This window comes from Ruegeria sp. AL3 (assembly GCF_056536065.1).
In genome coordinates this window covers 1,167,501-1,389,983 of record NZ_JBQFJG010000001.1, presented here as the reverse complement: position 1 = coordinate 1,389,983, position 222,483 = coordinate 1,167,501, and the positions used below count along the sequence as shown (strand labels likewise).

General features: G+C 59.4%; 220 protein-coding genes, 3 tRNA genes, 2 rRNA genes, 4 pseudogenes and 2 riboswitches (2 of these 231 running past the window's edge). Of the genes and pseudogenes, 97 read left to right on the top strand and 132 right to left on the bottom strand.

Annotated features, from left to right (window positions below; all coding sequences use genetic code 11):
- A protein-coding gene (locus tag ACR3E6_RS06985) for a glutathione S-transferase family protein (protein ID WP_480486451.1) crosses the window boundary here: on the top strand, positions 1-545 show its 3' portion. 154 nt of this gene lie to the left of the window's left edge; only the last 545 of its 699 coding nucleotides appear in the window; its start codon lies beyond the left edge, outside the window; its stop codon occupies positions 543-545.
- Positions 542-928: a DUF1801 domain-containing protein gene (locus ACR3E6_RS06980; protein WP_210093846.1), complete on the top strand. Its 387-nt coding sequence runs from the start codon at positions 542-544 to the stop codon at positions 926-928. Before ACR3E6_RS06985 ends, ACR3E6_RS06980 begins: the two co-directional genes overlap by 4 nt.
- Here the strand turns inward: ACR3E6_RS06980 and rnr are convergent.
- From rnr to dapE, 3 genes are read right to left on the bottom strand one after another with little or no spacing between them, the layout of a single operon-like run.
- The gene (rnr, locus tag ACR3E6_RS06975) at positions 919-3,177 is read right to left on the bottom strand and encodes a ribonuclease R (protein WP_480486449.1); all 2,259 of its coding nucleotides are present in this window, start codon (positions 3,175-3,177) and stop codon (positions 919-921) included. The genes ACR3E6_RS06980 and rnr overlap by 10 nt on opposite strands.
- Positions 3,178-3,224: 47 nt before the next feature.
- On the bottom strand, positions 3,225-3,800 hold the full coding sequence (locus tag ACR3E6_RS06970) for a TIGR04282 family arsenosugar biosynthesis glycosyltransferase (protein WP_171637845.1): 576 nt from the start codon (positions 3,798-3,800) through the stop codon (positions 3,225-3,227).
- Positions 3,801-3,803: 3 nt separating this feature from the next.
- On the bottom strand, positions 3,804-4,943 hold the full coding sequence (dapE, locus tag ACR3E6_RS06965; protein ID WP_171637848.1) for a succinyl-diaminopimelate desuccinylase: 1,140 nt from the start codon (positions 4,941-4,943) through the stop codon (positions 3,804-3,806).
- A gap of 210 nt (positions 4,944-5,153) precedes the next feature.
- On the opposite strand from dapE, the gene ACR3E6_RS06960 reads away from it, so the two are divergent.
- Positions 5,154-6,212: a transporter substrate-binding domain-containing protein gene (locus ACR3E6_RS06960; RefSeq protein WP_480486446.1), complete on the top strand. Its 1,059-nt coding sequence runs from the start codon at positions 5,154-5,156 to the stop codon at positions 6,210-6,212.
- Here ACR3E6_RS06960 and ACR3E6_RS06955 read toward each other — a convergent pair.
- Entirely contained in the window at positions 6,209-6,553 is a 345-nt protein-coding gene (locus ACR3E6_RS06955) for a hypothetical protein (protein ID WP_171637852.1), read from the bottom strand. The genes ACR3E6_RS06960 and ACR3E6_RS06955 overlap by 4 nt on opposite strands.
- A gap of 339 nt (positions 6,554-6,892) precedes the next feature.
- Here ACR3E6_RS06955 and ACR3E6_RS06950 point away from each other — a divergent pair, with 339 nt between their 5' ends.
- Positions 6,893-7,390: a hypothetical protein gene (locus ACR3E6_RS06950; RefSeq protein WP_480486444.1), complete on the top strand. Its 498-nt coding sequence runs from the start codon at positions 6,893-6,895 to the stop codon at positions 7,388-7,390.
- A 139-nt stretch (positions 7,391-7,529) separates the two neighbouring features.
- On the opposite strand, the gene dapD is transcribed toward ACR3E6_RS06950, so the two are convergent.
- From dapD to ACR3E6_RS06935, 3 genes are all read right to left on the bottom strand, one after another.
- Positions 7,530-8,357: a 2,3,4,5-tetrahydropyridine-2,6-dicarboxylate N-succinyltransferase gene (dapD, locus tag ACR3E6_RS06945; protein ID WP_171119955.1), complete on the bottom strand. Its 828-nt coding sequence runs from the start codon at positions 8,355-8,357 to the stop codon at positions 7,530-7,532.
- A gap of 108 nt (positions 8,358-8,465) precedes the next feature.
- Entirely contained in the window at positions 8,466-9,065 is a 600-nt protein-coding gene (locus ACR3E6_RS06940; RefSeq protein WP_171119956.1) for a GntR family transcriptional regulator, read from the bottom strand.
- 44 nt (positions 9,066-9,109) lie between these two features.
- Positions 9,110-10,021, bottom strand: a complete 912-nt coding sequence (locus tag ACR3E6_RS06935) for a threonine/serine dehydratase (RefSeq protein WP_480486442.1) — start codon at positions 10,019-10,021, stop codon at positions 9,110-9,112.
- A gap of 79 nt (positions 10,022-10,100) precedes the next feature.
- Here ACR3E6_RS06935 and ACR3E6_RS06930 point away from each other — a divergent pair, with 79 nt between their 5' ends.
- Both ACR3E6_RS06930 and ACR3E6_RS06925 read left to right on the top strand, forming a co-directional pair.
- The gene (locus ACR3E6_RS06930) at positions 10,101-10,943 is read left to right on the top strand and encodes an LOG family protein (protein ID WP_171638604.1); all 843 of its coding nucleotides are present in this window, start codon (positions 10,101-10,103) and stop codon (positions 10,941-10,943) included.
- 3 nt (positions 10,944-10,946) lie between these two features.
- On the top strand, positions 10,947-12,044 hold the full coding sequence (locus tag ACR3E6_RS06925) for a cystathionine gamma-lyase (RefSeq protein WP_480486440.1): 1,098 nt from the start codon (positions 10,947-10,949) through the stop codon (positions 12,042-12,044).
- Here the strand turns inward: ACR3E6_RS06925 and ACR3E6_RS06920 are convergent, their stop codons facing one another.
- Positions 12,045-12,428 carry a hypothetical protein gene (locus ACR3E6_RS06920; RefSeq protein ID WP_171638607.1) on the bottom strand — a complete coding sequence of 128 codons (384 nt, stop codon included), beginning with the start codon at positions 12,426-12,428 and terminating at the stop codon, positions 12,045-12,047.
- Positions 12,429-12,588: 160 nt separating this feature from the next.
- Here ACR3E6_RS06920 and ACR3E6_RS06915 point away from each other — a divergent pair, with 160 nt between their 5' ends.
- The 3 genes from ACR3E6_RS06915 to ACR3E6_RS06905 all read left to right on the top strand — a co-directional run bounded on the left by ACR3E6_RS06915 (position 12,589) and on the right by ACR3E6_RS06905 (position 15,569).
- Positions 12,589-13,509, top strand: coding sequence for a DnaJ C-terminal domain-containing protein (locus tag ACR3E6_RS06915; RefSeq protein ID WP_171638609.1), 921 nt, complete (start codon positions 12,589-12,591; stop codon positions 13,507-13,509).
- On the top strand, positions 13,506-13,844 hold the full coding sequence (locus ACR3E6_RS06910) for a hypothetical protein (RefSeq protein ID WP_480486438.1): 339 nt from the start codon (positions 13,506-13,508) through the stop codon (positions 13,842-13,844). Before ACR3E6_RS06915 ends, ACR3E6_RS06910 begins: the two co-directional genes overlap by 4 nt.
- Before the next feature lie 63 nt (positions 13,845-13,907).
- Positions 13,908-15,569: a U32 family peptidase gene (locus ACR3E6_RS06905; RefSeq protein WP_480486436.1), complete on the top strand. Its 1,662-nt coding sequence runs from the start codon at positions 13,908-13,910 to the stop codon at positions 15,567-15,569.
- Between the two features lie 6 nt (positions 15,570-15,575).
- On the opposite strand, the gene ACR3E6_RS06900 is transcribed toward ACR3E6_RS06905, so the two are convergent.
- The 4 genes from ACR3E6_RS06900 to ACR3E6_RS06885 all read right to left on the bottom strand — a co-directional run bounded on the left by ACR3E6_RS06900 (position 15,576) and on the right by ACR3E6_RS06885 (position 18,633).
- The gene (locus ACR3E6_RS06900) at positions 15,576-16,193 is read right to left on the bottom strand and encodes a cytochrome P460 family protein (protein WP_171724874.1); all 618 of its coding nucleotides are present in this window, start codon (positions 16,191-16,193) and stop codon (positions 15,576-15,578) included.
- Positions 16,194-16,478: 285 nt separating this feature from the next.
- Complete coding sequence (gene rlmN / locus ACR3E6_RS06895; protein ID WP_171638614.1) at positions 16,479-17,666, bottom strand: dual-specificity RNA methyltransferase RlmN; 1,188 nt, start codon at positions 17,664-17,666, stop codon at positions 16,479-16,481.
- Between the two features lie 117 nt (positions 17,667-17,783).
- Positions 17,784-17,954, bottom strand: coding sequence for a hypothetical protein (locus tag ACR3E6_RS06890; protein ID WP_171638615.1), 171 nt, complete (start codon positions 17,952-17,954; stop codon positions 17,784-17,786).
- 142 nt (positions 17,955-18,096) lie between these two features.
- Entirely contained in the window at positions 18,097-18,633 is a 537-nt protein-coding gene (locus ACR3E6_RS06885; protein ID WP_171638616.1) for an invasion associated locus B family protein, read from the bottom strand.
- A gap of 179 nt (positions 18,634-18,812) precedes the next feature.
- Between ACR3E6_RS06885 and ACR3E6_RS06880 the strand changes: the two genes are divergently transcribed.
- On the top strand, positions 18,813-19,811 hold the full coding sequence (locus tag ACR3E6_RS06880; RefSeq protein WP_480486433.1) for an asparaginase: 999 nt from the start codon (positions 18,813-18,815) through the stop codon (positions 19,809-19,811).
- A 5-nt stretch (positions 19,812-19,816) separates the two neighbouring features.
- Here the strand turns inward: ACR3E6_RS06880 and ACR3E6_RS06875 are convergent, their stop codons facing one another.
- From ACR3E6_RS06875 to ACR3E6_RS06825, 11 genes and pseudogenes are all read right to left on the bottom strand, one after another.
- Positions 19,817-20,137 (bottom strand): YciI family protein, encoded by a 321-nt coding sequence (locus ACR3E6_RS06875; RefSeq protein ID WP_171638618.1) that lies wholly within the window; start codon positions 20,135-20,137, stop codon positions 19,817-19,819.
- Positions 20,138-20,159: 22 nt separating this feature from the next.
- Positions 20,160-20,588: an SRPBCC family protein gene (locus tag ACR3E6_RS06870; RefSeq protein WP_171724872.1), complete on the bottom strand. Its 429-nt coding sequence runs from the start codon at positions 20,586-20,588 to the stop codon at positions 20,160-20,162.
- On the bottom strand, positions 20,576-20,905 hold the full coding sequence (locus ACR3E6_RS06865; protein WP_171724871.1) for an ArsR/SmtB family transcription factor: 330 nt from the start codon (positions 20,903-20,905) through the stop codon (positions 20,576-20,578). Before ACR3E6_RS06865 ends, ACR3E6_RS06870 begins: the two co-directional genes overlap by 13 nt.
- Before the next feature lie 41 nt (positions 20,906-20,946).
- Entirely contained in the window at positions 20,947-21,825 is an 879-nt protein-coding gene (gene serB / locus ACR3E6_RS06860; RefSeq protein WP_480486430.1) for a phosphoserine phosphatase SerB, read from the bottom strand.
- A 37-nt stretch (positions 21,826-21,862) separates the two neighbouring features.
- Positions 21,863-22,591 (bottom strand): metallophosphoesterase, encoded by a 729-nt coding sequence (locus ACR3E6_RS06855; protein WP_480486428.1) that lies wholly within the window; start codon positions 22,589-22,591, stop codon positions 21,863-21,865.
- 119 nt (positions 22,592-22,710) lie between these two features.
- On the bottom strand, positions 22,711-24,306 hold the full coding sequence (gene serA / locus ACR3E6_RS06850; RefSeq protein ID WP_171638623.1) for a phosphoglycerate dehydrogenase: 1,596 nt from the start codon (positions 24,304-24,306) through the stop codon (positions 22,711-22,713).
- Positions 24,307-24,370: 64 nt separating this feature from the next.
- Positions 24,371-25,525 (bottom strand): phosphoserine transaminase, encoded by a 1,155-nt coding sequence (locus ACR3E6_RS06845; protein WP_171638624.1) that lies wholly within the window; start codon positions 25,523-25,525, stop codon positions 24,371-24,373.
- A gap of 194 nt (positions 25,526-25,719) precedes the next feature.
- Positions 25,720-28,574: pseudogene (gene gcvP, locus ACR3E6_RS06840) on the bottom strand (aminomethyl-transferring glycine dehydrogenase).
- A gap of 144 nt (positions 28,575-28,718) precedes the next feature.
- Entirely contained in the window at positions 28,719-29,084 is a 366-nt protein-coding gene (gene gcvH, locus ACR3E6_RS06835) for a glycine cleavage system protein GcvH (RefSeq protein ID WP_171638644.1), read from the bottom strand.
- A 17-nt stretch (positions 29,085-29,101) separates the two neighbouring features.
- Positions 29,102-30,199 carry a glycine cleavage system aminomethyltransferase GcvT gene (gene gcvT, locus ACR3E6_RS06830; protein ID WP_480488105.1) on the bottom strand — a complete coding sequence of 366 codons (1,098 nt, stop codon included), beginning with the start codon at positions 30,197-30,199 and terminating at the stop codon, positions 29,102-29,104.
- Between the two features lie 285 nt (positions 30,200-30,484).
- Positions 30,485-31,672, bottom strand: coding sequence for a Zn-dependent hydrolase (locus ACR3E6_RS06825; RefSeq protein ID WP_480486425.1), 1,188 nt, complete (start codon positions 31,670-31,672; stop codon positions 30,485-30,487).
- A gap of 136 nt (positions 31,673-31,808) precedes the next feature.
- Here ACR3E6_RS06825 and ACR3E6_RS06820 point away from each other — a divergent pair, with 136 nt between their 5' ends.
- Genes ACR3E6_RS06820 through ACR3E6_RS06805 form a run of 4 tightly spaced genes read left to right on the top strand, consistent with a single transcriptional unit; the run spans position 31,809 to position 35,308 of the window.
- Complete coding sequence (locus ACR3E6_RS06820; protein WP_171637248.1) at positions 31,809-32,459, top strand: histidine phosphatase family protein; 651 nt, start codon at positions 31,809-31,811, stop codon at positions 32,457-32,459.
- An 18-nt stretch (positions 32,460-32,477) separates the two neighbouring features.
- On the top strand, positions 32,478-33,092 hold the full coding sequence (locus ACR3E6_RS06815; protein WP_480486423.1) for a glutathione S-transferase family protein: 615 nt from the start codon (positions 32,478-32,480) through the stop codon (positions 33,090-33,092).
- A 14-nt stretch (positions 33,093-33,106) separates the two neighbouring features.
- Complete coding sequence (locus ACR3E6_RS06810; RefSeq protein ID WP_480486421.1) at positions 33,107-34,162, top strand: saccharopine dehydrogenase; 1,056 nt, start codon at positions 33,107-33,109, stop codon at positions 34,160-34,162.
- A gap of 3 nt (positions 34,163-34,165) precedes the next feature.
- On the top strand, positions 34,166-35,308 hold the full coding sequence (locus ACR3E6_RS06805) for a saccharopine dehydrogenase family protein (RefSeq protein ID WP_480486419.1): 1,143 nt from the start codon (positions 34,166-34,168) through the stop codon (positions 35,306-35,308).
- Between the two features lie 91 nt (positions 35,309-35,399).
- Here ACR3E6_RS06805 and ACR3E6_RS06800 read toward each other — a convergent pair whose 3' ends face one another.
- The 4 genes from ACR3E6_RS06800 to ACR3E6_RS06785 all read right to left on the bottom strand — a co-directional run bounded on the left by ACR3E6_RS06800 (position 35,400) and on the right by ACR3E6_RS06785 (position 37,304).
- Positions 35,400-35,603, bottom strand: coding sequence for a DUF1127 domain-containing protein (locus ACR3E6_RS06800; protein ID WP_171724662.1), 204 nt, complete (start codon positions 35,601-35,603; stop codon positions 35,400-35,402).
- Positions 35,604-35,661: 58 nt separating this feature from the next.
- Positions 35,662-35,889, bottom strand: a complete 228-nt coding sequence (locus tag ACR3E6_RS06795) for a YjiS-like domain-containing protein (RefSeq protein WP_171637256.1) — start codon at positions 35,887-35,889, stop codon at positions 35,662-35,664.
- Between the two features lie 238 nt (positions 35,890-36,127).
- Positions 36,128-36,445, bottom strand: a complete 318-nt coding sequence (locus ACR3E6_RS06790; RefSeq protein ID WP_117871872.1) for a DUF3775 domain-containing protein — start codon at positions 36,443-36,445, stop codon at positions 36,128-36,130.
- Positions 36,446-36,485: 40 nt separating this feature from the next.
- Positions 36,486-37,304 (bottom strand): DUF1365 domain-containing protein, encoded by an 819-nt coding sequence (locus ACR3E6_RS06785; RefSeq protein ID WP_171637258.1) that lies wholly within the window; start codon positions 37,302-37,304, stop codon positions 36,486-36,488.
- Between the two features lie 146 nt (positions 37,305-37,450).
- Between ACR3E6_RS06785 and ACR3E6_RS06780 the strand changes: the two genes are divergently transcribed.
- The 3 genes from ACR3E6_RS06780 to ACR3E6_RS06770 are packed head-to-tail and all read left to right on the top strand — an operon-like array spanning position 37,451 to position 39,218.
- The gene (locus ACR3E6_RS06780; RefSeq protein WP_171637260.1) at positions 37,451-38,107 is read left to right on the top strand and encodes a sigma-70 family RNA polymerase sigma factor; all 657 of its coding nucleotides are present in this window, start codon (positions 37,451-37,453) and stop codon (positions 38,105-38,107) included.
- Positions 38,108-38,117: 10 nt separating this feature from the next.
- Positions 38,118-38,768: a ChrR family anti-sigma-E factor gene (locus ACR3E6_RS06775; RefSeq protein ID WP_171637471.1), complete on the top strand. Its 651-nt coding sequence runs from the start codon at positions 38,118-38,120 to the stop codon at positions 38,766-38,768.
- Between the two features lie 45 nt (positions 38,769-38,813).
- Complete coding sequence (locus tag ACR3E6_RS06770; RefSeq protein WP_171637262.1) at positions 38,814-39,218, top strand: hypothetical protein; 405 nt, start codon at positions 38,814-38,816, stop codon at positions 39,216-39,218.
- A 3-nt stretch (positions 39,219-39,221) separates the two neighbouring features.
- Here ACR3E6_RS06770 and ACR3E6_RS06765 read toward each other — a convergent pair whose 3' ends face one another.
- From ACR3E6_RS06765 to ACR3E6_RS06740, 6 genes are all read right to left on the bottom strand, one after another.
- Entirely contained in the window at positions 39,222-40,451 is a 1,230-nt protein-coding gene (locus ACR3E6_RS06765; RefSeq protein ID WP_480486415.1) for a DNA recombination protein RmuC, read from the bottom strand.
- Positions 40,452-40,508: 57 nt separating this feature from the next.
- Complete coding sequence (gene mutL / locus ACR3E6_RS06760) at positions 40,509-42,374, bottom strand: DNA mismatch repair endonuclease MutL (RefSeq protein WP_480486413.1); 1,866 nt, start codon at positions 42,372-42,374, stop codon at positions 40,509-40,511.
- Positions 42,375-42,637: 263 nt separating this feature from the next.
- Positions 42,638-43,567 (bottom strand): metal ABC transporter permease, encoded by a 930-nt coding sequence (locus tag ACR3E6_RS06755; RefSeq protein WP_171724665.1) that lies wholly within the window; start codon positions 43,565-43,567, stop codon positions 42,638-42,640.
- Positions 43,564-44,769 carry a metal ABC transporter permease gene (locus ACR3E6_RS06750; protein ID WP_480486411.1) on the bottom strand — a complete coding sequence of 402 codons (1,206 nt, stop codon included), beginning with the start codon at positions 44,767-44,769 and terminating at the stop codon, positions 43,564-43,566. Before ACR3E6_RS06750 ends, ACR3E6_RS06755 begins: the two co-directional genes overlap by 4 nt.
- Positions 44,770-44,772: 3 nt before the next feature.
- Positions 44,773-45,576 carry a metal ABC transporter ATP-binding protein gene (locus ACR3E6_RS06745; protein ID WP_152459357.1) on the bottom strand — a complete coding sequence of 268 codons (804 nt, stop codon included), beginning with the start codon at positions 45,574-45,576 and terminating at the stop codon, positions 44,773-44,775.
- Between the two features lie 3 nt (positions 45,577-45,579).
- Positions 45,580-46,533 carry a metal ABC transporter solute-binding protein, Zn/Mn family gene (locus ACR3E6_RS06740; RefSeq protein ID WP_480486409.1) on the bottom strand — a complete coding sequence of 318 codons (954 nt, stop codon included), beginning with the start codon at positions 46,531-46,533 and terminating at the stop codon, positions 45,580-45,582.
- A 201-nt stretch (positions 46,534-46,734) separates the two neighbouring features.
- Between ACR3E6_RS06740 and deoC the strand changes: the two genes are divergently transcribed.
- Genes deoC through ACR3E6_RS06725 form a run of 3 tightly spaced genes read left to right on the top strand, consistent with a single transcriptional unit; the run spans position 46,735 to position 50,911 of the window.
- Complete coding sequence (gene deoC, locus ACR3E6_RS06735; RefSeq protein WP_480486407.1) at positions 46,735-47,733, top strand: deoxyribose-phosphate aldolase; 999 nt, start codon at positions 46,735-46,737, stop codon at positions 47,731-47,733.
- 11 nt (positions 47,734-47,744) lie between these two features.
- A complete protein-coding gene (locus tag ACR3E6_RS06730; protein ID WP_480486405.1) occupies positions 47,745-50,078 on the top strand; it encodes an aldehyde dehydrogenase family protein in 2,334 nt (777 codons plus the stop codon).
- Positions 50,079-50,101: 23 nt separating this feature from the next.
- On the top strand, positions 50,102-50,911 hold the full coding sequence (locus ACR3E6_RS06725) for an SDR family oxidoreductase (protein ID WP_171637275.1): 810 nt from the start codon (positions 50,102-50,104) through the stop codon (positions 50,909-50,911).
- Between the two features lie 23 nt (positions 50,912-50,934).
- Here the strand turns inward: ACR3E6_RS06725 and ACR3E6_RS06720 are convergent, their stop codons facing one another.
- The 7 genes from ACR3E6_RS06720 to ACR3E6_RS06690 all read right to left on the bottom strand — a co-directional run bounded on the left by ACR3E6_RS06720 (position 50,935) and on the right by ACR3E6_RS06690 (position 59,365).
- The gene (locus ACR3E6_RS06720) at positions 50,935-52,203 is read right to left on the bottom strand and encodes a M16 family metallopeptidase (protein ID WP_480486403.1); all 1,269 of its coding nucleotides are present in this window, start codon (positions 52,201-52,203) and stop codon (positions 50,935-50,937) included.
- The gene (locus tag ACR3E6_RS06715; protein ID WP_480486401.1) at positions 52,200-53,540 is read right to left on the bottom strand and encodes a M16 family metallopeptidase; all 1,341 of its coding nucleotides are present in this window, start codon (positions 53,538-53,540) and stop codon (positions 52,200-52,202) included. The genes ACR3E6_RS06720 and ACR3E6_RS06715 overlap by 4 nt, the downstream gene beginning before the upstream one ends.
- 81 nt (positions 53,541-53,621) lie before the next feature.
- The gene (locus ACR3E6_RS06710; protein WP_171637281.1) at positions 53,622-54,137 is read right to left on the bottom strand and encodes a DUF3035 domain-containing protein; all 516 of its coding nucleotides are present in this window, start codon (positions 54,135-54,137) and stop codon (positions 53,622-53,624) included.
- Between the two features lie 50 nt (positions 54,138-54,187).
- Positions 54,188-54,664: a signal peptidase II gene (gene lspA, locus ACR3E6_RS06705; protein WP_171637283.1), complete on the bottom strand. Its 477-nt coding sequence runs from the start codon at positions 54,662-54,664 to the stop codon at positions 54,188-54,190.
- Complete coding sequence (gene purH / locus ACR3E6_RS06700) at positions 54,664-56,253, bottom strand: bifunctional phosphoribosylaminoimidazolecarboxamide formyltransferase/IMP cyclohydrolase (protein ID WP_171637285.1); 1,590 nt, start codon at positions 56,251-56,253, stop codon at positions 54,664-54,666. Before purH ends, lspA begins: the two co-directional genes overlap by 1 nt.
- Before the next feature lie 22 nt (positions 56,254-56,275).
- Positions 56,276-58,015, bottom strand: coding sequence for a heparinase II/III family protein (locus ACR3E6_RS06695; RefSeq protein WP_480486399.1), 1,740 nt, complete (start codon positions 58,013-58,015; stop codon positions 56,276-56,278).
- 90 nt (positions 58,016-58,105) lie between these two features.
- On the bottom strand, positions 58,106-59,365 hold the full coding sequence (locus ACR3E6_RS06690; RefSeq protein ID WP_480486397.1) for an RsmB/NOP family class I SAM-dependent RNA methyltransferase: 1,260 nt from the start codon (positions 59,363-59,365) through the stop codon (positions 58,106-58,108).
- A gap of 88 nt (positions 59,366-59,453) precedes the next feature.
- Between ACR3E6_RS06690 and ACR3E6_RS06685 the strand changes: the two genes are divergently transcribed.
- Positions 59,454-59,636 (top strand): DUF1674 domain-containing protein, encoded by a 183-nt coding sequence (locus ACR3E6_RS06685; RefSeq protein ID WP_152459369.1) that lies wholly within the window; start codon positions 59,454-59,456, stop codon positions 59,634-59,636.
- A 4-nt stretch (positions 59,637-59,640) separates the two neighbouring features.
- Here the strand turns inward: ACR3E6_RS06685 and ACR3E6_RS06680 are convergent, their stop codons facing one another.
- Positions 59,641-60,495, bottom strand: a complete 855-nt coding sequence (locus ACR3E6_RS06680) for a LysR family transcriptional regulator (protein WP_171637293.1) — start codon at positions 60,493-60,495, stop codon at positions 59,641-59,643.
- 99 nt (positions 60,496-60,594) lie between these two features.
- Here ACR3E6_RS06680 and tmpA point away from each other — a divergent pair, with 99 nt between their 5' ends.
- The 3 genes from tmpA to ACR3E6_RS06665 are packed head-to-tail and all read left to right on the top strand — an operon-like array spanning position 60,595 to position 62,983.
- Complete coding sequence (gene tmpA, locus ACR3E6_RS06675; protein ID WP_480486395.1) at positions 60,595-61,731, top strand: 2-trimethylaminoethylphosphonate dioxygenase; 1,137 nt, start codon at positions 60,595-60,597, stop codon at positions 61,729-61,731.
- Entirely contained in the window at positions 61,728-62,318 is a 591-nt protein-coding gene (gene tmpB, locus ACR3E6_RS06670) for a (R)-1-hydroxy-2-trimethylaminoethylphosphonate oxygenase (protein ID WP_171117191.1), read from the top strand. The genes tmpA and tmpB overlap by 4 nt, the downstream gene beginning before the upstream one ends.
- A complete protein-coding gene (locus ACR3E6_RS06665; RefSeq protein ID WP_171724678.1) occupies positions 62,315-62,983 on the top strand; it encodes an ureidoglycolate lyase in 669 nt (222 codons plus the stop codon). The genes tmpB and ACR3E6_RS06665 overlap by 4 nt, the downstream gene beginning before the upstream one ends.
- Here the strand turns inward: ACR3E6_RS06665 and ACR3E6_RS06660 are convergent.
- On the bottom strand, positions 62,970-63,653 hold the full coding sequence (locus ACR3E6_RS06660) for a DUF2306 domain-containing protein (protein WP_480486392.1): 684 nt from the start codon (positions 63,651-63,653) through the stop codon (positions 62,970-62,972). The two genes, ACR3E6_RS06665 and ACR3E6_RS06660, sit on opposite strands and share 14 nt — an antisense overlap.
- Before the next feature lie 39 nt (positions 63,654-63,692).
- Positions 63,693-64,502, bottom strand: a complete 810-nt coding sequence (gene dapB, locus ACR3E6_RS06655; protein ID WP_171363421.1) for a 4-hydroxy-tetrahydrodipicolinate reductase — start codon at positions 64,500-64,502, stop codon at positions 63,693-63,695.
- Positions 64,503-64,593: 91 nt separating this feature from the next.
- Between dapB and rbfA the strand changes: the two genes are divergently transcribed.
- The 6 genes from rbfA to rpsO all read left to right on the top strand — a co-directional run bounded on the left by rbfA (position 64,594) and on the right by rpsO (position 68,735).
- Positions 64,594-64,989, top strand: coding sequence for a 30S ribosome-binding factor RbfA (rbfA, locus tag ACR3E6_RS06650; RefSeq protein ID WP_152459376.1), 396 nt, complete (start codon positions 64,594-64,596; stop codon positions 64,987-64,989).
- Positions 64,986-65,723 (top strand): phosphodiester glycosidase family protein, encoded by a 738-nt coding sequence (locus ACR3E6_RS06645; RefSeq protein WP_480486389.1) that lies wholly within the window; start codon positions 64,986-64,988, stop codon positions 65,721-65,723. The genes rbfA and ACR3E6_RS06645 overlap by 4 nt, the downstream gene beginning before the upstream one ends.
- Positions 65,724-65,783: 60 nt before the next feature.
- Positions 65,784-66,689 (top strand): tRNA pseudouridine(55) synthase TruB, encoded by a 906-nt coding sequence (gene truB, locus ACR3E6_RS06640; protein WP_170346688.1) that lies wholly within the window; start codon positions 65,784-65,786, stop codon positions 66,687-66,689.
- 21 nt (positions 66,690-66,710) lie between these two features.
- Positions 66,711-67,214 carry a DUF1643 domain-containing protein gene (locus ACR3E6_RS06635; protein ID WP_480486387.1) on the top strand — a complete coding sequence of 168 codons (504 nt, stop codon included), beginning with the start codon at positions 66,711-66,713 and terminating at the stop codon, positions 67,212-67,214.
- Between the two features lie 94 nt (positions 67,215-67,308).
- Positions 67,309-68,322: a calcium-binding protein gene (locus ACR3E6_RS06630; RefSeq protein WP_480486385.1), complete on the top strand. Its 1,014-nt coding sequence runs from the start codon at positions 67,309-67,311 to the stop codon at positions 68,320-68,322.
- A 143-nt stretch (positions 68,323-68,465) separates the two neighbouring features.
- A complete protein-coding gene (rpsO, locus tag ACR3E6_RS06625; protein WP_152459381.1) occupies positions 68,466-68,735 on the top strand; it encodes a 30S ribosomal protein S15 in 270 nt (89 codons plus the stop codon).
- Between the two features lie 182 nt (positions 68,736-68,917).
- Here rpsO and ACR3E6_RS06620 read toward each other — a convergent pair whose 3' ends face one another.
- Positions 68,918-69,670 (bottom strand): class I SAM-dependent methyltransferase, encoded by a 753-nt coding sequence (locus ACR3E6_RS06620; RefSeq protein ID WP_171637304.1) that lies wholly within the window; start codon positions 69,668-69,670, stop codon positions 68,918-68,920.
- 394 nt (positions 69,671-70,064) lie between these two features.
- Here ACR3E6_RS06620 and ACR3E6_RS06615 point away from each other — a divergent pair, with 394 nt between their 5' ends.
- Positions 70,065-71,186 carry a Hint domain-containing protein gene (locus ACR3E6_RS06615; protein WP_480486382.1) on the top strand — a complete coding sequence of 374 codons (1,122 nt, stop codon included), beginning with the start codon at positions 70,065-70,067 and terminating at the stop codon, positions 71,184-71,186.
- Between the two features lie 116 nt (positions 71,187-71,302).
- On the opposite strand, the gene ACR3E6_RS06610 is transcribed toward ACR3E6_RS06615, so the two are convergent.
- The gene (locus ACR3E6_RS06610; protein WP_171637305.1) at positions 71,303-72,904 is read right to left on the bottom strand and encodes a BCCT family transporter; all 1,602 of its coding nucleotides are present in this window, start codon (positions 72,902-72,904) and stop codon (positions 71,303-71,305) included.
- Between the two features lie 482 nt (positions 72,905-73,386).
- Between ACR3E6_RS06610 and pnp the strand changes: the two genes are divergently transcribed.
- Positions 73,387-75,537: a polyribonucleotide nucleotidyltransferase gene (pnp, locus tag ACR3E6_RS06605; protein ID WP_480486380.1), complete on the top strand. Its 2,151-nt coding sequence runs from the start codon at positions 73,387-73,389 to the stop codon at positions 75,535-75,537.
- 174 nt (positions 75,538-75,711) lie between these two features.
- Positions 75,712-76,512 (top strand): annotated as a pseudogene (locus tag ACR3E6_RS06600) (Hint domain-containing protein); the annotation flags it as partial.
- Between the two features lie 214 nt (positions 76,513-76,726).
- Here ACR3E6_RS06600 and ACR3E6_RS06595 read toward each other — a convergent pair.
- On the bottom strand, positions 76,727-77,362 hold the full coding sequence (locus ACR3E6_RS06595; RefSeq protein ID WP_171637310.1) for a DUF1326 domain-containing protein: 636 nt from the start codon (positions 77,360-77,362) through the stop codon (positions 76,727-76,729).
- Positions 77,363-77,597: 235 nt separating this feature from the next.
- Here ACR3E6_RS06595 and ACR3E6_RS06590 point away from each other — a divergent pair, with 235 nt between their 5' ends.
- From ACR3E6_RS06590 to ACR3E6_RS06580, 3 genes are all read left to right on the top strand, one after another.
- Positions 77,598-77,870 carry a PepSY domain-containing protein gene (locus tag ACR3E6_RS06590; protein WP_171233448.1) on the top strand — a complete coding sequence of 91 codons (273 nt, stop codon included), beginning with the start codon at positions 77,598-77,600 and terminating at the stop codon, positions 77,868-77,870.
- Positions 77,871-77,893: 23 nt separating this feature from the next.
- Entirely contained in the window at positions 77,894-78,394 is a 501-nt protein-coding gene (locus ACR3E6_RS06585) for a helix-turn-helix transcriptional regulator (protein ID WP_171637312.1), read from the top strand.
- 139 nt (positions 78,395-78,533) lie between these two features.
- Positions 78,534-79,223, top strand: a complete 690-nt coding sequence (locus ACR3E6_RS06580) for an outer membrane protein (RefSeq protein WP_480486377.1) — start codon at positions 78,534-78,536, stop codon at positions 79,221-79,223.
- A 227-nt stretch (positions 79,224-79,450) separates the two neighbouring features.
- Here the strand turns inward: ACR3E6_RS06580 and ACR3E6_RS06575 are convergent, their stop codons facing one another.
- A complete protein-coding gene (locus tag ACR3E6_RS06575; protein WP_171637316.1) occupies positions 79,451-80,101 on the bottom strand; it encodes a peroxiredoxin in 651 nt (216 codons plus the stop codon).
- A 213-nt stretch (positions 80,102-80,314) separates the two neighbouring features.
- Here ACR3E6_RS06575 and ACR3E6_RS06570 point away from each other — a divergent pair, with 213 nt between their 5' ends.
- Entirely contained in the window at positions 80,315-81,754 is a 1,440-nt protein-coding gene (locus ACR3E6_RS06570) for an aldehyde dehydrogenase family protein (protein WP_480486375.1), read from the top strand.
- A 59-nt stretch (positions 81,755-81,813) separates the two neighbouring features.
- On the opposite strand, the gene ACR3E6_RS06565 is transcribed toward ACR3E6_RS06570, so the two are convergent.
- Positions 81,814-82,251, bottom strand: a complete 438-nt coding sequence (locus ACR3E6_RS06565; protein ID WP_371732282.1) for a glyoxalase superfamily protein — start codon at positions 82,249-82,251, stop codon at positions 81,814-81,816.
- A 174-nt stretch (positions 82,252-82,425) separates the two neighbouring features.
- Positions 82,426-83,277 (bottom strand): bifunctional helix-turn-helix domain-containing protein/methylated-DNA--[protein]-cysteine S-methyltransferase, encoded by an 852-nt coding sequence (locus ACR3E6_RS06560; RefSeq protein ID WP_209835215.1) that lies wholly within the window; start codon positions 83,275-83,277, stop codon positions 82,426-82,428.
- A gap of 116 nt (positions 83,278-83,393) precedes the next feature.
- Here ACR3E6_RS06560 and nth point away from each other — a divergent pair, with 116 nt between their 5' ends.
- The 3 genes from nth to ACR3E6_RS06545 all read left to right on the top strand — a co-directional run bounded on the left by nth (position 83,394) and on the right by ACR3E6_RS06545 (position 85,559).
- Positions 83,394-84,038: an endonuclease III gene (gene nth / locus ACR3E6_RS06555; RefSeq protein WP_171637323.1), complete on the top strand. Its 645-nt coding sequence runs from the start codon at positions 83,394-83,396 to the stop codon at positions 84,036-84,038.
- A complete protein-coding gene (locus tag ACR3E6_RS06550) occupies positions 84,035-85,024 on the top strand; it encodes an adenosine kinase (protein ID WP_209835214.1) in 990 nt (329 codons plus the stop codon). Before nth ends, ACR3E6_RS06550 begins: the two co-directional genes overlap by 4 nt.
- A 91-nt stretch (positions 85,025-85,115) precedes the next feature.
- The gene (locus tag ACR3E6_RS06545) at positions 85,116-85,559 is read left to right on the top strand and encodes a lipocalin-like domain-containing protein (protein WP_210093665.1); all 444 of its coding nucleotides are present in this window, start codon (positions 85,116-85,118) and stop codon (positions 85,557-85,559) included.
- 118 nt (positions 85,560-85,677) lie between these two features.
- On the opposite strand, the gene ACR3E6_RS06540 is transcribed toward ACR3E6_RS06545, so the two are convergent.
- Entirely contained in the window at positions 85,678-86,169 is a 492-nt protein-coding gene (locus ACR3E6_RS06540) for an RNA pyrophosphohydrolase (protein WP_480486372.1), read from the bottom strand.
- A 137-nt stretch (positions 86,170-86,306) separates the two neighbouring features.
- Between ACR3E6_RS06540 and ACR3E6_RS06535 the strand changes: the two genes are divergently transcribed.
- A complete protein-coding gene (locus tag ACR3E6_RS06535; protein ID WP_480486370.1) occupies positions 86,307-88,334 on the top strand; it encodes an FAD-dependent oxidoreductase in 2,028 nt (675 codons plus the stop codon).
- Between the two features lie 21 nt (positions 88,335-88,355).
- Here the strand turns inward: ACR3E6_RS06535 and ACR3E6_RS06530 are convergent, their stop codons facing one another.
- Both ACR3E6_RS06530 and ACR3E6_RS06525 read right to left on the bottom strand, forming a co-directional pair.
- Positions 88,356-88,964, bottom strand: coding sequence for a LysE family translocator (locus tag ACR3E6_RS06530; protein WP_480486368.1), 609 nt, complete (start codon positions 88,962-88,964; stop codon positions 88,356-88,358).
- Between the two features lie 99 nt (positions 88,965-89,063).
- A complete protein-coding gene (locus tag ACR3E6_RS06525; RefSeq protein WP_210093662.1) occupies positions 89,064-89,504 on the bottom strand; it encodes a DUF4399 domain-containing protein in 441 nt (146 codons plus the stop codon).
- Between the two features lie 227 nt (positions 89,505-89,731).
- Here ACR3E6_RS06525 and ACR3E6_RS06520 point away from each other — a divergent pair, with 227 nt between their 5' ends.
- On the top strand, positions 89,732-90,637 hold the full coding sequence (locus ACR3E6_RS06520; RefSeq protein ID WP_152459401.1) for a LysR family transcriptional regulator: 906 nt from the start codon (positions 89,732-89,734) through the stop codon (positions 90,635-90,637).
- A 52-nt stretch (positions 90,638-90,689) separates the two neighbouring features.
- On the opposite strand, the gene ACR3E6_RS06515 is transcribed toward ACR3E6_RS06520, so the two are convergent.
- Positions 90,690-91,607, bottom strand: coding sequence for a hydrogen peroxide-inducible genes activator (locus tag ACR3E6_RS06515; protein ID WP_171172024.1), 918 nt, complete (start codon positions 91,605-91,607; stop codon positions 90,690-90,692).
- 98 nt (positions 91,608-91,705) lie between these two features.
- Between ACR3E6_RS06515 and ACR3E6_RS06510 the strand changes: the two genes are divergently transcribed.
- Positions 91,706-92,668 (top strand): sodium-dependent bicarbonate transport family permease, encoded by a 963-nt coding sequence (locus tag ACR3E6_RS06510; RefSeq protein ID WP_171637331.1) that lies wholly within the window; start codon positions 91,706-91,708, stop codon positions 92,666-92,668.
- On the opposite strand, the gene ACR3E6_RS06505 is transcribed toward ACR3E6_RS06510, so the two are convergent.
- From ACR3E6_RS06505 to ACR3E6_RS06490, 4 genes are read right to left on the bottom strand one after another with little or no spacing between them, the layout of a single operon-like run.
- Entirely contained in the window at positions 92,661-93,563 is a 903-nt protein-coding gene (locus tag ACR3E6_RS06505) for an OmpA family protein (protein ID WP_171637332.1), read from the bottom strand. The two genes, ACR3E6_RS06510 and ACR3E6_RS06505, sit on opposite strands and share 8 nt — an antisense overlap.
- Positions 93,560-94,117 (bottom strand): peroxidase-related enzyme, encoded by a 558-nt coding sequence (locus ACR3E6_RS06500; RefSeq protein ID WP_152459932.1) that lies wholly within the window; start codon positions 94,115-94,117, stop codon positions 93,560-93,562. The genes ACR3E6_RS06505 and ACR3E6_RS06500 overlap by 4 nt, the downstream gene beginning before the upstream one ends.
- Positions 94,118-94,147: 30 nt before the next feature.
- Complete coding sequence (locus ACR3E6_RS06495) at positions 94,148-94,858, bottom strand: GNAT family N-acetyltransferase (protein WP_209835209.1); 711 nt, start codon at positions 94,856-94,858, stop codon at positions 94,148-94,150.
- Entirely contained in the window at positions 94,855-95,577 is a 723-nt protein-coding gene (locus tag ACR3E6_RS06490) for a competence/damage-inducible protein A (RefSeq protein WP_480486365.1), read from the bottom strand. Before ACR3E6_RS06490 ends, ACR3E6_RS06495 begins: the two co-directional genes overlap by 4 nt.
- A gap of 50 nt (positions 95,578-95,627) precedes the next feature.
- On the opposite strand from ACR3E6_RS06490, the gene sfsA reads away from it, so the two are divergent.
- A complete protein-coding gene (gene sfsA, locus ACR3E6_RS06485) occupies positions 95,628-96,335 on the top strand; it encodes a DNA/RNA nuclease SfsA (RefSeq protein ID WP_480486363.1) in 708 nt (235 codons plus the stop codon).
- Between the two features lies 1 nt (position 96,336).
- On the opposite strand, the gene ACR3E6_RS06480 is transcribed toward sfsA, so the two are convergent.
- A complete protein-coding gene (locus ACR3E6_RS06480) occupies positions 96,337-96,732 on the bottom strand; it encodes a RidA family protein (RefSeq protein WP_245218178.1) in 396 nt (131 codons plus the stop codon).
- Positions 96,733-97,001: 269 nt separating this feature from the next.
- On the opposite strand from ACR3E6_RS06480, the gene map reads away from it, so the two are divergent.
- Positions 97,002-97,814: a type I methionyl aminopeptidase gene (gene map / locus ACR3E6_RS06475; RefSeq protein WP_171637336.1), complete on the top strand. Its 813-nt coding sequence runs from the start codon at positions 97,002-97,004 to the stop codon at positions 97,812-97,814.
- Here the strand turns inward: map and ACR3E6_RS06470 are convergent.
- From ACR3E6_RS06470 to ACR3E6_RS06455, 4 genes are all read right to left on the bottom strand, one after another.
- The gene (locus tag ACR3E6_RS06470; protein WP_209835206.1) at positions 97,802-97,981 is read right to left on the bottom strand and encodes a hypothetical protein; all 180 of its coding nucleotides are present in this window, start codon (positions 97,979-97,981) and stop codon (positions 97,802-97,804) included. The genes map and ACR3E6_RS06470 overlap by 13 nt on opposite strands.
- Before the next feature lie 25 nt (positions 97,982-98,006).
- A complete protein-coding gene (locus ACR3E6_RS06465; protein WP_480486360.1) occupies positions 98,007-98,642 on the bottom strand; it encodes an HAD family hydrolase in 636 nt (211 codons plus the stop codon).
- A gap of 89 nt (positions 98,643-98,731) precedes the next feature.
- Positions 98,732-99,289, bottom strand: a complete 558-nt coding sequence (gene rsmD, locus ACR3E6_RS06460) for a 16S rRNA (guanine(966)-N(2))-methyltransferase RsmD (RefSeq protein WP_171724700.1) — start codon at positions 99,287-99,289, stop codon at positions 98,732-98,734.
- A complete protein-coding gene (locus ACR3E6_RS06455; RefSeq protein WP_171233428.1) occupies positions 99,286-100,497 on the bottom strand; it encodes an NAD(P)/FAD-dependent oxidoreductase in 1,212 nt (403 codons plus the stop codon). The genes rsmD and ACR3E6_RS06455 overlap by 4 nt, the downstream gene beginning before the upstream one ends.
- Before the next feature lie 99 nt (positions 100,498-100,596).
- Between ACR3E6_RS06455 and ACR3E6_RS06450 the strand changes: the two genes are divergently transcribed.
- The 4 genes from ACR3E6_RS06450 (at position 100,597) to ACR3E6_RS06435 (ending at position 102,119) form a co-directional block, all read left to right on the top strand.
- Positions 100,597-101,082 carry a peroxiredoxin gene (locus tag ACR3E6_RS06450; RefSeq protein ID WP_171637345.1) on the top strand — a complete coding sequence of 162 codons (486 nt, stop codon included), beginning with the start codon at positions 100,597-100,599 and terminating at the stop codon, positions 101,080-101,082.
- Between the two features lie 102 nt (positions 101,083-101,184).
- Positions 101,185-101,430, top strand: a complete 246-nt coding sequence (locus ACR3E6_RS06445; protein WP_171637346.1) for a glycine zipper 2TM domain-containing protein — start codon at positions 101,185-101,187, stop codon at positions 101,428-101,430.
- Positions 101,431-101,441: 11 nt separating this feature from the next.
- Positions 101,442-101,789 (top strand): EF-hand domain-containing protein, encoded by a 348-nt coding sequence (locus tag ACR3E6_RS06440; protein ID WP_480486358.1) that lies wholly within the window; start codon positions 101,442-101,444, stop codon positions 101,787-101,789.
- Positions 101,790-101,810: 21 nt separating this feature from the next.
- Positions 101,811-102,119: a hypothetical protein gene (locus tag ACR3E6_RS06435; RefSeq protein ID WP_171637348.1), complete on the top strand. Its 309-nt coding sequence runs from the start codon at positions 101,811-101,813 to the stop codon at positions 102,117-102,119.
- Here ACR3E6_RS06435 and ACR3E6_RS06430 read toward each other — a convergent pair.
- The 4 genes from ACR3E6_RS06430 to ACR3E6_RS06415 are packed head-to-tail and all read right to left on the bottom strand — an operon-like array spanning position 102,116 to position 104,858.
- Positions 102,116-102,409, bottom strand: a complete 294-nt coding sequence (locus tag ACR3E6_RS06430) for a 4a-hydroxytetrahydrobiopterin dehydratase (RefSeq protein ID WP_152459417.1) — start codon at positions 102,407-102,409, stop codon at positions 102,116-102,118. The genes ACR3E6_RS06435 and ACR3E6_RS06430 overlap by 4 nt on opposite strands.
- Positions 102,406-103,593 (bottom strand): GNAT family N-acetyltransferase, encoded by a 1,188-nt coding sequence (locus tag ACR3E6_RS06425; protein ID WP_171637349.1) that lies wholly within the window; start codon positions 103,591-103,593, stop codon positions 102,406-102,408. Before ACR3E6_RS06425 ends, ACR3E6_RS06430 begins: the two co-directional genes overlap by 4 nt.
- Positions 103,594-103,638: 45 nt before the next feature.
- Positions 103,639-104,406 (bottom strand): glycerophosphodiester phosphodiesterase family protein, encoded by a 768-nt coding sequence (locus tag ACR3E6_RS06420; protein ID WP_171637350.1) that lies wholly within the window; start codon positions 104,404-104,406, stop codon positions 103,639-103,641.
- A complete protein-coding gene (locus ACR3E6_RS06415) occupies positions 104,403-104,858 on the bottom strand; it encodes a RidA family protein (RefSeq protein ID WP_480486356.1) in 456 nt (151 codons plus the stop codon). Before ACR3E6_RS06415 ends, ACR3E6_RS06420 begins: the two co-directional genes overlap by 4 nt.
- Before the next feature lie 345 nt (positions 104,859-105,203).
- Here ACR3E6_RS06415 and ACR3E6_RS06410 point away from each other — a divergent pair, with 345 nt between their 5' ends.
- Entirely contained in the window at positions 105,204-105,974 is a 771-nt protein-coding gene (locus ACR3E6_RS06410; RefSeq protein ID WP_171637476.1) for an MlaA family lipoprotein, read from the top strand.
- Positions 105,964-106,563: an MlaC/ttg2D family ABC transporter substrate-binding protein gene (locus tag ACR3E6_RS06405; protein WP_171637351.1), complete on the top strand. Its 600-nt coding sequence runs from the start codon at positions 105,964-105,966 to the stop codon at positions 106,561-106,563. Before ACR3E6_RS06410 ends, ACR3E6_RS06405 begins: the two co-directional genes overlap by 11 nt.
- 103 nt (positions 106,564-106,666) lie before the next feature.
- Here the strand turns inward: ACR3E6_RS06405 and fliP are convergent, their stop codons facing one another.
- The 4 genes from fliP to fliF are packed head-to-tail and all read right to left on the bottom strand — an operon-like array spanning position 106,667 to position 109,854.
- Entirely contained in the window at positions 106,667-107,395 is a 729-nt protein-coding gene (gene fliP / locus ACR3E6_RS06400; RefSeq protein WP_171637353.1) for a flagellar type III secretion system pore protein FliP, read from the bottom strand.
- A complete protein-coding gene (locus ACR3E6_RS06395; RefSeq protein ID WP_152459423.1) occupies positions 107,395-107,682 on the bottom strand; it encodes a FliM/FliN family flagellar motor switch protein in 288 nt (95 codons plus the stop codon). The genes fliP and ACR3E6_RS06395 overlap by 1 nt, the downstream gene beginning before the upstream one ends.
- Positions 107,675-108,271 carry a FliH/SctL family protein gene (locus tag ACR3E6_RS06390; RefSeq protein ID WP_480486353.1) on the bottom strand — a complete coding sequence of 199 codons (597 nt, stop codon included), beginning with the start codon at positions 108,269-108,271 and terminating at the stop codon, positions 107,675-107,677. The genes ACR3E6_RS06395 and ACR3E6_RS06390 overlap by 8 nt, the downstream gene beginning before the upstream one ends.
- A complete protein-coding gene (gene fliF, locus ACR3E6_RS06385) occupies positions 108,271-109,854 on the bottom strand; it encodes a flagellar basal-body MS-ring/collar protein FliF (RefSeq protein WP_210093650.1) in 1,584 nt (527 codons plus the stop codon). The genes ACR3E6_RS06390 and fliF overlap by 1 nt, the downstream gene beginning before the upstream one ends.
- Positions 109,855-109,973: 119 nt before the next feature.
- Here fliF and ACR3E6_RS06380 point away from each other — a divergent pair, with 119 nt between their 5' ends.
- The 5 genes from ACR3E6_RS06380 to ACR3E6_RS06360 are packed head-to-tail and all read left to right on the top strand — an operon-like array spanning position 109,974 to position 114,587.
- Positions 109,974-110,471 carry a flagellar basal body-associated FliL family protein gene (locus tag ACR3E6_RS06380; protein ID WP_171637356.1) on the top strand — a complete coding sequence of 166 codons (498 nt, stop codon included), beginning with the start codon at positions 109,974-109,976 and terminating at the stop codon, positions 110,469-110,471.
- A 9-nt stretch (positions 110,472-110,480) separates the two neighbouring features.
- Entirely contained in the window at positions 110,481-110,957 is a 477-nt protein-coding gene (locus tag ACR3E6_RS06375; protein WP_480486351.1) for a hypothetical protein, read from the top strand.
- Positions 110,954-111,538: a MotE family protein gene (locus ACR3E6_RS06370; protein ID WP_171637360.1), complete on the top strand. Its 585-nt coding sequence runs from the start codon at positions 110,954-110,956 to the stop codon at positions 111,536-111,538. The genes ACR3E6_RS06375 and ACR3E6_RS06370 overlap by 4 nt, the downstream gene beginning before the upstream one ends.
- A gap of 47 nt (positions 111,539-111,585) precedes the next feature.
- Positions 111,586-112,455 carry a flagellar motor stator protein MotA gene (gene motA / locus ACR3E6_RS06365; RefSeq protein ID WP_480486349.1) on the top strand — a complete coding sequence of 290 codons (870 nt, stop codon included), beginning with the start codon at positions 111,586-111,588 and terminating at the stop codon, positions 112,453-112,455.
- Complete coding sequence (locus ACR3E6_RS06360) at positions 112,452-114,587, top strand: hypothetical protein (RefSeq protein WP_480486347.1); 2,136 nt, start codon at positions 112,452-112,454, stop codon at positions 114,585-114,587. The genes motA and ACR3E6_RS06360 overlap by 4 nt, the downstream gene beginning before the upstream one ends.
- A 594-nt stretch (positions 114,588-115,181) precedes the next feature.
- Here the strand turns inward: ACR3E6_RS06360 and betB are convergent.
- Positions 115,182-116,636, bottom strand: coding sequence for a betaine-aldehyde dehydrogenase (gene betB, locus ACR3E6_RS06355; RefSeq protein ID WP_480486345.1), 1,455 nt, complete (start codon positions 116,634-116,636; stop codon positions 115,182-115,184).
- A gap of 187 nt (positions 116,637-116,823) precedes the next feature.
- Between betB and ACR3E6_RS06350 the strand changes: the two genes are divergently transcribed.
- The gene (locus tag ACR3E6_RS06350; RefSeq protein ID WP_152459432.1) at positions 116,824-117,153 is read left to right on the top strand and encodes a hypothetical protein; all 330 of its coding nucleotides are present in this window, start codon (positions 116,824-116,826) and stop codon (positions 117,151-117,153) included.
- Between the two features lie 7 nt (positions 117,154-117,160).
- On the opposite strand, the gene ACR3E6_RS06345 is transcribed toward ACR3E6_RS06350, so the two are convergent.
- Both ACR3E6_RS06345 and trhO read right to left on the bottom strand, forming a co-directional pair.
- Complete coding sequence (locus ACR3E6_RS06345; protein ID WP_171637370.1) at positions 117,161-117,670, bottom strand: potassium channel family protein; 510 nt, start codon at positions 117,668-117,670, stop codon at positions 117,161-117,163.
- A gap of 65 nt (positions 117,671-117,735) precedes the next feature.
- Positions 117,736-118,641: an oxygen-dependent tRNA uridine(34) hydroxylase TrhO gene (gene trhO / locus ACR3E6_RS06340; protein WP_209835193.1), complete on the bottom strand. Its 906-nt coding sequence runs from the start codon at positions 118,639-118,641 to the stop codon at positions 117,736-117,738.
- 96 nt (positions 118,642-118,737) lie between these two features.
- Between trhO and pncA the strand changes: the two genes are divergently transcribed.
- Positions 118,738-119,331, top strand: coding sequence for a bifunctional nicotinamidase/pyrazinamidase (gene pncA, locus ACR3E6_RS06335; RefSeq protein WP_209835192.1), 594 nt, complete (start codon positions 118,738-118,740; stop codon positions 119,329-119,331).
- Here pncA and ACR3E6_RS06330 read toward each other — a convergent pair.
- Positions 119,328-119,858 (bottom strand): hypothetical protein, encoded by a 531-nt coding sequence (locus ACR3E6_RS06330; protein ID WP_480486342.1) that lies wholly within the window; start codon positions 119,856-119,858, stop codon positions 119,328-119,330. The genes pncA and ACR3E6_RS06330 overlap by 4 nt on opposite strands.
- A 164-nt stretch (positions 119,859-120,022) precedes the next feature.
- Here ACR3E6_RS06330 and pncB point away from each other — a divergent pair, with 164 nt between their 5' ends.
- Together pncB and ACR3E6_RS06320 are read left to right on the top strand one after the other, a co-directional pair.
- Positions 120,023-121,315: a nicotinate phosphoribosyltransferase gene (gene pncB / locus ACR3E6_RS06325; protein ID WP_480486340.1), complete on the top strand. Its 1,293-nt coding sequence runs from the start codon at positions 120,023-120,025 to the stop codon at positions 121,313-121,315.
- Between the two features lie 77 nt (positions 121,316-121,392).
- Positions 121,393-122,532: a hypothetical protein gene (locus ACR3E6_RS06320; protein WP_480486338.1), complete on the top strand. Its 1,140-nt coding sequence runs from the start codon at positions 121,393-121,395 to the stop codon at positions 122,530-122,532.
- A 14-nt stretch (positions 122,533-122,546) separates the two neighbouring features.
- Here ACR3E6_RS06320 and ACR3E6_RS06315 read toward each other — a convergent pair whose 3' ends face one another.
- From ACR3E6_RS06315 to ACR3E6_RS06290, 6 genes are all read right to left on the bottom strand, one after another.
- Complete coding sequence (locus ACR3E6_RS06315) at positions 122,547-123,998, bottom strand: aldehyde dehydrogenase family protein (protein ID WP_480486336.1); 1,452 nt, start codon at positions 123,996-123,998, stop codon at positions 122,547-122,549.
- A 33-nt stretch (positions 123,999-124,031) separates the two neighbouring features.
- Entirely contained in the window at positions 124,032-125,630 is a 1,599-nt protein-coding gene (locus ACR3E6_RS06310; protein ID WP_480486334.1) for an ABC transporter ATP-binding protein, read from the bottom strand.
- A complete protein-coding gene (locus ACR3E6_RS06305) occupies positions 125,627-126,442 on the bottom strand; it encodes an ABC transporter permease (RefSeq protein ID WP_171206687.1) in 816 nt (271 codons plus the stop codon). Before ACR3E6_RS06305 ends, ACR3E6_RS06310 begins: the two co-directional genes overlap by 4 nt.
- Positions 126,439-127,386: an ABC transporter permease gene (locus ACR3E6_RS06300; RefSeq protein WP_209835187.1), complete on the bottom strand. Its 948-nt coding sequence runs from the start codon at positions 127,384-127,386 to the stop codon at positions 126,439-126,441. The genes ACR3E6_RS06305 and ACR3E6_RS06300 overlap by 4 nt, the downstream gene beginning before the upstream one ends.
- Before the next feature lie 40 nt (positions 127,387-127,426).
- Positions 127,427-128,497 (bottom strand): ligand-gated ion channel, encoded by a 1,071-nt coding sequence (locus tag ACR3E6_RS06295; RefSeq protein ID WP_171637388.1) that lies wholly within the window; start codon positions 128,495-128,497, stop codon positions 127,427-127,429.
- 63 nt (positions 128,498-128,560) lie between these two features.
- On the bottom strand, positions 128,561-130,048 hold the full coding sequence (locus ACR3E6_RS06290; protein WP_480486332.1) for an ABC transporter substrate-binding protein: 1,488 nt from the start codon (positions 130,046-130,048) through the stop codon (positions 128,561-128,563).
- A gap of 169 nt (positions 130,049-130,217) precedes the next feature.
- Between ACR3E6_RS06290 and panB the strand changes: the two genes are divergently transcribed.
- From panB to glpK, 3 genes are all read left to right on the top strand, one after another.
- The gene (gene panB / locus ACR3E6_RS06285) at positions 130,218-131,057 is read left to right on the top strand and encodes a 3-methyl-2-oxobutanoate hydroxymethyltransferase (RefSeq protein WP_171637391.1); all 840 of its coding nucleotides are present in this window, start codon (positions 130,218-130,220) and stop codon (positions 131,055-131,057) included.
- Entirely contained in the window at positions 131,054-131,905 is an 852-nt protein-coding gene (panC, locus tag ACR3E6_RS06280; RefSeq protein WP_210093641.1) for a pantoate--beta-alanine ligase, read from the top strand. The genes panB and panC overlap by 4 nt, the downstream gene beginning before the upstream one ends.
- Before the next feature lie 69 nt (positions 131,906-131,974).
- The gene (gene glpK, locus ACR3E6_RS06275) at positions 131,975-133,453 is read left to right on the top strand and encodes a glycerol kinase GlpK (protein ID WP_480486330.1); all 1,479 of its coding nucleotides are present in this window, start codon (positions 131,975-131,977) and stop codon (positions 133,451-133,453) included.
- On the opposite strand, the gene smpB is transcribed toward glpK, so the two are convergent.
- The 10 genes from smpB to ACR3E6_RS06225 form a co-directional block, all read right to left on the bottom strand.
- A complete protein-coding gene (gene smpB / locus ACR3E6_RS06270) occupies positions 133,450-133,926 on the bottom strand; it encodes an SsrA-binding protein SmpB (protein ID WP_209835182.1) in 477 nt (158 codons plus the stop codon). The genes glpK and smpB overlap by 4 nt on opposite strands.
- 58 nt (positions 133,927-133,984) lie before the next feature.
- Positions 133,985-134,527: an isopentenyl-diphosphate Delta-isomerase gene (gene idi, locus ACR3E6_RS06265; protein ID WP_171724719.1), complete on the bottom strand. Its 543-nt coding sequence runs from the start codon at positions 134,525-134,527 to the stop codon at positions 133,985-133,987.
- A 201-nt stretch (positions 134,528-134,728) separates the two neighbouring features.
- Entirely contained in the window at positions 134,729-135,142 is a 414-nt protein-coding gene (locus ACR3E6_RS06260; protein ID WP_209835180.1) for a c-type cytochrome, read from the bottom strand.
- 113 nt (positions 135,143-135,255) lie between these two features.
- Complete coding sequence (locus ACR3E6_RS06255; RefSeq protein WP_480486328.1) at positions 135,256-136,272, bottom strand: P1 family peptidase; 1,017 nt, start codon at positions 136,270-136,272, stop codon at positions 135,256-135,258.
- 82 nt (positions 136,273-136,354) lie between these two features.
- The gene (locus tag ACR3E6_RS06250) at positions 136,355-137,101 is read right to left on the bottom strand and encodes an SDR family oxidoreductase (protein WP_171637403.1); all 747 of its coding nucleotides are present in this window, start codon (positions 137,099-137,101) and stop codon (positions 136,355-136,357) included.
- 60 nt (positions 137,102-137,161) lie between these two features.
- Complete coding sequence (gene arfB / locus ACR3E6_RS06245) at positions 137,162-137,581, bottom strand: alternative ribosome rescue aminoacyl-tRNA hydrolase ArfB (RefSeq protein ID WP_171229972.1); 420 nt, start codon at positions 137,579-137,581, stop codon at positions 137,162-137,164.
- A 263-nt stretch (positions 137,582-137,844) separates the two neighbouring features.
- Positions 137,845-138,492 carry a queuosine precursor transporter gene (locus ACR3E6_RS06240; protein WP_171637404.1) on the bottom strand — a complete coding sequence of 216 codons (648 nt, stop codon included), beginning with the start codon at positions 138,490-138,492 and terminating at the stop codon, positions 137,845-137,847.
- 91 nt (positions 138,493-138,583) lie between these two features.
- Positions 138,584-139,468, bottom strand: a complete 885-nt coding sequence (locus ACR3E6_RS06235; protein ID WP_171637405.1) for an esterase-like activity of phytase family protein — start codon at positions 139,466-139,468, stop codon at positions 138,584-138,586.
- Positions 139,441-140,304, bottom strand: a complete 864-nt coding sequence (gene mepA / locus ACR3E6_RS06230; protein WP_171637407.1) for a penicillin-insensitive murein endopeptidase — start codon at positions 140,302-140,304, stop codon at positions 139,441-139,443. The genes ACR3E6_RS06235 and mepA overlap by 28 nt, the downstream gene beginning before the upstream one ends.
- The gene (locus ACR3E6_RS06225) at positions 140,301-141,668 is read right to left on the bottom strand and encodes an MFS transporter (protein WP_480486325.1); all 1,368 of its coding nucleotides are present in this window, start codon (positions 141,666-141,668) and stop codon (positions 140,301-140,303) included. The genes mepA and ACR3E6_RS06225 overlap by 4 nt, the downstream gene beginning before the upstream one ends.
- Before the next feature lie 128 nt (positions 141,669-141,796).
- Between ACR3E6_RS06225 and ACR3E6_RS06220 the strand changes: the two genes are divergently transcribed.
- The 3 genes from ACR3E6_RS06220 to yaaA all read left to right on the top strand — a co-directional run bounded on the left by ACR3E6_RS06220 (position 141,797) and on the right by yaaA (position 145,004).
- Positions 141,797-142,084 (top strand): YggT family protein, encoded by a 288-nt coding sequence (locus ACR3E6_RS06220; protein ID WP_005980077.1) that lies wholly within the window; start codon positions 141,797-141,799, stop codon positions 142,082-142,084.
- A gap of 76 nt (positions 142,085-142,160) precedes the next feature.
- Positions 142,161-144,200: a DNA helicase RecQ gene (recQ, locus tag ACR3E6_RS06215; protein ID WP_480486323.1), complete on the top strand. Its 2,040-nt coding sequence runs from the start codon at positions 142,161-142,163 to the stop codon at positions 144,198-144,200.
- A gap of 33 nt (positions 144,201-144,233) precedes the next feature.
- Positions 144,234-145,004 (top strand): peroxide stress protein YaaA, encoded by a 771-nt coding sequence (gene yaaA / locus ACR3E6_RS06210; RefSeq protein ID WP_480486321.1) that lies wholly within the window; start codon positions 144,234-144,236, stop codon positions 145,002-145,004.
- Positions 145,005-145,094: 90 nt separating this feature from the next.
- On the opposite strand, the gene ACR3E6_RS06205 is transcribed toward yaaA, so the two are convergent.
- Positions 145,095-147,353, bottom strand: a complete 2,259-nt coding sequence (locus ACR3E6_RS06205) for a response regulator (RefSeq protein ID WP_480486319.1) — start codon at positions 147,351-147,353, stop codon at positions 145,095-145,097.
- Positions 147,354-147,469: 116 nt separating this feature from the next.
- Between ACR3E6_RS06205 and ACR3E6_RS06200 the strand changes: the two genes are divergently transcribed.
- Both ACR3E6_RS06200 and pbpC read left to right on the top strand, forming a co-directional pair.
- A complete protein-coding gene (locus tag ACR3E6_RS06200) occupies positions 147,470-152,896 on the top strand; it encodes an alpha-2-macroglobulin family protein (RefSeq protein ID WP_480486317.1) in 5,427 nt (1,808 codons plus the stop codon).
- 36 nt (positions 152,897-152,932) lie between these two features.
- Positions 152,933-154,969 (top strand): penicillin-binding protein 1C, encoded by a 2,037-nt coding sequence (pbpC, locus tag ACR3E6_RS06195; protein ID WP_480486315.1) that lies wholly within the window; start codon positions 152,933-152,935, stop codon positions 154,967-154,969.
- Here the strand turns inward: pbpC and ACR3E6_RS06190 are convergent.
- The 4 genes from ACR3E6_RS06190 to ACR3E6_RS06175 are packed head-to-tail and all read right to left on the bottom strand — an operon-like array spanning position 154,966 to position 161,643.
- The gene (locus ACR3E6_RS06190) at positions 154,966-157,008 is read right to left on the bottom strand and encodes a hypothetical protein (protein WP_480486313.1); all 2,043 of its coding nucleotides are present in this window, start codon (positions 157,006-157,008) and stop codon (positions 154,966-154,968) included. The two genes, pbpC and ACR3E6_RS06190, sit on opposite strands and share 4 nt — an antisense overlap.
- Positions 157,005-159,767: a DUF4159 domain-containing protein gene (locus ACR3E6_RS06185; protein ID WP_480488103.1), complete on the bottom strand. Its 2,763-nt coding sequence runs from the start codon at positions 159,765-159,767 to the stop codon at positions 157,005-157,007. The genes ACR3E6_RS06190 and ACR3E6_RS06185 overlap by 4 nt, the downstream gene beginning before the upstream one ends.
- The gene (locus ACR3E6_RS06180; RefSeq protein ID WP_171637426.1) at positions 159,764-160,639 is read right to left on the bottom strand and encodes a DUF58 domain-containing protein; all 876 of its coding nucleotides are present in this window, start codon (positions 160,637-160,639) and stop codon (positions 159,764-159,766) included. The genes ACR3E6_RS06185 and ACR3E6_RS06180 overlap by 4 nt, the downstream gene beginning before the upstream one ends.
- Positions 160,636-161,643, bottom strand: coding sequence for an AAA family ATPase (locus ACR3E6_RS06175; RefSeq protein ID WP_152459465.1), 1,008 nt, complete (start codon positions 161,641-161,643; stop codon positions 160,636-160,638). The genes ACR3E6_RS06180 and ACR3E6_RS06175 overlap by 4 nt, the downstream gene beginning before the upstream one ends.
- A 64-nt stretch (positions 161,644-161,707) precedes the next feature.
- On the opposite strand from ACR3E6_RS06175, the gene ACR3E6_RS06170 reads away from it, so the two are divergent.
- A complete protein-coding gene (locus ACR3E6_RS06170) occupies positions 161,708-162,283 on the top strand; it encodes a DUF1285 domain-containing protein (protein ID WP_171637428.1) in 576 nt (191 codons plus the stop codon).
- Here ACR3E6_RS06170 and ACR3E6_RS06165 read toward each other — a convergent pair.
- Positions 162,266-163,234 (bottom strand): DMT family transporter, encoded by a 969-nt coding sequence (locus tag ACR3E6_RS06165; RefSeq protein WP_480486310.1) that lies wholly within the window; start codon positions 163,232-163,234, stop codon positions 162,266-162,268. The genes ACR3E6_RS06170 and ACR3E6_RS06165 overlap by 18 nt on opposite strands.
- Complete coding sequence (locus ACR3E6_RS06160) at positions 163,222-163,383, bottom strand: hypothetical protein (RefSeq protein ID WP_171233359.1); 162 nt, start codon at positions 163,381-163,383, stop codon at positions 163,222-163,224. The genes ACR3E6_RS06165 and ACR3E6_RS06160 overlap by 13 nt, the downstream gene beginning before the upstream one ends.
- A 9-nt stretch (positions 163,384-163,392) precedes the next feature.
- Between ACR3E6_RS06160 and ACR3E6_RS06155 the strand changes: the two genes are divergently transcribed.
- Complete coding sequence (locus ACR3E6_RS06155; protein WP_210093629.1) at positions 163,393-164,148, top strand: hydroxypyruvate isomerase family protein; 756 nt, start codon at positions 163,393-163,395, stop codon at positions 164,146-164,148.
- A gap of 65 nt (positions 164,149-164,213) precedes the next feature.
- Positions 164,214-164,453 carry a DUF2798 domain-containing protein gene (locus ACR3E6_RS06150; protein ID WP_480486308.1) on the top strand — a complete coding sequence of 80 codons (240 nt, stop codon included), beginning with the start codon at positions 164,214-164,216 and terminating at the stop codon, positions 164,451-164,453.
- 20 nt (positions 164,454-164,473) lie between these two features.
- Here the strand turns inward: ACR3E6_RS06150 and polA are convergent, their stop codons facing one another.
- From polA to ACR3E6_RS06135, 3 genes are all read right to left on the bottom strand, one after another.
- Complete coding sequence (polA, locus tag ACR3E6_RS06145; protein WP_480486306.1) at positions 164,474-167,272, bottom strand: DNA polymerase I; 2,799 nt, start codon at positions 167,270-167,272, stop codon at positions 164,474-164,476.
- A gap of 70 nt (positions 167,273-167,342) precedes the next feature.
- Positions 167,343-167,813 carry a hypothetical protein gene (locus tag ACR3E6_RS06140; protein WP_171637435.1) on the bottom strand — a complete coding sequence of 157 codons (471 nt, stop codon included), beginning with the start codon at positions 167,811-167,813 and terminating at the stop codon, positions 167,343-167,345.
- A gap of 82 nt (positions 167,814-167,895) precedes the next feature.
- Positions 167,896-168,072 (bottom strand): zinc-finger domain-containing protein, encoded by a 177-nt coding sequence (locus ACR3E6_RS06135; protein WP_171637437.1) that lies wholly within the window; start codon positions 168,070-168,072, stop codon positions 167,896-167,898.
- A gap of 87 nt (positions 168,073-168,159) precedes the next feature.
- Between ACR3E6_RS06135 and ACR3E6_RS06130 the strand changes: the two genes are divergently transcribed.
- Positions 168,160-169,152 carry an ABC transporter ATP-binding protein gene (locus ACR3E6_RS06130; protein ID WP_480488101.1) on the top strand — a complete coding sequence of 331 codons (993 nt, stop codon included), beginning with the start codon at positions 168,160-168,162 and terminating at the stop codon, positions 169,150-169,152.
- Here the strand turns inward: ACR3E6_RS06130 and ACR3E6_RS06125 are convergent.
- Positions 169,149-169,613, bottom strand: coding sequence for a DUF1203 domain-containing protein (locus ACR3E6_RS06125; protein WP_480486303.1), 465 nt, complete (start codon positions 169,611-169,613; stop codon positions 169,149-169,151). The two genes, ACR3E6_RS06130 and ACR3E6_RS06125, sit on opposite strands and share 4 nt — an antisense overlap.
- A 110-nt stretch (positions 169,614-169,723) precedes the next feature.
- Between ACR3E6_RS06125 and ACR3E6_RS06120 the strand changes: the two genes are divergently transcribed.
- The 3 genes from ACR3E6_RS06120 to ACR3E6_RS06110 all read left to right on the top strand — a co-directional run bounded on the left by ACR3E6_RS06120 (position 169,724) and on the right by ACR3E6_RS06110 (position 174,178).
- Positions 169,724-172,642, top strand: coding sequence for an error-prone DNA polymerase (locus tag ACR3E6_RS06120; protein ID WP_480486301.1), 2,919 nt, complete (start codon positions 169,724-169,726; stop codon positions 172,640-172,642).
- A 48-nt stretch (positions 172,643-172,690) separates the two neighbouring features.
- Positions 172,691-173,104 carry a group III truncated hemoglobin gene (locus tag ACR3E6_RS06115; protein ID WP_209835165.1) on the top strand — a complete coding sequence of 138 codons (414 nt, stop codon included), beginning with the start codon at positions 172,691-172,693 and terminating at the stop codon, positions 173,102-173,104.
- A 135-nt stretch (positions 173,105-173,239) separates the two neighbouring features.
- Positions 173,240-174,178 carry a DMT family transporter gene (locus ACR3E6_RS06110; protein ID WP_209835164.1) on the top strand — a complete coding sequence of 313 codons (939 nt, stop codon included), beginning with the start codon at positions 173,240-173,242 and terminating at the stop codon, positions 174,176-174,178.
- Between the two features lie 8 nt (positions 174,179-174,186).
- Here ACR3E6_RS06110 and ACR3E6_RS06105 read toward each other — a convergent pair whose 3' ends face one another.
- Together ACR3E6_RS06105 and ACR3E6_RS06100 are read right to left on the bottom strand one after the other, a co-directional pair.
- Positions 174,187-174,903, bottom strand: a complete 717-nt coding sequence (locus ACR3E6_RS06105) for an NYN domain-containing protein (protein ID WP_209835237.1) — start codon at positions 174,901-174,903, stop codon at positions 174,187-174,189.
- 92 nt (positions 174,904-174,995) lie between these two features.
- Positions 174,996-176,108 carry an S-(hydroxymethyl)glutathione dehydrogenase/class III alcohol dehydrogenase gene (locus ACR3E6_RS06100; RefSeq protein WP_209835163.1) on the bottom strand — a complete coding sequence of 371 codons (1,113 nt, stop codon included), beginning with the start codon at positions 176,106-176,108 and terminating at the stop codon, positions 174,996-174,998.
- Positions 176,109-176,238: 130 nt separating this feature from the next.
- On the opposite strand from ACR3E6_RS06100, the gene ACR3E6_RS06095 reads away from it, so the two are divergent.
- On the top strand, positions 176,239-176,526 hold the full coding sequence (locus tag ACR3E6_RS06095; RefSeq protein WP_171637451.1) for an I78 family peptidase inhibitor: 288 nt from the start codon (positions 176,239-176,241) through the stop codon (positions 176,524-176,526).
- 62 nt (positions 176,527-176,588) lie between these two features.
- Positions 176,589-178,241 (top strand): DUF6504 family protein, encoded by a 1,653-nt coding sequence (locus ACR3E6_RS06090; RefSeq protein ID WP_480486298.1) that lies wholly within the window; start codon positions 176,589-176,591, stop codon positions 178,239-178,241.
- A gap of 3 nt (positions 178,242-178,244) precedes the next feature.
- On the opposite strand, the gene ACR3E6_RS06085 is transcribed toward ACR3E6_RS06090, so the two are convergent.
- A complete protein-coding gene (locus tag ACR3E6_RS06085) occupies positions 178,245-178,970 on the bottom strand; it encodes an SDR family NAD(P)-dependent oxidoreductase (RefSeq protein WP_171637455.1) in 726 nt (241 codons plus the stop codon).
- Between the two features lie 193 nt (positions 178,971-179,163).
- On the opposite strand from ACR3E6_RS06085, the gene ACR3E6_RS06080 reads away from it, so the two are divergent.
- From ACR3E6_RS06080 to ACR3E6_RS06060, 5 genes are read left to right on the top strand one after another with little or no spacing between them, the layout of a single operon-like run.
- The gene (locus ACR3E6_RS06080) at positions 179,164-180,495 is read left to right on the top strand and encodes an NAD(P)/FAD-dependent oxidoreductase (RefSeq protein WP_480486296.1); all 1,332 of its coding nucleotides are present in this window, start codon (positions 179,164-179,166) and stop codon (positions 180,493-180,495) included.
- Positions 180,449-180,994 carry a chalcone isomerase family protein gene (locus ACR3E6_RS06075; RefSeq protein WP_171637459.1) on the top strand — a complete coding sequence of 182 codons (546 nt, stop codon included), beginning with the start codon at positions 180,449-180,451 and terminating at the stop codon, positions 180,992-180,994. The genes ACR3E6_RS06080 and ACR3E6_RS06075 overlap by 47 nt, the downstream gene beginning before the upstream one ends.
- Complete coding sequence (locus tag ACR3E6_RS06070) at positions 180,994-182,217, top strand: MFS transporter (RefSeq protein ID WP_480486294.1); 1,224 nt, start codon at positions 180,994-180,996, stop codon at positions 182,215-182,217. Before ACR3E6_RS06075 ends, ACR3E6_RS06070 begins: the two co-directional genes overlap by 1 nt.
- Positions 182,214-182,831 (top strand): DUF3833 domain-containing protein, encoded by a 618-nt coding sequence (locus tag ACR3E6_RS06065; RefSeq protein ID WP_480486292.1) that lies wholly within the window; start codon positions 182,214-182,216, stop codon positions 182,829-182,831. The genes ACR3E6_RS06070 and ACR3E6_RS06065 overlap by 4 nt, the downstream gene beginning before the upstream one ends.
- Positions 182,828-183,370 carry a DUF3833 family protein gene (locus ACR3E6_RS06060; RefSeq protein WP_480486290.1) on the top strand — a complete coding sequence of 181 codons (543 nt, stop codon included), beginning with the start codon at positions 182,828-182,830 and terminating at the stop codon, positions 183,368-183,370. Before ACR3E6_RS06065 ends, ACR3E6_RS06060 begins: the two co-directional genes overlap by 4 nt.
- 29 nt (positions 183,371-183,399) lie before the next feature.
- Here the strand turns inward: ACR3E6_RS06060 and ACR3E6_RS06055 are convergent, their stop codons facing one another.
- The 3 genes and pseudogenes from ACR3E6_RS06055 to ACR3E6_RS06045 form a co-directional block, all read right to left on the bottom strand.
- Positions 183,400-183,624 carry a hypothetical protein gene (locus tag ACR3E6_RS06055; RefSeq protein ID WP_152459486.1) on the bottom strand — a complete coding sequence of 75 codons (225 nt, stop codon included), beginning with the start codon at positions 183,622-183,624 and terminating at the stop codon, positions 183,400-183,402.
- Between the two features lie 8 nt (positions 183,625-183,632).
- Positions 183,633-183,884, bottom strand: coding sequence for a hypothetical protein (locus ACR3E6_RS06050; RefSeq protein WP_480486287.1), 252 nt, complete (start codon positions 183,882-183,884; stop codon positions 183,633-183,635).
- A gap of 41 nt (positions 183,885-183,925) precedes the next feature.
- Positions 183,926-184,078: pseudogene (locus ACR3E6_RS06045) on the bottom strand (IS5/IS1182 family transposase); the annotation flags it as partial.
- Between the two features lie 73 nt (positions 184,079-184,151).
- Positions 184,152-184,355, top strand: a riboswitch (cobalamin riboswitch).
- A gap of 82 nt (positions 184,356-184,437) precedes the next feature.
- Between ACR3E6_RS06045 and ACR3E6_RS06040 the strand changes: the two are divergent.
- Both ACR3E6_RS06040 and ACR3E6_RS06035 read left to right on the top strand, forming a co-directional pair.
- Positions 184,438-185,691, top strand: coding sequence for an aromatic ring-hydroxylating oxygenase subunit alpha (locus ACR3E6_RS06040; RefSeq protein ID WP_171724747.1), 1,254 nt, complete (start codon positions 184,438-184,440; stop codon positions 185,689-185,691).
- A 5-nt stretch (positions 185,692-185,696) separates the two neighbouring features.
- Positions 185,697-186,779: an FAD-binding oxidoreductase gene (locus ACR3E6_RS06035; protein ID WP_171637467.1), complete on the top strand. Its 1,083-nt coding sequence runs from the start codon at positions 185,697-185,699 to the stop codon at positions 186,777-186,779.
- Positions 186,780-186,795: 16 nt separating this feature from the next.
- Here the strand turns inward: ACR3E6_RS06035 and ACR3E6_RS06030 are convergent, their stop codons facing one another.
- On the bottom strand, positions 186,796-187,071 hold the full coding sequence (locus tag ACR3E6_RS06030) for a hypothetical protein (RefSeq protein WP_480486285.1): 276 nt from the start codon (positions 187,069-187,071) through the stop codon (positions 186,796-186,798).
- An 83-nt stretch (positions 187,072-187,154) separates the two neighbouring features.
- A tRNA-Lys gene (locus ACR3E6_RS06025) sits at positions 187,155-187,230 on the bottom strand.
- Between the two features lie 210 nt (positions 187,231-187,440).
- On the opposite strand from ACR3E6_RS06025, the gene dapF reads away from it, so the two are divergent.
- Together dapF and mtaB are read left to right on the top strand one after the other, a co-directional pair.
- Positions 187,441-188,283 carry a diaminopimelate epimerase gene (gene dapF, locus ACR3E6_RS06020; RefSeq protein WP_480486283.1) on the top strand — a complete coding sequence of 281 codons (843 nt, stop codon included), beginning with the start codon at positions 187,441-187,443 and terminating at the stop codon, positions 188,281-188,283.
- The gene (gene mtaB, locus ACR3E6_RS06015; RefSeq protein ID WP_209835146.1) at positions 188,280-189,536 is read left to right on the top strand and encodes a tRNA (N(6)-L-threonylcarbamoyladenosine(37)-C(2))-methylthiotransferase MtaB; all 1,257 of its coding nucleotides are present in this window, start codon (positions 188,280-188,282) and stop codon (positions 189,534-189,536) included. The genes dapF and mtaB overlap by 4 nt, the downstream gene beginning before the upstream one ends.
- 22 nt (positions 189,537-189,558) lie before the next feature.
- Here the strand turns inward: mtaB and ACR3E6_RS06010 are convergent, their stop codons facing one another.
- The 4 genes from ACR3E6_RS06010 to petA all read right to left on the bottom strand — a co-directional run bounded on the left by ACR3E6_RS06010 (position 189,559) and on the right by petA (position 192,860).
- Positions 189,559-189,975, bottom strand: coding sequence for a nuclear transport factor 2 family protein (locus tag ACR3E6_RS06010; RefSeq protein ID WP_480486281.1), 417 nt, complete (start codon positions 189,973-189,975; stop codon positions 189,559-189,561).
- 150 nt (positions 189,976-190,125) lie between these two features.
- On the bottom strand, positions 190,126-190,911 hold the full coding sequence (locus tag ACR3E6_RS06005) for a cytochrome c1 (protein WP_171638459.1): 786 nt from the start codon (positions 190,909-190,911) through the stop codon (positions 190,126-190,128).
- A 17-nt stretch (positions 190,912-190,928) separates the two neighbouring features.
- A complete protein-coding gene (gene petB, locus ACR3E6_RS06000; RefSeq protein WP_171638457.1) occupies positions 190,929-192,260 on the bottom strand; it encodes a cytochrome b in 1,332 nt (443 codons plus the stop codon).
- A 15-nt stretch (positions 192,261-192,275) separates the two neighbouring features.
- A complete protein-coding gene (gene petA / locus ACR3E6_RS05995; RefSeq protein WP_152459513.1) occupies positions 192,276-192,860 on the bottom strand; it encodes a ubiquinol-cytochrome c reductase iron-sulfur subunit in 585 nt (194 codons plus the stop codon).
- A gap of 461 nt (positions 192,861-193,321) precedes the next feature.
- Here petA and ACR3E6_RS05990 point away from each other — a divergent pair, with 461 nt between their 5' ends.
- Entirely contained in the window at positions 193,322-193,768 is a 447-nt protein-coding gene (locus tag ACR3E6_RS05990) for a c-type cytochrome (protein ID WP_210093607.1), read from the top strand.
- A 19-nt stretch (positions 193,769-193,787) separates the two neighbouring features.
- On the opposite strand, the gene ACR3E6_RS05985 is transcribed toward ACR3E6_RS05990, so the two are convergent.
- The gene (locus ACR3E6_RS05985; protein WP_171638453.1) at positions 193,788-194,399 is read right to left on the bottom strand and encodes an FMN-binding negative transcriptional regulator; all 612 of its coding nucleotides are present in this window, start codon (positions 194,397-194,399) and stop codon (positions 193,788-193,790) included.
- Positions 194,400-194,453: 54 nt separating this feature from the next.
- Positions 194,454-194,653: riboswitch (FMN riboswitch) on the top strand.
- Between the two features lie 119 nt (positions 194,654-194,772).
- Between ACR3E6_RS05985 and ACR3E6_RS05980 the strand changes: the two genes are divergently transcribed.
- The 5 genes from ACR3E6_RS05980 to cobO all read left to right on the top strand — a co-directional run bounded on the left by ACR3E6_RS05980 (position 194,773) and on the right by cobO (position 198,715).
- Complete coding sequence (locus ACR3E6_RS05980; protein ID WP_210093605.1) at positions 194,773-195,213, top strand: 6,7-dimethyl-8-ribityllumazine synthase; 441 nt, start codon at positions 194,773-194,775, stop codon at positions 195,211-195,213.
- A gap of 118 nt (positions 195,214-195,331) precedes the next feature.
- On the top strand, positions 195,332-196,432 hold the full coding sequence (gene aroC, locus ACR3E6_RS05975) for a chorismate synthase (protein WP_209835144.1): 1,101 nt from the start codon (positions 195,332-195,334) through the stop codon (positions 196,430-196,432).
- Entirely contained in the window at positions 196,416-197,078 is a 663-nt protein-coding gene (locus tag ACR3E6_RS05970) for an HD domain-containing protein (protein WP_371732305.1), read from the top strand. Before aroC ends, ACR3E6_RS05970 begins: the two co-directional genes overlap by 17 nt.
- Before the next feature lie 45 nt (positions 197,079-197,123).
- Complete coding sequence (locus tag ACR3E6_RS05965; RefSeq protein ID WP_171638447.1) at positions 197,124-198,059, top strand: DMT family transporter; 936 nt, start codon at positions 197,124-197,126, stop codon at positions 198,057-198,059.
- Positions 198,060-198,115: 56 nt separating this feature from the next.
- Complete coding sequence (gene cobO / locus ACR3E6_RS05960) at positions 198,116-198,715, top strand: cob(I)yrinic acid a,c-diamide adenosyltransferase (protein WP_171638445.1); 600 nt, start codon at positions 198,116-198,118, stop codon at positions 198,713-198,715.
- A gap of 74 nt (positions 198,716-198,789) precedes the next feature.
- Here cobO and arsB read toward each other — a convergent pair.
- The 4 genes and pseudogenes from arsB to ACR3E6_RS05940 form a co-directional block, all read right to left on the bottom strand.
- Positions 198,790-199,825: pseudogene (arsB, locus tag ACR3E6_RS05955) on the bottom strand (ACR3 family arsenite efflux transporter).
- The gene (gene arsJ / locus ACR3E6_RS05950; protein WP_480486276.1) at positions 199,822-201,087 is read right to left on the bottom strand and encodes an organoarsenical effux MFS transporter ArsJ; all 1,266 of its coding nucleotides are present in this window, start codon (positions 201,085-201,087) and stop codon (positions 199,822-199,824) included. Before arsJ ends, arsB begins: the two are co-directional and overlap by 4 nt.
- Positions 201,084-202,082, bottom strand: a complete 999-nt coding sequence (locus tag ACR3E6_RS05945) for an ArsJ-associated glyceraldehyde-3-phosphate dehydrogenase (RefSeq protein ID WP_480486275.1) — start codon at positions 202,080-202,082, stop codon at positions 201,084-201,086. Before ACR3E6_RS05945 ends, arsJ begins: the two co-directional genes overlap by 4 nt.
- Positions 202,079-202,906, bottom strand: coding sequence for an arsenate reductase/protein-tyrosine-phosphatase family protein (locus ACR3E6_RS05940; protein WP_480486273.1), 828 nt, complete (start codon positions 202,904-202,906; stop codon positions 202,079-202,081). The genes ACR3E6_RS05945 and ACR3E6_RS05940 overlap by 4 nt, the downstream gene beginning before the upstream one ends.
- A gap of 235 nt (positions 202,907-203,141) precedes the next feature.
- Here ACR3E6_RS05940 and ACR3E6_RS05935 point away from each other — a divergent pair.
- Positions 203,142-203,217: transfer RNA gene (locus tag ACR3E6_RS05935), tRNA-Thr, on the top strand.
- A 62-nt stretch (positions 203,218-203,279) separates the two neighbouring features.
- Here ACR3E6_RS05935 and dxs read toward each other — a convergent pair.
- The 6 genes from dxs to ACR3E6_RS05905 all read right to left on the bottom strand — a co-directional run bounded on the left by dxs (position 203,280) and on the right by ACR3E6_RS05905 (position 208,536).
- Positions 203,280-205,208 carry a 1-deoxy-D-xylulose-5-phosphate synthase gene (gene dxs / locus ACR3E6_RS05930; RefSeq protein ID WP_171638434.1) on the bottom strand — a complete coding sequence of 643 codons (1,929 nt, stop codon included), beginning with the start codon at positions 205,206-205,208 and terminating at the stop codon, positions 203,280-203,282.
- 16 nt (positions 205,209-205,224) lie between these two features.
- On the bottom strand, positions 205,225-206,091 hold the full coding sequence (locus ACR3E6_RS05925; protein WP_210093598.1) for a polyprenyl synthetase family protein: 867 nt from the start codon (positions 206,089-206,091) through the stop codon (positions 205,225-205,227).
- A complete protein-coding gene (locus tag ACR3E6_RS05920; RefSeq protein ID WP_152459693.1) occupies positions 206,092-206,334 on the bottom strand; it encodes an exodeoxyribonuclease VII small subunit in 243 nt (80 codons plus the stop codon).
- Complete coding sequence (locus ACR3E6_RS05915) at positions 206,331-207,257, bottom strand: histone deacetylase family protein (protein WP_210093597.1); 927 nt, start codon at positions 207,255-207,257, stop codon at positions 206,331-206,333. Before ACR3E6_RS05915 ends, ACR3E6_RS05920 begins: the two co-directional genes overlap by 4 nt.
- Before the next feature lie 68 nt (positions 207,258-207,325).
- Positions 207,326-208,027, bottom strand: a complete 702-nt coding sequence (locus ACR3E6_RS05910; protein ID WP_480486269.1) for a response regulator — start codon at positions 208,025-208,027, stop codon at positions 207,326-207,328.
- Positions 208,024-208,536: a MarR family winged helix-turn-helix transcriptional regulator gene (locus ACR3E6_RS05905; RefSeq protein WP_171638426.1), complete on the bottom strand. Its 513-nt coding sequence runs from the start codon at positions 208,534-208,536 to the stop codon at positions 208,024-208,026. Before ACR3E6_RS05905 ends, ACR3E6_RS05910 begins: the two co-directional genes overlap by 4 nt.
- Positions 208,537-208,697: 161 nt before the next feature.
- Between ACR3E6_RS05905 and ACR3E6_RS05900 the strand changes: the two genes are divergently transcribed.
- The 3 genes from ACR3E6_RS05900 (at position 208,698) to ACR3E6_RS05890 (ending at position 211,099) form a co-directional block, all read left to right on the top strand.
- A complete protein-coding gene (locus tag ACR3E6_RS05900) occupies positions 208,698-209,564 on the top strand; it encodes a branched-chain amino acid aminotransferase (RefSeq protein ID WP_480486267.1) in 867 nt (288 codons plus the stop codon).
- Between the two features lie 107 nt (positions 209,565-209,671).
- Positions 209,672-210,622: an AraC family transcriptional regulator gene (locus ACR3E6_RS05895; RefSeq protein WP_480486265.1), complete on the top strand. Its 951-nt coding sequence runs from the start codon at positions 209,672-209,674 to the stop codon at positions 210,620-210,622.
- A gap of 111 nt (positions 210,623-210,733) precedes the next feature.
- The gene (locus ACR3E6_RS05890; RefSeq protein WP_152459687.1) at positions 210,734-211,099 is read left to right on the top strand and encodes an SPW repeat domain-containing protein; all 366 of its coding nucleotides are present in this window, start codon (positions 210,734-210,736) and stop codon (positions 211,097-211,099) included.
- Positions 211,100-211,356: 257 nt separating this feature from the next.
- Here the strand turns inward: ACR3E6_RS05890 and ACR3E6_RS05885 are convergent, their stop codons facing one another.
- The 5 genes from ACR3E6_RS05885 to ACR3E6_RS05865 form a co-directional block, all read right to left on the bottom strand.
- Entirely contained in the window at positions 211,357-212,658 is a 1,302-nt protein-coding gene (locus tag ACR3E6_RS05885; protein ID WP_171638420.1) for an adenylate/guanylate cyclase domain-containing protein, read from the bottom strand.
- A gap of 178 nt (positions 212,659-212,836) precedes the next feature.
- Positions 212,837-214,027 carry an acyl-CoA dehydratase activase-related protein gene (locus ACR3E6_RS05880; protein ID WP_480486262.1) on the bottom strand — a complete coding sequence of 397 codons (1,191 nt, stop codon included), beginning with the start codon at positions 214,025-214,027 and terminating at the stop codon, positions 212,837-212,839.
- A complete protein-coding gene (locus tag ACR3E6_RS05875) occupies positions 213,978-216,113 on the bottom strand; it encodes a BadF/BadG/BcrA/BcrD ATPase family protein (RefSeq protein WP_480486260.1) in 2,136 nt (711 codons plus the stop codon). Before ACR3E6_RS05875 ends, ACR3E6_RS05880 begins: the two co-directional genes overlap by 50 nt.
- Positions 216,110-217,621: a hypothetical protein gene (locus ACR3E6_RS05870; protein ID WP_480486258.1), complete on the bottom strand. Its 1,512-nt coding sequence runs from the start codon at positions 217,619-217,621 to the stop codon at positions 216,110-216,112. Before ACR3E6_RS05870 ends, ACR3E6_RS05875 begins: the two co-directional genes overlap by 4 nt.
- A gap of 152 nt (positions 217,622-217,773) precedes the next feature.
- Positions 217,774-219,441, bottom strand: a complete 1,668-nt coding sequence (locus tag ACR3E6_RS05865) for an amidohydrolase family protein (protein WP_480486256.1) — start codon at positions 219,439-219,441, stop codon at positions 217,774-217,776.
- Between the two features lie 311 nt (positions 219,442-219,752).
- On the opposite strand from ACR3E6_RS05865, the gene ACR3E6_RS05860 reads away from it, so the two are divergent.
- Entirely contained in the window at positions 219,753-220,046 is a 294-nt protein-coding gene (locus ACR3E6_RS05860) for a hypothetical protein (RefSeq protein ID WP_171724779.1), read from the top strand.
- A 128-nt stretch (positions 220,047-220,174) separates the two neighbouring features.
- Here the strand turns inward: ACR3E6_RS05860 and ACR3E6_RS05855 are convergent.
- The 3 genes from ACR3E6_RS05855 to ACR3E6_RS05845 form a co-directional block, all read right to left on the bottom strand.
- Positions 220,175-220,251 (bottom strand) — tRNA-Met (locus tag ACR3E6_RS05855).
- Between the two features lie 115 nt (positions 220,252-220,366).
- Positions 220,367-220,481, bottom strand: a 5S ribosomal RNA gene (rrf, locus tag ACR3E6_RS05850).
- Between the two features lie 187 nt (positions 220,482-220,668).
- A 23S ribosomal RNA gene (locus tag ACR3E6_RS05845) occupies positions 220,669-222,483 on the bottom strand; it runs 1,049 nt beyond the window's last position.

The following is a 222,483-nucleotide window of genomic DNA, read 5'->3' as shown; positions in this document are numbered from 1 at the left end:
TGCTGCGCACGCCAGAGCGGTTGATACCGGACAGCGATCTGATCCGCGATTGGCTGGAACGGAAGGGGGCGGAGTTCGATCAGGTGCTTTCGGATGTGGAAAAAGCGCAATCCCGCGCGCTGGTACGAATGGCCGAAGAGCATCTGTATTTCCACATCGTTCTGGACCGCTGGGGAAATGACGAGGTCTGGCCAATCCTTCGCGAAACCTTTTTTACCGGAATTCCGACCCTGATCCGAAAGCCGGCGTCCAATGCGATCCGAAAATCCGTTCTGAAAGGAATCAGGTCACAAGGGATCGGCCGGTTCTCGTTGCCCGAGCGCCTGGACCGGGTCGAACGCGATCTCGAGGCGATCTCGGCCCATCTGTGGCAATCCCGGTTCCTGCTGGCGGATCAACCGACATCAGCAGATATGAGCGTCGGCCCAATGCTCGCCGCCATGCGCGCAACGCCTGCCGATACCCCACTGACCCGAAGGATCAAACAAGATAATCTGTTGAACAGTTACGTAGACCGGATGGAACAGGCGATACCGATTGCATGAAACCTTTTGATGACCCCACAGTCGCCTCGGCCTTTGAAGCCATGCCCCCGCAAGCACGCGCGGGGGCCCTGGCGCTTCGCGATCTGATACTGAATACAGCAGAGTCTCTGCCCACCGCCACTCCATTGCGAGAAGAGCTGCGCTGGGGCCAGCCCGCCTATCTTGCCCCCAAAGGGTCAACGATCCGGCTGGGGGCTCACAAATCCGCGGATTTCGCACTGTTCGTGCACTGCCAAAGCCGATTGATCGGTGATTTCACCACGGCCTTTCCGGGCGAGGACCGAATTGACGGGAACCGGGCCATTCTGTTCGATGACCCGAGCCAGATCGATGAAACCCGCCATGGCTGGCTGATTGCCCGGGCGCTGACCTATCACCTTTGACGGCGCTTGCGTTCGACCTTGCGCTTGATCTTGTCCTTCTTGCGCTTGGTGCTGGCTGCCTTGCGTCGCGTCGACCGCTTGGCGGGCCCGCGCCCGCGCGGCAGGGCCTGATCGTCGATGGACAGCAGTTCCAGCTCCAACCCGCCGGTCACAGGTGTCGCCTCGGTCAGCCTCACCGTGACCCGCTGGCCGATGGCGATGATCAGCCCGGAATCCGAGCCCATCAGCGTTCCGGCCTCTCGATCAAAATGGAAGAATTCGCGCCCCAAAGACCGCACCGGCACCAGGCCATCCGCGCCCGTTTCGTCCATTTTCACGAAGGCCCCGAACCGGGCAATGCCACTGATCCGCCCGGTGAATTCGTTGCCCACACGTTCGCTGAGATAGGCCGCCAGATAGCGGTCGGTCGTATCGCGCTCGGCCATCATCGAGCGGCGTTCGGTATCCGAAATATGCGTGGCCGTTTCTTCGAGCCGGGCAATTTCGTCCTCGGTCAGCCCGTCCTTGCCCCAGCCATGGGCCGAGATAAGCGCCCGGTGCACGATCAGGTCTGCATAGCGCCGGATGGGCGAGGTGAAATGCGCGTAATTACGCAGCGCCAACCCGAAATGGCCGAAGTTTTCCGGGCTGTAATAGGCCTGCGCCATCGACCGCAAGGTGCTGAGATTGATCAGCTCGGCATCCTCGGTGCCGGCGGCGGCATTCAGCAGCGCGTTCAGGTGACGGGTCTGGAGCACCTGCCCCTTGGCCAGATTCAGCCCGGCGGCCTGCGCCGTCTCGCGCAGGCTTTCCAGTTTTTCGGGCGCGGGTTCTTCGTGCACCCGGAACAGCAGCGGGCTGCGCTTGGCGATCAGCGTCTCGGCGGCGGCCACGTTGGCCAGGATCATGAATTCCTCGATCAGCCGGTGCGCGTCCAGCCGGTCACGGAAGGCTACGCTTTCGACCTCGCCCTTGTCGTTCAGAACGATCTTGCGCTCCGGCAGGTCCAGCTCCAGCGGCTGGCGATCTGCACGGGCCTTTTTCAGCGCGGCATATGCAGCATAAAGCGGTTTCAGAACGCTCTCCAGCAACGGCCCAGTGCGGTCGTTCGGATGACCGTCGATGGCCTCTTGCACCTCGGCATAGTTCAACGAGGCTGCCGAGCGCATCAGACCGCGCACGAACCGGTGACCGATCTTGTTGCCATCCGCGTCGATCTGCATCCGCACCGCGATACAGGCGCGCGGCACGCCTTCGTGCAGCGAACACAGATCACCCGACAGACGGTCGGGCAGCATCGGCACGACGCGGTCGGGGAAATAGCTGGAATTGCCGCGCTTGCGCGCCTCGCGGTCCAGCGCGGTGCCGGGCCGCACATAGGCGGCGACATCAGCAATGGCGACCCAGATCACATGACCGCCCGGGTTTTTCGGGTCGTCATCAGCATGGGCATAACAGGCGTCGTCATGATCGCGCGCGTCCGAGGGATCGATCGTCAGTAAAGGTATATCCCGCAGATCCTCGCGGCCTTTCAGGCCGACAGGTTTGGCCTTGTCGGCCTCGGCAATCACCTTGTCGGGGAAATCATCCGGGATGCCGTGCTGATGGATCGCGATCAACGAAACGGCCTTGGGCGCAGTAGGGTCGCCCAGCCGTTCAACGATACGCGCGCGTGGCAGCCCCATGCGGTTTTTCGGCCCGGCTTGCTCGGCCTCGACCAGTTCGCCATCCCTGGCGCCCAGCGCAGCGCCTTCGGCCACCAGCCATTCGGTCGATCCGGCCTTGTCGATCGGCACGATCCGCCCGCCTTCGGCCCCTTTGCGGAAGATACCCACGATTTTCCGAGGGTTCGTTCCGATACGGCGGATCAGGCGGGCTTCGTAATTGTGATCTTCCTCATGCACCACGGTCAGACGAGCCAGAATGCGATCACCTTCGCCCAGCGCCGGGTCGCTGGCGCGAGCAATGATCAGAACGATGGGCTCGACCCCCTCGCCATGCCATTCCAGCGGCCGCGCGAACAGGTCGCCATCGGCATTCGGCGCCTTTACCTGCAACACGCTGACCGGCGGCAGGCGATCCGGGTCGCGGTAACTGCGCTTGCGCTTCTCAAGATGGCCTTCGGCCTCAAGCTCTTTGAGGATACGTTTCAGATCAATCCGATCCGCGCCCTTGATGCCAAAGGCTTTGGCGATATCGCGTTTTGAGGTCAGGGTGGGGTTCGCCGAGATCCAGTCCAGGACCTCCTGCTTGGTAGGGATGCGAGTCATACGTCCGGCCTAGCACGCGTTTGCGACCGCGTCATGACCAAAAAGCCTCAGGGGTCAAGATCGGCAACCGTATCCACATCGCGCAGTTGATCAAGCAATGACACCCGACCGCCAGAAATCGAGGCCAGCGTGTCAGCCAATGCGTGTTCTGTCGACCAGCGCACGTTTTGGAACAGACTTGCCGGCAAGGCTGCATATCGTTGCGCGCCGACCAGCCAATAGCCACCATCCGGGGCTGGCCCAAACACCATTTGAGAACACCCCAATGCGTTGAAAGCACGGGCAATATGGCGGCGCGAAATGCCCGGAATGTCCGCACCGATCAGGCAAACCGGGCCCTTGGGCATCCCGCGCAGCATCCGCCCCATACGATCCCCCAGGTCCCCACGCCCCTGCGCGGCGCGCGGCAGGTCAGCGGGCCATACCCGGCTGTTCAGACCCTGCTGATCGGGTGAGACGGCCAAAACGATTCGCCAACGGGGATCACGCAGCCGCCGGATCAGGGACCGGGTCTGGTGCCGAAACCACCACGCCGCCGCGACCATGCCGATTTCTCGTCCAAGCCGCGTTTTGACGCGGCCCGGTTGAGGTTCCTTCACCATGATCACCAATGTGCGCTGCATGGATCAGGCGAAATAATCGGTCAGGATGCGGCTATAAATCGATTTGAGTTGCTGGATCTGGGCCACCTCGACGCACTCGTCAACCTGATGCATCGTGCGACCGACCAGACCGAACTCTACAACCGGGCAATGGTTCTTGATGAAACGCGCATCCGACGTACCACCGGTCGTCGAAAGCTCGGGCGTTGCGCCTGTTTCCGCCTCTACCGCCTTGGCCACCAGATCCGACAAGGGCCCCGGCGGGGTCAGAAAGCTTTCGCCTGAAATCTTGATTGCGACATCTATTTCAACGCCGAACCGAGCGGCCACCTGATCTGCTTCCGACTTCAGCCAGTCGCTCAGGCTGGCCCCGGAATGCAGATCATTGAATCGAATATTCACCGTTCCCTTGCACTGCGCCGGGATTACGTTAGTGGCCGCATTCCCGGTGTCGATTGTCACCACTGCCAATGTCGAAGCATCGAAGTGGTCCGTGCCCTGATCCAGTTCGTGCCCCGCCAGCCGATCCATCAGCCGCGCCATGGCTGGCAACGGGTTTTTGGCACGATGCGGATAGGCCGAATGCCCCTGAACACCGGTGATCGTAAACCATGCGGTCATCGAGCCCCGACGGCCGATCTTCATCATTTCACCCATCTTGTTCGGGCAAGTGGGCTCACCCACCACACAGACAGACATATGTTCATCGGCGCCGTCCATGTAATCCAGCAAGGCGGTCGTGCCATCCAGCGCGTCGCCTTCCTCGTCGCCGGTAATCGTCAGGATGATGGCTCCGTCAGGCGGGGTGTCGCGCACGAAATCGATTGCCGCCGCCGCAAACGCCGCAACGCCGGATTTCATATCCGTTGCCCCACGCCCATACATCACACCATCGCGTATTTCGGCCCCGAAAGGCGGCATCGTCCATGCGGCTTCGTCGCCGACCGGCACAACATCAGTATGGCCGTTGAACCCGAAACTGCGCGGATGGCCTTTCTGGCCCCATCGTGCGAACAGGTTGCTGACGCCACCACGGTCGACACGCGTGCATTCAAACCCCGCATCCGCCAGCTTCGATCCCAGCAGAACGAGCGCGCCGCCCTCGGCTGGTGTGACCGATGGGCAACGGATCAGATCGGCTGTCAATTGGACGGGGTCGGTCATGCAATGGCCTCTGGAACGGTGTCTTTCGCGGGTTCGCGCACAGATTCAACGAATTGGCCGGTTTTCCAACCCCAATTCGCAAAAATATCATTTCACCCGACTGAGCAGATATCAAAGCGATACCCTGACAAATCATGGCGGTTTACCCGGCGACCATCTTGCCGCCAGCCGCGCAATCGCGTTACAGGGCCGCGAAACAGGTGAATGAAAATGAAGCGCGCATTCTACGCACTGATCTGCCTGACTTTCGCCGTCCTAGCGCAGCAGAGCATGGCACAGTCCCTCACGGTCACGACGGTGACCCGCCCCCCGTTTTCCTATGTCGAAGACGGTGCGGAAACCGGCTTTTCGATGGATCTGCTCGCCGCGCTGGCAGAAGCGCTGAACTGGGACTATTCCATCAATCGGGTGGATTCATTCTCGGATATGCTGGAGGCGGTTCAGAATGGGTCCGCCGATCTTGCAGTCGCCAATATCTCGATCACTGCGCTGCGGGAAACGCAAATGGACTTCAGCCAGCCAATCTTTGAGGCGGGCCTACAGATCATGGTGCCATCGGAAGCCGCGCGCCAGCCTTCGCTGCTGCATGCGCTGCTCTCAAAAGAGTTGTTTATCGCCATCGGCCTGGCCTTCGCCATTCTGTTGGGCGGCGGCATGTTGATGTGGAGCTTTGAGCGCAGTGCTCAACCCTATTTCGATCGCAAGCTGAACGAGGCATGGTTTCCCTCGTTCTGGTGGGCGCTGAACCTTGTCGTGAACGGCGGGTTCGAAGAGAGGATGCCGCGCACGCCTTTCGGCCGACTTCTGGGTGTCATTCTGGTTGTTTCGTCACTGTTCATCGTGTCCGTTTTCACGGCCCGCATCACCTCGGTCATGACGGTGGATGCGATCACGGGCAGCGTGAATTCGGTGAATGACCTGTATGGCAAAAATGTCGGGACAATCTCGGACTCGACCGCGGCAAGTTTTCTGAACCGGCGTGATATTGAATTCACCGGCTATCCCGGGCTGGAGCAGATGCTGGATGCGTTCCAGTCCAAACAACTGGATGCTGTCGTATTCGACGCGCCGATCCTGTCTTACTATGCGGCCCATGAAGGCCGGCGAACGGCGTCGATGACAGGCGGCGTCTTCCTGCGCGAGAACTATGGCATCGCTTTCCCGACCGGGTCGCCTCTGGTCGAGGATGTCAACCAGGCCCTGCTTTCGTTGCGTGAAGACGGTACTTATGACGAAATCTATCGCAAGTGGTTCGGTATGCGGAACTAGGCCGGCGCCTCGTCCCCGAAGAACGGTGTCATCTGCGCGACGATCACGGCGTTTTCATCCAGGGCACGCTGCATCAGGGCACGTTCGTCAGGTTCGATGTCATGTCCCTGTGCCTCACGCTCGGCCAGGGTCCCGTAGCCGGTGACATCCAAAGGCGCGGTGTCGGCCTGCTTCAGAATAGCCACCGTCTCGCGCACGGCCTCGGCTTCGTCCACGCCGCTGGCGTAGCAGATCAGTGCCGCCCCCGTCGCACCGTCCGGCAGCCCGTCGCCGTCCTTGCGGCCGATCTGGACCAGAAGGGTATAGACTTGCTGACGAGAGGGCTTCTTTTGCTTTTCCATGGGCCCTGCATTACGCGCGGTGTTTTGGAGGGTCAACTGCTTCCATCGATCCAGGCTTTGAGCGTGGAATCTTCCGCAGCCCCCTGCCCGGCCCACAAGCCTAGAGGATTTGAAGGAATGCGACTCAGCAAAGCCCCTTCCCCATTTTCGCCCAAAAATTGAGCCGCGCTTCAACTCCATTCCTTAAGTTGAATCGGGCACATTTTTGCCACATTTTGACCTCAATTTTAGCCATTTCCTGCTGAGTTCGAAGCGTTTCCTGCCTTTCACAACGGTGAAGAGAAGCCAACCCTAGGATGGTGCCACTGCGTAAGTCATTTTTTTTACAGGAGAATTAAAATGAGTGTTCTGTCCAAGTTAATGATGACAACTGCAAGTGTGATTGTGCTTTCCGGAGTACTTGCTGTCGCCGTGCTGTCTTTTGTGACGCCAAGTGCAGCTTACGCCCAAGACGGCGGTGGCGATAGCGAAGACGGCGGCGATAACGAAAGCGGCGGCGATAACGAAAGCGGCGGCGACAACGAAGGCGGCGACAACGAAGGCGGCGGCGATAACGAAAGCGGCGGCGACAACGAAGGCGGCGACGATAACGAAAGCGGCGGCGACAACGAAGGCGGCGACGATAACGAAGGCGGCGGCGACAACGAAGGTGGCGACGATAACGAAGGCGGCGACGATAACGAAGGCGGCGACGATAACGAAGGCGGCGACGATAACGAAGGCGGCGACGATAACGAAAGCGGCGGCGACAACGAAGGCGGCGATAACGAAAGCGAAGGCACGGAAACCAACGCAGGAAACTCAGAAGTTGACGCTATGCAGGGTGAAAATCGCTGACCCACACAGAGCGTTCGTCTGAGCCAGGACACAATCTCAGGACAGGCTCTGACCAAGGTGCGGTCGCATAAGTCAAACACCCAAAAAAACGGAAAGGCCGGAGCGGGTCAGCTCCGGCCTTTCTGTACAACCGGGGCGATCAGTCCCGCAGCAATTCGTTGATGCCGGTTTTCGACCGGGTCTTTTCATCCACCCGCTTCACGATCACCGCGCAATACAGGCTGATGTTGTTCTTTGACGGCATCGAACCCGCGACGACCACGGAATAGGGCGGGACTTCGCCATATGTCACTTCGCCGGTTTCCCGATCCACGATCTTGGTGGATTTGCCGATGAACACGCCCATCCCCAGAACCGAGCCTTCGCGGACGATGCAACCTTCGACCACCTCGGAGCGCGCGCCGATAAAGCAGTTGTCCTCGATGATGGTCGGGCCGGCCTGCATCGGCTCCAGCACGCCACCGATACCTACGCCGCCCGACAGGTGGACATTTTTGCCGATCTGCGCGCATGAGCCGACGGTCGCCCAGGTGTCGACCATGGTGCCTTCATCCACATAGGCGCCAAGGTTGACAAAGGATGGCATCAGCACCACGCCCGGCGCGATATAGGCCGATTTGCGGACAACGCAGTTGGGAACCGCGCGGAACCCGGCCGAGCGCCATTGATCTTCACCCCAACCAGCGAACTTGCTGTCCACCTTGTCCCACCAGCCGCCGTCCTGCGGACCGCCTGTCTGAATTTCCATGTCCTTGATGCGAAAGCCCAGCAGAACCGCCTTTTTGGCCCACTGGTTCACGTGCCAGTCGCCGTTTTCCAGCTTTTCGGCAACACGCAGCGACCCGCTGTCCAGCGCGTTCAGCGTGTCTTCGATCGCTTCGCGTTGTTCACCTGCCGTGGCAGGTGTGATCGTGTCGCGCGCCTCCCAGGCGGCTTCGATGGCGGCTTCCAGTTGCGCGTTGGACATGGGGCGTCTCCCTACAGAATCTGTTCATGTTGGTTTGGCCTATACGCAAGCCGGGCCCATGGCGCAATGCGACGAACACGGGCCGTTTTGCGTCTGAAAGGCCCGCAATCAGCTGGCGCGGCGTATATGTCGGGTCAGAATACCTTTTGCCGTGCTCAGGTCCTTCCGCCTGAGTGCCTGAACAAGTGCGGCGTGATCCTTGTCAGTTTGCTGCACCCATTTCGACCGCCAGTGCGCAAACAAGTGGCGTGCGCTTGCGATATGCAGATCGTCGATGGTGTGCAACAGACGGGGCAGCCCGCAAGGTGTCAGGATGGCGCGATGGAATGCTCTGTTCAACGCCTCCCATTGGGGCATCGTCTGCGCCTCGTCACAGGCGATGCGTGCGCGATCGATCTTGTCCAACGCGACCGGAGACATGTTCTGCACCGATTGCTGCAACGCCAGTGTTTCCAGCGCCACGCGCATTTCGATGACCTCTCGCACCTCTGCCGGGTCCAGCGCCGTGACCCGCATGCCCCGGCGCGGCTCGTGCCGGGCCAGTCCATGCGCCTCAAGCCGCAACAGGGCTTCCCGCACCGGAACATGGCTGGTGTCGAAGGTGCGGGCAATATGATCCTGCCGCAGCTTTTCCCCGGCGCTCAGCTCTCCGGTTATGATTTGCTGGCTGAGGTTCTGGTAAATCGTGTCCGAGATCGTAGCGGTCATAAATTATAGATAAAATCTACGACAGCTATCCTCAACCAGATAATTCACCCCGCAAGCGGGTCCGGCGCGACATTCGCACCACACACCAGAACGGCCACGCGCTCGCCCGGTTCGGGCCGATACACGCCCGAGGTCAAGGCTGCCAACGCCGTGGCGCCCGCCGGCTCCACCAGAATACGATGCGCCTGCCACAACGTCTTCTGAGCCGCCGCGATGGCATCATCCGACACCAGGACCGACGTCATCCCCTGTGCCAGGTCGAAACAGATCTGCCCAATCCGGCGCGCGCCAAGCGCATTTGCCGCGATGCCGGATACGGAAACATCCACCGGCTCACCGGCCTGCAACGCCGCATTCAATGCACAAGAGGTCTGGGGTTCGACCGCCACGACCTTGCGCGCTCCGTCAAACCAGGCCAACGCCCCGGCGATCAGCCCACCCCCACCCACGGCGACCAACACCGTATCTGCCTGTAGGCCCTGCGCATCCCATTCCGCAAAGCAGGTCCCCTGCCCCGCCACGGTAGCCGGCGCATCATAGGCGTGAATCTGCATCGCGCCGGTCTCCGCTTCATGCGCCTGCGCCTGTGTCAGCGCATTGGCGTATTCGCCGGGCACAACGCTCAGATCCGCGCCGGTTTGCCGGATCAATGCAATCTTGGATGGCCCCGCCAGTTCGGGCACGAAAATCTTGGCCGGATAACCAAGCGCCTGCGCCGCAAAGGCCGCCGCTGCACCATGATTGCCACCGGATGCAGCCACGACACCTGCATCGGGCACGTCGAGGCTCAGCAACGTATTGAACGCACCGCGCGCCTTGAAACTGCCCGTGTGCTGCATGTGCTCCAGCTTCAGCTCAATGGGATGGCCCGGAACTCGGCTCTCGATCACCGGCGTCACCTGCGTATGCCCGGCGATACGATCCCGCGCCGCTGATATTTCGCTCTTCCAATTCATTCTTGTCTTTCCGTGACTGGCACTCTGCCCGCGAACCCTATAGCTGTTTGGAAAACACGCAAGCAGGGATCGATCACCCATGAGAGAAGACCGCCACAATCCGTTTCGCGATGCGCAGACAGATCGTTCGACCGCGAGCGAAGTGCCGGACACGCCGCAAACGCGATCGTCCGCCTATCGCCTTGCCTTTGCCGATGACGAATTCCTGTGCCGCGACGAGCTGCGCCCGGTTCGTCTGCAACTGGAACTGCTGAAACCCGAGATGATCATGAGTGAGCGCGAGATCACCTCGACCATCGTGATGTTCGGCGGCGCGCGCATCCCTGAACCATCGCAGAAACACACCGCACGAACGGAAACGCTGGCTGGTCTGTCGGCCTATTACGACGAGGCGCGCGAGTTCGCGCGGCTGATGACCGTGAAATCGAACGAGACCGGCTGCCGTGAAAACGTGATCGTCACGGGCGGCGGCCCCGGTGTGATGGAGGCAGGCAACCGTGGGGCACAGGACGCGGGCGGATGCTCGATCGGGTTGAATATCGTTCTGCCGCACGAGCAGGCCCCGAACCTTTATGTGACGCCGGATCTCAGCTTCAACTTCCACTATTTCGCCATCCGCAAGATGCATTTCCTGATGCGCGCCCGCGCCATCACGATTTTCCCCGGTGGTTTCGGCACATTGGACGAGCTGTTCGAATCCCTGACCCTGATTCAGACCGGCCGGATGGACCGCGTGCCCTTCCTGCTGTTTGGTCGCGAATTCTGGGAAAAGGTCATCAACTGGAAAGCGCTGGCCGATGCCGGAACCATCTCGGACGAGGATCTTGACCTGTTTCGCTTTGTGGACACGGCGCAGGAAGCGGTCGAGATCATTGAAAACTGGGAGCCCGCCCCGCCCCGCGACGAAATTCCGGGGCGCTGAACCATGGCGCCCAAGACCGGAGAGATGCTGCATCTGCGCGGAAATGCCCTGAGCAAGGGCGAACCCGTAGCGCTGCCACTGACCCAAAGCAGCATGTACCACCTGCCGGGCACCCCGGACGGGCAGGCGAGTTACGGCCGGGTGGACAACCCGACCTGGGTGCATCTGGAGCATGTTCTGTCGCATTTGGAAGACGCGCCCTGCCTCAGCTTTCCCTCGGGCATGGCAGCGATTTCCTCAGCACTGTTTGCCACCGTAAAGGCCGGATCACGCCTGCTGATCCCCTCCGACGGCTATTACGTGACGCGCCTATTGGCCGATCGTTTCCTGTCGCGGCTGGGCGTGATCGTTGAGGAACGCCCCACCACCGCCTTTGCCGACGGCGGTTTTGACGGGTTCGATGTGGTCTTTGCCGAAAGCCCCTCGAATCCGGGGTTGGACATGATCGATCTGACCGAGGTGGCGGATCGGGTGCGCGCTGCCGGGGGCATAACCATTGCCGACAATACGACGATGACTCCGCTGGGTCAGCGTCCTCTCGATCTGGGCATCGATGTGGTCGTCTCGTCCGATACCAAGGCGATGGGCGGGCATTCCGACATGCTGATGGGCCATGTGGCCAGCCGCAACGGCGACATCATGGAACGGGTCGAGGAATGGCGGAAAGTCTCCGGCTCGATTCCGGGGCCACATGAAGCATGGCTTCTTCATCGCGGACTTGAAACGCTGGACGTTCGGTTCGACCGGATGTGCAGCTCGGCCGAAGTATTGGCCGAACGCCTGACGGCACATCCCGCAGTGAAACAGGTGCGCTATCCCGGGCTGGCCAACGACCCGTCGCATAAACTGGCGCAAGAACAGACCACACGTTTCGGATTTCTGCTGTCCCTGACGCTGAACAGCGAAGACCGGGCCGAAGCCTTCATCAACAATTGCCCGCTTCTGCGCCCAGCCACGTCATTCGGAGGCGTCCACAGCTCGGCCGAGCGGCGCGCGCGCTGGGGCGACGACGTTGATCCGGCCTTCATCCGCCTGTCCGTCGGATGCGAACCCGTGGAAGAATTGTGGCAAGCTATCGAAGCCAGCCTGAACGTCGTGTGATTACTTTTTGGGCTCACGCAGTTCTTTGAACACGTAGATCGGCAGCACAACGCTGGCGATCAACGCCCCCAGCCAGACCAGCAATGTTGCCGCCAGCAGGTTCGAAACCCCGCCAACGGTCAGCCCGGCTGCAATCAGGTCGGTCACGAAAAGGCCCACGAAGGTTACGATCAGGGCGATCCCACCTTTCAGGGCGGGCGCTTTCTTTTCGCCCAGTTTCAGGATCAGGGGTTCAGCCACGACCTGTACGACGGTGAAGACAATCACCACCACGATGAACGAGATCGGCTTGATCGCAAATCCCGACAATATCAGCGCGGCAAGCAACAACCCAATGGCATTCCCGGCCATCAGGGCCAGGGCGGATTTTATTCTGCGTGACATGCGGCGGTCTCCGTCATTCGACAAGTATAAATATGCATATACTATCAGGTCTTCGGGATTTTACGAGACAATTCAATCGCCTCTTCCGTTTCAACCATTGAAATCAAATGGTAGAACACCTTCATCGTGATCAGACCCGCCCCTGACCTGTGAGAGTGAGATGAGCGACGACCCCTACACCGTTCTTGGTGTCTCGAAGGACGCCAGTGCAGCCGAGATCAAAAAAGCCTACCGGCGTATCGCCAAGGATTGCCATCCGGATCTGAAACCCGGCGATGCCACGGCCGAGGCCAAATTCAAGGCCGCCGCCGCTGCTTATGATCTGTTGAAAGATCCTGAAACACGTGCGCGTTTCGACAACGGGGAAATAGACGCCTCGGGTCAGGAACGCCCGCAACAGCAGTATTACCGGGACTATGCCGAGGCTGCTGGAAACCCCTATCGCGGGCGTCAGGCGGATCCCGACGACATGTCAGACATCTTTGCCGAGTTCATGCGTGGTCGCGGCGGTTTTGGTGGCCAGCGCGGCCACCAGTTTCACGCACCGGGTCACAATCTGAACTATTCACTGCAAATCAGCTTTCTGGATGCCGTGTTCGGCGCCAGTCAGAAATTGACCTTGCCGGATGGAGACCGGATCGAGGTCAAAATCCCGGCCGGGATCACCGACGGCCAGACCATCCGGTTGCGCGGAAAAGGCGCGCCGGGATATGGCGAAGGCCCTCCGGGTGACGCACTGGTGACGGTTTCGGTCGCCAAGCACCCGGTTTTTGAACGTCAGGGCGACGACATCCATATCACGCTGCCGATCACAATCGACGAGGCCATTCTGGGCGGAAAAGTCCCGGCCCCTACCATAGACGGCGGTGTGAATGTCAACGTCCCGGCAGGCACCAGCAGCGGCAAAACGCTTCGGTTGCGCGGAAAAGGCGTGAAAAAGCGCGGCTCGTCCGCCCGTGGTGATCAGCTGATTGAGCTGACCATTGCGACACCGGACAAGATCGATGATGAACTGAAGCAGTTCATGGAAACCTGGCGTCAAAAGCACCGCTATGATCCGCGGAAAGGAATGCAGCTATGATCCTGACCGAAAAGGAACTGATCGAAACGGTCACCCGCCTGACCTCGGACCGCCTGACCGAATACCTGGCGGCGGAAATCGTGATTCCGGAACAGTCGGATCAAGGGCTGGTTTATCAAAATATCGACGTCGCCCGTCTGGAACTGGCCTGTGAGTTGCACGAACAGTACGACATGGAGGCGGATGCGCTGTCGATGATGATCTCACTGATCGACCAGCTGCATGGGCTGCGGGCCGAACTGCGCGAAGTTCTGAACGCGATCGAGGCGCAACCCGAACCTGTGCGGCAGCAACTGGTCAAGGTCATCGGTACATCGCGATTCCGTCGCAGATAACGGGGTTTTGGACTCGAAACATTTGGATTAGAAGGCCGGCTTGATCCTTTGACAGGTGGCGCCATGACCCAGTCCAGATCTGAATTGCTGATGCCTGCGGGCAATCTGCGCAAGCTGAAACTCGCTGTCCTTTACGGGGCGGATGCGGTGTATCTGGGCACGCCCGATATGTCGCTGCGCACGAAATCCGAGTTTTCGCTGGAAGAGGTGATCGAGGGCGTCGAGTTCTGCCACAGCCATGGCCGGCGCGCCTATCTGACGCTGAACCTGTTCTCGCACAACAAGGACATCCCGAAGCTGGACGAATATATCGACACTGTCCGCAAAGTGCAGCCGGACGGGTTGATCATCGCCGACCCCGGCGTGTTCCAGTACGTGCGCGACCGCGCGCCGGAACTGCCGCTGCACATCTCGACCCAGGCCAATATCTGTTCCTGGCTGTCGGTGAAGTTCTGGCAGGATCAGGGCGCGGAACTGGTGGTTCTGGCGCGCGAGGTTTCCTACCCCGAACTGGTGGAAATCCGCGAAAAATGCCCCGACATCAAGCTCGAGGCCTTCGTCCACGGGGCCATGTGCATGACCTATTCGGGCCGTTGCCTGCTGTCGAATTTCATGGCGGAACGTGGCGCCAACCAGGGCAACTGCGCCAACTCCTGCCGCTGGAACTATGCGCTGAAACTGCGCCTGAAGGATGGCACACATCAGGAATTGCGCATCACCGAAGAAAACGCCGACCTGTTCGAATTCCTGCTGGAAGAAGGCTGCCGCCCCGGCGATCTGATGCCGATCGAGGAAGACGACCGCGGTTCCTACATCCTCAATTCGCGCGATCTGTGCATCATGCCCAAGCTGGACGAATACCTGAAGATCGGGGTCGACAGCCTCAAGGTCGAGGGGCGCGGCAAGTCGGAATACTACGCCGCCATCGTCGCGCGCGCCTATCGCATGGCCATCGACGATTACTATGCCGACCCCCAGAACTGGGACCCGAAACCCTATATGCGCGAGTTGGAGACCGTGGGAAACCGCGGCTATACGCTGGCCTTCCACGAGGGGCGTCTGACCAACTACGCCCATGATTACGAGCACACGGCGTCCATCGCGCAATGGGAATATGCCGGGATCGTCACCGAAGTGACCCAGGATGCCTTTCTGGTCGAGGTAAAGAACAAGCTGGAACCCGGCGATGTGCTGGATTTCGTCTCGCCCATCTCGCGCGAGACGGTTCTGCTGAGGGTCTATGATTTCGAACGCGCATCCGATGGTGCGCGGATGGACGTAGTGCATGGCAGCACCAAAACAGTGATCCGCCTGCCCTTCACCCTGTTCGACCACGAGGATATCGACGATCTGCGCGCCCGGTTCCCCGCCTATTCCGTTCTGCGCAAGGAACGCGCCCTGACTGACGAACACTGGAGCCGCATCCGCTTTGACAAGCTGGTGCAGGGTTTGGAAACCTCGGGCCGTGACAACCCTGGCGCCTATGCCCGCCGTCGCGACGCCTTGGTTGAAAAGATCGGCGAAGACGGCAACGAACGCCGTTTCAAAACCAACCGCATCGGCACCGAGGGTTGCTGTGGCAAAGGTTGCAACGGCTGCTTGATTTTCTGGCAGGACGACAAATACGCGCTGGCCCGTGAAGTTTTGTCAAAGCGCAAGCAGGGCGAACAACTCAGCCGCCGTGAGGCGACGGAACTGAAGCTGCCGGGCGCACAACAAGCCTGAGCCGGCTCAGTCGCGTGTTCGATACTCTTCCGGCACGTAAAACGTATAGTCCCGATCTGCCACCTGTTCGTGGCAGACATGGCAATAGGCCACGGCACCGGCGCGGTCGCCCATAGTGTCCCCAAAGACCGAGCCGTCCGGCAAGACCATGATGTAACGCCAATCCGCCGTGTCCGGGCTGGCATCTTCTGCCAGTTTCTCCATTACGAACATGGCACCGGGATGCACGTGACCTTCATCCGTCACGGTCATGCTGTCCTTGGCAAGAACCGACCCCATGGGAAGTTCTTCACCTTCCTGCAACGTCGCGTAGTTATGCGCCATGCGATTGGCGTAGCTGTTCACATACCTTTGCCCGTGGGTTGCCGAAATATAGGGCGCATCGTTGAAAATCGGCCAGCTTTGGTAGTTGAGGATCAGGTCCAGTTGCGCCACGGCGTAGCCACGCGCCATGCGGCGATTGAGGGATCGGTAGTGTTCCAAAGCCTCTTGTTTGCTCAACTCGGCAGGGTTTTCGATTGCAATATGAGCGTCCTGGCCGTCAGCAAAGGCCAAGCCTGAACCCGAGACGATAGCAAGCGCAGCGGCACCAAAACGGATGATCGAAAAAGAACTTGCATTCATAATCGTGGCCCACCTGAAATTCAGTTCACCTGAGCGCTTTCTGCACCACTTGGAACAGTCTAGCGGAATCGCAAAAACTTGCCATCTCTGACCCGGACACCTCACCGGCTTGTGCATCGAATTGAAGAGGCAAATTCAGCGACGGGCACGAGAAATATAGCAAATCATGCATGTAGTTTCAGCATCTGAAACATTAAGTTTGAACAAAACAATTGTGACGTGCAGACAAGACCAGAAAACACTTAAGGCGCGATCCGATCAAGCCTGGCCCAGATGGACCAAACCCTATCGGCTCAGACCCGTTTCGGCCTCGATTTGTTTGCGTGATTTGCGCGCCCGTTCGGTCGCCGACTTCAACTGACCGCAAGCCGCCATGATGTCCTCACCGCGTGTCTTGCGGATGGGCGAGGCATAGCCGGCCTGATAGATGATGTTGGCGAAGGCGCGGATGCGGTTGTTCGAGCTGCGCTTGTACGGTGCGCCGGGCCATTCGTTGAACGGGATCAGGTTGATCTTGGCCGGAATGTTGTGTCGCTTGATGTGATCGATCAAACGATGCGCATCTTCGTCACTGTCATTCACACCATCCAGCATCACATATTCAAACGTGATCCGTTCAGAGTTCGAAGCATTCGGATAGCTGGCCAAAGCGGTCAGCAGTTCCTCGATATTCCAACGTTTGTTGATGGGCACAAGAACGTCGCGGGTTTCGTCCGTAGTGGCGTGGAACGAGATCGCCAGCAGGCACCCGATTTCCTCGGCGGTGCGCGCGATCTCGGGCACCACGCCCGAGGTCGACAGAGTAATCCGCCGGCGCGACAGAGAAATGCCCTCGGGGTCCATGGCGATCTTCATCGCGTCGCGCACGTTTTCGAAATTGTAAAGCGGCTCGCCCATTCCCATCAGAACGATGTTCGACAGCAGGCGGGTTTCGTCCTTAGGTGCGCCGGGGGTTGGCCATTCTTCAAGATCGTCGCGCGCCATCATGATTTGGCCAACGATTTCGGCGGATGTCAGGTTTCGTACAAGTTTTTGAGTGCCGGTATGACAAAACGAACAGGTCAGCGTACAGCCCACCTGAGACGAGATACACAGCGTGCCGCGATCTTCCTCGGGGATGTAGACCACCTCGACCTCATGCCCGCCGGCGATACGGCACAGGTATTTGCGGGTGCCGTCCTCGGACACCTGACGTGTGACCACCTCGGGGATTTCGATCACGAAGTGCTCGGCCAGTTGAGCGCGATAAGCCTTTGCCAGATTGGTCATCTTTGCAAAGTCGCGCACGCCCCATTGGTAGATCCATTGCCAGATCTGACCGGTGCGCATCTTGGCCTGTTTCTCGGGCGTGCCGTGTTCAATCAAGGTTTCGCGCAAACGGTCGCGCGTAAGGCCGACGAGGTTGATCTTCCCGTCGGGCAGTTTGCGCGGGATGGTCATGACGTCTTGGGTGATCGGCGCTTTGGGCGACATTGGCGTATCTCGACGGAATCGGGCTTGGGATGCGCCTCTATATAGGAACCTGCGCAAAGATCAAAAGGTTTCCTAAGCCGGCAGGCCCGGCACGATGAACATACCGGGCCTTTTTGATCAGTTTACCGGCGGCGGTGTGTAGCAATCACTGGCGTCCAGGGTCTGAACCGGATCTTCCGGGCCACATTGCTCGCCCGATATCGGGTAGGTTTCAGCATTCTTCTCGCAAGCGCTCAGCACAGCGGCGGATGCGACCAGAACCAGAGTGATCCAAGTTTTCTGTTTCATCACGATGTCCTCTCTAAGTGGCTAAACCACTTAGTTCACATTGCCGAACGCGAAACTTTGATGCGGATCAAAACTGGCAGATGACCATACGTTAAAAGCCCCGCGACCAGGCGGGGCCTTTTCAACAATCGGCGCGATAAGATCAGTTGGTGCAGCGCTTCTCAGCGTCTTCAATCGCTGCGGTAAAGCCCAGCAGCGAGAAGGTGTCTTTCGTCTGCGTCCCACGCTCGGACCGGGCGGTCAGAACAGCCTCGGTTCCGCGCTTCAGGGCGGTGATGATCTTGGCATCATCCGCATCCGACGCGGCCCAGGCCCATTCGCCTTCTGTGAACAGTTCGAACTCGGTCCCGTCCACATTCAGGTTCACCGTCGAACCCGCGGCAAACGGGTAGCCGCCAGTAAAGGTCAATTGGCCTTTGACCTCGGCATTCGGGCGATAGAACACAAACAGCAGGATATCGCTGCGCCGTACGGAAACCACACGTCCACCGCGGGTGTTTACAGTTTCTTTGGGTGCCGAGACGCTCCAGCATTCGGTGGGATCGTCTTCGACAAAAACGCTCCAATCCGTTTTTGCAGCAACGCGGTTGGTGCTTGTCGCCTGTTGGGCGATTGCAGATGTTGCTGCGATGCCTGCCATACACAGGCCCGCTATCGTGCGAACGAGCATTGATCCCATTTGTCCAGCCTCCTAGCTCGACCCTTACCTCATACCCATCGGACACGTCTGCGAACCCTGCCGGTTCGTCTATTCGTTTGCGTCTTCCGATGATTGCCGACATACACACACTAACGCAGGTTTCGCCACAGGCGAAAGGGCGATTGGCAGAATTTTGCGCATAAATTTCGGAGGTCCAGATGACGCAGCCCATACCCATGACAGAACTTTGGCGCGGCCCTCTGCTGGAAAGTCTGCATCTGGGTCATGCGGTTATTTGCGATGACACGGGCCAGATCGTGCGCAGTTGGGGCGACCCGCAATCCGTCATATACCCGCGGTCATCCGCCAAGATGATTCAAGCGCTTCCGTTGGTCACATCAGGGGCGGCGGCGAAATACGGTCTGACCAGCGAACACCTCGCGTTGGCCTGCGCCTCGCATAACGGGGCGGCGATCCACACGGATCGCGTGACGGCGTGGCTGGACCATCTGGGGTTGAACGAGCACGATCTGCGGTGCGGCCCACAGGAGCCCGCCGACACCGCCGCGCGCGACCGGCTGATTTTGGCGGACGACACGCCTTGCCAGATCCACAACAATTGTTCCGGCAAGCATTGCGGCTTTCTGACTCTGGCACAGCATATGGGCGCCGGGCCGGAATACCTTGAAATTGATCATCCGGTGCAACAAGCCTGCCTATCTGCCGTCGAAGAAACAACGGCCGAGACCAGCCCGGCATACGGCACCGATGGCTGTTCCGCCCCGAATTTCGCCACATCGCTTTTCGGTTTGGCACGTTCGATGGCTTGGTTTGCTTCAGCCGCAGACCGGTCCGACCGCTCCAGCGATGCAGCGATGCAGCTGGTGGCCGCGATGGTGAAACACCCGGAACTGGTTGCCGGTGAGACCCGGGCCTGCACCGAACTGATGCGCGCCATGAACGGGCGCGTCGCCATCAAGACCGGGGCCGAGGCGGTGTTTGTGGCCATCATCCCGGAAAAACGCATGGGCGTTGCGCTGAAGATCACCGATGGCACCACACGGGCCAGCGAATGCGCCATCGCCGCTATTCTGGTGAGCCTTGGTGTGCTGGAGGCCGATCACCCGGCCACCCGCAAATTCATGAACGCCACGCAATACAGCCGCCGGGGGCTGGAATGCGGCGTGATCAAACCTGCGCCGGGTTTCCCCGGCTAAGGCCACTACATCTCGATCTCGTGCACCTCGGCCACTTCAACCGAGCCTGTGCCATTGACGACCATCGGACAGCCCTTGGCCATCTCGGTCGCAGCATCGATACTGTCAGCTTTGATCACCGTGAAGCCCGAGGCCGGGTTTGCGCCGCCGTTATCGACCACTCCGTTGTTGCTGACGGTGTAAGACTGCCCCACCGGGTTTCCGGGGATATCGAGGGCGTCTCCCATATCCTGAAACCAGGCGCCCCAGGCGGCCATGGTCGCCTCGATCTCGGCGGGGTCGGTCGGGGTGTGTCCCCCGTGATAAACAAACAAATATTGGGGCATATCGCTCCTCCCTGATGAAACCTTATTTGCACTTCGCTTCGAGTTTGCGCAGCGAAGACGTCCAGCCCTGATTGTGGTTCGCGGCTGCTTCGGCATCGGCCAGTTCGCGGTGGTCCAAAACCAGGCGCGACCCCGTGCCTGTCGCTTTGACTGTGAAGGTGACGTGGCTTTCGGCCCCGCGCTGATCCTGATCGTCATGCCAGCCCCAGGTAAACCCCACCGAGTTTGGAGGGTCGACATGCGTGACGTGGCCCGAGACCTTGTATTGCTGGCCCTCGCCGTTTTCCATGACCGAATACCACGGGCCGGTGCGCGAGAAATCCAGATTGTGTTCAGGCACGTGCATCCCTTCGGGGCCCCACCATTGCAACAACCGGCTGCCGTCACTGATCCATGCAAACAGGTCCTCTGGGCTGACGGGGAAATCCCGTTCCAGTTTCAGGTCGGCCATGAATTCTCCCTTTCGATGATATCACTGAGGCGATCAAGGCTGCTTTCCCAGAATTGCCGTTTGGAGATCGTCCAGTCGGCAATCATACGCAGCCCGTCGGACCGGATGGAGTACATCCGTTGGGTGCCCCGCACACGCTGCTGCACCAACCCGGCCTCGCGCAGCACCTTGAGGTGGCGCGAAATCGCGGCGCCGGACATGCCGCGCCCTTCGATCAGTTCACCAGCGGGCAGTTCGCCCTGCTCCATCAGTTGCTCGACAATCGAGAACCGGGTGGCATCAGACAAAGCGGAAAAGGTGGTCAGAAGCGTGCTCATGACTTCTATTTAACATAAATGTTAAATAATGAAAAGCCCTGTCAGGATTCGGCGAAATCCGCGCGACTGTACCCTTGTAGATAAAGCAGTGCCGTCAGGTCGCCGTGATTCACCCGCACATCACATTGTGCGGCCACCGACGGTTTGGCATGAAGGGCAACCCCGGTCCCGGCCCGGCCAAGCATTCCAAGGTCATTGGCCCCGTCACCCACGGCAATCACATCACTTTCCGACAGGCCCCGACGCGTTGAAATCTGCGCCAGCGCTTCGACCTTGGCCTGACGCCCCAGAATAGGACGCGCGACGTCTCCGGTCAGCTTGCCATCTTCCGCCAGCAAAGTGTTGGCACGGTTTTCATCGAACTCCAAAAGCTCTGCCACCCGCGCGGTAAAGGCCGTAAAGCCACCGGATACCAATGCTGTATAGGCCCCGTTGGCCCGCATCGTCGCCAGCAATTCCCTGCCTCCGGGCATCAGGGTGATCCGTTCGCGCAGGACTTTGCCGATGACGCTTTCATCCAGATCCTTCAGCAAACCAACCCGCTCGATCAGGGCACCTTCGAAATCCAGCTCTCCGTTCATGGCGCGGGCGGTGATGTCCTTGACCCTTTCGCCGACGCCAGCCTCATCCGCCAGTTCGTCAATGCATTCCTGCTGGATCATGGTGCTGTCCATATCGGCCAGCAGCATCTGTTTGCGCCGCCCCTGCGCAGGCTGCAAAATCAGGTCCACGCCCATACCCTGCAAGTCTGCCCAAACGTCCCAGCGATTGTCGGGGATGGCGTTCAACTCGAATTCTGCCGCCTCATCCGGGTTGAGCCAGAAGATGTCCCCGCCACCCCACGCATTGCGCAGTGACTCGGGTAATGCGCTGTCCAGCGAAGGCGCTGCCGGATTGGTCAGCAAAGTGGCGACATACATCTTCAATCTCCAAATTTTCTTGGCCGGGCGAGGTGATCTAGGGGGTCAACGGCAAACGGCCCTGATCGGTCAATTCCCAGCAGGTCTGCCCTTCGAACACCGCGACACCCACCGGGCGCCCATATCCGGCACCTGTGTCCAGATTGACGCGATTTCCATAATGCGTTGCCCGGTCTACCGGAGTATGACCATGCACGATCAGTTTGGGATGCGGACCCAGATGAGCATGAAAATCCTGCCTGATCCAGACCAGGTCGTTGTCCCCCTGCGCGTTGAGCGGCACGCCCGGGCGAATACCTGCGTGAACAAAGGCAAGCTCTGGCGTCTGATGCATCAGAACCAGATCTCGCAGAAAAGTCAGGTGCGATTTCGGCACCGCCGCCTGCGCCATCTGATGCAGATCTTCCAGACGAATCTGGCCTTCGAATTCCACGCCATAACTGCGCAGGGTCTCGACCCCACCCAGCCTTTCATGCAGCCAATGATACCCGACAAGCAAATGCGGATCGTGACGCGGCGTATCCTCCATGAACCAGGCGAACATGCGATCATGGTTGCCCAGCAGAGTGATCCAGTTCAGGCCCGCATCGCGCCCGGCAATCAGACGCTCGATCAGCCCGCGGCTGTCAGGGCCGCGATCCACGTAATCACCTAGAAACACGATCTGGGCGTCCGGGCCGCCATCACCCCGGATCAGAGACAGCGCGCGTTCCAGCTCGGCCACCTGCCCGTGCAGATCACCAACAACGTAGACAGGCTGTGTCATAGATCCTCCGACGGTAAGGTTCAGCTTGCTTGTGCCGCAGATTGCAGCCCGAGAAAACAAAGGACCCGGGCCTTCGGTCAACCGGGTCCCGAACTGTTTCTCAAACTCAACAGGCCTCGTCAGGTGACATCAAACTCCAGCGGCTTGATCTGCGTGAACAGACCCGTTTCCGCCAACTTGGCGCGTGCCTCGGCCGGAACGGGTTCGTCGACATAAAGCAACGCAATCGCTTCTCCTCCGGCCTCGGATCGACCAAGGGTAAAGTTCGCGATGTTGACGTTGTTCTCGCCCATGGTCTGCCCCAAAGCACCGATGATGCCCGGCACGTCTTCGTTGGTGGTGTAGAGCATATGGGCACCGACCTCGGCGTCGATATTGATGCCCTTGATCTGGATGAACCGCGGTTTGCCGTCGCTGAACACGGTGCCGCCGATAGAACGCTCGCGCTTGTCGGTCACAACGGTGACTTTGATATAGCCTTCGAAGGCACCCGATTTGTCCTGATTGGTGGTCGAGATCTTGATCCCACGTTCCTTGGCGACAACCGGGGCCGACACCATGTTCACCTCGGGGTTGAACTTTTTCATGATCCCGGCGACCACCGAGCAGTTCAACGCCGCCAGATTCATTTCAGCGGCCACACCATCATACAGGATATTGATCGCCTTGACCGGCTCATCCGTCATCTGGCCGATGAAGCTGCCCAGATGGCCGGCCAGCTTGATCCACGGCCCCATCACCTTGGCTTCTTCCGCCGTTACACTGGGCATGTTCAAAGCGTTCTCGACCGCACCTGTCAGCAGATAGTTCGAGATCTGCTCGGCCACTTGCAGCGCCACATTCTCCTGCGCTTCGGTCGTTGCTGCACCAAGATGCGGCGTGCAGACCACGTTGGGCAGATTGAACAGGGGGTTGTCCTTGGCGGGTTCCTCACCGAACACGTCAAACGCGGCGCCCGCAACGTGACCGGATTGCAGCGCCTCGGCCAAGGCCTCCTCATCGACCAGACCACCCCGAGCACAGTTGATGATGCGCACGCCTTTCTTGGTCTTGGCAAGGTTCTCACGGCTCAGAATATTGCGGGTCTGATCCGTCAGCGGCACGTGCAGGGTGATGAAGTCGGCGCGGGACAGCAACTCGTCCAGCTCTACCTTTTCCACGCCCATCTTGGCGGCTTTCTCTTCGCCCAGATAGGGATCATAGGCGATGACTTTCATCTTCAGGCCAAGCGCGCGCTCGCACACGATGCCACCGATGTTCCCCGCACCAATGACGCCGAGCGTCTTGTTGGTCAGCTCGATCCCCATGAACTTGGACTTTTCCCACTTGCCCGCATGGGTCGAAGTCGAGGCCTCGGGGATCTGCCGCGCCACGGCAAACATCATCGCAATGGCGTGTTCGGCAGTGGTGATCATGTTGCCGAATGGCGTGTTCATCACGATCACACCTTTTTTCGACGCTGCTTCCTTGTCGATATTGTCAGTGCCGATTCCGGCGCGGCCGATCACCTTCAGCTTGTCGGCTTTTTCGAGAATGGTCGGCGTGACCTTGGTGGCCGAGCGGATGGCAAGACCATCATACTGGCCGATCACCTCGGCCAACTTGTCCTTGTCCTTGCCCAGATCGGGCATGAAATCCACGTCGATGCCGCGATCACGGAAAATCTGAACGGCGGTTTCGCTGAGTTTGTCGGAAACGAGTACTTTGGGAGCCATGTTTGTGGTCCTTGAATGTATTGAGAGGTCCGGGCCGATGCGGCCCGGTGGAGATGGGATGCGATCAGGCGGCTTCTGTCTGCGCCGCGATTTCGGCCTCAAAGGCCCATGCTAGCCAAGGCAGCATCGCTTCGATGTCCGAGGTCTCGACCGTACCGCCGCACCAGATCCGCAAGCCCGCAGGCGCGTCGCGATAGGCACCGATGTCCAGCGCGATATTCTCGGACTCCAGCCGCTTGGCCACAGCCTTGGCAAAGCTTGCGCCGTCCTGAATTCGGGCGTCGGTGAATTTCAGACAGACGGATGTGTTCGACCGCGTCGCAGCGTCTGCGGCCAGGTTTTCGATCCAGTCGTTCCGGTCGCAGAACGCATGCACTGCATCGGCATTGGCGTTCGCGCGGGCTGTAAGGCCCTTCAGACCGCCCACCGAGCGCGCCCAATCCAGTGCAAACAGATAATCCTCAACCGCCAGCATCGACGGCGTGTTGATCGTCGCCCCGGTAAAGATGCCTTCGATCAGCTTGCCACCCTTGGTCAGGCGGAAAATCTTGGGCAGCGGCCATGCAGGGGTGTAGCTCTCCAGACGTTCAACGGCGCGCGGCGACAGGATCAGCATCCCATGCGCGGCCTCACCGCCCAGAACCTTCTGCCAGCTGAAGGTGGTCACATCCAGCTTGTCCCAGGGCAGGTCCATCGCAAAGGCAGCCGAGGTTGCGTCGCAGATCGTCAGACCCTGACGATCATCGGCGATCCAGTCGCCATTCGGCACGCGCACGCCCGAGGTGGTGCCATTCCACGTAAAGACCACGTCATTGGCGAAATCGACCGATGCCAGATCCACGATCTGTCCGTAATCGGCGGTCTTCACCTCGGCGTCGATCTTAAGCTGCTTGACCACATCGGTCACCCAACCGGACCCAAAGCTTTCCCACGCCAGCATCTCGACCTTGCGTTCGCCCAATAGCGACCAAAGAGCCATCTCAACCGCGCCCGTGTCCGAGGCGGGAACAATGCCGATCCTGTAATCTGCCGGAATGCCAAGCACCTCGCGCGTGCCTTCGATGGCCGCTTTCAGCTTGTCCTTGCCAACGGCGGCACGGTGCGAGCGTCCCAAGGCGGCATCGGCCAGTTTGGTCAGATCAAATGTGGGGGGTTTGGCGCAAGGGCCCGAGGAAAAACGCGGATTGGCCGGCCGCGTCGCCGGTTTTTGAGTGCTCATCTGTATTACCCTTCCAGATACACGCCCCTCGTTGGGGAGGGGTGTCCCACGCACAGAGCTATGGGCCCTTCGCACCCGCAGCAAGCGAAAAAGACGCTTCGCTGGGTAAAAACGACATCCAAAGAGGGCACAAATCAGAACATGAGTTTCCGATTGGCGAAAAACCCCGCCGAAACTCGGCGGGGTTGTTGCTGTTATTCCGCGGCGTCTGCGTATGCGTCCATTGGGGGGCATGTGCAGACGAGGTTTCTGTCACCGTATGCGTTGTCGACGCGGTTGACGGGGGACCAGTATTTGTCGACGCCCATGGAACCCGGCGGGAAGCAGGCCTGTTCGCGGGTGTAGGGGCGGTCCCAGTCGCCGACCAGATCGCGCACCGTGTGGGGGGCGTTTTTCAGCGGGTTGTTTTCCGCGTCGATCTTGCCGTCGATGATGTCCTGCGCTTCCGAGCGGATCGACAGCATGGCATCGCAGAAACGGTCCAGCTCGGCCATGGGTTCCGACCCGTGGGTTCCACCATCAGGGTGCCGGCCACCGGCCAGCTCATCGTTGGCGCGTGGAAGCCTGAATCGATCAGGCGTTTGGCCACGTCATCGACGGTGACATGCGCCTCGGCGTCCAGGGGCCGGGTGTCGAGGATGCATTCATGCGCCACACGCCCCGTTTCCGAGGTATAGAGGATCGGATAGGCATCCTTGAGCCGCGCCGCGATGTAGTTGGCGTTCAGGATCGCCACCTTGGTCGCCTGGGTCAGACCCGCGCCGCCCATCAGCAGCACATAGGCCCAGCTGACCGGCAGAATGGACGGAGACCCGAAGGGCGCCGCCGAGACCGGGCCCACGGCGGTGCCGTATTCCGGGTGCCCGGGCAGGTGCTCGGCCAGATGCGCCTTGACGCCGATCGGACCCATGCCGGGGCCGCCGCCGCCATGCGGGATGCAGAAGGTCTTGTGCAGGTTCAGGTGGCTGACATCGCCGCCGATGTCGCCGGGGCGCGACAGGCCCACCATGGCGTTCATGTTGGCGCCGTCGATATAGACCTGGCCGCCGTGGTCATGGGTGATCTGGCAGACCTCCTGCACGGTGGTCTCGAACACACCATGAGTGGACGGGTAGGTGATCATGCAGGCGGCCAGATGATCCGAGTGCTTTTCCGCCTTGGCGCGGAAGTCGGCGACATCGATATTGCCCTTGTCATCCGCCTGCACCGGCACGACCTGCCAGCCCACCATCTGCGCCGAGGCCGGGTTGGTGCCATGGGCCGAGGTCGGGATCAGGCAGACATTGCGGTGCCCTTCGCCGCGCGCAAAGTGATAGTTGCGGATGGTCAGCAGGCCCGCATATTCGCCCTGCGCGCCCGAGTTGGGCTGCTGGGAGATCGCGTCATAGCCGGTGATCTGGCACAGCTTGTCGTTCAGATCGGCGATCATCTCGTGATAGCCCTGCGCCTGATCTTCGGGGCAGAACGGGTGCAGATTGCCGAACTCGGGCCAGGTGACCGGGATCATCTCGATCGTGGCGTTCAGCTTCATGGTGCAGGACCCCAGCGGGATCATCGCCCGGTCCAGCGCCAGGTCGCGGTCGGCCAGACGACGCATATAGCGGGTGATCTCGGCCTCGGCCCGGTTCTGGTGGAAGATCGGGTGGGTCAGATAGGCGCTTTCACGCAGCGCATAATCCGGCAGGCGGTATTGCTTGTTCGAGCTGTCATCCTTGCGGTCGATGCCGAAGGCGCCCCAGACCGCCTCAATCGTCTCGGGGCGGGTCTGTTCGTCCAGGCTGATGCCGACGCGGGTGTCGCCCACCTTGCGCAGGTTGACGCCGCGCGCCACGGCGGCCTCCATCACCGTCTTCTGCAGATGGCCGACCTCGACCGTGATCGTGTCGAAGAACACCTCGGGTTCGACCGAGAAGCCCGCCTCTTCCAGGCCGGCGGCCAGGCGCGAGGTCTTGCGGTGCACCGACTGGGCAATCGCCTTGATGCCGTCGGGGCCGTGATAGACCGCATACATCGAAGCAATCACCGCCAGCAGCGCCTGCGCGGTGCAGACGTTCGAGTTCGCCTTCTCGCGGCGGATGTGCTGCTCGCGGGTCTGCAACGACAGGCGGTAGGCCTTGTTGCCGCGGCTGTCGATGGACACACCGATGATCCGGCCCGGCATGGATCGCTTCAGCTTGTCGGTGGTGGCCATGTAGGCGGCGTGCGGGCCGCCATAGCCCATCGGCACACCAAAGCGCTGGGTCGAGCCGATGGCAATGTCCGCGCCCATCTCGCCCGGTGACTTCAGCAGCGCCAGCGACAGGATGTCGGCGGCGACGATGGCGATGGCCTTGTGTTCATGCAGCGCCGCGATCTCGGCGGTGAAGTCGCGCACATGGCCATAGGTGCCCGGATACTGGAAGATCGCGCCGAATACCGCGCCCGCGTCCAGCTGATCCGGGTCGGCGACCTGCACGTCGATGCCCAGAGGCTCGGCCCGGGTCTTGATCACCGCGATGGTCTGCGGGTGGCAGTTCTTGTCAACGAAGAAGGCCGCGTTGTTGGCCTTGGACCGGCCGCCGCGCTTGGCCATCGCCATGGCTTCGGCCGCCGCGGTGGCTTCGTCCAGAAGCGAGGCGTTGGCCACATCGAGCCCGGTCAGGTCGCTGACCATGGTCTGGAAGTTCAACAGTGCCTCAAGACGGCCCTGGCTGATCTCGGGCTGGTACGGCGTATAGGCGGTGTACCAGGCCGGGTTTTCCAGGATGTTGCGCAGGATCGGCGCAGGCGTGGTGGTGCCGTAATAGCCCTGACCGATCAGCGAGGTCAGAACCTTGTTCTTCCCCGCCACCTGTTTCATGTGGAAAAGCGCATCGCGTTCCGTCATCGCCGGACCCCAGTCCAGCGGCTGTTTCTGCCGGATCGCCGGTGGGACGGTGGCGTCGATCAGCTCGTCCAGCGTCTTGAAGCCGATCACCTGCAGCATGTCGCGCATCTCGGTCGGGCTGGGACCGATATGGCGACGGTTGGCAAAATCATAGGCTTCGTAGTCGGTCAGTTTGAAGGCCATTGCAGCGCTCCCATGGATAGGTCAGGGCCGGCGGAGACTGCGGGAGCCTCCGGCGGGGATATTTCTTGCCAGATGAAGGGCGGGGCCCAAATTCGGCGGCATCAATTAATTCGATGGAGCCCCATGCCGGGACTCCGTTCGGGTTTACCCGATGAAGGCTTTGTATCCGGCTTCGTCCATCAGATCCTCGAGCTGCGACGCGTCACTGATCTTGATCTTGTAGATCCAGGCCTCGCCCTCGGGGTCGTCGTTCAGCGCGCCGGGATTGTCGGCCAGCGCCTCGTTCACCTCGACGATCTCACCATCGACCGGGGCATAGAGTTCCGAGGCCGCCTTGACGGATTCGATCACGCCGATCTCGCCGTCTTTCTCGAACTCGTCGCCCACTTCCTGCTGCTCGACAAACACCACCTCACCCAGCTGTTCAGCCGCGTGTTTGGTGATGCCCAGCGTGGCGGTGTCGCCTTCGACGCTCAGCCATTCATGTTCTTCGGAATAATAGGTTGCCATGCTTCTCTCTCCTGACTTCAACGCTTGTAATTCTGTTTGACGAAGGGCAGCGCCACGATCTGCGCCGGTTGCGCCTTGCCCCGGATGATCAGGTTCACCTTCTCGCCCGGCGCGCCATGGCCTTTGCTCACATAACCCATCGCAACCGGGCCGCCGACCGTGGGGCCAAAGCTGCCCGAGGTGATCTGACCGATGGTGTTACCCTCTAGGCATTGCACTTCCACGCCCTGACGCGCCGGCGCACGGCCGTCGGGCTTGATGCCCACCAGCTTGCGGGCTGCGCCCTCGGCCAGTTCGCGCTGGATACGCTCCGCCCCCGGAAAACCACCTTCTTCCTTGCGACGCTTCTGCATCGCCCAGCCGAGGCTGGCCTCGACCGGCGAGGTGCTCTGGTCGATGTCATTGCCATAGAGGCACAGCCCGGCCTCAAGCCGCAGGCTGTCGCGCGCGCCCAGACCCGCCGGGTCGCACTCCTCATGCGCCAGGAAGGCCCGTGTGATCTCGATCGCCTTATCCTCGGGGATCGAGATCTCGTACCCGTCCTCGCCGGTATAGCCCAGGCGCGAGATACGGCATTCGACACCCAGGATGTCGGCAATCGTGGTTTCCATGAACTTAAGATCGCGCGCCGCGGGGCAGAGCGCGCCCACCACATCTTCGGCCTTGGGGCCTTGCACGGCCACCAGCGCGCGGTCGAAGATCTCGGTCACCTCAACCCCGTCCAGATTGTCGCGCATATGCGGAATGTCCTGATGGCGCAGCGCCGCGTTCACCACCACAAAGTAGTGATCCCCCGCATTCGACACGATCAAATCGTCCATGATCCCGCCTTCGGCATTGGTGAAGAACCCGTACCGCGCCTTGCCTTCCTTCAGCGTCGCATAGGCCTGCGGGCACAGAGCTTCCAGCTTCTCACCCACATTCTCACCGCGCAGGATCACCTGACCCATGTGAGACACATCAAACAACGCCGCCTTCTCACGGCACTGCTTATGCTCTCCCATGATCCCCAAAGGATACTGAACAGGCATCTCCCAACCCGCAAAATCAACCATCTTGCCACCAAGTTCGACGTGAAGGTCATACAAGGGCGTGCGCTTCGGTGTGGTCATGATCCGGTCAACTTCCGATTATCCAAAGGTCAAAATGCATAACCGTCAGTCTGCCCCAAGCCGCATAGAATGCAATGATTCCACCCGGTTTTTAGTGAAACACCGATCCGTAGAAGAGGCGGTATACAGACGCATGCACCATGAATGTTCCTATAGGAAACTTTTTTCCGTTAGGCAACAATCCTTGTTTCCAACGCTTGAATTCCCTGGCGTCCGACCGGATACCAGAGGGAAGGATTTCACCGTCGATACATACCTTCTTCGGGATTTCTCGGCGCAAAGTGACGTTCAGACAGAGAGGGACCGCACCGCACGCACCAGAACTTCGAGCCCGGCAATCAAATCGACCTCTGCCGTATCTTCTGCAAAATCATGGCTGATACCGTCGATCGAGGGCGTGAACAGCATCGCGACCGGCATCAGGCGAGACACATTGGTGGCATCGTGCAAGGCCCCCGAGGGCATCCTGCGCCACCGACCCGGTGCGACCTGTTCTGCACCGCGTTCAAGAACGCAGCGCAAGGTCGGATCCATGGCAACGGGATCCAGCCCCAGCATGGGGCCGTAATCCAAGCTCATCCCCATTTGCTCAGCGGTTTCTTGTGCTGTCGCCCGAATGATCTCCTCCATCCGGGCCAAACGGTCTGCATCAGCATCGCGCCATTGCATCGAGAACCGAACCCGTCCCGGCACGATGGACGAAGCGTTTGGATGCAGGTTGACCCGCCCGATGGTCCAGACCGTCTGCGGCGTGACGACATTGCGAAACCTCTCATTGAGCCGGGTGTTGAACAGGGACAGGGCCTGAAAGGCGTCGCGGCGCAGGTGCATGGGGGTGGTGCCGGCGTGATTCTGCTGACCTTCGAATGTGATCGACATATCGCGGATGCCAACGATATCGGTGACGACTCCGATTTGGTCTCCGGACGCGTCCAAAGAGGGGCCCTGTTCGATATGCATCTCTATGAAGCCATTGAAACGGGACGGGTCCACGAATCCCTGGGACAGATCTGCCATGGACGATCGGGCCTGGCCAAAGCTGACGCCCGCCCCATCGGTCAACACATCGGCTTTTTCCAGAGACAAACCGCCCGACCAGACAGCAGAACCTGTGGTCACGCCAAACCGCCCCTCTTCGTCCTGAAAGCTGACAACTGAAATGGGACGGTCGACGGAACGTGCAACTTCCAGTGCGGCGATGACGCCAAGGGCGCCGTCCAGCCAACCGCCTTCGGGCTGACTGTCGGAATGTGATCCCATCAACAGCGAAGGGCCGGACGCCAATCCGAACAGGTTTCCCACCGGGTCAAACTGCGGAGTCAGGCCCGCTTCACGCATACGTCCGGCAAGCCACTGGCGCGCAGCGATATCCGCGTCGGAATAGGCAGGGCGGACAACCCCCTTGCCCACTCCTGCGGCACCAAATGCACGCAACTTATGCAGGTCGGTCAGAAAACGCGTGTGATCGACGGTCATATACCCCTCCGGAGGTTTGTTCGGGGCGAACCATAGCCAGAAACAGAAAAGGAGCGAGGTTTTTTTCGACAGGCGTGAAACCCCTCTGGCACCAGAGGGGAACCTGCCCTAAGACTTCGGCGCAAGAGGGACCGACATGTCACATATCACATTGGTGCGTCACGGGCAGGCAAACACAACGGCGCGGGACGAGGCAAGTTATGACAGGCTCAGCGACTTGGGGCATCAGCAGGCGCGTTGGCTGGGGGCGCATCTGCGCGACACCCGCAGCCACTATGCCCGGGTCTATTGCGGCACCCTGACCCGTCACGCCGAGACAGCGGACAGCATGGGATTGCACGATCCAATCCGTGACGCGCGACTGAACGAGATCGAGTATTTCACGCTGGCGCAACTGTTCGAGGACCAACACGGCGTCGCGATCCCCACCGACCGCGAAGGTTTCGTCGAACACCTGCCCAGAACATTTGCGGCCTGGGCCAATGGCGAAATCAAGAACCCGCCGGAAACCTTCGAAGAATTCGAGACGCGCGTGCGCGACGCGCTGCACGAGATCGGGACCGAGGGCGGACCGGCCATCGTCGTGACCTCGGGCGGGTTGATTTCGATGGTGGTGCGGCAGGCGATGGGGTTGGATATCCCGTCAATGGCACGGGTGGCCCTTGCCATCATGAACACGTCGATGCATCGTCTGCATCCGATTGGCGCTCAGCTGAGCCCGGTTCTTTTCAATGCCGTTCCGCATCTGGAAGCCCCTGATCGGCAGTTCGCGCAGACCCACCTGTAACCAGATCGGAGACGCCTGATGCAGCTCTACTATGCACCCCGAACCATCTCGGTCGCTGTCGCGATCGCACTGGAAGAGGCCGGGCTGGAATACGAAGCGATCAAACTCGACTTCGCCGGGGGCGAACAGACGAAACCAGCTTACAAGCAAATAAACCCCAAAGGCCGCGTTCCGGCGCTGGTGGTGGATGGCGGCATCCTGACTGAAACCGGAGCCCTGCTGGAATTCGTTGCGGCCAAGGCCCCCGAGGCCGGGCTGGTGCTGGCTGATCCGGTGATGGCTGCCCGGATGCGCGAAGTGATGTTCTACCTTGCCTCGACCATGCATGTGAACCACGCGCACAAGCTGCGCGGGCACCGCTGGGCCGACAAGAAATCCAGCTGGAAAGACATGAAAGACAAGGTCGCGCAGACGATGACCGCGTCCTGCGATTATATCTCGTCGAACGGCCTGCGTGGTCCATTTGTGCTGGGCGAGGCGTTCTCGCTGGCCGATGCCTATCTGTATGTGGTGTGCAGCTGGCTGGAAGGCGATGGTGTGGACGTTTCGGCCTTTCCCAAAATCGTCGCCTTCCGTGAGGCGATGGAGGCACGCCCTTCGGTTCAGGCAGTGCGTGCTGCCGGAATGCTCTGACAAAAGGAAATAAGATGACACATCTCTGGGTCCGGGCAGAACAGCGCCCGAACGAAGAACGGGTTGGGCTGACGCCGGAAGGTGCCGCCGCGCTGATCGCGGCCGGCATCCGCGTGACGGTCGAGGAAAGCCATGCCCGCGCCATTCCACTGGACGGCTACAAGGAAGCAGGCTGCGAGATCGCGCCCGAGAATTCCTGGCCCGAGGCCCCGCTGGACGCGATCATCTTCGGCCTCAAGGAACTGCCCGAAGACGGTACACCCCTGCCCCACCGCCACATCATGTTCGGCCATGCCTTCAAGGGCCAGCATTCGGGCCGGGCTCTGCTGGAACGGTTCAAGGCGGGCGGCGGCACGCTATATGATCTGGAATACCTTGTGGATGAAGATGGTCGCCGGGTCGCCGCATTCGGCTATTGGGCAGGCTACGCGGGCGCGGCGGTGACGCTCAAGACCTGGGCGGCGCAGCAACGGGGCGAGATCTGCGGCCCTGTCGGCGTCTATCCCGGCAAGAACGCGCTGAACGCCGAACTTCTGGCAGAATTGGACGCCACTGGCGCGCCCCGGCCCCGCGCCATCGTCATCGGAGCTTTGGGCCGTGTAGGCACCGGCGCCGCAGACCTGTGTGAGGCGATGGACGTCGCGGTCACCAAGTGGGACATGGCCGAAACCGCGCGCGGTGGGCCTTTCCCGGAAATCCTCGACCTTGATCTGTTCCTGAACTGCATCTTCGCGCGCCCCGGAACGCCTGTCTTCGTCCCGCGCGAGGCATTGACCGCCCCGCGCAAGCTGACCGCCATCGGTGACGTGGCCTGCGACCCGGACAGCGATTACAACCCGGTGCCCGTCTATGACCGCGCCACCACGTGGCAAGAACCCGCCCTGCGCGTGGCCACCGACCCGGTGATGGACGTGATGGCGATCGACAACCTGCCGTCGATGCTGCCGGTCGAAAGCTCGGAAGACTATGCCGCGCAACTGCTGCCGTCCTTGCTGACTCTGACCGATCTGGACAGCGGTGTCTGGGGTCGGGCAGAAGCAACTTACAAAACGCATATTGAAGGACTCTGAACGATGACCATTCATTGGTGTGGCACCGGCCTCTCGGCCATTCCCGGCCTGCGTCGCCTGATCGAAGGCGGCCACAAGGTCACCGTGTGGAACCGGACCGTCGACAAGGCCAGGGCCGAGGTCGGAGACCTGACCGACGACATCCGCGCCTTCGACATCAACGCGCTTGGCGCAGTACTGGAGAAGGGCGATGTGATCGTCTCGATGCTGCCGGGCGACTGGCATGTACCGCTTGCGGACCTGGCAATTTCGAAACAGGCCAATTTCGTCTCGTCCTCGTATATCGCGCCCGAGATGCGCGCGCTGGACGACAAGGCGCGCGACGCCGGCGTCGCACTGGTCAACGAGGTCGGGCTGGACCCGGGCATCGATCACCTGATGGCGCATGCGCTGGTGGACGACTACCGCGCCTCCGACGCCTTCGACCCGAAAAACCACCTGAGCTTCATTTCTTATTGCGGCGGCATTCCCAAGAACCCCAACCCGTTCCGCTATAAATTCAGCTGGTCGCCGCTGGGCGTGTTGAAAGCGCTGCGGTCGCCGTCGAAATCGATCCGCGATTACGCGCCGCTGGACGTTGCCCGCCCTTGGGATGCGATCAGCAGCTATGTCGCGCCGCTGCCCACACCGGAGAGCTTCGAGGTCTATCCGAACCGCGATTCGATACCCTTCATGGCGCAATACCATTTCGAGGATCACTGGCCGGTCAAGGAATTCGTCCGCGGCACGCTGCGTCTGAACGGCTGGGCCGACGCGTGGTCGGATGTGTTCACCGAGATCGAAACCCTGTCCGGCCCGGAAGGGGATGCGCGTCTGAAAGAGATGTCGGACCAGTTCTGGGAGGAAAACGCCTATGACGAAGGCGAGCCTGATCGTGTTGTATTGTGCGTGGGATTGAAGGCCGAGAAAGACGGCGTCGAAGTCTGGCACAAGACCTATGTCATGGATGCCTGGGGCGACGAGCGTGGCACGGCGATGGCGCGTCTGGTGTCGATTCCGGTCTCACTTGCGATCGAGGCCGTATTGAACCGCGCCATCCCGGCCGGTGTTCACGCGGCCCCCAGCGATCCAAAGCTGGTGCAGGGATGGATGGGTGAAATCGAAAAGCTGACCCAACATCTGCAAATCGTCGATCACACGGCCTGAATGCAAAAAAGCCATTCCAGACTGCCTGGAATGGCTTTCATTGTTCCACTTTACGCATGTTGTCCTCGTTCGGGTTTCCCTCACCCGGACTTCAGATATACCGCTGGATGGTATCTTCGATATCACTGCGGTTGATGCCCAGCTCGGACAACTGATGATCGGTCAAAGCATTCAGATGCTGGGCTGCGCGGACAATATCAGGGCTGATCGAACGGATTCGCATGGCACGATCGAACAGCAAAAGCGCAGTGGCGGCCGGAGCCGGTTGATTGGTGGGCGGTACGACGTCGAACATTCTGATAACCTCGCTAACATGCTTTTGGGGATTGTCTCAGTTCACGCTGAATGCTTGATCACTGCCGGTATGGCTTGTTGTGATACACACTTTCATATGCGCGTCTTTTGATCTGATCCCGCTGGATGCCGATGTCGGCCAGTTGTACGTCATCAAGCTTTTCCAGATCCCGCACGGTTTTCGAAAAAATCCGGCGGCGGAAATGCTCGACCTTTGCTTCTGCATAGTTTGAAAACAGACCGTCAAGCAGGCCACCCCGGCCTTCGAATGTTTGTGTATGTGCCATGTCTTTCTCCTCCTGAACTCAATGTCTTTGTCTTCATGACATCAGATTTGGGAAGGCTGCCTTAACGTTGCCAAACCGGTTCATTAAGGTTTGTTAAGACTGTATTGGAGGGAAAGTTCGGGCTGGACCGGCGCGTTAATTGCAAACTTCGATCCAGGCCCGCGACATGTCTTTTCAGTGGCGGATCAAAATAATGCGAATATCGACCCGTCGCAGAAACCGCCCCTTTGCAGGCAGGTCACATCAGATCGTTTTCAACGTCCTCGGCTGATATCCCCAGCGCGTCCAGACCGTTCTCAAGGTGGTCTGACATGTGCGGAGTGCCGATCAGGTAGTCGGCACAGGGGGTCGAGGCCTCGGCCTTGGCAGTGGCAATCGCTTCGGCCAGATCCTCGGCGAAAAAGCTTTCGCGGCCGATCCACATGATGGCAACCAGTTCGGCTTGCTCGTCTTCGCTCATACGTTCGATGAAGGCGCGCATTTCACCTTCTGCCCGGTTCAGCTCGCGCCCCATCATGGCAATCTGAGCGACCTTTCTTGCCGATATTTCCAACATGCATCAGCTCCTCGTGTTCGCGGTTGTTGTGCCATCACAATCACCGAACGGGGGGCGAGTCTTTGATCTTACGCAAACAACGGCCCTCGTTCCGCGCACGCGAAATCGGCCGGTCCGGTACCGGTTGCCTACGAAACGGGCGAAAGGTGGCTTTTTTCAACCACAGCCTGAAAGCCTGCCAGACGATCAGTGCAAAGGTTCTCCGGGCGCCGAATGGCCGCCTCAGCAAGGACCACAGAATCACGCGGTTCGTCAGGGGTTGCCGCGGGCCGGTCAGCGTCGCGATCAGCCCACCATCAGCGCGCCCGTAATCAATCCAGACACCGACGCGATCCGCGCGATAGTCGAAGCGGAACGTATAGCTGCCTTCGATTTTCTGAAACGGTGAAACATGCATCAGCTTGTCCGCCACCACCCTGTCAGTCGGTTCGATGACCGAGAAATCGGGTTTGTGACACAGGTAACTGTGACGGGTGCCATAGGTATTGGTGACCTCGGCCACCACCGCATAAAGGTGATCGCTGTCGTCAAAACAGAACCAAAAACTGACGGGATTAAAAACGTGCCCCAAAACGCGCGGTTGCGTCAGCAACTTGAAACGCGCCGGTTGTTGCACCGACATTTCATCAAATCGCGCGCGGAGCCACTGGGCCCCTTCCCCGTGACCCGGCTCTCCCCCATGGTCGGTGGTGCGCCAGTTCGTGACATTCGCGCGATCAACCGAAAACAGCAAAGGGGTGTCCAGCTCTGCTTCGGGGTCCAACAGGATGTAATCGACCGAGTATCGGAATGCGTTTTCAATCGCACCCTTGCGCCCGTGATAGGTATGACCCGCGATATGGTCTATTTCCTGCGTCATCCGCTGCTTTCTGGCCTTCCCGTAAACGCCTTGAACTGCACTGATTTCCCTCAGATGCTGGCAATTCTGATACGGCAATTTGCACAATTTGGATCATAATGTCCCGATAAAGTGATCCGGCTTGGGGAACGCGCCGTAATGAGGTTATGTTTACCGAGATCGATACCGTGACCTTGGACGAACCTGCGGCTGAACCGGCCGCCCTTCAGCCTCGGCGCGAAAAGAAACGCATCAAGGGTAGACGGGTGAACGGAAGTAACGGCGGGCGCGAGACCAGAACCGAATGGGTGGATCACGTCAGGCGCATCCGCGACGCGCAGGACCAGGCGGCATTTGCCGAACTGTTCCAGCACTTCGCGCCACGGATCAAGGCGTTCCTGATGAAGTCAGGATCAGACGCCACGATGGCCGAGGAGTGTGCGCAGGAGGTGATGGCGACCTTGTGGCACAAAGCCCATCTGTTCGACCCGGCGCGGGCAACAGTGGCTACTTGGGTATTCACGATTGCTCGGAACAAGCGCATTGACGTTCTGCGAAAGCAACGCCGCCCCGAACCCGAAGAATTGTGGTGGGGTCCCGAGGCCGAGCCTGAGCAGGACGATGTCATCGCGCTGCAACAGGAAACCGCGCAGCTTCGCACCGCTTTGACAGCGTTGCCAGACGCGCAGAGAGAACTGATCGAAAAGGCGTATTTTGGTGATCTGAGTCACCGCGAAATTGCGTCTCAGACCGGGTTGCCCCTGGGAACGATCAAATCACGAATCAGGCTGGCGCTGGACCGCTTGCGCCATGCAATGAACTGAGATGAGTATGATGAGTAAGTCGATCAAACATCACCTGACAGATGACCTGCTGATGGCATACGCAGCAGGCAGTCTGCCCGAGGCATTCGACCTGATGGTCGCGACGCATCTGTCGCTCTGCGACCATTGCCGTGCGCGGGCGGAAAGTTACGATGCCGTAGGTGGTCATGTTCTGGAGGAACAGACTGTATCCATCGCCATGAGTGATACATCTCTGGCCGCGACTATGGCGTTGATCTCCAAAGGTGCGCCAGCGGCCAAACCGGCGCGTCCGAACTGTTCGGTATTGCCGGCCCCGTTGCAGGATTATGTCGGCGGTACGGTTTCGGATATCCGATGGAAACCGATCGGCATGGGTGTGAAACAGGCCATTCTGCCGACCACAAGCGAGGCCTCGGCCCGGTTGCTGTTCATTCCAGCCGGAACGGCTGTACCAGATCATAGTCACAACGGTATAGAATTGACGATGGTGCTTCAGGGCGCATTCTCGGACGAAGTGGATCGCTTCGCCCGTGGCGACGTCGAGATCGCGGACGAGGATTTGGAACACACGCCTGTGGCGGACATTTCGGAAGATTGCATTTGTCTGGCGGTTACGGATGCACCGTTGAAATTCACCAAGCTGATGCCGCGCCTGTTCCAACCCTTCCTGCGCATCTGAAATTGCCCGCGAGGGCCGCGAGCGGCGTGTTTGAAAGGAATGATCATGTTCGCAAGACTTGCTGTGTGCGCCCTTCTCGTTGCTGTCGCGCCCGTCGTATCGGCCCAAATGTCGGCCGAGGTTCAGTTTCAGCCCGGCAATTTTGGCACCATGGTCAGCGGAACCATCTCAGGAGATGAGTACTTCGACTATTCGCTGGGCGCCAAAGCCGGGCAGGAGATGTTTGCCGATCTTCAGGTCAGCGACACCAATGGTAACGGCGTGATCTATTTCAACATCCTGCCGCCGGGCAGCGACGGTGTGGCGATTTATAACGGGTCGATTGACGGCAATACGGCTCGGATCACCCTGCCCGACGATGGAGACTATACGATCCGCGTCTATCTGATGGGCAATGACAGGGATACCGGAAAAACCGTGGGGTACAATCTGGACCTGTCCATCCAGTAGATTTCAACCTTCGTGACGAGCAAGGGGCACAACGCCGTTTTCGGCCTTGGTCTCGATTTCTTCAAAGTCGAAATTGTCCAAACGCTGCGCGCGGCGGCCAGCCTTTTCGGCGCTGATCTTGATTTCCGAGATATCCTTGGCCGCCTGCCCGAAATGACGATCCAGGTTCGAGACGCGATCGCCCAGGCGGTCCACATCCTTGTGCAGCAACCCCAGCTCTTTGCGGATCGCGCCGGCCTGTTCGCGCATACGCGCGTCTTTCAGGATCGCCCGCATGGTATTCAGCGTGGCCATGCACGTCGTCGGGGACACGATCCAGACCCGCGCGGCGAACCCTTCACGCACGACATCAGGCAGACGCGCGTGCAGTTCGGCGTAAATCGCCTCGGAAGGTACGAACATCAAGGCGCCGTCCGCGGTTTCCCCGTCCAGGATGTATTTTTCGGAAATCGCCTTGATATGCACTTTCACCGCAGCGCCGAAGGCCCGCAGGCATCTATCGACATCCGCCTTCGTCTGCGCAGCGGCCAACGCCTCGAAATCCTCCAACGGGAACTTTGCGTCGATCACGATCGGTCCCGGCGGGTTCGGCAAGTGAATCAGGCAATCCGCCCGCCTGCCGTTCGACAAAGTGGCTTGCAACGAATAACTGTCAGCGGGCAGCGCCTTGGACACGATATCGTTCAGCTGGATTTCCCCGAACATCCCGCGCCTCTGCTTGTTTGACAGTATATCCTGCAAAGACAGCACATCGCCTGACAGTTTGGTGATATTGTCCTGTGCCTTGTCGATGGCGGCCAGACGTTCCTGCAATTGGGTCAGCGAGGTCGCCGTCTGTTTCGACGAGCCATGCAACGTTTCTTTCATCCGTTCCTGCATCTCGGCCAGCGCACGCGCCGATTTCATCGCATTATCCGCCAGCCGGTCATTCATCTGTTGCTGGACCGAAGCCAAACGCGCCTCGACCGTCTGAATCACCTGCATCTGCGCATTGGCCTGAGTGTCCGAGACATGCTGAAGACCGCCGCGCAACTGTTCTTGCCCCTGGCCCAGTTGCTGAACATGCTGACCCAGATGCGCCATCTGCCGCGCCAGAGGCTCCGCCATCCGGGCCGAGCGGTTGGCCGCCCGCAACGACAGGAACAGCAGCAGCAGAATCAACGCCACCACACCACCCACGGTCAGAATCAAGGGATCGTTCAACGCCATCTCAGTGCCTGCAATCTGGATCATGGGGGTCAGTTTGTTCTCGTTTTGTTTCTATCTTGTTAAACCGTGTTTGAAACCAGATCAACTGCGTCCGAACAGGCGTTCGATATCGCTGAGTTTAAGTTCCACATAGGTTGGTCGCCCATGGTTGCACTGGCCGGAATGCGGCGTCGCCTCCATCTCGCGCAGCAGGGCATTCATTTCCTCGGCCCGCATTCGACGGCCGGATCGGATCGACCCATGGCAGGCCACCCGGCTGAGGATCGCCTCGATCCTTGCCTGCACCATCTGGCTTTCACCCTGATCGGCGAGTTCATCCAGGATGTCGAGGATCATGGCGCGCGCATCGACTTCGCCCAGAATGGCGGGGGTTTCGCGTACGGCAATGGCGCTTCCGCCGAAGGGCTCGATGGTCAGGCCAAGGCGCGTCAAGTCATCTGCGACGGCCATCAGGCGGGCGCAATCCCCGTCGGACAATTCCACGATTTCCGGAATCAGCAGGGCCTGCGCCGCGACGCCATTCTCGGCCATCTGCGTTTTCAGCTTCTCATAAACCAGCCGTTCATGTGCTGCATGCTGATCTACGATCACCATGCCATCGGCGGTCTGGGCAATGATGTAATTCTCGTGCACCTGTCCGCGGGCTGCACCAAGCGGCAGATCCTGCGCCTGAGGCTGCTCCTGCATCTCGGCGACCTGCGCAACCGGGGTCGGCTCGACAATGCTGCCGCTATAGTCATTGGCCAGCTCGGCAAAACCCGGAGCCTGCGCGCGATACGCCGCCGTGCGCGCGGCAGGCGACGGACGATCCATCTGGTAAACCCGCGCCGGAGCGAGCTGTGCAGGTTCTGGCCGCATCGCGCCCAGCGTCGCATTCGCCACGGTCGAGGATGCCCTGTGCCCGGCTTCCGCCAAAGCATGACGCAGACTGGACACGATCAGCCCCCGCGCGACGCCGGGATCCCGGAACCGAACCTCGGATTTCGCGGGGTGGACGTTCACGTCAACCAGCGTGGGGTCGCAGTCGATGAACAACGCCGCAGCAGGGTGGCGGTCGCGGCTCAGGAAATCGAAATAGGCCGCCCGCAGCGCGCCGGTCAGCATCTTGTCGCGCACGGGGCGTCCATTGACGAAAAGATACTGTGTTACGGCAGCCCCACGCGAGTAGGTCGGCAGGGCGGCATAGCCGTACAGCCGGATGCCATCACGCGAGGCATCAATCTGCAAAGCGTTTTCTGCGAATTCGCGCCCGATCACGCGGGCCAGTCGGGCGTGGAGCGCATCAAACAGATCTCCGTTCTCGCGATCCGCGCGGAAGGTCACGCGACCCTCTCCGCCGCCGGATACATCCCGCAGAGCGAATGTCACGGAAGGTTCGGCCATGGCCAGCCGTTTCACAATATCGGTGATCGCCTGCCCCTCGGCCCGGTCCGTGCGCATGAATTTCAGGCGGGCCGGTGTGGCGTAGAACAGATCGCGCAGTTCGACCACAGTCCCCGCGCGCAGGGCGGCGGGTTTGACCGCATCCATCTTGCCACCCGCGACGTGCACCTGCGCCGCATCCGCGCCGGGAACACGGCTGGTGATGGTCAGACGCCCAACAGCACCCAAGGATGGCAGCGCCTCGCCCCGAAAGCCGAAAGTGTGGATGTTCAGCAGGTCCGAACCGTCAATCTTTGACGTGGCATGGCGGGACAAGGCCAGCGGCAGATCTTCCGCCGCGATACCGCAGCCATCATCCGTGACCCGGATCAGGGTCTTGCCGCCATCCGCGATATCGATGGCGATCCGCGTGGCCCCGGCATCGATTGCATTCTCGACCAGTTCCTTGACCGCCGAGGCCGGTCGTTCCACCACCTCACCAGCCGCGATGCGGTTGATTGCGGCATCGTCGAGCTGCCTAATTACGGGGCGTTTTTCGCCGATATTGGGGTTTGCCTGCGCCATACCCCTACACCTAGCATAGTCGCGCACGATTCTGCCACCGGTTTGAACCGCAGATTCTAAAAGAGAGGGGGCGCCCGGGTATCCGCGAACGAGAACTCATTCCGGATCACCCGGACGTGCCAAGTGAGTGGTGTGTTTCAGCTAATTTATGAGACCGCATGTATCACGCACCTGTCGGAAAATCTGCTTAAGATTCTCGGGCTCAGTTTCTTGGCAGAGATTGGCCGATAACGTGTAGGCCTGTGTGGCGGGAAAATGCCTGATCAGGCAGATATGCGCGCACCGATCCTGCCCCGGCAGGGTCCGAACATCGCTGCCGCCGCAAGAATCAGGCCTGACATCGTGGCGATCATACCCGCCGCGCTGACGGCATCCGCGCCGCCCAGCCACAGCGGGCCATAACCTGCCAGCACATAGCCCGACACCGCCGAGGCAATGGCGAACACAACGCTCCAGGCGATCTGCGCTTCCAGCCGGTTGGTCAACATCCGCGCCGCGGCAGGCGGGCAGATGAACATGGCGATCACGATGATCGAGCCCACCGCGTCAAAGGCCGCCACCGCCGCGATGGCCGCGGTGATGACCAATGCCATGCCCAGAACGCCGGTGCGAATGCCAATGGTCCGGGCAAAGCCTTCGTCGAAGGTAGAGATCTTCAGCGGCCGCCAGAACAGCCAGGTGAACAAAGACACACCGAGCAGTGTCAGCGCTATGCGGGGTAATTCCGGGGGCAGCCCGGACAGCGCCTCTGTGTCCAGCAAGGACGACCATCCGGTGGCGTCCAGCCAGATCAGGCTTTCGAGATTGCCGTAAAGCGCATGTTCCACATCCAGATGCACCGTCGACGTATCCGTCTGCTCAAGTAGCAGGACGCCCGCGGCGAACATGGTGGTAAAGACCACGCCCATGGCCGCCCCCGGTTCGATCTGACCCAATCGGCGAATGGCTTCGATCAGCACCACGGCCACAACGGCAGCGCCCGCCGCGCCCAGCATCATCGGCCAGGTCGATATCGCCCCTGTGATCAGAAACGCCACGACGATCCCCGGCAGCACCACATGGCTGATAGCGTCTCCGATCAATGCCTGTTTGCGCAACACCAGAAAATTGCCGGGCAACGCGCAGGCAATGGCCGCAAACGTACCGATCAGCAACGGTGTCAGAGACAGAGGGACAAATTCTTCACCACTCATACCGGCACCCCCATTGGCCCGCCGATGCGGCGGTCTATCTCGGCGATCTGGTCGCGGGTCAGGACGGTTTCGATGTCCCGTAACCCGTCATAAAGCGCGGCTGTTGCCTCATGCGCCTGATCTGCGCGCACGATTTCCCAGCGCTTTTCGTCCCGCAACGCCTTGGCCGCGCGGGCTTTGCCGATATCGGTCGCAACGCCGTCCGCGCGCACCAGCCCAGCGCGGCGCAGCAAGCGCAGGGTCAGGGGCTCGTAGATCTTTTGCCCCTGCGCCAAGGCCAAAAGACCCTGACGAATATGCACCCGGCGCTGAAAGCGCAAATGGCGCAGCACCGCCGCCAGAACGCCACGTATCGGCGCCAGAAACAAAGACACGACAAAAAAGGCAAAGCTGACCAGAACGATGATCGGCCCGGTCGGAAGGTTTGGCGCCGAGGCCGAAATGGCCGCGCCAATGTACCCCGCCAACCCGCCGGCCAATCCCGCAAGCAGAACCACATGGTCCGAGCGTTCGGACCAGAACCGCGCGGTCACGGCGGGAATGATCAGCAAAGCCACGATCAGAATCAGACCTACGATTTTCAGGCCGACCACGGTCACGGCCATGACCAAACCCATCATGGCCAGATCGATCCTGTGCACCGGCAACCCGCGTGCTGCGGCATATTCAGGATCGAAGGCCACAAAAATCATCGGGCGACGAATGATCATGACCAGCAGCAGCGTCGCAGCGCCGCCGACCGCAATGATCATCGCATCAGCCCAGAGCATCCCGGCAGTGGATCCCAAAAGGAAGCCTTCCAGCCCTGCCTGACGGCCTACGCCCATCGTCTGTATGACCGTCAGCAACACGATGCCAAAGCCGAAGAAGACCGACAGGACTGCTCCGATGGCGGCATCTTCGGCCAAACGCGTGTGACGCGTCAGCCAGTTCATGCAGAGAAGGCCGATCCAGGCCGAGATGGCCGATCCTGCCAACAGGCCCAGCAGGTTGCGCCCGTCTCCTCCCAGTGCGACCAATACCATGAAAGCCAGACAGACGCCCGGCAGGGTTGCGTGGCTGATTGCGTCACTGACCAAGGCGCGCTTGCGCAGAAACAGAAACGTCCCCGTCACACCGGCTGAAACACCCAGCAAGGTTGCACCGATGGCGACCAGCGTGGCGTTGTAGCCAAGTTGCAGGGTCAGAGCATCCCAAAGCATGCGTTACCCCAGCGCGCGCGATATCTGATCGATCTGCGCGGTTGCCAGTCGACCCCCATATGCTGATTGCAAGGTTTCCGCCGTGAAGGCCTCGGCCACTGGTCCCTCGGCCACCTTGCGGGTGTTGATCAGGAAGACATGGTCGAAATAATCGGTCACGGTCGCAAGGTCGTGATGCACCACGACAACCGTCTTGCCCGCCTCTTTCAGGGATTTCAGCACCGAGATGATGGCTTTCTCGGTGGCGGCATCGACACCTGCAAAAGGTTCGTCCAGAAGATACAGATCCGCGCCCTGCGCCAGCGCGCGCGCCAGAAAGACACGTTGTTGCTGCCCGCCGGATAGCTGCCCGATCTGGCGATCCGCGAAATCCCGCATTCCCACACGGTGCAAACAATCCATCGCGCACGCCTTGTGGCGGGCACGCACGCGGCCCAGCAAGCCAAGTTCGCGCGACAGGCCCATCAGAACCACGTCGATGACACGCGTTGGAAAATCCCAATCCACGCTGGCACGCTGAGGAACATAGGCAATGCGCGCGCGCTGCGTGTCCAATGGCTGGCCAAACACGGTCACTTGACCTGACAAAGGGGAAACGATGCCAAGCGCCGCCTTGAGCAATGTGGATTTCCCGGCCCCGTTCGGCCCGATGATCGCCGTCATCGCCCCGGGCTGTACGGTCATGTCGACTGAAAACACCGCAGGTTTCTGCCCGTATGAAACCGTCAGGCCGCGCAGGGCAAGGGGGCTGTCGGCCAACCCCTTGTCACCCACGGTCACGCCTTCATTGCTGATCAGGCCCAGCATCGATCAAAACCCCGCCGACAGTTTTCCGTCCATGCCACGATCTGGCACATTGCCACCCAAAGCACTGGCAATGACCGTGATGTTATGGTCCAGCATACCAAGATAGGTACCTTCATAGGTTCCTTCTTCACCCATGGCGTCCGAGAACAACTCGCCCCCCACGTGCACTTCATGACCCTTGGCGGCCGCGCCCTCGATCAGCGCGCGGATCGAACGATCCGAGACCGAGCTTTCGACGAAAACAGCCGTGATCTTGCGGTCAACCAGCAGATCGACCAATTCGCCTATCCGGTTCAGTCCCGCCTCGGACTGGGTCGAGATGCCCTGAATTCCCAGAACCTCGAACCCGAAACTTTCACCAAAGTAACCAAAGGCATCATGGGCGGTTACAAGAACCTTGTTGTTGTCGGGAACGGACGCCAGAACTTGATCTGCATAGGCTGTCAGGCGATCGATATCTGCCAGGTGGGCCTGCGCATTCGCTGCAAAAACCTCGGCCGCTTCAGGACGCACCTCGGTGAGGGCTGCCTGCACTTCAAGTACCACGTCCCGCCACAACTCGGGCGTCATCCAAACATGCGGATCATATTTGTCGGCGTAATCGTCATGGGCGCGCAGCTTCGACGTGTCGATACCTTCGGCAACTGCAACTACGGTTCGCTTGCGTTCAAGGTCATGGAAGAAATCTTCCATCTGCGCCTCGAGGTACAAACCATGCCACAGGATCAGATCCGCACGCGTCATCACCACGATATCGCTGCGGGTCTGACGATAGGCATGCGGGTCGACGCCCGGCCCCATCAGCCCCTTGACGTCTACCTGATCACCACCGACCTGACGTGCCGCGTCAGCAATCATGCCCGTCGTGGCCACAACCTTGAGGGGTGCATCGGCCCAGGCCGTGACCGGCAGGGAAAAGGCCAGCGCCAATACCGCAAGAAAATTCCGGCGAATCATCTTCTACCTCAGTTTTTGCTTCTCGTTCGAACTGAATATGAGAACCATTCGCAAGTAAGTCAACGCTAATGCGAATTATTCGCAAGAAAGCGGTTACATTTTGTCCATTTGGTCAAAAATTATCCAAACATTGCCCGCCTGCATCTTCCATTCCCCGGTCTCCCGTGCGATTTTGTCGCAAACCTCCCAAAGGACGTGACAATGGATACGCAGAGCTCAGAAAGCCCCGTGCGCACCGCGCATCTGCCGCAAGTGACCGAAGCCCGGAATCCCGGCATGGATCTGGACCTGGACTGGGTGCGCGCCGTGCAGGCCAACACCTCGGCCATTGAACGCCGGGCCGCGACCCTGCCCGGGCGCCGGTCGGTGAAAAAGGAACATCAGGCCGCGTGGCTGCTGAAGGCAATCACCATGATCGACCTGACCACCCTGTCGGGCGATGACACCGAGGGCCGCGTGCGCCGCCTGTGCTCCAAGGCCCGGCAGCCCGTGTCGCCCGAACTGCTGAAGGCGCTGGACATGCCACCGATCACCACCGGCGCGGTCTGTGTCTATCACGACATGATCGAAACGGCGGTGGATGCGCTGACAGGCACCGGCATTCCGGTCGCGGCCGTCTCCACCGGCTTTCCGGCGGGCCTGTCGCCCTTTCACCTGCGCGTGGCCGAGATCGAGGAAAGCGTGAAGGCCGGGGCCGAAGAGATCGATATCGTGATCTCGCGCCGCCATGTGCTGAAAGGCGACTGGCAGGCGCTCTATGACGAGATGAAGGCATTCCGCGACGCCTGCGGCGAGGCGCATGTAAAGGCCATCCTGGCCACGGGCGAGCTGGGCAGCCTGCGTAACGTGGCGCGTGCCTCGCTGGTCTGCATGATGGCGGGGGCCGATTTCATCAAGACCTCGACCGGCAAGGAAAGCGTCAACGCCACCCTGCCCGTGTCGCTGGTGATGATCCGCGCGATCCGTGACTATTATGACCGCACCGGCTATCGCGTGGGCTACAAGCCCGCGGGCGGGATTTCCAAGGCCAAGGACGCGCTGGTCTACCTGTCGCTGATCAAGGACGAGCTGGGCGACCGCTGGCTGCAACCCGACCTGTTCCGGTTCGGCGCGTCGTCCCTGCTGGGCGATATCGAGCGGCAGTTGGAACATTTCGTCACCGGGGCATACTCGGCCGGCTACCGGCACCCGATGGGCTGAGGACAGGAAAAATGACAGTCAAAGAGATTTTCGAGACCATGGAATACGGACCCGCCCCGGAAAGCGCCGCCGAGGCCCTGGCATGGCTGGTCGATCAGGGCGACACGTTCGGCCATTTCATCGACGGCGCCTTCACCAAGCCCGGCAAAGGGTTTGAAAGCCGCAACCCGGCCACGGGCGAGGTTCTGGCCAAGCTGACCCAGGCCACACAGGCCGATGTGGACGCCGCCGTTGCCGCCGCCCGCAAGGCCCAGCCCAAATGGGAAAAGCTGGGCGGCCCCGCCCGCGCCCGATACCTCTATGCCATCGCGCGGCTGATACAGAAGCATGCCCGCCTGTTCGCAGTGCTGGAAACGCTGGACAACGGCAAGCCGATCCGGGAATCGCGCGACATCGACATTCCGCTGGTGCAGCGGCATTTCTACTATCACGCGGGAATGGCCCAGCTGATGGAAACCGAGCTGCCCGACGCACAGGCGCTGGGGGTCTGCGGCCAGATCATCCCGTGGAACTTCCCGCTGCTGATGCTGGCGTGGAAAGTGGCCCCAGCGTTGGCCATGGGCAACACGGTGGTTCTGAAACCGGCCGAATACACCTCGCTGACAGCGCTGCTGTTTGCCGATATCTGCATGCAGGCTGGCCTGCCCAAGGGCGTGGTCAACATCGTCACCGGCGACGGCGCGGTGGGCGAGATGATCGTGGCCGCAGACGTGGACAAGATCGCCTTTACCGGCTCGACCGTAGTGGGTCGCCGCATCCGCGAGACCACCGCCGGGTCGGGCAAGTCCCTCACGCTCGAGCTGGGCGGCAAGTCGCCTTATATCGTCTTCGACGACGCCGATATCGACTCAGCCATCGAAGGTCTGGTCGATGCGATCTGGTTCAATCAGGGCCAGGTCTGCTGCGCGGGCTCGCGCCTGTTGGTGCAAGAGGGCATTGCCGAGCGCTTCTATGCCAAGCTGCGCGCCCGCATGGACACGCTGCGCATCGGCAACCCGCTGGACAAATGCATCGACGTGGGTGCCGTGGTGGATCCGGTTCAGTTGCAGACGATCACCTCCATGGTCGACAGCAATACGGTGGGCCATGTGCATCAGGCTGCCTGCGAATTGCCCGCAAATGGCTGCTACTACCCGCCGACGCTGATCACCGGGCTCGAAACCTCGGACCCGTTGATGCAGGAGGAGATATTCGGCCCGGTTCTGGTCTCGTCGACCTTCCGCACCCCGGCCGAGGCGGTCGAACTGGCCAACAACACCCGTTATGGATTGGCGGCCACGGTCTGGACCGAAAACGTAAACCTTGCACTGGACATCGCACCCAAGCTGGTCGCGGGCGTGGTCTGGGTCAATGCCACCAACCTGTTCGACGCGGCCGCGGGCTTTGGCGGCGTGCGCGAAAGCGGCTTTGGCCGCGAAGGCGGCTGGGAAGGGCTGGCCGCGTATACCAGACCTAAGGGCAAGGCCAAGCCGCTGACAAAGGTCGAGGCAGCCATGGGCGAAGGGGCACCGATCGACCCGATTGATCGCACCGCCAAGATGTATGTCGGCGGCAAGCAGGCGCGACCCGATGGTGGATATTCGAAACCGGTCTGGGGCAAGGCGGGCCTGCTGGGCCATGTGGGTCTGGCCAACCGCAAGGACGTGCGCAACGCGGTTGAGGCCGCGGCGGGGGCCAAGGGCTGGTCCAAGACCACCGGCCATCTGCGCGCGCAGATCCTGTATTACATCGGCGAGAACCTGTCGGCCCGTGCTGACGAGTTCGCCGCGCGTATCGACGCCATGACCGGTCGCAAGGAAGGCGCGAAAGAGGTTGACGCCGCGATCCAGCGCCTGTTCACCGCCGCCGCCTGGGCCGACAAGTATGACGGCCAGGTGCATGGCGTTCCGATCCGGGGCGTGGCGATTGCGATGAAGGAACCGGTGGGCGTGATCGGCGCGCTGTGCGCCGACGAGGCGCCGCTGCTGGGTCTGGTCTCGGCCATGGCCCCGGCGATCGCGATGGGCAACCGGGTGGTTCTGGTGGCGTCCGAGCCCTACCCGCTGGCGGCGACCGATTTCTATCAGGTGCTGGACACCTCGGACGTGCCCGCAGGCGTGGTCAACATCCTGACGGGCAGCCACGCGGAACTGGCCAAACCGCTGGCCTCGCACCTGAACGTGGACGCGGTGTGGTCGTTCTCATCGACGGACCTGTCGGCGCAGATCGAGGTCGTCTCGGCCGGGAACCTGAAACGGACCTGGGTGAATAACGCGACGGCATTCGATTGGGGCATGGACCATTCCCGCCGCTTCCTTCAGGCTTCGACCGAAGTGAAAAACATCTGGGTGCCCTACGGCGAGTAGGGCTCCCGCCAAGGGAGGCCTACATGGATTTTTCGGGAAAAACCGTCATCGTCATCGGTGGCACCAGTGGCATCAACCGGGGCATCGCCGAGGCCTTCGCGGCCTCGGGCGCGAAACTGGCCGTGGCCAGCCGCTCGCAGGACAAGGTGGATGACACCGTCGCTGCGCTGAAGGCGGCAGGCGCGGCCGAGGCGATCGGCGCGGCCTTTGACGTGCGTGATGCCGAAGCGGTCGCGGAGGGGCTGAAACAGTTCCACGCGGCGCTCGGTGATTTCGACGTGCTGGTTTCGGGGGCGGCGGGCAACTTCCCGGCGCTGATGGCGGAAATGTCGGCCAACGCCTTCCGCACCGTGGTCGAAATCGACCTGATGGGCACCGTGCATGTGCTGAAAGGCGCCTATCCCTATCTGAAACGGCCCGGCGGCAACATCATCAACATCTCGGCGCCGCAATCCTACCTGCCCTACGAGGGCCAGGCCCATGTCTGTGCCGCGAAGGCGGGCGTCGATCAGATCACCCGCACCCTGTCGATGGAATGGGGTGTGGAAGGCATCCGGGTGAACTCGGTGGTGCCTGGCTTCATCGAGGGCACCGAAGGCGCGAAACGGCTGGCCCCCACCCCAGACGCGGGCGAGCAGCTGCGCCGGGACGTGCCGCTGGGCCGCTGGGGCACCCCGCAGGACGTAGCCAATGCCTGCCTGTTTCTGGCCTCGGACATGGCCAGCTATATCAGCGGTACGGTTCTGGCGGTGGACGGGGCGTTGTATCAGCGCGGCTCGGGCCAGTTCGGCCAGATGATGGGAGACATGCTGCGCAGCATGAAAAAGGGGTAAGCCGCAGCTTACCCCCGAAAGGTTCAGTTCGTTGTTTCCAGGCCCACCGGCTTGCCAACGACGACAAAGTGCAAACCGTCCGGGTCAAGCAGTTCGGCAGCAATGCGGTTGACATCTTCCAATGTCACCGCGTTCACCTTGTCATTGCGGGTGGCGATATAGTCGATCGGCAGGCCTTCCATCTGCATTCCGACCATGATCGAGGCAATCTGACCATTGCCATCGAACCGCAGCGGATAGGCGCCGGTCAGATAGGTCTTGGCGTCGTCAAGTTCCTCTTGCGTCACACCCTCAGTGGCCGCGCGCGCCCATTCATCGCGAATTACGTCGACGGCTTCGGCGATACGGTCATTGGCCGAGGACACGGACCCGAGATAGACCGAAGCCAGATCCTTGGGCACCAGATAGGTCCCGACCCCATAGGTCAGGCCGCGCTTTTCGCGCACCTCCTGCATCAGCCGGCTTTCAAACCCGCCCCCGCCAAGAATGTGGTTCAGAACGAAGGCCGCAAAGAAATCCGGGTCATCCCGATCAATCCCGGCCTGACCGAACAAGGCCACGGACTGAGGCGTGTCGAATTCGACAACACTGACGCCGCCGGGAATGTTCACCTGGGCCTTGCCCGGGATGGGCTTGCCGGTGTCCGGCAAGTCGCCAAGCAGGGTATCAAGCAGGGTACCCAGTTCCTCAGCCGTGATATCGCCGACGGCCCCCACATACAGACGATCCTTGGCGAACACGCCTTTGTAAGCCGCGACCACGTCATCGCGGGTCAGGGCCGAGACGCTTTCGATGGTGCCTTTCCCCTCGGATCCGTAGGGGTGATCGCCGTAGGCCATCTGCGCAAAGGTGAGGCCTGCGAGTTCGTTCGGGTCAGTCTGGTCCGAGCGCAGGCCCGACAAAACCTGCGCGCGCACGCGGTCAACCGCATCCTGATCAAAACGCGGTTCGTGGATCGTCGTGCGCAGCAAATCGACCACTTCATCCCGGTTTTCGGACAGAAAACGCGCGGAAATCGAAACTGAATCGTCGCGGGCATAGGTCCGCGCATCCATGTCGCCCGCGCCTTCTTCGATCAGCCCGCTCATCAGGTTGACCGCGCCGCGTTTGTCAGGGTCGTCCAGCGACGTGCCACCACGGAACCGCAACTCCAGCGCGGTGAATGGGATGGAATGATCCTCGACCAGCCAGGCTTTGATACCACCGGGCGAGGTCACTTCTTCGATCTCGATCTCGGCCAAAGCCGGCAGGGCGACCAGGCAGGCAATCAGCGTTGCAACAAACCGTTTCATTGCGTCACCTCGTCATCGCGCATCAGCCAGCCTGTGACCGATGCCTCGGGTTGCAGAACTTCGCGGGCCGCGGCGATGATCTCATCCCCGGTCACGGCCTGAAGAATTTCGGGCCAGGCCTGAACATCTTCGACCGTCAGGCCGCTTGTCAGGGCCCGGCCATAGCGGTTGCCGATGCCGTCCACGTTGTCGCGCGCATAGGTCTGGGCGGCGCGCAGCTGCATCTTGATGCGCTCAAGATCGTCTTCGTTCACACCTTCGGCGATGAAGTCGGCCACGGCCTGGTCCATGGCGTCTTCAGCCTCTTGCAGGGAAACACCCTCGGCCGGAACGACGATCAGATCAAAGGTCGTGTCATCCAGCGAAACACCGCGATAGAACGCTCCGGCATAGACGGCCTTTTGCTGATCAAACTGCAACTTTTCGTTCAGGAAAGACGTCGTGCTGCCGCCCAGCAACTCGGCCAGCAGAAACAGAGCCGCCGCTTTTTCCTGTTCGCCCGGATCGCGTTCCGGGGCCAGATAGCTGCGCTGAACGTAAGGCTGGGCCACGCGCGGGTCTTTGAAGGTCAGGCGACGCTCGGCCGTTTGCGGCGGCTCTTGGGACCGAACCCGCTCGGGCAGGTCCGGGTTGGCGGGAATCACACCGTAATACTGATCGGCAAGCGAGCGGACTTCAGCGGGATCGACATCGCCCGTGACCACCAGAATGGCGTTGTTGGGCGCATAATGGGTCTGGTAGAACGACAGCGCGTCCTCCATGTCCAGATCCTCCATCTCGTGCATCCAGCCGATGATCGGCACGCCGTAGCGGTGGTTCAGATACTGGGCCGCGCTCATCTGTTCGCCGAACAGGGCGCGCGGGTTGTTTTCGGTGCGCTGGTTTCGTTCCTCGAGAATCACGTCGCGTTCGGTCAGAATGTCCTCTTCGCTCAGCCGGAGGTTCCGCATCCGGTCGGATTCCATCCGCATCATCAGCTCAAGCCTGTCGGCGGCGACACGCTGAAAATAGGCGGTGTAGTCATACGAGGTGAAGGCGTTGTCGTTGCCGCCATTGGCAGCAACGGTGGCAGAGAACTCTCCCGGGGCCAGCGTGTCGGTGCCTTTGAACAGCAGGTGTTCCAGGAAATGCGCCACGCCGGATGATCCGATCGGCTCATCAGCGGATCCGGCCCGGTACCAGACCATATGCTGCACGACCGGGGCACGGTGGTCTTCGACCACGACGACATCCATGCCGTTGTCCAATGTGAATGTGGTGACCGCTTCTTTCCCGTCCTCGGCAAATACCGGGGCGGCAGCGATCAGGGCAGCCGACAAGGCCAGGGCCCGAACCATAGGGCATCCTCCGTTTCGTTTCTGGTATTCAAACTACGGTGACGTGGCCCGGGTTCAAGCCCGATGACGGAAAGTTAAGAATTATTCACCCGGCGGCGAAGAAGGGGTTTCGATCCCGGCCCGACGGGCGGCTTCCGTTTCCGCGAACGGATCGATCGATTGTTTTTCGTAAACCTGACCATAGCGGTCGACCGGGAACAGACGCAGGCCGGTCCAGCGCCCCCGGCGTTTGCGGAACGCGGCGTCATCAGCCTCGACCACCTGCCGCGCATCGGGAGAAACACCATATCGACTGGAAGCCGTGACAAGCGCTGCATCCGAGGATGGCACAGACGCGTTCGGATTCAGCGCAGCAGCATTGCCGCCCAGCGCAGCCACCGCATCGGCATTTGGGTTCGGATCCGTCAGGTTCGCGCCACCCGGCGTAGGTGCAGGCAAGAAGGCATAGTCCTGAGGTTGGGTCAGCGGCTTGACCGGCAACACAGAAAACTCATCCGGCCCCGGGCCTGGAGGCGCCAGATCCCGCAGACCGGGATTCGAACACGCCGCAACCGCAGCGGCAACAGTCAAAACAAATAGGGCGCGCGGCATCCGCATTGGTGTCTCCAGCCTGTTTCAGGCGCTTTTATCGCATATCATTCCGCGCGTCACGAGGCCTTTTTGCCGTCAAACAGCACCAGCCCGATGGCTCCTGCAAATATGAAGACATCTGCGAGGTTGAAAACAAACGGATTGTTGATGCCGCAACAGGACATGTTCAGGAAATCCAGAACAAAGCCGTAAAGAACCCGATCCACCACATTCGCCAGCGCACCGCCGATCAGCAGGCCACCGCAAAACAGCATCAGCCCCGAATGGGCTGCACGGCTGAGCCAGACAAGCACGCCGACACAGATCGCCACGGAAATACCGATCAGAATCCAGCGCGCAGCCTCCGAATTTCCTTGGAACAGGCCGAAATTGATTCCCCGGTTCTCGCCGTATTTGAACACCAGAAGCGGTGGCACAACATCAATGCCGCCGGGCTGATCGGCCACGCGCATGACATGAACGACCAGATATTTGCTGATCTGATCGATCGCAAAGGCGGCCAAGGCCGCCCAGAGAAGCAGGCGTGACCGCATCAGTGACGGAAATGGCGCATGCCGGTGAAGACCATGGCCAATCCGGCCTCATCCGCAGCGGCGATCACTTCGTCATCCCGCATGGATCCGCCCGGTTGAATGACGCAGGTTGCACCTGCCTCGGCCGCTTCCATCAGCCCGTCAGGGAAGGGGAAGAACGCGTCCGAGGCCACGGCAGAGCCGATGGTCAACGGTTGGGCCAAGCCCAGCGCGTCGGCCATGCGCTCGGCTTTCTTGGCGGCGATCAGGGCCGAGTCCACACGGCTCATCTGGCCCGCGCCGACGCCGACGGTGGCGCCGTCTTTGACATAGACGATGGCGTTGGATTTGACGTGTTTGGCCACTTTCCACGCGAACAAAAGGTCACGCATCTGTTCGTCGGTCGGGGCCTTCTTGGTCACAACCTTCAGATCATCCAAGCCGACAAAGCCGTTGTCCTTGTCCTGCACCAGCAACCCGCCAGCCACCTGACGCACGGTTTTCCCGCCGGCGGCCACATCCGGCAAAGCTTCGGTTGTCAGCAGGCGCAGGTTTTTCTTGGCGGCAAAGATTGCCTTGGCCTCATCCGATGCGCCGGGAGCGATCACGACTTCGGTGAAAATCCCGGTGATCTCCTGCGCGGTTTCGGCGTCCAGGGGCTGATTCAACGCCACGATCCCGCCAAAGGCCGAGGTGCGGTCGCAATCGAATGCCGCCTTGTACGCCTCAAGCAGGGTTGCACCCCTTGCCACGCCACAGGGGTTGGCGTGCTTGATGATGGCACAGGCGGCGCCCTCAGTGGGGTCAAACTCGGCCACCAGTTCAAAGGCCGCATCCGTGTCATTGATGTTGTTGTAGCTCAGTTCCTTGCCCTGATGCTGGATCGCGGTCGCCACACCGGGCCGATTGGTGCCGTCGGTGTAGAACGCAGCCTGCTGATGGCTGTTCTCGCCATAGCGCAAGGTCTGTTTCAATTCACCGGCAAACGCGCGGCGCTTGGGGGCTTCAAGCTCCAGCGCATCGGCCAGCCAGTTGGACACTGCCGTGTCATAGGCGGCGGTACGGGCATAGGCTTTCTGCGCCAGCTTGCGGCGGAATTTCGGACAGGTCGCGCCGTCGTGCTGATCCATATCGCCCAGCAGTTTTTCGTAGTCTTCAACATCCACGACCACATTTACGAACGCATGGTTCTTGGCCGCCGCGCGGATCATCGCCGGACCGCCGATGTCGATATTCTCGACGCACTCATCGTAACCTGCGCCTTTGGCCACGGTTGCTTCAAACGGATAGAGGTTCACAACCAGCAGATCGATTGCACCGATGCCGTGTTCGTTCATGGCTGCAACATGGGTGTCGTTGTCGCGCAGGGCCAGCAGCCCGCCATGCACCATCGGGTGCAGGGTCTTGACCCGGCCATCCATCATCTCGGGGAAGCCGGTGATCTCGCTGACATCCTTCACCGCAAGCCCTGCATCGCGCAGCGCCTTGGCCGTGCCGCCGGTCGACAGCAGCTCGACCCCGCGTTCGGCCAGCGCCTTGCCCAGCTCGATCAGCCCGGTTTTGTCGGATACGGAAAGCAACGCGCGGCGCACGGGGTGAAGATCGGTCATGGGTCCAAAGGTCCTTTTGGCGTCAGTCTAACTCGGGCTCGTCCCGGTGCGAATCGCGCACGGCATAGGCTGTGTCCTGTGCCTTGCTCAGAGTCCACCGGGTGCGCGTCGCATACTCCATTGCGCGCCCGGATAGAACGATCTGTTTTGTCGCGCGTGGCTTCAAACGCCCTTTTTCAAGGTAAACGCTTGGCTCGACGGACAATTTTCCAACGCCGTCATGTCGGAAAACCCAGATTTCACCGCTTTTGAGCGCCATCGACACTGCCGCCCCGCCCAAATCCAGCGCCGCATCGACATCCGGATGCAGGTGAAACCGGATGTCATAGCCAATGCCTTTGAGGCCCGAAGCGTCCATCGCCTTGTCAAATTGACGCTTTGCCTTGTCGGTCGCCGTCAGCAGAATATCCTCGACCGTCAGCTCGCGCCCGTCAAATCGCAACTCAAAGGTCCGCGCATGGGTCAGACCAAAGACCTTTGCGTATCCATCGTGCCCCGCCATGAAGCGGATGCCCTCGAACGCATCCTCGAAATCAACGGGCACCTCCTGTGGTGCGTCCACCAGCGCCTGCGCTTCACGCCCCGGCACCGGTTTGGCCAGCCGGGCGCTTGAGAACCCATCTAGGCAAAGCGTCGAGTGCGACGGCGTCGCCCGTCCTGCGCGGCGCCATTCCAGCCCGAAACTGGCCCCCGACCCGCAATTCACGATCAGCGGCCGCCGCCCCGAGGTCAGCTCGAACGCCAGAGTAGAGGCATGCGCATTGTACGAGGCCGCCCCCGACGGCGGTATGCTGGCATCCACGATCACCGTGGTGCGCGCCGCAGACAAACGGGCATAGCCCATTGGCAGTTCGGTCGCTGCCTTGTGCTTGACGCCGCTTTGCGCAAGGGCCTGTTCCAGTCGCCCTTCGACACCGCGCCCACCGCCATGGAACCGCGCCAAGGCCCCATCCGCATGGCGCAGGCTGCGCAGGGTCGGCGCGATCCGTTTGATCGCATTGGCCTGAGCGGCAGGCGTCCCGCGACCAAGATCATTCAGCGCAGCCGAAGTCCAGCTGAGCAGCGTGAATACCTCGAGCAATTCTTCCGGATTGCGGGTTGGAATTCCGCCCTGCGCATCCACCTGACGGTCGCATTCCCCGGCCAGGGCGCGCAGGGCCGGGTCGGCCATTCGCTCCAGCCCCTCCAGCGCCAGCCCGGCCTGCACCAGTCCGGCCAGCGCCTCGAACCGGGGCAGTCCCGGGGTCGCGGCATGCCAGCGTTTGGACAGGAACCATGTTTGCTGGGCCAGCGAGCGGAAAAACAGTTTGCTTTGTTTTTCATCCGCCCCTCGCAGCAGAAAAAGCGCATGGTTGATCCAGCGCATCACCCGACGTCCGGTCAGATCAGGCGCCCAGCCGGGCCCCTGCCCGCGGCCATGAGATTCGATCCATCCCCACACCCAGCGCTGCGCCTTTTCCCGCGCACGCATGTCTCCGACCGCCGCCAGATCATCCAGCCACGCAAAGCCGTGACGTTCTTCGTCAAAGCCGGCACTGGGGGCGGTGACGTCCCAAAGCCCGGTATCTTCGGCCTCGACCAGATAGCCCGCGAACAACAGATTTCCGGCAACCAGTTGCCGGCCACGTGCGAACGAACCCACCGAGCGCGGATCCGGTTGCGCAACAAACCCTGTGACCGCCTTTTGCCGCTGGCTCAGGCGCGCATAGAAACGGTTCTTAAACCGCATCCACCGACTGGCCATGGTGTCTGAATTCGACATGACGCGTGTTACTCTGCCCCTTGCGCTCTGCTGGCGCTTGAGACCCAACGATAGACCGCGCCGATCGTCAAGTCACCGAAAAGCGTGCGTTCAGACGGATTTGGTCAGACAAGCGATATAGAACCCGTCCATACCACCCCGATCCGGCCAATAATCCGGTCGCAATCGCAAGCCACCTTCTTCGGTGATCCAATCCGTTTCGACACCGGGTACGTTCAGCGCGTCGCGATCCACGCTCATGTCCGAATACATGCCCAGCGCCTCTTCAACCTGAACTTCCCCCTCGTCCGGCAGCAGGGAACACGTGCAATAGGCCAGGCGCCCACCGGGTTTGAGCAAGCCCCACGCATGGGCCAACATGCGCGTCTGGAGCTCGATCAGGCCGCCGAATTCCGAACCGTCCTTGGCAAACGGCAAGTCAGGATGCCTGCGAATCGTACCCGTGGCCGAGCACGGCGCGTCCAGCAGGATCGCGTCGTACCGGTCTTCGTGTTCCAGCGCATCGCCCACGATGACCTTCGCCCTGAGGCCGGTCCTTGCAAGGTTCTCGCGCACCCGTTCCATCCGTGATTCCGACACGTCTAGCGCCGTGACATCAGCCCCTGCGGCCGCAAGCTGCATCGTTTTCCCACCCGGCGCCGCACACAGATCCAGCACTTTCTGGCCCGCCTTCGGGGCCAGAACGCGAACCGGCAATGCGGCCGCCGCATCCTGCACCCACCAGTCTCCGGCCTTGTACCCCGGCAGGGTCGAGACCTGACCCGCATCGTGCAACCGCACCGACCCGGTCGGAAGGATCTCGCCTGAAGGGCCTTCCGCCCCGGGTTTCAAGGTAAGGTCCAGTGGCGCACCCGCGAAATGTGCCTGCTCCATTCCGGTAACGGCATCCGTGCCCCACGCTGCGATCAGCGGTTCACGCAACCAGTCCGGCAAACGCGGAACGCGCATCTTCGGCCACGCCTCGGGGCCTTCTGCCGCAATCTTGCGCAGAACGGCATTCACCAACCCCTTGAGGCGACCATGCTTGCGCGAACGGCTGACGATCTCGACCATGGAATTGACGACGCCATGGGCGGCTTCGCCGCTGCAAAGCTCGACCGCACCCAGTCTCAGCGCGTTGTGGACCGTCAGAGCGGGTGTTCGGTTCAGGTGGTTGGCCAGCAGGCGGTCGGCCCGTTCCAGCCCACGCAGTGTTTCCAACGCCAGTCGCTGGGCACGCGCGCGATCCTCGGGTTCCAACCGATCCACTGCGCCCTCCGCCAGACACTCGGCCAGCAGGCGACCTTCGCCCAGAACCTGATCCAGAAGATAGATTGCGCTGCGCCGTGCTGCTGTCGCGCTGTTAGACATGGTACCGCCTTCATGTGACCTGCGCCCGCATTGCCAATAGCGGACGCGGGCGTATATCAAGACTGCGCAAGGAAAGGAACCCGATGTCATGAGTGACGACCGCAAAGACTTGCCCCCCGCCGCCCAGCGCGCCCTGGCCGAAGCGGAAGAACGCCGCCGCAAAGCCAAAGCCGAGGCCCGGGAATTGCCGAAAGAGCTGGGTGGCCGAGACGGACCGGACCCGGCCCGCTACGGTGACTGGGAAAAGAAGGGCATCGCCATCGATTTCTGAACGGTCAACCACGCAGCGCCTTGAGGAAATCCTCGATCAGCGCCCGTTGTTTTCTGGACTTCGCCCGGTCTTCAGGCCAGGTCAGCCAGTACCCGTCTTTGGTGTGCAATTCGGGTAAATCCAGCCGCCGCAACCGACCCTCTTGCAAGTCGGCAAGGGCCAAGGGCACCGATCCCAAAACCACACCCATGCCGCGCTGCGCAGCCGAAATCGCATGTTCCATCGAATCAAAACTGATTTTTGATTGCGGCAGGTCCTGCTGGCCGTTTTTCTGGCTCCACTCTCTCCAGCCGGGGCGTTCTCCGCGCAGGTCAATCAATTGGGCGCCCCAGTCGACACCCGGCGGCGCCATGGGGGCAAGGACCTCAGGCGCGATCAGGGCGGCATCACGCCCGGCCCAGATGCCCCGACCATATCGGATTTGCAGCCAGGTTCGTTCTTCGTCCAAAGACGACCGGCGCGCGACCGAGTCGGTCATCACCCGAACCCCTGGCTGCATCTCGTGAAACCGGGTCAGCGCCGGCAGAACCAGTGCGTGGATGTTCGACGACAAGCCGGCCACGCGCAACTCGCGCGGGGATTTGCCAAACAGGTCCTCGGTATTGCGCTCCAGCGCGCGAAGGCTGTCCTGCACCAAAGGCAGATAGCTTTCACCTTCGACCGTCAGCGACACGCCCCGCGCCTCGCGCACGAACAAGGATCGGCCCAGCCAGGCTTCGAGGTTGCCGATCCGCTGGCTGACAGCGGCCTGCGTCAGCCCGAATTCCTTGGCTGCTGCCGAGAACCCACCAAGACGCCCCGCGGCCTCGAACACGCGCAGCCAGTCCAGTGGCGGTAGCCCGATCTTTTTCTTAGCCATTAGATTTTCCAAGCCTCAGCCGAAATAAGGATTAATTGTCGTAATGCCATGAACGGCGTATCTGCTCAACCAAAGCTCGCGCCGAACAGGAGACCCCAAATGCTGCGCACCGCCACCCATGACACTTCGATCGTCACCGTCGCGTTCGACACAGGAACGCAAGCCCGCTTTCACGCCGTCTGGTTGCGCGACAACGCGCTGGACCCGGAAACCCGCGCCCCGGGCAACGGCCAGCGGCTGATCACCATCGGCGATATCCCTGCTGACATCTCGGTCAGTTCAGCCGAGGTTGTCGCGGGCGGCCTTCAGGTCACGTTCCAGCCCGAAGACAAAACCGTTACCTTCCCGGCCGAATGGCTGGTCGAACACAACTATGATTGCGAACGGGACGATACGCTGGGCCGCACCGGCCCCGGCATCATCACCTGGGAAGGCGGGATCGCCGCCCCCTCTGGTGACTGGAACGAGGTTCATGCCAGCCCTGCGACCAAACGCAACTGGCTGGCGTCTGTGGCGAGTTACGGCTTTGCCAAGCTGACGGGCGGGCCAACCGAACCAGAATCGCTTTTGAAAGTGGCCGACCTGTTCGGCTATGTCCGCGAAACCAACTATGGCCCTTATTTCGAAGTTCGGACGGAAGTGAACCCGACCAACCTCGCCTATACCGGGCTTGGCTTGCAGGCCCACACCGACAACCCCTATCGCGACCCTGTGCCGACGCTGCAAATCCTCTATTGTCTGGAAAACAGCGCCGAAGGCGGCGACTCGATCGTGGTCGACGGCTTTCGCGCTGCCGAAAAACTGCGTGCGCAGAACCCCGAAGGTTTTGCGCTGCTGGCAGGCTACCCGGCGCGGTTTGAATATAAGGGGTCAGACGGTGTCTGCCTGCGGTCTCGCCGTCCGATGATCGAATTGTCGCCGGATGGAGAACTGGTTGGCATTCGCTTCAACAACCGTTCCTCAGCGCCATTCGTGGACGTGCCTTTCGACAGGATGGAAGCCTATTACGCGGCTTACCGCCAACTGGGCGAGATCATCGACGACCCGGCCATGGGCGTGTCGTTCAAACTGGAGCCGGGCGAAAGTTTCATCGTCGACAACACCCGTGTCCTGCATGCACGGCTGGGCTATTCCGGTGCCGGTTCGCGCTGGTTGCAGGGATGCTATGCCGACAAGGACGGGCTGCTGTCCACACTGGCGGCGATGAAGATGACGCAGCCGGAGGCAGCGGAATGAAGCCCGATTTCTCGACCCTGAACCGGGACAATATCGTCGCCTTCATCGGGGATATCTTCGAACGCCGCGGCGGTGAGGAATATCTTGGCGAACCCGTCACCATGGCCCAGCACATGCTGCAAGGCGCCACCATCGCCGAACAGAACGGCCAGCCTGAAGAGATCATCGTCGGCGCCTTGTTGCATGATATCGGCCATTTCACGTCCGAATTCGGAACCTACCACCCCGATGATACCGAAGACCGCCACCACGAGGATGCGGGTGCTGAGGTGCTGGAACAGTTCTTCCCTTCGGTCATCACCGATTGCTGCCGCTATCACGTGGCCGCCAAACGGTATCTCTGCGCCACCAAGCCCGAATATTTCAACCGCCTCTCTGCCGCCTCGGTCCATACCTTGGAACTGCAAGGCGGCCCGATGAGCGCCGAAGAAGTCGCCGCCTTCGAATCCAATCCGAACCTGAAAGAGATCATTCAAGTCCGGTACCTGGATGAGGCCGGCAAACGGGCGGACATGGAGACACCGGATTTCGCCCATTTCGCACCGATGGTGCAGCGCATGGTCGACAAGCACCTGGGGGCATCATGACCGCACCCGAGTACATCTTCGAGGCCAGTTCCAAGCCATCCCTGCCGTGGCACGAGGTTCCCCTGATCCGGGCGACGGACAACACGGTTAGGGGGTACGGCTGTTTGGTCGACGACCCCGAGACCTTTGAAATCGAGATCGTACGCTGGCCGCAGCAGGGCTGGCGACCGATTGACGACGGCACGGGTGACGAAGGCGGCTGGGTTGAAGGCACGTTCAAATGCGATTGGCAGGGTGACGTGCTTTACGGTGAGAACGAGGCGGTCAAAGGCCATTACGTGCTGGGTTGGTCCGCCGACCCTCAGCACGCGCAAACCGACCGGCAAACGGCCCCGCGGGATCAGGTGTTGCTGTGGCATATGAATTATCACCCCGATGGCGGGCAGATGTTCTGGCCGCTGGACAACAAGCCCTTCATCGTGCCCGCGGCCCTGCCTGGCGACAATCTGACCCCGGACAAGGTGGTGGCATTCTGGTGTGACGGGTCAAAGGGGCTCTATATCCATCCCGGCATCTGGCACGAGGGGATTTTCCCGGTCGAGGACAACCAGCGTTTTCTGGATCGTCAGGGCCGGGTCCACGCGCGGGTCAGCGCCGATATCGGCAAAGAGTTCGGCGTTTATCTGGCCTGCCCGCTGCGGGCGGACAAAGTCAGGGATTTGTGACCAACGCCCCCTGATGCCTCTGGCGCCGGCGCGCAATCCAGATCTGCACGGCCAGCAGATAAGGCACAAAGAACGCGAAATTCTGCACCAGATCAAAAGGGCCCGAGAAATCGGGCTCTGACCCCACCCCTCCGGTCAGCAGATACCAAAGCGTATAGTGGACTCGGTAAAGCCACGACCCCAACGCCAGCCAGAACAGCCGCAATCCCCATGCCCAATGGCCTGCGCGATCCCCTTCCAAAGCCCTGCGCGCCACCATCAGCGCAGCCGTGAAAAGACACAGCCCGTACAGAAAAAAGGCGGCAGACATCAGCGGCCCACCGATGGTTCCGCGCAGGGGAATATAGCTCATGCCCGCCAGCCCGGTGATCCATGCCAGCGCCACCAGACAGGCTCCCAACATGCGGTGAAATCGATTGTACTTGAGCCGCAGCCCCTTCAACAGTTGAAGCGGGACGAGTGCGACCAGAAAAGTACCAGCCAGAATGTGTACCAACATCGCGGCATTGCCGACATTCTCACCATCAGCGAACAAGTAACTGTGCCGGGCAGCGTCCTGCGACAGGCCTTTGCCGATCATTTCAACGCCATGCGCAACGAATGGCAACAGTGTCAGGTAGAACACCGCAAGCAAAATGCCGGTTGCCAGTCCAGAGCGCCGAATCCTCATGAATCAAAGCTTAGCGTCGGCGACCGCTTCGTCTATGGCTCACAGACCCAGCACATCCACCATGTCATATTGGCCGGGTGCCTTCCCCTGCCCCCACAGCGCCGCCTTCAGCGCGCCGCGGGCAAAAATCGCGCGGTCGCTGGCCAGATGGCGCAGAACGATGCGCTCGCCGGGCGCGGCGAACAGGACGTCATGTTCACCAACGATGTCTCCGCCGCGAATGGCGTGGAAGCCAATGTCACCACGCTTGCGCGCACCGGTGATGCCATCCCGCCCCCGGTCGGCCACATCCGACAGTTTGACGCCACGCCCCTCGGCGGCGGCCTCGCCCAGCATCAGCGCGGTGCCGGATGGTGCGTCCACCTTGTGATGGTGATGCCCTTCGATGATTTCGATATCAAAATCCTCATCCAGTGCAGCCGCGACTTTCTTGGTCAGTTGCACCAGCAGGTTGACGCCAAGGCTCATGTTCCCTGCCCGCACGATCACCGCGTGGCGCGAGGCCGGTTCCAGCGCGGCGATCTGCTCATCCGTCATGCCGGTCGTGCCGATCACATGCACGCAACGCGCCTGCGCGGCCAAAGCGGCAAAGTCCAGCGTCGCCTCGGGCGCGGTAAAGTCGATCACCGCCTGTGCCTGCGCAAAAGCTTCCAGCGGGTCATCGGTAACTTTGACGCCCAGCGCCTGGCCACCCATGGCTTCGCCCACATCCTGACCGACCCAGTCATGCCCCGTGCGCTCGACCACGCCGACCAGACGCGCCTGATCACTGTCGGTTACGGTCTTGATCAGCATCTGCCCCATACGGCCCGAAGCCCCTGTGATGACGATACCCGGAATATGGGTCATGGCGGTATTCCCTTGCTGCAAACTGCTCAAAGCCTCCTACCCCGTTCGCGCCCGCTTGGCAAAGCCCCGGTTTGCGCTTAGATCGGGGATTATGGCAAAGAACAAATTCCACGATGGCCCCGGCCCGTCCCAACGACAGCTGCGCGTCGGCGAACTGATCCGCCGCACCCTGTCCGAGGTTCTGGCGCGCGGAGATGTCCACGACCCCGACCTGAACCGCATGTCGATCACAGTGGGTGAGGTGCGCACCTCGCCCGATCTGAAAATCGCCACCGCCTATGTGCTGCCCTTGGGCGGCAAAGGGCAGGAGGACGTGATCGATCTGCTCGCCCGCAACAAAAGTGAACTGCGGCGCATGGTCGGCAAAAAGGTCGGCCTGAAATTCTCGCCCGATCTTCGGTTCCGCCTGGATGACACGTTTGACCGTCTGGACGACACCCGCCGCATGTTCGAACAGGACGCGGTGCGCCGCGATCTGGACGAGTGATCCGGGCATTCGTCACATTGGGCGCGGTTGTCTGGGCCGCACAAGCCTCTGCGGTCACTTGCGAAAAGCTGACCCATGATAACAAGCGCTATACCGTCTGCGAGGTCGACGCGGAAAACGAAGACCTGCGCCTGTTTCTCAACGACGAAAACGGAGATCTGCTGGGGCATTTCTCGTCGGTGAACGAGGCGCTGGCCCCCGGCGGCAAGCGTCTGGCCTTTGCCATGAACGCGGGCATGTACCACGATGACCGTTCGCCCGTGGGCCATTATGTCGAGAACGGCAAAGAGGTCATGCGGGTGATCTCCAACCCCGGCCCCGGCAACTTCGGCCTGCTGCCCAACGGCGTGTTCTGCATCCGCGAGGGCCGCGCTGACGTGTTCGAGACGCTGGATTTCATCGACCGGGCCCCCGACTGCCGGTTCGCCAGCCAATCCGGCCCGATGCTGGTGATCGATGGTGACCTGCACCCCCGGTTCCTGCCCGATTCGACTTCGCTCTATGTGCGCAACGGGGTGGGCACCAGCGCCGATGGTACCCGCGCGGTGTTCGCGATTTCCGAAGATTACGTCACATTCCACGAATTCGGCCGTCTGTTCCGCGACGTGCTGGAAACTCCGAATGCGCTGTTCTTCGATGGCAATATCTCTCGCATGTATGACCGCGCGAACAATCGGTCCGATCTCGGGTTTTCGCTGGGGCCGATCGTGGGTGTGGTCGAAGACGCACCTTGAAATTGACAGGACGATGGCGATCCGCTAGGTCGCGCGCCTCAGCAAGATTGAAGGTGCTATATGGGACGCAAACGCAAGGGTCGCGACATTTCCGGCTGGCTGGTGGTGGACAAGCCCGCGGGCATGACGTCGACCGCTGTGGTCAACAAGGTGCGCTGGGCGATGGATGCCAAAAAGGCGGGCCATGCGGGTACGCTTGACCCCGAAGCGACCGGCGTTCTGGCCGTGGCTCTGGGTGAGGCGACCAAAACCGTTCCCTACATCACGGACGCTCTGAAAGCCTACACCTTCACTGTCCGTCTGGGCCAGGCCACCAACACTGACGATGCCGAGGGCGAAGTGATTGCCGAAAGCGATGCCCGCCCGTCGGATGAAGACATCAAACAAGCATTGACCCCGTTTCTGGGCGACATCATGCAGGTTCCGCCCAAGTTTTCCGCCGTGAAAATCGACGGCCAGCGCGCCTATAAACTGGCCCGCGACGGCGAAGACGTGGAACTGACAGCCCGGCCTCTTTGGGTCGAGGAACTGATCCTTGTCGACCGCCCCGACGCAGATCACGTGGTGTTGGAGATGACCTGCGGCAAGGGCGGTTATGTCCGCTCGATCGCCCGCGATCTGGGTGAAGCGCTGGGATGCCACGGCCACGTCCGGGAACTGCGCCGGATCTGGTCCGGACCGTTCGAGGCCGAAGACGGGTTGAGCATCGAACAGATCGACGAAATGGCAAAAACCACGGCGTTGGACGACTATCTGCACCCGCTGGAAGCCGGCCTGTCCGACCTGCCAGAGCTTAAATGCACCCCCGAAGGCGCAACCCGCCTGCGCAATGGCAACCCGGGCATGGTGTTGGCCTCGGATGTTGAATACGGCGACGAGGCATGGGCCTCGCTGGATGGCAAGGCCGTGGCCGTGGGGGTTTACAAATCGGGCGAATTGCATCCCAGCCGGGTGTTCGCCGCCTGAACCGCGTGTTAGGCGAAAGGCATGATCACCCGAACGCACACCAAGGGCGATGCGCCCTCGACCGCCATTTACTCCGACTGCGAGAAATACCGTTATAGCCTGACCCGCGTGTGGAACCCGGCAGGGCGCAAGGCGCTGTTTGTCATGTTGAACCCGTCTACCGCGACCGAAGTGCAGAACGACCCGACGGTTGAACGCTGCGAACGTCGTGCCCGGGCGCTGGGGTTCGGCGCGTTTCAGGTGACCAACATCTTTGCCTGGCGCGACACCGATCCGCGCAAGATGCGCGCTGCTGCCGATCCGGTAGGCCCGGAAAATGACGCCGCCATTCTGGAAGGTGTTCGGTGGGCTGATCAGGTCATCGCCGCCTGGGGCACCCATGGTGCGCATCTGGACCGGGGCCCGGCGGTGGAAACCCTGCTGCGCCGGACCGGCCAGCCGCTGTTCCATCTGGGCTTGACCAAAGACGGTCACCCCAAGCACCCGCTTTATATCGCCTACAGCCAACAGCCCGAGCAATGGTGATAAAGTATTAACCATTTCAATACCTTGACTTTGACCCGATTGCCGATTGCATGGGATGTTCACCCTCGGAGCATTCTGCGATCGGAGAGGTGTCATGTTTCTGGCCGGATTGATCGGACTCGCCGCCATCGGCGGTGCCGCATACGCGATGAGCGACATGCTGATCGAAGACGAGGACGTTTTAGAGGACGGGCCCAACGAGGCCCCGGAAACGGAACCCTACACCGGAGAGTTTCTTGAGATTGGCGAAAACGTCGAAGACCCGGTGAATCCCGACATCGAAACCCAGTCCACTGGCACCGTAATCTCTGAATTCGAAGGAGACCTGGTGATTGCCGGCAGCGATGGCCCTGACCAGATCACCGGTCAGGACGGTGTTGACCAGATCAACGGGTTTGGCGGCGATGATACCATCGACGGCGGCAAGGGCGATGACGTTCTGCACGGGGGCGAAGGTACGGACACGATTTCGGGCGGTCAGGGTGATGATGTTCTGCACGGAGAGGCGGATGACGACATTCTGTTCGGCAATGAGGGGGACGATGCCCTGTTCGGCCATTTCGGGGACGACACCCTGGATGGCGGCGAAGGCGAAGACGAACTTTATGGCGGTCAGGGCGACGATACTCTGACGGGCGGGGCGGATGATGACGCGTTGCAGGGCGGGTTCGGAGACGATGCCCTGAACGGTGGCGCAGGTGAAGATACGGTCTTTGGCGGCGACGGCGATGACTTTGTCTTTGGCATCGAAGAGGGCGCAGCCGAAAAGGACTTCCTGAATGGCGGCGCCGGTGACGACACCATTGTGGCAGGCGGCGGGGATGTGGTTAACGGTGGTGAAGGCGCCGATGACATCGTGCTGAGCCCGGGTGACGAAGACGTGACTGTCATGGGATTCCAACCCGGTGAGGACAAGCTGCTTGTCACCTGGGAGGATGAGGCCGACCCGGAGATTGAGGTGGAACCTGACGCTGAAAACGCCAATCTGACCCGGGTGATGATCAACGGTCAGGAAGTGGCGCAGGTATACGGGGCTCAAGGCATGACGGTGGCCGACATTCAATTGATCACCGAAGCGCAACTGGCCCAGTACGGGCAGATGGTCTGAACCCGCAAATTCCCTTTGCCATTTGGTGAAAATGCGCTTATACGCGCCCATCCGCATCGGAATCGGTGCGGTTTTCTCCATGGGCCTGTGCTGGACGACATCCCGGCCTGCGCCATCAACTCTAACCTTTGAAGGAGACCCCGATGTCGATCACTGCTGAAGAAAAAGCACGCGTCATGAAAGAATTCGCAACCAAAGAGGGCGACACCGGTTCGCCTGAAGTACAGGTTGCCATCCTGACCTCGCGCATCACCACTTTGACCGAGCACTTCAAGACCCACAAGAAAGACAACCACGGTCGTCGCGGTCTGCTGAAGATGGTTGCCCAGCGCCGCAAGCTGCTGGACTACCTGAAAGGCAAAGAAGAAGCACGTTACCAGGACCTGATCAAAAAGCTGGGCATCCGCCGCTAAGCGCTTTTTTGCAGATGACCTGAAACCGGGTTTTCCGGTTCAACGCCCGCCAACCGGCGGGCGTTTTCCGTTGGATCCGCCGCAAGCGATACTTCCCCCTTAACTTGCCAGAACAGCAGAGCATTCCGTGGCGATCAGGGAATGCCGCGGCCGTCAGGGATTGTCCGTTGCGGCACTTGGTTCTAAGCTTTCTGCGTGTTTTCCCAGCGCGTGGCATAGTCGCTTTGCGACACACTTGCACTTGTCTTGGTGCCGGCAACAGGTTTTCGAACCACATAATCCAGAAGGACAGGCAATCCCGGACCAAAAGTTCCCAGCGGTCGCGGACGTTTCTTTGTCTTGTTGGGATTCGTCATCTTCACCACGTCACGGGCGGCATATGGCCTTAACGGCTGCCACACACATTTCAGAGCCTCATAGTTCATGGCGTTGACCCAAAAGCCGTACACGATCTCTGGGCAAATCTGATAGAAGCCGTGATTGATCCAGTTGTTCGATGGCGAATGTGCGATAAACACACCCCCGGGCTTCAGCATCTTGTCGATGTTCCGGTATGCGGTCGGCAAGTCGAACACGTGCTCGCATGTTCCACCGTCATAGATAACGTCAAACCGACCAACCAGGTTTTCAGGCAAATCCCCCGCGAGATCCTGAACGATGCTCGCACCTTCGAAATCCGAAAAATCCAGCGAATCCACTTCCGAGAACCCAAGTTTCCGAAAGAATGTTTCCGAATATCCATCATCCGGGTTGCAAAGGTCAGCTTCGGCCACTCCGGGCAGGTATTTCTGCAAGGTTTCCCTGAACAATGCGGCGGACGCAGACCGGCGCGCACCGATCCAATCCTGCCGCCCAAGCATCAGAAAGCTACCTGACAGGTCATTGGATTTGACATCTTCGATCAGGCGCGCAGCCAGGACATCAACAATTGACACTCATTCCTCCGGGGTGGTCGACAGCAGATCGTTTTGCAGTACAAATCCTGTTCCGAGAGTTCAATGTCAACGCAATAGCAGCGCCGAAGAACACTCGACAAGGCGGGCAAGTTCCCTGTTTGGGCAAGGATGGAATCGTCCCTGCCTCAACAGTATCTTGCAGCCATGGTTATTGGCATCTGAAAACACTCGCTGCGCCAGCCACAAGCCTTGGCACATCATCAGAACCAGCGGCTTTACCGGTATCAATTCCACACCACAGCGCCCTGCAGGGAGGCTGGACTTTCTAGTATGAACCGGAACACAAAAGCGACACCACCCAATGCCCAGCCTGATTGTTAAACGCAAATGAGCTTTGTGCTAACTCAGGCTTATACAAAATTCAGAAAATTAGATGACCAGCTTCAGCATATCAGACGGTAACAGTACCACATATGCAGATACTTCTCCCGGTGGCGGTGTCGTTATCGATTTCGATACGCTCGACAACAGCTTCAGTGCTCAAATCAACGGTGTTGACCTGTTTGTTGGCGGACCCGGATCTTCGCCCAATGAACTTCAGTTCCAGATTTCTGGAACCTCGGGGCAAACAGTTCGGTTTGCCGACGGTCAGAGATATGAAGTCAACACGCCAGCTGTTTGGCAGTTGGGGAATACAAACGGTGATCCCGTGGTCCGCCTGATGATCAATCCGGATGGGACGGTCGAACTCTACGGTGTGAAGACAAACAATGGTCCGCTTGAACCTCTAGAGCTGTTCAACGGAATGACAGTCAATACCGATGCGATTGCAGCGGCCTGGAACGACAGCGGTACCAATACTATTGAAATTGACCAGATTTTAACCGGCCCGACCAACGCAAGCGGTGAGTTTGTGGACGTTCTGTGCTTTGCATCTGGGACAATGATTGAAACACGCCACGGATCAGTGGCGGTCGAAGACCTGGAGATTTCAGATCAGGTGTTGACCTTTGACAATGGCTACAAACCTATTCGATGGATCGGTACGCGACGCCTCAGCGCTGCCGAGCTTCATGCGCAGCAAAGGCTAAGACCCATTTTGATCCGCACCGGAGCTTTAGGCGACGGATTCCCCAAACAGGACCTTGTCGTCTCACCGCAGCATCGCGTTCTTGTGTCGTCGGCAGTTGCACTGCGGATGTTCGATTGCAAGGATGTGCTGATCCCCGCAAACAAGTTGTTGCTACTGGACGGCGTGGACATTGTGCAAGACACAACTGACGGTATTGAGTATTTCCACTTGCTGTTCGATACCCATGAAATCATCTGGTCCAATGGGACACCGACAGAAAGCCTGTTTACCGGCCCCGAAGCACTCAAATCAGTCTCGGCTGACGCGCGACAAGAAATCATGGACTTGTTTCCAGAGTGCTGCGCTCCGCAGTTTCAAGCAACTTCTGCGCGTTTTATTCCGCAACGGGGCAAGCTAATGCGAAAACTGGTTCAACGGCATCAGGCAAATCGCAAACCCCTCTTGGAAAATGTTCACAGGTAAACGCCCGTGCCCATCTTTACTTGGAGTTACGAGTAACGAAGGTCCAGGATTTCTTAAATCGACCCGAAAAAACGCCCACCATGCGGCAGGCGTTTTTTGGGGATTCGGTGTATAATCTACATCTTTGCCCGCTCAGATTTCAACGCCAGCCACAGGCAGTAGCACATTATCAGAACCACCAGCGTAAAGGGGATGCCGGTTGAAACCGCCGCGCCCTGCAATGCGGAAAGACCGCCTCCCAACAGCAATGCGATGGCAACCAGGCCTTCCAAAGTGCACCAGAACACGCGCTGAACCACGGGTGCGTCCATCTTGCCGCCTGCAGTGATCGTGTCGATCACCAAAGATCCGGAATCAGACGAGGTGACGAAGAAGATCACGATCAGGACAAGGGCGATCGGGGCTACGATGCTGTACAGCGGCAGCTCCTTCAGGAAACCGAACAACGCTCCCTCGGGGGCGTAGCTGTCGATCACGGTCGCGCGGACGCCTTCCGCTCCGCCTGCGTTCAACATGTCGATGGCAGCGCCGCCGAAGGTCGACATCCACAGGGCACAGACGGCAGTTGGCGCAAGCAGCGCACAGATTACGAACTCGCGCACTGTACGGCCCTTTGAAATGCGGGCAATGAACATCCCAACAAACGGTGACCATGCGATCCACCACGCCCAGTAGAAGGTCGTCCAACCGTGGAAATAGCTGGTGTCTTCCCGTCCGAACGGGTTCGACAGCGCGGGCAGGTGCAGCACGTAATCAGTCATCACGTTGAAATACCGTGCGATGGCGGTGCCAATGCCCGTTACAGCGATGACGAAAAGGAACAGCCCCACGGCCATGATCATATTGATCTCACTCAGCCGTTTGACGCCCGCATCCATGCCCAGCAAAACCGAGCCCAGCGCGATCAACGTAATGCCGATGATCAGCAGAACCACGACGGTGGGGCTGGGTTCGATGCCGAAGACCTCGTAAAGGCCAGCGGCAACCTGCTGAGCACCCAGACCGAGCGATGTGGTCAATCCGAACAACGTGGCAAAAACCGCCAACGTGTCGATGATATGGCCCCACCAGCCCCAGACCCGTTCACCCAGAATTGGATAGAAGGCCGAACGCAAAGTCAGGGGCAGGTTCAGATTGTAGCTGAAGATTGCCAGGCTCAGGCCGACTGCGGCGTAAACCGCCCAGCCTTCCAGCCCCCAATGGTGAATGGTACCGACGATGCCGATATACTCATTGCCCGGGACAGCGATATCGATACCCAGTGGGCGCGCATTCCCGTCTTCGGCAAAGTTGTAGTAGACCGGCTCCATCACCCCGAAAAACAACAGGCCGATACCAATACCGGCGGCGAACATCATCGCGATCCATCCGGCGTAGGAATAATCAGGCGTGGCGTCCTTGCCGCCGATCCGCACACTACCGACGGGCAGGATGATCAGTACCAGACAAAACAGGGTGATTGCATCTACCGAAAGGACCAGAAACCAATCGAACGTGCTGGTTAGCCAAGGTCGGAGCCAGCCGAAAAACGTAGCTGCGGCCTCTTGGTTGGCCAATGCGATCAGAACGAACGCAAAGATCATGATACTCGAGATCAGAAAGACCGGGTTGTGAATGTCCAAGCCAAACGGCCGGACGTTATCCTGCCCCAGTTCATATTCCGTTTCGAAGTCGTAAATCCGGGGGTCCGGATCCAGCATCTTCTTTGTTTGTGCCATTCGATTGCCCTTCTGTTCGCTGTCTGCAAACGCCAAGGTATTCGGTCGGCGGACGGGAATGAGTTAGTTAACCCCCTTGGCGCGTTTCCGTCATTTCGACCGCAGGCTTAATGGTAAGAGCTTATACTGCCTTCATATTTTTACAAAATGCATTCGACTGCAGATATGTTAGCGCTACAGATTGTTCTGTGTTCCCGTAATCCCGCTCGTGGAAAACGAACCGCGACTTGATAAGTTGATCGTTGTTCGGGCTTGAATCTTTTGCACCCGGTGGCAGCACAAGCCAGTCCCGGCATGAAACGGCCATCCGATGCAGTTTCTCTTTCCTTCCAACGCATTCTCATGTATGCGCGCGGTATCTGAGACGTTGTGCCCTGACCTCGGCACTCGAATGGAAGATAAATTGGGGTCGGCGGCAATGGGGCCGCCACGCAAAACGGGAGACCCGCAGGGGCGGGAGTGCTCCCATCTAGGATACGCATATGTTTGATGTAACGAAGAAATCGATGCAGTGGGGCGAGGAAACGCTTACACTGGAAACCGGCAAGGTTGCCCGTCAGGCTGACGGCAGCGTGATTGCCACCCTGGGCGAAACCAGCGTCATGGCCAACGTGACCTTCGCCAAGGAACAGAAGCCCGGTCAGGACTTTTTCCCGCTGACCGTGCATTACCAAGAGAAATACTATGCCGCCGGCAAGGTTCCGGGTGGCTTCTTCAAGCGCGAAGCGCGCCCGACCGAAAAAGAGACGCTGACCGCGCGTCTGATCGACCGTCCGATCCGTCCGTTGTTCGTTGACGGCTTCAAAAACGAAGTCCTGGTGATGTGTACCGTGTTGAGCCACGATCTGGTCAACGATCCCGACATCGTTGCGATGATTGCTGCTTCGGCTGCTCTGACCATCTCGGGCGCACCGTTCATGGGCCCGATCGCGGGCTGCCGCGTGGGATACACCGACGGTGAATATGTCCTGAACCCGACCGTGGACGACATGCAGGATCTGCGCCTGAACCCCGAACAGCGTCTGGACCTGGTTGTGGCCGGCACCAAAGACGCCGTGATGATGGTGGAATCGGAAGCGTACGAACTGTCCGAAGCGGAAATGCTGGGTGCGGTAAACTTTGCGCATGAGCAGATCCAACCGGTCATCGACCTGATCATCTCGCTGGCGGAAGAAGCCGCGAAAGAGCCGTTTGACTTCCAGGCCCCGGATTACTCCGAGCTTTATGCCGCCGTTAAGGCCGCCGGTGAAGAGCAGATGCGCGTCGCCTTCGCGATCACCGACAAGCAAGAGCGCACCGCCGCTGTTGCCGCCGCCCGCGAAGCGATCAAAGAGGCGCTGACCGAAGAGCAGCTGGAAGACGGCAACCTCGGTTCCGCGATGAAAAAGCTGGAAGCCGGCATTCTGCGCGGCGACGTCGTCAGGGGCGGCAAGCGGATCGACGGTCGTTCGACCACCGATGTCCGCTCGATCGTTGCAGAAACCTCGATTCTGCCCCGGACCCACGGTTCTGCCCTGTTCACCCGCGGTGAAACACAGGCGCTGGCCGTGACCACGCTGGGCACCGGCGACGATGAGCAATTCATCGACGCGCTGCACGGCAACTTCAAATCGAACTTCCTGCTGCACTACAACTTCCCTCCGTATTCGGTGGGTGAAGTGGGCCGCGTTGGTTCGCCCGGCCGTCGCGAGATCGGCCACGGCAAACTGGCATGGCGCGCGCTTCAGGCGGTACTGCCTGCGCCGACCGATTTCCCCTACACCATTCGCGTGGTGTCCGAGATCACTGAATCCAACGGCTCAAGCTCGATGGCCTCTGTCTGCGGCGGTTCGCTGTCGATGATGGATGCGGGTGTTCCGCTGAAAGCGCCAGTTGCCGGTGTGGCCATGGGTCTGATCCTGGAAGATGACGGTGAATACGCTGTTCTGACCGACATCCTGGGTGACGAAGACCACCTGGGCGACATGGACTTCAAGGTTGCGGGCACCGAAAACGGCATCACCTCGCTTCAGATGGACATCAAGGTTGCCGGCATCACGCCTCAGATCATGGAAACCGCCCTGGCACAGGCCAAGGAAGGCCGGATGCACATTCTGGGCGAGATGGGCAAAGCCCTGTCCGAGACCAACGATTTCTCGGTCCACGCCCCGCGCATCGAGACCATGAACATCCCGACCGACAAGATCCGTGAAGTGATCGGTTCAGGCGGCAAGGTCATCCGCGAGATCGTCGAGGTTTCGGGCGCCAAGGTCGACATCAACGACGATGGCGTCATCAAGATCGCCTCGCCCGACGGGGAATCGATCAAGAAGGCCTATGACATGATCTATTCGATCGTGGCAGAGCCTGAAGAAGGTCAGGTTTACACCGGCAAGGTGGTCAAGATCGTCGATTTCGGCGCCTTCGTGAACTTCTTTGGCAAGCGTGACGGTCTGGTCCACGTGTCGCAGATCGAAAACCGCCGCCTGAACCATCCGTCGGATGTTCTGAAAGAAGGTCAGGAAGTCAAAGTCAAACTGCTGGGCTTTGACGATCGCGGCAAGGTGCGCCTGTCGATGAAAGTCGTCGATCAGGAAACCGGCGAAGAGATCGTTCCGGAAAAGAAAGAAAAGAAAGAGGAAAACGCAGAGTAATCTGCCCCTCTGACAGACAGCGGAAGGCCCCGGTTTCATCCGGGGCCTTTTTGTTTGCGCGGCACAGGACGGTTAACTGCGCCGCAACTTTGGTAAATCAATTATTAACACTTATTGCGTGTATTAGCTCAACCTTAAGGGGTATATTGCCGTTTTCAAGGAAGCTGTTCGACCGTGGCATCGATTACTGTTTACGAAATCAGCGCAGACCCGTTCAGCAACCGCAGTGTTGATATTACTGCTGCGTATTCGGTCGAAGTCACGGATAATGACGCCCTGCTGCAAGATCCCGACCCGGATGGCAGCTCGCAACTTGACCTCGCGTCTCTTCCCGGCTTTTCCGGCTCGACCCAGAATTTCAGTACTTTCGAAAACTACACAGGCACGGTCGATGGCGCGCCGGTCACGTTCATCCTGATCCAGTTTTCAAACCCGCGTTACATCATAGTCACTTCGGGTCAGGCCGAACTGAATGACACGATTTCAGATACCAGTTTTGCCGGCACCGCGCCGTCATCCGCGTATGACACTTTGCCTTCTTTCGTGTGTTTCACCACAGGATCTCTGATCCAGACACCGACTGGGCTGCGCAGGGTCGAGGCGCTGGAGCCCGGCGACCCGGTCATCACCGCCGGCGGCCATGCACGCCCGGTCCGCTGGATCGGCAAGCGCCGGTTGTCCGCGGCTGAGTTGCGGCGAAACACGCACCTGTCCCCTGTACGGATCAAGGCGGGCTGTTTCGGGCCGAACAGCCCAAGCCGCGATCTCGTCATTTCCCCACAGCACCGGATTGCCGTGACCTCGACCATGATGGAGCTTATGCATTGCGAGCCGGCGATGCTGGCCCCCGCAAAGGGGCTGATCAATGGGCATACCATCGTTCAGGAAACGCCCGCACATGGGGTGGAGTACATTCATATCCTCTTTGATCAGCATGAGTTGGTGAATGTCGAAGGACTCTGGTCCGAGTCCTTTTACCCCGGTGACACAAGTCTTAGGGCAATGGCACCCGCCACACGAAGCGAGCTGTTCGAACTGTTCCCGGAACTGGCCAATGGTGAAGGCTGTTACGGTTCGACCGCATTGCCGGTCCTCAAACCCTTCGAAGTCCGGGTGCTGTCGGCGGATCTGGCGGTTCCGGGCTGGAAGATCCGCCCCGATGAATCCGCGAAAGCCGCCTGACCGCAGGTCAGTGCGCGACGCCACCGGGGCCATGTTTCAACAGGTGCCACTGGCCGTAGCTGTCTTTCAGATCCAGTTTGATCGCCGCATAAGCTCGGGTCGAGGCGCTGCCGATCTCGGCAATGGTGAATTCGATCCCGCCGGGAATATCGATGCGTACACGGTGTTCGCCGCCACCATGCGGGGCCTGAATCGGGCGCCCGGTCGACTTTAGAACGTCGCCAACGGCAACGCTGGCCGTTCGTCCTTCGATATCCATCTTAAGCTCGATCGGCAGGTACAGCGTGTCGTGCACCGTCTCACACATGGCTCGGAACACGTACCAATGGGTTGCCATCTCTTCGGTTTCTTCGCCGTGAAAGACTTTTTCCAGCGCATCGCGCTGCGCCGGTGAGGCCGCGGGGTCGACGATCACCTGCATTTCACCGCCACCCTCGAATATTGGCCCGGGCCATGCATAGATCAACGCAGCCTTGGTTCCACTCAGATCCGTTTCGCCAAAATATCCGGTGGATATTTCAAGCACCTCGAAGCCGCGGCAATCGCCATGCGTCGGCAATTCCTCGAACTGGCAGGGGCAGGCATAGCCGCAGTTGCAGTTTCCGAAGCTTTCTCCCTCGACGTACCAATCTGTAAAAGCCATGGTTTTCTCCTGTTCAGGACAGTCAGAAAGCCCGACATCGTTGGTCCCATGCCCGTATGTTTCCGCAAAACAAACTAGCACAACTTGATTGCAATCTGAACCTGACGCGCGCAAACGGCTGCGAATGGCCTAAACCTTGGTTCTATTCACCCTGTTTCAACCAAAAACCAATCGCAGGGCGCCTCTGCCATCCCCAGTTCCACTGCATCGCCACAACGCAAAAAGGAGATGCGATATGGAAACCTTGAAACTGCTGACACTGACGGGATTGATCGCAACCGCACCAGTTCTTGCTTTGGCCAATGTCGGACTGGGCGACAAATTGGGCACAAGCGAAGCCGATATCCGCGCGGCGCTTGAAGCCCAGGGGTACCAGATCGAAGAGATCGAATTCGAAGGTGGGAAGATCGAGGTTGAACTCACCAAGGATGGCGTGGAAACTGAACTGGTTCTGTCTGACACGGACGGGGTGGTGACAGCCATCGAGCTCGAAGAGGACGACGACTGAACCCGCAACGTCCATGGGGCCGCATGAAAGTTACTCAAACGTCTTTGCTCTGGCTTCTTCTGGTGGTGCAGGCCCTCTGCGCCGCCTTTTTCATGACGGATGCGCTGCTGGATTGGACAGGCGGCGACGGCGCGGGATTTCGTCACCTTCATTCGTTCGAGCTGTTTTTGTCGCTGGCGCTTGTCGGCGGCCTGAGCGCCACGATCGCCCTGATCCGTTCCCAGTCCAGACGGGTGCGCGACATGCAGCGGCAACTGCAAGTGGCGCAAGGGGCTTTTGCCCAGGTCATCGAAACCCAGTTCAGCGCGTGGCAGCTCAGTGAGGCTGAGCGTGACGTTGCCATGCTGACGATCAAGGGGCTTTCCATCGCGGAAATCGCCGGAATGCGACAGACGAAAGAAGGGACGATCAAGGCCCAAAGCGCTGCGGTCTATCGAAAGGCGGGCGTTTCCAGCAGGGTGCAGTTGCTCAGTTTCTTTGTCGACGAACTCCTGTCAGAACCGTTGGTCAGGGATGTGCCCTGAAACAGTGGCAGAGCCTCGTGTCTATTCACTCACACATTCCTAAAAACCTGTGAAACGAAGTGAAGGCCCGGCGCCTTTCTTTTTGGGCCAGCCTCGTCCACATCCATGGCATGCGGACTTTGGAACACTGGAGATGGTTATGTTCACGCGCCTCATTCTCGCCTCTTCGGCTCTGGCGATCAGCGCAACGGCGCTTGCCGCGCAGAGCCTGGGCGACGGCACCTATATTCACGGCTTCATCGGCTACAGCCAGCTACAGGACAGCGATTTCACCGGGACGATCGGTGGCGCGACGCAATCGGTCGATACCGAATTCGACGCAGGTTTCGGACTGGGCCTCGCGGTAGGCAAGGAAATCCCGCAATGGTCCAACGATATCATCGGAACGCGGATCGAGCTGGAACTGTCATATCGCGACAGCGACGTGGGTGGTGTAAACTTTACCGGCAATGGTCCGGGGCCCGAGGGCAATATCTCGGGCGACGTCACGCAGACCTCGTTATTTGCCAATCTGCTGTTCGATTTCAAACAGGCCGGCGCGCTGACACCGTTTGCCGGGTTTGGGCTGGGTGCCACCTATTCGAATCTGGATTTTTCTTACGGGCCGGGTGTGGCGCTGGACGACACCGACACCACCTTGGCCGCCCAGCTGATCGCCGGTGTGGCATATGACATCAACCCGTCGACAGCGTTCACGATTGACGCCCGTTACGCCCGCGCCTTTGATGTTTCGTCGCAGCGCCTGGCCCCCAACGGAGCTTTGACCGGCAACGTAGAGAACGATCTGGATACTTTCAGCATCAATTTCGGACTTCGCCATAATTTCTGATTGCTTCGGGTGTCAGGTTTCTCTCCGGATTCCTGCACCTCTTTGCCCTCGCGCGTCAGGCGCGGGGGCACCCGGAAAACCCCGAAAAATGCAGTACGCGCATGACATCTCGGTGGTCGCTCGACCTGCAACAACCGCGTGCTTCATCTGGCTAAAAATATCCTCGGGGGGAATCGTGCCTGCGGGCACGATGGGGGGCAGACAGCCCCCCTGACCCGGCAACCGGCTTACGACGGCGCTTTGGTCTTGCGCAGATAGGGGAAGATCGTTTCGAACTCGCCAAACTTGGCCTTGGCGTCTTCGTTCGACACGGTTGGCGGTATGATCACGTCTTCACCCGGCACCCAGTTGGCAGGTGTCGCAACGCCCTTGGCCGACATCTGCAAACCGTCAAGCGCGCGCAGAATTTCGGCAAAGTTCCGGCCCACGGTCATCGGGTAGGTCATCGACAGCTTCAGCTGCTTGTCCGGTCCGATGATAAAGACGGAACGCACCGTGGCACTGTCAGCCGGTGTACGGCCGTCGGGCAGATATGCTTCGGCGGGCAGCATGTCGAAAGCCTTGGACACAGCCAGACCGTCGTCGGCGATGATCGGAAAGCCGGGTTCGGCCTTGCCATATTCCTCAATGTCCTTCTTCCACTTTTTGTGGTCTTCGACACCATCGACCGATACGCCGATCACCTTGGTGTTGCGCGCGGCCCATTCGTCATTCAACTGCGCAACGGCCGAAAACTCGGTGGTGCAAACAGGTGTAAAATCCTTTGGGTGCGAGAACAGAATGGCCCAGCTATCGCCAATCCAGTCGTGAAACTGAATGGTGCCCTGATCCGTTTCTGCCGTGAAATTCGGAACGGTGTCGTTGATACGCAAACCCATGGGGCATCTCCTTCTCTGTGAAAAACCTGAATCGGTTGTTTGGAACCTAATCACTTTGTGTGCAGGTTAAACCGTCCATCGCGCTTGAGGATACGGATTTCGTGGGCATTGCCAGAAAATAATTTGATCAAATTCACTATTGCTCAGCCTGTGCATGGGTGACAGAGTGGCCCCGAACAGCCGATTTCAGGCAGACCTTTAGGAGGGCTCAGGATGATCGAAAAGCGGGATTTCTATATTAATGGTCAGTGGGTGGCCCCATCGCAGCCCAATGACTTCGAGGTCATCAACCCGTCAACCGAAGACCCCTGCGCCGTGATCTCGCTTGGCGCCGAAGCCGACACGAATACGGCCGTTGCCGCGGCCAAGGCCGCCCTGCCGGGCTGGATGGCCACGCCAGTGGAAACCCGCATCGCGCTGGTGGAAAAACTGGTCGAACTCTATGCAGCCCGGGCAGAGGATCTGGCGCAGGCGATGTCGCTGGAAATGGGCGCCCCGATCGATCTGGCGCGCTCGGCGCAGGCGGGCGCCGGCATCTATCACCTGAAGAACTTCATCCGCGCCGCCAGGTCGTTTGAATTTGAACGCCCGCTGGGGGATCATGCGCCGAATGATCGCATCATTTACGAGGCGGTAGGCGTTGCCGCTTTGATCACGCCGTGGAACTGGCCGATGAACCAGATCACGCTCAAGGTTGGGGCTGCTGCGATTGCGGGCTGCACCATGGTGCTGAAACCGTCGGAACAAAGCCCGCTGAACGCGATGATCTTTGCCGAGATGATGGGCGAGGCAGGCTTCCCGCCCGGTGTGTTCAATCTGGTCAACGGCGACGGCGCGGGGGTTGGTTCGCAACTTTCGGGCCATCCGGATGTAGACATGGTCAGCTTCACCGGCTCGACCCGCGCAGGCACCGCGATTTCCAAAAATGCGGCTGATACCCTCAAGAAAGTACATCTTGAGCTAGGAGGCAAAGGGGCCAACGTCATCTTTGAGGACGCGGACGAAAAAGCGGTCAAGCGTGGGGTGCTGCACATGATGCAAAACACCGGCCAAAGCTGCAACGCCCCCAGTCGGATGCTGGTGCAGCGCCCGATCTATGACAAGGCTGTGGAAACCGCGGCCGAGGTCGCAAACATGGTCAAGGTTGGCCCTGCCTCAGAGGAAGGCCGCCATATCGGACCGGTGGTGAATGAAGTTCAGTGGACCAAGATTCAGGACCTGATCCAGAAGGGCATCGATGAAGGGGCGCGGCTGGTCGCAGGCGGCACCGGACGGCCAGAGGGGCTGAACAAGGGCTACTATGTCCGCCCCACGGTCTTTGCCGATGCAAACAACCAGATGACCATCGCCCGCGAAGAAATCTTTGGCCCGGTTCTGACCATGATCCCCTTCGACACCGAAGAAGAGGCTGTCGAAATCGCCAATGATACACCCTATGGCCTGACCAACTATGTTCAGACGCAGGACGGCGCGCGTGCCAATCGCATGGCGCGGGCGCTGCGGTCGGGCATGGTCGAAATGAACGGACAATCGCGCAGCGCGGGCTCACCGTTCGGCGGCATGAAGCAATCCGGCAACGGGCGTGAAGGCGGCGTCTTTGGGCTTGAGGACTTCCTCGAGATCAAAGCTGTCGGTGGTTGGGCGGCAGAGTAACTTAGCTGCAAAGCAGACAGATCGGGCGGGGCAACGCGGTTGGCCCCGCCCGCAACCCCCTATAGGGGCCGCACCACAAGCTGGGGTACGCCATCGGACGTGCGGCGCTGGGATTGACCGTCCCACCCAATCTCGCCGGTGACGCGCTGTCGAAATGCAGAAAAGCTGTCAAAGCGCACCACATCGACCGGCGTATCGAAATGCAGGGTCACTCGGCGACGCGCGCCATCGCCAAGCATGGTCAGACCGCGAATTTCGGCCGTGAACGCCTGACCCAGATAGCGCCCTTCGACCCGATCACCCACGCGCAGATGCATCCGGTTTCCGGCCATTGCGTGCAAGGTGTTCCAGTCTCGAACGCCATGCTGATGGGCCAGCAGTTCCAATGCCGCACTGTGCGACAGCGAAACGCCCTTCGTTTTCAAGTCTTCCCGCAGGCGTTTCGCCTGCGCTTTCAGCTCTTCAACCGGAGCAACGGTTTGGGATCGTATCATCATGTGCCTCGTGTCCTTGAACGGGCGCGAAGTCAGGACGGGGCTCGCATTTCCATCCGCGCGCCGGGAAAGGGCAACAGATGCTTTTCAAACCGGGTTTCACCAAAGCCAATGGCCGCGAACGGCAGGGGACCCGAACCTGAGGTGCCTTTTGGCAGCGGCCGGGCCGTCTGTCAATCAGGCGTCTGCCTGCGCCGCCTCATAGGCCAGCATGGCACGCTTGACAGGCAAGCCCCAGTGATAGCCCCCCAGACCCCCTGATTTGCGCAATGCCCGATGGCAGGGGATCAACCAACTGACCGGGTTGCGGCCAACTGCCGTTCCCACGGCGCGAACGGCTTGCGGCGAGCCGACTCGCTGGGCGATCTCGGAATAGGTCGTGACCTGCCCGGACGGGATATGCATCAGCGCTTCCCACACCTTGATTTGCAAAGGTGATCCGATCAGGAAAACCGGTGTCGGCTCCAACCGGTCGCTGGCAGCGCCAAAAGCACTCAGCGCCCAAGGACGCAGACGCATCGGATCCTCGACAAACGTCGCCTTGGGCCAGCGCGAGATCATGTCTTCCATCGCGGCCTCTTCGCCGGTCTCGGCGCCGAAGGCAATGCCGCAGATGCCCTTGTCGGTCCCCATGACCAGCGCAGGGCCAAAGGGGCATTCGAACCACCCCCAATAGATCGTTAGACCTTCGCCTTTGCGGGCATATTCGCCGGGGCTCATGGATTCCCACGTCAGGAACAGGTCATGCAGACGTCCGCTGCCGGACAGGCCCACATTGTGGGCCGTTTCCAATGTCGTAAACCGTTCACGCAACAATGCCTTCGCATGGCCCAGCGTCAGGTATTGTTGATACCGTTTCGGTGACACTCCGGTCCAACGCGAGAACAAACGCTGGAAATGGGCCGGGCTCATATCCATCTGGCGTGCCAGTTCATCAAGGCTCAGGCCTTCACCACCCTGATCGATCAACTCGATTGCCCGGCGCATGACGTTGTAATGATAACCGCTTTCTGGGGTCTGGACGTTCATGGTTCCACCTCATCATCTGACAAAACCATAGCGCGCTGGCCACGCTGTCGCGACCCGGAACTTGCGCATTGGCTTTGTGCTTGTGTCAGGGCGCGGTGGACGGCATTAAGGCCCGGATGGCAAAGCAACTCGACTATCATACGATCCGCGAGATTTTCACGCGCTTTCAAAAGGCCGACCCGGAACCCAAGGGCGAGCTGGAGCATGTGAACGTCTATACTCTGGTCGTCGCCGTGGCCCTTTCGGCGCAGGCCACGGATGCGGGTGTCAACAAAGCGACGCGCGACCTGTTCAAGATCGCCGACACGCCGCAAAAGATGCTGGATCTGGGCGAGGACGGCCTGATCGAGCACATCAAGACCATTGGCTTGTTCCGCCAGAAGGCCAAGAACGTCATCAAGCTCAGCCGTATCCTGGTTGACGAATATGGCGGCGAGGTTCCCAATTCCCGGGCTGCCCTGCAATCCCTTCCGGGTGTGGGCCGCAAGACGGCCAACGTGGTTTTGAACATGTGGTGGCGGCAACCGGCGCAGGCGGTGGACACCCATATCTTTCGCGTCGGCAACCGCACCGGTATTTGCCCCGGCAAGGATGTGGACACGGTCGAACGCGCCATAGAAGACAATATTCCCGCTGACTTTCAACTTCATGCGCATCACTGGCTGATCCTGCATGGCCGGTACCACTGCAAGGCGCGCAAGCCGCAATGCCCGACCTGCATCATCCGTGATCTCTGCCAATTCGAGGACAAAACCCTATGAAGACTTATCAACTGACCGGCATCGGAAATGCCGTTGTGGACGTGATTTCCCAGGCCGATGACAGCTTTCTGGAGCTGATGGGCATCGAAAAAGGCATCATGCAGTTGATCGAACAGGAACGCGGCGAGGTGCTGTACGCCTCGATGGAAAGCCGAGTTCAAACGCCGGGCGGCTCGGTGGCCAATACCATTGCGGGCGCAGGCGCGCTTGGGTTGGATGCAGCATTCATCGGCCGGGTACACGATGACGCTCTGGGCCGGTTCTATGCAGATGCGATGAATGAAGATGGCGTCGACTTCGTGAACCCGCCTGTTCCGGGTGGCGAATTGCCGACGTCACGCTCGATGATCTTTGTGTCGCCTGATGGCGAGCGGTCGATGAACACCTATCTGGGCATTTCCTCGGAACTGTCGTCTCAGGACGTTCCGGATGAGGTCGCAGGAAACAGCCAGATCATGTTCCTTGAGGGGTATCTGTTCGACAAAGAGAAGGGCAAGGCGGCATTCCTTGAGGCCGCACGTGCCTGTCACAAGGGTGGCGGCAAGGCCGGAATTGCCATTTCCGACCCATTCTGTGTGGAACGGCATCGGGTGGATTTCCTGCTGCTGATTGAAAACGAGCTGGATTTCGTGATCGGCAACGAGGCCGAGATCAAATCCCTGTTCGAAACCGACGACCTGGAAGAGGCGCTGCGGCGCACGTCGGCGATCTGCCCGCTGGTGGTCTGCACCCGGTCGGGCGACGGGGTGACGGTTATGAACGGCGACGCTCGCATTGACGTACCGGTCGAGAAGGTCGTCCCCGTTGATGCAACAGGTGCGGGCGACCAGTTTGCCGCCGGGTTCCTGTTTGGCATGGCAACCGGCCGCGATTTCGAGACCTGCGCCCGTATTGGCAATGTCTGCGCCCGCGAGGTCATCAGCCATATCGGCCCGAGACCCGAGGCGGATATGCTGGAATTGCTGCGGGAGGAAGGGCTGCTTTGAGCCCAAACCTACCAAGGTTGGCTGCCCCGGGAACTTCCTTCTTAACACCAACGGTAGTTCAGCTAGATAGTTCGAAACTGTCTAAACATAGATGGATATCGGGGGGCCTATTTTGGATAGAAGCGCTTTGATTGGGTCATGGAAAATGCATGCGTGGACGCGGCAGTCGGTGGCAACGGGAGAAATTACCGATGCACTGGGGCCCGACCCAATCGGCTATATTGCATACCACGCAGACGGTCGGATGATGGCCACTGTTTTCAGGCGCGATCGCCCGAACTCAGGCCGAAATGGTTGGACCGAAAGCGAAAAAGCGCAGCTTTTCGACGACATGCTTGCCTACGTCGCGTCTTATTCACTGGAAGAAGACCGCGTCGTTCATCATGTTGATGGGTCTTGGAATCCAAATTGGCACGGCGACCTTTCGCGTCCATTTGTACTCGAAGGTGATAGATTGGTGATTAGTGGTGCTCCCGGAATCGATCCCATGACGGGCGAAGAAGTCGTCTATCGGATGGAATTTACGAAGGTATAGACGCTTTAACGACAGAACCGCCAAACACCGGCCGGTATTGGTTTTGGTATACATGCCGACCAATACGAACGGCAGATTTGTCCGCCTAGCGGATCAATCTGAAACGCAACCCAAGCGATCAGAATTCGCTTAGATAGTCGGAAAAAGCCTCGACCACGCGCTCATACACCTCGCGCTTGAAGGGTACGATCTCGGCGATCAGCCGGTCGGGGTCCTGCCATTTCCAGCAGGTGAACTCGGGGTGGTGGGTTGCGATGTCGATCTGATCGTCGGTTCCCAGATACCGCATCAGGAACCATTTCTGCTCCTGCCCGCGGAAGCGGCCCTTCCATATCTTGGGCACGATGTCATGCGGCAGGTCATAAGGCAGCCAGCCCTCGGTTTCCGCGATGATTTCAACCAGATTAGCCGTGACTCCGGTTTCCTCCAACAGCTCACGCAAGGCCGCATCACGAGGGTCTTCGCCCTTGTCCACACCGCCCTGCGGCATTTGCCAGGCGTTCGTGTGGCGGTCGTTGCGCTGTCCGACAAAGATCTGGCCCTGATCGTTCATCAGCATCAGCCCGACGCAGGGGCGGTAGGGCAGTTTTGCAATATCTTCGGGGGTCATGCGCGGCCTCATCGGGTTGTTCCGCCCACCTCTAGCAACCACCGGCGCAACAGCAAAGAGGGTGACGTGGGGTTTCGCGTGACAAAGTTTACGCGAACGTCAATCTATCACGCAAATTCAGGAGGGAGAGTTTTGCCATGACTGTGTACCCAAACATGCTGGCACCACTGGATCTGGGCTTTACCACGTTGAAGAACCGGGTCCTGATGGGCTCGATGCATACCGGGTTGGAAGAAACCGGCGACTGGAACCGGGTGGCCGAGTTCTATGCCGCCCGCGCGCGCGGTGGCGTGGCGCTGATGGTCACGGGGGGAATCGGGCCGAACCTTGAAGGCTCGGTCCTGCCGGGGGCGGCGATGATGACCAGCGACAAGGACGTGGCCAATCATTCCGTCGTCACCGACCGTGTGCATCAGGCAGGTGGCAAGATCGCGATGCAGATCCTGCATGCGGGCCGCTATGCCTATGGGCCGAAATGCGTGGCGCCCAGCCCGGTGAAGTCTCCGATCTCGCCCTTCCCCCCCAACGAGTTGGACGAGGACGGCATCGAGAAACAAATCAGCGACATCGTCAACGCCGCCGTGCTGGCCCAAAAGGCGGGCTATGACGGGGTCGAGATCATGGGGTCCGAGGGTTATTTCATCAACCAGTTTCTGGTGACCCACACCAACAAGCGCACAGACCGTTGGGGCGGGTCCTATGAGAACCGCATGCGCTTGGCTATCGAGGTGGTTCGCCGCACCCGCGTGGCGGTGGGAACCGATTTCATCATCATCTTCCGGCTGTCGATGATCGATCTGGTACCCAACGGCTCGACCCATGACGAGGTGGTGCAACTGGCGCAGGAGATCGAAAAGGCCGGGGCCACGATCATCAACACCGGCATTGGCTGGCACGAGGCGCGGATTCCGACCATCGCCACCAGCGTGCCGCGCGCGGCCTTTTCCTGGGTGACCAAGAAGCTGATGGGCAAGGTGGGGATTCCGGTCATCACCTCGAACCGGATCAACACGCCCGATGTGGCCGAGCAGGTGCTGGCCGAGGGCTGTGCCGATATGGTCTCTTTGGCGCGGCCGATGCTGGCGGATGCGGATTTCGTGGCCAAGGCGATGGCCGGCGAGTCGGCCAGGATCGCGCCCTGCATCGCCTGCAACCAGGCCTGCCTGGATCACACCTTCAGCGGCAAGCTGACATCCTGCCTTGTCAACCCGCGCGCCTGCCACGAGACCGAGCTGGTGATCGAAAAGGCCGCCACGCCCAAGCGCGTGGCCATCGTGGGCGCGGGTCCGGCGGGCCTGTCCACGGCGATGACGGCGGCGGAGCGCGGCCATAACGTGACCGTGTTCGATAAGGCCGACGAGATCGGCGGCCAACTGAACATGGCCAAGCAGGTGCCGGGCAAGGAAGAGTTCTGGGGCTTGGTGGACTGGTACCGCACCATGCTGAACGATCTGGGCGTCAAGGTCGAATTGGGCCGCAAAGTCGGCGCCGACGATCTGGGCGGGTTCGATGAGGTGGTGATCGCCACGGGCGTCAACCCGCGCGACCCGCAGATCCCGGGCGAAGACAGCGACAATGTCGTGAACTATATCGACGTGCTGCGCGACAAGGCCCCGGTGGGCAAATCGGTGGCCGTGATCGGCGCCGGCGGCATCGGCTTCGACGTGTCGGAATACCTGTTGGAGGAAGGCCATTCGCCCACCACGGACCTGCCCTTGTGGATGAAGGAATGGGGCGTCGCCGACCCTGAACAGCACCGCGCAGGCCTGGCGCCCGAAGGCCCGCAACCCGAGGCGCCCAAGCGGCAGGTCACGCTGCTGCAGCGCAAGAAGCAGGCGCATGGCAAGGGGCTGGGCAAGACCACCGGCTGGATCCACCGCGCCACGCTGAAGATGAAGGATGTCAACTTCGTGGGCGGCGTGAACTATGAACGCATAGACGACGAGGGGCTGCATGTCTCGTTCGGAGAAGAGCGCGCCGATCCGACCGTCATCAAGGCGGATACGATCGTTCTGTGTGCAGGACAGGTGCCCGAGCGGTCGCTGGCCGACGCGCTGATCGAACGCGGGATCACCCCGCATGTGATCGGCGGAGCGGATGTGGCCGCGGAACTGGACGCCAAACGCGCAATCAATCAGGGCACACGCCTTGCCGCGGAGTTCTGAAGCCACTCGTTCAGAGTGTCTTCAGTCCGACAGCGCGAGCTTTGCACCCAATGCACCAAAAGCGGTTGCGAAACACCGCTTTATCCACGCCATCACAGCAGGGCGCCGGATCACATAGTCCCGCGCCAGTGCGGCGCATGCCCCATACCCGACAAAAACAATAAATGTCATGGCCATGAAGGCCAGCGCCAGTTTGGCCAGTTCCATTCCTGCATTTGCTGCATTCGCCGGCAGGAATTGAGGCAGAAAGGCCAGGAAGAATAGCGACAACTTTGGGTTCAAAACGTTGATCAGCGTTCCTGTCACGGCAATTCCAAAGTCGCTTTTTGCGGATTTCTCCGCCGCGACATCCATGGCACCGCCGTCCTTCAGGATACCCCATGCCATGTAGAACAAGTACAAGACGCCAAGATATTTGATGAATTGAAACGCGACGGCACTGGTGTGCAGCAAGGCTGCAAGTCCGATGATGCCGGCCAAGGCCGCCGGAACGATCCCAAGTGTGCATCCGAAGGCTGCGGCAAGACTTGCGCGAAACCCGCGCCCAAGACCGACAGCCAAAGTATAGATGACGCCGGTACCCGGCAGCAAAACAACAATCAATGATGTGACGAAGAATTCCAGCGACATTATTACCCCCTGCAAATGCAGGCAGATTCACTAAGTGCGCCGAAAATGTAAATGCCTTTCCATCACATGAACCGAACGGACGGTTTCAACGACCTGCGGCTATTCCACGGTGATCGTGATCACTTCGGATACAATCGGCGGGGAATGCGGCACATGCCCGGCATCGCCCAGAACCAATTGCAGGGTGTGTTGGCCCGGCGACAGATTCAATGCTACTTCGGTCTGACCGCCTCCGAAGTGCATGTGATTATCGTCGGCGGGCAGGCCATTGGCCAACTCATCCGCGCCATCCTCGCCTTCACCCAGCGGGGGACGGTCAAGCAGCAGGTGGTGGTGCCCGGTGTTTTCTTTGTCGGTTCCGGCGGGCGCGACGCCCATGCCGCTTAGGCCAAAGACAACCGTGACCGGTGATTGCACGGTATCGCCATCCGACAGGTTGACGAAATAGACTTTTGCATCAGGATTCGACGGGGTCTCTCCTCCGGCATGCGCAAAGCCCACAGAAAGGCAAAGCGCAGCAATGGCGAAAAAGGTTCTCATGATCTCCTCCCTGGTCACAAAAATGCCATTCTCAATGAGAGATCTTAGCGCGATTGCCTGAAAAACACAGCATCACAATGCCTGAGGTGAGTTTGGAAACCACTGTTTCTGCGTTTCTCATACGCAAACGATCCGATTCAAATCCCTGATATTATCCCATGTCTGCCCCGTTTCCGCCCAGATTCAGCGCCATAGTCAGGACGGAAATCAAGATCTGGGGAACGAGTATGGACCGACTGACCGAAATGGAAGCCTTCGCCAATGTGGTGGACCAGGGTGGCTTCACCGATGCGGCCAAAAAGATGGGCATCTCCAAATCAGCTGTGTCCAAACACGTATCGAGCCTTGAGGCGCGTCTGGGAGCGCGGCTGTTGAACCGCACCACGCGCCGGGTTTCACCAACGGAAATCGGGCTGGCCTATTATGACCGCGCGCGGCGCGTGTTGAATGATGCCGGAGAAGCGGATTCACTGGTCACGTCAATGCAATCGGCCCCGTCTGGTCTTTTGCGCATCAGCGTCGCCACGGATTTCGGCGTCAATCACCTGTCACCTGTTCTGTCCGAGTTCCTTGCAGCCTACCCCGACATCACCGTGAACATGGTTTTGAACAACCGCTATGTCGAGCTGATTTCCGAAGGATTTGACGTGGCCGTGCGCATTGGTGAGCTGGAAGACAGCACGTTGCGCGCCCGCAAACTGACCGAGACGGTCAAACGCATGGTCGCCGCGCCCAGTTATGTCGAAAGATTCGGCCGGCCGCAGAAGATCGATGATCTGAACGAACACAAGCTGCTGCATTATTCCAGCCAATCCTCGGGCAATGTCTGGAAACTGACCGCGCCGTCCGGTGAAAAACGTCAGGTTCGTACCGCCGGGTGGTTGAGTGTCAATGATGGCCAATCCCTGTTGAACGCAGCGGTTTCCGGCCTGGGTATCGCCTATCTACCCAGCTATCTTTACGCCGAAGCCCTGAAGGCCGGGCTGGTTGTCGATGCAATGCCGTCCCTGCCTGACGAAGTTCAAGGCGTTTACGCCGTCTACCCGCCGGGCCGCTTTACGCAACCCAAAGTGCGGGCCTTCATCGATTTCCTCGTTGATTCCTTCCACGGGAAGGGTCCGATGGACTGGTAATTTCTCCCTGAAGACCAACCTTTGGCCCGCGTATGAAAGTGCGGGCCTTTTTTTAAGGGTCGATCACTGACAGTCCCATGGACCGGGCGGAAGTGCGCAAGCTGTCCGTCAGCACATTCTGACCCGGCGGTGGGGTCTCGGAACTGCGTGCCAAAAGAGCAATATCGCGATTTGCATTGGCGATGGACAGCGGTCGCAAGCGCACCTCGTCGCGGTAGATCCCCTGTCTGCGAGCATAAAGATCAGGCAGTACCGCAACACCAACACCCGAAGCCGCCATCAGAACAATGGAATCAAGCGTCGTGCCTTCATACTCATCCGAAACAACCCCACCGCATTCCGCCGCCAATGCATAGACGATGCGCGACAGGCGGTGGCTTTGATCCAGGGTGAGGAAGATCCGGTTCTGAAGATCGGTGGCACTGACACCCTGCAAGTCCCGCGCCAGAACGTCATCAACGGCAACCGCGACCCAAAGAGGTTCGTTGAACAACCGGTGTTGCACGGTATTCGGATGATCTTCGGGCGTGGACAATATCAGATCAAAGCGACCGGATTTCAGACCCTGTTCCAGATCCAGTGTGTTTTCCTCGCGAACCGCAATACGCAATCCGGGGCGAATCCGGTGCACCTGTTTGATGGCTTGCGGCAACAGATAAGGCCCGATCGAAGGCAAAACCCCCAGTCGCAACCTTCCTCCGACGGGCATATCGTTCGACATGGCGTGGCGAAGGTCCTTGACCTCTGCCAGGATCTTCTGTGCGCGCAAGATGAATTCTTCTCCTTTCGCCGTCACCTGGATACCACCCCGGTTACGCTCAAAGATCCGAACGCCAAGCTCTTGTTCTACAGTCGCAATTTGCGTCGACAGGCTGGGCTGGCTGACATTCAGCACCTCGGCAGCCAAACTGAATCGCCCAAGGCGACTGACCGTAACGATGTATTCCAACTGTCGCAATGTGGGACGCATTTCATAGCCTGAAACTATATATAACTTAGAAAGATAGTATTTGGCGAAATCAGTTTTGCAAGGCACCTAACCCGAAAACGAGGGATCAGGAGTCAATTATGCCCGGAGTGATCGAGACGCTTTCCAGCAACCTGCTTGTGCCGACCATACTGTTTTTTGCCCTTGGGCTTCTGGCTGCCTTTGTACGCAGTGACCTGTCCATTCCGGCGGGCGCGGCCAAGTTCATGTCGCTTTACCTGCTGCTGGCCATCGGGTTCAAAGGCGGTGCCAGTCTGGCCGCGCATGGCATTCACCTGCAACTGTTCCTGACGCTGCTGGGCGGTGTCGCCTTGTCCTTTACCATCCCCTTCGTGGCCTTTGGCCTGCTCAGGGTGATGACACGGCTGGATGCGCTGAACGCGGCGGCGGTGGCAGGGCACTATGGTTCGATCTCGATCGTCACCTTTGTTACGGCCACCAGCCTGCTGGATCTGGTGGGGCTGACCCATGACGGATTCATGGTGGCCGTTGCGGCTGCGATGGAGGTGCCCGCAATCCTGTCGGCGCTTTGGTTGGCGCACAAGACCGGAAGCAATGGTGTCAAGGATGACAAGCTGTGGCGCGATCTGCTGGCCAACGGCTCGATCGTGCTGCTTACCGGCGCCTTCCTGATCGGAGCCATCACCGGTGGTGAAGGCATGCAAATGATCGCGCCGTTCATCGTGACGCCTTTCACCGGAATTCTGTGCCTGTTTCTGCTGGACATGGGCCTGTCGGCAGGGCGCAGCCTGATCAGCAACCGAGACAAGCTGTCGGTTGGCCTGTTCGCCTTTGGTGTCTTGATGCCCCTGATCGGCGCATTTATGGCCTGGGCGGTAGGTGCCGTGATCGGCTTGCCACAGGGCAGCTTGTTCCTGTTCATGGTGCTGTCAGCCTCGGCTTCGTATATCGCGGTTCCCGCCGCGATGAAGATCGCCCTTCCAAAGGCCGAGGCCGGGATCTATCTGACCTTGTCGTTGGGGGTGTCGTTTCCGTTCAACATCACCGTCGGATTGCCGCTGTACCTGTGGTGGGTCAGTTGACCAGCAATACGGCTTCGACCCGACGGTTGAGATCGCGCCCTTCCGGAGTTGCATTCGATGTGAGCGGAGACAGATAGCCAACACCCTGCGCTTCGATCCGGTCGGGTGCCACGCCATGCGCATCGATCAGGCGGGTTCGCACCGCCTCGGCCCGGCTTTTGCTAACCGCAATATTTGCCTGTAAGGCACCGGTATCGTCAGTGTGCCCTACCAACGCCAGGCGTGTGTTCGGGTTGTCGGTCAAGTATCCGGCCAGCAAGGTCAGCGAGTCAAACGGCCCTTCGCCCAAGGCAACCTCGCCCGTCGGAAAATGCAGGTCATCCAGGATCACGTGGCCCGTTGTCGCCAAGGCCTCCAGCAATCCGACCGGGCCTTCCACGGCTTGCTCGATCACCACAGGGTCCGGGTCCGGCGCGTCCTGGGGTGTGACCCGGATCATCTGAACATAGCCATCCGGGGGATTGCGGCTGACCAGCAGGCTAAGGGCAACCGGCCCCTTGGTGGCCGACAAGAACCGGTAATCCTGAATGGCGACATACATGTCCGGGGTTGGCACGACCTCGGTGCCAAAACGGAAATCGAAACCGCCACAAACCCGCGCGTCGCATTCGAACAGGATCTTGTAGCCCTGCGCCTCGATCTGGTCCCGCAACGGTGCCAGCAGCTGCAATGTCGTGCTCGACCCCGCCTGAAGCCGCCACGTATAGCGTTCCACGCGCCCTTCGAGCGTTTCTGCGGGAACCGAGCCATTTGCATAAGGCCCCGTCGGCAGGTCATAGCTGTCCAGTGGCGATGTTCGGTCGCTGATCTGTCGGGCACTGGCCGGCAGGGTCAGGTCCTGTGCGGCAACAGGTCCTGTCATCAGCAGGGCAACAAGGGCGGCGGCGCGGATCATCGAAACTGTGCGTGATATTCTTCGTTGGGCACCATCGCCGTTGCGCTGGCGACCCGGTTTGACATGTTGAAAAACCCGGCGACATTGGCGATGTCCCAGATGTCGCGGTCGGAAAAGCCTGCATCGCGCAGGCGCTGGCGGTCGGGCTCTTCGATCTCGGCGCTGGCGGTGGTCATCTTTGCGGCAAAGTCCAGCATCGCCCGTTGACGCGGCTCCAGCGGGGCGACGCGATAGTTCATCACCAGCATTTCGCCCAGTTGCGGATTGCCCGAAAGCTGACGCACCGCCGCCCCATGGGCGACCAGACAGTAGAAACACTTGTTGATTGACGAGACGACGACCGCGATCATCTCGCGTTCCAGTTTGGTCAGCCCGCTGTCAGCCAGCATCAGGTCGTTATACATCGCGGTGAAGGCGTTCAGCTTGTCGATGTCGAATGCGTTGGCTTTCAGCACATTCGGCACCATGCCCAGTTTTTCGACACAGATATCAAAGTATTTCTGCGTTTCCGGCGGCAGCGGATCGACCATGGGCAGGTTCAGCGCGGTAGGCATGTCTTTTTGTGTCACGGCGGCCTCTTCGGTTCAGACAAGATGACGGTAATGGTATTCGCCCGCGATCTCCATCCCGAGGGCACGATAAAGACCGTTGGCGCCCGCATTGGCCTTGGTGCAGATCACGCTGAGGTTCTGCGCACCGTGATCACGCGCCCAGAATGCAGCCGCGCGCATGGTCCAGTGGCCCAGCCCCTGACGACGGTGTTCGGGCAACACTTCCAGCGCGTGGACCATCGCAGTGTCTGCATGCATCGCCACAAAAGCCACGCCGCTGGGTTTGTCGTTGTGACGCAGCAAAAATCCTGTCTTGGGTCCCTTGGCACGTTCCATCACCGCGATCCGCTCGGGTCCGATCCCGCCCGAGGCCCAGATTTCGCGCATGATCTCAAGCGGTTCCCAGATCGAAAACACCATGACCGGTGGGATCGGCTGATCGATCAGCCGAGAGATGGGGCAGACATAAATGTTGACCGGGTCAAGAATGTCGTATCCCCTCTGGGCCAGCATTGCATCCAGAGCTTCATCCCCGGGCCGCAGGCAAAAGATGCGTTTTTGCCCCATGGACAGCATCGCGGCCTCGGCGGCGTCGATATCGTCTTCGTTGGCCGGGCCCAATGCACTGGCCGCTGATACGCGCGACCCTCCGCCCCGCCCCTCACGCAGCAGAAACGGGCCAAGCCGCTGATAGCGTGCGGCGGGCCATGTTCCGTCGACTATTTCCGCCCAGTTATTGCTCAAAGCTCAAGCTCTTTCGCCAGGCGGGTGGTGGCCGCGTCGATCCGGCCTCCGTCGGTGCCGCGTACAACCACGTTGGCCCCGAAGGCACCGTTGATCTGAAACGGATAGCACCCGATGGACAAGTCACTGAAATCTTCGGCCAAGGCCGCCAGGGTTGCGGCGATATCACCTTCTCCGCGGTCCACACGCAGAGTTTGCGACAGCAAAGGGCGGCCTCCGGTTAATGTTGGCAACACGCTCGCCACCATCGCCTGAAAAACCGACGGCACACCTGCCATGACATGCACATTCGCAAGCGTGAACCCGGGCGCTGTCGAAACCGGATTTTCGATCAGCGTCGCCCCGTCCGGAATACGCGCCATGCGCAGGCGGGCGGCATTCAGTTCCAGCCCGGATTTGTAATAATGGGCCTGCAACAGCGCGCGCGCGTCATCGCGCACATCAATGGGTGTATCGAAAGCGCGGGCAATGCAATCGGCCGTGATATCGTCATGGGTCGGGCCGATGCCGCCGCTGGTGAAGACAGTGTCATAGGCATCGGACAACGCTTTGACGGCCGCTTCAATGGCAGGGGCATCATCGCTGACAATGCGGACCTCTTTCAGGTCGATGCCTTGTTTGGTCAGCTCCTGCGCCAGAAAATGCATATTCGCATCGCGGGTGCGACCCGACAGGATTTCATCCCCGATCACCAGCATCGCTGCGGTTGGATTGGCCATGGCGCTGTCCCCTCTTGATCGTTTTCAGGGGCAGGTATAGGCCGTGAGACATGCGTTTTGAAACCCCTCTTGTCCCCGCCCGGCTGATCCGCCGCTACAAACGCTTTCTGGCCGATTGCAGGCTTGAGGACGGGAGTGAGGTAACGGCCCATTGCGCCAATCCGGGATCGATGATGGGGCTGGCCGAACCGGGTGAGAAAATCTGGCTGGAACCCAACGACGATCCGAAGAAAAAGCTGAAATTCGGATGGCGGCTGGTGGACCACGAGAACGGGCATTTTACCGGGGTCGATACCTCGGTTCCGAACCGGGCGCTGCGGGCTGCTTTGGAAGCCGGTGATATCCCCGAACTGGCCGCCTATGACACCATCCGGCCGGAGGTGAAATACGGCGACAACAGCCGCATCGATTTCCTGCTGACGGGGCCGGGCCTGCCGGATGCCTATGTCGAGGTGAAAAGCGTGACACTTTCACGTCAGCCCGGACTGGCCGAGTTTCCCGACAGCGTCACAGCCCGTGGCACCAAGCATCTGGGCGAGTTGGCCGCGATGGCGTCACAAGGACACCGGGCGATCATGCTGTATCTGGTGCAACGTACGGATTGCGACCGGTTTGCTTTGGCGGCCGATATTGATCCAGCCTACGCGGCGGCATTTGAGGCGGCGCAGGCGCAAGGGGTGGAACGGATCGTTTGCGGGACGCGGATAACGCCGTCGGGGGTTTGGGTGCAGACTGAAATGAGGATCTTGGCCGGCTGAGTCAGTCCGCAACGACAGCATCAACCTCAATCTCGACCAGCCACTCGGGATTCACAAATCGTTCGATGGCCATGATAGTATCTACAGGGCGAGCATCCAGACAATACAGCTTTCGGGCTTCGATCGCCTGTTTCCAGTTTTCGATTTCGGTCAGGATGACACGCGTTCTGACAATATCGTGCAGCCCTGACCCGGCACGCTCAAGCGCATCTTTGATGATTTCGAAACATTGTCTGGTTTGCAGATAGACATCGCCGACACCCACAGTGTTGCCGTCAGCATCGACTGGTGCGGTTCCCCCGACCGCGATGAAGTTCCCGACCCGAACCGCTCGGCTGAACCCAACGATGCTTTCCATGGGGTTTCCATTAGAGATCAATTCTCGTTTCTGTGACATGCATCCGGTTCCCTGATTTTCTCAAGAAAAAGTGCAATCATTAGATACTGATCCGCCTGCCGTGAAAAGTGTCCAAGCCAGTAGCCGTACGGATTGCAGTCGAGGCGGTGGGGTCCGAGATGCTGCAATGCAGCCCCTACTCTTGAATCCTGAGCCAACGGAACCAAGTTTCCCGCATGGTTTACGCAGTCTGAACACGCGCCCTCTGGTACTTTCTGCACAAGCAGCGTAAAAGGAATGCTGCGCGCAACATTTGGAGCTTAGCGTCGATGAAAGAGCATCGTGGCCGCCTGACCAAGGACGGCATTCGCATCTATGAACAAGGTGACTTTGCCGGGATGCACGCGGCAGGGGCTTTGGCGGCGCGGATTCTGGATGATATTGCCGAACATGTGTTTCCCGGACAAACCACGGGCGCCATTGACGGGCTGATCACGCAGATGGTCGAAGACGCCGGTGCGACCTCGGCCACCATAGGTTATAAAGGCTATCAGCACGCCAGCTGCATCAGCGTGAACCACGTGGTCTGCCACGGTATTCCAGGTGAGAAAAAGCTGAAGGACGGCGATATCCTGAATATCGACGTCACCGTCATCGTCGATGGCTGGTTTGGCGACACCTCGCGCATGTATGTGGCAGGCAAGCTGCCGCGCAAGGCGGAACGGCTGATCCAGGTGACCCATGACGCGCTGTTCAAGGGCATCGAGATGGTCAAGCCGGGCAATACCTTTGGTGACATCGGCCATGCCATCCAGTCCTATGTCGAAGCACATCGGATGAGCGTCGTGCGTGATTTCTGCGGTCATGGTCTGGGTCGTGTTTTTCACGCGCCACCGAACGTATTGCACTATGGTCGCCCGGGCACCGGTGCCGTGCTGGAAGAGGGTATGTTCTTTACCATCGAACCCATGGTCAATCTGGGTCGCCCGGAAACCAAGACTCTGGCCGACGACTGGACAGCCGTGACCCGCGACAAATCGCTGTCGGCACAGTTCGAACATTCGGTGGGCGTCACCTCGGATGGGGTCGATATCTTTACCCTGTCACCCGCTGGCAAGTTTCACCCGACCTATTCCTCCTGATCCGCGGCCTGCTCACGGAGGAGTTTCAGCAGCACCGTTTCAGCCCCCCACGGCGTGACCGCGTCGTGGATGAAGACCGGCGCGCGCAAGGGTTTGCGCTCTGGGCTGGTGGAAACTTCTGCATCACTGGAAAAGGTCCAGGCAAAAGGTGTCAGGGTGCGGTCCATGCGTGCACACTAGCACAACCGCGGGTCAAAGTCCCAACAACCCATGCGCCTGTGACATGTCCGTGATCACCTCGGCCCCCAGATCCGCCAGCTTTTCACCGCCTCCATGAGGCGCATAAGCAAGGCAACGCATGCCGGCGCGGATCGCCGCCGTGACACCACTGTGGCTGTCTTCGATCACCACCGGAGCCGTCGCGCCAAAGTGCTCGGCGGCCAGGCGGAACATCTTTGGGTCCGGCTTTCCGGTGCCCAGCACATGGGCCGAGAACAACACGTCTTTGAAACGGTCCCAAAGCCCGTTCTGACCCAGAGTGATCTTCATCTTGTCCGGGCTGCCATTCGACGCGACGCAACAGGGGATACCCTTTTGATCCAGCCCCGCAAGCAGGTCTGCGATGCCGGGGACCAATGGCACACCTGCGCGTAGGCGGTCGTAGGTTTCGGCATAGACCTGATCTATCCAGTCTTCGGGCAGAACGGCGCCCATCGCGCGGGCCTTGTCCCGCACCCCCACCATGGTTCCGCCCACGAACAGGGACATGCATTCACGCAGTGCCAGTTGCAGGCCATGATGCGCCAGATTGTCCACCAGCACCTGGTTCGAGATCACCTCGCTGTCCACCAGAACGCCGTCGCAATCGAAAATGACAAGATCGTGCATATGGGATTCCTGCTGTGCCTCGCGCTCGGCCTATCCAAGCTGTCCCGTCAATGCAAACACAGGCCCCGGGCCAAACCGCACGGAACATCTCAGCCTGGCACATCTTTCCACATCAAGGAAATATGCGTGTCGCCATATTTGCGACTGTCTTGCAATGTGAACCCGGCCGGCGCCTGCATCGGGGCATTTTCTTCCCAGACCAACAAGGCATCATCCGCGATCCAGCCATTGGCCAAGGCGGCGACGGCCTTCTGCCCCATGGATTTCCCGTAAGGCGGGTCCAGAAAAACCAGATCGTATGGCGCGCCGGGATTGTCGCCCAACCGGGTCGCATCGCGACGGACCAAGTCGGTACGGTCGGCGCTGCGGGTCAGGTCGATATTCTTGCGTATCAACCCCTGAGCCACCCGCCCGTCATCGACGAAGGTGACATGCGACGCCCCCCGCGACAGCGCCTCGAGCCCCAGCGCCCCGGTTCCCGCGAACAGATCCAGCACGCGCAAACCGTCAAAATCGATCTGGTGGTTGAGCACATTGAACAGGCTTTCACGCACGCGGTCGGTGGTGGGGCGCAGATGCGCGCCCGCATCACCCTTGCCAACCGAGGCGAGGGCGCGGCCCCGGAATTCTCCGGCTATGATCCTCACGCCTTGAGCAGCGGTTTCAGGTCCGCGTTGGGGTCTGCCACGACTTCGGGATCAGCGGTCTTGCCCATTTCGATCAATCGCTTGCCGACCATGTATGCCCGCGGGTCATTCATCGCGTCCACAGCAATCAGCCTGTCGCCTTTGTAATACCAGAAAGACACGGTCTGACCCTCGCCCTTGCGGGTCACCACGCGATCATATCCGGTGTTCAGGCCCGCGATCTGAAGCTTGACGTCGTACTGGTCCGACCAGAACCATGGGGTCGCCACATAATCCTTGGCGGCACCTAGCATGTTCTGCGCCACAATTTCGGCCTGGTCGATGGCGTTTGGGACGCTTTCCAGACGGATACGCCCTTCGCCATGCGGAAAAGAGGCGCAATCGCCCGCCGCCCAGATCGACGGATCAGACGTGCGACCATGGGCATCGGTTTTGATGCCGTTGTCCAGTTCGAGCCCTGCCATCTCGGCCAGTTGGGTTGAGGGGGTGATGCCCACACCAACCACGACGAAATCAACGTCCAGCGTCGTGCCGTCCGTCAACACGGCCCCCACAACCCTGCCATTTTCGCCAATCAGACGATCCAGCCCGACGCCTTCGCGGATGTCGGCACCGTATTCGCTGTGTAACGCGCGGAAATACGCGCTGGTTTCTGGCGCAGCGACCCGTTGCAGGATGCGGTCGGCCATCTCGACCAAGGTGACCTTGACGCCGCGTTTCGCGCAGACGGCGGCGGCCTCGAGCCCGATGTAACCGCCGCCCACAATCAACGCGCGGGCGCCTTCGGTCACTTTGGGTTCCATCTCGTCAATATGGGCCAGGTCGCGCACCACGTGCACGCCGTCCAGATCACCTCCGATGGCGGCAGGCAGGCGGCGCGGATCTGACCCGGTGGTCAGCGCCAGTTCGTCATACGGGATGACTTCATCCCCAACAGTGACCGTCTTGGCCTTGGGGTCGATGCCGGTCACGCGCTGGCCAAGCCGCAGAGTGATGTTGTTTTCGGCATAGAAGCTTTCGGGTCGCAGGAACAGGCGCTCCAGTTCCATCTCTCCAAGAAGATAGGCCTTGGATAAAGGCGGGCGCTGATACGGCAGATGCGGCTCGGCCCCGATCAGAGTAATCTCTCCGTCGAACCCGTCCTTGCGCAACCGCGCCACCAAGGACGCTCCTGCCTGACCCGCGCCAATCACGACAATATGGCTCATGCTTTGCCCACCCTGCAGATTTCCCGTGGTCTCTCTGATTTGACCACCTATATTGCGGCTTAGCCCAATTCTGCAAATCCAAACGACAGGAGCTGAAAAATGATTTCAACAGGAGACACTCTGCCCGAGGCCACACTGATCCAGATGGGGGCCGACGGGCCAGAGGAAGTTCGGATTTCAGACAAGACCAAAGGGCGCAAGGTTGTCATTTTCGCTGTGCCCGGCGCCTATACCGGCACATGCACCACCGCACATGTGCCAAGCTTCATTCGCACCAAAAAGCAGTTCGACGACAAGGGCGTGGACGAGATCATGTGCCTGTCGGTCAACGACCCGTTCGTCATGCAGGCCTGGGGTGAATCCACCGGCGCGGCCGCGGCCGGACTGACCATGGTTTCAGACGCGGCCTCAGAATTCACCAAAGCCATCGGCATGGATTTCGACGCCCCGCCCGTTGGCCTGTTCGCACGCTCGAAACGGTATGCGATGCTGGTCGAGAACGGCAAGGTCACGGCCCTGAACTTGGAAGATAACCCCGGTGCTTGCGGGATCTCGGCGGGTGAAGGTCTGCTGGAGGTGATCTGAATTTGGCCGGCCCCGGTCTGTCCGGGGCCGCGTGAACCCAATTTAACTTGAAGCACTGCCTCAATGCGCGAATACTCGTCGCACAAAATTGGGGAGACTTTTATGAAACTTAAGGTATTTCCATCCATCCTGACCAGCGCAGCCCTTTTGGCAGCCTGCGGTCCGGCCCCAACCCCGCAACAGCAAGCCGCCCGGCAGCACGAAATTGCCTGCCTCAGCGGCACATTGGGCGGCGCCTTGATCGGCGGCGCGATCGGCAACCAGTTCGGCGGCGGATCGGGCAAGACGATCCTGACCGCAGCCGGCGCTGCTGCCGGTGGCATTGAAGGTCAAAGGTTTGCATGCTGAGGAGATTGGACATGAAACGGACGATTTTTGTATTCACGGCTGCATTCCTAGCCTCGGCGACCAATGCCGAAACCGTGGCCGAGCTGCATGAAAAAGAATTGAATGCCATCGACGCAAACAATGACGGGTTCCTGTCCAAAGACGAATTCGACGCTTTTTCAGACTATGCGTTTCAGGCCATGGACGAAGACAAGAACGGCACACTGGGTCAGGCCGAGGCCAAGCCGTTTCTGGACATAAAGCAGTTCCAGAATGTTGACCGCAACAAGGACAGCTTTATCTCAAGATCGGAATATGATGCACAGATGAATGAAGATTTCGGCGTGGCAGATCAGAATGGCAATGGTCAACTGGACTAAGCCCGCTTGAGGGAGCTTGCTATGAAAAAATGGATCGGAATGGGTGCTTTGGCACTGGCCGCGGCCTGTGACGTTCAGCAATCTCCTGTGGTGACGGGGCCTGACGGACAGGCCCGCATCCAGATCAATCCGTCTGGCCTGACCTGCTATGAAAACCGGTGTCTGGATATCAACCCAGCGGCGCGCAGCGTGCGCCAGATCGGGAACAAGACCACTGGCATCCCAAGGTCCATCGATGTCAGCGATGGCACCGTCACACCTGCGGAATTCAAGCAGATGGGCACGGCTGCGTCGCTTGCCGGTGGCCAAGGGTCAGGCAACGACCGCTAGCACAGACTGTCCATCTTTCGGGCCAGTTTGGCGTCCAGTGACGACAGGCCGCCTACGTCATGGGTGGACAGAACCACCTCGACCGTGCGGTAGACGTTGGACCATTCTGGATGATGGTTCCATTTCTCGGCCCAGATCGCCACTTGCGTCATCCAGCCAAATGCGTGCACGAAGTTGTCGAAAATGAAGGTCTTGGTGATCGCGTCGCGGCCTTCGACCATGGTCCAGCCGTTTTTGAACAGCGGATCCAGCAGCGGGCCACGGGTCTCGGCGGACAAAAGTTCAGTCATTGCTGTTCCTCCGGGTTCGATTTCCTGAACGGGCCGTAATCCGTCAGAATCTCGATCTCTTCTCCCACTGCGCGGCCTTCGGCGTCCAGATATTTTTTGACGGCATCGGCAAACCCCGGATCGCCGACCCAGTGCAAGCTATGCGTGCGCGTCGGCAAATAGCCCCGCGCCAGCTTGTGTTCGCCCTGAGCGCCCGCTTCCACCCGGGCCAGACCGTGGGCAATGGCAAAGTCTATCGCCCTATAGTAGCACAGTTCGAAATGCAGGCAGGCATGATGTTCAATGCAGCCCCAATACCGCCCAAAAAGCGTTTCGCGGCCTATGAAGTTCAGCGCACCCGCAATGGCATGACCATCCCGTTCAGCCAAAACCAGGGCCATGTCCTTCGCCATCGTCTCTTGTGCGATGTCAAAAAACTGACGCGTCAGATAGGGCGACCCCCATTTTCGCGCCCCGGTATCCTGATAGAACCGCCAAAATGCATCCCAGTGTTCCGGGCGCAGGTCATCGCCCGTCAATGTGTGGATTTCACCGCCAAAACCATTGGCCTGCGCGCGTTCCTTGCGGATGTTCTTGCGCTTGCGTGAGGACAAGGCCGCTAGGAAGTCATCGAATTCGGCGTAGCCATCATTCAGCCAGTGAAACTGCTGCGAGCTGCGAAGCATTAGCCCCATCTGCTCTCCGGCCAATGCCTCGGCTTCTGTACAGAAGGTTACGTGAACCGAAGAGACCTGATTGTCGGCCGCCAGTTGAACGGCACCCTGCACCAAAGCCGACATTCCGATCCTGTCATAACCCGGGCGCACCAGAAACCGCCGCCCGGTGGCGGGTGTGAACGGCACCGCAATTTGCAGCTTGGGATAATACCGTCCGCCTGCGCTTTCATAGGCATGGGCCCAGCTGTGGTCAAAGATGTATTCGCCCTGGCTGTGCGATTTGGCATACATCGGGGCCGCTGCGATCAGGATCCCGTCAAGAAAGGCGGTCAGGTATTGCGGTTGCCAACCCGTACCGCGCCCGACCGAGCCGCTTTCCTCGAGCGCCAGCAAAAAGCGATGCGTGGTGAAGGGATCAAGGGGCCGCCCACCATCAGCGGCCTCGGGGCAGGCACAGGCATCCCACTCGGCCGCTGAAATCCGCGACAGAGACCCAATGACCTGAACTTCGATTTGGGCCTGATCCATGTTTCCTCCGCACCAGCCCTTTATCTGTGACCGAGGCGGCAAGGTTCAAGCTGAATGCGCGGCCAGATACCCTTCGAAGGTCACATTGTCGGCAACCATGCGGGCCTCTGCCTCTTGTTCAGGCGTTCGGACGGTCCAGCACAGGATCGGCACGCCCTGCGCCTTCAGTTCGGCCACACGCGGGCGGGAAAGATCTTCCGCCTCGTGGCTGATGAAACCGGCCCCGACACGGTCAAAATCAGGAATGTCGCGCAGGGTGTCGCAGACGTCTTGCGGCAGAAGCTCGACACTGGGCTCATAGGCGCAAGTCGTGATGCCGCGCGGCAGATGCGGGGCCAGCCGCGCCAGTTCCGCAACCGAGTTTGGATTGAAGGACATCAGGGCCACCGGGCCGTCATAGCCCTGCAATGCGCGCACGGTGTCGTGCTCGAGGGCGCCGATATTCATACCCATAACGCCGTCCTGATCCTTCAGCTCGATCAGCAGCGGCACCTGGCCTGCGACCATGTCCAGCACTTCATCCAGCGTTGGAATGCCGTCATCCCCATACAGAAGGGTCAATTCAGACGCCGCCGCCGCCGACACCTGCCGGATCGGCCCGGGCTGGCCGGTCAGACGCCCCATGTCGTAATCATGGAACACGACGGCACGATCATCAGATGTCAGCTGAAGGTCGATCTCGATCCCGTATCCGGCATCAATGGCGGCACGAATGGCCGCCCGGCTGTTTTCCGGGCGGTTGTTCGAGACGTCATGCAGCGCCCGATGAGCAATCGGGGCCTGCAAAAACGCAGTTGGCAGGGGCGGTATCATTCGATCTCGAATATCCCTTCGATCTCGACCGCCACGCCCAAAGGCAGCGACGCAGCACTTACGGCAGAGCGCGAGTGGCGACCGGCGTCGCCCATCGCTTCGACCAGAAAGTCGGATGCGCCGTTGATCACTTGCGGCTGCGCAGTGAAATCTGCGGTCGAGTTCACGAAACCGGTCAGCTTGATGACACGCACCAGTTTGTCGATATCTCCGCCACAGGCCGCCTTGACCTGTGCCAGCAGATTGATCGCGCAGACCCGCGCCGCTGCGGCTCCGGCCTCGACATCCATATCATCGCCCAGCTTGCCGGTGATCAGCTCGTCTGATTTCGATATCTGGCCGGACACGTACACGATATTGCCCACACGCACATACGGCACATAATTTGCCGCTGGCGCGGGTGCGTCGCCCAGCGTGACACCGAGGCTTTCCAATTTTGCAGCGATGCTCATTGAGAGGGTCCTTCCCTGATTGACTCTGCCGGACGCTAACCGGGAAGCACAGCCGTGGAAAGACGGAATGCGGCAAATTCCGGCTTGCATGCGATCTGAGCATATCTTTACTTATTATGACTTGTAGATACTCAATTACTTTACCCGGACCTGACGGACAGGTTACACGCTAGGTGTTTCATTTGAGACCTGAAACGACTATGTGACAAGAACTTGTGCCTTACCGGCGTGTAAGTATTGGTGAATTGTGATTGTTGGCCCGACAGAGCGGATGTCGGGCATTTGGGAGAAGCAAAGATCGTGTCGAGCAGATTTCGCCTGAAACACCTGGTTGTCCTGTCACTCATGGCCATTCTGTCCGCCTGTGCAACGACCCCGCCCGAGGGTGCCTCTCGCAGCGACGTGTTCGACCCTTACGAAAACGCGAACCGGGGAATTCACAAGTTCAATCTGGGCGTTGACCGATTTCTGTTTCGACCTGCGTCGAAAGGGTACGTGAAGATCGTTCCTGATCCCATGGTCACCAGTTTCAGCACATTCGCCGAAAACATCTCGTTGCCCGGACAAGCGGTCGACTACCTGCTTCAGGGCAACCCGAAACAGATGGGCAATGCGCTGCTGCGATTTGTGATCAACATGACCGTGGGCGGCTTTGGCCTGTCCGCGCCCGCAGATGAGCTGAACCTGCCGCCCGTCGATACTGATTTCGGCGAGACCCTGCACGTCTGGGGGGTCGGTGAAGGGGCTTATGTTGAACTGCCTTTCTATGGCCCGTCGACCCAAAGGGATGCCATCGGGGTCGTGATCAACCTGTTCTCGAATCCGATCAATTTTACCCCGGTCCGGCCCGCCGACAATCTGGGCGTTTATGCCGAAGTCGTTCGCCGCATGGGCGATCGTGGACGGTTCTCGGATACCGTGGACTCGATTCTGTATGAAAGCGCAGACAGTTATGCGCAGGCCCGCCTGATCTATCTGCAAAACCGTCGCTTCGAACTGGCAAGAGATGACGAAGACGCCTATCTGGATTTGTATTCTGACCCCTATGCCGAAACCGGGACAGACCCGGTCAGGGACCCCTATCTAGACCCCTACGAGGACCCCTATGCTGAATAACGAGTTGAACCGCCGTAACTTTGTCGCAGCTGGTCTGGCTTTGGCCGTCTTGCCCAAATCCGCGTTTGCCCAAACCGAGGCATCAGCCAAGGCACTGGTCAACAGTGTGGTCAACGACATCAACAGGGTTATCGCATCGGGCAAGTCAGAGAATGCGATGCTGCGTGATTTCGAGAAGATCTTTGTGCAATATGCCGACGTCCCGATCATGGCGCGTTATGCCCTCGGTGCCGATGCCCGCACGGCCACCCCATCCCAGCTAAAGCAATTCACCAAGGCTTTTCAGGGCTATATCTCGCGTAAATATGGTCGCCGCTTCCGCGAGTTCATCGGCGGTGAGGTCAACGTGCGCAATGCCCGCAAGATCAAGGCCGGATATGAAGTGCGCACAATTGTCAAGCTGCGCGGCTCGGCTCCGTTTGATGTGACGTTCCTTGTTTCGGACAAGTCAGGGCGTGAAAAATTCTACAACATGTTCATCGAAGGCGTGAATTTGTTGCTGACCGAGCGTACCGAAATCGGCGCGATGCTGGATGCCCGCAAAGGCAACCTGGACCAGTTGATCAAAGACCTGAACAAGACGGGCTGATCCATTTCACTTGCGGCGGGACATTGAATTACGCCTTTGACAACAGTGGGGCAGAGGCGTCTGACCACCTGTTTTTTCAGCGCGCCGCGGCTACATGTCGAGGTCACGGCATGTAACTGCGCACCAAAGCGCCTGCAATCAAAGCCCACCCATCGGCGATCACGAAAAACGCCAGCTTGAATGGCAAGGATACGATGGCCGGAGGCACCATCATCATACCCATCGACATCAATACAGCGGCCACGACAAGATCGATGATCAGAAACGGCAGGAAAATCAGAAACCCGATCTGAAACGCCCGCGCGATTTCCGACAGCATGAAGGACGGCATCAAGACAGACAACGGCGCTTGTGCGGACAACTCCATAGCCTCACCGCCGGGGCGCAAGGCCGCCATGGCATAGAACGTGTCCGCATCCAGTCGGGCCGCCATGAAGGCACGGAACGGCTCTAACGCGCGCTCCAACGCTGGTTCCACTTCCATCGTCTCTTCCATCATCGGTCGTATCCCTGTCGCCCATGCTTCTGAAAACACCGGGTCCATGATGAAATAGGTCAGGAACAACGCCAGGCTGACCAACAGCATATTGGGCGGAGATTGTTGCAGGCCGATCCCTTGCCGCAGGATCGACAGAACGGTGATCAGGAAGGGAAAGCAGGTGATCATGATCGCCAACCCCGGAGCGATGCTCAGGACTGTGATCAGCAGAATCAGCTGGATCGTCCGGGCGGAAATCGAGCCGCCCTCGCCCAGGGACAAGGTCAAATCCTGGGCAGCGGCCAGTGAGGGCGTCAACACAGCCACCAAAGCCAGGCAGAATACATAGCGCATCAACCGATTCCGTTGTGCAAATCCGCAATCTCGGTCAAGCGCACTGCAAGTTGCCCTGCCTGATCGCCTTCCATTTCTTCCAACAGCCCGCGCGCCACCAACTGATCCCCAACATAGAGGTCAACCGGATCTTCGATCCGTTTGTCCAGGGTCAGCACGGCATTCTCTCCCATGTTCAAAAGGTCCTTGATCAATGGGCGCGCACGACCAACGGAAACGGTCACTTCAATCGGGACCGAGTCGAAGGGGTTGGGTTTTTCAGATTTCGGGATCTGGGTGTCATTCATTGGACAAAGCCTCTCTTGTCTCAAAGACATAAGCGTCAAAGGTCTGTTCGATGGCGGCGAGCAAAGCGGTGCAATCAACCTCACGCCGGCTCGTGCCGACCTGAAGACGGGCCTGACCCGGCTCCAGTTCAGAGTGTTCGATCACCTGAGGAGTGGAATGCAGATCTTGCGGCAACAGCGCTGCGACACTCTCGGCACATCCCGGCGGCACCAAAATCTGCATCGGCTGCTCTATCCGCGAACGCGCCATTTCACAGAGTTGCTCCACAATGCGGGCTGCCAGGCCCCGATCGGCCATCTCAGGCAGTACGGTCTGAACCAGGCTGGTGAACATGGGCTCCAGCGACAGGGTCATGCGGGCGATGGCTTCGTGATAGGTGAAAGACATATCCTCAAGCGACCTTGCCAATTCAGCCGAAATCTGGCTGCGGCTTTGCTCCTGCGCCCGCGAGGCATCTTCCCAACCGGCCCCATACCCGTCTTCGAAGGCAGAGAGCCGTTGTTCTTCCAGCGTGTCCTCATTCAAGATCAGAGCGGGCCCCGTACCGGTCTGGGTGGTGAAATCCTCAAGAAGATGGGCAATCGACATCATACCCGCTCCTCGCCTTCTTCAAGCCAACTGCGCAGGATCTCGACAGTTTCTTCCTGCTTGTCACCGATCATGGCGCGCAGCCGGTCGACAGGATCCTCAGTGGCGTTCGAGCCGAGAGCCGGAACACCACGCTCTGCCGGCAGGGTCGAGTGCTCTGCCGGTTCCTCCGGTGCGATTTCACCTGTCAGTGCCAGGGTATCCGAATCCGCCCCTCCTGCCGCCGCCAGCAGCGCCGGTGTCGGTGTTGCATTTGTCAGGATCGGGCGGATCACGAACAAGGCCAGCACGAGCGAAACCAAAGCCAGCACAGCCATCTGTATCAAGGACATGACATCCAGATGGATGTTCTGCCAGAGCGACGACGAAACCAGAGTGCCCTGTGGTTCGACCGACGGCAAATCCATGGATTTCAGTGTAATAACGTCCCCGCGCGCCGCATCGTACCCGACTGCCGACGCCACGAGCTCTTCCAGAGCGGTAAGCTCTTCCTGAGGCAAGGGCGTGAAGACTTCGGCACCGGAGGCGTCCACCGATCTTTTCCCATTGACCAGAACTGCAACCGTCAGACGCTTGATCGCGCCGGGGGCTTTATGGACTTCCAGCTCTGTCTCGGAGACTTCGTAGTTCACCCGCTCACGAGTCTGGGTAGCCGTCGAGTTCGATTCGTCCCCGCCCGCCGCATCGCCATCCGGCAGGTTCGACGCCACGGTGACATCCGATGACTGATTTCGGGCGCTGTCCGAACGTTCTTCGACATCCGTGCTGATCGCCACGCGGCCTTTGGGGTCAAAGCGCCGCTCGCGAATGGATTCCGTCCTGGTTTCGGTATCGACACTGACTTCGACCACGGCGTTGCCGGTACCGACACGCGCCTCGACCAGACGCAGAACACGTTCCCGCAACTGGCGCGACTTGTCGTCCGAAGTGTCCGCAGGCGCTGCGGTATCCTGCCCGCCAATCACGGCCCCGTGCGAATCAACCACCGTAACGTTCTCGGGCGTCAGGCCGCTGACGGCCGAGGCAACGAGGAACCGGATGGCCTTGGCCTGATCCCCGGTAATTTCGGTCCCGGATGGCACGAGGTAGACCGAAGCCGTTGGTGACACGCTGCGCTGAAACGGGTTTGCCGTCCCGTTGGCAATATGGACGCGCGCCTGACTTATATGCGGGCTTCCGACAATCGTCCGCGCCAGTTCACCCTCTTTCGCGCGCCAATAGGCAGCATCGAACATCTGAGAGGTAGTGCCAAACCCGCTTAGCGAATCAAGCAGTTCGTACCCTTTATTGCCGTTTGCGGGCAGGCCTTCGCTGGCAAGGGTCATTCGCAGCTCGTCGCGCTGCGCGCCGGATACGTAGATCGATCCGCCCCGAATTTCATATGTGACGCCGCGCTGGTCCAGCGCGCGTACTATTTCCCCGGCGGCACCGCTTTCCAGACCCGCATAAAGCAGCGTCATGGACGGAGCCGTCACGAGGCGCGACATGCCAAGGATTCCCAGAAACACCAGCGCAACCGCACCGGCGACGATGATTTGTTTACGCCTGTCCAAATTAGCCCAGACAGTTCCGATCTGCTGCACGCTCACCTCCGACTCGCCGGCATTCTGCCCGACGCACCCTCTGTTTGGACGATTGCTCTTAACAATCGGTTAGTCCCTGCGCGGTTATGACGGGGTCGGAACGGATGAATGAGGACGTCATGACCGACGCAACCGACGAACTGGCGGAACCCACCGGGAAAAAAGGGAAAAAGGGAATGCTGATCGGGATGCTTCTTGCCATCGCCGGCGCTGCGGGCGGGTATTTCCTGACGTCATCCGGATTGATTCCGCTGGGTGGCAAGGCCGCGGTTGAGGCCGGCAAGGACGAGGCGGAAAAGGAACCTGCCAAAGCGCTGGCAGATGTCGGGTTCATTGATCTGCCGCCGGTTGTTGTATCGGTGAATTCCGGCAAGTCACGACATTTGAAGTTCCACGCTCAGCTCGAAGTTAACGCGCCGTACATAGCTGATGTGAAAAAAATGCAGCCACGAATCATGGATGTCCTGAACGGATACCTGCGAGCCGTCGAATTGAAGGACCTGGAGGATTCGCTGGCATTGACGCGCATCCGAGGTCACCTGCTGCGACGCATTGGAATTGTCGTTGGCGAAGGGCGCGTTCGCGATGTGCTGGTGATGGAATTTGTACTGAATTAGGAGGCGGAATTGGAGCTGATTGCGGATATTTTGCTGGTCGCCGGTGCGTTGGGCGCGGGTCTTTATTGTTTTGTGCTGTCGCGCCGCCTCAGGCGGTTCACCGATCTTGAACAAGGCGTCGGTGGCGCGGTGGCCGTGTTGTCGACCCAGGCAGAAGAGCTGAAGAAATCCCTGGACAGCGCGCGAAATGCCTCTGATCAATCGGGGGATCAGCTGAAGGCGCTGACGCAAAGGGCTGAGACTGTGGCGCAGCGCCTGGAGCTGATGATGGCATCTCTGCATGATGTCATCCCCGAAGAAGAAACTGCTGCCCCGGAAAAAGCAAAGCCTGTCCAAGACGAGCCCCAGCCTGAAGAGGAACAGGGCACCAAGCACGAGAAAGCAGCGGAACCGGTCGAAACTGGTGCGCGTGAAGAGCAAGCCAAGGCGCCAGAGGGCCTGATGTTCTTCCGCCATGACCGCAAGCAGAACGGGGTGCAGGTATGAGCCTTGCGCGCAACGCCAAACACGATACACGCCCGCGCGGTGGTGTGCTTGCTGTCATCTCATTGCTGATGATCGGCTCGGCAGCCATTCGCGTTGGCTTGGAGGCAGGACCCGCGCTCGCCAAACCGGCGACACACGAAGCCGTGGAAAACGAGCCTGCCGCGTCCGAAACACGCGATGTTCAGGTTGTGCTGGCGGAGCTTTTGCGCCGGGAGGATCGCGTCAAACAGCGAGAGGCTGAATTACGCGATCAGGAAAAAGCACTGGAGATCGCAACCCAGGCCGTTGAAACGCGTCTGACGGCCCTGAAGGAAGCAGAAGATGCCCTGCGTGCCACGTTGGCGGTTGCGGACAAAGCGGCAGAGAACGATCTGGCGCGCCTGACGGATGTTTACCAGAACATGAAACCCAAGGACGCAGCCGCGTTGTTTGAAACCATGGACCCAACCTTTGCCGCAGGGTTCCTGTCCCGCATGCCGGCGGACGCAGCGGCTGGCGTACTGGCGGGCCTGAGCCCCGAAGCGGCCTATACAATCAGCGTTGTCATGGCCGGACGCAACGCCTCGGCCCCACAGGAGTAGTCGCTCGTGTTGCCCGGTAACGCACAGAACTCATCTGGAGATCTCAAATGATTGGAATTGTTGGAATTGTTGTCATCTTCGTAATGGTCTTCGGCGGCTATCTCGCGGCAGGTGGCAAGATGACCATCATCATGAAATCTCTTCCCTTCGAAATGATGATGATCGTTGGTGCTGCCGTAGGAGCCTTTCTGATCAGCAATGACATGGGCGGCGTGAAACATACGATCAAAGACATGGGCAAGGTGTTCAAGGGCCCGAAATGGAAGCCCGAAGACTATCGTGACCTTCTGTGCCTTCTGTTTTCGTTGATCCGCATTGCCCGCGCCAACCCTGTTGAGGTCGAGCAGCATATTGAAGACCCCGAAAACTCCAGCTTGTTTTCCGCATACCCCAAGATCCAATCAGACAAGGAGGCCGTCGACCTGATTTGTGACACCATGCGGTCGGCGGCGATGAATTATGACGATCCGCATCAGGTTGAAGAGGTTCTGGAGAAGCGCATGGAGGCGAATTTTCATCACGCCATGCACTCAAGCCATGCACTTCAAACAGTGGCAGACGGCCTGCCCGCGCTGGGGATCGTTGCTGCGGTTCTGGGCGTGATCAAGACGATGGGATCAATCGATCAGCCGCCCGAAGTGCTGGGGAAGCTGATTGGGGGTGCCCTTGTGGGCACGTTCCTGGGCGTTTTTCTGGCCTATGGTCTGGTCGGCCCCTTCGCAGGCAAACTGAAAGCCGTGGTTGAAGAAGACAACCACTTTTATCAGCTGATCAAAGAAGTATTGGTGGCCAACCTGCACAACCACAATGCTGCCATGTGCATTGAGGTCGGACGCCAGAACACCCCAACCCATAACCGCCCTGGCTTTTCCGAGCTGGAAGACGCATTGAAAGAGCTCAAGCAGGCTGCAGCATGAAGCGCATCGGGTTTCTGATTGCGGTTTTGGTCACGGCTGCATCTGCCGTGACCGCACAGGACGTGGTGGTGCGATCCGGTGAGCATGACGGATTCACACGTCTGGTTTTCGACGTGCCACCGGATACCCGCTGGGTGCTGGCGCAACGGAAGAACGGCGCCAGCCTTACAATTGCCCTGGACGACGTGACATTCAAGACCAGCTCGGTTTTTGGGCGTTTGACCACGAACCGACTGGCCTCATTGTCGCAGGAAAACCCCGGCAGCGCGTTGGAGCTGGAGTTCGGGTGCGACTGCGTGGCGTCGGCGTTTCTGTACAGAAACTCGATGATCGTATTGGACATCGCACCAGGGGAGTTGTTGCCGCCGCTTCTTGAGAATGTACCGCCACCCTTGATCGGAAAAACGGCCAAAGGCAAACCGCCCTCGGTGGAGACAGGGTTGCACCTGCCGCTTCTCACCATGACTGAGCAGGGGATAAAAGACCAGCTGTCCACTCGTCTTCTGCAAGGGACCGATCGCAAGCTGCTGGACTTGAAGCTTGCTCCTGTCGGGCCACGCAACACCGCTCCGTCCGGTACACGCGTTGTGCCGCCCCAATTGAGTTCGAACCTACGTCTGACCACGGTTCTGGACGATTTGCAGAATGTTCTGAACGCAGAACTGCAACCAATTGACCAAAGACCGGCCTGCATCTCGACTGCTGAGCTGAATTTTGCGTCCTGGTCAGGGAACACGCCTTTTCCGGATCAGGTGTCAGCTCTCCGCTCTGGGCTGTACAAAGAGTTTGACAAACTTGACGGCGAAAAGGTCATGACCCTGGCCAGACTCTACGCCTCTTTCAGTTTCGGAGCCGAAGCGTTGAGTGTCTTGAGGCTGTTGGAGACGCCGCCAGCGGGCTTCGAACCCGTTGCGGCAATTGCGCGGGTTGTAGATAACCGGCCGCCGCTGCCCAGGAATCCATTCAACGACCTGCAACGATGTGACAGCGATGCCGCGCTTTGGGCTGTGTTGTCCGAAGGGGAACTGGCACCTGACGCAAACGTGGAAGCAATCGAACACGCGTATTCAAGACTGCCGGATCATCTTCGCCGCCAGCTGGGGCCGCGGTTATCAGGAATACTGGTGAGAGCACAACACCTGGAGGCTGCCCGCAGAATCCTTCGCTCGGTTGACCGGATTGAACCGGAAACGACATCCAGTGTCGCTCAGGCCAAAGCCAGCGTTGCCAAGGCGGAAGGAAACAGTGACCGTGAAGAAGAGTTGTTGACCGAGGTTATAACCTCTACCGACGCCGCCGCTGAATCTCCGCTGGCTTTGGCGCGCCTGGTGGAAAAACGTTGGTCTGAACGCAAAGCTGTTTCTTCTCAGGAGCTTGATCTGGCGGCATCTTATGCGGTCGAGCTCAGGCGATCGGAGCTGGGCCCGATGATGAACCGCACCTATGCGATCGCTCTGAGCCTGAGCCAGGAATTCGACCGTGCATTTGACGTGATCAAAGCGCAACCACCCGGACCCGGTAGTGACGGCGCGATCAATCGGCATCTGCAATTGCTTGCTGAAAGATCGGATGACGCAACCTTTCTACGCCAGACGATGGAGGTAATGCAGCCGGACATGACGGTGGTGCTGACAACCGATACTGCAATTGCATTGGCAAGCCGCCTTGCTGATCTGGGCTTTGCTGAGCATACATTTGCGCTGGCGAACAGACCGGAAGATCAGTCGCGGCGCTCGGATCGGGCTCGGTTGCGGGCTCGGGCCGCTTTGCTGTCGGGGCGCCCTCATCAAGCCCTGTTAGAGCTGGCTGATGACAATTCCGAAGAGGCGATCGCCTTGCGCGCGCAGGCGATGGTTTCAACAGAAGAATTTGCAGCCGCCGCCGATATGCTCCGAGATCTCGAACAAATCGAAGCGGCAAACCGGTATTTCTGGCTGGCCGGGATGTCGGATGAAAGGTTGGAACCTGCGGACGGGAAATACGCGGCATTGAACCAAACGACCCAAGCCTTGTCTGACCTGCCGGAACGGTTGGCGGAAAAACCGCTGGCGGTTGCGGAAAACCTGTTGAAGGACAGCCAGTCGGCCCGCCAGCGGATCGATGAGATGTTGAACGCAGTTGGGGTAAAATGACGTATATCGCGACTGTTCCGGCCGCACCCGGCAAAGTGAACGCGGGTCCCTAAACCGGTATACCCTGCGATGCGTTTCAACCGGTGGCAGCGTTGGGAGCCCGGCGCCGTTGCTTCAAACGGTTCCAATCAGAACGCCCGATCAGGCGGTGATGCAAACATGGCTCCAACTTCTTTCAAGGATGTTGTGTTCCAGACATGACACAGAAGAACAGGCCGCCGAATTTCAGGCCACGTTCCTCAACCAAAAAGGTCACGACGGCTGACCGCCCGTAAAGCAACCGGTGCCGTGGCATTTGCGGCATAAGCGTGAAAACGAGACGCCACATCCGAAATACGGCGGTAAAAGTTCCTCGCCTTCAATGAGTTCCGTGGTCAGAGAAATCGCGGACGTGTCTCCTCATCAAACCTGGCCAACCGGCTTGGGATGGCAACGTCTTTGGACACAAATTCTGCAAGCCCGCCTTTTCCGACACGCTGACAGGCATCGGTATTGCCAGTACAGTATTGCCCGCCACTGGCTGGCGTTTCCTCAGCTCCCGGTGCCGGGCACCGGGAGCTGAGGCGTCAAAAACAGCGGACAACCGTCCTAGATTCAGTACGGAGCCTCAACATCATTCATCGAGACATAGACGGTTTTCATTTCCGAGAAGTGATTGATCGCCAGTTTCGAGTTCTCGCGCCCGACGCCGGACATCTTCGATCCACCAAACGGCGCTTCGACCGGGGCAAGGTTGTAGGTGTTGATATAGCAAGTGCCAGCTTCGAATCCGGCCACAATTCGATGCGCCCGGGTCAGATCATTGGTGAAGACACCTGCGGCCAGACCGAACTCAGTGTCATTGGCGCGGGCCATCACCTCTTCTTCAGTCTCGAAATCCAGCACCGACATGACGGGGCCAAAGATTTCCTCGCGTGCGATGGTCATGTTGTCCGTGACGTCAGCAAAAACCGTGGGCTGCACAAAATAGCCGTCTCTTTCGATCCGTTCACCGCCATAAACCAACCTTGCGCCTTCGGCTTTGCCCTTTTCGATATAGCCCAGGGCGATGTTCATCTGGTTCTCGCTGACCATCGGGCCAAAGCTGACGTCCTCGTCCATTGGATCGCCGATTTTCGCGTGATCCAGACGTTCTGACAGACGTTTCAGGAAGGCCTCTTTGATACCTTTCTGAACGAAGACGCGGGTGCCATTGGAACAAACCTGGCCCGAAGAGTAGAAGTTGCCCAGGATCGCACCTGAAACAGCGTTTTCGATGTCGGCATCGTCAAAGACGATCATCGGGGATTTGCCGCCAAGTTCCATGGTCACATGCTTCATGCCGTCCGCCGCAGCAGCATAGACCTTGCGGCCTGTCGGCACAGAACCTGTCAAAGAGACCTTTGCCACGCGCGGATCGGTGACCAGCGAAGCACCGACATCGCCGTAACCCTGGATCACGTTGTAGACACCCTTGGGCGCGCCGGCCTCGACAAGAATTTCGGCCACTTTCAATGCCGAAAGGGGCGTGGTTTCCGAAGGTTTGAATACCATCGTGTTGCCGCAGGCCAGTGCAGGTGCACCTTTCCAGCAGGCGATTTGCGTGGGGTAATTCCATGCGCCGATCCCGACGCAAACGCCCAGCGCCTCGCGGATGGTATAGACGAAATCCCCCCCGCCCAGCGGAATATGCTCGCCAGTCAGAGAGGCGGCCAATCCACCAAAATACTCCAGCGCATCGGCCCCCGAGGTGGCATCGGCCACTGTGGTTTCCTGAATCGGCTTGCCGGTATCATGGGTTTCCAGAACGGACAGGTCGTAATTGCGTTCGCGCATAATATCAGAGGCGCGGCGCAGGATGCGGCCACGTTCCGTCCCGGACAGGGCCGCCCATGCTGCCTGAGCGTTTTTTGCGCTGTTTAGAGCCTGTTCCACGATCGCCGGCGTCGCCGAATGCAAACGTGCAATCACTTCGCCTGTAGCGGGATAGATCACTTCGATGGCCGCGCCGTTTGTATCTTCGACATATTCGCCACCAATGAAATGGCTGGCCCGGGGCTGAAACTTCATACCGTGTCCTTTTCTTTCGCACCCGTCAGGACGGGACAAATGGTCAGTCGAAAATCGGCCTATCGGTTATTGATTGACCAGTCAATAAAATCATCGAAGGGGTGGCTTCACGCCTGCCAAACCCCGCAAACCTTGAAATTTTTGGTTAATGTTCTATTTATGTTCTACATAGTCAGAGGACAAACCGATGACCCAGCAAACACGTCCCACAGCCCTGAACGGGCCGAACAACGACTATCACTTGCTTCCGGTCACCGATCGGCAGATGCGGTATGCGCGAGCGATTGCCGAGAAGTCAGCCCTTGAGATTCCGGTTGAGGCACAGCGTGACCGGCGGCTTTTATCTGACTGGATTTCAGCCCACAAACCACGCGGGACCTCGCAGTTCGACAATTACCCGACGGGAAAACAAGTCGCGTTTGCCGAGCGGATTTCACGCAGCAAGCGTCGCCCGATCCCATCCGAGTGTTTCCGCGACAAGAAAATGATGTCGCGCTGGATCGATCACAACAAGTAGCCCCGAATTAGGGTCTATCCGGATTGTGGTTGCGGGCATAAAGCGAAACTGCTGCGGCAACAAACATACCCAGTAGGATATAGCCTGTTACGGCCTCGGACACGGCGAGCCCACGGCACATACCGGTCGGGGACATGTCGCCATATCCGACTGTGGTAAAGGTAACATAGGAAAAATACAGGATATCCCCCGGACCCTGCGCACCAATGACACAGTGGTCGTTATACCCAAAGGCCCCGTAAACTGCGGCGAACAGGAATGGAACAACCTGTATGAACGAAACACCCATCAGAAACAAAAGCCTGCGGGGCGATTTCACCTGTGTCATGTAATACCAGGACTGTGACACCAGCCAGATCAACAACCCGATCGAGGCGACTGTGCCAATCGTATCGCCTGCAGCCGCCTCGCTCAGGCGGGACAGGCCATACCAGGCCAGGAAGCTAGCAAGAACCAGCCCCAGTGCCGCAATCAGGGTCGATTTCCATTCGTCCAATGTCGTGGGTTTGCGGTGCATGAACGCCCCCTCAATCCGGTCTTCGGGCAATCATCCGACCTAAAGGCATCGCCCGCAACCCGAATTCAATCCTGCCGCAGATGCGCCTCACCCCGTTCCCGCGCCAGCAGGATCTGCTTTTGCCGCTCGCGAAAGCGCATTTTGTCAGCATCGGACGTCTCATCGATGCATTGATGGCATGAAACGCCGTGCTCGTATTCCGGGCGCTTCATATCCTCGGGCAGGATAGGACGCCGGCAGCCATGACATAGCTTGTGCGGCCCTTCAACAAGCCCGTGGCCAACCGAAACGCGATTGTCGAACACAAAGCATTCACCCTGCCAGGAACTGTCTTCGGCTGGGATTTCCTCCAGATACCGCAGGATACCGCCTTTGAGGTGATAGACATCTTCGACCCCCTGCCCCAACAAGTAGTTGGTGGATTTCTCGCAACGGATACCGCCCGTGCAGAACATGGCGACCCGCTTGTTGTGAAAGCGGTCCTTGTTCTGTTCCCACCATTCCGGGAAATCGCGGAAACTGGCTGTTTCAGGGTCTATAGCGCCTTCAAACGTCCCGATTGCCACTTCGTAATCGTTTCGCGTGTCGATCAGCACCACATCGTCAGAACGGATCAGGTCATTCCACTCCTGCGGGTCGACATAGTTGCCGACACGGGCGCGCGGGTCCACGTCGGGCTGGCCCATGGTCACGATCTCTTTCTTCAGCCGCACCTTCATCTTGCCGAAAGGCGGGTGGTCCGAGGTCGCTTCTTTCCACTCCATATCAGCGCAACCGGGCAAGGATCGGACATGTGACAGCACAGCGTCGATTCCGGCCCGCGGACCAGCGATCGTGCCGTTGATCCCTTCCTGGGCAAGCAGCAGCGTACCTGTGACAGACTGCGCGCGGCACAGGTCCAGCAAGGGGTCGCGCAACGCGGCCGGGTCCGCGAAACGTGTAAAGTGATAGAGGGCAGCGATTGTGTACATACGCGCGATCTACCTTTGCAGACCCAGAGTCGCAAGGGATTGCATTGACGCCCCGCGCGCCGCCGCCTACCGATAGAGCGGTAAAAGGAGGCCGCCATGACCCATGCCCTGCTCGTGATCGATGTCCAGAACGACTTCTGCCCAGCCGGGGCACTGGCCGTGGCAGAAGGGGACGAGATCGTCGCACCGATAAACGCCATGATGGATGAATTCGATGCCGTGATCCTGACTCAGGACTGGCATCCGACGGGACATTCTTCGTTTGCCAGTTCCCACGATGGCAAAAACCCGTTCGACCTGGTCGACATGCCCTATGGCCCACAGGTTCTGTGGCCCGACCACTGCGTGCAGGGCACGCGCGGCGCCGGTTTTCATCCCGACTTGCGCACGGATGGCGACCTGATCCTTCGCAAAGGATTCCGCAGTACCATCGACAGCTATTCCGCATTCTTCGAGAATGACCACCAGACACCGACAGGCCTGAAAGGCTATTTGGATACACGCGGTATCGACCGTTTGACCCTTGTGGGATTGGCCACCGATTACTGCGTGCGTTATTCCGCGGTAGATGCCGCCAGGTTGGGTTTCGATGTCACGGTCCGCATGGGCGCGTGCCGCGCGATTGATATGGACGGTTCGCTGGCAGCCGCCGAGCAGGCGATGCGAGATGCCGGAGTCGTATTGACCTAAGGTGTGGCCCCTGCGGCGGCCAGAAGCTTGATCATCACGAACAGAATAACCGCCAGACCCAGCGCAAACCCAATGCGCCCTGGTATCGTGCGACGTTCCGGGTTGGTCCGGTCTGACGGAGGTGACGGAACGCGCATCGGCCGGCTGCGCACGATCCCAGCCATGGGTTGCGCGGTTCGCACATAATGCAGGAAATCCCAAAGGTTGAAATCGCCACAATATTCACCCTGAATTCCACGCGTCCTGATGTTGTCAAACAGCGACCGCAGAATTCGCACCCGATCCGCATGATCCTCGGCCGGAAATACACCTGGCACGATGCCGCTGTTGCGCGACTCGAGGCTGAACCCGGCATCCATGAAAATCTTGCGGATTTTCGGCGATGTTCCACGCAACGCGTCCGCGGCTCTGATGTCGCGGAACACCGCACATACCTGGCGTTCTGTATCAGAGGCAGACCCCAGCTTTTCGGGGTCCAGATCTTCCAGCGCTACGTTAACAATATCAAAATCGTACTCGATACCCATTTACAAACTCAGTTTCGACTTTCCATCCCCTCTTCTCACTAACCGGTAAAAACAATGCACAATATGCCGGTATTGTGACGTCAAACTGGCATTGTCACCAAATCAGTGACTCTTGCCATTTCCAGAGTCGATTGATCTAACTACGGAAATCGCAGGAGTTCCCCATGGTCGACATCGCGACCCGCGTCTACAATCACAAATGGAAGATTGACCCGATTGTACGGTCTTTGATCGATACTGATTTCTACAAACTGCTGATGTGCCAGTCAGTGTTTCGAAACAAGCCCCAAACAGATGTCGTTTTTTCGTTGATCAACCGGTCGAATCACGTTCCCCTGGCGCGTTTGATCGATGAAGGCGAGCTGCGGGAACAGCTGGATCACATCCGCTCTCTCAGCCTCAGCCGTGGGGAAAGCACCTGGCTGCGCGGCAACATGTTCTACGGAAAACGGCAGATGTTCCGCTCGGACTTCATGGAGTGGTTCGAGAATTTGCGCCTGCCGCCCTATCATCTTGAACGCAAAGGCGACCAATATGAACTGACCTTTGAAGGCAAGTGGCACGAGGTCATGCTGTGGGAAATTCCCGCGCTGGCGGTGTTGATGGAGCTGCGCTCGCGCGCGGTGCTGAACGATATGCGCCGGTTCGAATTGCAGGTGCTTTACGCCCGCGCGATGACCCGGGTTTGGGAAAAGATCGAAAAGTTGAGCTCGATATACGGGCTTGGGATCGCGGATTTCGGCACCAGACGGCGGCATTCCTTCCTGTGGCAGGATTGGTGCGTGCAGGCGATGATCGAAGGGCTGGGCGCATCCTTTACCGGCACTTCGAACTGCCTGATCGCCATGCGACGCGAGGTCGAGGCCATCGGCACCAATGCGCATGAACTGCCCATGGTCTATTCCGCGCTGGCCGATACGGATGAAGCGTTGGCGCAGGCGCCTTACGACGTGCTCAGCGACTGGCATGACGAACATGACGGCAACCTGCGCATCATCCTTCCCGACACCTATGGCACCAAGGGGTTTCTGGACAATGCTCCTGACTGGCTGGCGGGATGGACCGGCATTCGCATCGACAGCGGAGACCCGGCAGCGGCGGCCGAGGTTGCCATAGACTGGTGGAAAGCGCGTGGCGAAGACCCGACAGAGAAACGGATCATTTTCTCTGACGGTCTGGATGTCGAGAAAATCCAGGAATTGCATGCCCAATTCGCGGGCCGCGCCAAAATTTCCTTCGGCTGGGGAACCTTGCTGACCAACGATTTTCGCGGGCTTGTTCCCAATGACGCGCTGGCGCCGTTCTCATTGGTCTGCAAAGCGGTATCGGCCAATGGCCGCCCGACGGTGAAACTGTCGGACAACCCGGAAAAGGCGATGGGTCCGAAAGACCAGATCGAACGCTACAAGCGGGTGTTTGGTGTCGGTGCGCAAGAAGCCATAAAGGTTGTGGTTTAGCCCCTATAACCCTTTAGCAAAAAAAGTCTATCGTGTGCTAAAATACCCAAATAGCTACTAATATTTGGAGTACGAAGATGGCAGGCATTGAGAATCCCGTTTCACTTGAAACTGCATTAATCGAGCGTGACGAACTTGGGCTGCATACAGTTGCTGCGTACTTGATCAGCCGAGCGTCAGCACTGACTACCCCGAAGGATGCCTTCGAATATACTTTGCCAGAAGAGGACACTGCTGAACTTGGCTTCAGAGATGTTGCAACCTTTCAACAATTGGACGGACGAGTGCCCCTGCCTTCTGTACCTGGTCCAGACGAGGATTCCGCCAATGAACAAGCCGTTTCCGCGCCAATCAGCTACTACGATCAGCTAGCGGAGTTTATCGAGCGGGCCGAAGAGTCAGGTACAGTTCCAGACGTTCTGACTGCAGTCAAATATGGTCTTTCTGCCCCAAGCGACATTGTCAGAGTGGCGGCACTCAGTTCAGGTATGAAATTATTTCAGCTGCCTTCGTTGACCCCGTTGACTCGGTTCGAGTGGTTTGCACAGAGGTTCGACAACCTGTCAGATTTGACACGCGAAGTTTACTCGGCTCTCTTTCTAAGCCTCGGATCAGAGCCGTCCGCGCTGCCGATGAGGTTTCCGCAGCCGCCCGAGCCGGGCATCAGGGGCGATATTGGGCTCACACTGGTCCACGGTACTCATTTTGACATCAACTCAGATCCAGACTGGTATTATCCCGGAACCGGAGACCTTCACACGTATATTGCGCCACATCGCAGCGACATTTTCTCTGGAGCTGACTTCTTCGAATGGGAAGGGCGTTGGTCGGATCGTGGTCGTGATATTGCAGCAAAAAATTTTTCGACATGGGTACGGTACCAAGGTCTTGAAGGTTGCGATGTCGTCACTCACAGCCATGGGGGTAATGTCGTCATGAAAGCTGCAGAATCTGGCTTGAAACTGCGCCGGGTCCTGTTTCTGAGCTGCCCGGTGCATTGGGACAAGTACAACCTACTACATGGAAACATCACCCAAGCTTACGCGGCGCGAGTCAGGTTTGACTTCGTCGTATTAGCTGATTGGGGCGCGCAGAAGTTCCCGAGTTCTGCAAACTTGGTGGAACAACGGCGAGTCGGAAGCTTTTTTGGCAGCCACTCGGACACACGCAAGTCAGAAACCTGGCAAAGTGACCAGATTGAGAACATGCTGACTTGAAAGACCTTAAAACGCTAACCGTGAAACGCGGCAACTGTCTTCAACTGTGAAAAGCCGTACAAAGCTTCAAACCCTTTTTCGCGGCCATGGCCGGATTTTCCCACCCCGCCAAATGGCAGTTCAACGCCGCCGCCTGCACCGTAGTTGTTTATGAAAACCTGACCCGAGTGCAACGCTTTCGCCAACCGCATCTGTCGCGCACCATCCCGCGTCCAGACGCTGGCGACCAGGCCGTATTCCGTACTATTCGCTATGGTCAGAGCCTGTTCTTCGGTGTCAAACGGGATCAGAACCTGGACGGGGCCGAAAATTTCGTCCTGTGCCAACTGATGATCTGGCGGCACGTCCGCAAACAAAGTGGGCCGGACATAGGCTCCGGTTTCTGGAGCGTCATCGACAATCTGTCCCTGCGCATCGATCGTCAGGTCCGTGGCTGTTTTCAGAAAGCCGCTGACAATCTGTCTCTGCCGGTCCGAGATCAACGGTCCAACGCGCAGATCCTGCATCGCCGGGCCGACCGTCAGTTCTTCATAGGCCTTGGCCATGCGCGATCTGACCTGCTCATAGACGCCCCGCTGCACCAGGATGCGGGACGAGGCCGAACAGGTCTGGCCCGCGTTTTGGACACCCGCATTCACCAGAAACGGCAGCGCTGCATCCAGATCGGCATCGTCAAAAACCAATTGCGGGGATTTCCCGCCCAGTTCCAGCGTCACGGGCACCACGTTGCGTCCCGCCGCCTGCTGCACAAGGGCCCCGGTGGCAACCGAACCGGTGAACGAGATATGGTTGACTCCCCGATGCCCCGACAGCGCCGCACCCGCCTCGGCCCCCAGACCGGGCACGACGTTCAATGCTCCGGCTGGCAGCCCGGCCTGTTGCGCAAGATGGGCAAAGGCCAGCGCGGTCAGGCAGGCCTCTTCCGCAGGTTTCAGAACACAGGCGTTGCCCATGGCCAACGCCGCCCCGACCGAACGTCCGATAATCTGCATCGGATAGTTCCAGGGCACGATATGGCCAGTCACCCCATGCGGTTCGCGCAGGGTATAGACGGTGTAGCCATCGAGATAGGGAATGGTCTCACCCATCACCTTGTCGGCCGCGCCGCCGTAGAACTCGCAATAGCGCGCCAGGGCGACCGCGTCTGCCCGGGCCTGCGTCAGCGGTTTGCCGACATCCTTCGCCTCAAGCCGCGCCAGATCGTCCACCCGTTCCAGCACCAGCTGGCCCAGCCGGGTCAGGATGCGGCCGCGTTCCAACGCCGTCTTTCGCCCCCAATCACCATTCAACGCAGACCGGGCAGCTTGTACCGCCGCGTCGATATCCGCCTCGGACCCTCGGGCGATCCGGCAGATCTCGGTCCCGTCCGAAGGGTTGATCAAGGGCAGGCTGTCGCCCGCGGCCGCCCGGATCCAGCGCCCGCCGATCAGGCACAAGGTGGGATCAAACCAAATCTTCTGGGTCATTTTGGGCCTCCAATCAGGCTCTAACAAGGAACTCTACGCCGTCAGCGGCCTTATCTCGGGCAACCGGGGCGCGGCGGCAATCAGGGTTTGCGTATAGGGATGTTGCGGGTTTTCGAACACCTGCTTGGTCTGACCCTGTTCGACGATCCGCCCGGACTGCATCACAAGCACACGGTCGGTGATCGTGCGGACAACGCTCAGGTCATGGCTGATGAACAGATAGGTCAGGTCATAGGCTTCGCACAGGTCAGCGAGCAGATCGAGGATCTGAGCACGGACCGAAACGTCAAGCGCCGAAACCGCCTCGTCGAACAGGATCAGATCGGGCCGGATGATCAGGGCGCGTGCAATGGCGATCCGTTGTCGTTGCCCGCCCGAGAATTCGTGGATGTATTTGCCCGCATCATCAGGGCCGAGGCCCACTGCCGTCAGAATTTCCGAAATCCGGTCCTGGCGTTCTGAATCCTTTGGTGGCGTTTCCAACAGGTGAAAGGGTTCAGTAATCAGGCGCGCGACACGGTGGCGGGGATTGAAGCTGCCATATGGGTCCTGAAACACGACCTGCATCCTCCGACGCACGGCAAGGTTGGGCCTGTGGCCGGTGAAAACCGGCTGACCATCCAGCATAATCTGACCGGATTGGATATCCTCCAACCCTAAAATAGCACGTGTTAGGGTCGATTTTCCACAACCTGACTCGCCCACCAGCCCCAACCGCTCCCCTCGGTTGAGGGTAAAGCTGACGCCATCCACCGCGCGGTGGTGGCGCGACGCGTCCAGCAGACCTTTGCGGGGAAGGCGGTAATCTCGGACGACCTGCGAAACCTCCAGAAGCGGGCGTTGCTGTGTAGGTTCAGGCAGGGTGACCTGATGACCCGAAGCTTCGAACAACATGCGGGTATAGGGGTGCTGCATATCTCGAAACAGGTTTCGGGTCGCGCCACTTTCGACGACCTCGCCGTGACGCATGACGGCAATCTGATCGGCCATGTCCGAAACCACAGCCAGATCATGGGTGATCATCAGCAGCCCCATGTCGTATTCGCGCACCAGCCCCTTGAGAAGGTCGAGAATCTGCGCCTGTGTCGTGACGTCCAGCGCTGTCGTCGGCTCGTCCGCGATCAACAGCCTGGGGCGCAGAGCGATGGCCATGGCAATGACCACGCGTTGCCGTTGCCCGCCGGACAGTTCGTGCGGATAGCGGGAAAGGGGGAACCGATCAGGTGGCAGGCCAACGCGGGTCAGCACCTCTTTGGCACGGGTCCCGGCCTGAGCAGGAGGCATCGCCTTGTGGATCAGGATCGTCTCCATCACCTGATCGCCGACGGTTCTTACCGGATTGAGCGCTGTCATCGGTTCCTGAAATACGATCCCCACGGACGCGCCGCGCAAGGCGCACAAATCGGGCTCTGACCGTGTCAACAGATCCTGACCGTCCAGCCAGATCGCACCTTCCGTGCTGGCCCCATGCGGCAGCAGTTGCATCACCGCCAATGCGGTCATCGATTTGCCCGAGCCGCTTTCACCCGTCACCGCCACGATCTGGCCGGGGTCGATCGACAAGTTGACCTGTTTCAGGATTGGCATCCCGTGGATCGTCAGCGACAGGTTTTCAATCTGCAACAAACTCATGCCCGCGCCACCCTGATCCGGGGATCCAGCCAGTCCCGCATTCCGTCGCCCAACAGGTTCAGACCCAGCACCGTGACGATGATCGACAGACCCGGAATCAGAGCCAAATGCGGGGCAAAACTGACCATCGTCTGTGCGTCTGCCAGCATCCGGCCCCAGCTGGGCGTCGGAGGTTGAGCGCCCAGACCGACATATGACAGGCCCGCTTCGGCCAGAATGCCAAGGCTGAACTGGATGGTCCCCTGCACGATCAGCAGATTGGCCACGTTGGGCAGAATATGCTCAGCTGATATCCGCGCGGCCCCTTTGCCCGACACACGGGCGGCGAGGATGAACTCTCTCTCCCAAAGCGACAAAGCAGCCCCGCGGGTGATACGGGCAAAGACGGGGATGTTGAAAATACCGATCGCAACAATGGCGTTGATCGCTCCGGCGCCATAGACGGCCGTGATCAGGATGGCGATCACCAGCGAAGGGAAAGCGAAGACCAGATCGTTGCCACGCATGATGACCTCATCCAGCCATGAGCCTTTGCGCGCGGCCGCTGCCAGGCCAAGAGGAACGCCGATTGCCATGCCAATGCCGACGGCCACCAACGCCACCGCAATCGACGTACGCGCACCGACCATGATCATCGAGAACATGTCGCGGCCGAAATGATCGGTTCCAAACCAATGCTGCCCGTTTGGTGGCTGCAATTTATTGGGAATGTCCAGCGCGGCATGGTCGTAAGGGGTCCAGATGAACGAGACCAACGCGGCCAGAACCACCAGCGACGACAACAAGGCCCCAAGGATCAGGTTCCGGTTCATGTCCTGCTCCTCAGTCGTGGGTCCACGGCCGCATAAGCAAGATCGACAAGGAAATTGACCGTTATCACAGCAAAGACCAGCAGCATCACGACCGATTCCACGACGATGAGGTCTCGGGCAGAAATGGCCTGAAACACCAGCCGCCCGAGGCCCGGCAGATAGAACACCTGTTCGATGATGATCGACCCCGCCAGCAGAAAGGAAAACTGCAAGCCGATGATGGTCAGAACCGGAATCAGCGCATTTCGCACCCCATGCCGCCAAAGGGCCTGACGACGGGACAGGCCCTTGGCCCGAGCCGTGCGCATGAAATCCTCACCCAGAATGTCCAGCAAGGCCGACCGCATGACCCGCGCCAGAATCGCCGCCTGTGGCAAGGCAAGAGCCACGGCAGGCAGGGTCAGGGAATGCAGGCCGGCCCAGAGCCCACCGTTCCAACCGACAAACCCGCCTGCATTGAACCAGCGCAGATTGATGGCGAAGATCAGCACAAGCATCATCGCGAACCAGAAGTTCGGGACTGCGATGCCAAGCTGCGTCGCCCCCATCACTGCAAGGTCCCCCGGTTTGCCCCGACGCGCAGCGGCATAGATTCCGGCGGGAAAGGCGATCAATGTGGACAGCGTCAGCGCGTAAAGCGCCAGGGGTAACGACACCCACAGCCGGTCAGCGATCATCTGCGACACTGGTGTGCGATAGGTGTATGACGTGCCGAAATCGCCCACCAGCATGCCGCCAACCCAGTGGAAATAGCGCTGTATCTTTGACCCATCCAGGCCCAGCTCGGCCCGCAGCGCCGCCAGCGTGTCCTCCTGCGCATTGACGCCCAGCATGAACGATGCCGGATCACCTGGGGCAACCTCGATCACGGCGAAGATGACCACCGAGGCGACGGCCAGGCTGACAAGCAAGGAAATCAGTCGTTTGAGGACGTAGCGGAGCATTGGCACCACGTTAGAGTCACATCAGGCACGGGTCCAGCGTCTAAGGCACCAGAAGGAAAGCGGAAACCGCATAGGCAACGATCGCGGCATAGCCCAGTGGATAGATCCACTTGATCGCATAATTGTCCAGGGTGCGCGCCGCCCCCTCCTTGCCGGACACTTTCAATCGTCGCAGCGCGACGTTGAACACGATCAGCGCCCCGGTCATCAGGAACATGCACTGAAGGACAAAATCCAGAAAAGTCAGATAACCCAGCTTGGGCAGATCTGCGGATATTGCCCAGTTGAACGCGACAAAGACCAGCAAGTTGCCGCCCGCAATCTCGATCCTCCGGCGGTATTCATCCAGAAAAAACAGCGCCCAGCCGACCGAGATCAAGACAAGCATCGGCAGGAAAACCCGAATGACGTAATAGGTCAGATGTCGATTGCCCTCAAAAACAAGCGCGACCTGATCGCTTTCTTTCCCGGATAGACCCAAGACCCTGGATGTTTCCAACCGTGCATTGTTCAGAATCCATTCTTCTTCGCCCAGCTGATCTCCGAGGCCCGAGAATTCGTTCAACGGATGGTAAGTGACGTATTCAGAGGGAAAGACCGAAACCACCTCGAAATGAAACTCCTGCGTGTCGAACGGGTATTTTCGGAAATCGAAATGAGGCGCCTGGAGTGTAAGAGACGATTTTTCGACATACAGCACCCGCCCGTCGTAACGCAGGGATGCGGCGGATTCGTGGATCCACTTGTTGGACTGCTGATTGTGAATGACAAAAGCCGGCAGAACGGACCCGATACTTGCCGCATAATTGGCAAGGTCGGGTGGGTTGAAGACCCTGATATCCCTCCCCAGTTCCTCAGGATCAAATGCCAGCGCGGGATCGGTCCATTCCACCCGCAAGACAACAACCGCGCCATAGTTTTCGGCCTTTTGATCAACACCGGTGATCTGGTCGATGCGAATTCCGATCCCAACATTCAACGGATTCTCGGGCGTTCCGGGCAGGGCATCCATCCGACCCCCCAACACATTCTGCGCCGTGGCCGCGATCGAAGAACCGAACACCAGGAAGAAACCTAAAACCAAGACGGGAATGGCACGGAGCAAGAACATACGTGAGAACACCCTGACACAAAGGAAGGCCCGGGCCGCCCGGCGCGGCCCAGGGCTGTAACATTACTCGGACCAGCTGATCTGAGTCAGATCGATTGCGGCGGTGGGCGCGTTCTCCCAAAGGCCCTGAACGCCGACTTTCGCAACGCCCAGTTTGGCCAACTGGAACAGGTAGCCATTGACATAGTCGCTTGCGATCAGGCGCTGCGCCTCACCCAGCAAACGGGTGCGTTCTTCGGGGTCGGTGGTGGTGTTCAGAGTGTCCATCAGCGCCTGAAAATCCGTGCTGTCATACTGAAAGTAATAATCAGGCCGCGCATAAATGCCGATATCCATAGGCTCGGTATGGCTGACGATGGTCAGACCGAATTCCTTGCCCTTGAACACGGATTCCAGCCATTGGGCCCATTCCACATTGATGATCTCGGCGGTGATGCCGACCTCGGCCAGCTGCGCCGCTATGATTTCGCCCCCACGACGGGCATAAGACGGCGGCGGCAAATGCAATGTGGTCTCAAACCCATTTTCGAATCCGGCCTCTGCCAGCAACTCTCTGGCTTTTTCGGGGTCGTAAGCGGATTGCGCGGTCAGATCGACGTAGGCCGGATTGTGCGGCGCAAAGTGGGTTCCGATCGGCGTGCCATAGCCAAACATTGCGCCGTCGATGATCGCCTGCCGGTCAATCGCATGGGCCAATGCCTGACGAACAAGGATATCATCAAACGGAGGCTGCTTGTTGTTGGTGGACAGGATCGTCTCACCTTCGGTCGACCCCACCAGGACCTGAAAGCGCGGATCGGCCTCGAACTGGGGCAGGTTTTCCGGCGCCGGGAAGTTGTCAAACACGTCGACATCCTCGGCCATCATGGCGGCAAAAGCGGCGGTCGGGTCCGAGATGAACTTGAACGTCGCAGTCTCTAATGTGGGCTGTTCGCCCCAGTAATCGGAATTTCGGTTCAGCGTGATACTGTCGCCCTGCACCCAGTTTCCAAAGGTATAGGCACCGGTACCAACCGGGTTGGTCTTGATGTTGCCTATGCTTTCCGGCGCGACGATGACCGCATCCCCCCAGGCCAGGTTGAACAGGAAATTTCCGTTCGGTTCTGACAGGGTGACTTTCACCGTCAGCGGGTCGACGACCTCGACGGTTTCGATACCGGCAAACAGGGCCTTCTGCGCGTTGGCGCTGTCTTCCGCGGTTGCGCGGTCAAGGCTGAATTTGACATCCTCGGCGTCCATGGTGGTGCCATCATGGAAGGTCACCCCGTCATGCAGGTTAAAGGTATAGACCGTCCCGTCTTCGGAAATCTCCCAGCTTTCCGCCAATCCGGGCACGACCGAGCCGTCGCCCATGAAACGTGTCAGGCCTTCGAAGATATTGGTGTAAACCACCGAGTCGATGGCTTGCGCCGCGGCGCTTGTCGGGTCCAGATGCGGAGGCTCAAGCTGCATCGCAATGGTGATGTCCGACTTGGCCAAAGCCTGCGTGGCAAGCAGGCTGGCCCCCACGGCCAGGGTCGAAGCAAAGGTCCGGAACAGGAATTTTGTCATGTGAACTCTCCCTACTGAAACGGGTTGTGCCCTTGTTTTCAGGGCCATTTTACTGACAGTCTTCCTGTAAACCTCAGGTCAATCAAGGGAATGTTCGCGCAACCGGGGTTTCTTCGGCCCCTCCCGATCTGCTATGCCGCACTGCAACATAATACTGCAGGAGCGATCCATGAGCGCCACCGCCCGCAAGAAAGCCCCGAACGCCGAGGACATTCGCGCCCGAAAAGGCGGCGAACCTCTGGTCTCTTTGACCGCCTATACCACGCCAATGGCGCGCCTGATGGACGCCCATTGCGATTTCGTGCTGGTCGGTGACAGCGTCGGCATGGTGCTGCACGGGCTGGAATCCACGCTGGGGGTCACGATGGAGATGATGATCCTGCATGGTCAGGCCGTATCACGCGGCCTAAAAAGTGCGATGATGGTCATCGACATGCCTTTCGGAAGCTATGAGGAAGGCCCGGCACAAGCCTTTCGTAACGCCGCACGCCTGATGGCGCACACAAATGCAGGCGCGGTCAAACTGGAAGGCGGGGTGGAAATGGCTGAAACCATCCGCTTTCTGGTGAAACGAGGCATCCCGGTGATGGCTCATATCGGACTGACGCCGCAGTCGATCAACACGCTGGGCGGCTACAAGGTGCAGGGCCGTGACGATCAGGCTGAAGCCGTCATGGCAGACGCCCGCGCCGTAAACGAGGCTGGTGCGTTCTCGGTCGTTCTGGAGAAAGTGCCCCAAGGTCTGGCGAACCAGATCACCGAAGAGATTGCGATCCCGACCATCGGCATCGGTGCATCTGCGGGGTGTGACGGGCAGATTCTGGTCGTGGACGACATGGTTGGCTTTTTCACCGCCTTCAAACCCAAATTCGTCAAACGCTATGCCGAGCTGGGCCCGTTGGCGGAAGCAGCCATCGCAGAATACGCCGCCGAAGTCCGCGCGCGGACCTTCCCGGCGGACGAACATGTCTTTGCCGATCAGGCTCCGGCCAAAGGACAAAAGACATGACCGCACCGATTTTGCGCTCTCTGGCCGAGCTGCGTGCCAACACCACCACATGGCGCCGAAACGGTGAGGGGATCGGCGTGGTTCCGACCATGGGTGCGCTGCACGAGGGGCATTTGTCACTGGCGCAGGCTGCGAAACAGGGCTGCGACCGGGTGATCGTGACGATTTTTGTGAATCCCAAGCAGTTCAACAATCCCGAAGACTTGGCAAATTACCCCCGCACCGAACATGAAGACGCCCAAAAGCTGGCCCCGTATGGTGTGGATGCGATCTATGTACCGGACCCGCAGGAAATCTATCCGGAAGGTTTTTCGACGACGGTATCGGTTGCCGGTCTGACCGACGTGATGGAAGGCCCATTCCGCCCTGGACATTTCGAAGGCGTGGCCACGGTGGTCGCCAAGCTGTTCCTGCAAACACAGGCGGATCGAGCCTATTTCGGGGAAAAAGACTATCAACAGCTGCTGGTTGTCCGCCGGATGGCGCGCGATCTGAACATCGCGATCGAGGTGATCGGCTGCCCGACTGTCCGAGAACCTTCGGGCCTGGCGATGTCGTCGCGCAACCTTCTTCTTTCCCCCCAAGGGTTGAAGATCGCAGAGCAAATGAACGGCGTCATGCGTCAGGTGGCGGACGATCTGGCCAAGGGAGCAGACTTTGCCATGCTGGCGCAGGAGGCCAAGGAAACCCTGCTGAAGGTCGGGTTCACCGAAGTCGAGTATATCGACCTGCGCTGTGCCGAGACGCTGGAAAGCCTGTCCAGCGCAAGTCAACCCGCCCGCCTGTTCGTCACGGCCTGGGCCGACGGCGTCCGCCTGATCGACAATATTCCTGTCAATCCGGCCTGATTTCTGCACTGGCCCCTTCGCCATTGTTTGCGCTAAAGTCCGGCAAAACGATACCGGGGGAGAGCGGAAATGACCCATATTCTGGCAATCGATCAAGGCACCACATCCTCGCGCGCCATTCTGTTTGACGCGCAGATGCGGCCTGTTGGCACCGCCCAGCAGGAGTTTCCTCAGCACTTTCCGCAGGAAGGCTGGGTTGAACACGACCCCGAGGATATCTGGTCAAGCGTTCTGCACGTGTGCCGCGAGGTGATGGAGACCACCGGTGTTTCAGCGGATCAGATTGCCGGTATCGGCATCACCAACCAGCGCGAAACGACGGTTGTCTGGGACAAACAGACCGGCAAGGCCATCCACAATGCCATCGTCTGGCAGGACCGACGCACTGCCGATATCTGCGCGCGCTACAAACAGGCCGGGTGCGAGGATGACGTCACAGCTCAGACCGGTCTGTTGCTGGATCCTTATTTCTCGGGCACCAAGGTCAAATGGCTGCTGGATACCGTTTCGGGCGCCCGCGAGCGCGCAGAAGCCGAAGACCTGCTGTTCGGCACGATCGACAGTTTCCTGATCTGGCGGCTGACCGAAGGCCGTGTTCATGCAACCGATGCCACCAACGCCGCCCGTACCCTTTTGTTTGACATCCACAAAGGCACATGGAGCGCCGAGATTTGTGACCTGCTGGATGTGCCCCTGAACCTTTTGCCCGAAGTGAAGGATTGCGCCGCGGAATTCGGAACCACCACTTTGTTCGGCGGCGACATTCCCATTCTGGGCGTTGCAGGCGACCAGCAAGCCGCCACCATCGGGCAGGCCTGTTTCCAGCCCGGTATGATGAAATCAACCTATGGCACGGGTTGCTTTGCGCTGCTGAACACCGGCGCGCAACCGGTTCAGTCGAATAACCGCCTGCTGACGACGATCGCGTATCAACTGGACGGCCGGCGAACTTATGCGCTGGAGGGATCGATCTTTATCGCGGGGGCCGCAGTGCAATGGCTGCGCGACGCGTTGCAGATAATCGACGCGGCGCCACAAAGCGGCGAACTGGCGGCTCAGGCCGATCCGAACCAGCATGTGGTGCTTGTGCCCGCCTTCACCGGCCTCGGCGCGCCTTATTGGAAACCTGACTGTCGCGGGGCGCTGTTTGGGCTGACGCGCAATTCCGGCCGGGCCGAGATTGCCCGCGCCACGCTGGAAAGCATCGCCTTCCAGACCCGCGACCTGTGGCATGCCATGCAAGGCGACTGGGGCGCCGATGCCGATGTCATCCTGCGCGTCGATGGCGGGATGGCCGCGTCCGATTGGACCATGCAAGGCCTGTCGAACTGTCTCGGCGCGCCTGTGGACCGCCCCGTCATGCAAGAGACGACCGCCCTTGGCGCCGCATGGCTGGCAGGCATGAAAGCCGGAATTTATCCCGATCAGGCCGGGTTTGCGGAAACATGGGCGCTGGATCGCCGGTTCGAGCCAACGCAGGAACAATCCGAACGCGATGCGGCCTATGACCGTTGGCAACTTGCGGTACAGGCTGCGATGGCGTTCTAGCTGTGGTCTTTCAACAAACGCTGTTTCTGCCGTGACCAATCGCGTTTGGCTTGGGTTTCGCGCTTGTCATGGGTTTTCTTACCCTTGGCGATGCCGATCTTAATCTTGGCCAACCCCTTGTGGTTGAAATACAAAACCAACGGCACCAGCGTCATGCCCTTGCGCTGGGTTGCATTCCACAAATCGGACATCTGTTTGCGGGACACCAGCAGCTTGCGACGGCGGCGTTCTTCGTGCTTGAACACCTTGGCCTGCTCGTATGGCGCGATATAGCTGTTGACCAGCCACAGCTCGCCGTCATCGACGGCGGCATAGCTTTCCGCGATGTTGGAGCCACCCGCGCGCAGGGATTTGACCTCGGATCCTTGCAGAACGATACCGCATTCGATGTCTTCCTCGATCGCATAATCGAAGCGGGCGCGCCGGTTTTCGGCGATCACTTTGTAATTCGGGTCTGTCTTCTGCTTGGCCATGACGGGTTGATTTAGGCGGCTTGCGCCGCCCTTGCAAGGCACGGATTTCCAGCCGGGGTCATGATTTGGCAGAAATGATCAGATCCGGGCCAAAAATCGTGTCCGCGTGGCTGTGGAGATATATCTTCAACCAGGGTGTAAACCGGTCCGGGTGGCGTTTCACTTCGGCCAACAGATCGTGATAGTCGATCCAACGGATATCCATGACTTCATCCGGGTTGGGCGCGATTTTCAGCGGGCCGCGGACATGGGCCAGAAAGACGTCGACAACCTCGTTTTCCACCATGCTGTTGCCCACATCGGCGTGATATTCCAGCCGGTGTCGGTATTCGGGATACAGGCCTGTGATCCCAAGCTCCTCATGCAGGCGGCGCACGGCACAGGTGGACGAGCTTTCGTCCCAATCGGGATGCGTACAGCAGGTGTTCGCCCAAAGGCCGGGCGTGTGGTACTTGCCCAAAGCGCGACGCTGCAGCAGGATCTCGGTCCCCCGTACGACAAAAACCGACACAGCCTTGTGCTTGAGCCCCTTTTCGTGAACTTCAAGCTTGTCTACAGGGGTCAACTCACCATCGACCCAAGCTGGGATCATGATACCCATCTGTCCTCTCCTGCTGCCAATCCGCCTGACGAGCCCTGATGTTGATTATAGCTGTTGCCGGACCGGCTTGGCTTTGCGGCGTTGCTTGGCAATCCGCCGTCTGACTTCAAAGTGCGGCTGTTCCACATTGTTATCAATCGCACCAAAGGCCGCAGGGGCTGCGGCCTTTGGTCCTTGTGCAGTGGTGCACAGTATCAGGTGTTATTCACCCGACACGCTTGCGATATAGGCATAGACGTCTTCACCGCCCTTTTTCAGCTTGAAGGTCATTTTCGATTTGGCGGATGTGTCATCCAGATAGGTTTTCAAAAATGCCTTGGGGTCCTGAGCATACTCGACAAAAGTAGTTTCGTCCCAGACCAGACCCTTCTCACCGGCGGCAACGATGCTGTCTCCGTATTTGAAACCCTCAACGGTACCGGCGGTGCGGCCCGCGATTCCATAGAGGTTGGGGCCGGTCTTGCCACCTTTGACGATCACTTCGCCTGCCGGGTCGGCGATCATGTGGCAGGACTTGCATTTGTTGAAGGTTTTCTTGCCCGCCTCAGCGTCGCCTTCAGCATAAGCAGGAAGGGCCAGAAGGCCCATGATTGCGGTAGCGAGGATACGATTCATAGCTTTTGCTCCGATAGAAATTGGCTGCACCGAATGGACCGTCGGCGCAAAAAAGAGTCAACGCGCAGATTGCCGCGCGCGCTTACTGTGCCACTGCGACAAATAGGATGTCCTTAACTTTTGTCATGTACATCGGACCAGCAAGGCAACAGATCGCCCACGGACGGAGTCGCCAGATACACGGCGCGCGCAATAGCTCGCGCGAGGCACAGCGAGGCCGCATGCCCGATGACACCTGGTTCGGTGTCGGTGGCGACACCCCGCGCGCCCGTGCTGACCCCGAATACCAGATCACCATCCCCCGGCGTGTGGGCGGGTACAATAGCACGGGCAATACCGTCATGGGCGGCAACGGCCAGTCTCTGACACTGCGGTTTGGTCAGGTCCGCATCTGTCGCAACGATGGCAATCGTGGTATTGGCCTTGTCCGGCTTCGCGGACTGCATCACCTGCGCTTTGCGACTGACCGTTGGTTGGCCCAGTCCGGCATTGGAATCAGGCCCTAATCCACCGAATTCGCCGTCCATTTCAAATGGGGCGGCCCAGAAATGCCTGTCACCCGGCGTGGTGACACTGCCCAGCGGATTGACTGCAACCAATGCGCCAACGGTAACACCGCTGTCCAGAACAACCGAGGCCGAACCCAACCCGCCTTTGTGCATCGCGGTCAAAGCCCCGGTTCCTGCACCTGCTGTTCCGAGTTCGAACCGGTCCGACGCGGACTCGAACGCCGCACGGCCCAATGCGCGATAGGGATTCTCGTGCCACGCCTTGTCGCCGCCATTCAGCAGATCGAACAGGATCGCCCCGGGCACGATCGGAACCACGGCGGAACCCACCTTAAACCCGCGGCCCAGAGCATGCAGCGCGTCCATGACGCCCGAACAGGCATCCAGCCCGAAGGCCGACCCGCCCGAAAGCACGATCGCATCCACCTGTTCAACGGTCTTGTCGGCGGCCAGCAAATCTGTCTCGCGCGTGCCGGGTGCGCCACCCATCACGTGCACCGAGGCTCGGAGTGGTTGCGCGCCGGTCAGGACGGTGACGCCTGATTTCAAAGGTGCGTTCTGTGCGTTGCCGACCTTCAGGCCGGGGACATCCGTGATCAGGTTTCTGGGTCCGGGGATCATGCAAACCTCGATGGTCGAGCTGGAAAGCGCGCTGGCGCGCGCTGCCTCCGGCGGGGATATTTTTGGCCAGATGAAGAGCGGATCAGATGCATCGGCCTCCGTCCACCTCGAGCGCGGCGCCGGTGATCATGCTGGCCTCGTCCGAACACAGGAAACAGGCGGCATTGGCCATATCTTCGGGGGTTGAAAAGCGGCCCAACGGGATGGTCGACAGGAATTTGGCACGGATTTCGGGCGTATCCTCGCCCATGAAGGATTTCAATAGCGGCGTTTCCCCGGCAACCGGGCAGATCGCATTCACCCGCACGCCGGACGGGGCGAGCTCGACCGCCATCGTTTTAGTTGCGGTGATCATCCAGCCCTTGGAGGCGTTGTACCAGTTCAGGTTTGGGCGCGGCGACAGGCCTGCGGTTGAAGCAACGTTCAGTACTGAACCCGCCCCGCGCGCCTTCATAGGTGGAACCAATGCACGCGCGGTCAGATAGACGGATTTCATGTTCACGTTGAAAACACGGTCGAAATCCGCTTCGCTGACCTCCTCCAGCGGCGTCGGCAGGTGGGTCACACCGGCATTGTTCACAAGGATGTCCAGATGGCCGAAGGTTGAGAAAGCCGCATCCGCCATCTTTTGAACCGAGGCGCCCTTGCCTACATCGACCTGCTGAGCAATCGCCTCGGACCCAAGCTGGGTTGCGAATTCATGCGCGGCATCGCCATTGATGTCAGCAATCATGACACGCGCACCTTCGGCGAGGAACTTCCTTACGATCCCCGCACCAAACCCGGATGCACCGCCAGTGACGATTGCGGTTTTCCCCTCCAGCCTCATGGCGTTACTCTCCTGCACCTTTTGCAGGCCAGACTATCAATGCCCGGACGAGATGCCAGATCAATCTTCGGACACCTTGCCGCGCAGCGCCTTGACGTCGCCCCGCGCCTTTTTCGCCGCAAGCCTGCGTTTGACCGAACCATAGGTGGGTTTCGTCGCGATGCGCCGCTTAGGTTTGACCAGCGCCTTGCCGATCAGCTCGGCCAGCCTTGTTCGCGCAATTTCCCTGTTGCGGGCTTGGGAACGTGTTTCTTCGCATTGAATGATAATCGCACCATCCTTGGTCCAGCGGCGCCCGGCCAGTCGTTTCAGCCGCGCCTTGACCGGATCGGGCAGCGAGGGTGAGCGCGCAGCTTCGAAGCGCAGTTCAACGGCGGTCGAGACCTTGTTCACGTTCTGCCCGCCAGGCCCGGAGGAACGCATGAAGCTCTCGGTCATTTCCCAGTCTTGCAGTGTGATATCGTCAGAGATGCGCAACATGGGCAAGACCATAGCTGGAGCGGGTAAAAACAGAAAGGGCCGCCCCGATGGGACAGCCCTTCGAAAGTTCAGGAGGTCGGGTCGGTTAGATCAATCGACCAACCGGAGCGTACGCTCGGCCAAGGGCTGCCCTAGCAGGCGGTCCTCCCGGTTGTTCCGACACCTCTCTCCAATCTCTTTCTCGACACTGGATCACCTCCTTTTCTATCTGTTGCGGTTGAAAAGAAGCGTGACACAAGATGCGCCATTCTCAAAGCACTTTTTTACGCAGGCCGTGCAGCGGTCAGTCGCGCAACGATCACCTTGAACGGAATCAGCGCGATCAGAGCCAGCGACAGTTTCACCAACCAGTCGGCAAAGGCCAGCGTCACCCACAGCGGCGCCTCGGGGCCTGACAGCATGAAGGGCACGGGCTCCCACGCCCAATTGATGGCCGCATCTGCATCGGCACCAAAGAAGGTGACCGAGGCCGAGAAGGCGATAGTAAAGAAGATCGCGGTATCCAGCGCTGAACCTACCAGGGTCGAGACCAGCGGCGCACGCCACCATTGACCGCCGCGCATGGCGTTGAACACGGTGACGTCGGTCAGTTGCGCGATCAGGAACGCGGTGCCCGAAGCGACGGCGATGCGCAGCGGCACGGCGGCATAGGTAAACCCGTCGCCCTGAAGCATGATCTGGCTGCCGATCAGCGAGCAGATCACCCCGGTGACGAAGCCCGCGAAAACAACCTTGCGGGCCGGGCCCACACCATAGACGCGGTTCATAATATCAGTGACCAGAAAGGCCAGCGGATAGGTGAAGGCACCCCAGGTCAACAGGCCGTCAAAGATCAGGAACTGGACCAGGATGTTCGAGGCCACGACGATGGCGGCCATGGCAAGAATGCCGGGAATATAGTTGCGTTGCATTTTGTGATGCCCGTTTTGACAAGGTAGCGGCGACTTGGCCAAGGGACCGTCCCAAGGCAGGCTGTGCGTTTAGACCTTCATCTGCCGTGTGTCAATCGGGCAGCAGATACTCGACCAACTCGGTCCGTTGCAGTGCCAGAAAGTTGTCATCCGAGATCATCGTGGCCCGCAAACGTCCCTGATCATCCCGCCAGATCGACAAGCCTTCGAGGTTGTCATGCGCGCCGGTTCCGGTTTCGAACAGGGTTTCCTCGGCGTTTGGCACGTCGCCTGTCAGATCCCATCGCCGCAGGCGCGAGCGAAATCCGATTGCCGTGAGGTTTCGCTCCAACACGTAGAACCGCCCATCAGGACCGAAATCAGCGGCAACCGGTTTGAACCAACCACGCTGGGGCAGAACAAATGGGGTCGACCAGGTTTGGCCATTCCAGCGATAGACGGGAATATTTCCGTCCGAGGTGCGGTTCGTTTCCGGCAGCGTATACAGCCGCCCGCGCCTGTCGATGGCCAGACCTTCAAAGGACCCGTTGTCGGCGAGATGCTGAAATGCCTGCGGGCGTGGCAATACACGCGCCTTCGTGCCAGGTGCGGGGTAATGGGCGACGCGGTGCACCCCTTCGAATGAGATATAGAATCCACCGTCAGGAGCCGCCGCAATCCCCTCGGAATCGCCAACGCCGCCGGACATGAGATGCCCATTGCTGGACAGAACCGGCCATTGCCCCAGAATGCGAATGCCGGTGATCTCGCCATCAAGACGTTCAATGCGCGCAATCACCAACCGTGCCCGGTCGCTCAGCGCCATCATTTGCTGCCCATTGTCCGAAATGTGCAGCGCCGAGAATCCACCGAACCAATCCGCCTTGTCACGCCATGCAAAACTGCTTTGATGTGTGGCGGTCTTTACATCCACTCCAGGGGCCGCCGTGGCCAGAAACAGTGCCGCACCTACTTGGATTGCAAGACTGAGGCGCATTGCTTCGGCAAATCGGCCAGCACATATTCCCGGCGTTTCTTGGGCGGCGGCGCGTTTGGATCGGGCGGCGGCGGGTTCAGAATGTTACGCACCCATTGTTGCGCCTCGGCACAGCCATCGCCCTTGGGTGGTGCATCCTGGTTGACGCATCCCTTTGATCCTCTTGGGCATTTCAGGCGTACGTGAAAGTGGTAGTGATGCCCCCACCAGGGCCTGATCTTGCGCAGGTAGGCCCGGTTGCCTTTTTCATCGTTGCACATCTGAACCTTAGCCCCGGGGAACACGAAGATACGTGCCACGCGCTTGTCCTTGGCGGCTTCGCGCAGTACCGCGTGGTGCTGTTTGGTCCAGTTGCTGTTGACGTAGGCGCCGTTCGAGCGGCGCAGCGATATGGACGAAATATTCTCGCGCGCCTTGCGCGACAGGCGCATGTTGTCACCCGGAAGCATCCAGATATCGATATCCAGCCCCAGCTGGTGCGAGCGGTGGCCCGAAGTCATTGGCCCACCCCGCGGCTGGCTGATATCCCCAATATAGAGACCGTTCCAACCCGGCTGTTTCGCCGCAAACCGGCTGAGGTCCTGCACGTAATCGATCGCTTCGGGATGCCCCCAGTTGCGATTTCGCGACAGTCGCATGGCCTGCCACGTGGGCCCGGTCTCGGGCAATTGAACCGATCCGGCCGCACATCCGCGCGAATAACTGCCGAAAGCAGCCGATTTTTGTTGCGAGCTTACCTTCTGTGCCCCGAACAACTGCTTTGCCAAGGGCTGCGCTGATGCCGTATTCGCCAGCGCGGTTATTACCAGTAGTGCCAAAAAACGTAGTAAAATCATCTGCTCTGATCCCCTTCAGGTCTGACCCAGCGCATCAGGAATAGACCCAGAATAAACAACAGAATGATTGGTGACACCCCCAGACGCGCACTGCCGGTTGCGGTTGTTGCAATCCCAATCAACAACGGGGCCGCAAAAGCGGTCGCGCGCCCCGACAGACCATAAAGACCAAAACTTTCGACCGGGGTTTCAGGGTCGGTGTGGCGCACCATCATCGAACGGCTGGCCGATTGCAGAATGCCTCCCATGCCACCGATCAGCACACCACAGCCAAAGAAGACCATGTCTGGCAGGTTGGATCCGTCAGGCAGGCCGATGCCGTAGATCTGCGTCCGGTCCATCGACACCACTGTGACGCAGACAAAAATCAATACCCAGATCGCCACCAATATCACTGGTTTCGGGCCGTATTTCTTGTCTGCCTTCCCCCCGATCCACGCAAAAACGGCCGAAGCGAGAACGCTGACGATCCCGAATACTCCGATCTTGATCAGATCCCATTCCAACACCAGCCGCGCGTAGACACCACCAAAACTGTACAGCCCGTTCAGTGCGTCGCGATAGAACATGGACGAACCGAGATAACTGGCCAGACTGACGCGATAGCGCAAGTTAGACACTGATTTCGACAACAGGCGCAGCGCCTCACCCACGCTTCCCTTCCTGTCCGTCGCCGCATCGTCGCGGACCCACAGGAAGTATGGCACCATGAACAGAATGAACCAGATTGCCGTAAATGGGCCGACAAAACGCGTGCCTTCCCGGGTGGCGGCATCCAGACCAAAGGCGGGCGTCATCCCGATCAGGGTTTTGCCGTTTGGCTGTTCCACAAACAGCGCCAGCATGATCGCCAGCGAAATCAGCCCTCCAAAATAGCCAAAGGCAAAGCCCGAGCCCGAGATCTCGCCCACTTCGCTGTCATCGCCCAGATCGGGTAGCTGCGAGTTGATGAAGATCAGCGCATATTCCGCACCTACGAAGCCGACACCAAAAGCCGACAGCATCAGCCACATGTTCGAGCCATCGGGCATCGTATACCAAAGCGCCGCAGACCCGACCGCATACATGACCGAAAAGGCAAATATCCACGGGATGCGCCGCCCCGAGACATCCGCCATCGCCCCCAGAAGCGGCGCACCAAAAGCGATGATCAGCCCGGTGATCGTCAGACAGTTCGCCCAAACAGTCTGTGCGCGCGCCGCAGCCACCTGCGCATCCAGCCCTTCAGCGGTGAAATACCCGGCGGCGACGCCTGCGAAGTAAGGGCCAAAGACAAAGGTGACCAGAAGGGTGTGAAAGGGCTGGCTGGCCCAGTCAAAGAACCACCAGCCCCAAATGCGCCTGCGCTTGGAAATCTCTGCCATCTCTGCCCCTGTTTATCGTTGCGATTATATGACTGGGCTTTCATTCAAATCGCAAGCGTTGAGTGCCAGACACTTGCTCTTTGTCGCCATGGTGCTTAGGTCTCGGCCAACAAGAATACGGAGAACCCATGCTGTCGCTGATCCAAATCCTGCTGCTGATCCTGGACATTGTCTGGTTCATCATCCTGGCCCATGTGATCATGAGCTGGCTGATCAACTTTCAGGTGCTGAACTTGCACCAACAGCTGGTCGCGCAAATCTGGTACGGGCTGAACCGCCTGTTAGAGCCTATCTATGGCCCGATCCGGCGCATCCTGCCCAATATGGGCGGTCTGGACCTGACGCCGCTGGTGGTGCTGATCGGGGTCTATGCGCTGCGGATCATCCTGATCAACAACGCGGTCTATTTCTACTGACCTCTTGTTCCCCGATTCCGACTGTGTGATTGTCCTTTCAAGAGCAGTCAAATCTTGAAACAGGGCACCCCCGCACATGTTCGACGCCGCGCCTCTGCTGCGAGATGTCTTTGGATTCGATGAATTCCGCCCCGGGCAGGAAGAGATCGTCGATGCCGTAACCGCCGGCCAGAACGTGCTGGCGATCATGCCCACGGGCGGCGGCAAATCCCTGTGTTATCAACTGCCTGCCCTGCTGCGCGACGGGGTCACGGTGGTGATCTCGCCGCTGATCGCCCTGATGCGCGATCAGGTGCGGGGGCTGCAAGAAGCCGGGGTCGAGGCCGGCGCGCTGACCTCGGGCAACACGCCCGAGGAAACCGATGCCGTGTGGGAAGCGCTTGAGGCCGGGCGGCTGAAACTGCTTTACATGGCGCCCGAACGGCTGGCGGCAGGCTCGGCACTGGGCATGTTGCGGCGGATCAATGTCAGCCTGATCGCGGTGGACGAGGCCCATTGCGTCAGCCAGTGGGGCCATGATTTCCGGCCTGATTATTTACGGATCGGAGAGTTGCGGCACGCCCTGAACGTGCCTCTGGCCGCCTTCACCGCGACCGCCGACGCCGAAACACAGGACGAGATCGTCGAGAAACTGTTCGACGGCACGCCTCCGCGCAAGTTCCTGCGCGGCTTCGACCGCCCGAACATCCACTTGGCCTTTGCCGCCAAGGACAGCCCGCGCAAGCAGATCCTGGATTTCGCCGATGCGCGCCGGGGCCAGTCGGGCATCGTCTATTGCGGCACCCGCAACAAGACCGAAGTTCTGGCGCAGGCGCTGCGCGAACAGGGCCACAGCGCCTGCCACTATCACGGTGGGATGGAGGCCGAGGACCGCCGCATCGTCGAAACCCGCTTCGCGCGCGAGGACGGGTTGATCGTGGTGGCCACCGTGGCCTTTGGCATGGGCATCGACAAACCCGACATCCGCTGGGTCGCCCATGCGGACCTGCCGAAATCCATCGAGGCCTATTACCAGGAAATCGGCCGCGCTGGGCGCGACGGCGGGCCGGCCGAGACCCTGACTCTGTTCGGCCCCGACGATATACGTTTGCGGCGGTCCCAGATTGACGAGGGGCTGGCGCCACCCGAACGCCGCATGGCGGATCATGCGCGGTTGAACGCGCTGCTGGGGTTGGCCGAGGCGCTGGAATGCCGCCGCCAGACCCTGCTGGGCTATTTCGGGGAACAGGCCGCACCCTGTGGCAAATGCGACCTGTGCGATACACCGCCCGAAGTATTTGATGGAACAACACCCGTCCGAATGGCCTTGTCCGCGATTCTTCGCACCGAGGAATGGTTTGGCAGCGGTCATCTGATCGACATCCTTCTGGGAAACGAGACCGACAAGATCCGCGCCCGTCGTCATGATGGTCTGTCCACCTGGGGCATCGGCAAGGACTGGTCGCGCGCGCAATGGCAGGCAATATTCCGCCAGATGATGGGGCACGATCTGGTGCGCCCCGACCCCGAACGCCACGGGGCCTTGCGGATGACCGAGGCCGCCAAACCAATTCTCAAGGGCGAGGCAAAGATCAACCTGCGCAAGGACGCCCTACGCAAGGCAACCCGTCGCCCCGCCGTGAAAGCCATGGTGTCCGATGAAGATGCGCCCTTGCTGTCGGCTCTCAAGGCCAAGAGACGCGCATTGGCAGAATCCGCCCGGGTCCCGGCTTATGTCATTTTTCCGGATCGTACCCTGATCGAAATGGCGGAAAAACGCCCCATGACGCTGGACGAGATGGCCCGGATCGTCGGCGTCGGCGCCAAGAAGCTGGAACGGTATGGCGACACCTTCCTTGAAGTGATAGCGGGCGAGGCCCAGGCGTTGCACCCGGCGCGGCGCAAGCTGGCCGGTCGCGATCAGGGCGACATCTATGACCGTTTGCTGGAAGTACAGTCCCAATTGTCCCGCGGTCCCGAGGGGATAGACAAGCCTCTGACCTGCTCGGCCTCGCAACTGGCAAAGGTGGCACAGATGCGCCCGGATGACCTGCGCGGGCTTGAACAGGTGCTGGGCGACCGGCGTCACGAAAGGTTCGGCACCGCCTTTCTGGACGTGCTGCGTGAGGCGGGCTAGATACGCCGGGACAGGTAAGGAAAGAGGGCAGGTATGCTGGTAGTGATTTCCCCGGCCAAGCGGCTGGACTGGACAGAGCGGGATGTTGAAGTCACACAGCCCGATTTTCAGGATGATGCGATCAGACTGTCCAAAACCGCGCGCAATCTGACCCTTGGCGATCTGAAAAAGCTTATGGGTCTGAGCGATGATCTGGCGCGCCTGAACCGCGATCGCTATCGTGCTTTTTCCGAAATGCCAGACGCCGATGCAACGCGCCCGGCCGCGCTGGCCTTTGCAGGAGACACCTATCAGGGTCTGGAAGCAGCTTCGCTCGATCCTGATGAACTGGCATGGGCACAGGATCATCTACGCATCCTCTCAGGTCTCTATGGTGTCTTGCGGCCACTGGATGCGATACAGCCCTACAGGCTGGAGATGGGCAGCAAGCTGAAAACACGGCGCGGCAAGACCCTGTATGAGTATTGGCGCGACCAGCTGAGCAAAGCTCTGAACACACAAGGCAACATGATCGGCAGCGACGTTCTGATCAACTGCGCCAGTCAGGAGTATTTCGGCGCCGTGGACCCGAACGCTCTGAAATTGCGCGTCATCTCGCCGGTGTTCATGGAAGACAAGAACGGCGCTCCGAAGATCGTGAGTTTCTTTGCCAAAAAGGCGCGTGGTGCAATGGCGCGATATGTCATTCAGCACCGCCTGACCGACCCCGATGCCCTGCTGGATTTCGATGCGGGCGGTTACGCGTATCGTGCTGACCTATCGGAAAAGGATAAACCTGTCTTTGTTCGACCTTATTCGTCCTGAGACCCTGACAACCTGATCGATATTTCCTTCCACGGTTCTGGGCCGTGGATCCGAGCAAGGGGCCAGCCCCTCGCGCTCCCCGGGATATTTTCAGCCAGATGAAGTGGGATCCTGTTCGCGGTCACACATGGGTGCATGTTTATGGGCGAGGTGATTGTCCATGACTTCGCTTACGCCATCCGGTTGGTGTTGCAGGATCATTTGATGAATATGATTTTTGCGCAGCGGTTTCGTCATGTAGTGATCCAACCCCGCGGACAGGATGCCCTGATCGTCACCGGCCATTGCATGAGCAGTTAAGGCGACAATCGGGACATGACGCCCTGTTTCGACCTCGAGCCTGCGGATTTCAGCAGTGGCCTGTTTGCCGTCCATTTTTGGCATCGATATGTCCATGAAGATCAAGTCCGGGTCAAATTCCTGAAACATCTCGACGGCTTCTATTCCATTGGACGCAAATCGCAGATCTATATGCAGGTCTTTGACCATCTTTTTCAGGATCAGCTGGTTGGTAAGATTGTCCTCGGCCGCAAGTACCTTCATGCGCCTTGCTTCCAAGGCCTTGGTTTCTTGGCGGACAGAGACGAGTTTTCGCTGCGTCGAACGACGTTCTGGCGGCGGGGTGTCCTTGAGAGCCACGAGCCTGGAATACAACTCGGCCCTGGGGATCGGCCTCTGCAACACACCGTCGATCAGTTCGCGGGCTGGGTGCGTGTGGATCAGAGATGGATTTGCAGACATCACGATGACCGAGGCGTCGCCCCACCCACGGTCTTTGAGGGTGACGGCAAGATCCAAGCCATCCATATCCGGCAGATCATGATCGCACAGGACAAGTTCAATCGCGCCATGCATTTCTGCCAGCGCCTCGGCCCCTGACGCGCAAACCGTCACTTCGGCCCCCAAACGGCCAAGTTGTTTCGCCAAAATAGCCCGGTTTACGGCCAGATCCTCGACCACCATGACGTGATTCACACAATCCGCCAGTTTCGGAGGTTCGGGCTGCGGGCCTTCTGCCGTGGGCAGCGACACCCTGAACCCGAAACAGGATCCCCGACCCGGTTCGCTTTCGACCCAGACTGAACCGCCCATCATGGTGATCAGGCGCCTAGTGATCGCAAGACCCAACCCGGTACCTTCAAATTGACGATTGCGTTCATCTTCGACCTGATTGAACTCACCAAAAACGTGGTTGATCTTTTCTGCATCGATACCGATGCCGGTATCTTCGATGGCAACATGGATGTCGCATGTCTGAGCCTGGGCATGCGGAACGCCTGTCACACGGATCAGAACATGACCTTCCGTGGTGAATTTGACTGCGTTGCCGACCAAATTGGTCAGAACCTGCCGTATTCGGCCCGGATCGCCCACAAAAAGGGTGGGCAGGAACAGGTCGTAATCCACAAGCAACGTGAGCCCCTTGTCACGCACGCTTGGCTGCAACAGCATCGCGACTTCAAGAATGCAGCGCTCCAGATCGAAGGGTTCAGGGTGCAGAACCAGCTTGTCCGCCTCGATCTTGGAGTAATCAAGCACGTCGTTGATGATAACCAACAATGCCTCACCCGAATTGCGGATCGTGTTGACATAGAGCCGCTGTTCTTCGTCCAGCGGAAATTCATCAAGCAGTTCGGCCATACCCACGATACCATTCATCGGCGTGCGGATTTCGTGGCTCATATTGGCGAGAAAGGCTGATTTGGCCCTGTTGGCCGCTTCCGCCCGTTCGCGGGCAACCTTCAGTTCTGTTTCGTGCCGGACCGACGCGGTGATGTTGAGTGCCAGGCTGACCACGTCACCACCGCTGCCACGCTGATCAATCAGGCGAATGTAGTGACCGTTCCACAGCTGCATGACGATCGGAGTTGGATTGGCCCGATTCCAGCGTGCCTGCATTCTGGCCTGCCATTCCTCGGCGGTTTCGTCACCGGTATCGACAATTCCTTCGGTGGTCAGCAATTGCAGAATGCGCTGGTAGGAAATCCCTGGCGCCACCTCATCCAGCCCTTCAAACACGCTGAGATATGCAGCGTTTGCGCTGATGAGCCTGCTGTCGCCGTCAAAGAATGCAAACCCGTCCTGAATGGTCTGGATCGAATGCCAAAGGCGGCGTTCGGCAATCTCGATCTTGGCATGAGCGACAGTGAGATCGGATTTGACCTTTTCGTTTTCCCCACGAACAGTTTCGACTTCGGCCTGAGTTTCACCAATGCGCCTGGTCAGCGCCATGGCGTGTTGGCCCAGTTTGCGATTGGCGGCCGAAAGCTCGGCCTGTTTCAAGGCAAGCATTCGTTCGGCTGCCAGACGCGCACGCCGTTCCTGTGCCAGTTTGTTTGCAAGACTCATTTTGATCGATTCCGGGACGTTCGGATTTCAGCATCGCGACAGAGAATGAAAAACTGTTTAAGCCGTTGCGCTACAGGCGCGCGCCATGCAAGGTTGAGCCCAAAGAGGAGAGCACGATGCACCGCTTTGTTTTTATTTCAATAACTTACATAATTGGCCTTCTGATCCTTCCCGCCGCCGTTCTGGCGCAGAGTGCGGTGCCTGAGTTCCGCTATGTCACCTCTCGGGACACGGATTTTTACGGGTCGGATCTGGATCCGTTGTTCGACACCGATCTGAAGTCCTGTGTTCAGGCCTGCTCGGCCAACGCGCAATGTACGGCGTTCACCTATAACACCCGTTCCGATGCCTGCTTTCCCAAAAGTGGCGTGAACAGACAAGAGGCGTATCAAGGCGCATTGTCCGCGCAAAAGGTGCCAAGCAGCGAACAGACTCTAATCTTGGGAAAAACGCGCGCGCAAGCACTGAGCGTCCTGAGTTCTGACGATCTGGATCACGCAAGAAAACAAGCCCGCGATCTGGGATTCCTGCACCCGGCAGGGGGGTATGATCTGCGGGCCGTTCTGGATGCGGCGCGCGACGCAGGCAGTGTCGCACAAACGATGCAGTGGACCGGTGTCGCCGTATCGCTCAGCGACCGCGCGGATCTTTGGGTGGAATATGCGCACCTGCTGCTGGCCATGAACCCTTCGGGTTGGAACGAGCGGCGCGACCTGCGCAACCGCGCGCTGAATGCGGCGATCAATGGCTATCTGCGCGCCGAAACCCCCGGCACCCAGATCGCTGCTCTGATGACCCTTGCGGAAGCCCTGGAAGAGGTTGAGCGCGGGCGCGACATGATTCCCGTTCTTCGGTTGGCCGAGCAGGTGCAGCCGCGCGAAGACGTGCTGACCGCATTGGACAAAGCCATCGGCAAATACGGTTTCCGCGTGGTCGACAGCTCGGTCGAAAGCGATGCGGCAGCCCCCAGGATCTGTATCGAATTCTCGGAATCACTGGTCAAGGCCGGGGTCGACTATGATCCCTTCGTTCAACGTGACGCCGATGGGCTGGTCGTGCAGGCCGAGGACAGCCAGCTTTGCTTCGATGGGATCGCGCATGGCCAGCGTTATCGCCTGACATTGCGCGAAGGCTTGCCTGCCGCCTCGGGCGAAGCACTGAATCGCAGCATCGAACTGACCCATTATGTACGCGACCGGACGCCTTCGGTTCGGTTTCCCGGACGCAGCTATGTCCTTCCGAAATCTGCCAACGCGGCCTTGCCCGTCGAAACGGTCAATGTCACCGAACTGGACCTGACCCTGCGGCGGGTCAGTGACCGGAACCTGTTGCGGGCCGTGCAACAGGACTTTTTCGGCCGCCCGCTCAGCGAATGGCAGGAGGAAGAATTCTCGGACCAGATTGCCCAGGACATCTGGACGGGTACTGCCGAGGTTTCAAACCAGTTGAACCAGACCATGACGGCACGTCTTCCCATGGCCGAAGCGATCTCGGATCAACCTGCCGGTATCTATACATTGACCGCCCGCGTTCCGGGGGCCGATCCCTATGACGATCCCGGCGCAACGCAATGGTTTGTGCTTTCTGATCTGGGGATCAGCACCGCCCTGGGCACTGACGGGCTGCACGTGACCGTGCGCGGGCTAAGCGACGCGGCACCGCGCGAAGGTGTCGAAGTTTCGCTGATCTCAGGGGCGAACGCCGTCATCTCATCGGCACAGACCGATGAAACCGGCTATGCAAGGTTCGATCCGGGCCTGACACGCGGCACAGGGGCCAGTGCGCCTGCTCTGGTGACGGCGGCAATCGATGAGAGGGATTTCAGCTTTCTCTCGCTGACCGATCCTGCCTTTGACCTGTCGGATCGCGGCGTTGAAGGGCGCGCACCGGCGGGGCCGGTCGATGTCTTTCTGACCACCGACCGAGGTGCCTATAGGGCCGGCGAAGTAATCCATGTCACCGCCCTGTCCCGCGATGGCAAAGCGCAGGCCATCGAGGGCCTGCCTCTGACGGCGATCCTGTATCGCCCGGACGGGGTGGAATACCGCCGGTCTGTCTCGGATGGCGGTGTTGCCGGGGGCCATGTCTTTGCCCTGCCCGTGGCCGCAGACGTACCGCGCGGCGCATGGAAGATTGAAATCAAATCCGATCCAATAGGCGATGCGCTGGCGCGTCAGACCGTTCTTGTCGAGGATTTCCTTCCCGAACGGATCGATTTCGAACTGACCCTGCCCGAAGCACCCCTGCGCCCCGGCGACAGTCCACCGCTCGCGATCGACGCGCGCTATCTGTTTGGAGCGCCGGGGTCGGACCTGAGCATTGACGGGCAGGTCATCGCCCGCCCGGCGAACACGGTCCCGGGCTACGACGGATATCGCTTTGGCCGCTATGATGCAGAAACCTCGATCAAGAGCACATATTTCGGAGACACGCGCACAGACGCAACCGGGCACGCGACCGTGGCGGTCAAAGTCCCCGTGTTAGAGACTGAAGGAAAGCCAATCGAAGCTGAAATCATCGCCCGGCTGGCCGATGGCTCGGGCCGCCCGGTCGAGCGTCGCCTGACCGCGCCCGTCCTGCCGCCGCACCCTGTTATTGGTGTCAAACCTCTGTTCGACGAAGTCATCCCGGAAGGCACCGAGGCAGCGTTCGAGATCGTTGGCCTGTCTCCTGAGTTGACGCCCGTTCCGATGCGTCTCCGCTGGACGCTGAACAAGATAGAAACGCGCTATCAATGGTACCAGCTTCACGGCGACTGGAACTGGGAACCGACAACGCGCCGCAGCCGTGTCGCCACCGGCGAGGTGGACGTCCTCTCTGACCCTCTGACGCTGACGCAACCGGTGGAATGGGGGCGCTATGAACTGGTGGTGCAGCGAGTTGACGGAACATATTCCGAAACCGCCGTCGATTTCTATGCGGGCTGGTATCAGGCCGCCGATGCATCGACCACGCCGGACCGGCTTGAAATGTCGTTGGATCGCGACAGCTATCGCTTCGGGGATACGGCGCAGTTGCGGATCGTGCCCCGCAGGGCCGGTGTCGCTCAGATCGAAGTCCTTTCGAACCGTCTGGTCCACCGCCAGATCGTGGAGGTGCCCGAAGGGGAAACTCTGATCCCGATTGAAGTGACCCAGGATTGGGGCGCCGGGGCTTATGTCACCGCAACCGTGATCCGCCCAATGGATGTTGCAGCCGGTCAGAACCCGGCGCGGGCGATGGGCGTTGCCCATGCCAGCATCGATCCAGGGGACCGCAGACTTTCCCTAGCTATAGATGTGCCCGAGGTCACCGCACCACGTCAGACGCAAAAAGCCCGTATCAGGGTCGAAAATACCGTGGACGATGAGCCGGTCTGGCTGACGCTGGCCGCCGTCGACGTGGGCATTCTGAACCTCACCGGGTTCAAAAGCCCGGACCCGCAAGGATACTATTTCGGGCAGCGCCGTCTGGGTGTTGATCTGCGGGATGTCTACGGGCGACTGATCGACGGCATGAACGGAGCCATGGGCACAGTGCGCTCGGGCGGCGACAATGACAGCGGGATGCGTCGCCAGTCTCCGCCACCGACACAAGACCTGATGGCCGGGTTCAGTGGCCCGGTCGAGATCGGCGCGGATGGAGAGGTTGAGATCGACATTCCCCTTCCTGCCTTCAACGGAACCGTCCGGCTGATGGCCGTCGCGTGGTCGCGCAAAGCCGTCGGTCAGGCCGAAGCTGAAATGATCGTCCGCGACCCGGTGGTCGCTACCGCCAGCCTTCCGCGCTTCCTTGCCCCGGGCGATCAAAGCCGGATGCGTCTTGAGATCGTCCATGCGGATGGCACACCCGGAGAAATGGCACTTGGCCTGACCGCCTCCAAGGGTTTGGAACTGGGCGCGGCACCGGCCAGCTTTTTGCTGGAGGACGGTGGCAAGGCGGTTTTCGAGATCCCGATCACGGCCAGCGCCATCGGCGATCCTGAAATCAGCGTATCGATCACCACACCTGATGGGCGCGACCTGTCGCAAACCCTGCGCATGCCGGTGCGGGCCAATGACCCGGTGATTGCACAGACGCGGCGTTTTGCCTTGGGCGCAGGCGATAGCTTCCTGTTTTCGCAGGATGTGTTTGACGGGTTCCAGCCGGGTTCGGCCAAGGCCATCCTGTCCGCCGGAGCATTGGCCAAATTCGACACGCCCGGTCTGCTGGATCAGCTGCACCATTACCCCTATGGCTGCACCGAACAGATCACCAGCAAAGCGCTGCCGTTGCTGTATCTGTCATCCGTTGCGCAAGCCACGGGGCTGGGGGATGGCCCGGTTGTGGATCAACGCATCGCCGATTCGATCCGCAGCATCCTGACCCGTCAGGCCGCAAACGGCGCCTTTGGCCTGTGGCGCGCAGACAGCGGGGATTTCTGGCTGGACGCCTATGTGACCGACTTCCTGTCCCGTGCCCGCATTCAGGGACATCTCGTGCCGGACCGGGCGTTCGCTCAGGCGATGGACAATCTTCGGAACAGGGTCAATTACGCGCCTGATTTCGACGAAGGCGGTCAGGACATCGCCTATGCCCTGATGGTTCTTGCGCGGGAAGGCGCGGCCTCGATGGGCGATCTGCGCTATTACGCGGATGTCAAAGGGGATGCCTTCGACACCCCTCTGGCGGCGGCGCAACTGGGCGCAGCTCTGGCCTCTTACGGAGACCAGACTCGAGCGGATGCGATGTTCAACCGTGCCGCGCGGATGCTGGATCGGCAACAGAACCAGCAACAGAACGTCTGGCGCGCTGACTACGGCACCCACCTGCGGGACGCAGCGGGCTTGTTGAGCCTTGCAGTGGACGCGGGCAGCGAGGCGATTGACCGCGATGCTTTGATCCAATGGGTGAGCACGGGCCGCGCGCCGCTGTCCACTCAGGAGGCCACGTGGTCATTGCTGGCGGCGCACGCGCTTGTGTCTGACCCAACGGGATCGGGCTTGATGGTCAACGGGGCGCCGGTTTCCGGTCCGTTTGTGAAAGTTCTGCAATCCGGACAGGCGGATGAGATCAACGTCACGGCCGCCGACGGTCAGGCGACGGATATCACCTTGACGGTCACAGGCATCCCGGAGGTTCCGCCCGAGGCAGGCGGCACCGGCTATGCAATCGAACGGCGGTATTATTCGATGGATGGCGATCTGATCGATTCAGAACGCTTTGCCGTGGGTGATCGGTTCGTCACCGTACTGCAAGTTACACCGTTCGAAAACGGCGGTGCGCGGCTGATGGTGAACGATCCACTGGCAGCCGGGATCGAGATTGACAACCCAAGCCTGCTGCGCTCGGGCGAGGTCCGATCGCTGGACTGGCTGGATCTGTCCGACGCCACCCATACCGAGTTCCGCTCGGACCGGTTCCTGGCCGCCGTTGATTTGTCCGGTCGTGAAACCGTGACGCTGGCCTACGTGGCGCGCGCCGTGACACCTGGCGTGTTCCATCATCCGGCGGCCTCGGTCGAAGACATGTACCGCCCGCAGAACCGGGCGCGGACATCTACCGGACGGGTCGCGATCCAGTGACCGGACTTGCGCCATACCCTTGTTTGGGTGGTCGTCATGCCTAAGCGGTCGCGGCTCTTGTTTGCGCTGGCCGGAGCACTCTACCTGACGGCGCTGGCACGGGATGGTGTTGACCGCTGGGTCGATGCCACAACCCTGCCTTCCGTTATGGCTGAAACTCCGGTCGAGATGCGGGACCGGAATGGCGACCTTCTGCGGGCGTTTCCAGTTGAGGATGGCATCTGGAGGCTGCGGCCCGGCGCAGTTGACCCTGATTTCATCGCTATGCTGATCCGGTACGAGGATAAACGGTTCTGGACCCACGCCGGAGTGGACCTCATCGCGATGCTGCGGGCTGCCGGGCAAAGCCTGTGGAACGGGCGTAACGTGTCGGGCGGGTCCACTCTGACCATGCAGGTGGCGCGGTTGATCGAAGATGGTCCAACCGGGCGCTGGAGCGGGAAATTTCGCCAGATCAGAGTCGCATTGGCGTTGGAGCGGCGTCTGAGCAAACAGCAAATCCTGAACCTTTATCTGACCCATGCCCCCTATGGTGGCAATCTGGAAGGGCTCCGCGCCGGCGCCCGCGCGTGGTTTGGAAAGGACGCCACCCGGCTGACGCCCGCGCAAAGCGCCCTGTTGGTTGCGTTGCCGCAATCCCCCGAGGCCCGGCGCCCGGATCGCAAGCCCGAGGCTGCCCGGCAGGCCCGCGACCGGGTTCTGAACAGGCTGGTGCGCCACACCGTCCTGACCGATGCCGAAGCGCGCGCGGCCATGACCGAGCCTCTTCCGGATCGGATGAATCCGTTTCCGCGTCTTGCACCTCATCTGACTGACCGCGTGAGGCGGCAAGCACCCGCAACACAGGCCTTCGATCTGACACTGGATGCCGGATTGCAGGCCCGGCTGGAAACCTTGGTGGCCCGGGCCGCCAACCGCGTCGGACCACGCGTTTCCGGGGCTCTGATCGTGGCCGACCATCGCAGCGGCGAGGTTCTGGCATCGGTCGGATCTGCCGGGTACCAAGATGCCCGTCAGGGGTTCGTGGATATGACCCGGGCCGTACGGTCACCCGGATCGACCCTGAAACCTCTGGTCTACGGGCTGGCCTTCGATCAGGGGCTGGCCCACCCCGAGACCCTGATCAGCGACAGCCCCGTGATGTTTGGCCGATACGCACCGCGCAATTTCGACGGCGCCTTCCGTGGCGATGTCCGGGTGCGGGACGCCCTACAGCTGTCGCTGAACATCCCCGTCGTGCGCCTGACGAATGAGTTGGGCCCCGCTCGGTTGATGACAGCATTGAGGTTGGCCGGATCAGAGCCACGTCTGAATGGCGCAACACCCGGATTGGCGATTTCTTTGGGGGGCGTGGGGTTGAGCCTGCACGATCTGGTGCAGGTTTACGCCACTCTGGCAGCTGGCGGCACAGGCCCGATCCTGCATCATGACGTTCTGGCAGACGCCCAGCGCACCCGGCGCGTTCTGTCGGAAACCTCGGCCTGGCAGGTTTCGGACATTCTGGCCGGGCTTGCGCCACCGGCAGGCGGTGCAACAGGGTCGCTGGCCTACAAGACCGGCACGTCTTATGGCCACCGCGATGCCTGGGCCATCGGCTTTGACGGGCAGCACGTCATAGGGGTCTGGCTGGGCCGCGCCGATGGAACGCCTGTTCCCGGTGCATTCGGGGGCGACCTTGCCGCACCCCTGTTGGCCGAGGCTTTCAACCTGTTGAAACCCGATCTAACGCCCCTGCGCCCACCGCCACCTTCGACCTTGCTTGTCGGCGCGGCCCAATTGCCTCAGCCGTTGCAGCGATTTCGCCCCCGCACGACAGCTTTCAAGGATGATCCCGCGGCGCCGGACCTGCTGTTCCCGCCCGATAACGCCGTATTAGAGACTTCAGGAGCACCTCTGACGGTCAAACTGCGTGGCGGCGTCGGGCCGTTTTCCGTACTGGCAGATGGCGTGCCGGTGCTGACCGGGCAGCGGCGACGAGAGTTCGAAATCCCAAATCCGGGGACCGGCTTCACCTCACTTGTCGTGGTGGATGCGCAAGGTCAATCCGACAGGGCGTCAATCAGGATCGATTAGCGCCGCCCCTCGCGCAGCCAACCGCCCAACAGGAAACCTCCTGCCAACAGCAAAACCAGCCAAGGCGGCAGCAGACCCGCCTGGGTAACATCCCGTGTCTCGTAGGCATCGCGCGGGGTCAGACCGATCCAGCCCCGACCAGCCGCCGGGCGCCCGGCGCGCACGTTGCGGATCGACGGCAATCCATCTTCCACCCGGATCACGCCGCCCCGCATGCCGGCCAGAACCGGTTCAAGAACATCCCCCGTAGCGATGGTGCGTTCAAACTCCTTCGGCGCGGCGGGACCAAGCCCGATCACGGCCATGTGGTCACCTTCCTGCAAACGGTAAAGACCAATCTCGGGCCCATAGTATTGCGCTTCGAACCGCCCCGGAGAGACCTCCTGCAAGGTGATTTCCAGCGTTTCGCCGTTCGGGCGCGTCACAGTCACCGGACCCACATCATCCCCAAGCGTCTGTCGAATGATGCGCATGGACTGGCCGTTGGCTTCGGCCCACAGCGCCTCTTCCTCGAGTTCGGGTTCCTTCATCATCCAATGGGCCAGCCTGCGCAAAAGTTCCAGTTGCGGACCGCCACCTTCAAAGCCACGGCTCCACAGCCAGGCATGGTCCGATGCCAGCATCGCAACACGCCCTTCGCCCACTCGGTCCAGAACCAGCAGGGGGCGTTCGTCAATGCCCGTCATCAGAACCTCGCCCGAGCGATGGTTCACATCGATCTGGCGCAACCAGGCCCCCCAATCCTCGGAATCGCCAAGATTTGTTGTCACCGGATGGCGCTGACCCAACGCGCTGACCTTTGGAACAAAGCGTTCCTCGAAGACACGCGCGGAAGGTTGCGCTGGCAGGATGGGCGCCAGCGGCGACCGAAAAATGCTGTCAGCTCCGGCGAAATCGGGACCGGCGGCAATCAGAACGGCGCCGCCGTCATTGATATAACTGGTGACGTTGTCCAGATAGATTGCAGGCAGGATGCCGCGCCGCTTGTAACGGTCGAATATGATCAGATCGAAATCGTTGATCTTTTCCAGAAACAACTCGCGGGTCGGGAAGGCGATCAAAGACAATTCGTCCACCGGCACGCCATCTTGCTTCTCGGGCGGGCGCAGGATGGTGAAATGCACCAGATCGACCGAGCTGTCGGATTTCAGCAGGTTGCGCCATGTGCGCCCGCCCGGATGCGGCTCGCCCGAGACCAGCAGAACGCGCAGGCGATCCCGAACGCCGTTCATCTGGATCAGCGCGGTGTTGTTGCGGTCGGTCAACTCGCCTTCGGCCAGGGGCACGGAAAACTGGAGCACGTTGCGCCCGCCATGAGGCAGGGTGACAGGCAGTTCGACATCCCGACCGATTGGAATACTCAGCTGCTGAGGCTCACCACCATCCACGGAAATCTCCAGCGGCGCTGTCGCGGCACCCGCGGGGGCTGCTCCGCTGTCTTCAACGCGCAGGGTCAAAGTCACCGATTCACCGATGATGGCAAAGGCAGGCGCATTTCGGACGATAAGCCGGCGATCCCAGTCGTCCGCACGCCCGGATTGCAGCAGATGCATCGGCGCTGGCAATTCCGGGGCCTGATCGGCATCGTGCACGATCCCGTCCGATACCACCAGAATGCCTGCGATGCGCGCACGCGGCTCTTCGGCCAGGGCCTCATTCAGGGCGGCCATGACCTGCGTGCCCTCATCCCCGTCACCGTCGCCGATCCGAATGCGGCGCAGTTCCGTATTGTCGCGCGCCTCAATCTCGGCGGCCAGATCTTCGGCGGCCTGCGCCGTTTGTTCGGCCCGGTCCGAAAGTGTCTGGCTGGCGCTTTCATCCTCGATCATCAAAACGATATCCGTCAGCGGCGCGCGGTCCTCGACTTGATAGACCGGACCGGACAGTGCCGCGATGACAACCAGGGCCGCCAATCCCCGCAGGGCCCAGCCCGACAAGCCGCGCCACAAGGCCAGAGCTACTCCGACAGCGGCAATCGCCCCCACAGCAGCCAAAAGCGGCCACGGGATCAGCGGGTCGAATATGACGGTTCCGGTCATTGTCCCAACCTGTCCAAAAGGGCGGGCACGTGGACCTGATCGGATTTGTAATTCCCGGTCAGCACGTGCATCACCAGATTGACGCCAAAACGATTGGCCAGTTCGCGTTGCCGTTCCCCGGCATACCCACGACCGACAGGCAAAAGGGCCTGGCCGTTGCGATCCACGGCCCAGGCCCCGGCCCAGTCATTGCCGCCGAAAACCACCGGTGTCACGTTGTCATTGAGGTTGCGGAATGGCATCCCTTCGATCTGTTCTGCATCCCCGGGTGCAGCTTCGACCCAGACTTCTGCGCCGGAATAGCGGCCCGGGAAATCCTGGAGCAAATAGAATGTTCTGGTCAGGACGTGATCGCGGGGAATCGGCTCTAATGCAGGGATATTCAGCGGTCCGGCCAGTTGCTGCAACTTGCGGCCATTCGGACTGGATGCGCCGAAACCGGCAATATCTGCATCGCGCGTATCAAACAGGATCATCCCACCCGAACGCAAATAGGCGTTCAGTTTGATATACGCCTCGGCCGAAGGTTGCGGCTGGTTCGGCGTGATGGGCCAATAGAGAAGCGGAAAGAATGCCAGCTCGTCTCGTTCCAGATCAACGCCGATTGGGTCCGCCGGTTCGACAGAGGTGCGAAAGAACAGGGTTTGCGCCAAGCCCCGCAATCCGGCCTCGGCAATATCGTCCACCTGCGTCTCACCGGTCAGCACATGCGCCAGCACAAGCTCGTGCGTTGCAGCGAGGGCAAATTCGGTATCTTCGGGCGTCTGCGCCTGTGCGTCCGGCACCAGCAGAAAAGCGGCCAGCGCGGCAGCCGCCGTTCGCGCCAGGCCCAGCCTGCCCGACAAGGCCAGCGAGGCAATCACGTCAACCGTCAGCAAGATCAGCGCGAGGCTGAGCAACAGGCCACCAAGCGGGGTTTCCGTGCTGACCTCCTGCCCTTTGATCGGCACATTGGCGGGCCAGGTCACCGGGCGCAGCTCGGTTTCTTCCGAAACCACGTTCAATGCCAGCTTCTGCTTTCCGCTTTCATAGAGACCCGGACGCAAATCTGGCCCGATCCGGCCCGAGATCAGCTGAACGCCATCCACACCGGCCAGGGTTCCGGCATCTGACAGGGCGCCAAACCCGTCCATGATCTGAACCGGCTCCCACGTGGTGCCTTGCAGTTGCGATTCTTGCCGCGACTTGGCTGCCGAAGCCACGGCCAAACGATCCAGCATCTCGACGAACAAACCCGACAACGGCAGGCTGGACCATTCGGCATCCGCAGTGACGTGAAACAGCACCACCTGCCCAAGCCCCAAAGCCTTGCGTGTTACCAACGGAGTCCCGTCAGACAGCGAAGCAATCACGCGATCCGCCAAGTTAGGGTCTGGTTGCGCCATGACTTGGGTCGAAACAACCACGTCCTTTGGGATATCCAGGCCGAAAAACGGAGAGCTTTCGGGGAATGGAGCCAGCGTCTTGGCTTCGCCCCAGCTCATCGCACCGCCGACGGATCGTCCACCGCTGCGCAGCCGCGCCGGCAACAGGGTGTCTTCGGTATCCCTGCCCAGATCGCTGGCCGCCATGCGCGGACCGGCAAAACGCAGCAGAAGCCCGCCCTGTTCGACCCATTCGATCAAAGCGGCCTCTTCCGGCTCCGACATCTGCGCCACGTCCGACAGGACGATCACATCCGGGTTGGCGGGCAGAACCTCAAGCAGGCCGCCATCGACAAAATCCGCGGTCGGGACCAGAACCTGCGTCAGGTAATGGAGGGGTGACAACAGCTCCAGCCCTTCACGGTTGCGGGTTCCGGCAATCAGCGCAACCTCGCGCCGGCGCAGACTGTCATCGGTCAAAGTCACGGCCCCGGCGGACCTTTGGCCCTGAATTTCAAACCGCGTGATACGGGCGCGCAATTCCGACGGCAGCGCCAGATCGGCCTGCGCCGAGGTTTCGCCGGCCTCCAGGGTCAGCTCAACGGAATGCAGCACCCGGGCCGTGCCCGCCGGATCACGGCCTTGCGCCAATACCGTCACGCGGTCTTCCGGTCCGGGGCCCGCGCGCTGAACGGTCAATTGGATCAGCCCGTCCTGATAGGCCGCAGGCCGGATCGCCACGGGCCGGGAGGCCGCCTGATAGACCGTCACATCTCCGCGCGCCTGAAGGCTGGACACCAGTTCAGCGTGGTCTGCATAATCCAGCCTGTCACTGAACCAATGGGTATCAAATCCGCCGTCAACGGCGTTCAACGCGGCAATGATCTGAGCAATCTGATCCGCATTCGGCTGCCAGGGGTTCGGGGTCAGCCCCGGCAAACGCCCACGCCACGCTTCCGCAGCCTGAAATACCGGTGTTTCCGGCTCTGTCAGGCGCAAAATCGCAACCGTTCGGCCCGCGCGCCCGGCCTCCGACAGTTGCGTGTCGATTTGGTCAAGTGTCGCCGGCCAGCGCGCGGCTCCGGCCCAACTGGCGTCCAGCACCAACAGCAGCGGCCCGGTTCCGGTTTCATCCCGTGACGGGTTCAGAACCGGCCCTGCCAGCCCGATGATGATCGCAGCCGCCGCCAGCATCCGCAGCAGCAGCAGCCACCATGGGGTGCGGTCGGATACGCTTTCGTCGTCCTTAAGGCCCAACAGCAGCGTGACCGCCGGGAACAAGCGGCGGATCGGAGCGGGCGGAACCGCGCGCAGGATCAGCCACAGGATCGGCAGAGTCAGAAGACCCAGCAACACCCATGGCGCGGTAAAGCCGATGCCCGCCAGAACCGTCATCGCGTGCCCCCATCCAAGGCCCGATAAAGCCATAACAGAGCCGCTTGTGCGCTGTCACCCGTGTGGTGCAGGCCCAGTTGCCAGCCCGTCGCTCGGCACAGTTGCCTCAGCGCGTCCTTGCGGTGCGCCAGGCGTTCCAGATAACGGTCCCGCAGCTCGGCGGCCTTGAGCGTTTCGTGTCGGACGGACCCTCCGACGCTTTCGAAAATGGTGCGCCCGCGATAGGGAAACGACTCTTCACCCGGATCCAGCACTTGCAGAACCACGCCGCGCACGCCGCGGTCGGCGGCTTTGGTCAGGGCAAGTTCAACCTCATCCATGGGGCCCAGAAAATCCGAGATGAACACGGCGCGGGCATGGGGGATCATGGCGCGGTGTTCGGGTGGGGCGTAATCCGCTTGATCATCCTCGGACCAGGCCTGCGCCAGCCGAATGATCTGCGCATTGCCGCGCCGGGGCGGCAAGGTGGTGCCGGTCAGACCTACGCGTTCACCGCCGCGCACCAGAAGGATGGATGTCGCCAGCCCCAACAGCCGCGCGCGATCCGCTTTGGTCGGCAGGGTCTTGTCGGACGCAAACCGCATCGAAGCCCCCTGATCGACCCACAGCATCACGGATTGCGCGATCTGCCATTCCCGTTCACGTACGAACTGCTGATCCCCCCGCGCCGAGCGGCGGTGATCGATCATGCGACGGCTGTCGCCGACCTGTGCCGGGCGGTATTGCCAGAAATCATCCCCCATCCCGGACCGCCGTCGACCGTGGTCGCCCAGAAGAACGGTTCCGGCCAAGTGCTCAGCCCGCGCCAAGAGGGGCGGTAGCCGCGATGCCTCGGCTTCGGATCTTTCGCGAAGGGTCAGCTCGGCATTCACGCCGCGGCCTCGGTCCGGATCAGGCCGACAGCGGTCGAATCAATCAGCTCTGCAAGGCTGTCACCACGCGCCCTTGCCGCAAAGTTGAGCGCCATCCGGTGGCTGAGCACCGGGCGCGCCATATCCAGAACATCCTCGGCATTGGGTGCCAGGCGCCCCTGCAACATGGCCCGCGCGCGCACCGTCATCATCAGCGCCTGCGCGGCACGGGGGCCCGGACCCCAGGCCACGGTTTCGGCAACCCGTTCGGACACACCGGGTTCTTCGGGGCGGAACGCCCGCACCAGATCAAGGATCAGTTCAACGACGGATTCTCCGACCGGCATCCGGCGCAACAAGACCTGCGCGGCCAGCAACTCTTCCTTGCTGAAAATCTGATGCGCCTCTTCCTCTTCAACCCCGGTCGTAGCCAGCAGAATATCCCGCTCTGTCTGGCGGTCGGGGTATTCGACGTCAATCTGCACCAGGAACCGGTCAAGCTGGGCTTCGGGCAGCGGATAAGTGCCTTCCTGCTCGATCGGGTTTTGCGTTGCCAGCACGTGGAACGGCGTACCCAATGAACGATCTTCACCCGCCACGGTAACGGTGCGTTCCTGCATCGCCTGCAACAGCGCCGATTGTGTCCGCGGACTTGCCCGGTTGATTTCATCCGCCATCAACAGTTGACAGAAGATCGGGCCGGGAATGAACCGGAAATGGCGGCTGCCATCGTCGGCAGTGTCCAGAACCTCGGACCCAAGAATATCGGCGGGCATCAGATCGGGCGTGAACTGAATGCGGCTGCCATGCAGGCCCATCACCGTCGACAGAGTCTCGACCAGGCGTGTCTTGCCCAAACCCGGCAGACCGATCAACAAGGCATGGCCGCCGCACAAAAGTGCGGTCAGCGTCAGGTCCACGACCCTCTCCTGCCCGATGAAGCGGCGGGTGATCGAGGCCTTGGCCTCTTGCAGCTTGTTTTCCAGCGCTTCGATCTCGGCTACGAGGTCGGCAGGTTCGGTCATGACTTTCCCTTCCGTGGACTATTATGATTGAAGTGTATCGCGCTGAGAGGAAATGGCAAAAGCAATGAGCGGACAAAAACCTGTGAAACCGTCGCCAGATGGTCTGGCGGCATCGGTCAAGGCGGCCAAAACCAACGGTTTACCGCCCGTTCACCTCTGGAATCCTCCGTTTTGCGGCGATCTGGACATCAAGATCGCAAAAGATGGCACATGGAGTTATTTAGGCTCACCCATCAACCGTTTCGAGCTTGTGAAGCTTTTTTCCTCAATTCTTAAGAAGGAAGACGGCAAATACTTCCTCGTCACCCCGGTCGAGAAGGTGGGAATCACTGTCGATGACGCGCCGTTTGTCGCTGTGGATTTCGACCGGGACGGGGATGGAAAGGACCAGTCCTTGACCTTCACAACCCATGTTGGCGACCGGGCCTTGGCCGGAGCTGATCATCCGATCCGAGTTGTAATCGACCCTGAAACAGACGAACCCTCACCCTACATATTGATCCGCGACAACCTTGAAGCTCGGATAGACCGCAAAAGCTTTTACCGCCTCGTCGAGATCGGAACGCACCACGACGGCTGGTTCGGTGTTTGGTCAGACGGGCAGTTCTTTGGCCTGATCCCTTCAGCCGACCTGAGCTGACCGCGGCGCGCGATCCTGTGCCAGCACGACAGCCATTGCAACAATGCCCGCACCCAGTGCCCGGGTCCAGTTCCACTCGTCCCCCAGCATCAACATGATCAGCATCACGTAGAACGGGGCAACGTTGATGTGAAAAGAGGCCAGCGCCACGCCCAGCTTGCCGACGGAGGTGATGAATAATACTTGGCTGAGACCCATGGAGATAAGCGCATAGATCATCAGCATGCCCGCCTGCTGCGTGTCGAACGCAGTTGCAGGCATCACGTCCAGACCAAACTGCGCCGATCCGAAAACCAGCAGCGATGCCATGGCCAGCCCTCCGACGAAGGTGATCGTCGTGCGCCCGGTATGGCTCAGTTCGGCGAAATCACGGGCGGTTGCCATGCTGGCCCAGCAGAACAGCACCGTTGATCCAACCGCACAGGCCGCGCCCAGACCCAACTGGGCCGGGGCCAAGGCGCTGGTGGCGATCAATCCGCCGACAATCGACACAAGAACGCCCAGCGCAAAATTCCACTTCAGCCGGCGTGTGCCAGCAGCCAATTCAAGCAATGTGGCCACCAAAGGTGCGCAGGAGACGATGATTGCCACCGTCACCGGGTCGGTCAGCTTTTGCGCCAAGATCAACAGGAACATTCCCAACCCGATTCCAAGGCCGCCGACGGTCATTGCATGACCCCAGCGGGCTGAAACAACCCGACGCGGCCCGTCCAGAATCACCCAGACCGGCACCATCACCAACACGGCCAGCGCCAGTCGCGCGGCCAACAGGGCGACGGGCGGCCATGTTTGCAACAGCACCTCGGCCGCCGGAAACCCGGCCGCCCATGTCAGCATCGAAGCCACGGCCAACCCGTTGCCCGACAAGGCAGAATGCTGTCCCGCCGGCGCAGAAAGGCTGTTCCCGCGGACGGGGTCTGGGCTCATCGCCATCGTTTTCAAACCTTCCATTGGCACGGCGTCAGAAAATTGATTCGCCGCAATGCAGGAAGCGTTTCCGATTTCATCGGGTCGATCTGGTCGAATTTCGACAAACTGTCGTTTTCTGTCACTTTCACAGAAATCAACGCGCGGATAAGGTCGGGCCACCTGAAATCCATGGGCCGCCTATGCCAAAATTCGCCGCGAATATCTCATTGCTCTTTGCCGAACTTCCGTATCTGGATCGGTTTCAGGCAGCGGCAGATGCCGGGTTCAAGGCGGTCGAGATCCTGTTTCCGTACGAACTGGCTGCAAAAGAAACCCGGCGTGCCTTGCTGGCCAACGGGCTCGAACTGGTTCTGATCAACGCGCCTCCGCCGAATTATACCGGTGGCGCACCGGGTTATGCCGCCATCCCCGGCGGTGCGTCCCGGTTTCAGTCTGATATCCGCCGCGTTCTGCGCTACGCTCAGGTGCTGCGGCCGGGTTTCATTCATATCATGTCAGGATACGCCGCCGGGACGGATGCATTGGACTGCTTCGTGCAAAACTTACAGTGGGCCGCCGATTTCGCACCGCAGCAGACATTTACGATCGAACCCCTCAATCCAATGTCCCAACCCGGCTATTTCTTGAACGACTATAATCTGGCGACCGAGGTACTGGGCCGCGTGGATCGCCCGAATGTCGGTCTGCAATATGACAGTTTTCACGCACATATGATCCACGGCGACGCGCTGGCCGTCTGGGAGCGTTTTCACCCCAGCGTTGTCCACGCCCAGATCGGGGCCGCCCCCGAACGTTCTGAACCGGGGCGCGGGCCCACGGATTTCACGCAGCTTTTCGCGGCAATGGATGATGCTGGTTACACCGGTTGGGTCAGTGCCGAATACGCGCCTTCTACCGCTCGAACGGATGCGACCTTGGCTTGGATGCGACATTAACGCCGTTCTTCGGGCTGGAATTAGCAGCCCGAAAGGCGCACATATCGGGCAAGCCGTTTTCAAGGATGACCGATATGATCCCTGCCCGCTTTGCCCATGCCATCTTTGGACTGATCATGTCAGGGCTGATGTCGTGCATTGTCACCGGGATCGCTACGGTCAAGGCAGTGGGGTTCCATCCTGAATTGCTGGGCGACTGGATGGCGTCCTGGGCCTTTTGCTGGCCCATCGCGTTCACGGTGATCCTGGTCCTGGGACCTTCGGTGAAACGTATGGTCGAAGGGTGGGTCAGGCCACAAGGCTGACTTGGGGGGCTGACCCGGCGCTAGTGCGCCTCGGCCCAGTTCGCACCCTGGCCGGCATCAACGCTCAGCTTCACATCCAGTTTCACCGCCGGGTCCGAGGCACCCTCCATCACCTCGCGCGCCACATCGATCAGCGGATCCACGGAATCCTCGGCGACTTCGAACAACAATTCGTCATGGACCTGCAACAGCATCCTGGCGGGCAGCCCATTGATCGCACCCGGCATCCGCACCATCGCGCGCCGGATCACATCCGCCGCCGTGCCCTGAATCGGCGCGTTGATCGCCGCCCGGCGCGAGAATCCTGCATGCGGCCCCTTGGCGTTGATTTCGGGCGTGTGGATCTTGCGCCCGAACAGAGTTTGGACATAGCCGTGCTCTTTGGCAAATGCCACCGTGTCATCCATATACTGTCGAATGCCCGGAAAGCGTTCGAAATAGCGGTCGATGAAACCCTGTGCCTCGGCCCGCGGTATGCGCAGGTTGCGCGCCAGGCCGAAGCCCGAGATGCCATAGATCACACCAAAGTTGATTGCCTTGGCCTGACGGCGGATGTCCGGCGTCATCTCGTCCAGCGGCACGTCGAACATTTCCGACGCGGTCATGGCGTGGATGTCCAGCCCGTCGGCAAAGGCCTGTTTTAGGGTCGGAATGTCGGCGATATGCGCCAGGATGCGCAGCTCGATCTGGCTGTAGTCGAGGCTGACCAGAACATTGCCGGGCTCGGCGACAAAGGCCTCGCGGATGCGGCGGCCCTCCTCGGTGCGCACGGGGATATTCTGCAAATTGGGGTCGGTCGAGGCCAAACGCCCCGTATTCGCCCCGGTGATGGCATAAGACGTGTGCACCCGGCCCGTGTCGGGGTTGATATGGGTCTGAAGCGCGTCGGTATAGGTCGATTTCAGCTTGGACAACTGGCGCCAATCCAGCACCCTGCGCGGCAGTTCATGCTCGGTCGCCAGATCTTCCAAAATATCGGCCCCGGTCGAGTACTTGCCGGTCTTCCCCTTCTTGCCACCTTCCAGGCCCATCTTGTCGAACAGGATCTCGCCCAACTGCGCGGGTGAGCCGACATTGAAATTCTCACCCGCCAGCTCGTGAATTTCAGCCTCTAAACCGGCCATTTTCTGGGCAAAGGCGTTCGACATACGGCTCAGCACGTCGCGGTCGACCTTGATGCCATGCATCTCCATCTCGGCCAGAACCGGCACAAGTGGTCGTTCGAGCGTCTCGTAAACAGTCGTCACCTGCACCCGGTGCAGCTGCGGTTTGAACAATTGCCACAGGCGCAGCGTTATATCCGCATCCTCGGCGGCATAGGCAGTGGCCTCGTCGATCGGCACCTTGTCGAAGGTGATCGCAGATTTGCCTGACCCCAGCAGCGGCTTTATCGGGATCGGCGTGTGGTTGAGATACCGTTCCGAGAGCGTATCCATGCCGTGTCCATGCTCACCGCCATGCATTGCATAGGACATCAACATCGTATCATCGATGGGGGCCACATCGATACCGTGACGCCGGAAAATCTTGGCATCGTATTTCATGTTCTGCCCGATTTTGATGATCGAGGGGTCCTCAAGCACCGGCTTCAGCCGCGTCAGCGCCTCATCCAGAGGCATTTGCCCTTCAGCCAGCGCGTCCGAACCGAACAAATCATCCGCCGCACCATCGCGGTGGGTCAGCGGGATGTAACAGGCTTCCCCGGCCTCGACACACAGCGAAATTCCGACCAGATCGGCGATCATTTCATTCAGACCGGTGGTTTCAGTATCAACAGCGATCCAGCCTCGTTCATGGGCCTGATCGATCCATTTTTGCAAAGCCGTTGCATCACGGACACATTCATACTTTGCCGCGTCAAACGGGATCGTCTCGGCCTCAACTTCTTTGGCCGCAGGCGCCGGAGCGTCGGCGATGGCCGGTGCTTCGGCCCCCAGCTTGTCGGCGATCCGTTTGGTCAGTGTGCGGAATTCCATATCCGCCAGAAAACCCAGCAGGGTCTCGGCATCGGGCTCTTTCACTTCAAGGTCATCCAGCGTGAAATCCAGCGGTGTGTTCTCGTCCAGCTGCACCAGTTTCTTCGACAGTTCGATCTGATCGCGCTTTTCGATCAGGGTCTGCCGGCGCTTGGGCTGTTTGATTTCCTCGGCCCGGTCCAGCAGTGTTTCCAGATCACCGTATTCATTGATCAACAGCGCGGCCGTCTTGACCCCGATTCCCGGAGCGCCCGGCACGTTGTCAACGGAATCCCCGGCCAGCGCCTGAACATCCACAACGCGCTCAGGAGCAACTCCAAACTTCTCGATCACCCCGTCCCGGTCGATGCGCTTGTTCTTCATCGCATCCAGCATCTCGACGCCGTCACCGACCAACTGCATCAGATCCTTGTCGGAACTTACGATGGTCACGCGGCCCCCAGCCTCGCGCGCCTGCACGGTCAGGGTGGCGATGATGTCGTCGGCCTCATAGCCTTCGAGTTCCTTGCAGGCGATATTGAACGCCTTTGTCGCCTCACGGGTCAGCGGAATTTGCGGGCGCAGGTCCTCGGGCATCGCTTCGCGGTTGGCCTTGTACAGGTCGTACAGATCATTCCGGAATGTGTGCGACCCCTTGTCGAAAATCACCGCCACATGGGTTGGCGCATCCGGCCCGGTGTTTCCTTCGACATATTTCTGAAGCATGTTACAGAACCCGGACACCGCCCCAATCGGCAGACCATCCGACTTGCGGGTTAGCGGAGGCAGCGCGTGATAGGCCCTGAAAATAAAGGCCGATCCGTCGATCAGATGCAGGTGACATCCTTTTCCGAAATTGCTCATGCGCGCGCTCCCTGTCGGTCAGGGATGGTTCTGCCACAGGGTCGCGCGGGTGACCAGCCAAGAACGCAGCCTAACCGCCAAACAATCCCGAGAAGACGTCAGAGAAACTGTTCAGCAAAGCCATGATCACCAACACCCCCAGCAAGGCAAAAAATGCAAACGCAAAGAACTGGAACAGGATTGCCCCCGTACCTATAACCATTCCGGCGATGGCAGGGCGCCGCTTTTCGTGACGCAGGATGCCAACGGCCGATATGACGGTTGCAAGCCCGCCAAGCATGGCGACTCCGATCCGCAGGAAATCATCCAGGTCGCGGGCGCGGGCAACGGGCTCGGGTTGTTCCATCCCCGCGGCGGCCCTCAGGGTCGATTTGCCGATCTCGGCCGCCAGTTCGCCCAGCGACACACCCGCAGTCTGCTGAGGTGCAAAGGGCCCCGCCCAGAATACGAACAACGCAGCAAACAACGCCAAAGACGCGATGCAGAACCCAGCCCAGCCGAAAACCGGGTTAACATTGTCAGTGGCCGAAATTCCGGTCATCACGTATCCCTGCTTTGGTTGCGCCAAAGCACTAACATGAAAACCGAGGCAAGATTTGGGCCAAACCCGGCTGGTCGGGCAATCAGCCCTGATCACGGCCCTTCAGCACATATTTGCAGTCGCAATACGGGCATTCGACCCAGCCTGTATCCTCGGGGATTTGCAGCCAGACGCGCGGATGGCCCAATGCGCCTTCGCCGCCGTCACAGGCGACACGGGCGGTTTCGACGATCTTGGTTTCCGGCGCTTCGATGGTCACGGCTGGCGATCCTTCTTCGGTTGTCGGCCTCGCGGGCATGTATTAGGTGCGTTTATGAGCGATGAGCAATCCGGGGGCAAGAGCCACATGAGCGATGCGGCAATCAGGATCGAAGGTCTGCGCAAGACCTATCGTGGCGGCAAGGGTCAGCCTGAGAAACACGCGCTGAAAGGCATTGATTTGACTGTTCCCAGGGGCTCGGTTTTCGGGCTGCTGGGCCCGAACGGCGCCGGGAAATCGACCCTGATCAATATTCTGGCCGGGTTGGTGGTGAAGTCCTCGGGCCGTGTGTCGATCTGGGGTTTCGATCAGGATCAGAATCCGCGGCAATCCCGCGCCGCGATTGGTGTGATGCCGCAGGAGCTGAACCTTGACCCGTTTTTCACCCCGCGGGGCGCCTTGGAAGTACAGGCAGGCCTGTACGGCGTTCCGAAATCCGAACGTCGCAGCGATGAAATCCTTGAACTGGTCGGCCTCAGCGACAAGGCCGAGGCCTATGCCCGCACGCTGTCGGGCGGGATGCGGCGGCGGCTGCTGCTGGCCAAGGCGCTGGTGCACCACCCGAAAATCCTGGTGCTGGACGAACCCACGGCAGGCGTGGATATCGAACTGCGCCAGATGCTGTGGGCCAATGTGCGCAAGCTGAACCAGCAGGGCATGACCATCATCCTGACCACCCACTATCTGGAAGAAGCGCAGGAGATGTGCGACGAAATCGCCATCATCAACCACGGTGAAAAGATCGCTCAGGACAGTACCGCCAACCTGCTGGGCCGAATGGACAGCCGGACCATGGTCATTGTTCCCGACACCCCGGTGGTCGACCTGCCGGTGACCGAAGGCGTCGAGGCCAGCTTACGTGAAGACGGCAGCCTGATACTGCAATATCGCATCGCCCGGACCAGCGCCGAACAGGTTCTGGAATCCGTCCGGGCGGCGGGCATCCGCATCCGCGACGTGCGCACCGAAGAGGCCGATCTCGAGGACGTGTTTCTGGCCCTGACCTCCTCGCGCACCGACGATGCCCCGGCCGACGATCAGGACCAGCCGCGCCGGGGCCTGCACCGGGTCAAGCTTTAAGCCCTGTCGATCCGTGCTTGGTAGCAGTTGTTCCGTGCAGATCTGACGTGAATATAGGCCACGTCCGGGCGGGCAAAAATGTCGCTGACTTTTGCGTTGATCTGATCCTTGGGCGTGATTGCCCCGGTGCCATAAACGATCCGGTCATCTGGTCCATACCCCTTGATCAAATAGTCGGGTGCAGTGGTCAAAATCTCGGGCAGGGCGTCGCCTTCATAGCGCTCGCAAGGCGTTGCGCACAGAAAGATCGGTCCTGTTTCAGCGTATGGATGTGGCTCTAAAAAGGGGCGATGCGCCAATATCAGCATCTCTGCGCCTTCGGGAATGTTCTTCAGGCAGTGGCGACAGGGGTTGCCGGCCCCCGACGAAATGGCGCGCTCGGGCGCAGCGCCATATGCATCAGGCTGGCCTGCCTGAAGAGCGCGGACTTCGTCAGTGGGCAGAGCGGTGATCTTGAACATATCAGGTCTCCTTTTTCTGCAACCATGCGCGCCTGACCAGGTTCAGGCGACCCGTTTCCTGCGCAAAGGACTCGAAAAAGAACAAAACGTGAATATAATGTGGAATCGCCATGTATGCCGAACTGTCGATCACGTCGAACTTCACCTTCCTCACCGGGGCCTCGCACCCCGAGGAGTACATGGAGCGCGCCGTCACCCTGGGCCTGCCCGCCATCGCCATCGCCGATGACAACTCGGTGGCCGGCATCGTCCGCGCCCATACCCAGGCGCGCGAGATCGCCCGCAAGGTCCGTGAGCGCCGCGCGTGGGACGAGCAGAACACGCCCATCGGCCCGCCCTGCCCCGATCACATCCCGAAACCGCCCTCGTTCCCGGTGCATGCGGTGCCGCGCCTGATCCCGGCGGCGCGGCTGATTTTTACCGATGCCCCGCCCGTCACCGCCCTGCCCATCAACCGGCAGGGTTGGGCCAACCTGTGCCGCATCCTGTCCACCGGACGGCTGCGCGCGGCCAAGGGTGACTGCATCCTGCACCTGTCCGACCTGCTGGAATTTTCCGACGGCCTCCACCTACTGCTCTGGCCACAGGCGGGCCGCCCAACCGGCGGCGCGAGCGGATGGCGGACACAGGCGGAACAGCTGACGCGCCGCTTTGCCGGTCGCATGCATCTGCTGATTCACCCTCGGTATGATGGCGCCGATAGCGCATTTTTTCACTTGTTAGAGACTGAATCTCATCATCTGAACCTGCCCACAATCGCCAGCGCCGCGCCGATGATGCATCACGGGTCGCGCCGCAAGCTGGGTGATGTGCTGACCGCGATCCGCCTGCGCCGCAAGGTGGACGATCTGGGCCGCGACGCGCTGGCCAATGGCGAACAGCGCCTGCGCTCGGAACCCGAGATGCTGCGCATTTTCAAGGGCTTTGAGGACGCCGTGGCCCGCGCTTATGCGCTCAGCCAGGAACTCACATTCTCGCTGGACGAGCTGCGCTATGAATACCCCAGCGAGGGCAGCGAGCAGGAAACCCCGACCCAGCGCCTGCATCGGCTGGCGCATGAAGGGTTGAAATGGCGCTATCCCGCCGGGGCGTCCGAGAAAGCCAAAAAGATGCTGGCGCATGAACTGACGCTGATCGGCAAGCTGAAATACGAACCCTACTTCCTGACCGTCCGCGATATCGTCCATTTCGCCCGCTCGCGCGGTATCCTGTGCCAGGGGCGCGGCTCGGCAGCAAACTCTGTCGTCTGTTTCTGTCTCGGCATCACCGAGGTCAGCCCCGAGATGGGCACCATGGTGTTTGAACGTTTCGTCTCCGAGGCGCGGGACGAGCCGCCCGACATCGATGTCGATTTCGAACATGAACGCCGCGAAGAGGTGATCCAGCACATCTATGACCGCTATGGCCGCGAACGCGCGGGGCTGTGCGCCACGGTTGTCCACTATCGGGGCAAGCGCGCCATCCGAGAGGTGGGCCGCGCCATGGGCCTGACCGAGGACACGATTTCCGCCCTGTCCTCACAGCTTTGGGGGTTCTTCTCGGCCTCGGGGCTCGAGGCACAACGGATGCGCGAAATCGGCCTCGACCTCCAAGACCGCCGCCTGAAACAGACTCTAATGTTGGTTCATGAGATCGACGGCTTTCCCCGCCACCTCTCGCAGCACGTGGGAGGATTCATCATCACCGAGGGTCGGCTGGATGAGCTTGTCCCCATCGAAAACGCCACGATGGAGGGCCGCACGGTCATCTGCTGGGACAAGGACGATATCGACAGTCTTGGCATCCTCAAGGTCGATGTCCTCAGCCTTGGCATGCTGACCTGCATCCGCAAGGCCTTCGACCTGATCGGCCAGCATCACCAGACCAGCTACACCCTTGCCACCCTGCCGCCCGAGGATCCGGTGGTCTATGACATGCTGTGCAAGGCAGACTCGGTGGGCGTGTTCCAGGTGGAATCACGCGCGCAGATGAACTTCCTTCCCCGGATGCGGCCGCGCAATTTCTATGATCTGGTGATCGAGGTCGCCATCATCCGCCCCGGCCCCATCCAGGGCGATATGGTTCACCCCTATATCCGCCGCCGGAACGGAGAGGAGGAGGTCAGCTTTCCCTCGGACGCACTGGGCGAGGTCTTGGGCAAGACGCTGGGCGTTCCGCTGTTTCAGGAACAGGCGATGCAGATCGCCATTGTGGGTGCGGGGTTCACCCCGGAACAGGCCGACCGGCTGCGACGGTCGCTGGCGACCTTCAAGAAGCATGGCAGTGTCAGCGAATTCCGCACCCTGTTCCTGCGCGGGATGCAGCGCAACGGCTATGACGCCGAATTTGCCGAACGCTGTTTCTCGCAGATCGAGGGGTTCGGCTCCTACGGCTTCCCCGAAAGCCACGCGGCCAGCTTTGCGCTGCTGGTCTATGCCAGCGCCTGGATCAAGTGCCACCACTCGGGGATTTTCGCCTGCGCGCTTCTGAATTCGCAGCCGATGGGCTTCTACGCCCCCGCCCAAATCGTGCGCGATGCGCGCGAGCATGGCGTGCAGGTGCGCCCGGTCTGCATCAATGCCAGCTTCTGGGACAACGTAATGGAGCCTGACGGTCAGGGCGGGCTGGCCCTGCGGCTGGGCTTCCGCCAGATCAAGGGCCTGAGCGAGGAAGACGCCAGCTGGCTGACCGCCGCGCGCGGCAACGGCTACCATCAGGTCGATGATGTCTGGCGTCGTGCGGGGCTGGGCCCGTCGGTGATCGAACGGCTGGCCGAGGCCGATGCCTTTGCCGCCTGCAGCCTGACCCGGCGCGAGGCGCTGTGGCAGGCCAAGGCAATTGCCACAGCCAAGCCTCTGCCCCTGTTTGCGCAGGATCTGGAAGGCGAGGCGCTGGACGAGCCCGCCGCCCATCTGCCCCGGATGTCGCTGGGCGAACAGGTGGTCGAGGATTACGTCGCCACCCGCCTGAGCCTGCGGGCGCATCCCGTGGCCCTGCTGCGGCACCTGCTGACGCCGGGGCAGCGCGACAATACCACCTCTGTCACATAACGCCGGAACCGCCTATCTGCCAAAAAACAGAGGTGAAAACAGGCCACCATGACCAGACCAACCCTTCCGCCGCGCTTTCCCGCGACGCCCGAGCAGATCAACGCACAGGTTCGCGCCTTTTACGCCCGTGTGCGGCAGGACGCGGTACTTGGCCCGGTATTCGCCAACCATGTCACCGACTGGCCCGCGCATGAGGAAAAGATCGCATCCTTCTGGCGCAACGCCATCCTGTTCGAGCGCAGCTATGACGGCAACCCGCAGCGGGTGCATATCGAACGACCGGACGTGAAGCCCGAGATGTTCGCCCATTGGCTGGACCTGTTCGAAGAGGTCGCCACCCAGACCCTGCCCCCGGAAACCGCCACCCCATGGATCGCTCTGGCGCGCCGCATCGGTGTTGGGATGAAAGCCGGGGTGCAATCGGCCCGCCAGCCCAAGAACGCGCCACCGATCCTGCGTTGAGCCCACGTCATGGCTGCCTTGCGATGTTAGCGGTAAATTAGGGGCTATGCGGGTCGAGGAAATAGGGTTAGTCAGAGACAAGACAGCCCCTTTTGCGCTGCCCCTTCACATCGACACATCACCCGAGGCCGACCCATGAGCACTCAGAACACCACCCTCCGGGGTCTTGGCTATGCATTCGCGGGCTTTGCGGTCTTCGCCACCCATGACGCGCTGATCAAGGTGCTGGGCGGGACCTACTCGGTGATGCAGATCATCTTTTTTGCCACGCTGTTTTCCTTTGTTCCGATGGCCGTGACGATCTTGACGGACCGGACCACGGGCAACTTCCTGCCGCATCACCCCTGGTTGGTGTTGCTGCGCTCGGGTCTGATGGTCACGGCCATGTCCTGCGCGTTCTATGCCTTTTCGGTCCTGCCCCTGGCCGAGGTCTATTCGTTGCTGTTTTCTTTCCCGCTGATCGTCACGGTCCTGTCGATTCCGATACTGGGCGAAGTCGTCCGGGCCCAGCGCTGGGCTGCGGTTGGCGTGGGTCTGATCGGGGTGCTGATCGTTCTGCGCCCCGGCGCAACGGATATCACGCTCGGCCATCTGGCCGCCCTGATGGCCGCATTCTGCAGCGCCTTTGCATCGGTGCTGGTGCGCAAGATCGGAAACGAGGAACGATCGGCCGTGCTGATCCTCTACCCAATGCTGCTGGCGATCGTGGTCATGAGCCTGGCCCAACCGGCCGTTTATCAGCCGCCGTCCCTGTTGCATCTGGCCATGATGGCGCTGGTCGGCGTGTTTTCGGTGATCGCCCAGCACCTGATCATTCTGGCCTATCGCGCTGCGCCCGCCGGCGTCATCGCGCCCAGCCAGTACAGCCAGATCATCTGGGCCACGATATTCGGCATGATGTTCTTTGGCGAAACGCCCGACATGTGGGTCGCAGTCGGGGCCAGCATCATCATCGCGTCCGGTGTGTTCGTTGTCTGGCGCGAGAGCCGGGCCAATGTGTCGCCGAACAAGCCGGTTCTGCGCGTCCGCTCGCCGCGTTCCGACACCGGCGCCTCTGCGCGGCCTGGGTCGTAGGGCGGCTGCTACTGATCTTTCAGTCTGATCTTCAGGCCGCCGTTTTCGCCTGTTTCCTCGAATTTCCCGGTGGCTCGCACCAAGTCGCTCAGGCGCTTGAAGCCATAGGTTCGCGTATCAAAATCCGGATAGTTCATGCTGAGCTGGCTGCCTACCAAGCCAAGGCCCGCCCATCCGTCCGGTTCCTCGGACTTGAGCACGACATTCCGGATTAACTGGAAAGCATGATTCAGCTCTTTTTTGAGCTGAACTGCATTTACCTTCTCGCCGCCATTCATCTCTTCCTTTTTGATGTTCTCAATTAGAATGAAGCGGTTACAGGCTTTCTTGAAGGCGTTGGGCGTCTTTTCCTCGCCGATCCCGAACACGCTCAACCCTTGTTCGCGGATCCGGCTGGCAAGCCGGGTGAAGTCGCTGTCTGACGACACCAGTACAAACCCACCGAACCGGCCGGAATGCAATATGTCCATGGCATCAATCACAAGGGCGATATCCCCGGCGTTCTTGCCAGTGGTATTGGCGAATTGCTGGTGCGGTACGATGGCGTATTCCGCCAGCTTCTCGGCGCTCCAACCCTGCGGCGTGCCGCCCGAGAAATCTCCGTAGATCCGGCGCAGGCTTGCCTCACCCAGTGTGGCAACTTCTTCGAAAATCTCGGCAACATGCTTTGCCGGTACATTCTCGGCGTCAATCAGAACGGCCAGGCGCTCCGTTGCTTCAGTGATCAATTTAGTCCCTCTATTCAGATATTTATCAATATTCTGAAGATAGGAAACAAGAAGGGCGGGTTAAACCCCGCCCTTGCAATTTCTGGTAGTCAGTAAATCACCACCGACCGGATGCTTTCGCCCTTGTGCATCAGGTCAAAGCCGGTGTTGATGTCGTCCAGACCCATGGTGTGGGTGATCATCGGGTCTATCTCGATCTTGCCTTCCATGTACCAGTCGACGATCTTGGGCACGTCCGTGCGCCCGCGCGCGCCGCCGAAGGCGGTGCCGCGCCACGACCGGCCGGTGACCAGCTGGAACGGACGGGTCGAGATCTCGGCCCCCGCGGGTGCGACGCCGATGATGATAGATTCGCCCCAGCCCTTGTGCGCCGATTCCAGCGCCGCGCGCATCACGCCGACATTGCCTGTTGCATCAAAGGTGTAATCCGCGCCGCCCTTGGTCAGGTTGACCAGATAGGGCACCAGATCGCCCTCGACCTCGGACGGGTTGACGAAATCGGTCATGCCGAATTTCTCGGCCATCTCGACCTTGGCCGGGTTCAGGTCGACGCCGACGATCTGATCGGCCCCGGCCAGACGCAGGCCCTGAATGACATTCAGACCGATCCCGCCCAGGCCGAACACGATGGCGCGGCTGCCGATTTCCACCTTGGCGGTGTTGATCACCGCGCCAATGCCGGTGGTCACACCACAACCGATGTAGCAGATCTTGTCGAAAGGCGCGTCTTCACGCACTTTGGCCAGCGCAATCTCGGGCAGAACCGTGTGGTTCGAGAAGGTCGAGCAGCCCATGTAATGCAGGATCGGATCCCCATCCAAGGTCGAGAAACGAGAGGTGCCATCGGGCATCAGGCCCTGGCCCTGGGTTTCCCGGATCGCCTGACACAGGTTGGTCTTTGGATGCAGACAGTATTCGCACTCACGGCATTCGGGGGTGTAGAGCGGGATCACATGATCGCCCGGCTTCAGGCTGGTCACGCCTGGGCCGACCTCGACCACGACGCCTGCGCCTTCATGGCCCAGAATGGCCGGGAACAGGCCTTCGGGGTCTGCACCCGACAGGGTGAATTCATCCGTATGACAGATACCGGTGGCCTTGATTTCAACCAGAACCTCGCCCGCCTTTGGGCCTTCAAGGTTCACATCCATCACTTCCAAAGGTTTGCCTGCCTGAATGGCGACGGCGGCACGGGTACGCATGGTACTTATCTCCCTGTCACTTTTGCCCCGACCCTGCGTCAAATACAGGGTGGTTTCAACTGTGCTTTCTTGGCAGGTTGGCTAATTATTTGATATTGCAGAAACGACATTGCCAGAATGAGGAACGCCAATGCACCGTTTTTTACCGATCTTTATCTTTCTGGCGGCCTGCGCAGACACAAGCGTCCCGCAGGATGTCGCCGCCACCTCAGAAGACGCACCTGTTGATCTGGCATTTTGCAAGGGCGAGCCCTTTGCCGAATCCGTTGGTCAGCCCGTTTCAACGATTCAGGCTGGTCTTCCCGAACGGTCTCGTGTTTTGGGCCCGGACGACATCGCGACACAGGATTACCGTATCGACAGGCTGAACGTCTATGTGAACGACGCCGGTGTTATTCAGCGTCTGACCTGCGGGTAAGCGTGGACTCGGCAGGTGATTCTGAATTAAGAACAAAATAAGAACATAAATGATGCCTGTCGATGCCCAAACGCCGAATTCTTTCGCTCTGGTTTCCCCGTCTGGGGGCCGAACGGCTGGTCCGCGCCGCGCGGGGCCTGCATGCCGGGCCTTTGGCCGTTGTGGCCGAACAGTCGAACATGCAGATCGTCACGTCATTGAATGCCGAGGCGCAGGCCGCCGGATTGCGCGTGGGTCAGCCGGTCCGCGATGCCCATGCCATGTGCGCCAGCCTGATCACCCGCCCTCGCAACGCCCCGGCCGAGGCTGCGTTTCTGACCGCGCTGCGCCGCTGGGCGGGCAAGTTCAGCCCGTGGGTGGCCGAAGAGGCCCCCGATGGCCTGATCGTTGACCTGTCGGGCTGTGCCCATCTGTTCGGCGGTGAAGAGGCCTTGCTGAGCGTGCTTGAGACCGACTGCGCCGACATGGGCCTGAGCGTGCAGATGGGCATCGCCGACACGCTGGGCGCAGCCTGGGCGTTGGCGCGCTATGCCGGGCAAGAGGCCACGTCCGATCGCAACGGCGACGCCATCAACCAAGAGGCCCGCGCCACCCGCGCCCGGGCAAGCAAGCGGCGGCACTGGACCAGGGGCGGGGCCGCGCCACAGGTGATGGCGCTGGGCGGTGGCGCGCGGATTGCCGCGCCGGGGCAGGCCTATGGCGCGCTCAGCCCCCTGCCCATCGCGGCGCTGCGACTGGACGATCAGACCGTGGCGCAACTGAACCGCCTGGGCCTGCGCCGGATCGGTGATCTGCTGGGCCAGCCGCGTGCCAGTTTGGCACGGCGGTTCGGCCGCGGGCTGGTGTTGCGTCTGGATCAGGCCATGGGCAGCGCGCCCGAGCCGGTCTCGCCCGCCCGTCCGCCCAATCACTTTGCGGTGCGGATGACTCTGCCCAACCCGATTGGCCTGGTCGAAGACGTGATGGCCGCTGTCGATCGGATTCTGCCAACGCTCTGCACCAAACTGGAAGAGAAGGGGCGCGGGGTCCGCACGCTGCGCCTGGAAGCCCACCGTGCGGATCAGGCCGCTGAAATTATCGAGATCGGTCTGGCCCGTCCGACCTATGATAAAAACCGCATTCGCCCTTTGTTAGAGATGAAAATTGACAAGATCGACGCAGGCTATGGCATCGACTTGCTGCGGCTTGAAGCGATCCAGACAGAACCCATCCACGCCCGCACCATCGCCGGTCATGCCGAAGCGCGCCGCGTGGCCCGCAACCGGCTTGAGGGCAATACAACCGTGGATGACCTGATTGGGAAACTGGGCGCGCGGGTAGGGCTGGACGCGATCACCCGGCGGCATCCTGCGGCCTCTCATATCCCCGAGAAAACGGCGCAAACGCTGGCGGCGGCCTGGTCGGAACCCGCGCGCGACTGGCTTGCCCCGCCGCGCCCCCGCCCCTTGCAGATGTGGCAGCCCGAACCCGTGATGGCCCCGGAAACCCCGAATGTGCCCCGCACCTTTCGCTGGCGTGGACGAGACTGGCAACTGGCACAGGCCACCGGCCCGGAACGCATCGCGCCGGAATGGTGGCTGGATGATCCCAACTGGCGCAGCGGGGTACGCGATTACTGGGTGGTGGTGACAGAACAAGGGGAGCGCCTGTGGTTGTTCTATGGGCACGGGGGCGCGATGTCCGCAGGCTGGTTCTGTCAGGGGCAGTTTTGTTAGAGTCTATTTCCCACGATAAACCAGCAGATCCGGCAGACAGTCGATCAGACGAATGAACCAGGAAAACGGTGCCGGAAAATCCGTACGGAAACGGCGACGCGCCATCGCCTTGACCACGCGATCCGCCGCATCCTCGGGCGACATCAGCATCGGCATCTTGAAACCGTTCTTTTCGGTCAGTCGGGTCTTGATAAAGCCCGGATTGACGATACGCACCGTCACGCCAGTATCCGCCAGATCGTGTCGCATCGTCTCGGCCAGAGAAATCAGTGCGGCCTTGCTGGCTCCGTACCCGATGGCGGCAGGCAGCCCATGATACCCGGCCAGTGACCCGATCAGAGTAACCTCTCCCTGGCCTGCCCGGACAAAACCCGGAACGGTTTCACCCAGAACCCGCAGCGCACCCAGATAGTTCACATCGCTCATCCTGAGCGACGCCTCGGTGTCCCATTCGGCCGAACGCATGGGGTCATAAGCCCCGGCATTGTAAACCAGCCCATCGACATGCCCCGCCTCGGCAACAGCCGAACGAACAGAGTCTAAATCGGTCACATCGCACCGGATCGCGCGCGCATCCGGCAGTTCAGAACACAGTTCGGACAACCTCTCAAGATTGCGCGCAGACAGGATCAGGGAAGCGCCCTGTTGGCCAAGCGCATGCGCCAAAGCGCGACCCAGCCCTTCGCTAGCGCCGATGATCCAAATGGTTTTGCCGTCAAAGCTGCTCATGTGTGGGCCGATTCAGTTGTGTTTCACGATAATACGGCCTTGCGCCCGCTTCGGATCAAAACGGTGGCGCAGGTCACGGAAGCTCAAACCAGACGCCACAAGGTAGTGCATCTGTTAAAAACTTCTAATCGGATTGATCCACTTGTGCCTACCCTGCGTATCTTCTTGTAAACTGTCACATAAAGAGGCTGGAATGTTCGACGAACCCCGGGGTGTACGGAAGAAAATCGCGATTGTAGGTGCAGGCATTTCGGGTCTTTCCGCCGCTTACTATCTTTCACAAAACAACGACGTGACAGTCTATGAGGCCGAGCCTCGGCTTGGTGGCCATGCCCGCACGGTGATGGCCGGAAAGAACGGGGATCAACCGGTCGATACGGGCTTTATCGTCTTCAACTATGCGACATATCCCTACCTGACCCGGCTGTTTGATGAGCTGGGCGTGCCCGTGATCGAAAGCGAGATGAGCTTTGGCGCGACAATCGACAATGGCCGCATTGAATACGGGTTGAACAATCTGCGGACACTGACCGCTCAAAAGCGCAATCTGGCGCGTCCGGCTTACTATAAGATGATCGCTGATATTCTGCGGTTTGGCAAAGAAGCCCCCGAAGCCGCCAAGGACGATGACACCACGATTGGCGAATTGGTGGACCAGCTGCGGCTGGGTCACTGGTTTCGGCACAATTATCTGATGCCGATGTGCGGTGCCATCTGGTCCACGCCGGTCGAGTTCGTGGATCAGTTCCCCGCACGCTCTTTGGTACAGTTTTTCCGCAATCACGCTTTGCTGGCAAGTGGTCGCGCAAACCAGCATCAATGGTACACGGTCAAAGGCGGCAGCATAGAGTATGTCCGCCGGATCGACGCAGCCCTTCGTGCGCGGGGGGCAGAAATACGTCTGGCCAGCCCCGTTCAGAATATATCCCGTGACGAGATGGGCATCACCATCCACAGCCAGGGCGCCGTGGATCAGTTCGATGAAATCATCCTGGCCACCCATTCGGACCAGTCGCTTGCCATTTTAGGTGATGGCGCGACCCCCGCGGAAGCCGCTGCATTGGGCGCAATCCGCTACCAGCCCAATATGGCCATATTGCATTGTGACCCAGGTCAGATGCCAAAGCGGCGCGCCTGCTGGTCAAGCTGGACCTATCGTTCGCAAGCCGGAGACGTGGGGGTAACCTACTGGATGAACCGGCTTCAGAACATTCCGGACAGTGACCCGCTGTTTGTAACGCTGAACGCTTCATCAGAAATTCCCGCGGAAAAGATCTATGACAAAGTCGAATTTGCCCATCCGGTCTTCGACAAGGCCGCGCTGAAGGCGCAAGGGCAAATCCGCGAGATGCAGGGACAGAACCGAACCTGGTTTGCCGGTGCTTACAACCGGCACGGATTTCACGAAGACGGGATAGCCAGCGCGATGCATGTCGTTGCTCGAATAAATGGTGCCCCGCAAACCATCGGAGCTGATAATGGCATTCTTGGGAAAGACCCGGCCCTATCTGTTGCCGCAGAATAAGGCGATATGGCGCACAGCGTTTCTTGCACTTTCCTTGCTGATCCCCAATGGGCTGATCGCATCGCCGGTCACGGAAGAACTGAACGGTGCCCAACTGCGCGGAACCGCGACGTTCCGGTATCTGGGTTTGCCGATCTATGACGCCAAACTCTATACGCCCAAAGGTGCGCCGTTCAGTTGGAGCGAAGATATCGCCCTGCAACTGACTTATCGCAAGAACATCAAGAAGAAAGCGTTGGTCAATTCGACGCTTGACGAGATGGACCGCATCGGCCGTTCAGCACCGGTTCGCGACCAACTGAACCGGTGTTTCAAAGCCGTGGCAAAAGGGGACAGCTATCTGGCGGTTTCTGATGGTCCCGACAAGGTCAGTTTCTGGTTGAACGGGCAAAAGACGTGCACCATGGCGCATCCGGGCATCAAGCGCAGTTTCATGTCTGTATTTCTGGGAGACAACACGCGGTCCGCGTCCTTCACGCGCAGGCTACAGGGGCGGTGATGCTGTATCCCCGGGTCAGTCTCTATGCGCTGATGCTCGCTGCGGCGGGTATCCCGCTTTATATCCACTTGCCGCGCTTTGCAGCCGTGAACCTGGGTATTGGCCTTGGGGTCATTGGTACGGTGCTGCTGGTGATCCGTTTGGTGGATCTGGTGCAGGATCCGCTGATCGGTTGGGCAATCGACCGATGGCCCGGCGGCCAGCTTGCATTTGCCGCGATGGCGGCTTTGGGGCTGGCGATCGGGTTTCCCCTGCTTTTCAATCTGCCGCAGGGTGCCAGCGTGCCGGAACTGGTCGCGATCCTGATCTTGCTGTTCTCGGCATACAGCCTGGGAACCATCCTTCTGTATGGTCGCAGCGCAACTCTGGCGAAGCGAACCGATCCGAAAGAGCTGATGACACTGGCCGCCTATCGTGAAGGCGGGCAGTTGACCGGAGTGGTCATCGCAGCCAGCGCTCCGGCCCTGTTGGTTGCTTTCGGGGCACACTCCCAAGGCTACCCCGCATTCGGCGCGTTTCTTGGGCTGCTGTCCGTTCTGACCCTGATACTGACGATCCCGATCTGGCGACGCAGACCGATCACCGGATCAGGCCTGTCCTTTGCGGGTCTGGGTCAGGCCGGTGGCTTGCGCCTTCTTGCGCTGGCTTTGGTCAACAGCCTCCCGGTTGCCATAACCTCCACCCTGTTTCTGTTTTTTGTGGAAGACCGGCTGCAACTGCCGGGCAAGGCGGGTCCTTTGTTGATCCTGTTCTTCCTGAGCGCAGGCGCGAGCGTTCCGCTCTGGGCAAAGCTCAGTAACAAAATTGGCCCGAAACAGACTCTGATTATCGCCATGCCGCTCTCGATCGCCGGCTTTATCGGCGCTGCCACACTGAGTTCAGGAAACCTTGCGGGTTTTGCAATGATCTGTCTCGCCTCGGGCGCGGCGTTGGGCGCGGATATGGTCGTGTTGCCTGCGATGTTCTCGATCGTGCTTACCCGGGCCGGGCTGAACGCATCAGCCGCGTTTGGCATCTGGTCCTTCGCTGGCAAACTGGGCCTCGCCCTGGCTGCCTTTTTCACTCTGCCGCTGCTGGAACGCAGCGGTTTCACCCCCGGTCAAACCAATTCAGCACAGGCTCTGGATACACTCAATCTTGCCTATGCGGTGCTGCCCTGCATCCTGAAAGTCGGAGCGTTCGGGATGGTGTTGACCCTGCCCACCGAGGTCACAAGCAAATGAACGCTTTCAGCATCATCCTTCTGGTCCTTCTGACCGCCGTCTTCATCCGTGCAAGGCTGCTGAGCTTTCGCGCGCAATCGCCGTCCGATTACAGTGGCACCGGGCCAAATTTTTCGCTGAAAAAACACCTGAACGGAGAGATCTTGTCCGAAGGCCTGATCTATGGCCCCAACGGCAAAATGTCGAACAGCTTTGTCGCGCGCATGTCCGGCGAATGGCAAGGCAACTCGGGCACGCTGACCGAGTACTTCACCTATTCCAACGGAAAACAGATGACTCGCAAATGGTACCTGACGCTGGGAACTGGCAACACATTCACGGCAATGGCGGATGATATCGTGGGCGAAGGTCGGGGCATCATCTCGGGGTCCACGGTAAAACTGACCTATCGTATCATTCTGCCAGATGACGCTGGTGGACACACACTGGATGTCACCGATTGGATGTACCTGACAGAAACCGGCGTCATCATGAATCGGTCCGAGATGCGCAAGTTTGGCGTCAAGGTCGCGGAACTGATCGCCACAATGCGTCCAAGCCCCAGATCGAAACCGATGCATCCAAGTGGGTCAAACGGGTATGACGCGACTTCGGAAGGGAAGCCGTTGCAATGATCACCTTTCGCTCTTTCATCGCCTGCATTGCCATCGCAAGCCTTACACTTCTGGCGGCCTGCTCCAGCAAACCGAAGGTTCCAAAAACGTTTCTGTCGGACCGGCAGTTGAACCTGGAAGAGTTTTTTGAGGGTAAAACAGTAGCCTACGGTCAGTTTCAGGATATTCTGGGAAATATCCCCCGCAGATTCACGGTTGATATCGACGGAACATGGGACGGCGAAACCCTGACCCTGGTCGAAGACTTCGTCTACGACGATGGCGCGACGGAACAACGCATCTGGACATTGACCAAAACCGGAGAGGATACGTGGACCGGTACGGCGCCTGGCGTGCTGGGCACCGCCAGCGGGATTGAACGCGGGGATACGTTCAACTGGAAATACAAGATCGACCTGCCGATCAAGGACGGGACCATGCGTGTCAAATTCGACGACTGGATGTGGCTGCTGGATGACGACCGTCTGCTGAACCGCGCGTATGTCTCACGCTATGGCGTCCGTCTGGGTGAAGTCATCCTGTTCTTCGAGAAGAAATAGGGCCGTCAGACCCGGTTTCATCACAAAAGTCAGTAGAAAATAAACTCGTCCACCAATGCTGTCGTCGATCCCTTGACCTCACCGGCCGTGTTTGCCCTTGGCCCGTCCGAGGCTGCGCCCTCGGCGCGTTCGCCGCCCTCGACCTTCAAGCGCGCGCGTTCTATCTGCCCCCAGAGGAAAAACAGACCATCCCGTTTTCCCATGAGGCGCGAAGGAACTGTTGTCCGCAAAACACCTGTTTTCGGTTTTGGCATCTGCTCTCTTACTGCCTCCGGTGTTTTCCACCATTTTCGGAAAACGTAATGGTTTTTCCCGAAAAAGACAATTTTTTATGGACAAAATGAGGTTTTCTACCGTCCGTTGACAGGATGGACTGACAACTCTCGCATGACGGATATTCGCCTTCTTCACCTGCCTCATGGCAAGCCAGCACTATCCCAAACGGATCAACTTCACCCAAAAGGGTTTGCTGCAAACCTCCTTCACTTGGCCTGACTCTCTCTTTTCCAGCCATGCTCAGGCGACGTGCAGCGTTTCGTTTCTGAGCAGAGCAGCCGGGCCTTCGCTGTCACGGCTGGGGGACAATTTGACGGCGCGGATGTCAGACGTGGCCGCATCCATCGCAAAGCCCACTGGCCCCTGCAGAACGCCGTGCTGGCGGGCTTGCCATGCCCCTGTGCCAAGGACCGTGATCCCGGCGCCGTCCACTCAGCCGGAAAATTTCCATGTCTGTTTTGAAACCGGAAATGTCGCAAGCATTTCAGCGCCCAAGCAGGTAGAAAGTAGGCTGCCATCGTGAGGTGCCGCTGTTTGATTCTCAGACCGCGGAGAATTGGGAAGCCGGTGGAATTCCGGCGCTGCCCCCGCAACGGTAAGGAAGGTCAGGTTCGACAATCAACCACTGGGACGAGGATCCCGGGAAGGTGTCGCAACCGGGTGCAAGCCCCTTTCAAGTCCGGAAACCAGCCTTGCAGATATGTCAAACCGCGGGTGGCGGTGGGGGCACGGGTTTCGGACGTGGTCCTCGCGCGCCTCCGGACGGTTCCTCCCTGTCACCTGCCCAAGCAATGCCGCGGGGCGCGGCAGGAGAGCCAGAAGTGAACAATGTCCAAAACCTGTTGGCGCGTCGAATCCCGGGCTATGCTCTGGAACGGGCCTTTTACACCGACCCCGAGATCTTTCAGACCGACCTGGAAACCATCCACTATCGCGAATGGCTCTTTGCCATTCCGGCCTGTGAACTGGTGAAAGCCGGCGACTATGTAACGTACAACGTGGGTGCCTATCGCGTGATCATCGTGCGCGGCGCCGACAACCAGATCCGGGCGTTTCACAACACCTGCCGCCATCGCGGCTCGATCATATGCAAGGCAGCAAAAGGCAACGCGCCGAAGCTGGTTTGCCCGTATCACCAATGGACCTACGAGCTTGACGGCTCTTTGCTGTGGGCCCGCGACATGGGGCCGGAGTTTGATCCCAGACAGCATGGTTTGAAGACGGTTCATTGCCGCGAGCTTGCCGGGTTGGTCTATATCTGTCTGGCGGATGTCGCCCCGGATTTTGACACGTTTGCCAATATCGCGCGCCCGTATCTTGAGCCGCATGATCTTGCGAATGCCAAGGTCGCATTCGAAAGCTCGATCATCGAGAACGGCAACTGGAAACTGGTCTGGGAAAACAATCGCGAGTGCTATCACTGCGGCGGCAACCACCCTGCGCTGTGCCGGACCTTCCCTGATGATCCGGGCGTGACGGGGATCGAAGGCGGTGAAACCCCAGCCTATATGCAAGCCCATTTCGACAGGTGCCAGTCAGCGGGTATGCCATCGCAGTTCTATCTGCACGAGGACGGCCAATTCCGTCTGGCGCGGATGCCGCTGAAAGAAGGCGCCGAGAGCTATACGATGGACGGGAAATCCGCCGTGCGCCGCTGGTTGGGCCGGTCGCCCTTTGCGGATGCGGGATCGCTTTTGAAGTTCCACTATCCGACCACGTGGAACCACTTTCTTGCCGATCACTCGATTGTTTTCCGTGTTACGCCGATCAGCCCGACAGAGACCGAGGTCACGACCAAATGGCTGGTCAACAAGGATGCGGTTGAAGGCGTTGACTACGACGTGAAACGCCTGACCGAAGTCTGGGTCGCCACGAATGACGAAGACCGTCAGGTGGTCGAGGACAACCAGCAGGGCATCAACAGCCCGGCCTATGTGCCCGGCCCGTATTCAGCCATTCAGGAATCCGGCGTACTGCAATTCGTGGATTGGTATTGCAGCACAGTGTCGGCCCGCCTGACCCCTGACTACATGGCGGCGGAGTAAGTCTGATGAAAGATCTGGACACGCTTTCATCAGCCGTTTGGCAGGATGGAGAGATGCTGGAATGTGTCTCGGTCGTGCCCGAGATGCCGAACACCGCCAGCTTTTCGTTCCGAGCCCCCTCGGGGGCGCAGTTCGCCTATCACCCCGGTCAGTTCCTGACGCTCGAGATTCCGGCGCCCGGCCAGCCCGGGGGAGTCGTGTATCGCACCTACACGATCTCATCGTCGCCATCGCGGCCGCGGTCGATCACCATCACCGCCAAAGCGCAACCCGACAGTATCGGCACGCGCTGGATGCTGGACAATCTTCAACCCGGCATGCGGCTCAAGGCCATTGGGCCTGCGGGCCTGTTCACCAACGCACTGAGCGATGCGCGCAAGTTCCTGTTTATCTCGGCTGGCTCAGGCATCACACCGATGATGTCAATGACCACCTGCATGTGGGACGAAGGCCGCGATCTGGACGTTGTCTTCATCAACTGCGCCAAGCGGCCATCCGAGATCATCTTCCGCCAGCGCTTGGAACAGATGGCCAGCCGCACGGATGGTTTGGACCTGAAATTCGTTGTGGAAGAGCCGGACCGCTACCGCCCATGGACGGGATATCAGGGTCAGTTCAACCAATTGATGCTGGGCCTGATGGCGCCGGATTACCTTGAGCGCGAAGTCTATTGCTGCGGTCCCGAGCCCTTCATGCAAGCGGTGCGCGACGCGCTGGCCGGTCTTGGTTTTGATATGGACAACTATTATCAGGAAAGCTTCGGCGCGCCGGTGGAAACCGAGGCGGATCAGCCCGAGTTGGATGACGTTGTTCTGGACGACGACAGCAGCGCCGAAATCCTGTTCGCGACCTCGGGCGTGACGGCCAAGGTTGCCGAGACCGACACGGTGCTTGCCGCCGCCCGCTCGGTTGGCCTGAACATTCCGTCAGGCTGTACCTTCGGCGTGTGCGGTACCTGCAAGGTCAAGAAAACCGCTGGCGAGGTCCACATGGTCCACAACGGAGGGATCTCGGAAGATGACATCGACGCGGGGTACATTCTGGCCTGCTGCTCGAACCCGATCGGCAAGGTCGAAGTCGAGGTTTAGGCGCTTCGCATCCCGATCAAAGCCGCAGCGTGGCTGACACCCGCTGCGGCTTTCGGCGCGTTTTTTCTGCCCGTTGCAGAATCCGGGCCAGATTGGGTCGCCGGATGTCCGGCACTTTCAGAACTTTGTCATCTTCACGCAGAACCAGCTGCCCGTCTGCTCTGGGTTTCGACATGTGCGAGGCGTGGACCTCTTCCATCGCATCCCGCTTGATACCATGCTGGCCGAATTCGAGATTTGTTCCGCCGAGGTCGTGTTGGATGACACAAAGCGTGTCCGGCACCTCGATCAAGCCCGTGGCTTCGACCGTCGTTCACAGCTGGGCCAAACACAAGCAGTTCGCTGTAAGCCAAGATCATAGTCCATGGAAAAAAGTGGTGAGCCGTGCAGGATTCGAACCTGCGACCCACTGATTAAAAGTCAGTTGCTCTACCAACTGAGCTAACGGCCCACTCTTTTGTTGGATCTGTTGATCCGTGGCGCTCTTTACGGCAATTCCCCGACCGGGTTCAAGCCCTTATTTTGCGCCTCGTTTCGCCGTAACAACGCGTGTTTCCGGCAACCCGATAGGCGGCCTAATTAGGCAGGTGGCGCTGGAGGGTCAACCCCTTTTTTGAGGAATCTTCGCGACAGGGTGGATTCATGTTCGGACCGACGTTATATGCCCGCCATGCAACAGAGACTCGACACCGGACTGCCCTTTATAAAGATGCACGGACTGGGCAATGACTTTGTCATTGTTGACGCACGCGCGCAGGAGGCCCCGATCACGCCGACGCTGGCCCGGGGAATCGGGCATCGGCAATTTGGGGTGGGATTCGATCAGTTGGCCGTTATCGAAAAGGGTAAAGCCGACGCGCATCTGGTGTTCTACAATTCCGATGGATCAACTTCTGCCGCCTGCGGCAACGCCACCCGCTGTATTGCACGGTTGCTTATGGATGAGACGGGTCGCTCTGCCCTCAAGCTCACCACGGAACGGGGAACCCTTCATGCGCGGGATGCCGGCGATGGGCTCACCTCGGTCAACATGGGGCACCCGCAGCTGGACTGGCGCGAAGTTCCTCTGGCAGAAGAGATGGACACGCTGGAATTGCCGATCGAAGGCACCCCGACGGCAACGGGAATGGGCAACCCGCATTGCACGTTCTTCGTTGACAACGCCGAAGCGATCCCGTTGGCAGAATTCGGCGCGCGTTACGAATACCACCCGCTTTATCCCGAACGCACTAATGTCCAGGTGGCCCAGGTCATTGGTCCGGATCACATCCGTATGCGCGTATGGGAGCGCGGAGTAGGCATCACTCTGGCATCTGGGTCTTCGTCCTGTGCAACGGCCGTGGCCGCCGCGCGACGGGGGCTGACCGGGCGCAAAGTGCGGATTGATTTGGATGGTGGCACGCTTTGGGTCGACTGGCGCGACGATGGTGTCTGGATGACCGGCCCGACATGTCACGTTTTCTCTGGCACTCTGACGCCTGAATTTCTGAGGTCGCTGGGATGAACCCGCCCAAGTTCACCACGTTGGGCTGCCGCCTGAATGCCTATGAAACTGAGGCGATGAAAGAACTGTCGCAACAGGCCGGTCTGACAGACGCTGTGGTGGTGAACACATGCGCCGTGACGGCTGAGGCCGTGCGCAAGGCCCGGCAGGAAATCCGCAAGCTACGGCGCGAGAATCCTAATGCCCGCCTGATCGTCACAGGCTGTGCCGCCCAGACCGAGCCCGAAACCTTTGCGCAGATGGACGAGGTCGATGCGGTCATCGGTAACACTGAAAAGATGCAGCCCGAGACCTGGCAAGGCATGGCGACTGATTTCATCGGTCAGACCGAGGCGGTGCAGGTGGATGACATCATGTCGGTCACCGAAACGGCCGGCCATCTGATCGACGGATTCGGCACCCGCTCGCGCGCCTATGTGCAGGTCCAGAACGGTTGTGACCACCGCTGTACCTTCTGCATCATTCCCTATGGCCGGGGCAACTCGCGCAGCGTGCCGGCCGGTGTGGTGGTGGATCAGATCAAGCGGCTTGTCGACAAGGGCTATAACGAGGTCGTGCTGACCGGGGTCGATCTGACATCCTGGGGCGCCGACCTGCCCGCAAGCCCCAAACTGGGCGATCTTGTCATGCGCATCCTCAAGCTGGTGCCCGACCTGCCGCGCCTGCGCATCAGCTCGATCGATTCGATCGAGGTGGACGAGAATCTGATGCAGGCCATCGCAACCGAGCCGCGCCTGATGCCGCATCTGCACCTGTCGCTTCAGCACGGCGACGATCTGATTCTAAAGCGCATGAAACGCCGCCATCTGCGCGACGACGCCATCCGCTTTACCGAAGAGGCACGCAAGCTGCGCCCCGACATGACCTTTGGTGCGGATATCATCGCAGGCTTCCCGACCGAGTCCGAAGCGCATTTCGAAAACTCGCTGAAGCTGATCAGCGACTGCGACCTGACTTGGCTGCATGTCTTCCCCTATTCCAAGCGTGAAGGCACACCGGCAGCTCGCATACCGCAGCAGGTGAATGGAACGGTCATCAAGGATCGCGCCGCCCGGTTGCGCGCAGCAGGCGACGCTCAGGTCACAAAGCACTTGTCACAACAAATCGGCAAAACCCATCACATCCTGATGGAAAGCCCGCACATGGGCCGAACCGAGCAATTCACCGAAGTGTCCTTTTCGGCCCCCCGGACCGAGGGCGAGATCGTGACGGCGGCAGTCACCGGTCATACTCAAACCCAGCTGATCGCGTGATGGCGTCGGCTGCCGGCGGCATTCATTGCCCGGTCACGGCAGCGAGGGCGGCCGTGTCGTAGAATTCCTGATATTCGCAGACCCGGTCGCCGCAGAACTTGCAAATGACAACGACCGGCGTTTCGACCTTCTGGCCGCTGGCTTTGTGTGTCCAGGCCGTGACGCCCACCCCGACGACCCGGTCGTCCTGGGCTATGGTGTCCTGCAACGTCCAGTGGACCATTTCGAAGGCATCCGTCAATTCCTTCAGATATTGGTGCATCTGACCCTGCCCCTTGCGGGCGCAACTGAAGTCCAGCCCGTTTTTCCCGTCGCCAAGGGACCGGATGCAGATATCGTCGGTCGTGTAGTCGTCCCACATTTTCAGGTTCGAACCCTTGGATTCGTTCCATCTGGAAAAGGCCTCGCGCAGTTTCGCGGCATTCGACAAAGCGTTCATGACAATTCACTCCAAAATGACTTCTACAATGCAACCAGCGTCGTGTTGCACGGGGTTCGCGTCAAGGAACAAGTTGTCGAGCGGTTTCAAAGAAAAAGCCCCGCGCGACGCACGGGGCCTTTTGAATTTCCTTAAACCTACCCTGACGGATCAGGCGGATTTCTTGCCCTTATGCGGAGCCCACAGGCGCTTGTTGACCAGATAGAGAAGCACCGACAGAACGGTGAGGAAAATCACGCCAACAAAGCCGGCGTTCTTGCGCTCCATCATCTTCGGCTCGGCCGCCCACATCAGGAACGCCGCGACGTCCTCTGACATGTGTTCGACAGAGTTCGAGTGCCCGTCAGCAAACTCGACCTGTTCATCCGCCAGCGGCGGTGCCATCGAAATCCAGCCGCCGGGGAAGGCTTTGTTTTCGTAGAGGACAGTGCCTGCCTCTTCCTTCTCTTCACCAGTATAGCCGTCCAGCAGTGAGGCGATGTACTCGGCTCCGCCCATGCCTTTGACCAGCTGATTGATGCCCAGACCGTAAGGTCCGTGGAAGCCCGCGCGGGCCTTGGCCATCAGGCTCAGGTCCGGTGCGCCGACACCGTTGTTGGCCGGGAAGTGGTCAGTCGGAATCGCCGGGCGGAAATCGTCCAGCTCGGGGTCGAACACTTCGAAGTTGCCCGCTGCATAAGCGATAACTTCTTCTTCCGAATAGCCCAGCGCTTCCAGATCGCGCAGAGGCACATATTGCAGACCGTGGCAGGCTGCGCAGACCTCGGTATAGATCTGCAGGCCGCGCTGCAGCTGATGCTGGTCCCAGGTACCGAAGGGACCTTCGAACGAGAAGTCGAAGTCTTCGATATGCTGCTCACCCCCACCTGCTGCAATGGATGCAACAGGGGTCAGGGCCAAGGCAAACGCGGCGCCGATTGCAAGTTTCTTGAACATGTTTCCGGTCCCTCTTCTTACTCGGCCGGCGTGGCTTTGGCGTCAGCCTTGCCATAATGCGCGTTGAAGTCTTCTTCGATGGTCTCGGGCTGTGCCAGAGGCTTCTCGATCACTCCGAGGATCGGCAGGATCACGAAGAAATAGGCGAACCAGTAGGCGGACGCGATCAGCGAGAAGGTCGCATAGGGCTCTTCCGCGGGCATCGCACCCAGCCACATCAGGGCAAAGAAGTCGATGACCAGCAGGTAGAACCACCATTTGAACATCGGACGGTACTTGCCCGAACGCACGTTCGAGGTGTCCAGCCAGGGCGCCAGCGCCATGGCCAGGATCGCACCGAACATCGCCAGAACACCGAAGAACTTGGCATCAATGATACCGCCGGTGATGAAGCTGGCGAATTGAACGACCCAGACCTCACCGGTGAACGCGCGTAGGATCGCGTAGAACGGCAGGAAGTACCATTCGGGAACGATGTGTGCAGGTGTCACCAGAGGGTTGGCTTCGATGTAGTTGTCCGGGTGGCCCAGATAGTTCGGCATAAAGCCCACGACGGCCCAGAACACGACCAGGATCACGGCCAGGGCGAAGAGATCCTTGATCACGAAGTACGGCCAGAACGGCAGCGTGTCTTTCTCGGCCTCAGCTTTCGAGCCCCGGCGCACTTCAACACCTGTCGGGTTGTTGTTGCCGGTGGTGTGGAAGGCCCAGATATGCACCACAACCAATGCCGCAATGATAAACGGCAGCAGATAGTGCAACGAGAAGAAGCGGTTCAGCGTGGCGTTATCCACCGCCGGTCCGCCCAGCAGCCAGGTCTGCAGCGCATCACCGACAAACGGGATGGCGCCAAACAGGCCGGTGATCACGGTCGCACCCCAGAAGGACATCTGACCCCAGGGCAGAACATAGCCCATGAAGGCGGTGCCCATCATCATCAGATAGATCAGCATACCGATGATCCACGTGATCTCACGCGGGGCTTTGTACGAGCCGTAGAACAGGCCGCGGAACATGTGGATGTAAACCGCCACAAAGAACAGCGACGCGCCATTCATGTGCAGATAGCGGATAAAGTGACCGCCATTCACGTTGCGCATGATGTGCTCGATGCTGGCAAAGGCCAGATCGACATGCGGGGTATAGTGCATCACCAAAACGATACCGGTGATGATTTGCAGCGCCAGGCAGAACGCCAGAACGATGCCCCAGATCCACCACCAGTTCAGGTTCTTGGGGGTCGGGATCATAAGGGTATCGTACAGCAGGCCGACAATCGGCAGGCGGCTGTTCAGCCACTTCTCGCCGTTTGTCTTCGGCTCGTAATGATCGTGGGGAATTCCGGACATAAGTTTGGGTCTCCCTTAGCCGAGTTTGATTGTGCTGTTGTCCACCCATTCTGCGGGCGGGACAGGCAGGTTCTCAGGCGCGGGGCCTTTACGGATACGACCGGCGAGGTCGTAGTGCGAGCCGTGGCACGGGCAGAACCAGCCACCGAAGTCGCCGGCATCCCCCAGAGGCACACAGCCGAGGTGCGTACAAACGCCCATCTGAACGATCCAAGCACCCGGCGCTTCGCCTTCCGGTGACGGCATGACACGGTTTGCGTCAGTCGCAGGCGCATCTGCGCTCAGGTTGAAGTTGCGTGCCAGCGGATCTGGCAGCGCATCAACACCTTCGGCGTCCTGTTCCTGGGCTTCCTGAATCTCGGCACCGGTGCGGTGACGGACAAAAACGGGTTTTCCCAGCCATTTTACCGTCAGTTGCGTGCCCGGCTCGACGCCGCTCACATCCACACGGATCGAGGACAGCGCCTGAACGTCTGCCGACGGGTTCATTTGGTTGATCAGTGGCCATACGGCTGCACCCGTTGCAACGACACCTGCGCCGCCAGCGACGTAGTACAGGAAATCTCTGCGGGTGCCTTCGTGGTCTTCTGCGTGGGACACGAGGTTATCTCCGATTATCTGGCGCCCGCGGACGGGCAAATAGCTCGCGCACCGCACGAATGCGGTGTCTTAACCGCGCTTACTATCGGGGAGAATAGTGTTCGTCCAGCGTTCATAAACGCGCAATACGCCGCATGTGTCCCTTCATGCACGTGACGAGGGGCTTTTTTTGGTGATTCTCGTCCGCAACTTTGCCTGCGACTTCGAATCAACGGGGGTTGATTCGAACTTCGAACTCAGTTTTGCAGGCGAAATCCAGACCGATTCTGACCACCAGCCGGCCAATCATTTGAGAGCGTATTCTTGACAATCAGCATCGCGAAGCAGCGATTGTCTGCTGGGTAAATCATATTTGCCAAATAGATGATTTAAATCGAAAATTGAGCGCAATTACACAGTTGCACTTTTTGCGTGAATACCGGACAGCGCAAAAACGCGCGAACTCCTGCAAGGAGACCCCAATGTCAAAAATCACCCTGGCCACTGCGATACTCACATTGGCCCTGTCCTCGCAAACACTTGCGGCAGGTGATCCAACGAAAGGCGAGGCGATGTACAACCGCTGTTCATCGTGTCATGCGATCATCAAGGACGGCGAAGTACTGGTCAAAGGCGGAATCACCGGCCCGAATCTCTATGGTGTCGTCGGACGTGTCGCCGGGTCCGAAAATGACTATCGCTACGGCAGCGAGCGCCTGCCGGTCGGTATGTTCACCGATGACATGATCCGTGCCGGCGAAGAAGGTCTGATCTGGACCGAAGAAAACATTGCCGCCTATTCCAAAGACCCCATCGGTTTCATCAAAGAGTATCTGGATGACGAAACCGCCCGCCCGAACATGAGCGTCAAGCTCAGGAAAGGCGCGGAAGATATCGCCGCCTATCTGGCAACTTTCAGTTCCGAGTAATCCTGTTTCCCGGTGCTGGTTACGCCTTGTGCATCAAGGCGGCCAGCTGACCGGTTTCACTGCCAAATCCGCCGGGCACTTTGTCGGCAGCAGCGATTCTTGCATCCTCCGGCTTGTTCTGGCCCAGTTTCCAGGTGCCCTGGATATCCTCTACCTGCATCCGGCATGGTACGATCATCCGCATCATTCTGGCCAACGCGTCATCAGACATTTTCCCGGTGACCCATGGCGCTTTGGGCAGCAGTCGATCTTCAAAGAATGCCGTTTGTCGATCCAGCAAATCACGCAGCTCGTCCTGCGGGCGCAGTTCAAGCCGTCCGGTCAGGTGCACGGCAACATAGTTCCAAGTCGGAACCTGATCGGCGACACCGTACCAGTCGGGCGAGACATAGCCATCAGGCCCCTGCACCGCGATCCTGACCTCTTTCGGCCCGTGCAGCATACGGACAATCGGGTTTGATCGCACCAGATGAAGATCGACCACCGCACCGTCCTCAGACAGCAGAAAGGGCACGTGACTGATCAATGGCGCGCCGTCGCCGGAAATCGCCAGAACGCCAAAAGCCCGGTCGCGGGCGAATTCAATATGACGCGCACGATCCTCGGCGCGGAAGGCTGGATTTGGGTGCATGGGCGACCTCCTGCCAAATCTCTTGCAGATGGGGTTGGTTCTTGGCAAGGTCTGCCTCGTTCTCAGGGCGGGGTGGAATTCCCCACCGGCGGTATGCGGGCCATGACCCGTAAGCCCGCGAGCGGCTCTGCCGTGTCCACGATCCGAAAGGCAGGAGCCGGTATTCGGACAAAGTGTGGAACCACGAAAGAGTGTCAGCAGATCTGGTGAGAGGCCAGAGCCGACGGTCAAAGTCCGGATGGAAGAGAACGTGCAAGTCGTGCCGGTGAACCGGCGCGCCTGCTCGTGATCGCCTTGGGTGACGTGTCATGCCGGGCTGGCAGCAAAGGTTTTCGCGACCGCCAGCAGGCCACCGAACTGAAAGGAGATCACGATGACACACACCCGCTATGCTTTTGTCAAAGCCAACTGGCATTCCGACATCGTCGACCGCGCGCTGGACGGGTTTCTTGAACTGATCCCGGCCGATCAGGTCGATGTTTTCGACGTTCCCGGCGCGTTCGAGATGCCGCTGCTGGCCCGCGATCTGGCCCAAACCGGCCGCTACGCGGCTGTCGCCTGCGCCGCATTTGTCGTGGATGGCGGCATTTACCGGCACGACTTCGTGGCGCAGGCCGTCGTGGACGGGTTGATGCGCGCCGGCATGGATACCGGCGTACCGGTCCTGTCCGTCTCCCTGACGCCGCACCAGTATCAGGAAACCGATCATCACAACGCCATCTACCGCGCGCATTTTGTTGAGAAAGGCCGCGAAGCCGCACAAGCTGCGCTGAAAATCACAGCGACCCGAACGGCGCTGACGCAGGCCGCCTGATCTTCATCTTCTCAAAACTACTCATTCGCGCCACCGCAAGGTGGCGCGCACCAATTCGCAAATCCCCTTGAGGCTCACGGCGCTCCCCGCTAATCACGATCCCAAAGGAGCCCGCCCCATGTCGATGAACAGTTTTGGCCATCTATTCCGTGTCACCACCTGGGGTGAAAGCCATGGACCCGCCTTGGGTGCCACTGTTGACGGCTGTCCGCCGGGTGTCGCGATCGACGAGACCATGATCCAGCACTGGCTGGACAAGCGCAAACCGGGGCAGAACAAGTTCACCACCCAGCGGCGCGAACCCGATCAGGTGAAAATCCTGTCTGGTGTGTTCGAAGGGCAGACCACCGGAACGCCTGTGCAACTGATGATCGAGAACACCGATCAGCGCTCGAAAGACTATGGCGATATCATGGAAAAGTTCCGCCCGGGGCACGCCGATATCACCTATTGGCAGAAGTACGGGATCCGGGATTATCGCGGCGGCGGGCGGAGTTCTGCACGCGAAACAGCATCACGTGTTGCTGCGGGTGGATTGGCGCGTGAAGCGATCAAACAGATTGCGCCCAACGTGCAGATCACCGGATACATGACCCAGATCGGGCCGCATAAGATCGAGCGCGACAATTTCGACTGGTCCCAGATCGAGCAGAACCCGTTCTGGACACCGGATGCGCAAGCCGCCGAGAAGTGGGCCACCTATCTGGACGATCTGCGCAAGTCCGGCAACTCGGTTGGCGCAATTGTCGAAGTTGTGGCGCGTGGCGTGCCCGCAGGGCTTGGCGCGCCGGTTTATGCCAAGTTAGACACTGATCTAGCCGCTGCGATGATGTCGATCAACGCGGTGAAAGGCGTCGAAATCGGCGAAGGCATGGCCGCGGCTGAACTGACGGGCGAGGCCAACGCGGATGAGATTTTCATGGGCCAGAATGGCCCACAATACAGCTCGAACCATGCGGGCGGGATTCTGGGCGGCATCTCAACCGGACAGGACATCGTCGTTCGCTTTGCGGTCAAGCCGACCTCGTCTATTCTGACCACACGCAAAACCATCACCAAATCAGGCGAAGAGACCGAGATCATCACCAAGGGCCGTCACGACCCTTGTGTTGGTATTCGAGCGGTCCCGGTAGGAGAGGCGATGATGGCCTGCGTGATCCTCGACCACCTGCTCTTGCATCGCGGCCAGATCGGAGAGAACCGTGGACGGATCGGCTGATCTGCGCTCCCGCCTGCGGGCTGTGGTCGCACATCGCATGGAAACGGATCCGGCCCATGATCTGGCCCATCTGGATCGTGTTTGGACCAACGCCCGGGCCATCGCAGATGATCAAACCGATATGTCCGTGCTGCTGGCCGCAAGTTACCTGCACGATCTTGTGAATCTGCCCAAGGACGATCCCGCCCGGCATCTTGCCTCGCGCAGATCCGCAGCTGAATCAGAGCCTATTCTTAAGGAAATCGGGTTTGAGGCCGATCAGGTCCGTGCGATCCAGCACGCGATCGAAGCCCATAGTTTTTCGGCCGATATCCCCCCTGAAACGATCGAGGCACGCATTCTGCGCGATGCGGACCGCCTTGACGCCCTAGGCGCCATCGGTATCGCCCGCAACTTTTCCGTTTCCGGAGCCTTGGGGCGTACTCTTTACGATCCGGCGGACCCTTTTGCCCAAGCCCGGCCACTGGATGACCTTCATTTCTCGCTCGACCACTGGAAGGTGAAACTTCTGCGCCTGCCAGGTGACATGTTGACCGAAACCGGAAGGCGGATTGCAGAACAACGCACCGCGCGCATGATCCGCTTTCTTGAAGAATTCGCCGAAGAGATCGGCTGTTCCTTGCCGCAATCCTGGGTGAATTGCTGAATCCACCCGTTGATCTTTGCCCGTCAAAGACGCAGGTTCGCGCCGATGACAAAACCCTTAACTTCGCATCGACCTCTGCTTGCCGTAACGCTGAAGCTGTGCGCCTTGTTCCTGTTCACGTCGATGTCCGCGCTGGTCAAAGCACTTTCAGATGAATTCCCGCCGGGCCAATTGGTGTTTTTCCGGTCCCTGTTCGCAATCCCCGTGATCATTCTTTGGCTCATCGCGCGGGGGGAGTTGTCGAAAGGCTTTGTGGTCAAGAAACCCATGGGCCATTTCTGGCGCGGTGTTCTGGGGACAAGCGCCATGGGTCTTACCTTTACCGGCCTCAGCCTGTTGCCCCTGCCGGAAGTTACTGCCATCGGCTATGCGACACCGATCTTCACCCTGATTCTGGCCGCCGTCATGCTGGGCGAACGGATTCGGCTTATCCGTATCGGCGCTGTGGCTTTGGGTCTGCTGGGCGTCCTGATCATGATATGGCCACGTATTGGCACCACCAAGATGGAACTCGCCGCCACCATCGGCGCGTTATGCGTGTTGGGCGCAACCCTCGCCCGTGCCTTCGTTCAGATCCATATCCGGCAATTGGTCAAGGTCGATCACCCTGCGGCCATCGTGTTCTATTTCTCGATGACCGCGACGCTCCTGTCCGCTCTGACAGCATTCTGGGGATGGACGATGCCCACCTGGAATCAGGCTCTGATCATGGTCATGATGGGGCTGATCGGCGGCGTCGCGCAGATTTTGGTCACATCTTCCTATCGGTTTGGCCAGGCCTCGATGCTGGCGCCTTATGACTATGCAACCATGCTTTTTGCGATCGTGATCGGCTATGTCTGGTTCGACGAACTGCCAACGATTGCAATCCTGATCGGGGCCGCGCTGGTGATTGCAGGCAATGTTGTCGTCATCTGGCGCGAACACCAGTTGGGGCTGGAGCGCGGCAAGGTCCGGTCGGTTACAGACCCCAAAGCATGACTTTACCTTTTGCAATCTTCCCCTAGGTTGGGCCGAACAGTCAAAGAGGTTCCCAAATGAGCGACGCGCAGGATCACAAGGAAAAGATGCAGAAGGTGCAGGCCCAGCACCGCAAGAAAGTGTCCGAGGCCGTGGATCCAGGCCGCGGTCTGGTCCTGATCAATACCGGCAAGGGCAAGGGCAAGTCCTCGGCCGCGTTCGGCGTGGTCATTCGTGCCTTGGGCTGGGGCCAGAAGGTTGCTGTGGTGCAGTTCATCAAGGGCAAGTGGAAAACCGGCGAGCGCCGTTTCTTCGAAGAGCGCGATCTGGTGACATGGCATACGATGGGCGAAGGTTTTACCTGGGACACACAGGACCGGGAACGCGATATTGCGGCTGCCAATGCCGCCTTTGACAAGGCCCGCGCCCTGATGTCCAGCGGCGAATACGATCTGGTTGTGCTGGACGAGATCAACATCGCCCTGCGTTACGAATACCTGTCGGTCGAACAGGTCATCGAAGGTTTGAACACGCGTTCGGAAAAGACCAGCGTATTCCTGACTGGTCGCGACGCGCCGAACGCGCTGCGTGACTATGCTGATCTGGTCACGGAAATGACCGAGGAGAAACACCCGTTCCAAGCGGGCATCAAAGCACAGCGCGGCGTGGATTTCTGAAGCAACGTTTCTGCAAGGCTGGCGGTGCATAGCCGCCAGTTCCGATTATCGCCCTGCTGCGTTGACCGATTCTGTCATGTCGCAGGTTCCGGGAAACGCTGGCGTGTTCGGTTGGCGAAAGCCACAAGCGACAGCATCACCGGTACTTCGACCAGGACCCCCACGACCGTCGCCAGTGCCGCGCCGGAATGAAGACCGAACAAGCTGATTGCGACGGCAACGGCCAGTTCAAAAAAGTTCGATGTCCCGATCATGGCACAGGGCGCTGCGATCCGGTGGGGAACCTTCAGCGCATAAGCGGCGCCATAGGCAATGGCAAAAATCCCATAGCTTTGGATCAGAATGGGAACGGCGATCAGAACGATGACCGTAGGTTTCGCCAGAATGGTCTGACCTTGCAGGCCGAACAAGATGACCACGGTTGCAATCAATCCCATGACGGACCACAGTTTCACCCGCGAAGAAAAGGCTTCTATCGCTTGTTTAGAGCCTAATCTGCGGCGGGTGATCAACCCGGCGGGTGATCAACCCGGCGGCAAGCGGCAGCACCACATAAAGGACCGTGGCCAAGACCAAAGTCTGCCACGGCACTTCGATGTCGGTGACATCCAGCAAAAAGGCCACGATCGGCGCAAATGCCACGACCATGATCAGATCATTGACCGAGACCTGAACCAGCGTGTAAGTCGCGTCGCCTCTGGTAAGCTGCGACCACACAAACACCATGGCGGTGCAAGGGGCGGCCCCCAGCAGGATCAGACCGGCAGTGTATTGCGCGGCATCTTCGGGCGCGATCCAGGGTGCGAAGACATAGTCGAAAAACAGGACGGCCAGCAGTGCCATGGTGAAAGGCTTTATCAGCCAGTTCACTACCAGCGTCACAATCAGACCACGTGGCTGGCGGGCGATTCCGGCGACTGCGCCGAAATCGACGTTGACCATCATCGGGTAAACCATTGCCCAGATCAGCACCGCCACCACCAGATTGACGCTGGCGATTTCGGCGCTTGCCACCAGGTGCACCAGCCCCGGCGCGGCCAGCCCGATCAGGACGCCACCGATCATCGCAAGTGCAACCCAGATCGTGAGATACCGTTCAAAAATGCTCATGACAGCGCCTCAGTCGTTTGATCCGTAAGTTTGCCAGAGGTCAGCGCGGCAAGCCCGACCATCACGGCCGCCGTGCCCAGCACCATGGGCAGCCCTCCGACCTGATAGGTCAGGCCAGACAAGACGGTGCCGGCCAACCGCCCCGTCGCATTTGCCATGTAGTAAAAGCCGACATCCATCGTCACACGCTCGGACCGGGTGAAGGCAAGAATCAGATAGGAATGCAGCGATGAATTGACCGCGAAGATCGCACCAAAGACCAAAAGCCCGACGACCAGTGTCAGGGTCAGCCGGGTCTCGGGCCCATTTGACAGCAAAACTGCCAGTGTCAGAGCCGCAGGAACGCAGAACAGGATCGCCGCCCAGCTGCGTGCGGCACGGATCAGATCACCTTCGGTTCGATCTGACGCACGAAGAATCCTTGGCGCGTTGGCCTGCACGGCGCCATAGAGGATAATCCACACCGCCATGAATGTTCCGATCATGAAGAACGCGGCCCGATTGCCCTGTTCGGTGCCATCTGAAAGAACAGCATAGAAATAGATCGGGATGCCGACCACGAACCAGACGTCCCGCGCGCCGAACAGGAAGACACGCGCCGCGGACAACCAGTTCACATTTGCGGATTTTGAAAAAACCTCAGAGAACTTTGCGCCCTTGCGCCCCTTCGGCAGGCCCGCTGGCATGAACAGCATCACCGCGACCAAGATCACCGCCAGAACGGCGGCCATGGCAAGCACTGCCGGAAGGAAGCCCAGTGTTGCAAGCATGGCGGCACCCAACAGGAATCCCAGCCCTTTGACCGCGTTTTTCGAACCCGTCAGAACCGCAACCCATCGAAACAACGCGCCTCCTTCGGAAGGAGCCAGCAATTTGACCGCCGATTTCGAAGACATCTTGGCCAGATCCTTGGCTACTCCACTGGCCCCTTGCACGATCATGACAAAAGTGACCGAAGCCGCGACGGTCCAGTTCGGGTTAAGCTGCGTCATGGCGAGCAACGCGACGATCTGCACCCCCAGCCCAGCATAGAGGGTCGAGGTCAACCCGAACCGTGCGGCGATCCAACCGGCGGACAGGTTGGTGACAATCCCGGCGATTTCATAAAGCACAAACAGATAGGCAAGCTGCACCGGTGAAAAGCCCAGGGTGTGAAAGTGCAACAGCACCAACATCCTGAGCGCCCCGTCGGTCAGCATGAAGGCCCAATAGGCAGCCGTGACCGCGATATAAGCCGACAGTCCTTCGGGGCGTTGCGTCACAATGATGCCCCGACCATCAGCGCGACATCCACCAGCCGATGCGCATAACCCATCTCGTTGTCGTACCACGCATAGATTTTCACCTGCGTCCCGTTCACAACCATGGTCGAGGGCGCATCGATGATCGAAGAGCGTTCGTCATTGGTGTAATCGGTGGACACCAGCGGGCGCGTCTCATAGCCCAGAATGCCCTTCAGTTCGCCTTCGGCAGCGGTTTTGAAGAAGGCGTTGACCTCTTCAACCGTGGTTTCACGCTCAACCTCGAACACGCAATCGGTCAACGAGGCGTTCAGCAACGGCACCCGAACCGCATGGCCGTTCAGACGACCTTTGAGTTCCGGATAGATCAGAGTGATGGCCGTGGCCGACCCGGTCGTGGTCGGGATCAAAGAGTTCAGGGCAGAGCGAGCGCGCCTGAGATCCTTGGCAGGCCGATCCACAATTGTCTGCGTGTTGGTTACGTCGTGAATCGTCGTCATTGATCCATGGCGGATGCCCAGGTTTTCGTGAACGACCTTCACGACAGGCGCAAGACAGTTTGTCGTGCACGAGGCCGCCGTCACGATCCTGTGCGCCGCGGGGTCGTAGGTTCCGTCATTCACACCCATGACGATATTGGCCGTCGGCCCGTCCTTGACCGGAGCAGAGACAACAACCTTCTTCACCCCAGCGTCAAAATACGGTGCCAGCTTCGCTTCGGTCTTGAACACGCCGGTGCAGTCGATCACCACGTCAACACCGTCCAGCGGCAACGCGCTCAGGTCTTTTGTGCCAACGAACGGCAGGCGGGTACCGTTGACCGTGATGCCGTCTGCATCATGGTCGAATTCCGCCTCCCAGCGCCCATGCACGGTGTCGAACTCCAGCAGATGCGCATGCATCTCGGGATCACCGACGGCATCGTTGATCCAGGCTATCTTTGCGCCTTTTTCAAGCAAGGGCTTCAGGGCCAGTTTTCCCATACGGCCAAGGCCGTTTAGTGCGTAGGTGGTCATTTCGTTTCCTCGATAGGCGTACGCCCGATTTCATCGACGGCGGATTGCAATGCGATCCGGTCAAGGCTTTCGACCGGCAATGACGAAAAGGCCTGAATCCGGCGCTTCAGTGCACCATAGGCGGTTTGAAAGGCCAGGCTTTTCTCGGCGTCGGTACCTTCGGCCTTGACCGGATCTTCCACGCCCCAATGGCCACTTATCGGTTGACCCTCCCAAGCCGGGCATTCCTCGTTGGCGGCCTGATTGCAGACAGTAAAGACAAAATCCATGACGGGCGCGTCCGGCGCCGAAAACTCGGACAGATTCTTCGGCCGCAGGCCCGAGATATCGAGCCCCTTGTCGTGCAGAATCTGCACCGCAAAGGGATTGAGTTCTGAACTGGGCCGCGTCCCGGCCGAATAGACGTTGAACCGGTCGCCGCCGATCTGTCGCAGCAAGGATTCGGCAAAAATCGAACGGGCCGAGTTGCCGGAACAAATGAACAGCACATTGACCTTTCGGTTCGTCGCGGTGTCTTTGGGAAAGGGCATGCAGATATCCGGACGGCCACGGCAGCAATCCACGATCAGGAAATCCAGCATCTGCTGCACAGTTTTCATTTCAATCGAATAGAGCAGAGACGTCCCGGATCGTTCCTGTTTCACCAATCCCGACCGCTGCAATGCATTCAGGTAGTTCGACATGGTACTGGGTTTGATATCCAGCTCCGCTGCCAGCTCGCCCGCGGGAACCCTGTCAGGAAACCGTCGCATCAACATGCGAAACACGGTGATGCGCTGCGGGTGGCCAAGGATGGTAAACTGATCGATTATCTTTTCTATCATATTTCATGAATTATTAAAATAAAGAAGATGGGTCAATTTTATTCCGCATCGTCACAAAAAATTCACGGATCAGAGCGCCAATTTGAAAGACTGGCCGCAGGCTTTCGGTTCACAACTCGAGGCCCAGCCGTGCTGAGCAACGTCAAAACGGTTACGACCGGGCTTGCAGGCGCCAGACTGACGGTTTAAACGAAGCTTCGCATCCGGTCATAATCAGTTCCATATGACCTAAGGTGCCGCTGTAGCTCAGCTGGTAGAGCACGTCATTCGTAATGATGGGGTCGGGGGTTCGAGTCCCTTCAGCGGCACCAGATATATCCAGGTCAAACGGAATTCGGCCCTCGCAACCTCCGCTGCCCTGCCGACTGGCGCGCTAAGCGCGTTTCTCTCCGATCGAGGCAACACCCAGAACGTCCAGAACTTTCGCTTCGATATGCTCGGCATTCATGCCGGCCACCGCATACATGTCCGCGGGGCTGGCTTGATCGATGAAAATATCCGGCAAAACCATCGAACGGTATTTCAACCCCCGATCAAATACACCTTCATCTGCCAAAAGTTGAGCGACATGGCTGCCAAAACCGCCAACGGCCCCTTCTTCTATGGTGATCAACGCCTCGTGGCGGGATACCAGATCCAGGATCAGGTCACGGTCAAGAGGTTTGGCAAAACGAGCATCGGCAATCGTGGGCGTTATGCCTTTGGCTGAAAGGGATTCCGCCGCCTTCTGAACCTCTGCCAGACGTGTACCGAATGAAAGCAAAGCCACCCGCGCACCTTCCCGGATAACGCGGCCCTTGCCGATCTCCAGAACCTCGCCGCGTTCGGGCAAGTCCACCCCGACACCTTCGCCGCGCGGATAGCGGAACGCAATGGGGCCTTCGTCATGCGCGGCGGCGGTCGCCACCATATGCATCAGCTCGGCCTCGTCTGCGGCAGCCATGACGACCATACCGGGCAGGTTGGCCAAATAGGCAATGTCGAACGACCCCGCATGGGTGGCGCCGTCAGCACCGACCAAACCTGCCCGGTCGATTGCAAAACGTACGGGCAGGCGCTGAATCGCCACGTCATGTACCACCTGGTCGTAACCACGCTGCAGAAAGGTCGAATACATTGCGCAAAACGGCTTCATTCCTCCTGCGGCAAGCGCAGCCGAAAACGTCACGCCGTGCTGTTCGGCAATCGCCACATCAAAGCAACGTGACGGATAGCGCTCGGCGAACAGGTTGAGGCCAGTTCCGTCGGGCATCGCAGCAGTAACGGCAACGATCTTGTCGTCACGCGCGGCCTCATCCACCAGCGCCTTGCCGAATACAGACGTATAAGAGGGCGCGTTTGAAGGTGCCTTCTTTTGCTCCCCAGTAACCACATCGAACTTGGCCGTGGCATGGCCTTTGTCGCGGGCTTGTTCGGCGGGGGCATACCCCTTGCCTTTTTTCGTCAATACATGGATCAGAATCGGCCCGGTTGCCCGTGCTTTGACCGTACGCAGAACAGGCAGCAGCTGGTCCATGTCATGGCCATCTATCGGGCCGAGATAGGAAAACCCAAGCTCTTCGAACAGCGTGCCGCCCACCGCCATGCCTTTCAGCATCTCCTTGGCGCGCTTGGCACCCTCCCGGAATGGCTCGGGCAGCAATGAGACAGCGCCTTTTGCAGCAGCTTTCAGATCGTGAAACGGTTCTTCGGAATAGATACGCGATAAATAGCTGGACAACGCACCAACTGGCGGCGCGATGCTCATCTCGTTGTCGTTCAGAATGACGATCAGACGCTTTTTCAGGTGGCCCGCATTGTTCATCGCCTCAAAGGCCATGCCCGCAGACATCGAACCATCGCCGATCACCGCAATTGCGTCGCCCAGCCCTTCGGGCGTGACACCACCCAGATCCCGTGCGACAGCAAAACCCAAAGCAGCGCTGATCGACGTGCTGGAATGCGCAGCGCCAAATGGATCATAGGGGCTTTCGCTGCGCTTGGTGAAACCGCTGAGGCCATCCTTCATGCGCAATGTGCGGATGCGATCACGTCGTTCGGTCAGGATTTTGTGCGGATAACACTGATGACCCACATCCCAGATGATCTTGTCTCGGGGCGTGTCAAACACAGCGTGCAACGCGGTGGTCAGTTCAACGACACCCAAGCCGGCCCCCAAATGCCCGCCGGTCACGGCAACCGCCGAAATTGTTTCGGCCCGCAACTCCTGTGCGACCTGGTGCAGCTGCGCGTCCGAGAACTGCTTGAGATCCGCTGGGCGGTTCACAAGATCCAGCAAGGGCGTATTGGGGCGGTCAGACATGTGTCGCGTTCCTGGCTTAGCTGTCCCGGGCAATAACGAAGCGGGCGGCTTCCTTCAAGGTTTCCGCCCTCGGACCAAACCCGTCCAAAGCGGCGCAGGCCTGATCCACAAGTTCACTTGCGCGGGCTTTGGCAGCAGGCAGACCCAAAAGCGAAACAAAAGTGGCTTTCCCTGCCTCGGTATCCTTTTGCAATCGCTTGCCCGCCTTTTGGGCATCGCCTTCGATATCAAGGATGTCATCTGCGATCTGAAAAGCAAGACCCATTGCCCGGGCATATCGGCGCAACGGGTCAGGATCGGATCGGGCCATAACGGCGCCAACGCAGGCAGACCACTCGATCAGGGCGCCCGTCTTGCCGGCCTGAAGACGCGTGATTTCGTCCAGCGTCAGCGGATTGGCGGCCGTTTCCGCCGCAATGTCCAGCGCCTGTCCCAGCACCATACCTTGTGCGCCGCTGGCTTTGGCCAGGGTCAGGGCAAGGTCTGCGCGAATGTCTGCGGACCCAACCTGCGAACAGGTGCAAAGTTCAAAAGCAAGCGTCTGAAGGGCATCCCCGGCCAGAACAGCCGTGCCCTCATCCCACTCTACGTGAACGGTGGGCCGCCCGCGGCGCAGGTCATCGTCATCCATGCAGGGCAGGTCGTCATGCACCAGGGAATAAGCGTGCAGCGCCTCTATGGCCGTGGCCGGCCAGATCGCCCGGTCTTCTTCAACATCGTGCAGTCGGGCACTTTCCAATGCCAGAAACCCGCGCAGCCGCTTTCCGCCTCGGGTGGCATATGCCATGGCCCGGGTTACATCCACATCTGCAAACGCGCCCAAAACCAGATCAAAATGGCTTTGAATGCTGGCAGCATCCTGCGCAAGTCTTTCGGGGAACATTCACATACCTTCGACAGGCGTCGTACCGGTCGGCTGACCACTGGCGTCCAGAGTGATCGCTGCGACTTTTTCTTCCGCGCGCTTCAACTCCTCCTCGCACCGCTTTTTCAGCGCCGCGCCGCGTTCGTACAGCGCAATTGATTGATCCAGCGCGACATCGCCACGTTCCAGCTGGCCGACTACGGCTTCAAGCTCTTTCATCGCCTGTTCGAATGTCATCTGGTCTACGGGAGTCTGGGTCATCGGGCTGCCTTTATCAATTCTTCCACATGGGCGCGTGTGGCCTGGGCCAGTGCGTTCAGATCATACCCGCCTTCCAGAGTCGAGACGATACGACCGTCGCAAACCTCGTCGGCAATCCTGCACAGCTCTGCGGTGATCCAGGCGAAGTCATCAGTGGCCCAGTTCAGATTGGCCAGCGGGTCGTCCTGATGGGCGTCGAACCCGGCGGAAATGATGATCAGTTCCGGCCTGAAGGCCCGCAAGCGCGGAAAGGCCTTCGTTTCATAGGCGGCACGCATCTCGACGCCGCCACTGCCGGGCGCCAGAGGGATGTTGAGAACCGTATCATGAACACCCGTTTCCTCGGGCCGGCCCGATCCGGGCCACAAAGGCATCTGCTGGCTGGTTATCACCAATGCCCGCGCTTCATCCCACAACAGGTCTTGGGTTCCATTGCCGTGATGCACGTCAAAGTCGACCACGGCCACACGATTCAAGCCGTGATGGTCCAGCGCGTGTTTCGCCGCCAATGCTGCATTTCCAAACAGGCAGAAGCCCATGGCCGTTTCGGTTTCCGCATGGTGCCCCGGCGGGCGAATGGCACAGAACGCGTTCGATGCTTCACCGCCCAAAACCAGATCAACGGCCCGCACCGCCGCACCCGCCGCGCGGTATGCTGCGTCCACCGATCCCGGAGACAGGAACGTATCCCCGTCGATCTGGGCGAACCCGTCCGCAGGGCGCGCGGCCCGAATGTCGCGGATATAGCTCTCGGGGTGAATGCGCAGAAGATCGTCATCCGCAGCCAGCGGAGCCGTCACCCGCTTCAGCTCCAGCGCTTCCAATGCATGCAATATATGCTCCAGCCGCGCCACCCGTTCTGGGTGCCCGTCAGGTGTCACATGGCCCAGACAATCGGCGTGGGTCAAAAGGGCGGTTGTCATTGGGATCCCATCTTCATCTGGCTACAAATATCCTCGCCGAAGGCCAAAAAACGCCGCGCAGCGGCATCTCAATCCGGCGCAAGCATATACCCCGCGCCCCGCACAGTCTGCAAATAGCGTGGCTGCTTGGGGTCCTGTTCGATTTTGCGTCGAAGGCGCGTGATTTGCACATCCACCGCGCGCTCCTGCGCCTGACCCTTGTCGCGGCCCAGATCCTCGACCAGCTTGGCGCGGCTGATGGGCTCTCCGGGCTGGGCCGAGAATATCTTCATCAACTGGCTTTCGGTTGCGGTCAGACGGACCGAGTCTTCGCCCTGCCACATCTCACCGCGTTCAATGTCATAGCGGATGGGCCCGAGGTTCAGGATCTTCGCCGCGGATTCTTCTGCCGGTGTCTCCGGCATCCGGCGCAGGATCGCGTTGATCCGCAACAGCAGCTCTTTCGGCTCGAACGGTTTTGCCAGGTAATCATCCGCCCCGGCCTCGAGGCCCGCGATTCGGTGTTCCGTCTCGCCCTTTGCTGTCAGCAGCAGGATCGGTGTCGTATGCGTTTCCCGCAAAGCGCGGGTCAGACTGACACCATCCTCGCCCGGCATCATCACGTCCATGACGATCATGTCGAAATCCAACCCCGACAATACGCGCCGCGCGTGGGCCGCATCCCGTGCCGCAGTAACCAGAAACCCGTTTCGCATCAAAAACTTCTTGAGCAGATCACGAATGCGCTCGTCGTCGTCAACAATCAGCAGATGGGCATCCATATCGCTCATGTGGTCGTATCCCGAAGTTTCGTATAGGCATGACGCATATCAGCATCCATCATTGCTTCAAGCACTTTGCGAAATCCGGCCACGGCTTCGGGACCGGCATCCTTGTAGGCGGCGCGCATTCTTGCCCGCTGAGCATCCGACAACGTGGTTTCCAGCGACTGCCCCTTTTCTGTCAGAAATAGGTGGCGTTCGCGTTTGTCCACTGTACCCACGCGGCTTTCCACCAAACCATCCTCGATCAAGGTTCGCAAAACCCTGTTCAGAGACTGTTTTGTCACGCCAAGGATGGCCAACAAATTGTTGACCGTCGTGCCCGGCGCGCGGTTGATGAAGTGGATTGCCCGGTGGTGGGCGCGGCCATAGGCCATCTCTGCGAGGATGCGGTCGGGATCAGCCGTAAAGCCACGATAGGCGAAGAACATGGCCTCGATCCCCTGCCTCAATTGCTCATCGGTCAAAAACAAAAGGCTCTCGCCCCCATAACGCGGGGCCGGACGGACGTCGGACATATCATGCCTCATTCGTTACTACCGGGGCCGAGTTTATGTCAGCGTTATTGACATTCCAAGAGTAGAGCGGTATCGAATTGCAGTTTTTGCGCAATATTGTGTCCGCACCGGACCTAAATCGCGCAACAATCGAAAACTCAACCCGGTTCAGGAGGTTTCGCATGGCGGGGTATGATGATCGTGATGGCACCATTTGGATGGATGGCAAGCTGGTGCCCTGGCGTGAGGCCAATGTGCACATTCTGACCCACGCAATGCACTATGCGTCATCGGTATTCGAAGGCGAGCGCGCATACAACGGTAAGATCTTCAAAAGCCGCGAACATTCCCAGCGTCTGATCGCCTCGGCCGAAGCGCTGGACATGCCGATGCCTTATTCGGTTGATGAAATCGAAGCTGCGAAGGAAGAAGCGCTGAAAGCCAGCGGTTTGCAGGACGCATATGTGCGGGCGTTGGTCTGGCGTGGCTCGGGCGAGGATATGGGCGTGGCCTCGGCGCGCAATCCGGTGCGCATGGCCATCGCAGTCTGGCCTTGGGGCGCCTATTACGGCGATGCCAAGTTGCAGGGCGCCAAGCTGGACATCGCCGAATGGAAACGCCCCAGCCCGGAAACCATCCCGGTCCATGCCAAGGCGGCGGGTCTTTACATGATTTGCACCATATCCAAGCACAAGGCCGAGGCCAAAGGATGCTCGGACGCATTGTTCATGGACTGGCGCGGTTATGTCGCCGAGGCCACCGGCGCAAACGTGTTTTTCGTCAAGGATGGCGAGGTGCACACCCCGCTGGCAGACTGCTTCCTGAACGGCATCACCCGCCAGACGGTGATCCAGATGTTGAAAGACAAGGGCATCACCGTGCATGAGCGCCGCATCAAGCCCGAAGAAATGGGTGACTTCGAACAGTGCTGGCTGACCGGCACCGCGGCCGAGGTCACGCCTGTCGGACAGATCGGCGAATATACATTCGAGGTCGGCGACCTGACCCGCCAAATCGCCGAAGATTACGAGAAACTGGTTCGCTCGTAAGACATTGCCCCCGCTTTGTCGGGGGCTTTTTGTTGCCAAACGTGCAATTTTTTGTGCAAACCGTTCGGCCATCTGGACGGATTGCACAGATTGCGTATCTTCGGCACATGTTGGACCTTCTCAGCGATATTCTCACCCGCCTTTCCTTGCGCGGCACGTTTTACTTCCGCACGTCATTCACTCCGCCCTTCGGAATTCAGGTGCCGGGGTTCGAAAACGTGGCGCGGTTTCATTTTGTGCAGCGTGGTGAGCTGAAGGTTCATGTCTCGACCACGGGCGAAACGCTGCGGTTGAGGCAAGGGGACCTGATCCTGATCCCCCACGGGGCGCCACACGCATTGCTCTGCGCCGAGGTCAAGCCGTTGGACGCATTGCCTCTGGAGCAGGTGCTGGAGCGCGCGGGCTACTCGGGCGAAGGCGTGCTGGTCTATGGCGGTGATGGCGAGGAACGGGATACACAGCTGATCTGCGGTCATTTCTCTTTTTCCGGCCCGGCCGGCCGAAACGGCACCGGGCATATGCTGATCGACCGCCTGCCGCCCTATATCCTGATCGAGAATTATGGCGAAGAGGCCGGATCGTGGATGGAAGCCACCCTGCGCATGATCGGCTCTGAGGTTTCAGGCGCAAAAATCGGTGGCGACCTGATCGCGCTGAAACTGTCCGAGGCCCTGTTCGCACAGGCGATCCGGGCCTATCTGGAGCGTCAGAGCCCGCAGGATTCCGCATTGGCAGGATTTGCTGATCAGCGCATCTCGCGGGCCTTGACCGCGTTCCACCAGGCCCCGGCCAAGGACTGGAGCGTCGCGTCTTTGGCACGTGTGGCGGGTATGTCGCGCACTGCCTTTGCTCAGCGTTTTGCTGAAAAGATGGACACTACGCCGATGCAGTACCTCACGGATTGGCGGATGCAAATCGCGTGCCACGGCCTGACCGAGGCAAGATGGAACGTTGCAGATGCAGCGGCCGAGGTCGGGTATGCCTCCGAGGCGGCTTTCTCACGCGTGTTCAAGAAACAGGTTGGGCTGTCACCGGCTGCGTACCGGGCGATGCATTGATCCCCCAGGTTTTTTGAACGATCTGCATGGTATTAGAGACGATCAGGAATTCAGCGTTCGGCTTGGGCGTCCTACCTTCCCTTTATCATTGATTGAGAAAAGGAAGATCTGATGTCCCTGCGTTTCGTTACCCGCTCTGTCCATGCTTACCTCGACTACCCCGTCGCCATTGCCCTCATGACGTTGCCGTTCCTGTTGGGATTGGGCCAATCCAACCCCCTGGCCCTGTGGCTGTCGGTTGTCACCGGTGTTGCTGCGTTTGTTCTGACGGTACTGACGGATCACCACCTTGGGATTTGGCGGGTCCTTCCCTACAAGTTCCATCTGGCCGTAGACTTGATTGTCGGCATCACATTCCTGTTTGCACCCAGCGTCCTGGGGTTCTCAGGACTGGATGCGGTGTTTTATTGGCTGAACGGCGCGGCCGTGGTGCTTGTCATCTCGCTCAGCGCGCCCGAGCAGGAAGTTGCCGCATAAAACCGCTGACCACGGTTGTCCCAGTTTCACCGTAAAGCGCCAAGGTCCGAGCCGCCGGGGTTTTCATCCGGCGGCTCGTTTTTGAAAAAGCGGCCGGGCTTCAAAGGAACGCTCTCACTGTCACAACAGGCCATCCGGCTGCGGCTCGCAGCTGCCTCCGCGTGATCTGTTGTTTCAACTGACCCAGGTTCGCCCCATTCCAGTCACTGATTGAACCCGCACTGACATTGGCACGTTTCACCGAGAAGATAAGGTTTTCAGCCTTTGATGAGCCGCTCGGACGAGTGTGACGTTGCAGGTTTGTCGTGGACCTTCAGCAGCCAATACGGTTGGATTTCGCCATTTCCCTTGATATTGATAACCTCTCGTCTCTCGCAATCTACATATTCGGCTATCTCGTCTCTTACTTCGGGTGAGATTTGAACGCGCCCGGGTTCTCCGGTGCTTTCCATTCTTGAGGCGATGTTGACTGTATCACCCCAAACGTCAAAAAACGGTTTGTCGCCGCCGATTACACCTGCGATTACCGGGCCTTTGTGAATTCCGACCCGCAGGGACACCTTTGGATGCAGTTTGTCTGTCACCTGCTCGACCGTCGCAATCATATCAATCGCCAACGCCGCCATGCGAACAGAATCCGGTTGCCTCTCTTTGACCGAGGGGTCCAAACCACCTGCAACCATGTAACTGTCACCGATGGTTTTGATTTTCTCCAGCTTGTAGCTCAAAACCAGTTCATCGAATGCTGAGAACACGGAGCCCAGCAATTTGACCGTCGCCCTTGCCCCATTGGCGGCCGCGAATTCAGAAAATCCAGACAAATCAGAAAACAGAATTGTGGCGTCATCAATTCTTTCAGCGATTAACCTGTCCGGGTGCGCTTTGATGCGCCTTGCAATGCGCGAAGGCAAAAGAACATTTATCAGCCGCTCGGAAACAGCAAATTCCCTTTCCAAAGCATCTTCGTATCGATCTATTGCGGCATTTGCAGAATAGGAGGTGAAAAAAAGCGCCGAGACGATTCCCAAAATCAACACAATGAAAATAACATCCTGAGGTTGCCTTACAAATCCGTCCCGATATGACTGCGCAATAATATCCCAAATCGTTTCGCCGGGCGGTATATGCAAAGGAACGACAAGCGATATGTAAATAAACAAAGCTGCGCTGAGAATCGTTATCAAAGTGATCCAGCGCCAATATGCGGCCCCCAGAAAATAAAAAAGCAAGGGCGGGCCAACAAGCAAGACCAGATGATCTTCACCGTTTTTGCCGACACTGATGTCATGGGCCAGAAACAGGAATAACCACACTGTAAAATAAGCGACTTTGACCTCAAGGCCGAAGCGATCCAACGTCATCGTCAAAAGTGCCGCGAAGCCAAGACCAAAGTTTACCCATGCGAGATATCTCCAGTCTGGTCCAAGTTGGAACTGGTAGAAAGCTGTGAAACCGAACCCAAGCGACGCAATAAAGGCTGCAACGTTAACAACCTGCATTTTTCGTCTTATTTTTCCATCGTCGATCGGATTTTCAGAGTCCACAATGTGTTTCAGCAAAGCATCGCCCCCGCGCCAGCTCTATGCAAAATATCCCTCAAATCCCTTTCTTAGTCGATAAGCCACAGGTTGTTTGTTCAGAAGCTACTTTCGCGTCCCGACGCCAACACAGCCTAAACCGCTTTTGGCCTCGCGCCCGCAAACGGGTGCCGTACTGCCCTGAAAATCGGCCGTTGGATCAAGTTGGCAACAACAATTCAGGTGGTGCTGTTTTCAGGGCCTCCAGTTTGCTCTGAATGATATTTGGCGATTTCTGTTCCAGATAGTAAGCAATGGTTTCCACGCGAATTCGGACAGAGCCGGCAGGTTTCGTCTCATCGAGATCCTGAAACACAAAGAAAAGCGTTCCAAGCGCTTCGGTAATTTCCTGGACTGGTGAATAAGTCGGCTGGTCCATTCCGCATTCATAGCTTGAAAACCGGATTGAACAGGTTATCCACGGCATAATAGATCCATAGCGTGCAGCCCAAAGAAGTTCGTTGGTGTTTGCACTGTGAGACGTTTTCCAAATATCCGAAATGTCAAAAGGGCTTTGAATTCGGCCAGCTTTGATCAGATCGCCGTATAACCAATCCAGTATCTCTGCGTCCAATGGCAGGTACTGACCCCAGAGGATCGGGTAACCAAAGGCCTGCAACTCATTTTCAATGGCGTGGCCAATTCCGGTGTCCATGTGGTAGGGGCGGCCCAAGGCCAGGATGCAAGGCCGATGTTGTGTGGCGCACTCGGACAGTACCGCCAGACTTTGCCGCCGCAGACTCTGATCAAACTCTTGAAGGGCGTCATAAGCTTTGGAAACCGCAGCGCGCAGTTCAGCCAAGCGCAAGTCGGTGATTACGCCCTTCAGGGCATCGTACAGCTGCCGGGTCGCAATTTGTGGGTCTGCCAAGGATACGGCGGGCGAAAGATAATGTACGCCCACTTCCTTGAACACGTCCTTTTCCCGCCGAAATCCGGCTCGTGTACTTTCGGGGCCGGCAATAACGCGCGGGCAGGCCATGTTTTCCCGAACATGACCCCGCAAAAAGGATGGGACAGTCAGGATTATGGGAACGAACAGGATATCAATGGGGCGCTTTTGCCCGTCCAGCAATTCACCATAATGGCCGGACATGCACTTGACGGGGTAACAGCAATCAACAGCACCACGCCCTTTTCCGAATTTCAGCTGTTGTGCTTCTGATGTGTCCGACGAATAGACGATATTGCGGCGATTGATTCCCAGTTCAACGAACAATGTCGTCCAAAACCTGTGCGTCGACCACTGGTTCAGGACCCGAGGGATGCCGATCCGAAAATCCCGCTTGGGTGGTTTGGACTTAGCGAAAGGCGCCTTCGCGAACGCTTTCTGCAATATTTGGATTGGCATTCGCTTCCTCGTCGATTTGCTTTTTTCGCGCTTTCATCTCGGCTGCGTCTTCAATCAACCCTTTCGAGCAAGAATTGCCGGTAATCACCCGCTCCCACCCTTCCGCCAGAGGAACCTTGCTGTTTGCCCGGCCACGACCGCCGGGGATCTGAACATCCACAAAGGCCCGGCTACAGTTCATCGCACACCACTTGCAGGTGGTTTTGCTGTTGGTTGTACTGACATATTCCAACTCTTCGATGCGGTCGTGCCCGACGAAGCGGGACGTTTGCCCGGTGTTCACATGTTCGAGCGCCAGAAGGGCGGCGCCCAAAGCGCCAGCCTCGCCAGCATGAGGGTGCACGGTAATTTCCGCGTCAGGAATTTTACCCCTGATGAAATCGATCTGGGCTTTGACGACGGCCAGGTTTCGATGTGTTCCACCTTGCAGAACAAACTTCCTGCCGATGGCCTTGAGGTTCTGAAACTGCCCGGCATAGACCCAAACATTCAGGGGCAGGACCGCAGCAAGGCTTGCCATGATTTCTTCTGCCGCCCACCCTTTGCGTTGCTGGTTCACGATGTCGGACTGAAGGAACACGCCGCACCCCATCATGAGTTTCGGCATCCGCTTGGCGCTGAAGGCTTTTTCGGCGTAATCCTCAAGCCGGACATCATAGCGTTCGGCAACGCCTTGAAGAAACGCCCCATTGCCGGAAGAACATTGGGAATTGAGCCGAAAATCGACGACCGCTTTCTGCCGCAACAGCATGATTTTGACATCGGTCCCACCGACGTCGCATATCGCGTCTGCGTCGGGATGTATGTGCATGGCAGCAGCCGCATGTGCGACCGTCTCAACCACTGGCACGTCCGCCCCCAAAATATCCTTCAGCAGATCTTTCCCGTACCCCGTTAGGCCAAGAGCGCCGATATCCTCGATCCCTGCATCGCGCAACTTGCGGAAAACGGACTTGGCGTCTTCGATCGGGTTTCCCTGACTATGCTGATAAACCGAAGCCTTAATTTCAGCGTCGCAGTCCAACGCCACCGCCTTGACCGTAGTGCTGCCGAAATCGCACCCGACATAATATGTCTCGGCCACAACGGGCTGGGGCATCTGGATCACTGGTTGCGTAAAATCCTCCAGGAACCGGACGAGTTCACCGTTCCGGGCCAAGGCCTCTTGCCCGGTCTTGGCCTTTTCACCGTGTTGGCCTGTTTCCACCCACCATTTCAGGCCATCCGTGCCGGAATAGGCCCGGGATACATTTTGTTCCCGACGAGATATCTCGACGCAACCAAGGCTTGCATAGTACAAGGCATCGCCGGGAACCAGGATTGCATCGGTGACGCTCTGTCCTGCTTCCAATACGACATTGCGCTCGTCCCAGAGCGCGGCCAAATGGCTTGCCCAAGCCTGCTGAAGACCTTGAAAGAACATGTTCGGCCCACCCAGCAAAAGCACTGATGGTGTGGGGGTGTTGCCTTTTGTCAAAGTCGCCAGGTTCTGCCGCACGACTGCGTCAAACAAGCTTGCTATGATTTCGGTCTTGGGAACTCCGGCCTTGACCAGACTGTTTGCGTCCGTCTCTGCAAAGATCCCACATTTGGCGCTGATCCGATGAAGGGTTTGTCCATCGAATGGCAGAGTGGTCAGCTCGTCCGGGGAGATGTTCAGTTTTCGTGCGGACTTTTCGATAAAGGTGCCCGTACCGCCGCTGCACGCTGATTGCATATAGACCTGCTTGGCCTTGCCTGCGGTAGTTGGCGTGAAGAACAACGTCTTCATGTCTTCACCGCCAATTTCAGACACGAAATGCACATCCGGATGCAACGCTTCGACGGCGGCGGCGACGGCGACTACTTCCTGGATTTGCCGCGCGTTCACATGATCTGCCAGTGTCCCTGCCCCGGATCCTGTAAACGTGACGACATCGCGACCGGCGGTCAGGCCGGCCTCCAGCTCCATCTGCGACAGCAGTTCAAGGGTTTTCTCGGCCTGGCGTGTTTTGTGACGACCATAGGCTTTCCAGATGACTTCGCCATCTTCCACCACGACGCCTTTTACAGTTGTCGATCCAATATCTACCCCAGCGAATTTCACAACGTGGCATTTCCCAGCTCAAGCACGACATTGGATGCCGTACCCACGGCGCCGCGATGGGGAACTTTCCAAAATGGCGTGTTGACCTTGGGATGCTCTTTGGCGCGCTTTCTGGCCTCGTCCGCAGTCAACCCGGCGGCGGCAAGAGCAGATTCAAATTCCTCCTGCGCGCGGATCTTGGCGTCTGCCAGCACCATCTGGCACCGCGACAAAGCGTGTACGTCGCTGTCCCCTTTTACCTCGATTGGGGCATAGAGCATGTCCGGATACCGGCCCTGTACGGCCGCCATTGCGCCGATGCTCATTGTGTTGGGAAGGCAGCCATAGGGCGACAGCTCGCAAATCATATGTGCCTTTCGCTGGGTATGCGCCCAGATCGCCTTGGCGATCAGCAAATCACCTTCACCCCCGTTGATCATGTTGTCAAAAAAAGGAGCCGCCAGTTTCCGCAGCTTGTCCTGATCGGGCATCGGACGGGGAACGCCCCCAAGCATCCGGCGCATCTGATCGTATTTGAACCTGAAAAAGCGCTGCCCAAGTTTCAACAGAACATAGTTCTGACGCGCTTTGTCTTTAATCCCGAAGCCCAGCTTGAGCTTTTGCCCGCCATACCGCATCAGGTAATCGAACCATACGACCATCGGCGCCGGCTGAACTTCGGCGCCTTCGCCTTCAAGCCATTTGTGCATATTGTAGTTCTGCACCCCTTCGGCGGTGGCCAGATAGAACTCGCCGGTGATCTTGACCATGGGCTTGACCCTCAATCGATCAAGCTGGATGTCTTCAAAATGGCCGCGCGCACGCCTCATGGCCTTCAGGAAGCGTCTGGTCGTCGCATGCCACAGGACTGATCCCCATTTCGGCATGTGTTTCGGCCTGCTCAACATGACGTCGTATATCTCGGAAACCGCCTTCTGAGCCGCCCGGTTGGTCGCTCCTTGCTCTAGCTCATAGGGTCGCAGCTGGTATTCCAGATCCTGAATGGCATCCGCAGCCATCATGCCCAAGGCCGTGCTCAGCAGCAGGTGAATGTCAGTCTGCAAACCGGCGTCTTTGCCTTTCGACTGATCGATTTCATGCTGCTGAACCAGGAACATCCTGAACGCCTCGAGCCCCAGGTTCTTCAGCGCAAGCTCATAGCTTTGGTGATATTGACCGAAACGGCAGGCTCCGCAGGCCCCGGCGGTCACATAAACATATTTTTCGGCCACTTCGTCAGCCCCGATGGCCTCGGCTTCGTTTCTGAGGAAACTCGACAAGTTGCCCGTCGTGAAAGCTGTGGGGCAGCACTGTCCGACATCCGCCAGTTCACGTCCCAGGTACAAGTCTTCAACTGTCACATCAGGCAGGCGCTGCGCATTGTAGCCCGCGCTTTTGAACAGGCCTTCCAGCAGTTTTTCGGCGCGCCACGTAACCCCACCAAACAACAGGGTGACATCCTTGCGCTGATCCGCAGTAAAAGGACGAGGTTCGTAAGCCCTATAAGACTCTTCCAAAATACGACTCATAAAAATACCCCCCAACCAACATAACATGTATTTACAATGCACAATATATTATTCAGAGATCGCCTCAGGTATTGGGAGTCCGTGTGAAACAGGACCATCGGAAATTCAGGTTTTCTTAGACGCCGGTCAGGCACTCTCAGCCTGGAAATCCATCAAATACCCAGGAATTTTTTTGCATTTCCTTCAAAGAAGTTAGGTGCACAAGGACTGATCTGTGGATCGCTGAAGAACTTGTCAAATTCGATCAGGTATTCACGGGTTCTGCCGACCATCAGGGGCATCGCCCAATCCGTTCCAAAACACACTTTGTCCCGGAAATGGTGCGGTGCGTTCTTGGTTCTCTTGGCCACTAGTACTGATTTCAATCGCTGAAATATCTTTGGCTTGAGCTTTGAATCCAGAATTCCCAAAAAATGACCCAAGCCAAGATAGACATTGTCGAATTCCTCAACCAAGCGAATAGCACGATAGGCAAATGTTTGGTCAAAATTGTTGGTTGCTGCCCATCCCATCCAATCTACTTCTTTTGCGCCACCACCATGAGCCAGGAACAACCAAAGGTCCTGGGCATTGTGGGTCTCCATCGCGTGCTTCCACAACTCTGGATCGGAATAGACGCCGTAACCTTTCTCCACCTCAAACCCCATCGGGCTGCAATGGGCAAACAAACGCAGGTTGTGGCTGGAGAAATGGCGAATGATGTCACCCATCTTGGCCTGTGCCATCGGGTAGGGCGCAGGGTTCTGCGCTTTTTCTTTGTACTTGTCCAGACTTCGCCCAGGGGCGACCGGGGTCTGGTAGCCGCGCATATCGATCGGCCGGATCCCCAAGGGCGGATAGATTTTGTATCCCGTTATCCCTAGTGCAACGCCTGAATCGACAATCTGTTTCCAGTTCCCGCCTCGAAACGGGTCAACTGCCCCAAAATTGATCAATTCATTCGGGTTCTCAGCTGCGAGTGACTGCATCCGGTCCATTTGTTCGGTGAAGTCAAAATACGGCGGTAGGAATCCGGGCATCCAAAATTCCTTGAGCTTGTCGAAGGCACGGCGCATATCCAGCAGGATACCCACGAAAAGGCTGGCTTCCGGGTCGCTCGGCTGACCATCCTTCTTGAAATCCCTCTTGAGCGCTTTGAACCGGTTTCGCTCGGACAAGGTCATGATGACAAAGAATTCAAGAAACTGAAAGATAATGCCGATTTGACCGATTGGAATGCGGACGGCACGAAAGCCGGCATCAGATCCAGGTTTGTACAACTCACCCGGCTGCATGTGTTCAGCTTCATGAAAGAAATCTCTTTCTGCCGCTTTTTGACCAGCGGTCCTGAAGGCCTCGGCCAGAAAACGGTCCAGCAAATCAGGGTCCGTGCCACTGTCTCCAAAGACGGACCTTTCAGAAATTCTGTCGCCGCCCACAAGCTGAACACCTATCGGGAGGTCGCCGGCCCCTGAATAGTTGATATCATGGTCAATATCGTTCAGGGCTCGGATCAGCTCCTCTATATCCTTCCAATCTTGGTGGCTGGGGTTGGGTGTCGATTGATACTCTCTGATCTTCTCGCGAACTGGATGTGCAATGGCCCGCATAAGCCGGTCCACATCGTGATCGAGCAACGCGTCGATCAAATCGTCCTGGTCAGGTTCTTCCGTCGCGAGTTTGCTGAAGTCACTCATGCGGGTCAAACGAACCGCCAGAAAGGCCAACCCAAGCGAAAACCAATACAGTGAAGTGAACGAGTAGAAGATACTGTGCAACGGTAAATATCGCGCCGTGAACAGGTGGGTGTGCATGTCAATAAAGGTGTTTTTGTCAGTCATATTTTTGGCTCCACGAAATAAAATTCAGCCGGGAATTTTCTGTTTTCGTATGACTTTGCTGTCAGAAACCGGAAATGGCTTTTGGCCTTAATCTGCTGAGTTTAAGGTTTTTCGAAAATTTTTGCAATTTTCAGCCCCGGCAACCCGCTTCACCAAATCCAAGTTGAGCAGGGCATTTTGCGGTCAGTCCATGTGAGGTGTTGGCAGAGTTCTCAACACCTTTACCGCATCCGGCCATCGCCGATTGGTCCGCTATCGCATGGGAGATGTAGAAGCGTTCGAGATCGCGCGTCTTCAGGAGGTGGTTGCAAATGACTGGTAACTGGAAGCCCATCGAATTTGCGGGCATTGCTGCACTGGCCCGGATCAATCTGCAAACTCTACTGGCCGAATGGTTGCCAGATGGCCGGATCATCGGGAGCGAATGGGTGGCGCCGAATCCCACCCGCGCAGATCGGTCGCGGGGTTCGTTTCGGATCAATCTCGACAGCGGACTGTGGGCAGACTTTGCGACGGGTGAAAAAGGCGGGGATGCCATCAGCCTTTTTGCCTATCTGAACGAGGTGCAGCAAGGTAGACCACACGTGCGCTGGCTCGGCGCCTAGCCTTTGTTGCACATTCACCACAGGACGACTCCGCTCCTGATGCTTCCACAGTGCTTCCAGTGGGGTTGGCACAAATTGCAACATCGCCTTGAGGCGGTGCGTAACATACTGTTTTATGTAGGTAATATTGGTTGCGGGAGTAGGATTTGAACCTACGACCTTCAGGTTATGAGCCTGACGAGCTACCGGGCTGCTCCATCCCGCGACAGTTTTTGTGACCTAGCGCTTACGCTAGTTGAGGTCTTTGGTTGGCCTATCGCTTGCGCTATTTGAGGCCGGGTATTGTGTCATCGTGTTAGAGAGATATGGGCTTTTTCTAGGTTTGGCGGTGACCTACTCTCCCGGGGCTTAAGCCCAAGTACCATTGGCGCGGCAGTGCTTAACTTCCGGGTTCGGGATGGGACCGGGTGTTTCACTTGCGCTATGACCACCAAACCGAGGAAAAGCCCATGTCGACTTTTTGCGGAGCAAGAAAGCGACGGTTGGCAGGCAGCGTATTCGCTTGCGAATGCGCGGTGCCACTCGGTTATATAATCAACCAACATCGCGGCTTGGCGCTGCGACGCTGTCCATAATCAAGGTCAGTGTATGCTTTTGGTGATTTGTCTTTCCATTACTGGATCAAATCAAGCCTATCGGGCGATTAGTACCGGTCAACTGAACGCATTGCTGCGCTTACATCTCCGGCCTATTGACGTGGTGGTCTTCCACGGCCCTCAGGGAGACCTTGTTTTGAGGGGGGCTTCCCGCTTAGATGCCTTCAGCGGTTATCCTGTCCGATCATAGCTACCCAGCACTGCCGTTGGCACGACAACTGGTCCACCAGTGGATCGTTCACCCCGGTCCTCTCGTACTAGGGGCAACTCCTCTCAAGTCTCCTACACCCACGGCAGATAGGGACCGAACTGTCTCACGACGTTCTAAACCCAGCTCACGTACCTCTTTAAACGGCGAACAGCCGTACCCTTGGGACCTGCTCCAGCCCCAGGATGAGATGAGCCGACATCGAGGTGCCAAACACTGCCGTCGATATGGACTCTTGGGCAGTATCAGCCTGTTATCCCCGGCGTACCTTTTATCCGTTGAGCGATGGCCCTTCCACTCGGGACCACCGGATCACTATGGCCGTCTTTCGACTCTGCTCGACTTGTCAGTCTTGCAGTCAGGCTGGCTTCTGCCATTGCACTCAACGAGCGATTTCCGACCGCTCTGAGCCAACCTTCGCGCGCCTCCGTTACGCTTTAGGAGGCGACCGCCCCAGTCAAACTACCCGCCACGCAGGGTCCCGGATCCGGATAACGGACCGCGGTTAGACATCAAGAGTGCGAAGGGTGGTATCTCAAGGGAGGCTCCACAGGTACTTGCGTTCCTGCTTCAAAGCCTACCACCTATCCTGCACATCACAATCCTGATGCCAGTGCGAAGCTGTAGTAAAGGTGCACGGGGTCTTTCCGTCTAACCGCGGGAAGCCTGCATCTTGACAGGCAATTCAATTTCGCTGAGTCGATGTTGGAGACAGCGGGGAAGTCGTTACGCCATTCGTGCAGGTCGGAACTTACCCGACAAGGAATTTCGCTACCTTAGGACCGTTATAGTTACGGCCGCCGTTTACCTGGGCTTCAATTCAAGGCTCTCACCTCTCCTTTTAACCTTCAGGCACCGGGCAGGCGTCAGACCCTATACGTCGTCTTGCGACTTCGCAGAGCCCTGTGTTTTTAATAAACAGTCGCCACCCCCTGGTTTGTGCCCCCAGCCCCTAGTTGCCTAGGAACCGGGCCTCCTTCTCGCGAACTTACGGAGGTATTTTGCCGAGTTCCTTCAACATCGTTCTCTCAAGCGCCTTGGTATGCTCTACCAGTCCACCTGTGTCGGTTTAGGGTACGGTCTGATGGAGGGCTATTTCAGGAACCACTCAGCAGCCCAATCAATCCGATAAGATTGAACTACACCTGTGATCCGTCACATCCTCCTGGCCTAGGAATATTAACCTAGTTCCCATCGCCTACGCCTTTCGGCCTCGGCTTAGGGGCCGGCTTACCCTGCTCAGATTAGCTTTAAGCAGGAACCCTTGGACTTTCGGCGAGAGTGTCTCTCACACTCTTTGTCGCTACTCATGTCATCATTCTCACTAGTGATCTCTCCACCGGATCCCTCACAGGCCGGCTTCATCGAAAGAACTCTATCCTGCGCTACCGCCTATTCGGCTACTTGAGCGCGATTACTCGCGCCACATAACCGGCGGCAATACAGGATGAGTTCTATGTCACACTACGCTCTGCTACCATGCCTTACGGCATCCTAAGCTTCGGCTCATGGCTTGAGCCCCGTTACATCTTCGCCGCAGGACAACTTGTTTAGACCAGTGAGCTGTTACGCTATCTTTAAAGGATGGCTGCTTCTAAGCCAACCTCCTGGTTGTTTTGGTCGTCCCACCTGC

What these genes read in the sequence shown, in the direction of transcription:
- ACR3E6_RS06560 (WP_209835215.1), bottom strand. Translation starts at nt 83,277, where the DNA reads ATGAACGTCCAGACCCCAGAAAGCGGTTATCATTACAACGTCATGCGC.
- ACR3E6_RS05980 (WP_210093605.1), top strand. Translation starts at nt 194,773, where the DNA reads ATGACACACACCCGCTATGCTTTTGTCAAAGCCAACTGGCATTCCGAC.
- ACR3E6_RS06695 (WP_480486399.1), bottom strand. Translation starts at nt 58,015, where the DNA reads ATGTCGAATTCAGACACCATGGCCAGTCGGTGGATGCGGTTTAAGAAC.
- ACR3E6_RS06950 (WP_480486444.1), top strand. Translation starts at nt 6,893, where the DNA reads ATGAGTGTTCTGTCCAAGTTAATGATGACAACTGCAAGTGTGATTGTG.
- ACR3E6_RS06425 (WP_171637349.1), bottom strand. Translation starts at nt 103,593, where the DNA reads ATGGATCAGGCCCAAATCGAAGTTCAGGTCATTGGGTCTCTGTCGCGG.
- ACR3E6_RS06930 (WP_171638604.1), top strand. Translation starts at nt 10,101, where the DNA reads ATGAGAGAAGACCGCCACAATCCGTTTCGCGATGCGCAGACAGATCGT.
- ACR3E6_RS06820 (WP_171637248.1), top strand. Translation starts at nt 31,809, where the DNA reads ATGTCACATATCACATTGGTGCGTCACGGGCAGGCAAACACAACGGCG.
- nth (WP_171637323.1), top strand. Translation starts at nt 83,394, where the DNA reads ATGGCAAAGCAACTCGACTATCATACGATCCGCGAGATTTTCACGCGC.
- cobO (WP_171638445.1), top strand. Translation starts at nt 198,116, where the DNA reads ATGAGCGACGCGCAGGATCACAAGGAAAAGATGCAGAAGGTGCAGGCC.
- ACR3E6_RS06740 (WP_480486409.1), bottom strand. Translation starts at nt 46,533, where the DNA reads ATGATTCGCCGGAATTTTCTTGCGGTATTGGCGCTGGCCTTTTCCCTG.
- ACR3E6_RS05870 (WP_480486258.1), bottom strand. Translation starts at nt 217,621, where the DNA reads ATGAGTCGTATTTTGGAAGAGTCTTATAGGGCTTACGAACCTCGTCCT.
- mutL (WP_480486413.1), bottom strand. Translation starts at nt 42,374, where the DNA reads ATGGCGCAGGCAAACCCCAATATCGGCGAAAAACGCCCCGTAATTAGG.
- ACR3E6_RS05900 (WP_480486267.1), top strand. Translation starts at nt 208,698, where the DNA reads ATGGCGGGGTATGATGATCGTGATGGCACCATTTGGATGGATGGCAAG.
- ACR3E6_RS06885 (WP_171638616.1), bottom strand. Translation starts at nt 18,633, where the DNA reads ATGGGATCAATGCTCGTTCGCACGATAGCGGGCCTGTGTATGGCAGGC.
- ACR3E6_RS06320 (WP_480486338.1), top strand. Translation starts at nt 121,393, where the DNA reads ATGGCAGGCATTGAGAATCCCGTTTCACTTGAAACTGCATTAATCGAG.
- ACR3E6_RS05880 (WP_480486262.1), bottom strand. Translation starts at nt 214,027, where the DNA reads ATGCCAATCCAAATATTGCAGAAAGCGTTCGCGAAGGCGCCTTTCGCT.
- glpK (WP_480486330.1), top strand. Translation starts at nt 131,975, where the DNA reads ATGACCCATATTCTGGCAATCGATCAAGGCACCACATCCTCGCGCGCC.
- ACR3E6_RS06585 (WP_171637312.1), top strand. Translation starts at nt 77,894, where the DNA reads ATGAAAGTTACTCAAACGTCTTTGCTCTGGCTTCTTCTGGTGGTGCAG.
- ACR3E6_RS06730 (WP_480486405.1), top strand. Translation starts at nt 47,745, where the DNA reads ATGACAGTCAAAGAGATTTTCGAGACCATGGAATACGGACCCGCCCCG.
- ACR3E6_RS06845 (WP_171638624.1), bottom strand. Translation starts at nt 25,525, where the DNA reads ATGAGCACTCAAAAACCGGCGACGCGGCCGGCCAATCCGCGTTTTTCC.
- ACR3E6_RS05890 (WP_152459687.1), top strand. Translation starts at nt 210,734, where the DNA reads ATGTCCCTGCGTTTCGTTACCCGCTCTGTCCATGCTTACCTCGACTAC.
- ACR3E6_RS06855 (WP_480486428.1), bottom strand. Translation starts at nt 22,591, where the DNA reads ATGACACAGCCTGTCTACGTTGTTGGTGATCTGCACGGGCAGGTGGCC.
- ACR3E6_RS06875 (WP_171638618.1), bottom strand. Translation starts at nt 20,137, where the DNA reads ATGCCCCAATATTTGTTTGTTTATCACGGGGGACACACCCCGACCGAC.
- ACR3E6_RS06435 (WP_171637348.1), top strand. Translation starts at nt 101,811, where the DNA reads ATGAAAAAATGGATCGGAATGGGTGCTTTGGCACTGGCCGCGGCCTGT.
- ACR3E6_RS06575 (WP_171637316.1), bottom strand. Translation starts at nt 80,101, where the DNA reads ATGGGTTTGCGTATCAACGACACCGTTCCGAATTTCACGGCAGAAACG.
- ACR3E6_RS06865 (WP_171724871.1), bottom strand. Translation starts at nt 20,905, where the DNA reads ATGAGCACGCTTCTGACCACCTTTTCCGCTTTGTCTGATGCCACCCGG.
- ACR3E6_RS06395 (WP_152459423.1), bottom strand. Translation starts at nt 107,682, where the DNA reads ATGAATGACACCCAGATCCCGAAATCTGAAAAACCCAACCCCTTCGAC.
- ACR3E6_RS06120 (WP_480486301.1), top strand. Translation starts at nt 169,724, where the DNA reads ATGTATGCCGAACTGTCGATCACGTCGAACTTCACCTTCCTCACCGGG.
- ACR3E6_RS06065 (WP_480486292.1), top strand. Translation starts at nt 182,214, where the DNA reads ATGAACGCTTTCAGCATCATCCTTCTGGTCCTTCTGACCGCCGTCTTC.
- ACR3E6_RS06075 (WP_171637459.1), top strand. Translation starts at nt 180,449, where the DNA reads ATGGCATTCTTGGGAAAGACCCGGCCCTATCTGTTGCCGCAGAATAAG.
- ACR3E6_RS06710 (WP_171637281.1), bottom strand. Translation starts at nt 54,137, where the DNA reads ATGCGGATGCCGCGCGCCCTATTTGTTTTGACTGTTGCCGCTGCGGTT.
- ACR3E6_RS06080 (WP_480486296.1), top strand. Translation starts at nt 179,164, where the DNA reads ATGTTCGACGAACCCCGGGGTGTACGGAAGAAAATCGCGATTGTAGGT.
- panC (WP_210093641.1), top strand. Translation starts at nt 131,054, where the DNA reads ATGACCGCACCGATTTTGCGCTCTCTGGCCGAGCTGCGTGCCAACACC.
- ACR3E6_RS06470 (WP_209835206.1), bottom strand. Translation starts at nt 97,981, where the DNA reads ATGGACCGCACCCTGACACCTTTTGCCTGGACCTTTTCCAGTGATGCA.
- ACR3E6_RS06635 (WP_480486387.1), top strand. Translation starts at nt 66,711, where the DNA reads ATGATCACCCGAACGCACACCAAGGGCGATGCGCCCTCGACCGCCATT.
- ACR3E6_RS06290 (WP_480486332.1), bottom strand. Translation starts at nt 130,048, where the DNA reads ATGACAAAATTCCTGTTCCGGACCTTTGCTTCGACCCTGGCCGTGGGG.
- ACR3E6_RS06685 (WP_152459369.1), top strand. Translation starts at nt 59,454, where the DNA reads ATGAGTGACGACCGCAAAGACTTGCCCCCCGCCGCCCAGCGCGCCCTG.
- dxs (WP_171638434.1), bottom strand. Translation starts at nt 205,208, where the DNA reads ATGTCTGACCGCCCCAATACGCCCTTGCTGGATCTTGTGAACCGCCCA.
- ACR3E6_RS06535 (WP_480486370.1), top strand. Translation starts at nt 86,307, where the DNA reads ATGACTGTGTACCCAAACATGCTGGCACCACTGGATCTGGGCTTTACC.
- ACR3E6_RS06060 (WP_480486290.1), top strand. Translation starts at nt 182,828, where the DNA reads ATGATCACCTTTCGCTCTTTCATCGCCTGCATTGCCATCGCAAGCCTT.
- ACR3E6_RS06755 (WP_171724665.1), bottom strand. Translation starts at nt 43,567, where the DNA reads ATGAGTGGTGAAGAATTTGTCCCTCTGTCTCTGACACCGTTGCTGATC.
- ACR3E6_RS06790 (WP_117871872.1), bottom strand. Translation starts at nt 36,445, where the DNA reads ATGTTGGAAATATCGGCAAGAAAGGTCGCTCAGATTGCCATGATGGGG.
- ACR3E6_RS06890 (WP_171638615.1), bottom strand. Translation starts at nt 17,954, where the DNA reads ATGAAACAGAAAACTTGGATCACTCTGGTTCTGGTCGCATCCGCCGCT.
- ACR3E6_RS06980 (WP_210093846.1), top strand. Translation starts at nt 542, where the DNA reads ATGAAACCTTTTGATGACCCCACAGTCGCCTCGGCCTTTGAAGCCATG.
- ACR3E6_RS06200 (WP_480486317.1), top strand. Translation starts at nt 147,470, where the DNA reads ATGCACCGCTTTGTTTTTATTTCAATAACTTACATAATTGGCCTTCTG.
- ACR3E6_RS06430 (WP_152459417.1), bottom strand. Translation starts at nt 102,409, where the DNA reads ATGACTGAACTTTTGTCCGCCGAGACCCGTGGCCCGCTGCTGGATCCG.
- ACR3E6_RS06810 (WP_480486421.1), top strand. Translation starts at nt 33,107, where the DNA reads ATGACACATCTCTGGGTCCGGGCAGAACAGCGCCCGAACGAAGAACGG.
- ACR3E6_RS06010 (WP_480486281.1), bottom strand. Translation starts at nt 189,975, where the DNA reads ATGAACGCTTTGTCGAATGCCGCGAAACTGCGCGAGGCCTTTTCCAGA.
- ACR3E6_RS05860 (WP_171724779.1), top strand. Translation starts at nt 219,753, where the DNA reads ATGACTGGTAACTGGAAGCCCATCGAATTTGCGGGCATTGCTGCACTG.
- ACR3E6_RS06680 (WP_171637293.1), bottom strand. Translation starts at nt 60,495, where the DNA reads ATGGCTAAGAAAAAGATCGGGCTACCGCCACTGGACTGGCTGCGCGTG.
- tmpB (WP_171117191.1), top strand. Translation starts at nt 61,728, where the DNA reads ATGAAGCCCGATTTCTCGACCCTGAACCGGGACAATATCGTCGCCTTC.
- ACR3E6_RS06525 (WP_210093662.1), bottom strand. Translation starts at nt 89,504, where the DNA reads ATGAGAACCTTTTTCGCCATTGCTGCGCTTTGCCTTTCTGTGGGCTTT.
- ACR3E6_RS06005 (WP_171638459.1), bottom strand. Translation starts at nt 190,911, where the DNA reads ATGTTCAAGAAACTTGCAATCGGCGCCGCGTTTGCCTTGGCCCTGACC.
- pncA (WP_209835192.1), top strand. Translation starts at nt 118,738, where the DNA reads ATGACCCATGCCCTGCTCGTGATCGATGTCCAGAACGACTTCTGCCCA.
- ACR3E6_RS06500 (WP_152459932.1), bottom strand. Translation starts at nt 94,117, where the DNA reads ATGCCTACCGCGCTGAACCTGCCCATGGTCGATCCGCTGCCGCCGGAA.
- ACR3E6_RS06255 (WP_480486328.1), bottom strand. Translation starts at nt 136,272, where the DNA reads ATGATCCCCGGACCCAGAAACCTGATCACGGATGTCCCCGGCCTGAAG.
- ACR3E6_RS06630 (WP_480486385.1), top strand. Translation starts at nt 67,309, where the DNA reads ATGTTTCTGGCCGGATTGATCGGACTCGCCGCCATCGGCGGTGCCGCA.
- pnp (WP_480486380.1), top strand. Translation starts at nt 73,387, where the DNA reads ATGTTTGATGTAACGAAGAAATCGATGCAGTGGGGCGAGGAAACGCTT.
- ACR3E6_RS06205 (WP_480486319.1), bottom strand. Translation starts at nt 147,353, where the DNA reads ATGAGTCTTGCAAACAAACTGGCACAGGAACGGCGTGCGCGTCTGGCA.
- ACR3E6_RS06750 (WP_480486411.1), bottom strand. Translation starts at nt 44,769, where the DNA reads ATGCTTTGGGATGCTCTGACCCTGCAACTTGGCTACAACGCCACGCTG.
- ACR3E6_RS06915 (WP_171638609.1), top strand. Translation starts at nt 12,589, where the DNA reads ATGAGCGACGACCCCTACACCGTTCTTGGTGTCTCGAAGGACGCCAGT.
- ACR3E6_RS06330 (WP_480486342.1), bottom strand. Translation starts at nt 119,858, where the DNA reads ATGGGTATCGAGTACGATTTTGATATTGTTAACGTAGCGCTGGAAGAT.
- ACR3E6_RS06805 (WP_480486419.1), top strand. Translation starts at nt 34,166, where the DNA reads ATGACCATTCATTGGTGTGGCACCGGCCTCTCGGCCATTCCCGGCCTG.
- recQ (WP_480486323.1), top strand. Translation starts at nt 142,161, where the DNA reads ATGTTCGACGCCGCGCCTCTGCTGCGAGATGTCTTTGGATTCGATGAA.
- ACR3E6_RS06720 (WP_480486403.1), bottom strand. Translation starts at nt 52,203, where the DNA reads ATGAAACGGTTTGTTGCAACGCTGATTGCCTGCCTGGTCGCCCTGCCG.
- ACR3E6_RS06505 (WP_171637332.1), bottom strand. Translation starts at nt 93,563, where the DNA reads ATGATCCGCGCCGCCGCCCTTGTTGCCCTGCTGATGACAGGACCTGTT.
- ACR3E6_RS06905 (WP_480486436.1), top strand. Translation starts at nt 13,908, where the DNA reads ATGACCCAGTCCAGATCTGAATTGCTGATGCCTGCGGGCAATCTGCGC.
- ACR3E6_RS06715 (WP_480486401.1), bottom strand. Translation starts at nt 53,540, where the DNA reads ATGGTTCGGGCCCTGGCCTTGTCGGCTGCCCTGATCGCTGCCGCCCCG.
- dapB (WP_171363421.1), bottom strand. Translation starts at nt 64,502, where the DNA reads ATGACCCATATTCCGGGTATCGTCATCACAGGGGCTTCGGGCCGTATG.
- ACR3E6_RS06305 (WP_171206687.1), bottom strand. Translation starts at nt 126,442, where the DNA reads ATGAACCGGAACCTGATCCTTGGGGCCTTGTTGTCGTCGCTGGTGGTT.
- ACR3E6_RS06070 (WP_480486294.1), top strand. Translation starts at nt 180,994, where the DNA reads ATGCTGTATCCCCGGGTCAGTCTCTATGCGCTGATGCTCGCTGCGGCG.
- ACR3E6_RS06250 (WP_171637403.1), bottom strand. Translation starts at nt 137,101, where the DNA reads ATGAGGCTGGAGGGGAAAACCGCAATCGTCACTGGCGGTGCATCCGGG.
- ACR3E6_RS05910 (WP_480486269.1), bottom strand. Translation starts at nt 208,027, where the DNA reads ATGAGCGATATGGATGCCCATCTGCTGATTGTTGACGACGACGAGCGC.
- ACR3E6_RS05865 (WP_480486256.1), bottom strand. Translation starts at nt 219,441, where the DNA reads ATGACTGACAAAAACACCTTTATTGACATGCACACCCACCTGTTCACG.
- ACR3E6_RS06900 (WP_171724874.1), bottom strand. Translation starts at nt 16,193, where the DNA reads ATGAATGCAAGTTCTTTTTCGATCATCCGTTTTGGTGCCGCTGCGCTT.
- ACR3E6_RS05985 (WP_171638453.1), bottom strand. Translation starts at nt 194,399, where the DNA reads ATGCACCCAAATCCAGCCTTCCGCGCCGAGGATCGTGCGCGTCATATT.
- ACR3E6_RS06110 (WP_209835164.1), top strand. Translation starts at nt 173,240, where the DNA reads ATGAGCACTCAGAACACCACCCTCCGGGGTCTTGGCTATGCATTCGCG.
- ACR3E6_RS06580 (WP_480486377.1), top strand. Translation starts at nt 78,534, where the DNA reads ATGTTCACGCGCCTCATTCTCGCCTCTTCGGCTCTGGCGATCAGCGCA.
- ACR3E6_RS06940 (WP_171119956.1), bottom strand. Translation starts at nt 9,065, where the DNA reads ATGACCGCTACGATCTCGGACACGATTTACCAGAACCTCAGCCAGCAA.
- ACR3E6_RS06550 (WP_209835214.1), top strand. Translation starts at nt 84,035, where the DNA reads ATGAAGACTTATCAACTGACCGGCATCGGAAATGCCGTTGTGGACGTG.
- dapE (WP_171637848.1), bottom strand. Translation starts at nt 4,943, where the DNA reads ATGACCGACCCCGTCCAATTGACAGCCGATCTGATCCGTTGCCCATCG.
- ACR3E6_RS06175 (WP_152459465.1), bottom strand. Translation starts at nt 161,643, where the DNA reads ATGACCGAACCTGCCGACCTCGTAGCCGAGATCGAAGCGCTGGAAAAC.
- ACR3E6_RS06530 (WP_480486368.1), bottom strand. Translation starts at nt 88,964, where the DNA reads ATGTCGCTGGAATTCTTCGTCACATCATTGATTGTTGTTTTGCTGCCG.
- ACR3E6_RS06925 (WP_480486440.1), top strand. Translation starts at nt 10,947, where the DNA reads ATGGCGCCCAAGACCGGAGAGATGCTGCATCTGCGCGGAAATGCCCTG.
- ACR3E6_RS06770 (WP_171637262.1), top strand. Translation starts at nt 38,814, where the DNA reads ATGTTCGCAAGACTTGCTGTGTGCGCCCTTCTCGTTGCTGTCGCGCCC.
- betB (WP_480486345.1), bottom strand. Translation starts at nt 116,636, where the DNA reads ATGAAGTTTCAGCCCCGGGCCAGCCATTTCATTGGTGGCGAATATGTC.
- petB (WP_171638457.1), bottom strand. Translation starts at nt 192,260, where the DNA reads ATGTCCGGAATTCCCCACGATCATTACGAGCCGAAGACAAACGGCGAG.
- ACR3E6_RS06405 (WP_171637351.1), top strand. Translation starts at nt 105,964, where the DNA reads ATGCTGAATAACGAGTTGAACCGCCGTAACTTTGTCGCAGCTGGTCTG.
- ACR3E6_RS06415 (WP_480486356.1), bottom strand. Translation starts at nt 104,858, where the DNA reads ATGAGCATCGCTGCAAAATTGGAAAGCCTCGGTGTCACGCTGGGCGAC.
- ACR3E6_RS06295 (WP_171637388.1), bottom strand. Translation starts at nt 128,497, where the DNA reads ATGTTCTTGCTCCGTGCCATTCCCGTCTTGGTTTTAGGTTTCTTCCTG.
- ACR3E6_RS06465 (WP_480486360.1), bottom strand. Translation starts at nt 98,642, where the DNA reads ATGCACGATCTTGTCATTTTCGATTGCGACGGCGTTCTGGTGGACAGC.
- ACR3E6_RS06725 (WP_171637275.1), top strand. Translation starts at nt 50,102, where the DNA reads ATGGATTTTTCGGGAAAAACCGTCATCGTCATCGGTGGCACCAGTGGC.
- ACR3E6_RS06370 (WP_171637360.1), top strand. Translation starts at nt 110,954, where the DNA reads ATGAGCCTTGCGCGCAACGCCAAACACGATACACGCCCGCGCGGTGGT.
- ACR3E6_RS06240 (WP_171637404.1), bottom strand. Translation starts at nt 138,492, where the DNA reads ATGCAACGCAACTATATTCCCGGCATTCTTGCCATGGCCGCCATCGTC.
- pbpC (WP_480486315.1), top strand. Translation starts at nt 152,933, where the DNA reads ATGCCTAAGCGGTCGCGGCTCTTGTTTGCGCTGGCCGGAGCACTCTAC.
- ACR3E6_RS06390 (WP_480486353.1), bottom strand. Translation starts at nt 108,271, where the DNA reads ATGTCGATTGCCCATCTTCTTGAGGATTTCACCACCCAGACCGGTACG.
- ACR3E6_RS06480 (WP_245218178.1), bottom strand. Translation starts at nt 96,732, where the DNA reads ATGTCACAGAAACGAGAATTGATCTCTAATGGAAACCCCATGGAAAGC.
- arfB (WP_171229972.1), bottom strand. Translation starts at nt 137,581, where the DNA reads ATGTTGCGCATCTCTGACGATATCACACTGCAAGACTGGGAAATGACC.
- ACR3E6_RS06815 (WP_480486423.1), top strand. Translation starts at nt 32,478, where the DNA reads ATGCAGCTCTACTATGCACCCCGAACCATCTCGGTCGCTGTCGCGATC.
- ACR3E6_RS06780 (WP_171637260.1), top strand. Translation starts at nt 37,451, where the DNA reads ATGTTTACCGAGATCGATACCGTGACCTTGGACGAACCTGCGGCTGAA.
- ACR3E6_RS06450 (WP_171637345.1), top strand. Translation starts at nt 100,597, where the DNA reads ATGATTTCAACAGGAGACACTCTGCCCGAGGCCACACTGATCCAGATG.
- ACR3E6_RS06955 (WP_171637852.1), bottom strand. Translation starts at nt 6,553, where the DNA reads ATGGAAAAGCAAAAGAAGCCCTCTCGTCAGCAAGTCTATACCCTTCTG.
- ACR3E6_RS06090 (WP_480486298.1), top strand. Translation starts at nt 176,589, where the DNA reads ATGCCCAAACGCCGAATTCTTTCGCTCTGGTTTCCCCGTCTGGGGGCC.
- ACR3E6_RS06225 (WP_480486325.1), bottom strand. Translation starts at nt 141,668, where the DNA reads ATGGCAGAGATTTCCAAGCGCAGGCGCATTTGGGGCTGGTGGTTCTTT.
- smpB (WP_209835182.1), bottom strand. Translation starts at nt 133,926, where the DNA reads ATGGCCAAGCAGAAGACAGACCCGAATTACAAAGTGATCGCCGAAAAC.
- ACR3E6_RS06765 (WP_480486415.1), bottom strand. Translation starts at nt 40,451, where the DNA reads ATGATCCAGATTGCAGGCACTGAGATGGCGTTGAACGATCCCTTGATT.
- ACR3E6_RS06040 (WP_171724747.1), top strand. Translation starts at nt 184,438, where the DNA reads ATGCCGCGGGGCGCGGCAGGAGAGCCAGAAGTGAACAATGTCCAAAAC.
- ACR3E6_RS06970 (WP_171637845.1), bottom strand. Translation starts at nt 3,800, where the DNA reads ATGCAGCGCACATTGGTGATCATGGTGAAGGAACCTCAACCGGGCCGC.
- ACR3E6_RS06455 (WP_171233428.1), bottom strand. Translation starts at nt 100,497, where the DNA reads ATGAGCCATATTGTCGTGATTGGCGCGGGTCAGGCAGGAGCGTCCTTG.
- mtaB (WP_209835146.1), top strand. Translation starts at nt 188,280, where the DNA reads ATGAACCCGCCCAAGTTCACCACGTTGGGCTGCCGCCTGAATGCCTAT.
- gcvH (WP_171638644.1), bottom strand. Translation starts at nt 29,084, where the DNA reads ATGGCAACCTATTATTCCGAAGAACATGAATGGCTGAGCGTCGAAGGC.
- trhO (WP_209835193.1), bottom strand. Translation starts at nt 118,641, where the DNA reads ATGTACACAATCGCTGCCCTCTATCACTTTACACGTTTCGCGGACCCG.
- ACR3E6_RS06590 (WP_171233448.1), top strand. Translation starts at nt 77,598, where the DNA reads ATGGAAACCTTGAAACTGCTGACACTGACGGGATTGATCGCAACCGCA.
- ACR3E6_RS06745 (WP_152459357.1), bottom strand. Translation starts at nt 45,576, where the DNA reads ATGCTGGGCCTGATCAGCAATGAAGGCGTGACCGTGGGTGACAAGGGG.
- ACR3E6_RS06880 (WP_480486433.1), top strand. Translation starts at nt 18,813, where the DNA reads ATGACGCAGCCCATACCCATGACAGAACTTTGGCGCGGCCCTCTGCTG.
- ACR3E6_RS06935 (WP_480486442.1), bottom strand. Translation starts at nt 10,021, where the DNA reads ATGAATTGGAAGAGCGAAATATCAGCGGCGCGGGATCGTATCGCCGGG.
- ACR3E6_RS06155 (WP_210093629.1), top strand. Translation starts at nt 163,393, where the DNA reads ATGCCAAAATTCGCCGCGAATATCTCATTGCTCTTTGCCGAACTTCCG.
- ACR3E6_RS05990 (WP_210093607.1), top strand. Translation starts at nt 193,322, where the DNA reads ATGTCAAAAATCACCCTGGCCACTGCGATACTCACATTGGCCCTGTCC.
- serA (WP_171638623.1), bottom strand. Translation starts at nt 24,306, where the DNA reads ATGGCTCCCAAAGTACTCGTTTCCGACAAACTCAGCGAAACCGCCGTT.
- dapD (WP_171119955.1), bottom strand. Translation starts at nt 8,357, where the DNA reads ATGTCCAACGCGCAACTGGAAGCCGCCATCGAAGCCGCCTGGGAGGCG.
- mepA (WP_171637407.1), bottom strand. Translation starts at nt 140,304, where the DNA reads ATGATTTTACTACGTTTTTTGGCACTACTGGTAATAACCGCGCTGGCG.
- ACR3E6_RS06035 (WP_171637467.1), top strand. Translation starts at nt 185,697, where the DNA reads ATGAAAGATCTGGACACGCTTTCATCAGCCGTTTGGCAGGATGGAGAG.
- pncB (WP_480486340.1), top strand. Translation starts at nt 120,023, where the DNA reads ATGGTCGACATCGCGACCCGCGTCTACAATCACAAATGGAAGATTGAC.
- tmpA (WP_480486395.1), top strand. Translation starts at nt 60,595, where the DNA reads ATGCTGCGCACCGCCACCCATGACACTTCGATCGTCACCGTCGCGTTC.
- ACR3E6_RS06185 (WP_480488103.1), bottom strand. Translation starts at nt 159,767, where the DNA reads ATGACGGTTCTGGCGGGCATCGGCTTTACCGCGCCATGGGTGTTGCTG.
- rlmN (WP_171638614.1), bottom strand. Translation starts at nt 17,666, where the DNA reads ATGTCGCCCAAAGCGCCGATCACCCAAGACGTCATGACCATCCCGCGC.
- ACR3E6_RS05920 (WP_152459693.1), bottom strand. Translation starts at nt 206,334, where the DNA reads ATGACCCAGACTCCCGTAGACCAGATGACATTCGAACAGGCGATGAAA.
- ACR3E6_RS06775 (WP_171637471.1), top strand. Translation starts at nt 38,118, where the DNA reads ATGAGTAAGTCGATCAAACATCACCTGACAGATGACCTGCTGATGGCA.
- ACR3E6_RS06140 (WP_171637435.1), bottom strand. Translation starts at nt 167,813, where the DNA reads ATGACCGGAATTTCGGCCACTGACAATGTTAACCCGGTTTTCGGCTGG.
- ACR3E6_RS06440 (WP_480486358.1), top strand. Translation starts at nt 101,442, where the DNA reads ATGAAACGGACGATTTTTGTATTCACGGCTGCATTCCTAGCCTCGGCG.
- ACR3E6_RS06665 (WP_171724678.1), top strand. Translation starts at nt 62,315, where the DNA reads ATGACCGCACCCGAGTACATCTTCGAGGCCAGTTCCAAGCCATCCCTG.
- ACR3E6_RS06540 (WP_480486372.1), bottom strand. Translation starts at nt 86,169, where the DNA reads ATGACCCCCGAAGATATTGCAAAACTGCCCTACCGCCCCTGCGTCGGG.
- ACR3E6_RS06150 (WP_480486308.1), top strand. Translation starts at nt 164,214, where the DNA reads ATGACCGATATGATCCCTGCCCGCTTTGCCCATGCCATCTTTGGACTG.
- ACR3E6_RS06310 (WP_480486334.1), bottom strand. Translation starts at nt 125,630, where the DNA reads ATGAGTTTGTTGCAGATTGAAAACCTGTCGCTGACGATCCACGGGATG.
- ACR3E6_RS06960 (WP_480486446.1), top strand. Translation starts at nt 5,154, where the DNA reads ATGAAGCGCGCATTCTACGCACTGATCTGCCTGACTTTCGCCGTCCTA.
- ACR3E6_RS06055 (WP_152459486.1), bottom strand. Translation starts at nt 183,624, where the DNA reads ATGCCAAAACCGAAAACAGGTGTTTTGCGGACAACAGTTCCTTCGCGC.
- serB (WP_480486430.1), bottom strand. Translation starts at nt 21,825, where the DNA reads ATGTATGTCGCCACTTTGCTGACCAATCCGGCAGCGCCTTCGCTGGAC.
- purH (WP_171637285.1), bottom strand. Translation starts at nt 56,253, where the DNA reads ATGACCGATCTTCACCCCGTGCGCCGCGCGTTGCTTTCCGTATCCGAC.
- yaaA (WP_480486321.1), top strand. Translation starts at nt 144,234, where the DNA reads ATGCTGGTAGTGATTTCCCCGGCCAAGCGGCTGGACTGGACAGAGCGG.
- rbfA (WP_152459376.1), top strand. Translation starts at nt 64,594, where the DNA reads ATGGCAAAGAACAAATTCCACGATGGCCCCGGCCCGTCCCAACGACAG.
- ACR3E6_RS06125 (WP_480486303.1), bottom strand. Translation starts at nt 169,613, where the DNA reads ATGTTCAAGATCACCGCTCTGCCCACTGACGAAGTCCGCGCTCTTCAG.
- ACR3E6_RS06870 (WP_171724872.1), bottom strand. Translation starts at nt 20,588, where the DNA reads ATGGCCGACCTGAAACTGGAACGGGATTTCCCCGTCAGCCCAGAGGAC.
- ACR3E6_RS05940 (WP_480486273.1), bottom strand. Translation starts at nt 202,906, where the DNA reads ATGATAGAAAAGATAATCGATCAGTTTACCATCCTTGGCCACCCGCAG.
- map (WP_171637336.1), top strand. Translation starts at nt 97,002, where the DNA reads ATGAAAGAGCATCGTGGCCGCCTGACCAAGGACGGCATTCGCATCTAT.
- ACR3E6_RS06130 (WP_480488101.1), top strand. Translation starts at nt 168,160, where the DNA reads ATGAGCGATGCGGCAATCAGGATCGAAGGTCTGCGCAAGACCTATCGT.
- ACR3E6_RS05945 (WP_480486275.1), bottom strand. Translation starts at nt 202,082, where the DNA reads ATGACCACCTACGCACTAAACGGCCTTGGCCGTATGGGAAAACTGGCC.
- lspA (WP_171637283.1), bottom strand. Translation starts at nt 54,664, where the DNA reads ATGCGGTCACGCCTGCTTCTCTGGGCGGCCTTGGCCGCCTTTGCGATC.
- ACR3E6_RS06190 (WP_480486313.1), bottom strand. Translation starts at nt 157,008, where the DNA reads ATGACCGGAACCGTCATATTCGACCCGCTGATCCCGTGGCCGCTTTTG.
- ACR3E6_RS06445 (WP_171637346.1), top strand. Translation starts at nt 101,185, where the DNA reads ATGAAACTTAAGGTATTTCCATCCATCCTGACCAGCGCAGCCCTTTTG.
- rnr (WP_480486449.1), bottom strand. Translation starts at nt 3,177, where the DNA reads ATGACTCGCATCCCTACCAAGCAGGAGGTCCTGGACTGGATCTCGGCG.
- panB (WP_171637391.1), top strand. Translation starts at nt 130,218, where the DNA reads ATGAGCGCCACCGCCCGCAAGAAAGCCCCGAACGCCGAGGACATTCGC.
- truB (WP_170346688.1), top strand. Translation starts at nt 65,784, where the DNA reads ATGGGACGCAAACGCAAGGGTCGCGACATTTCCGGCTGGCTGGTGGTG.
- ACR3E6_RS06410 (WP_171637476.1), top strand. Translation starts at nt 105,204, where the DNA reads ATGGCCATTCTGTCCGCCTGTGCAACGACCCCGCCCGAGGGTGCCTCT.
- ACR3E6_RS06920 (WP_171638607.1), bottom strand. Translation starts at nt 12,428, where the DNA reads ATGTCACGCAGAATAAAATCCGCCCTGGCCCTGATGGCCGGGAATGCC.
- ACR3E6_RS06095 (WP_171637451.1), top strand. Translation starts at nt 176,239, where the DNA reads ATGCACCGTTTTTTACCGATCTTTATCTTTCTGGCGGCCTGCGCAGAC.
- ACR3E6_RS06690 (WP_480486397.1), bottom strand. Translation starts at nt 59,365, where the DNA reads ATGTCTAACAGCGCGACAGCAGCACGGCGCAGCGCAATCTATCTTCTG.
- ACR3E6_RS05915 (WP_210093597.1), bottom strand. Translation starts at nt 207,257, where the DNA reads ATGACAACCGCCCTTTTGACCCACGCCGATTGTCTGGGCCATGTGACA.
- ACR3E6_RS06420 (WP_171637350.1), bottom strand. Translation starts at nt 104,406, where the DNA reads ATGATACCGCCCCTGCCAACTGCGTTTTTGCAGGCCCCGATTGCTCAT.
- fliP (WP_171637353.1), bottom strand. Translation starts at nt 107,395, where the DNA reads ATGCGCTATGTATTCTGCCTGGCTTTGGTGGCTGTGTTGACGCCCTCA.
- ACR3E6_RS06795 (WP_171637256.1), bottom strand. Translation starts at nt 35,889, where the DNA reads ATGGCACATACACAAACATTCGAAGGCCGGGGTGGCCTGCTTGACGGT.
- ACR3E6_RS06350 (WP_152459432.1), top strand. Translation starts at nt 116,824, where the DNA reads ATGACCCAGCAAACACGTCCCACAGCCCTGAACGGGCCGAACAACGAC.
- ACR3E6_RS06490 (WP_480486365.1), bottom strand. Translation starts at nt 95,577, where the DNA reads ATGGCCAATCCAACCGCAGCGATGCTGGTGATCGGGGATGAAATCCTG.
- ACR3E6_RS06910 (WP_480486438.1), top strand. Translation starts at nt 13,506, where the DNA reads ATGATCCTGACCGAAAAGGAACTGATCGAAACGGTCACCCGCCTGACC.
- ACR3E6_RS06115 (WP_209835165.1), top strand. Translation starts at nt 172,691, where the DNA reads ATGACCAGACCAACCCTTCCGCCGCGCTTTCCCGCGACGCCCGAGCAG.
- sfsA (WP_480486363.1), top strand. Translation starts at nt 95,628, where the DNA reads ATGCGTTTTGAAACCCCTCTTGTCCCCGCCCGGCTGATCCGCCGCTAC.
- polA (WP_480486306.1), bottom strand. Translation starts at nt 167,272, where the DNA reads ATGAGCAATTTCGGAAAAGGATGTCACCTGCATCTGATCGACGGATCG.
- ACR3E6_RS06515 (WP_171172024.1), bottom strand. Translation starts at nt 91,607, where the DNA reads ATGCGTCCCACATTGCGACAGTTGGAATACATCGTTACGGTCAGTCGC.
- ACR3E6_RS06785 (WP_171637258.1), bottom strand. Translation starts at nt 37,304, where the DNA reads ATGACGCAGGAAATAGACCATATCGCGGGTCATACCTATCACGGGCGC.
- ACR3E6_RS06570 (WP_480486375.1), top strand. Translation starts at nt 80,315, where the DNA reads ATGATCGAAAAGCGGGATTTCTATATTAATGGTCAGTGGGTGGCCCCA.
- ACR3E6_RS06380 (WP_171637356.1), top strand. Translation starts at nt 109,974, where the DNA reads ATGACCGACGCAACCGACGAACTGGCGGAACCCACCGGGAAAAAAGGG.
- ACR3E6_RS06520 (WP_152459401.1), top strand. Translation starts at nt 89,732, where the DNA reads ATGGACCGACTGACCGAAATGGAAGCCTTCGCCAATGTGGTGGACCAG.
- idi (WP_171724719.1), bottom strand. Translation starts at nt 134,527, where the DNA reads ATGGGTATCATGATCCCAGCTTGGGTCGATGGTGAGTTGACCCCTGTA.
- aroC (WP_209835144.1), top strand. Translation starts at nt 195,332, where the DNA reads ATGTCGATGAACAGTTTTGGCCATCTATTCCGTGTCACCACCTGGGGT.
- deoC (WP_480486407.1), top strand. Translation starts at nt 46,735, where the DNA reads ATGGATACGCAGAGCTCAGAAAGCCCCGTGCGCACCGCGCATCTGCCG.
- ACR3E6_RS06170 (WP_171637428.1), top strand. Translation starts at nt 161,708, where the DNA reads ATGAGCGGACAAAAACCTGTGAAACCGTCGCCAGATGGTCTGGCGGCA.
- ACR3E6_RS06345 (WP_171637370.1), bottom strand. Translation starts at nt 117,670, where the DNA reads ATGCACCGCAAACCCACGACATTGGACGAATGGAAATCGACCCTGATT.
- ACR3E6_RS06050 (WP_480486287.1), bottom strand. Translation starts at nt 183,884, where the DNA reads ATGGCTGGAAAAGAGAGAGTCAGGCCAAGTGAAGGAGGTTTGCAGCAA.
- ACR3E6_RS06615 (WP_480486382.1), top strand. Translation starts at nt 70,065, where the DNA reads ATGACCAGCTTCAGCATATCAGACGGTAACAGTACCACATATGCAGAT.
- ACR3E6_RS06165 (WP_480486310.1), bottom strand. Translation starts at nt 163,234, where the DNA reads ATGGAAGGTTTGAAAACGATGGCGATGAGCCCAGACCCCGTCCGCGGG.
- ACR3E6_RS06825 (WP_480486425.1), bottom strand. Translation starts at nt 31,672, where the DNA reads ATGACCGTCGATCACACGCGTTTTCTGACCGACCTGCATAAGTTGCGT.
- ACR3E6_RS06315 (WP_480486336.1), bottom strand. Translation starts at nt 123,998, where the DNA reads ATGACCCAGAAGATTTGGTTTGATCCCACCTTGTGCCTGATCGGCGGG.
- ACR3E6_RS05965 (WP_171638447.1), top strand. Translation starts at nt 197,124, where the DNA reads ATGACAAAACCCTTAACTTCGCATCGACCTCTGCTTGCCGTAACGCTG.
- ACR3E6_RS06565 (WP_371732282.1), bottom strand. Translation starts at nt 82,251, where the DNA reads ATGATGATACGATCCCAAACCGTTGCTCCGGTTGAAGAGCTGAAAGCG.
- ACR3E6_RS06220 (WP_005980077.1), top strand. Translation starts at nt 141,797, where the DNA reads ATGCTGTCGCTGATCCAAATCCTGCTGCTGATCCTGGACATTGTCTGG.
- ACR3E6_RS06510 (WP_171637331.1), top strand. Translation starts at nt 91,706, where the DNA reads ATGCCCGGAGTGATCGAGACGCTTTCCAGCAACCTGCTTGTGCCGACC.
- motA (WP_480486349.1), top strand. Translation starts at nt 111,586, where the DNA reads ATGATTGGAATTGTTGGAATTGTTGTCATCTTCGTAATGGTCTTCGGC.
- ACR3E6_RS05895 (WP_480486265.1), top strand. Translation starts at nt 209,672, where the DNA reads ATGTTGGACCTTCTCAGCGATATTCTCACCCGCCTTTCCTTGCGCGGC.
- ACR3E6_RS06660 (WP_480486392.1), bottom strand. Translation starts at nt 63,653, where the DNA reads ATGAGGATTCGGCGCTCTGGACTGGCAACCGGCATTTTGCTTGCGGTG.
- ACR3E6_RS05925 (WP_210093598.1), bottom strand. Translation starts at nt 206,091, where the DNA reads ATGTTCCCCGAAAGACTTGCGCAGGATGCTGCCAGCATTCAAAGCCAT.
- ACR3E6_RS06800 (WP_171724662.1), bottom strand. Translation starts at nt 35,603, where the DNA reads ATGTTCGACGTCGTACCGCCCACCAATCAACCGGCTCCGGCCGCCACT.
- ACR3E6_RS06610 (WP_171637305.1), bottom strand. Translation starts at nt 72,904, where the DNA reads ATGGCACAAACAAAGAAGATGCTGGATCCGGACCCCCGGATTTACGAC.
- rpsO (WP_152459381.1), top strand. Translation starts at nt 68,466, where the DNA reads ATGTCGATCACTGCTGAAGAAAAAGCACGCGTCATGAAAGAATTCGCA.
- ACR3E6_RS06160 (WP_171233359.1), bottom strand. Translation starts at nt 163,383, where the DNA reads ATGGATTTCAGGTGGCCCGACCTTATCCGCGCGTTGATTTCTGTGAAA.
- ACR3E6_RS06300 (WP_209835187.1), bottom strand. Translation starts at nt 127,386, where the DNA reads ATGCTCCGCTACGTCCTCAAACGACTGATTTCCTTGCTTGTCAGCCTG.
- ACR3E6_RS05905 (WP_171638426.1), bottom strand. Translation starts at nt 208,536, where the DNA reads ATGTCCGACGTCCGTCCGGCCCCGCGTTATGGGGGCGAGAGCCTTTTG.
- ACR3E6_RS06100 (WP_209835163.1), bottom strand. Translation starts at nt 176,108, where the DNA reads ATGCGTACCCGTGCCGCCGTCGCCATTCAGGCAGGCAAACCTTTGGAA.
- ACR3E6_RS06360 (WP_480486347.1), top strand. Translation starts at nt 112,452, where the DNA reads ATGAAGCGCATCGGGTTTCTGATTGCGGTTTTGGTCACGGCTGCATCT.
- ACR3E6_RS06595 (WP_171637310.1), bottom strand. Translation starts at nt 77,362, where the DNA reads ATGGCTTTTACAGATTGGTACGTCGAGGGAGAAAGCTTCGGAAACTGC.
- ACR3E6_RS06085 (WP_171637455.1), bottom strand. Translation starts at nt 178,970, where the DNA reads ATGAGCAGCTTTGACGGCAAAACCATTTGGATCATCGGCGCTAGCGAA.
- ACR3E6_RS06260 (WP_209835180.1), bottom strand. Translation starts at nt 135,142, where the DNA reads ATGAATCGTATCCTCGCTACCGCAATCATGGGCCTTCTGGCCCTTCCT.
- ACR3E6_RS06235 (WP_171637405.1), bottom strand. Translation starts at nt 139,468, where the DNA reads ATGCGCCTCAGTCTTGCAATCCAAGTAGGTGCGGCACTGTTTCTGGCC.
- ACR3E6_RS06545 (WP_210093665.1), top strand. Translation starts at nt 85,116, where the DNA reads ATGGATATCGGGGGGCCTATTTTGGATAGAAGCGCTTTGATTGGGTCA.
- dapF (WP_480486283.1), top strand. Translation starts at nt 187,441, where the DNA reads ATGCCCGCCATGCAACAGAGACTCGACACCGGACTGCCCTTTATAAAG.